Below are 230,686 nucleotides of genomic sequence, written 5' to 3' on the forward strand. Positions count from 1 at the left end.
GACGTGGTCCGTGGCCCAGCGATGGACGCCGCTGACATGGCGCAGCAGATCACGGACCTGCCAGCCGGGGCAGGTGGGCACGGGTGCGTCCAGACCCGCCCGGTCCGCCGCCTCTGCCAGTCGGGCGCCTTCCTCATCCAGCGCGGCAATGTGCTCGGCGATACGCATGACGGGAGCGTCCCACGCACCACCGACCCTCTACCAGGCGGAAAGGGCCGGCGCACCCTCGTACTCCGCAAGCAGCTCCCGCCGCCGCGTCGCGCAAGGCCACGGCGCGACGTCTAGGCCCTGTCTCCCGGATCTTGGAGGGTGGGGTCGAAGGTGAGGTTGAGGAGTTCCACGCCGGGGACGGGCTGGAAGCCGATCTCGGTGTAGAGCGCCAGGGCGGGGATGTCGTCGGTCTCGGTTTGGAGCGACACGGGCGGGGCGTATCCCCACCCGATCTCGACCGGTCGAGCGCCTAGGATGGTCCCGGTGACCTTCCCCGAGCGGCGACCCGCCGACGTCCCGACCGACGAAGAACGGGTCGACGAGGCCCTGCGGTTGCTGACCGGCCCGCCGGTCGCGCTCGACGTCGCCGTCAAGCGGCTCGCCCGCGGCAGCGGCGTCTACGCCTGATGGGCTGCTCCTTCGGTCCTCCCCGACCTCCCTGGACCGCCGAACGACACCGATCCGTCATGGCGGATGCTCTATCTGGGCCGGGCCACCAGCCTGCGGGGCCGGATCCTGCGCAACCATCTGCGACGGTCGGGCAGCTCGACGCTGCGCCGCACGCTGGCCGGCCTCCTCGTCTCCGAGGGCTACCGCACGACCTGGACCGACCGCGTCGTCCTGGTCCCCGCAGACGAGACACGGCTCACCGCGTGGATGCACGAGCACCTGCGCCTGACCTGGGCGGAAGACCCCGAGCCGACGGTCATCGAAGCCGAACTCGTCCGGCGCCTGCACCCACCGCTCAACGTCCACGGCGTCGACCCCGAGCACATCCAGGCCGCAGTGGTCGCCGCCAAGAACTCGTACAACGCCAGCAGCGGCCCGGAGCAGCCCTAGCTTCACGCCGTCAGTGAGGCTTCCAGATCACGACGGGTGAGGGCGGCGCGGAGGTGCAGCCCCTCGGCCGCCAGGTTCTCCCGCCCGCCCTGCTCGCGGTCGATGGCGCAGACCACCGTCTCGATCTGGGCACCGACGGACCGTAGTTGTCCGCACGAGGCCAGGAGCGCGCCTCCGGTGGTCACAACGTCCTCGACCACCACGACCCGCAGACCGCTCACGCGGCCGCCCTCGGCCAGTTTCGCGGTCCCGTACTCCTTGGCCTGCTTGCGCACGAAGACCGTGGGCAGCCCGGTCAGCTGTGACATCACCGTGGCGAGCGGAATGCCGCCCATCTCCGTCCCCGCCAGCACGTCGCACTCCGGCAGCAGAGCCACCATCGCCTCGGCGACCTCGCGCAGCAGCGCCGGCTTCCCCTCGAACAGGTACTTGTCGAAGTACTCGTCGCTGACCTGCCCGGATCGGAGATGGAACCGGCCGGTGAGGTGGCAGGTGTCGTAGACGCGGCGCGCGAGCGGGTGAGTCACCGGCCCAGTCTCGCACCCGTCACACGACCCGCCGGATGCGTACCCTCGGACGCTCGTTGCGTCCAGACCGGCAGCACCGGCCCGTGGGTGCTCACCCGCGCACCCCCAGGAAGCGGGCGACGCTCGCGCGCGCCTGCCGGCTGGTCGCCCACGCGACCTGCCAGCAGGGGTACGGAGTCAGCCGCGCCCACCACAGCCGGCAACCCACGCACATCCCGTCCAGACCCCGTACGTGCACCGCCAGGATCGCCGCTTCTCCCTCGGCGGTCATGCCGGCTCCTTAGGACCGTTGCTCGCGAGCGGCTCGTCATGACAGTGCGCGTCTCGCAACCGAGCCGCCTGATCAAGCAGCCGTCGCTGCGCCTCCGCCTGCTCACGTTCCTGGATGGCCTGCCCAGCTTCGCGCTCCCGCGACTCCGTCCGACGCCGCAACCGTTTGAGCAGTTCAGTGATGCTCGCTGCCATCGCGTCTCCATCGTCAGCCTGCCATGACGTGTCGGGGCTCCCCGTTACCGCAAGGCGTGGTTGCTGACCGGAGCCGAACGGTAACGGGTCGCCAGCCACAGAACCTAGTGCACTAGGTTTGCCGTCGGCAAGGGAGGCGCGCGAACTTGGCACACCAGGTTGTCTGTGGTCGACTGGGCGGGCTGACCGGAGGTACCGCCGACATGCCGAACACGCCTGCCTACCTGACGATCGCCGCCGACCTACGTGCCGCGATCCTGTCCGGAGAACTCCCCGCTGGAGCGAAGTTGCCGTCCGAGTCCGGCCTGATGCGCCAGTACGACGTGAGCCGGACCGTCGCCAAGTGGGCCATCGCCGTACTGAAGGGCGAGGGCATCGTGGAGGGCCGCGCCGGATCCGGTGTATACGTCCGGGACACCACCCGACTGGTCCGTCACGCCCGAAGCCGCGACGTTCGCTCCGGCGACGGCCCGACCTCCCCGTTCGCGCGCGACGCAGCCGGCGCCGGGCAGCAGGGCACCTGGGAGCACGACAGCCGCCACGAACGGGCCGATGAGCGGATTGCCGCGCGGCTCGGCATCGAGCCGGAAGCGCCGGTGATGCGAACGTCCTACCGTTTCCTCGCCGACGGCGAACCGATACAGCTCTCCATGTCGTACGAGCCGCTTGCCGTCACCAAGGGCACTCCGATCGAGTGGCCTGAGGACGGAGAGATCAAGGGCGTCGTCGCACGCATGGACGCCATCGGCGTACGGGTCGACGAGGTCGTGGAGCGCGTCAGCCTTCGCTCAGCGACGGCCGACGAGGTCGAGGCGCTCAACCTGCCGGCCCGCACGTTCGTGCACACCATCGAGCGGACCTACACGGCGAGCGGCGCGCCGGTGGAGACGGCCGACATCGTGCTACCAGGCGGCCGATACGACCTCGTCTACCGTCTCCCCATCGACTGACGAGTCAGCAATGGGGATGCGATGTCGACAAGCTTGCCTGATGAGAGGGCACTTCCGATGGTCAACGCTCCTCGTGCAGCCGAGCTTCATCTTCGGGACGAGCGTGCTCAAGCGCGCAGCCTGCACCGGATGGTGGTTCGCGTGAAACACCGAGTCGACCGCCGAATACTCGTTCCGCACGGCGCTCATGGGCATGCTGCTCACAGCCTGCACCAAGCCCAGGACACCCCGCTGAATCCGGCGCTAGTTCGACCGTTCCTGGCGATGGCGCTGGGGCCCACACAACTTACGATGCGATAGCAACAGAAGGAGCGGACCGAAGCCAAGTCGCCAGCGGGGCATGCCGGACGTGTAACCTGGTACAACTATTCGTGATGGATGGGAGCAGTGATGCCCGAGGACGGTCTGGCCAGCGTCTTCGAGGAACGGGCTGAGTACCTCTCCGAGGAGGACCTCAGAGCTTGGACTCAACGAACTCCGCGAGATTCCGAAATCTTATCTCGACTTATGGGACCGGGTCCAAAGCTGCTTACCGGACCGCGCGGCTCGGGAAAGTCGACCTACCTTCGGCTGGCATATTTTAAAATGCTCGAAGAGGGGCATGTACTGCCCATCTATGTCAACTACGGGAAGTCACTTGCCCTTGAGCCGTTATTCCACCAAAAGGCGAACGCACTCGCCCTATTTCGGCACTGGGTCCTTGCGAAGATCATCGTAGGCCTTCCACGCTTTGCAAGGGATACGCTCAAAGGAACATCTTTTGATCGCGTCCGGGAGTCAGCGACGCGGCAAGTAAGGACCCTTGAGGCTGGCCAATCACCAGATTCGCTAGACTTCACGCTTTCTCCATCGGAGTTGGTCGATTCGCTTGAGGAGTGGGCATCCTCGGTCGGCCGCCGACGCGTCGTACTCCTCCTAGATGACGCAGCACACGCGTTTTCTTCAGACCAACAAAGAGAGTTCTTCGGCATCTACCGAGATCTCCGCAGCCGCTACGTTGCCCCTAAGGCCGCTGTTTATCCCGGGGTAACCACTTATACACCCACGTTCCACATCGGCCATGATGCCGAAATGGTCGAAGCTTGGATGCGGCCGGACGACGAAGAGTACCTGCCCGTAATGCGCGGAATTGCCGAACGGCGCCTACCAGACCCAATGAGAAAGCGGCTTGAAGGGCGCGAAGAACTACTGGATCTATTGGCACTGGCAAGCTTCGGATTGCCGCGCGGTTTCATCCTAATGCTGTCCAACCTCCTAGGAGTGGAGGAAGCGGCGTCACCGCGAATTACCCGGCACCGCGCCGACGCCGCGATAGCAGAATATGCATCGAACACAAGGGACGTATTCAAGGCACTTGCGGTGAAGCTACCGAGGTTCAAGAACTTCGTCGAGCTAGGGATGCAGCTTCAATCGTCCATGATTGCCTCGCTCCAACGGTTCAACCGCAGCCGGGTGGGTGAACCAGTCCGCGCAACTATCGTCGCAATTGGCGAGCCCGTCGAGGAGGAACTCAAGCGCATTCTCGCGCTTCTCGAATATGCGGGAATCATACGGCGGATGGGCAGCGTTAGCCGAGGAGAACAAGGATCTTTCGAGCGCTACTGGGTTCACCACGCCCTCCTTCTCTCCGAGAATGGTCTCGCTCTCGGCCGAAACCCGTCCACGGCAGCCGCCCTAAAGGCTCTCACCAGCAAGAATGCGCAACTCTACCCGCGAACCAAGGGCGCACAGCTTCTGGGATCCGACTTTCGTGAACGGTGCACGCTTGACCTGCCACCTTGCGCCGTTTGCAGTGAGCCACGTCTCTCTGCGGAAGCAAGATATTGCATGAAGTGCGGAAGCCGGCTCACTGAAGCATCTATCTATAAGGAGCTACTCGGCGCAGCGATCGACGCCCTGCCTATCACACCAAACAAGATCGATAGCATCCTCAGCGGAACAAACCTACGCACCGTGCAGGATATCCTCTTGGACGATGAGGCCGTACAACTTAGGTCGGTACCGTATATTGGTCCGGTTTGGGCTGAGCGGATCCGCCGCGCCGCCGAGGAGTTCGTATATGTCTGACCCCTCATGGATCAGAGTCTCACACGCAGGGACCCCTGCTAACCTGCGGCTAGAGTCACTGATCCAAGCATGGAATTCGCCAACGACGTCCCCAATAGACGAATTCTTGAACGACCTTAGAGTTGTCATTACGGCCGCCACGCCCGACTTAATCCAAAATGATCCGCGGGCCGCTTCGATGCTAGTAGTCCGCGTTATCGGTAATGTGGAAAGCTACATTCGATCAGTGCTCTCGCGAGCAGCGTGTATATGCCCCCGCGCCCGGAGCGTGAGCGACTCTAGCCAGGTAACTCTTTTCGCCGCGCGTCGCTACGTCGACGACTTCCTTGCACTCACCGCCCTTGAGGGCAGCAGCCTCGCCGATGCAGGTGAGATCAAGAAGAGGACTAGGACCATGCTCGGCATCGAAGTCAAGCAGGGATCTGACCTCGATGAGGCACTACGAGAGTTCTCAAAAGCATGTCACTTTCGGCACGCAGTCGCCCATGCAGCAGGAGTTTTAAGCGCGAGAAATATGCTCGCACTCGGCGTTACGCCACCGACAACGCCTCAACAATTTGCCATGACCGTTGCGGGACTCCAAGAGATATCTGCGGTATGCGAGACGGCAGTTCGGACGTACAATCGGCACATTTTTCAGCGACTAATCGAAGGCTGGCTAGGCGACGGCACACTCACCGGATCTTGGCAGAATGACGAACAGTTGTTCGAGCCAACATTCCGACTTTTTTACTCCGCAGTAGATAACAGAGACAATGAGGTCGCTCCTCAAGCAATTTGGCGAGAAGTCATGCGAATTTCATAACCAGACCGTGTCAACCGGCGACGTTTCCTCTTTGGGCAGCGGGTGCAGAAGGTTCGTCGCCGAATGCCGCTAGTCCCTTCCGGAGAGAGCGTCATGCCGCCTACCGGCCGCTGCTGCACTGCGCCCGCATCGACCCGCACTGCAGTCAACGCCCAGCCCGACGGTTTGAGAGAGTTTATGGCTCCCCGGCTCAGAACCAACTCTCGCGCATGTCCAACGTCGTCCGGTCCAGTCCTTCCAGCAGGTCGAACTGCGCCCCCACCTTCGGCAACTCCCACCTGTAGAAGTACCGCGCCGCCTGCCTCTTCCCCGCCAGGAACTCCCCCTCGGCTCCGTCCGGCGACCCCAGCGCCTCCACCGCGAGCACCTGCTCCAGCCACATCCACGCGATCACCACGTGTCCGACCGCCTCCAGGTACACCGACGCGTTCGCCAGCGCCAGCTCCGGGTCGCCCGGTGCCCACAACCGCCGCGTCACCACGGCGATCCGGTCGACCGCGGCGGCGAGCTGACCGGCCAGCTCGGAGGCGAACCCCTCGGCCTTCCACGCCCGGGTCACGGTGCCGCGGATCGTCTCCAGCAGCAGTTCCAGCGCGGCGCCGTCGCGCATGGTGACCTTGCGGCCGAGCAGGTCGAGGGCCTGGATGCCGTGGGTGCCCTCGTGGATGGCGTTGAGCCGGTTGTCCCGCCAGTGCTGCTCGACGTCGTAGTCGCGGGTGTAGCCGTACCCGCCGTGGACCTGGATGGCCAGGTCGTTGGCGGCCAGGCACCACTGCGCCGGCCAGCTCTTGGTGATCGGGGTGAGCAGGTCCAGCAGCAGTTGCGCCCGTTCGCGGTCGGCCTCGGCGGGCGCGGTCTTCTGCTCGTCGAGCAGCCGTCCGCAGTAGAGCACCAGCGCGAGCGCGCCCTCCACGTAGCTCTTCTGGGCCAGCAGCATCCGGCGTACGTCGGGGTGGGCCACGATCGGCACCTGTGGCGTGGTCGGGTCCTTGTCGGCGACCGGGCGGCCCTGGGGGCGCTGCCGGGCGTACGCGACGGACTTCAGGTACGCGGTGTAGCCGAGCGCGGTGGCGCCGGCCCCGATGCCGATGCGCGCCTCGTTCATCATGTGGAACATCACGGCGAGGCCCTGGTGCGGTTGTCCCACCAGGTAGCCGACCGCCCCGGCCCGCCCGTACGGCCGGTGCACGCCCTCGCCGAAGTTCAGCAGCGTGTTGGTGGTGCCCCGGTAGCCGAGCTTGTGGTTGAGGCCGACCAGCACCACGTCGTTGCGCGGCCCGAGGTTGCCGTCGTCGTCGAGCAGCGTCTTCGGCACGATGAACAGCGACAGGCCCTTCACGCCGGGCGGCGCGCCGGGGATGCGGGCGAGCACCAGGTGGACGATGTTCTCGGCCAGTTCGTGGTCGCCGCCGGAGATCCACATCTTGGTGCCGACGATCCGGTACGTGCCGTCGTCCTGCGGCTCGGCCCGCGTGGTGAGGTCGGTCAGGGAACTGCCGGCCTGCGGTTCGGACAGGCACATGGTGCCGAAGAACCGTCCTTCGACCATGGGGCGTACCCAGGTGTCGATCTGCTCGGCGCTGCCGTGGGCGAGCAGCAGGTTGGCGTTGCCGAGGGTGAGCATCGGGTACGCCGACGTGCCGACGTTGGCGGCCTGGAACCAGGCGAACGCGGCGGCGGCCACCGTGTGCGGCAGCTGCAAGCCGCCGACCGACTCGTCCATGGTGGCGGCGAGCAGCCCGGTCTCGGCGAACGCCACCAGGGCGGCCTTCACCTGCGGGATGGTCCGTACGCGCTGCCCGTCGAACGTGGGTTCGCCGGTGTCGGCGGCCCGGTTGTGCGGGGCGAAGCGCTCGGCGGCGACCCGGGCGGCGAGGTCCAGCACCTCGTCGACGGTCTCGCGGGTGTGCTCGGCGTAGCGGGGCCGCTCGGTCAGCCGGCTCACGTCCAGCCAGTCGTGCAGCAGGAACGCGAGGTCGCGGCGGGACAGCAGCAGATCGGACGAGGACAATGTGGACTCCTTCCGGTCAGCCGCGGCGCAACCCGGCGACGGCCTCCCGCAGGTCATCCTGACCGATCGGAGCCGGTGGCGCACCCTCCGCCGCTTCCCGGAGTGCCTTGGCGAGTTGCACCCGGCGCAGCGCCTCGCGAAGGTCCGCGCCGGTCAGCCCTGCTGTGTCGGCGGCGAGCGCGGCCGGGTCGAGGTCGTCGGCGAACATCCGAAATCCCGGCCGCTCGTGCTTGTCGATCAGCTCGCGGACCATCTTGGTGAGGATCTCCGCGCGTCCGGCCTCGTCCGGCGCCGGAATGGCGATCTTCAGGTCGAAGCGGCCGGAGCGGATCAGCGACGCGTCGACGCGGTGCGGGAAGTTGGTGGTGGCGACCACGATGACGTCGGGGTTCTCCTCGAACAGCGTGTTCATCTCCTGCTTGAAGATGCCCGCGACGGCGTTGACGGCCTGGCTCGCCGCGTCGCCGCCCGCACCGGCGTAGCTGATGATCGAGTCGAACTCGTCGAACAGCATGACTGTGGGCCGCCGGTAGCGGCGTGCCTCCCGGAAGATGCGCTTGATGTTGCGTTCCGAGCCGCCGAGGTACTTGTCCAGGATCTCCGGGGTCCGGATCTCCACGAAGTCCGCGCCGACCTCGTTGGCCAGGGCCCGGGCCAGCATGGTCTTGCCGGTGCCGGGCGGCCCGTACATCAGGATGCCCTGCGGCCGGCGCGCGCCCCAGCGGGCCATCGCCGCCGGATGCCGGAACGACACCGCCACCTCGCGGAACTGCGCGACCACGTCGGGCAGGCCGCCGACCTGGTCGAGGGTCACCGTCGCGCTGCGCGGCCCCGCCGCCGCCGTCACCGGTCGCCGCCCCACGACGTACGTCCGTCCGCGCAGCACCGTCGGCTCGTCGCTGTCGCCGGACAGCTCGCGTACGGCCTGGAGCAGCAGGCCGACCATCGCCGTCAGGTGCGCCGGACCCACGTCGGCGCTGGGCACGTCGGCGTGGATGCGTACCGTGCCGTTGTCCTGGTCGACGCGGGGCCGCAGCCCGGCTTCCCGGGCCACGCGCAGCACCCCCCGACCGGCCTCGTCGCCGGGCGGCGCGGCGAGCGTGGCGACCGGTCGCGGCCAGATCCGCCGCCCGGCCTCCGCGGCCATCCGGCCCACCGCGGCCGCCGGGCCGTCGCCGCCACGCGCGGCCAGCCGCTCGGCGAGCAGCACGCCGACCGGCCCGGCCAGCCCGAGGGCGATCAGGCCCGCCGGCGTGCTCTCCACCCGCAGGTACGCCTCGAAGCGGTGCACCGGCGGCCCGGCTGCGGTGTCGGCGCGCACGGTGCAGCGGACCTCCCGCACCGGGGCCGGGAAGTCGCCGTCGACGAGCAGCTCCACCGGCCCGTCGACGGCGGCGGCGAGCAACCCGGCCGCGTCAGCGATACGCACCTCGGCGCCGAGCAGCGGCACCGTCTCCTCGTCCGGCCGTACCTCGGTCATCGGCGGCCCTCTCCTCACGGCGGCGTCCGCTTCCCTCGCGTGGCGTCCGCCTCCGAGTCTGGCACCGGCCCGGCCGGGCGGCCACCGCTGCGCCGTCGCCGCTGACCTGGCCGCCCCCCGCCGGGCCGCTGTTCAGCTCGCCTCGGCGAGCAGGCCGTCGACCAGGTCGCGGGGCAAGCCGTGGGTGTCGTGCAGCCAGTGGTAGTCGCGTTCGGTCAGCGGGCCGCGCGCCCGTACCCGGTCGACGAGCGGCCGTCCGCGTCGCAGCAGCCCGCGGAAGCGGCGTTCCTCGTCCACCAGCGTCGCCTGAAGCGAGCCGACGTCGACCGGCTGGCGGAAGCGGCGCAACGTGTCCGCGCACAGCTCGGGTGGCAGGTCGTCCAGGGTGCGCGCCGGGTCGTCGCGCCACAACACAGTCAGCGCGCGGCGCAGCAGCCGCCGCAGCACGTACCCGCGGCCGGTGTTGCCGGGGCGTACCCCGTCACCGAGCACGACCACCGCGGACCGCAGGTGGTCGGAGACCACGCGCAGGTCCTGCCCGCGCAGGTCCCACCGGTCGCGGACCGCCTCCACCCACCGGCGCAGCCCGTCGACGGTGAACACGGACCGGTCGCCGCGCAGCACCATCTCCAGCCGTTCCAGGCCCATGCCGGTGTCGATGCTGGACAGTGGCAGCGGCGTAAGCCGCCCGTCGGGGTGCCGGTGGTAGCGCATCTGCACGTGGTTCCACACCTCCACCCACCGTGCGTCGGTGCTGGGTGTGCCGGTGGGCGGGCCGTCGCCGGTCCACACGAAGATCTCCGAGTCCGGTCCGCACGGGCCGGTCGGGCCGTTCGACCACCAGTTGTCCTCGCCCAGCGCCTCCACCGGCACGCCGAGCCCGGTCCAGGTGTCCCGCGCGGTGTCGTCCGGCCCTTCACCGTTGCCGCCGCCGAAGACCGTGGCGTGCAGCCTCCCCGGCTGGATGCCGAAGCCGTCGGTGAGCAGGTCGAAGCCCCAGCGCAGGCTGGTCGTGATGTCGTAGTCGCCGAGCGACCACGAGCCGAGCATCTGGAACACGGTCAGGTGGGTGTCGTCGCCGACCTCGTCCAGGTCCGTGGTGCGCAGGCACCGCTGCACGTTCGCCAGTCGCCGTCCGCCCGGGTGCGGGCGCCCCAGCAGGTACGGCGTGAGCGGGTGCATGCCGGACGTGGTGAACAGCACCGGGTCACCGGGCGGCGGAACGAGCGAACTCTCCGGCGCGTCCTGATGGCCGTGCCGGTGGTAGTGGTCGAGGAACGTCCGGGTGATGTCGTCGGGTGTCATGGCGGGTGCCTTCCGGGTACGGGTGACCGGACGGTCCGCCGCGCGCGTTGGCGTCGACACAACGACGCCGGCGGACCGTTTCCGGTCGCCGGCGTGGGTGTGGGGCAGGTCAGGCGGCGGCAACCGGCGAGCGGGAAGCTCGCGCGGCTGCGGCGGTGAAGGTGCGCCTGCTCTGCATACTTCGACGCTAGCCCGGCCCGCCCCGTCCCGCCCACCCCTTTTCCGCGCGCCCCCGTGCCTTCGCCCGCGCCCGCCCTCGCCCTCGCTCGCGCTCGCTCAAGATCAACACCACTCCCCCGATATGGCGGGGTCGACGCCCTCCGGATACCGCCACTTCGCCGAGGTGGAGTTGTTCATGCGGCCCCCGAGGTGCGGGTGGAACGACATGGGTGTCAAAACGGGCCGGAGACACCCATGGTGTTCCACCCGGGCGGGTGGCGGGTGGTGGGTGGCGGGTGGCGGGTTGTGGGTGGCAGGAGGTGGGTGGTGGGCGTCAGCGGGTGGGGGTGAGCAGGCGGCGGTAGAGGGCGTCCAGGTGTTCGGCCTGCGACTCCCACGTCCATCCGGGCAGTGGCGAGTCCGGGCCCTCGTACGCGGCGCGGTAGCGCGCCGGATCCGCCAGCACCGTCCGGACGGCGCGGGCCAGGTCGGTGGCGTCGCGGGCGCGGAACACCTCGCCCTGGCCGGTGGCGCGGACCGTCTCGGCCATGGTGCGGACGTCGCTGACCACGATCGGCAGCCGCGCGTGCGCGTACTCGAAGAACTTCGTGATCAGCGCGATCTCGTGATTGGGCCAGTGGTGCAGCGGGATCACCCCGATGTCGGCGGTGGCGAGGAACGCGACGAGCTGGCGGTGCGGCACGTACGGCAGCACGTGCACCCGGTCGCCCACCCCGTGTCGGGCCGCGCGGGCGACGACCTGGCGGACGTAGGCGGCGGCCGGGTCGGCGACGACAAGCGCCAGGTGTACGCCGGGCAGCAGCGGCAGCGCCTCGACCACGGTGCCCACGCCGCGCTGGACCGCCATCGCCCCGCTGTAGACGAGCAGCGGCGTGTCCGGGCGCAGACCGCACCGCTGCCGCAGGTCAGGAGCGGCCAGGTCGGCGGACTCGAAGGCGGCCGACTCGAGGGCGGGCGGCTCGGAGGCGACCGGCTCGGGAGCGACCGGCTCGGGAGCGACCGGCTCGGGAGCGACCGGCTCGGGAGCGACCGGCTCGGGAGCGACCGGCTCGGGAGCGACCGGCTCGAAAGCGACCGAGTCGGGGGCGGCGGTGACCGGGGCGTTCAGGATCACGGTCGGGCGTTCGGGCAGGGCGTGGTCGCGTACCAGCAGGTCGGCGAGCGTGTCGGAGACGGTGACGACCGCGTCGGCGTGACCGGCGTACTCGCGGACGTAGCCGAGGTGGGCGGGCAGCCAGCGGACGTTGTCGCGACGGGGCCGCGCGCCGGGAAGCCACTCGTGCGCGTCCCAGACCAGCTTGACGTCGCGTCCGGCGGCGCGGGCGCGGTCCACGGCGCGGGCGGCCACGCCGAGCATCCGGAAGTCGTGCGCGTGGATCAGGTCGGGGCGCAGGTCGTCGACGACGGGTCCGGCGACCCGTTCGTAGTCCCAGAGGCCGGGCTCCAGCCGCCGCCATGCCCCGTCGCGCAGCCGGGCCCGCCAGTAGCGGACCTGGGCGTGCTCGACGGGCCGGCGGGCCAGCCGCGCCGCGCGCAACGGCAGCCCGCCCCGGGCCACCAGCTGCGCCCGCAGCCCGGACACGCCGCGCAGCCCGGAGACGGTCGGTCCAGTGGCGCGAGGAGCCGCGAGCGGCAGGACGCGTACCTCGGCGTCGCCGAGCCGCCGGCGGCGTTCGGCGTCGACGTGGGCGCAGCCGATCAGTGTGACGTCCCAGCCGGCGTCGGCGGCCGAGCGGGCCGCCTTCTGCACCCGCGAGTCACCGTCGACCGCGTTGTCGACGAGCATGACCACGCGCCGGCGAAGCCGCATCGTCGAACACCCCTTCACCCGTACGCCCCGACGGGCGCGAGTGTACGGGGAGGCGCGACTGTCACGACGGCCGCGAAACCGGCTCTGAGCTGCGGTGACGCCGATTGTGCAGCAGGTGGTCAGGTGCCGGCCGGTGAACGTTCACCGGCCGTGCACCGGACGGGCGGGTCAGGCCGTACCGGAGGAGGCCAGCGCGGCGGGGGCGATCGGCTGCCGGCTGTCCTTGCGGTTGGGCAGCGACAGGCGGATGACCTTCCACCAGGCGGAGGCGACCTGCTTGGGCAGCGGGCCGGTGGTGTAGTGCAGGCCGTACCTGTCGAACAGCGCCCGCACCTGCGGGGCGATCTCCTGGTAGCGGTTGCTGGGCAGGTCTGGGAAGAGGTGGTGCTCGATCTGGAACGACAGGTTGCCGGTCATGATGTGCATGAGGCGGCTGCCGCTGATGTTGGCCGAGCCGAGCATCTGGCGCAGGTACCACTCGCCGCGGGTCTCGCCCTCGATGGAGGTCTTCTCGAACGTCTCGACGCCGTTCGGGAAGTGCCCGCACATGATCACCGAGTGGCTCCACACGTTGCGCAGGAGGTTCGCGGTGAACGTGGCGGCGAGCGTGGACAGGAACGACGGGCCGGACAGCAGCGGGTGCACCACGTAGTCCTTGAGCACCTGGCGGCGGATCTTGCGGCCGACGGCCTTGGCCTTGGCCCGGAACTTCGGGTCCTTGAGCTTGCGCTGCTTGAGGTGGTCGCCCAGCTCCATGTCGTACGCGGCGATGCCGTACTCGAAGAACGCGGCGTTGAGCAGGTTCCACAGCGGCTGACCCAGGTGCATGGGGTGCCACGGCTGGTCCTCGTCGACGCGCATGATGCCGTACCCGAGGTCGTTGTCCTTGCCGACGACGTTGGTGTAGCGGTGGTGCAGCTCGTTGTGCGACTGCTTCCACTGGTCGGCCGGGGAGACGTGGTCCCACTCCCAGGTGGTGGAGTGGATCTTCGGGTCGCGCATCCAGTCCCACTGGCCGTGCAGGACGTTGTGCCCGATCTCCATGTTCTCCAGGATCTTGGCGACCGTGAGCCCGGCCGTGCCGACGACCCAGGCCGGCGGGAACAGCGAGAACAGCAGCACCGCCCGACTGCTCATCTCCAGTGTCCGCTGGGTCTTGACCACCTTGCGGATGTAGCGGGCGTCCCGCTCCCCCCGGTCGGCGAGGACCCGGTCCCGGATCGCGTCCAGTTCCTTGCCGATGATCTCGATGTCCTCGGCGCTCAGGTGGGCGATCGGGTTGACGGCCTTCTTCTGGATGACGGTCACGTTGGGTGGCTCCTGTTCAGAGATCGATGTCGCAGGTACCGGCGGCGGCCGACACGCACGTCTGGACGAGCACGCCGTCCCCCGGTACGGCCGTGGTGACGTCGCCGTTGCGCAGGTCGCGGACGGCGCCCTGGCGCAGCGGTACGACGCAGCCGAAGCAGATGCCCATCCGGCACCCGGAAGGCATCAGCACTCCGGCGTTCTCCCCCGCGTCGAGCAGGGTGGTGGCGCCGTCGGACTCGACGGTCACCCCCGCCCCGGTGAAGGTCACCGTGCCTCCCTCGCCCGGCGTGATCACCGTCGGGCGGAACCGCTCGGTGTGCAACCGCTCGACGAGGCCGTTCGAGGACCAGTACCCCTCAACCGCGTCGAGCATGCCGATCGGTCCGCAGGCCCACGCCTCGCGGTCGAGGTGGTCGGGCACCAGGGCGGCGAGTTCGGTGACGTCGAGCAGGCCGTCGGTGTCGGTGTGCCGCTCGATCAGCCGCAGCGCGCCGCGGTCGGCGAGCGCGCGCAGTTCCGCGCCGAAGATGACGTCGTCGCGAGTGGGCGCCGAGTGCACGAGCACCACGTCGGCCCGGTCGGCAAGCCCGGAGCGCAGCATCCCCATGACCGGGGTGATGCCGCTGCCGGCGGTGAGGAACAGGACGCGCTCGGGCGTCGCGGCGGGCAGCACGAACTCGCCCTGGGCCTGGTCGAGGTGCACGATGGTGCCGGGCCGGATCCGGCGTACGAGATGGTTGCTGACCTTGCCGTCGGGGATCGCCTTCACCGTGACGGAGATCCGGCCGTCGGTGGCGTCCGGCGGCGAGGTGAGCGAGTACGCGCGCCACTGGCGCACCCCGTCGACGTCCACGCCGAGGCGGATGTACTGCCCGGGGGTGTGGCCCTGCCAGGCGCGGCCGGGCTGGATCACCAGCGTGGCGGCGTCGCGGGTCACCGGGTGGACGGCGACGATCCGCCCGCGCAGCGGGGCGCCGGCGCGCAGGGGCGCGATCAGGTCGAGATAGTCGTCGGGCAGCACCGGTGTGGTGACCGCTCCGGCCAGCCGCAGCAGCCTGTCCCGGAAGGTGACCTTCTGAGGGCGGCGGGAGGCAGTTGTGGTCATATGACCAGCGTGACCGCCCGATCGCATAACATCTTGACCGTCAAAGGTGAAACAGTCCCGGTTTTTTGTTCGGAGGGAACAACGATGACGTCGGAGGCCGGTACGGGGCAGCGCGCCGCGCACCTCAACCTCGACGCCGGGGTGGCGGAGACGCTGCGCGCCCGGCTGCCGATGGTGGCCGAGCGGACGGTCTCCGCGATCACCGCCGAGGTACCGGACTACTCCGGCGCGCTCACCGGCGCCATGCGAGCGAAGATCGAAAACGCGGTACGCATCGCGCTGGGAACGTTCCTCCAGCTCATCGAGGGTACCCAGGCGTTCGACCCGAGCACTCCCCTGGCCCCGGCGCTGGAGGCCGCGTACGCGCTGGGCAGCGGCGAGGCCCGCTCGGGGCGCAGCATGGACGCGCTGCTGGCCGCGTACCGGGTGGGCGCCCGGGTGGCCTGGCGCGAGGTGTCCACCACGACGGTACGGAGCGGGCTGGCCGCCGAGACGGTGGCCGAGTTCGCCGAGCTGATGTTCGCCTACATCGACGAGCTGTCCGCGGCGAGCGTGGCCGGGCACGCCGACGAGCTGGCGAGCGCCGGCCGGATGCGCCGCCGCAGCCTGGAACGGCTCACCCAGCAGTTGCTGGCCGGCGAGCCGGAGGAGTCGCTGCGGCGCAGCGCGGAGCGCGCCGACTGGCCGCCGCCGCAGACGCTGACAGTGGTGCTGCTGCCCCGCCGGCACCTGCGCGCGGTGCTGGCGCTGCTCAGCCCGTACACGCTGGAGAGCGGGGAGGACCTGCCCGGCGTGAATTCGGTCGAGGATCTGGCCGTCCTGCTGGTGCCGGACATGCACGGCGGCCGGCGCCGCCAGCTCACCCGGCTGCTGCACGGGCACCGGGCGGTGCTCGGCCCGGCCCGGCCCTGGCACCGGGTCGCCGCGTCGTACCAGCGGGCCACCCGGGCGCTCGCGCTGGGACTCGGCGAGCCGGACGCCGGGCCTGTCGACACCGAACGCCACCTGGCCACGCTGCTGCTCAGCATGGACCCGGAGGCCCTGGCCGACCTGCGCGCGCAGGCGCTCGCGCCGCTGGCACCGCTGCCCCCGGCCACCGCGCACCGGCTGGCCGAGACGCTGCGGTCGTGGCTGCTGCACCAGGGACGCCGCGACGACGTGGCAGCCGACCTGTTCGTGCACCCGCAGACCGTCCGCTACCGGATGGGCAAGCTGCGGGAGCTGTTCGGCGACCGGCTGCACGACCCGGCCACGGTCCTCGACCTCACCATCGCTCTCGCCGTACCCCCGGAGCCGGACGACACCTGACGCCGCGCCGGGGCGCACGGCCCTCTGCGGCCGGGACCTCCGGCCCTGTCCGCCCGCGACGGCGGCGGGCAGGGTCGGAAGGGGACGAGCAACCAGGAGGGCCGCCATGAACAGCTCATCGACCCGCACCGACCAGGACCCGAGGGTACGGGTGCTGGAGGCGGCCGCCCGGCAGTCCCTGCACGCCCCGTCGGTGTTCAACACCCAGCCCTGGCGCTGGCGGATCAGCGGCGACGTGCTGGAGCTGCGCGTCGAGCCGGACCGGCAACTCGCCCACACCGACCCGGACGGCCGGTTGCTCATGCTGAGCTGCGGCGCCGCCCTGCACCACGCGCGCGTGTCCTTGGCGGCGGCCGGGTGGGCGGTCACCGTCGAGCGGCTGCCCGAGCCGTCGCTGCTGGCCCGGGTGCGTACCACCGGCCCCGCCGACCTGGACGTGCCGGCGGGTCGCCTGGTCGACGCCATCCCGCGCCGCCGCACCGACCGCCGGGCGTACGGGGACCGGCCGGTGCCGGAGGCGGTGCTGTCCCGGCTCGGGGACGCCGTCGAGGCCGAGGGCGCGCACCTGCACGTGGTCCGGCCGGACCAGATGCCGATGCTCGCCGTCTCCACCGGGCGCGCGGCGGACGCGGAGCTGGCCGACCCCGCGTACCGGGAGGAGCTGCACCACTGGACCCACCGGCCGGCAGGCAGCGGCGACGGGGTGCCAGCCACCACCGCCGTGCGACCGTCCCCTCGGCGGGTGCCGCTGCGCGACTACGCCCCCGGCGAGGCGGCCGGGCTCAGCGCGGGCACGGACTTCGACCGGGGCGCGGCGTACCTGATCCTGTTCGGTGACTCCGACGAGCCGGCGGCCTGGCTGCGCGGCGGCGAGGCACTGTCGGCGCTGCTGCTCACCGCCACCGCCGAGGGCTTGGCCAGCGCGCCGCTCAGCGACGCCGTGGAGGTGGCCTGGCCACGCCGGATGATGCGCGACCTGCTGGCGGGCATCGGCGATCCGTACCTGGTGGTGCGCGTGGGCTGGGGCCCGGACGGGGATCTGCCGCCCGCGCCGCGCCGCGCGCCGGCCGACGTGATCGAGGTGGTGGACTAGTCACGGGGGCCTGGTGCGCCCGGCCCCGTCGTAGCCTCGACGGGTGTGGAACCTCGACCCGGCCGGCGCGTTCGTGGTCTTCGGCGATCAGGACTCCGGGTGCGTCTCCTACGGCGTGGAGTCGGCGGGCCGACGCTGGTTCGTCAAGCGGGCACGGACACCTGCCGCGCGTGAGTCGCTGACCCGCGCGCTGGGCCTGCACGCCGCCGTCCGGCACCCTGCCGTGGTCCGGCCCGAGATGGTGCGCGACGGCACCGACGGCCCGACGCTGGTGTACCCGTGGTGCGACGGCGTCGTGCTCAACCACGCCACCACCGGCGGCGGCAGTGACCGGAGAGGCCTGGCCCGCTTCCAGCGGCTGCCGGTCGCCGAGGTCCGTGCGGCGCTGGACACGATCCTCGACGCCCACCTGGCCGTGAGCGCGGCCGGGTACGTCGCCGTCGACCTGTACGACGGCTGCTTCCTCTACGATTTCGACGCCCGCCGGATGCGGCTGATCGACCTGGACGAGTACCGCCCGGGGCCGTTCGTGCTGGACTCCGACCGGCTGCCCGGCTCCCGTCGTTACCTGTCGCCGGAGGAGCTGACCCGGGGCGCGACGATCGACGAGCGCACGACAGTCCATGCGCTGGGCCGGACGCTGCACCACCTCCTCGACGGGCCGGCCGGCTGGCGGGGCAGTGCTCTTGAGCGCGCGGTCGTCGACCGTGCCACCCGGCCCGGCCCGGCGTCGCGGCAGGCCACGGTGGCCGATCTGGTCCGCGACTGGCGGGCCACCTGATCCGCCGGCCGTCCACGGTGGTGGCGGGTGCCCCGGCCCGGATCGTGACTGTCGGTTACGGCGGCACCGATCTCGCGCGGAGTCGCACAGGGTAACGAGGCGCGGGCCCGGTCGGATGACCGATTTCTCACCGGACCGCCCCTGAGCAGCGTAGATGCGCGACGGGTCGCCCGCGGCGCCCATGCACCTCCGCGCCCTTTGCTCTGCAGCCGCATACGCGGCAGTGGCGGTGAGTCACTGATGCGTCGATGGCGGCAGAGCAAAGGGCGCGGGGTGGGTCATGCCGAGGAAAAGGCTGGCGCTACCGTCCGTGACGGCGAGCCCGAGGTGGGCCGCCCCTAGCGGCCGTACCGCCCCGGTGGGTGACCGCGGGCCGTCGCGGGAAACCGGCTCCCGGCGCTCGTCCGGCGCTTAGCGTGGGACGAGGGGCGGCCTGCCCGGGGCGCCGGTGAGCGGAGGGAGAACGCGGTGACGGAGCCGGAGGAGGAGCAGGAGAAGACCCGCAAGACCGATCGGGTGCTGTTCTCGCCCGACGGCGACCCGCACCACACGCTCGCCGAGGCGCCCCAGCCGGACGAGCACCTGCCGCCCACTGTCACCCGGGACGGCCACACGGACGTGCTCGACGACGAGCAGTGAGCGCACCGTCCCGCCCGGCTCGCCGGCCGGGCGGGACGTGTCGCGCTCAGACCGGCGGAGCCTCGTCGACGCCGGGACCTGTTGACGGTCAGACCGGCGGGATGCCGGAGCGGCCGATGTCCGACATGTCGTCGCCGATCTCGGTCCGGGTGCCGGCCACCGGACCGGCGCCGGCCTCGGTCCGGTCCTCGAGGCACGCGTCGCCCAGCCCGTGCATCAGCTCCCCGACCACGGCGAGCGCCGAGCCCTTGTCCGGGCAGGGCGTCCCGGTGGCGAGCACCTGACCGTCGCCGCCGACGACGGTGAATCCCACAGTGCCGTCGGCCTCGCTCTCGATGACGAACTTCATCGTGCTCCTCCCGCCCCGCTCAGCTCACGCCGTGCGTCTGCAACCACAGCTCCAGCAGGCCCAGTTGCCACAGCTTGTTGCTGCCGGCGGCGGCCTGGGCCCGGTCCGGCTCGGCCAGCAGCTCGTCGACGTACGCCCGGCGGAACAGCCCGCGCCGGCGCGCCTCGGGCGCACCCAGCGCCTCGACCACCAACTCTCGCACGGGACCGTCGACGTTGCGCAGCGCCGGCACCGGGAAGTAGCCCTTGGGCCGGTCGATGACCTCGGCCGGCAGCACCTCGCGGGCCACCTCCTTGAGCACACCCTTGCCGCCCTGGGCCAGCTTGTGCTCCGGCGGGCACGCCGCGGCGAGCGTGACCAGGTCCTGGTCGAGGAACGGCGTCCGTACCTCCAGCCCCCACGCCATGCTCATGCTGTCCACCCGCTTGACCGGGTCGTCGGGCAGCATCAGGTGGGTGTCCAGGCGCAGCACCGCGTCCACGGCGGTCTGCGCGCCGGGCGCGGCCAGGTCCGCGGCGACCAGCTCGCCGCTGGCGTCGTGCTCGCAGGCGTACGCGGGGTCGACCACCCGGTTCAGCTCGGCGTGGTCGCGGTCGAAGAACGCGGCGGTGAACCCGGCCGCCGCGTTCTCGCGGGCCGCGTCGGCCAGCTGGTGGTGGTAGCCGTACCCGGCGAACACCTCGTCGGCGCCCTGGCCGGACTGCGCCACCTTCACGTGCTTGGCGACCTGCTCGGAGAGCAGGTGGAAGGCCACCACGTCGTGGCTGCCCATCGGTTCGGTCATGGCCGCGACGGTGGCGCGTACGGCGGGACCGAGGTCGCCGTCGGCGAGCCGGATGCGGTGGTGGTCGGTGCCGAACGTGCGGGCCACCAGGTCGGAGTAGTGGAACTCGTCGCCGGTCTCGTCGCCGCGGCTGTCGAAACCGATGCTGAACGTCTGGAGGTGGTGCTGTCCGGCGCGGTCCAGCAACGCCACGATCATGCTGGAGTCGAGGCCACCGGAGAGCAGCACGCCGACCGGCACGTCCGCGACCAGCCGGCGGCGTACGGCGGTGCGCAGCGCGTCCCCGACGGCGGCCCGCCAGTCGGCGGCGTCCATGCCGTCGTGGGCCGGGTCGCGCCGGTACTCGGGCCGCCAGTAGACGCGCTCGCGGCTGCGCCCGTCGGCCTCGACCACCCGCACCGTGGCCGGGGGCAGCTTGCGGATGCCGCGCAGGATCGTGCGCGGCGCCGGGACGATGGAGTGCCAGGACAGGTAGTGGTGCAGCGCGACCGGGTCGATGCCGGTGTCCACGTCGCCGCCGGCCAGCAGCGCCGGCAGCGTGGAGGCGAACCGGAGCCGGCCGGGCGACTCGGCGAGGTAGAGCGGCTTGATGCCGAGCCGGTCGCGGGCCAGCACGAGGCGGCGGCACCGGCGGTCCACCAGCGCCACGGCGAACATGCCGACCAGGTGGTCGACGAACCGCTCCCCCCACTGCGCGTACGCCACCAGGATCACCTCGGTGTCGCTGGTGCTGTGGAACGTGTGCCCGGCCGCGCGCAGCTCGTCACGCAGTTCCGGGTAGTTGTAGACGCAGCCGTTGAACACCAGGGCCAGGCCGAGGTCGTCGCGGACCATCGGCTGGGCGCCGGCCTCGGACAGGTCGATCACGGTGAGCCGGCGGTGCCCGAGGGTGATCCAGCCGTCGCTCCACGTGCCCTCGCCGTCCGGGCCGCGGGAGCGCATGGCCGCGGTCATCCGGGTCACCGCGGCGGCGTCGGGGGCGGCCCCGTCGAATCTGGCCTCACCGCTGATCCCGCACATCTCAGCGTCCACCGGTCAGTCGCGGAGCACCCACCATGCCAACCTCCCGCCGCGTCGTCTCCCGGGCGGTCCGCCGGGTACGGCGACTACCCGGGCTGTGGCGAAGGAAACCCGGATGGGCGGTTGGCGAGCCGGGCACGGCGTGTCGTCGTACGGTGGCGGTACGGGCCATGTCCCCGGGCGGTCCGGCCACGGGACGTGGCCAGGATCAACGACGCCTGCCAGGAGGACGTGTGTTCGCCAATTCCGAGGAACTCCTGCGATACCTCACCGACGAGGACGTGAAGTTCGTCGACGTACGTTTCTGTGACCTGCCCGGCGTGATGCAGCACTTCAACCTGCCGGTCGAGTCGTTCGACGACAGCGTCTTCACCGACGGTCTCGCCTTCGACGGATCCTCGATCCGCGGCTTCCAGTCGATTCACGAGTCGGACATGCTGTTGCTGCCAGACGTGTCGACCGCCTTCATCGACCCGTTCCGCGCGCAGAAGACCCTCGCGTTGAACTTCTTCGTCCACGACCCGTTCACCCGCGAGGCGTACTCCCGCGACCCCCGCAATGTCGCGAAGAAGGCCGAGGCGTATCTGGCGGCGAGCGGGATCGCCGACACCGCGTACTTCGGGGCGGAGGCGGAGTTCTACATCTTCGACTCCATCCGCCACGAGACCTCCGCGCACCAGTCGTTCTACTACATCGACTCGATCGAGGGCGCCTGGAACACCGGGCGGGTCGAGGAGGGCGGCAACCGCGGTTACAAGACCGCGTATAAGGGCGGCTACTTCCCGGTGCCGCCGGTGGACCACTACGCCGACCTGCGCGACAGCATGGTCCGCCGGATGGTGGACGCCGGTTTCACAGTGGAGCGGTCGCACCACGAGGTGGGCACCGGCGGCCAGTCGGAGATCAACTACAAGTTCTCGACGCTGCTGCACTCGGCCGACGAGCTTCAGCTGTTCAAGTACCTGATCAAGAACGAGGCGTGGGCGCACGGCAAGACCGCCACGTTCATGCCGAAGCCGGTGTTCGGTGACAACGGCTCCGGCATGCACACCCACCAGAGCCTCTGGCGTGGCGGCGAACCGCTGTTCTACGACGAGACCGGCTACGCCGGCCTGTCCGACACCGCCCGCTGGTACATCGGCGGCCTTCTGCACCACGCACCCTCGCTGCTCGCCTTCACCAACCCGACCATCAACTCCTACCGTCGTCTCGTCCCCGGCTTCGAGGCACCGGTCAACCTCGTCTACTCGCAGCGCAACCGCTCCGCCTGCACCCGCATCCCGGTCACCGGCAGCAACCCCAAGGCCAAGCGCGTCGAGTTCCGCGTCCCCGACCCGTCCAGCAACCCGTACCTGGCCTTCTCCGCCATGCTCATGGCCGGCCTCGACGGCATCAAGAACAAGATCGAGCCGCCGGCCCCGATCGACAAGGACCTCTACGACCTCCCGCCGGAGGAGTGGGGCGACGTCAAGCAGGTGCCCGGTTCGCTGTCCGAGGCGCTGGCGGCGCTGGCGACCGACCACGACTACCTGCTCGACGGCGGGGTCTTCACCGACGACCTGATCTCCACCTGGATCGACTGGAAGAACACCAACGAGGTCGACCCGGTCCGGCTGCGGCCCACCCCGCACGAGTTCGCGCTCTACTTCGACTGCTGACCCGTAGCGCCACCGCCCCCGCCACCCGCGGGGGCGGTGGTCGGCGGAAACGGCCTCGGGCCGGGCCCTGTCCTCGTACCGTCGAGACATGACTCCGCCTCACGACGACACGCCGACCGTTCCGTGCCGGTGGAGCCGTCGGTGAGGCCGCGGCCCACCACCACCGCCACCACCACCCCGCAGATCCCCACCGTCCTGACCCTCGGGGTGGAAGAGGAGTTCCTGCTGCTGGACCCGGACACCGGCGAGAGCATGCCGGTCGCCGACCGGGTGCGCCGCGCGCTCTCCGGCACCGCCCGCGAGCAGAGCCGGCAGGAGTTCCGGCACAGCATGGTGGAGATGGTCACGCCGGTCAGCCCCGATCTCGCGGACCTGCGGGAACACCTGGTCACGCTGCGCCGGGCAGCCGCCCGGGCGGCCGACGCGGCCGGGGCGCGACTGGTCGCGGTCGGCGCCACGCCGGTCTGCGAGGCCCACCGTACGGTGCCCGACGAGCAGCGCTACCACGACATGTCACGCCGGTTCGGCCCGGTCGCCCACGACCCGGCGGTCTGCGGCTGCCACGTGCACGTCGGCGTGCCCGACCGGGAACTCGCCGTGCAGGTCTGCAACCACCTGCGCCCGTGGCTGCCGGTGGTGCAGGCGCTCACCGCGAACTCGCCGCTGCACGACGGGCGGGACACCGGCCACGCGAGCTGGCGCTCGATGCAGCTGGAACGGTGGCCGAGCATCGGACCGACGCCGCACTTCGACTCCGCCGCCGACTACGACGCCACGGTGGCGGACCTGATCACCGCCGGGATCATGCTCGACGCCGCGATGGTCTACTGGTACGCCCGCCCGTCCGCGTCGTACCCCACTGTGGAGGTCCGCGTCGGCGACGTCTGCCCCACCGTCGACGACACCGTGCTGGTCGCCGGGCTGGTCCGGGCGCTCGTCGCGACGCTGATCGACGACGTCCGCGCGGGCGTGCCGGCTCCCCGTATCCGGGACTGCCTGGTCGCCGCCGCGCACTGGCGGGCCGCGCACGACGGCGTGGACGGCAAGCTCGTCGACCTGCGCACCGGGCGGCCCCGGCCCGCCTGGGACCTCGTCGACGACCTCGTCGTCACCGTCACGCCCGCACTGACCCGCCACGGCGACCTGGATCTGGTCGGGCGTGAGCTGGAGCGGGTGCGCCGGGACGGCACCGGCGCCACCCGGCAACGACGGATCATGGCCGCGACCGGCGGGGACGTCCGCGCCGTGCTGGAGCACCTGGCCGCGCAGACCGTCTCGACGTGAGCCGATGACCGCCCCGGGCCGGGCCCGCGACCGGTCAGCGCAACCCGGCGAACAGGTCGTCCTCCGGCGTCGCCGCGCCGGTGGTGTCGCGCACGCGCACGAACGTCTCCATGCCCATCAGTTCGGTGAACCGCTCCTGGCCCAGGCGCAGGAAGAAGATGTTCTCCGCCTGGCTGGCGTGGGCGGCGAGCGAGGCGAACTTCTGCCCGCCGAAGCCGCGGGTGTCGACCCAGGTGGTGATGTCCTCGTCCGGCAGGCCCAGCGCCGGCATCTCGTCGGTCGCCTCCGGCTCGGGGAACTCCACCCCGATCTCCCGCATGACGGTGCCGAACTGCTGGAACGCGCTGCGCGGCACGGTGGTCCAGTAGACCTTGGCCGGGATGCCGGTCTGCTCGACCGCGGCCATGGTGATGCGGTGGGCCTGGATGTGGTCCGGGTGGCCGTAGAAGCCGTTCTCGTCGTAGGTGACCACCACGTCGGGGCGGTAGCGCCGGATCAGCTCGGCCAGCCGGTCGGCCGCCTCGGCCACCGGCGTGTTCCAGAACGCGCCGGGCGCGTCGTTCGTCGCCCAGCCCATCATCCCGGAGTCGCCGTAGCCGAGCGTCTCGAGGTGGGTGACCTTCAGCGCCTCGCAGCTCGCAGCCAGCTCGGCGCGGCGCATCTCGACCACGGCCTGCGGGTCGTGCCCGGGGTCGCCCGGCTTGATCCCGCCGGGACCGTCGCCGCACCCCCCGTCGGTACACGTCACGAGCACCGTGGTGACGCCCTCGGCCGCGTAGCGCGCCAGGACGCCGCCGGTGCTCGTCGCCTCGTCGTCGGGGTGCGCGTGCACCGCCATCAGGGTCAGGGATCGATCGGTCACCCCGTCACCATACGAGCATCGGCCGACGAACTAGCATTGCCCGGTCCGCAGACGGCGACGGAAGCGAGGCGCGATGGGTTGGCTCCAGCGGTTGCTCGGTGGCGGACGGGTCGAACTGGACCCCGCACGTCAGCAGGAGCTGCTGCGGGACGTGCGGCGGTCCTACGGGGCGCACGCCCGCCTCCGGTTCCCGGAGCAGGCCGACGCGATCACCCGGCTGCTGTCCGACGACGACGGTCTCGTGGTGGCCGCCGGGATCGTCTGCGAGGCCGCCGACCAGGCGCACGCGGACCTGCTGGCCCAGGCGCAGGAGGTGTTCCGGCGCACCGGGCGGCGGCTGCTGGTGCACCGCCGCAACTACCGGCCCCTGTGGAAGGAGGCCGGGCCCGCGCTGCGCTGGCCGCTCGGCGCGCTGCCCAGCGGGCTGCACCCGTACGCGCAGGTCAGCGCCGCCGTGGCGGTGGTGGGCGGGCGGGCCGACCGGCTGGACCGGGTCACCGACCCGCAGCCGTTGGTGACGCGCCTGTTCGAGGTGCTCGACCTGACCACGGCCGGCTGGGAGTTCGGCCGGGTGCGTGTGGACACCGACAGCGCGACGCTCGTGGAGCGGCTGATGGGCACCGGCGCCCGGGTGCTCGCGACGATGGACGACCCGCCCCGGCTGCCTCCCGCGGTGCGGGAGATGATGCGCCGCAACCACCGCATCGCCGTGTACGACCCGGCGGGTCCCCGGGTGGTCGGCGAGCTGAACCTGGGTGCGCGGCTGCGCGAGACGCTGCTGGCCTGACCGGCGGTACGCCCCGCCCCGGCCGGGTGGCCGCGGCGGGGCGCGCCGGTGCTCAGCTGGTCGTGCAGGTGAGGTTCGCCGGCGGGTTGTTGGTGCCGCCGGCCGAGCCGATGAAGCCGAACGTGGTGGAGCCGCCGGCCGGCACCGAGCCGTTGTAGTCGACGTTGCGTACGGTCACGTTCGCGCCGTTCTGGGTGTGCGTGCCGCTCCAGATCTGGTTGATCACCTGGCCGTTCGGGAACGTCCAGGACACCGTCCAGCCGCGGATCGCGGTGGCGCCGGCGGTCACCGTGACCTCGGCCTGGAAGCCGCCCGACCAGGAGCCGGTGATCGCGTACGTGGCACGCGCGCCGGACGGCGCCGGGGAACTGACGGTCGGGGTCGGGGTCGGGGTCGGCGTCGGGGTCGGAGTGGGTGACGGCGTGGACGTCGGTGTGGCCGTCGGCGACGGCGTCACGCCGGGCCGGGCCGCCCGGTAGGTGCGCCCGGCCCGGACGGTGAACGCGACGACGTCGGACTCCGGGCGGGTGGTGGCGGGTGTGCTGCCGTCGGTGACGTCGGTGAGGGTGAAGGTGCCGGTGAACAGCCGGGACCGCAGCCGCAGCGTGCCGTCGCGGTCGGCGCGGACGGTGATCTCGTCGGCCTGGCTGTTGCTCCAGGCCAGCGCCACCGTGTAGCCACCCCGGCCGCGCAGGCCCGCTACCTGCCCGGCGGGCCAGGCACTCGGCAGCGCGGGCAGCAGGTGCAGCTCGCCGGTGTGGCTGTGCAGCAGCATCTCCGCGATGCCGGAGGTGGCGCCGAAGTTGCCGTCGATCTGGAACGGCGGGTGCAGGTCGAACATGTTCGGCGCGAGCCGGTCGGTGCGGACCAGGTCGCGCAGGAGCTTGTGAGCGCGGGCACCGTCCTCCAGCCGCGCCCAGAAATTGATCTTCCAGGCGAGGGACCAGCCGGTCCCGTCGTCGCCGCGCAGCTCCAGCGTCCTGCGGGCGGCCTCGTACAGCGCCGGGGTGCCCCGCCTGGTGATCTGGTTGCTGGGATGCAGCCCGTACAGGTGGGAGACGTGCCGGTGGGTGCGCTCGGTCTCCACCCAGTCGGCGAGCCACTCCTGCACGTTGCCCCGGGAGCCGACGCGGCTCGGGGGCAGCCGGTCCTTGGCCGTGCGCACCTGGGACCGGAAGGTGGTGTCGACGCCGAGCACCTCGCTGGCCCGGGCCGCGGCGTCGAACAGGTCACGCAGGATCTGGTTGTCCATCGTGGGCCCGGCGCAGACGCTGGCGTTCGCGTGGTGCGCCAGTTCCGGCGAGTTCGACGGGTTCGTCACCAGGTAGCCGAGTGTCGGGTGGGCGACCAGGGTGTCGAGGAAGAACTGGGCGGCGCCCTTGAGCGCCGGGTAGTTGGCCTGCAGGAATCCGCTGTCGCCGGTGAACAGGTAGTGGTCCCAGATGAGCGTGCTCAGCCAGGCCCCGCCGGTCTGCCACATGCCCCAGAACGCGCCGTCCACGACCGACGCGCCCCGCCAGGCGTCGGTGTTGTGGTGGGTGACCCAGCCACCGGCGCCGTACTGCGCCTGGGCGACCCGCGCGCCGGTCACCGTGAGGTCCTTGACCATGTCGAAGACCGGCAGGAGGCACTCGGACAGGTTCGTGGTGTCGGCCGGCCAGTAGTTCATCGGCAGGTTGGCGTTGACCGTGTACTTCGAGTCCCAGGACGGCGTCAGCGAGTCGTTCCAGATGCCCTGGAGGTTCGCCGGCTGGGTGCCCGGCCGCGACGAGGAGATCAGCAGGTACCGCCCGAACTGGAACAGCAGCGCGGCGAACTGCGGGTCGTTCGCGCTCGCGTGCTGCGCGATCCGTACGTCGGTGGGCTGGTCGGCGGCGGCGGTACGGCCCAGGTCGATCGTGACCCGGTCGAACAGCGCCTGGTAGTCGGCGCGGTGGCGGGAACGGAGCTGGTCGACGGCGACGCCCTTGGCGGCGTTCAGCCGGTTGCGGGCGATGCCCTGGTAGTCGCCGTTGACGGTGCGGTAGTTGACGTAGCTGGTGCCGATCGAGATCAGGACCGTCACGCTGGTGGCGCCTGATACCCGCAGCGTGCCGCCGGAGCTGCTGACCGTGCCACCGGTGACGGCGGCGTTGGCCAGCGCGAGGAACCGCACCGAGCCGTTGACCCCCTCCATCGAGCCGGAGATGCCGTCGAGCGCGATCGTGGCGCCGTCCGGGCTGGACACCGTGGTCCGCTGCGGGCTGTCGAACGCGGCGGAGAACGTGACCGCGTTCGCCCGGTCGGCGGTCAGCCGGAGCACTATGACCTGGTCGGGGGCGCTGGCGAACACCTCCCGCTGGTGCCGTACGCCATTGAGCACGTACGTGGTGGTGACGGTGGCGGTGGTGAGGTCGAGCGTCCGGTTGTACTGCGTCGCCCCGCTCGCCGACCCGAAGGAGAACCGGAGGTCCCCGACGGTCTGGTAGGCGAGCTGACCGCCGGGGCTGCCCATCATGGTCTGGTTGATCAGGTCCTGCGCCGAGGTCCACTGGTCGGCGAAGACGCGGCGCCGGATCTCGGCCAGGTTGGCCGCGCCCCGGGTGTTGGCCGAGTCGTACGGGCCGCCGGCCCAGACGGTGTCCTCGTTGAGCTGGAGCCGTTCGGTGTCGATGTTGCCGAACACCATCGCGCCGAGCCGCCCGTTGCCGATCGGCAGGGCGCGCAGCCAGTCGGTGCCGGCCGGTTCGTCGTACCAGAGTGCCAGGTCGTTCGCGGCCAGCACCTGTGGTGGCGCCGCCGAGCCGGCGCGCGCGGTCGCGCTCCAGGCGGCCGGCACCAGCGCGGCACCGGCGCCCGCCGCGGTGGCCTTGATGATGTTTCGTCGTGTCACTTCAGACATGGTTGCTCCCAACCGCGCAGATCAGAGGGCGGGCCCGGGTGCGCGACGGCGCTGTTATCGCTAACAGGTTTCGCTCGCGCACCCGGACGCCGCGTTTCTGCCACTACGCGCCCAGGGCTCCCGACCGGGCGACACATCAGCCAACATGGACTCTCATGGATGAAGTGACATCGCGTCAAGGGGTGTTACCGCTAACAGTTCCGATCCGTGTTTCACGCGCCGGGCCGAGCGGGGCGCGGGGGCGGCCGGCCGGCCCACCCGGGCCACGTGCACGATGCGCTCCGGCGCCACGTCCAGCAGCGTCCCGAGCGCGTCCCGGGTGGCTGCGACGTCGACGAGCTGACTGAGCGGGTGCGCGGCCAGCCCGGCCGTGTGCAGCGTCAGCCACGTCCGCATCAGCACGCGGCCGAACTCGACCTGGCCGGCCGCGTCCAGATCCGGCGGGGCGACGAGCGCCAGCACCGCGCCGCCCTGCGCGAGCGGATCACCGCCCGCGGCGGCGAGCAGCCGGGGCAGCCCGAGCGGACGCAACGCCGGGTACGCCGCGAGCGCCGCCCGCAGCCCGGTGGCCGACGCCCGGCCCAGCCCGAGGCAGCGGTCGGAGAGCCCGTCGGTCCGGTAGCGCGGGCCCGCCCGGTCCAGGCGCAGCCAGCGGCGCAGCTCCGCGACCACCGCCGGGTCCGCGTACACCTGCCGGTCGGCGGTGCGCAGCAGCGCGCGCAGCCGTCCGGCCGCCGGCACGACGCGGGCCGTGCCACCGGCCCGCCGGGCGACCGCGTCCACCGCCGCGACCACGTCGGCGTCCGGGCCGCCGGTGAACCGGCCCCGGTGGGTACGCCGGTCCCACACGTCGGCGGTGCGGAACGGCGTCCGGTACGGCTGCCGAGCCGGACGCAGCCGCCCCACCCGCCGGTCGGACTCGTCGTGGTCGGCGGCCCAGTCCAGCCGCAGCCCCGCGTCGGCGGCGACGATCAGGCAGGTCTCCACGAACGCGCCGAGCGACAGACGCAGGTCCCGCCCGGTCGGGTCCCCGGCGGGCAGCGCGTCGGCCGGGTCCCAGCCGACGGTGATCGCCCAGCGCTCGTAGCGCAGCCGCCACGGCTGGGTGTTGTGGGCGCTCGGCGCCCGCCAGCACAGCGGCTCCAGCGCGCGGAACGCGGCGAGGTCCATGGTCACCGCTCCTTGGCGTAGAACGTGTAGCCGTGCAACGGGCGTCCGCCGAGACGCCGGTACTGGGCCGCGGACGCCGGGTTGTCCCGCCCGACGTACGTGCTGCGCAGCGCCGTGTAGCCGCCGTCGTGCAGGTTGCGGTGCAGGTGCTCCGACAGCAGCCGCTGGTAGCCGCGCCCCTGGAACTCCGGCACCACCCCCTTGACGATCAGCACCGCCTCCCGCCGGTACCGGCGCCGGGTGGCCAGCAGCCGCAACTGGCTGACCGGGTTCAGGTCACCGCGCACCGCGACCAGGAAGTCGCTGATGTCCGGCACGCAGAGCACGAACGCCACCGGTCGCCCGTCGCGGGTCAGGTAGAGCAGCAGGGACTCGTCCAGCAGGTACGCCAGCCCGTCGGTCTGCCGCCGCAGCTGGGCTGCCGAGATCGGCGTGTAGTAGCCGAGCTGGGCGAAGGAGTCGTTGAGCATCCCCCGCAGCAGGTCGAGCTGCTCGTCGAGCCGCCGGGTGCTCCCCCGGTGCAGCTCCAGCCGCGCGCCGTCGGGCTGGACGCCGAGCGCGGGCGGCGGCCCGGCCGGCGGCGGCACCGGGCAGATCCAGGTGTCGGAGACGAACCGGCCGGTGAACCCGTTCTCCTCGTACGCCTCCGGGTAGTGCGGCGGGTTCCACGCGCTGTCCACGAAGCCCCGGTCGGCGTACCCCGAGGTGATCACCCCACCGGCCTGGTTGGGCAGCAGCGCCACCGGCCCGAACAGCAGGTCCCGGCCGGGTTTCGCGTGTGCGGCGATCGCGTCGAACAGCGGCCGGGCGGCGGGAGCGGTGAACTCGGTGAGCCCGAACAGCTGGCACCGGCGGCCCAGCTTGGTGTCGAGGTCCGCGTCGGTGTGCAGCGTGGTCCGCCCGGCCACGGCGCCGGTGGCGTCGCGCAGCACGTACATCGGCACGCCGTCGCGCCACCAGCGGCGGATCTGCTGCCGGGGCGTCGGCACGTACCGGGGCTCGTCGGCGTACAGCCGGTCGGTGAGGGCGAGGAAGTCGCGCAGGCCGCGCCGGCCGGTGACGCGCTCGAACCGGTGGCCGGTCACCGGCGCACCGCCGGTCCGGTCGTCTCCGCGCCCAGCGGCGTGAACCGCTCGATGTGGCCCATCGCGCCGTCCTCGGCCCGCCACGCGCCGTTTGAGTAGCCGTCCGGGGAGGCAGTGTAGAGCCGGATGAACCCGGCGGTGGCGTTGCGGTCCCCGTCGGTCAGCCACATCATCAGCTTGCGGTGGTGCCGCGTGCGGGCGAAACGCAGCAGCGCGTCCCGGTCGGTGAAGAACGCGATGGTGCCGAGCGTCAGCGGGAACTGCCAGTAGACGGTGTGCCAGCAGTAGCCGGACATCCGGCGCATGTCCCGCACCATCCGGATCCAGTCGGGGGCCAGGCGCAGCAGCACCAGCGGGTTCGCGTACCGGGTGCCGCCGATGAACATGGCGCCGGCGCGGGCCTGCGCCGGGGCGCGGGAGAAGTCACGGGTACGCATCGTTCACCTCACCAGGTAGACGTTCTTGATCTTCTGCATGCCGGCGAACGGGCCGCCGTCCGGTTCGTGCAGCTCCACGCGCAGGTCACCGGCGGTCGGGTCCTCCACCAGGGACTGCGCGAAGTCCCGCGACACCGAGGTCAGGTGCGCGCGTACCCCGTCGCGGCACGCGTCGGCGAGCGCCGCGCGGGCCGCGTCGTCCAGCGGGCGGCGCAGCTCGACGTGGATCACCGGCCGGGTCTCCAGCGCCGCGTCCTCGTGCAGCGTCAGGCAGAACCTGTTGATCTCGGCGGCGTACGGGTTGCCGGTGTACAGGCCGTACTCGACGTCCTGGGGGTAGAGGTTCGCGCCCAGGTAGGACACCGTGGAGTCGCTGCGGCCGAACAGCAGCAGCAGTGGCAGCGTCATCCGCTCCTCGGACACCGCGGTACGGAACTCGGCGCGGCGTACCGGGTCGGCGTGCGCCAGTTCGACGATCCGCCGGTACGGCACCAGCAGCGCCTCGTCACCGACGTTGTAGCGCAGCCGGGGCTGGAGCACGTCCGGGCTCGCCACTGTGCACAGCAGTTCGCGCCGCTCGTTCGTCTCCAGGTAGGTGGCGAACGGGTTGTACTGGAACACCATCGGCAGCCGCTGCTCACCCGCGCCGAGCAGTTCCGCCCGCAGTCCCGCGTCGGTGCGCAGCCGCCGCCGCAGCCACACCGTGAACCGGGTCTCCGCGCCGATGCCGATGGTCAGGTCCGACGCCCCGTACGCCGAGCGCACCCGCACGAACCGCTGTTCCAGGTAGTCGCGCAGCGCCTCGGTCATGCCCTCGCCGCCGCAACTGGCGAAGATCCGGTACCGCGACCACGGAAAGTCCTCGGCGTCGAGCCGGTCCCGCAGGTGCTTGAGGAACGGCGGGTACGCGGTCACCAGGTAGTCGTGGCCGGGACCGAACTCGCGCAGCGTGTCGACGATCTTCCCGAGGTCGGGGCCGGTGTTCTTCACGGTGGCGATCCGGGCCATCGCCGCGCCGGTGGTGGTGCCGGTCGCCCAGGCGCCCATCGAGTACGCGTTGATGACGAACGGGCGGCGCATCGGGAACGCCAGTCCGGTGTAGCCGACGATGTCGCGGTGCACCGCCCGCAGTTCCCGCTCGCCGCGCGGCCAGTTGAACGGGCGCCCGGACGAGCCGGCCGACTCGTCGACCACCACGCCCCGCTCCGGCATCCGCCCGTCCCGGCACCGGGCCGAGGCGTCGTACGCCATGACGTACCCACGCTTGTCGGTCTCCGGGAAGTCCCGCAGCCGGCGGCGCAGGCCGCCCGGGCGGGCCCGCAAAAACGCCTGGTAGGCGGGCACCCGCCGGGCGGCGCGCACGCAGGTCGACCGCGCGTTCGCGGCGGCGAGCCGGTCCAGGACCGGGTGGTGACGCCGGGCCAGCCACCGCCAGCCGGCGGGGTGGTGGGCGATGAGCCGGGCCATCGCGGCGACGGCGCGGCCGGCGGGGGCCAGCGCGGCCTCGGCGGGCAGCGGCGTGTCGACGGTACGCGCGGCGGCGTGTCGGTGCAGCGTCTCGGCCATGACAAGAATCCTGTCGAGGCCGCGACGCCGGCACATGAGCGACGAGACGGTACTGCGCTGAGTACCCGTACCCAGGCCGCAAGGCCACCCGAGTCGGCCACGCTCAGTCACCATGGCGACACTCGCCTGGTGTGTCGTCCCTGGTCCGGTGACACTTCGCCCATGACAGACGGCAAGCGTGAGCGCGTGAACGAGCGCTTCGAGAAGGTGGCCGAGGAGACCTCGGAGACCGTGACCCACGCGGCCACGGTGCTGGAGGAGGAACTCGCGGCGGGGCTGGCCGGCGCCCGGCGGCTCGAGGAGAAGCTGACCGAGAACCGGCGCGTGGACCCGGAGGCGTTCGACGAACTCGTCGCCCGGGTCCGCACCGACGGGCACGCCCTGATCGACACCGTGGTCGGGCAGCTGAAGATGGCCGACGAACAGCGCGGTGAGGTGATCCGGCGGTACACGTCGGACGCGCACGACGCGCTGGACACCGTACTCAATCTGGCGCGGCTGGCCCCCGAGGTGGCAAACGGGCTCGCGGACCGGCTGGCGTCGCCGGCCCCGAAGCGGCCGACGGACCGGTAGCCGCGCGATGGCGCCGACCGCCGGGGTGGCCGGCGGGCACGTGGAACGGATGCTGGAGCGCTATCGCGGGCTCGCCCTCGGCGCGCTGCTCGACGACGTGCCCGACGGCGGCCCGCGATACCTCTACGACCTGGTCGCGGAGTACCCCCGGCGCTGGGGCAAAGGGCTGCGCGCCGCGCTGTGCCTGGCCACGTGCCGGGCGTTCGGCGGCGGCGACGCGGTGGGCCTCAACGCCGCCGTGACGGTGGAGCTGTTCCACAACGCCTTCCTCATCCACGACGACATCCAGGACGAGAGCGAGCAGCGGCGCGGCGGGCGGACCCTGCACGCCGAGTACGGCGTGGGCGTGGCCCTGAACGTCGGCAACATGACGAACCTGCTGGCGCTGCGGCGGCTGGCCGCGAACCGGGCGGCGCTCGGCTCCGGGATCGCCTGGCGGCTGTTCACCGAGACCGAGCTGATGATGCGCCACTCGCTGGAGGGGCAGGCGATCGAGATCGGCTGGATCCGCGACAACGTGTGCGACCTGGACGCCGACGACTACTACCGGATGTGCCTGAAGAAGACGTCCTGGTACACGTGCATCTACCCGTGCCGCACCGGCGTTCTCGTGGCGACCGGCCGGGAGAACGCGGTCGACGTGCTCGACCGGTACGGCTGGTATCTGGGTGCGGCGTTCCAGATCCAGGACGACGCGCTCAACCTCACCGGCGACTACGCCCGGTACGGCAAGGAGATCGCCGGTGACCTGTGGGAGGGCAAACGCACGCTGATCCTGATCGACTTCATGCGACGGTGCACACCGGAGGAACGCGAGCGGCTCGTGCGGTTGCTGAGCCGTACCCGCGCGGAGCGCACCGACGCCGAGGTGCGCTGGCTGCGCGGGCGGCTGCTCGCGTACGACTGCGTGGAGTCGGCGCGGCACAGCGCCCGGGATCTCGCGCTGGCGGCCCGCCGCGAGGGTGAGCGGGCGCTGGGCGCCGCCGCCGACACCGAGGACGGCCGGTTCCTGCTGGAGCTGACCGACTACGTGGTGGAACGCGCCCGCTAGCCGCCCAGGATCCCGCGTAGCCAGGTGAGCTGTTCGCGCTGGTGTGCCGCCTCGCCGCCCTCGTGGTCGTTGAACTCGTACACCCGCACGTCCTTGTCGCCGCCGTAGCGGTGGTAGGCGGCGAAGCAGGTCGACGGCGGGCAGACCTGGTCGCGCAGCGCGATCGAGAACAGCGCGGGCGCGGTGGCGCGCGGCGCGAGCACGGCGGCGTCCAGATAGGACAGGGTGCCGAACACCCGGTCGGCGCGGTCGCGGTGCAGCGCGAGATATTCCACGACCTCGGCGTACGGGCTGTCCGGGCCGGCGACGCGCACGCCCCGGCGGATGTCGCACAGGAACGGCACGTCCGGCATGACCGCGACCACGTCCGGGCACAGCGCTGCGGCGGCGAGGGCGAGGCCGCCGCCCTGGCTGAAGCCGGTCACCGCCACCCGGGCGGGGTCGACGGCCGGGTGCCGCCGGGCGGCCTCGGCGAACCGGACCGCGTCGGTGATCAGCCGCCGGTAGTAGTGCTCGGCCGGGTCGTCGACGCCACGGGTGAGGAAGCCGGGCACGGTGCCGGCCGGGTAGGGGTGCGGGTCGGGCGTGCCGCCGGTGGCGGCGCTCCAGCCCTGACCCCGGCTGTCCATGATCAGGTGCGCGAAGCCGGCCGCGGCCCAGAACAGCTTCTCGTGCGGCAGGCCGCGGCCCCGGCCGTAGCCGAGGTACTCGACCACGCAGGGCAGCGGCCCGTCGGCCCCGGCGGGCAGGTGCATCCATCCGCGTACCGGCTCGCCGCCGAAACCGGGGATCGTGGCGGCGTACGTCCGGATCTGGGTCAGCCCGGTGTCGACCGGCTCGTAGAGCGCCGGCTGCGGGTCACCGCCGCCGTCGAGCGTGCGCGCCCAGAACGCGTCCAGATCCGCCGGCACGTCCAGTTCCGGCCGGTACGCCAGGCAGCCGGCCAGGTCGAGGTCGGTCAGCGGCACGACGCGGCCTCCCGTACGGCGGAGGCGAACCAGCCGGTGATGGTGGTCGGGTGGGTGATGGCGGTGCCGACCACCACCGTCCACGCGCCCGCCCGCAGCGCCTGCGCGGCCTGCTCCGGGGTGTGGATGCGTCCCTCGGCGACCACCGGGACGTCGACCGCGGCGGCGAGCCGGGCGACCAGGTCCAGGTCCGGCCCGTCGCCCTTCCTGGTGTACGCGGTGTAGCCGGCCAGCGTGGTGCCGACCAGGTCGGCGCCCGCGGCGGCGGCGGCGATGCCCTCGTCCAGCGTGGAGCAGTCGGCCATCACCAGCGCGCCGGTGCGCTCGTGCACGGCCGCGATCGTGTCGGCGAGCGTACGGCCGTCGGGCCGGGGCCGGGACGTGCCGTCGAGCGCGACGACGTGCGCCCCGGCGTCGGCGACGGCGAGCGCGTGCTCCAGCGTGGGGGTGATGAAGACGTCGTCGTCGCCGTCCTTCCAGAGCCCGATCAGCGGCAGGTCCACCGCCGCGCGGATGGCCGCGATGTCCGCCGGCCCCTGGGCGCGGATGCCGGCGGCGCCGCCGCGTGCGGTGGCGAGCGCGACCCGGCGCATGGTGTCCGGGTCGCGCATGGGCTCACCCGGGTACGCCTGGCAGGAGACGACCAGGCGGTCACGGAGCTGGTCGACGAGCGCGTTCATGAGACCTTCCAGGCGAGCGAGGCGGCACCGAGCAGCGGCGCGTCGGGGCCGAGGGTGGAGGCGAGGACCGGCACGCCGGCCAGGGCGGGCAGCGTCTCGGCGGGCACCGCGTCACGCAGCGCCCGCCACCACGGCTCGCCGAGCCCGGTGACGCCACCGCCGATCACCACGGCGGCGGGGTCGAGCACGTTGACCAGGCCGCCGACGGCGGAGCCGACAGCCGCGCCGCCGAGCCGGACGACCTCCCGGGCCGTCTCGTCGCCGTCCGCGGCGAGCGCGGCGACGGCCCGCAGGTCGGCCACCGGCCGGCCGGTACGCCGGACGTACTCGGCGGTGAGCGCGGGCCCGGCGGCGATCGCCTCCAGGTGCCCGCGCCCGCCGCAGGTGCAGGGCAGCGTTCCGGCGTACGGGGACGGCTGGTGCCCGGCGTGCCCGGCCGCGCTGTGCGCACCGGCGAGCACCGTGTCCCCGAGGACGAACGACGCGCCGACGCCGGTGCCGACCGCGACGTAGAGCACGGTGTCGTACCCGGCCGCGACGCCGTGACGCGCCTCGCCCAGCGCGTGGGCGTGCACGTCGTTGACCACGGTGACCGGCACGCCCAGACGCCGGCCCAGGTGGCCGCGCAGGTCCGTGCCGGTCCACCCGGTCAGCACGTCGGTGGCGGACAGCACCAGGCCGGAGCCGCTGTCGATCACTCCGGCGCTACCCACACCGAGCGCCCGTACGACAGCCGGCGCGCCCGTCCGCAGCGTCTCCACCAGGCCGGCGGCGGTGTCGAGCACCGCGGCGGCCCCGGAGCGACCCGGTGTCGGCGCGGTACGCCGGCCGACGACCTCGCCGGCGGCGGTGACCAGGGCGGCGGTGGTCTTGGTGCCGCCGATGTCGAGCGCGGCGACCAGACCGGTCGTGCTCACCTCGGGCATGGTCAGAGCAGCCCGGCCAGTTCCAGCTGGGTACGCACGCGGCCCGTCTCGGCGGCGTCCAGCGGCCGCAGCGGCAGCGACACCGCGTTGCCGGCGATGACGCCGAGCAGGGACAGCGCGGTCTTGAACGCGCCGACGCCCCGGGTGGCGCCCGCCGAGGTGGCCGGGTCGGCCGCGTCGACGATGCGGAACAGCCGGGTCAGGCGGTCCTGCTCCCGGCGGGCCGCGGCCCAGTCGCCGGCCACACACGCCCGGTGCAGCCGCACGTACCCGGCCGGGTCCACGTTGCCCAGTCCCGGCACCGAGCCGGAGCCACCGGCGAGCATCATCGCGTCGACCACCACCTCGTGGCCGGTGAGCAGGCTGAAGTCGCGTTCCGGCGCGTGCTCGGCGACGGCCAGCGCCAGCTGGCGGAACGCGACGTCGTCGCCGCTGGAGTCCTTGACACCCGCCAGCACACCGTCGGCGGCGAGCCGGGTCAGCAGGTCGACGGAAAGCTTGCTGTGCACGCAGACCGGGATGTCGTACGCCAGCAGCGGAAGCTCGACCGCCGCGGCGACCGCGCGGAAGTGCCGCTCGATCTCGTGCGGGCCGACGATGGCGTAGAACGGCGCGGTGACGACCAGGCCGTCCGCGCCCAGCCGGGTGGACGCCTCGGCCCGCTCCACGACCCGGCGGGTGGTCGGTTCGATGCAGCCGGCGATGACCGGCACGGCGCCGCCGGCGGTCTTCACGATGGTCTCCAGCGCGAGGTCCCGCTGCCGGTCGGTGAGGAAGACCGTCTCGCCGGAGCTGCCGAGGGCGAAGATGCCGTCGACGCCGGCGTCGAGCAGCCACTCGACCAGCCGTTCCAGCGAGTGGACGTCGACCTCGCCCTCATCGGTCAGGGGGGTCACGGCCGGCGGCACGACTCCGGCGAACCGCGGGGCTGGGGTGGTCACAGGTTCTCCTCGACAGACTCAGTTGTGGTGCGGCCGGCCGCCGGGGTGGCGAGCGCGACCAGTTCGGTGTTCGCGGTGCCGGCGGGCACCGGGTGGTGGCACCGGAACTCGTGGCCCTCGCCCTCGGCGGGGCGCGGCGCCGGCATGTCCACGGCGCAGCCGTCGGTGGCGGCCCAGCAGCGGGTCCGGAACGGGCAGCCGCTCGGCGGCCGGGTGGCCGACGGGACCGGGCCGACCAGCGGGATGGGCTCGATCGGTGAGAGCAGGCCCGGCGTGGCCGAGAACAAGGCCCGGGTGTACGGGTGCCGGCCGCCCTCGGGCAGCAGGCCGGCCGGTGTCTGCTCGACGATGCGGCCCAGGTACATGGTGACGACCCGGTCGCTGACCCGCTTGACGGTCTGGATGTCGTGCGACACCAGCACCATGGCCAGGCCGAGCCGGTCCTTGAGGTCCAGCAGCAGGTTGAGGATCTGGGCCCGGACCGACACGTCCAGCGCGCTTGTCGGCTCGTCGGCGATGACCAGACCCGGTTCCAGGGCCAGCGCACGGGCGATGGACACCCGCTGGCGCTGGCCGCCGGAGAGCTGGCTGGGCAGCACGTCGGCGACCGAGCGGGGCAGGCCCACCAGCGACATCAGCTCGGACACCCGCTGCTCGCGCTGCTGCCGGGTGCCCCGGCGGTGCACGTCCAGCGGGTCACGCAGGATGTCGCGTACCGGCATCCGGCGGTTCAGCGAGGTGGCCGGGTCCTGGAAGATCATGCCGACGCCCGCGCCGATGTGCTCGCGCCGCTCGGCGGCGCTCATCGACCACACGTCCTTGCCGGCGAACGACACCGTGCCGGCGGTCGGCCGCTGCAGGCCGACGAGAACCTTGGCGAGCGTGGACTTGCCGCAGCCGGACTCGCCCACGATGCCGACCGTCTCACCGGCCCGGATCACCAGGTCGGCGCCGGTGAGCGCGTAGACCTTCTCCCGGCTGAACATGCCGCCGCCGCGCGCGGCGTGCACCACGTGCACGTCGCTCAGCTCGGCGATCGGCCGGTGCTCGGCGGTGGCGCTCATCGGGCCGGCTCCTTCTCGCTGACGGTGACGGCGGGGTGGTGGCAGGCGTACCCGTGGCCGTCCGTGCCCTCCAGGGCGGGCGCGGTGTCCCGGCAGATCTCGGTCGCCATCGGACAGCGGTCGGAGAACCGGCAGCCCTTCGGGAAGTCGGCGGGTGACGGCACCACACCGCGGATCTGGGTGAGCCGTTCCGCGCCGGTCTCCAGGGACAGGACGGAACCGAGCAGCCCGCGGGCGTAGTGGTGGGCGGGCGCCTCCATCACGTCGGCGGTCACGCCGGTCTCCACGATCTGGCCGCCGTACATCACCACGACCCGGTCGCAGACGTCGCTGACCAGGGCGAGGTCGTGGCTGACCAGGATGAGGGCGAAGCCGAGCCGCTCACGCAGGTCCAGCAGCAGCTTCATCACCTGGGCCTGCACCGTGACGTCGAGCGCTGTGGTCGGCTCGTCCGCGATGATCAGCTTCGGGTCGCGGGACAGCGCCATGGCGATCACCACGCGCTGCCGCTGCCCGCCGGACAGCTCGTGCGGGTACGCGGCGAGCGTGCGCCGCGGGTCCAGCCCGACCAGCCGCATGAGTTCCTCGGCCGAGCGGGTGCCGCCGCGCCGGATCATCTGGGCGAGCTGGGCGCCCACGCGCAGCGCCGGGTTCAGCGCCGACAGGGCGTCCTGGTAGACCATGGCGATCTCGCGGCCCATCAGGGCGCGGCGGCCCTTGGCGTTCAGCTTCAGCAGGTTCGTGTCCTGGAAGCGGATCTCGCCGCGTACCCGGGCGCCCTGCGGCAGCAGGCCCATCACGGCCAGGACGCTCAGCGACTTGCCGGAGCCGGACTCCCCCACCAGGCCGACGACCTCGCCGGGGCGGACGTCGAAGGAGAGCCCGTCGACGATGTCCACGCCGCGGTGGCGGCCCTCGAAACCGATCGACAGGTCGCTGACCCGAAGGACCGGCTTGCCCTGCGGCAGCGGGCGGGCGCGCTCACGCAGCCGCCGTGCCGCCTCGGCCAAGCCCGGCAGCTCGACCACCTCACCGGTGCCGGGCTTCGCCTGCTCCAGCGCGTCACCGCTGGTGGTGGACGTGGCGCGGCGCGCCGCCGGGGCGGCCCAGGCGTCGGACATGCCCTCGGAGAGCACGTTGAGCGCCAGCACGGTGAGCAGGATCAGCAGGCCGGGGAAGAAGGTGGCCCACCAGCCGCCGATCTGCACCATCTCCTTGCCGAACGCGATCACCGAGCCCCACGAGGAGGCCGCCTCCTGCGGGGCGAGGCCGCCGCCGATGAAGGACAGCGACGCCTCGAACACGATCGCGTCGGCGACCATGACGGTGACGAAGACGAGGATCGGCGCGGCGCAGTTGCGCAGGACGTGCCGCCAGAGGATGTGCGGTCGCCGGGCGCCGATGATCCGCTCGGCGGCCACGTAGTCCTCGCCGTACTGGGACAGCACGTTGGCGCGGACGATGCGCGCGACCGACGGGGTGAACACGAAGCCGATCGCGATGACGAGGACCAGCAGGCTGTTCTTGCCGAACGAGATGATCAGCAGCGCGGAGAGCACGATCGTGGGGAAGGCCATGACCACGTCGAGGCAGCGCATGATGATCTCGTCGACGACGGTGCGGCTGCTGCCGGCGATCGCGCCGAGGATCGCGCCGAGCACCAGCGCGATGCCGGCCGCGCCGAAGCCGACGATCAGGGAGCGGCGGGTGCCGGCGACCAGCCGGGAGAACACGTCGCGGCCGAGCTTGTCCAGGCCGAACCAGAAGTCGCCGTTCGGGCCGGTCAGCGCCGGACCGAGCCCGGTCTGGGTGGGGTCGTGGCGCAGCAGCAGCGGGGCCAGCACGCCGACCACGACGATGAGCGCGACGAAGCCGAGCGCGAACCGGGCCGCGAGACCGAGACGGGCGAAGGCCATGCCGGGGCGGGACAGCCGGGTGGTGAGGGACCGGCGCATCAGTGGCCTCCGCGCAGTCGGGGGTTGGCGAAGAGGTAGAGGATGTCGACGACCAGGTTCACCAGCACGAAGCAGAGCGCGATGGTCAGCACGGTGCCCTGGGCGAGCGCGGTGTCGTTCTGCTGCACCGCGCTCATGATCTGGGTGCCCATGCCGGGCAGCGAGAAGATGGCCTCGATGACGACGGTGCCGCCGATGAGGTAGCCGATCCGCAGGCCCAGCGCGGTGAGCGGGTTGACCAGGGCGTTGCGCAGCACGTTGCGGCCGATCACCACGCGCGGCGGCAGGCCGGCGCCGATCGCGGTGCGGACGTAGTCCTTGTCGAGTTCCTCGACCATGGACGTCCGGACGATGCGGGCCAGCGAGCAGCCGACCGGTACGGCCAGCGCCAGGGCGGGCATGGCCAGCGACTGCAACCACAGGCCGACCGAGTCGGCGGGGTTGACGTAGCCGCCGGTCGGGAAGATCGGGCGGCGGACCGAGAACTCCTGGATGAACAGCAGGGCCAGCCAGAACGAGGGCGTGGCGATGCCGGCCATGGAGACGATCCGGATGACCTGGTCGGGCCAGCGGTCCCGGTACAGGGCGGCCGGGATGCCGAGGGCCAGCGCGATGACGAGCGCGCCGACGACGCCGAGCGCGGTGAGCTGGATGGTCAGCGGCAGCGCCATGGCGATCTTCTCGGCGACCGGTACCGACGGCGGGAACGTCATGCCGAGGTCGCCGCGGACGAGGTCGCCGAGGAAGTGCAGGTAGCGCAGCGGCAGCGGGTCGTTGAGGCCGTTGGCGGCACGGAACGCCTCGACCTGCGCCGGCGTGGCCTGGTCACCGAGGACGGACAACGCCGGGTCGATCGGGGAGAACTGCATGATCACGAAGACGAAGAGCGTGATGCCCAGCACCAGGGGGATCAGCGTCAGGAATCGTCGTGCGACCAGGTTCAGGACGGTCAGCATGGATTCTCTTTCTCGTGGCGGGGGCGCCGGGACGCCCGCCCGGCCGCACGGGTCACGTGGGCCGGGCGGGACGTCTGCGGGGCCGGAACCCCGCGCGTGGGCTCAGCCGGTTCGGCCGGTGCCCAGGAAGTACAGGCCGGTGGTGGAGGCGCCGGAGAAGCCGTCCACCTTGGCCGGGTCGTACGCGGTGACGACCTTGGTGTGCAGGATCGGGTACAGCGGCACCTGGTCCGCCGCCATGTCCAGGGCCTGCTTCCACAGCTCCTTGCGGGCCGCCTCGTCGGAGGTCTGCGCGGCCTTGTCCAGCAGGTCGCCCATGGCCTTGCGGTCGGCGTCGCTCCAGCGGTAACGCTGGCCCGGCCAGGTCTCGCCGAAGTAGTACCAGCGCATCAGCAGGTCGGTGTCGACGCCGAAGACGCTCGGGTCACCGGTGGCCATGAGCACCCGGAAGGTGTCCTTGGGAACGATGTCGCCGTAGATGGCCGAGGACGGCACGGTGTTGAGCGTGGCGGTGACGCCGATCTTCTTCCACTGCTCGATGACCAGCGGGGCGACGTCCTTGACCACCGAGCTGTCGGTGGTGTCGAGCCGGAACGACAGGTTGGTGACGCCGGCCTCCTGGAGCAGGGCCTTGGCCTTGTCCGGGTTGTAGTCGTAGACCGTGGCGGCCTTCTGGTACGCCTTGTTGCCCTCGTCGAGGTAGCTGGTCGCCGGGCTGCCGTAGCCGTTGAGCGCGGTCTTGATGACCGCCTCCTTGTCGATGGCGTAGTGCAGGGCCTGGCGCACCCGCTTGTCGCTGAACGGCGCGGCGGCGTTGTTGAACATGAGGAAGACCTGGTTGAAGGCCTGCTTCACGTCGATCGTGTACTTGTCCTTGAGCGAGTCGACGTTCAGGTACGGCACGGCCTCGATGGCCTGCACCCGGCCGCCCTGCAGGTCCGACACGCGGGCCGACGCCTCGGTGGTGGTGTTCCACGTCATCGTCTCGACCCTGGCGGCGCGCGGGCCGTTGTAGTTCGCGTTCTTGCTCAGCTTGATGCCGGATTCCTTGGACGCGCTGTCCACCTTGAACGGGCCGGACCCGATCGGGGCGGTGTCGAACGCCTTGGCCGCGGCCGCGTCACCCGTCTTGGCCTTGGGGACGACCTTGATCACCGAGATGCGCTCGCTGAACAGGGCGAACGGGTACTTCAGCGTGAACTCGACGGTGGTGGCGTCCTTGGCGGTGACGGTGTCGAGGAACGACACGAAGCCCTGCATCAGCGGCGGCGCCTTCGGGTCCGCGGGCTTGAGCACCCGGGTGAAGGACCACGCCACGTCCTCGGCGGTGACCGGGGTGCCGTCGGAGAACTTCGCCCCGTCGCGCAGCGTCACGGTGTAGGTCCGGCCGTCGGCCCCGGGGGTCGGGTCGCTCTTGGCCAGGGCGTTGTAGGGTTCCCGCGTGATCGGGTCGAGGTCGACGAGGCCCTCGAAGACGTGCTGGTTGACCGCGGTCGCCACGGCCGAGGAGGCGTTGCTGGGATCGAAACCACTGGAGAGCGTGAACGCCAGCGTGGCCTCGATCGACGTGCCCCCCTTCCCGTTACCCACGGCGTTCGTCGAGGCGGGGCCACCGCTGCAGGCGGCCAGCGCGACCGCGAGGCCGCCCGCGAGGGAGGCGACGGCCAGGGAGCGGACGCGGCCTCGCAGGGCGCGCCGACTCCCGGACGGCTTACCGGTGGTGCTCACGTAGCTGCCTCCATAGGCTCTTCATGCGCTCGCGTGACCGCTCGCGCTCGGGGATGTGAAGCATAAGGTGTATGACGTCTGACGTCTGATGCCGGTAGGGTGAGAGTGACAGATTCGGGAACGAAGGGCAAGGGCCAGATGACGACCATTGACGCCAGTCCGCTACGCGGCGCCGAGCGGCCCAGCCCTCGCCGGCAGGAGGTCGCCACCAGGATCAAGGAGTACATCCTGCGCAACCGCCTCAAGCCGGGAAACCTCCTGCCCACCGAGACCGAGCTGTGCGAGGCCGTCGGCGCCAGCCGCTCCAGCGTCCGCGAGGCCGTCAAGATCCTCTCCGCGCTCGACATCGTCGAGGTGCGCCACGGCCACGGCACGTTCGTCGGCCGCATGTCCCTCAACGCCCTGGTGGAGAGCCTGACGTTCCGCGGCCTGCTCAGCGGCGAGGACGACCACCACGTCCTGGCCCAGGTCGTCGACATCCGGCAGACGCTGGAACAGGGCCTGGCCGCCACCGTCATCGAGGCGCTGGACGAGCGGCACCGGTCCGAGCTGTCCGCCCTCGCCGACGAGATGCACAGCCGGGCCGCCCGGGGCGAGGACTTCCTCGACGTCGACCGGGCCTTCCACCTGAAGCTGATGGAACCCCTCGGCAACGACCTGCTGGTTCAGCTGACCGAGGCGTTCTGGCAGGTGCAGGCGATCGTCGCGCCCACCCTGCGCACCGAACCGGAGGACCGGGTCATCACCGCCCAGCGGCACCAGGCGATCGTCTCCGCCCTCACGGCGGGCGACGCGGCGGCGCTGCGCTCGGCCATCGCCGAGCACTACGCGCCGATCCGGGCGAGCATCGCCCGCGCCGCGCAGCCCTGATCCGCCGTACGCCGGGACCTGTCGTTCGAACCTGGTCGAAGGTCCCGTACGCCGATCGGCCGCCACACCAGGGCCGAGCGCTCACGAACCGGACGGGACGTCGACGGGAACCGATCCTTGACGGGCAAGGGTGAACCCGCCTAGCGTGCAGACATCGGACATCTGACGTCAGATAGGCGGTCCGATTCCCCCTCCCCCGTCCCCGGAAGGAACCACGTGTCCGCTCGCCGCGCCATACCGCGCCGTGCAACCGTCCTCGCGGCGGCCGCCCTCACCCTGCTCTCCGTCCTGCCCGCCACCGCCGCCCAGGCCGCCGCCCCCGCCGGCGTGACCGCCACCGTCGGCGCCGACTGCACCGCCGGCCGGCTGCTGCTCGACCTCGACAACCGCAGCACCACGACGCAGACCTACACCGTCACCTGGCCGGGTCGCTCCGGGTCGCCGTGGACCCGCACGGTCGCCGCCGGTGGCAACGCCGAGCTGTACTGGACGCTGTCCCCCGGCACGCCGTACACGCTGCGCACCACGACCCCGACCGGCCTGGACGAGACCACCAGCGGCATCTTCCACTGCGGCACCGGCATGTCCGCGCTGGCCGGCTTCGACTGCACGAACGGCCGCCTCCAGCTCGCCCTGGAGAACCGCACCACGACGGCCCGGGACTTCACCGTCACCTGGCCCGGACGCACCGGTTCACCGTGGACCCGCACGATCGCCGCCGGCGGCAACTTCCTGCACTACTGGACCGTCGGCGCCGGCGTCCCGTACACGCTGCGGGTCACCGCGCCGGGCTTCGACACCACGCTGCGCGGCACCACCTCCTGCGACCTGGGTGCCGGCAACCCGCAGCTCGCCACCACCACGCTGCTGACCACGCAGACCGTGATCCGCGGCCTCAACGGCGGGAACGGCCGCTACGACGGCACCGTCGCCTCGGTCCGCATCCCCGGCCTGGCCGTCACCAACAGCGGCACCGTCATCGCCGTGGCCGACGCCCGGGTCAACGGCTCGTACGACCTCGGCGGTGGCACCAACAACATCCAGATCGTGATGATCCGCAGCACCGACGGCGGGCGCACCTTCGAGCAGCCGCGCGTCATCCACGCCCCGCCCACCACCAGCGAGGGCGTCGGCGACCCCAGCCTCCTCGTGGACCGCGCCACCGGCGTCGTCTACTGCTTCTTCACCTACTCCCCCCGGCCCGGCATCAGCTTCTGGTCCGGCGGCTCCGGCCTGAACACCGCCGACGATCCGAACAGCATGCACCTGCGCTACATCACCAGCCGGGACAACGGCGCCACCTGGAGCGCCCCGGTGGAGCTGAACCCGGCCGTCAAGGACCCCACCTGGCGGCAGGTGTTCTTCTCCTCCGGCCACGGCATCCAGACCAGCACCGGCCGCCTGATCCAGCCGATCGCCTACCGGGACTCCGCGGGCACCAGCCACGCCGCGAACATCTACAGCGACGACCACGGCGCGACGTGGCGGCGCGGCGGATCCGCCGGCGGGAACATCAACGAGAGCAAGGCGATCGAGCGCGGCACCGGCGCGGTGGTCCAGAACATGCGGCACAACTCGACCCGCAGCCGCTTCTCCGCCACGTCCACCGACGGCGCCGCCACGTTCGGCCCGGCGACGGCGAGCACCGTGCTGACCGACCCGCTCTGCAACGCCGACGAGATGTCCTACCTGCGGCCCGCCGAGGTCGGCGCGAACCGGGCGCCGGTACGCACCCGCACGGCGCTGTTCAGCAACAACGCGCACCCGACCACGCGCAACGACCTCACCGTCCGGCTGTCCACGGACGACGGTGCGACCTGGCCGGCGCGGGCGCTGGTCAAGCCCGGCGCCGCCGGTTACTCGACGATGGCGGTGCTGGCCGACGGCACTGTCGGCAACCTGTACGAGGTGGGCGACACCGGCGGCATCTACTTCGCCCGGTTCGGCCTGGACTGGGTCAAGGGCGCCTGAGAGCCGTGTCCCGCCCGGACAGCGGCGTCCGGGCGGGACACGGTCAGCGCTGCCAGCGCACCACGCCACCGACCACGGTCAGCGCCACGGTCAGATCCCGCAGCTCCGCCGCGTCGACCCGGTACGGGTCGGTGGGCAGCGCGATGAAGTCGGCGAGCATGCCGGGGCGCAGCCGGCCCTTCAGGTGCTCCTCGTAGGAGGCGTACGCGCCCGCCTCGGTGAAGCAGCGCAACGCCGTGTCCAGGTCGAGCCGCTCGTGCGGGTCGACGCCGCCGGGCGGGGTGCCGTCGGGCTGCTGGCGGGTCACCGCGGCGTGGATGCCGAAGAACGGATCGGGGTCCTCCACCGGGGCGTCCGACCCGAACGCCACGACAGCCCCGGCGTCGAGCAGGCTGCGCCAGGCGTACGAGGCGAGCCCGCGGCAAGCGAGCATCCGGGTGGTCAGCGGCATGTCGCTGGTGCAGTGGGTGGGCTGCATCGAGGCGATCACGCCGTTGCGGGCGAGCAGCGGCACGTCGTCCGGCAGCAGGTGCTGGGTGTGCTCGATCCGGTGCCGCAGCCGCGCCACCGCGCCGGGCTCCGCCGACTCGCGCCGGCGCGCGTACGCCCGCAGCACCATCCGGTTCGCCGCGTCGCCGATGGCGTGCGCGGCCACCGCGATCCCGGCCCCGGCGGCGGTCGCCACCAGCCGCTCGAACTCCTCCGCCGGGGTGACAGCGATGCCGTGGTTGCCGGGCTCGCCGTCGTACGGCTCGGTCATCAGGCAGGTGTGTGAGCCGAGCGCGCCGTCGGTGAAGATCTTCACCGGGCCGGTGCTCAGCCAGCGGTCCCCGTCCCCGGTGGCCCAGCCGGCGTCGATCGCCTCGTCCAGGGCCGTGGCGGGGATCGTCTTGTGCACCCGCAGCGGCAGCTCGCCCCGGGCGTACAGCGTCTCGTAGGCGGCGCGGGCGTCCTGCCCGTCGAGGTCGTGGATGCTGGTCAGGCCGGCGGCGAGCAGCCGGGGCAGGTGCGCGCGCAGCTGGGCCACCAGGTCACCGGCGTGCGGGGAGCGCACCACCGCGTACGCCGCGTCGGCCGCCGCCTCGCGCAGGATGCCGGTCGGCTCGCCGTTTTCGTCCCGCGCGATCTGCCCGCCGGGCGGGTCGGGGCTGGCGGCGTCGATGCCCAGGCGGGCCAGGGCGGCGGTGTTCACCCAGATGGTGTGGCCGTCGACGCTGGGCAGCGCCGCCGGCCGGTCCGGGCAGACCCGGTCCAGGTCGGTACGGGTCGGCTGCACCGGCCGGGCCCATTTGTTGCTGTCCCACCCGCCGCCGAACAGCCAGGCGTCCGGCGGCAGCGTGGCGGCGTGCCGCGCGATCCGGGTCAGCGCCTCGTCGAGGCTCGCCGTGCCGCGCAGGTCCACCTGGTCGAGCCCGCGCACGTAGGACGCGGCGTGGATGTGACTGTCGATCAGGCCGGGCAGCACGGCCATTGCGCCGAGGTCGACCCGGCGGGCGCCGCTGCCGGCCCGGTCCCGGCACTCGGCGAGGTCACCGACGGCGACGATCCGCTCGCCGCGGACCAGCATCGCCTCGGCGTACGGGCGGGCCGGGTCGAGGGTGTGGACGCGGGCGTTCTCGTAGACCGTGTCGCTCATGGGCTCCCCCTGCTCCGGCGCTCGCGATCGTCAGGACGTGTGGACCGGCGACGACTCCTTCGGCTCACCGGCCCGGTCCGCGCGGATCCGGTCGATGTGGTCGGCCAGCTCGTCGGTGATCAGCAGGTCCCGCCGGATGTCGTCGTGCGGGTACGCGGTCCGGCCGACCATGTGCGCCGCCACCGGGGCGGTGGCGAGCTGGAACAGACCCACCAGGACCAGCGTGGTGATGTCCACCCCGGTACGCAGCCGCAACGCGCAGCCGAGCAGCACCAGCAGCAGCCCGAGCACCTGCGGCTTGGCCGCGGCGTGCATCCGCGACAGCACGTCCGGGAAGCGGACCAGCGCGATGCCGGCGGCGAGGCAGAGCAGCGCGCCCGCGATCAGGCAGACACCGGCGACGGTGTCCAGGACCATGTCGAGGCTCATTTCGGGTTCCTCCGCGCGGCGAAGCGGGCGACGCTCACCGAGCCGATGAACCCGACCAGGGCGAGGACCACGAGCACCGGCAGCGCGGTGGCGTCCCGGCTGTAGGCCGCCTCGGTCGCGATGGCCGCGACCGCCACGGCGAGCAGCACGTCGGTCGCGACGGCCCGGTCGAGGATCGACGGGCCGCGGATGATGCGGACCAGGGTGAGCCCACCGGCCGCGACGAGCAACACGGTGACGATCACGGCGACGACTGTCACGTCGGTGCTCCTTCCAGGTCGACCGACCCGGACGGGCCGGTGGGTGCGGATCGACGGACCAGCTCCAGCTCCTCGGGCGAGCCGACGGCGGCCACGATGCGCTGCTCCAGCTCCAGCACGCCCTGGCGGAAGCGCTCCACCTCGTCGAGGCTGCGGATGCCGATGACGTGCACGTAGAGCGTGCCCGTGCTCCGGTCGGCCTCCACGATCAGACTGCCCGGCACCAGCGACAGGGCCTCGGCGTTGAGGGTCAGGTTGAGGTCGGTGTTCACCCGCAACGGCACCCCGATGATCGCCGACTGCGGGTGGTTGGACCGCACGGCCAGCCACGCGATCTGCGCGGACGCCACGACCAGGTCCCGCAGGAAGCGGGCCAGGAACCTCAGCAGCGGCACCGGCCGGATCCGGCCGGCGAACGTCACCGGTGGCAGCGGGAACACCACAAGCAGCACCGCGGCGACGACCAGGCCGCTCATCACGTTCGCCCAACTGAAGGTGCCCCACAGCAGCACCCAGACGGTGACCAGGCCGGTCACGGCGATGGCCCGGTTGCGCCAGCGGTCACGGGCGGTCAGCGGCGCTTTCGGCTGACTGGTCACGGCGGTCCCTCCGGGAACACGGCCTCCACGTACGGGGCACGGCGCAACAGGTCGTCGGCGGCGTCGGTGCTGATGTCGAACAGTGGCCCGGCCACCACCGTCAGCGCCAGACCGAGCACCACCAGCGCGGCGGTCGGCACGGTCATCAGTCGCGGCAGCACGGCACCGGCCAGGGAGGCGCCCTCGTGCGGCTGCTCCGCGCCCTCGGTCCGGGACGCCCGGTCGGCGTCGTCCGGCCCCGGCATGTCCGGGTGCGGGGCCCGCCAGAACGCCAGGTTCCACACCCGGGCGATGGCGTAGAGGGTGAGCAGGCTGGTCAGCAGGCCACCGGCGACGAGCGCCCAGGCCAGGAACCCGCCGTCGTCCACGCCGGCCTGCACGAGACCGAGCTTGCCGAGGAACCCGGAGAACGGTGGAATGCCGGCCAGGTTGAGGGCGGGTATGAAGAACAGCAGCGCCAGGAGCGGCGACAGCCGGGCCAGCCCGCCGAGGCGGTCCAGCGCGGTGCTGCCCCCACGGCGTTCGACCAGGCCAGCGGCGAGGAACAGCGTGGTCTGGATGGTGATGTGGTGCACCACGTAGAAGATCGCCGCGGACAGGCCGAGCGGGGTGGTCAGGCCGACCCCGAACAGCATGTAGCCGATGTGACTGACCAGCGTGAACGACAGCAGCCGTTTGATGTCCGACTGGGCCACCGCGCCGAGGATGCCCACCACCATGGTCAGCGCCGCTATCACCATGAGCAGGTCGGCGGTGCGGCCGCCGGGGAACAGCAGCGTCTCGGTACGGATGATCGCGTACACGCCGACCTTGGTGAGCAGGCCGGCGAAGACGGCGGTGACCGGTGCGGGCGCGGTCGGGTAGCTGTCCGGCAGCCACGCCGACAGCGGGAACACCGCCGCCTTGATCCCGAACGCGAGCAGCAGCATGCCCTGGAGCACCAGGCGGATGTCGTCGGGCAGCGCGTCCAGCCGGTCGGCGAGCTGCGCCAGGTTCAGCGTGCCGGTGGCGGAGTAGACCAGGCCGATCGCGACCAGGAAGATCAGCGACGACAGCAGGCTGACCACGACGTACGTGGTGCCGGCCCGGATCCGCGTCTCCGTGCTGCCCAGCGTCAGCAGCACGTAGCTGGCCACCAGCAGGATCTCGAAGCCGACGTAGAGATTGAACAGGTCGCCGGAGAGGAACGCGTTGCACACGCCGGCGGTCAGCACGAGGTAGGTCGGGTGGTAGACCGACAGCGGCGTCTCCTCGTTGCCGTCGGCCATGCCCTGCCCGATGGAGTAGACGAGCACGCACAGGGTGACCGAGGCGGACACCACGAGCATCAGCGCGGCGAGCTGGTCGGCGACGAGCACGATGCCCATCGGCGCGACCCAGCCGCCCACCTCCACGACCAGCGGGCCGTCCAGCGACGAGCGGACCAGCAGCATCGCGGCGACCGCGACGGTGGCGGCGAGCACCACGATGCTGACCCACCGCTGGATGCGGGCCCGCCGGGCGAGCAGCAGGGTGAGGGCGGCGCCGAGCAGTGGCATCACCACCGGCAGCGGAACGAGCCAGGTCATCGGCCCCCCTCCGCCTCGGCGGTGGCCAGGACCCGGGCCTCGGGACTGCCGTCGGCGACGTCGGCGTCGGCGTCGGCGGTGCCGGGCCCCTCGTCCCGGTCGGCCAGCTCCATGATGCGGCGGTCCTCGACGTCGTCCTGCACCTCGTCGTGGCCGTTGAGGTGCCAGCTCCGGTAGGCCAGAGCGAGCAGGAAGGCGGTCATGCCGAGCGTGATGACGATCGCGGTCAGCACCATCGCCTGGGGCAGCGGGTCGGACATGTCCTCCTCGGCGGAGGTGCCGACGATCGGCGGGCCGCCGGCCCGGCCGCCGGTGAGCAGCAGCAGGTTCGCGCCGTTGCCGAGCAGGATGACCCCCATCAGGACGCGGGTGAGGCTGCGTTCCAGCAGCAGCGTGACCCCGGTGGCGAACAGGACGCCGATCACCAGGATGTAGACCAGGTTGGGGATGTTCGGGCTCACACCAGCTCCTCTTCCCGTACGCCGGCCGGTTCGTTCTGCTGCTCGTCGTCCTCCTCCTGGCGGTCCATCTCGGCGCCCAGGCTGCGCAGGATGTCCAGCACCAGGCCGACCACGATGAGGAACACGCCGACGTCGAAGAACACCGACGTGACGAAGTGGACGTGGCCCAGCAGCGGCAGGTGGAAGTCGAGCGTCGCGCTCTGCAGGAACTCGCCGCCCAGCAGCATCGCGACGACGCCGGTGCCGACCGCGACGAACAGTCCCGCGCCGAGCACCAGGCCGGCGTCCACCGGCGCGGCGCCGTTGAGTTCGGTACGCCCGCCCGCCAGGTATCGCACCGCGAGGCCGAGGCCGGCGACCAGCCCGGCGGCGAACCCGCCACCCGGCGCGTTGTGGCCGGAGAAGAGCAGGTAGATGGCGAACAGCAGGATGGCGTGGAAGAGCAGCCGGGTGACGACCTGGAGGATCACCGACTGCTGCCGGGAGGTCGCGCCGGTGGTGAGCCAGCGCGGGCGCGACGACTGCTGCCGGCCGGCGCCGGGGATGCCGCTGCGCAGGTCCAGCGCGCGGGTGCGGCGGAAGATCAGGCTGGCCACGCCGGTGGCGGCCACCACCAGCACCGCGATCTCGCCCATCGTGTCCCAGGCACGGATGTCGACGAGCGTCACGTTGACCACGTTCTTGCCGCCGCCGTAGGACACCGCCTCGTCCGGGAAGCCGACCGAGATCGGGACGGCCGTCCGGCTGCCCGCCGCCACGTACGCCATGCCGGCGGTGACCAGGCCGACGGCCACGCCGAGCGCGACCCGGAACCGCCGGGTGGCGCGGATCGGGCGGGCCGAGAACCGGCGCGGCAGGCGGCGCAGCACCAGCACGAACATCACGATCGTGACGGTCTCCACCAGGAACTGGGTGAGGGCCAGGTCCGGCGCGCCGTGCAGGATGAACAGCAGCGCCGTGCCGTAGCCGGTCACCCCGACCAGGATCATCGCGGTGAGCCGGCGGCGGGCGCGGGCGGCCACCAGCGCGGCGACGACGACCACCGCGCCCGCGACGGCCTGCAACGGCGTGTCCCACATCTGGAACCGCTGCGCCCAGGGCGCGCCGGCCAGCAGCGCGCCGCCCGGCATGATCACCAGCACCAGCAGGATCACGCCGAGGTAGAACGGCAGGGAGCCGCGCTGGGTGGCGCCGGTGAGCTCCACCGCCGCGCGGTCGACGGCGCCGGCCAGCCGGTCGTACCCGGAGGCGCCGTCGAAGGGCAGCCGTGGCAGGTAGGGACGGCGGCGGTGCAGCAGCAGGAACAGCCCGAGCCCGGAGGCCACCGCCAGCGCCGACAGGCCCAGCGCCGGGGTCAGGCCGTGCCAGAGCGCCAGGTGGTAGCCGGGGTCGGCGGTCGGGAACTGGTCGGCGTACGGCGCCAGCACCCGGTCCACCGCCGGGGCGAGGACGCCGACCGCGAGGCCGGCCAGGGCGAGCACCGCCGGGGGGCCGATGAACGCCGGCTCGATCCGGTGCGGCCGGGTCTCCGCCACGCCGGGCTTGGCGGCGAAGGCGCCCCACAGGAACCGCGCGGTGTACGCGACGGTCAGCGCCGAGCCGGCCACCACGCCGGCGAGCACCACCAGTTCGACGGTGCCGCCGTGCAGGAACGCCTCGAGCGCGGCCTCCTTGGCCACGAAGCCGATGAGCGGCGGCAGGCCCGCCATGGACGCGGCGGCGAGCCCGGCGACGGCCGCCAGCACGGGCGCGCGCCGGCCCAGGCCGCTGAGCTCGCGCAGGTCGCGGGTGCCGGTGACGTGGTCGACGACGCCGACGACGAGGAACAGTGTGGCTTTGAACAGGGCGTGTGCCAGCAGCATCGCGGCGCCGGCCAGGGCGGTGTCGCGGGTGCCCGCGCCGAGGATCACCATGAGCAGGCCGAGCTGGCTGACGGTGCCGTACGCCAGCAGCAGCTTGAGGTCGACCTGACGCAGCGCCGTCCAGCCGCCGAGGAACAGGGTGATCAGGCCGCCGCCGACCAGAATGGCGCGCCACACGGTGGCCTGGCCGACGGCCGGGCCCATCAGCGCGGCCAGGAACACGCCCGCTTTGACCATGGCGGCGGCGTGCAGGTAGGCGCTGACCGGTGTGGGCGCGGCCATGGCCCGCGGCAGCCAGAAGCTGAAGGGGAAGATCGCCGACTTGCTGGTCACGCCGAGCAGGACGAGCACCAGCGCGACGGTGAGGTAGCCGCCCTCGGGCAGATTTCCGGCGATCTCCGACCATCGGTACGAGCCGGCGTGCTGGCCCAGCATCACGAATCCGGCGAGCATCGCCAGGCCGCCCAGCGTGGTCACCAGCAGCGCCTGCATCGCGGCCCGCCGGCTGTCCCGCTTGGTGGGATCGCTGCCGATCAGCAGGTACGAGAAGACCGTGGTCAGTTCCCAGAACACGTAGAGCAGCAGCAGGTCGTCGGAGACCACCAGGCCGAGCATCGCGCCGGCGAACGCGACGAACACCGCGGCGAAGCGGCCGAGGCTGGGATCGTCGGAGTCGAAGTAGCGCGCGCTGTAGACCAGCACGAGAGCGCCGACGCCGCCGACGAGCAGCACCAGCAGCCAGGACAGCGTGCCCATCCGCAGTGCGAGGTCCAGCCCGAGCTGCGGCACCCAGGTGACCGTCTCCACCACCGGCCGGCCCGAGCGGACCGTCTCGGTCCGGGTCAGCGCCCAGACCAGCGCCGCCGCCGGGACGGCGGCCAGCAGGTAGAGCGCACGTCTACCCAGGAGGCGTACCAGCACGGGGGCGGTCACGGCTGCGAACGCATGGACCGCCACCAGAACCAGCACACACACTCCTCAAGATCGACCTGCGGTACGTCAACCCTAACCGGCGAGGCCGCGGGACGGTATGTCGAGAGAATCACGCGAACGTGTCGTGTCAGCTCCGCTGTGTTTCGGGTAAGGAGTGAGATTTGGTCTGCCCGGTACACCGTTCGGCCTCCGGCGGCTGCCCGATAGGGTGGCCGACGTGCTGCCGATGCGAGCCGCCCTGGCGGGCACCACCGGAAACGCGATGCTGATGGGCCTCGCCGAGGTCAGCACGCCGCTGGGCTGGGTGCTGTTGCCGGGCCTGCTCGGTGTCTCGGCCCGCCCCCGGGTCGCGGCGCTGGTGTCGGCATGGGCGGGCGTGCTGGTGGTGCTGTCGGTCGTCGTACCGGTGATCCCCGGCCACCGCAGCGATCCGCAGGCCCTGCTCGCCTCCGCGGCCAGCCTGGCCGCGGTGCCGGTCCTGGCCTGGGCCCGCCGCCGGACGCGCACGGCGACCGTGGCGCGCGCCGCCGGGCCACCGGACGTCGCGGTGTTCACCGTCGCCGCCGGCCCGGGAAGCGCCGCGCTGGCGATCTGCGGCACGGCCGGGGAGATCGGCGCCGCCGTCCCGGTCCGCGGCGGCGGCCTGCGCGTCCTGCTCGGCACGGTCACCGGCGCCGCGCTGGACACGCCCGTCGGACGCCGCGCGATCGAGCAGGCGTTCCACCGGTCCGCCGCCGCGCCGCGAGGCGCACTGCCGCACCTGGTCGACGCGCTGGAGAAGGTGGTCCGCGATCTCGCCCCGGCGGGCCACCTGCGCGCCACCGTCGTGGAGGTGGACCGCGCCGGGTCGGTGCGGGCGGTGCGCTGCGGCTCGCCGGATCTCGTCGTCGCCGCCGACGGCCGGGCCGAACTCGCCGGAGTGCCGGCCGGACCGGCGATCGGGTCGACGGAGCCGGGCGAACCCGCCGTGCCCGGCCCGGTCACCGGCCGCCCGATCGCCGTCGTCGGCACCGGCTTCACCGACGCGCACGGGCAGCGCTGGCTGCGCGTACTCGATCAGGTGGCCGCCGGCGACGATCCGGCGCGGACGGCGGAGCTGCTGACCCGCGGGCCCCGGGGCGGGCGGCGGACCGGCGCGGTGCTGGTGATCGACCCGGAACCGCCGGCGCGACGATGACGCGGGCCGTGCCGGACCCGCCGCCTAGGCTGGTGCGGTGGGCCGGCGTCCGGTGCCGGCCCCGTCCGGGGAGACCACGATGACCGACAGCGTCCGCCGGCCGCCCGCGGTCGCGGGCGGCGAGGACGAGCAGTGGCTGGCCGAGGTGGCCCGTGAGGCGGGCGCCGACGCCGGCGGCGTGCCGGTGGAGCTGCTCGGCGACTACCTGCGGCTGCTGACCGACGCGGCGGTGACCGGCCGCCGCCCGCGCCGCGCCGAACTCGACGCGGTCGGCGCGCTGGGCCGGCGCGCGGCCGAGCAGGGGATCTCCGCCGGCCGCGCGGTACGCCTCTACCTGTCCGCGGCGCGGCGTGTCTGGCGGCAGCTGCCGCACCTGGACCGGTCCGACGACAGCGAGGCGGTCCGTGCCGCCGCCGACGCCGTCCTGCACGTGGTCGACACCGCGGTGGCCACGCTCGCCGAGGGGTACGCGGTGGCCCGCCGGGAACTGGTCCGGCGCGAGGAGTCGCTGCGCCGGGAACTCGTCGACGACCTGCTGCGCGGCGACTCCGACCTGGGCGGGCTGGTGGAGCGGGCCGAGCCGTTCGGCCTGGACCTGGCCCGGGTGCACCAGGTCGCCCTCGCCGCGCCCGGCCGCCGACTGCCCGACACGGAGGCGGCGATCAGCGCGCTGGAGCGGGTCATCTTCGACCGGCTCGGCGACCGCGACGTGCTGGTGGCCACGAAGGAAGGGCTGCTCGTGGTGGTCGCCCCGGCGGACCCGGTGGCCGCCGACCGGGGCCGCGACGCCGGCGCGACCGGCCACCTGGGCGCGCTCATGCACGGTGAGCTGGACCGGCTGGTGCGGGGCCGGCCGTGGCAGGTCGCGGTGGGCCGCCCGCACCCCGGCGTCTACGGCATCGCCCGCTCGTACGAGGAGGCCCGGGAGGCGCTCACCACGGCGCGGCGGCTGCACAGCGAGGCGTCCGTGATCGACGCGCACGACCTGCTGATCTACCGGGTGCTGCTGCGCGACCAGCCCGCCATGGTCGATCTGGTACGGGCGGTGCTGACGCCGCTGGCCCAGGCACGTGGCGGCGCCGAGCCGCTGCTGGACACGCTCAACGAGTACTTCACCTGCGGCGAGGTCGCCACCGAGGCGGCCCGCCGGCTGCACGTGTCGGTGCGCACCGTCACCTACCGGCTGGCCCGGATCCGGGCGCTGAGCGGCTACGACCCCGCCGACGCGCGGGACCGGTTCACGCTGCACGCCGCCGTGCTCGGCGCGCGGGCGCTGGACTGGCCGCGCCGTCCCCTGCCGGCGTAGGACCGACGCCGACGTAGGGCCGCCGCCGGTGTGACCGGCGGCTCAGGCCGGTACGGCCACCAGCTCCGGGAAGCCGAGCAGGTTGGCCAGGGCCGACGCCTCGTCGCGGGTGAGGGTGAACGTGACCATGCGGTCCGGGTCGTCCGGGTCGTCGTGGACGACGTCTCGGCGGCCGCCCACCTGGTAGTCGATCACCCCGATGCGACGGCCTTCCTCGGTGACCAGCGTGTGCCGGACCCCGATGCCGGGGAGGGTCGTACGTTCGATGATCACGGGGACCTCCTTCGGGCACGGCCGCCGAGGTGCCGCCGGAACCGGCCGGCGCTACGGCGACGCGGTGGACGTTCGAGATGGGCTCGCGACCTCCATGTGTCAACCATAGCCACGGGGGGTGGGCGAATCCGGGTTCCGGCCACCGGCAATCATTGCGCCCTTTCTTCGCCGGTGGTGCGCACTGCCGCGCGTGCCGTTCCCGGCGACGCTGGAGGTCCGAGGCGGTACCCGAGAAGCGAGGAGGTGGTGAGCATGACCCGCACGTCGATGGCTCCACCACCGGTGTTCGCCGGTCTCGTCGCGTCCCGATCTGCGAGCGGCGACCAGAAGCGCGTCTGAGCCCCGGCCCGCCGGCGCCGTCGAGTTGATCCGGCGCCCGCGTCCCCGGCCACGCCCCTCCCCCGCACGATCCACCGCCCCGTTGGGCACCCTGATCCGAAAGAGGTCGGTATGCCGCACCCTCTCACCACCATTCGCCCACCGGCCCGTACCGGCATGCTGATCGGCCGCTCCCACGGCAGCCGCCCGCCGGCGGCCGTCGACGAGGCGCCCGTCGCCGTGGACCTCGGCAGCAGCCTGCTGCGGATCTGGCTGGGCCCGGGCCGGACGCTGAGCGTCCCGCTCGGCCACGGCCTGCGCAGCCCCGTGGTCCGGCGCGGCCGGATCGTCGACGGTCCGGCCTGCGTCGCCGAGCTGCGGCGGATCCTGCGCGACCACCGCACCCCGGTGCCGGTCGGTGCGCTCGTCGTGGCCTGCCGGCCGGTGCTCGCCGCGCCGGCCGAGCAGGAGGCGACCCGGCGGGTGCTCACCGCCGTGCTCGCGCCGTCCCGGCTGCTGTTCCTGGACAGCGTCCGGGCGGGCGCCATCGGCGCCGGTGCCGCCGCCGGCACGCTGCTGGTCGCCGACATCGGCGCCCAGCTCACCGAGGTGGCGCTGCTGGAGGACGGCCGGGTGGTCGCCGCCCGCCGGGCCGACGTCGGCACCCGGGACCTCAACCACGCGACGACCGCCGCGATGCTCGCCGACACCACCGCCCGGTTGGTACGCGAGCTGCGACAGGACGCGACGCTGCGGCCCCGGGTCCGCGACGCGCTGGCCCGTGGCCCGATCGTCATCGGTGACGGCGCCACCCGGCCCGACGTGACGGCCCGCCTGGTCGCCACGCTCGGCGCGACCGTCCACCGGGCCGCGTCACCCCGTACCGCCGCGCTGACCGGCGCCGGCATGGCCGCCATCTCGGCCCTGCGACACCCGCACGACACCCCGCGCCGCCCGGAAAGGAGCGCCTGACATGACGCACGCCCTCAACCGCACCGACACGCTGCGCGAACTGCTGGACCGGCAGTTCGGCGAGTACACCGACCAGCTCACCGAGCTGACGGTGCACACGCGGCAGCCCGACCACGGCGGCCACGACCCGGACACGCTGCGCCGGCTGATCGAGACCGCCCGGCAGGGCGTCGCGGACACCGCCCAGGCGCTGAAGCGGATGTCCGAGGGCACGTACGGCGTCTGCGAGCGCTGCGGGCAGGACATCCCGACCGCCCGCCTGGAGATCCTGCCCTCGGCCCGCTTCTGCGTGCCGTGCCAGCAACGGCGCTGACCACGCACGGGGCTGTCGGAGCAGGCGCCGGCCGGTAGCGTCACCGCCATGGATGTCGATGACGTCGCCGGCCGGCTCGGCGTGCCGGCCGAGGAGGTCGACCGGGTGCGCCGGCTCGCCGGTGACCTGCCCTCGACGCCGCTGCCCTCCCGGGCGGACGCACCAGCGCTGCTGGACCGGCTCGCGGTCCGCCCCGACGACGCCGCCGAGATCCTGGCCGGCTGGCCGGAGCCCGGCTCACCACTGTGGACCCCGGAGCTGCGCTGGCTGCTGGACCGCTCGATCGCCCTGGTCCGCGCCGACCTCGGCGGCTTCGGCTGGCCGCCACCGGGCCCGGCGCTGCCCCGCGACCGGGGCCCGGCCTGGCGGCACCTCTACGCGTACGAGTACCTCGCCCTGGTCGACGTGACCCGGGCCTACCACCGCGACCACGGCGTCCCCGACGACGTGTCCTGGACGACGCTCGCCGACCTGGGCAACAACCTCGCTGTCGACCGGCGGATGAACGGTGAGGGCTGGCCGGTCATGCAGAGCTGGCTGACGCTGCACGTGCGCGGTGGCCTCTACGAGCTGGGCCGGCTCCAGCACCAGCGCGGCGACGGCGACGCGATCGGCCTGCACATCCCGGACTCGGGACCGCTCCCCCCGGAGGCGGTCGACGCGTCGCTGGAACGGGCCCGCGCGTTCTTCCCGCGCCACTTCCCCGGCGAGCGCTACACCGCGTTCTCCCGCGGCTCCTGGCTGCTCGACCCGCAGTTACGCGAATACCTGCCGGAGGACTCCAACATCATCCGGTTCCAGCGGCGGTTCGCCGTGGAGCCCTACCAGGACCTGCCCGGGCTGGACGGCGACGTCGAGGTGCTGCGGTTCGTGTTCCGCACCCTGGACACGCCGCTGGACCGGCTGCCGCGCCGCACCGCGCTGCAGCGCGCGGTGATCGACCACCTGCGGGCGGGCCGGCACTGGCAGTGGCGCCAGGGCCGCTTCCCGATGTAGTCACGTCAGCGGTCGCAGGCCGCTGCGATCCGGCCCGGCCCGCGGCGTCACCGGCGCTCCGCGCGCCAGCCAGTCGTCGAGAGCGGCCGGATCGTCGAACAGCAGCACCGACGGCCCGGCCGGGTCGGCCGCCCAGGCCCGCATCCGCCGCCGCGCCCGGCCGAACCCGGTCAGGTGCCACACCAGGACGGAGTCCCGGGACAGCACGCTGCCCAGCGTCTCCCGGTTGCCGTTGCAGATCTGCTCCCCGCTGGCCAGACGCCCGAGCGTGCGGCGCAGCAGCCGCCGGAACGAGACCCCGCGCGGATAGTCCAGGCCGATCACCAGGTCGGCGCGGCCGAGGACGACGTCCCGCCAGCCGTGGTAGGCGCCGTCGAGGATCCACCTGTCGCGCCGGCAGATCGCGTCGATCCGGCGACGCTGCTCGGCCACCGGCACCTCGACCCAGCCGGGCTCCCACAGCAGGTCGTCGACCGGATACCAGGGCAGGCCGAACCGCTGCGCCAGCAGCGCGGCGAGCGTCGACTTGCCGGAGCCGTGGACGCCCTCGACCAGGATGCGGGCCGGGGGGTTCATGGCAGCAGCGTAGGCACCGCGCGCACGCGGCGCGATCCGGGCGGCCCGGTCAGTGCGCGACAGCGACCGCCGGATCCGCCTCCAGGCCGGCGAGCTGCGAGGGCCGTACCACGACCAGCAGCACCAGCAGCGCCGCCACCATCCCGCCGGCCACCACCAGGGCCATCGCCACCGCGCCGGTGCCGAGCACGCCCACCAGCGGCGCGGCGACCGCGCCCACGCCGAACTGCACCGCACCGAGCAGCGCGGACGCGGTGCCGGCCGCCTCGCCGTGGCGGGACAGGGCAAGCGCCGGTGCGTTCGGCATGGCCAGACCCGCCGCCGCCAGCACCACCCACAGCGACACCAGCAGCGCGGGCAGCCCGCCGAACCCGGTCGCGGCGAACACCAGCAGCGCCAGCCCGGCCACCGTGCCCCCCACCAGCGAGGCCACCAGGATCCACTGGGACGAGTAGCGACGCAGCAGCCGCACGTTGTACTGGGTCGCGCCGATCAGGCCCACCGCCCCCGCACCGAACGCCAGCCCGAACTCCTGCTCGTCGAGGCCGTAGGTGTCCTGGAGGACGAACGACGAGCCGGCGACGTACGCGAACAGCGCCGCCATGGCCAGGCCGGCCACCAGGACCAGGCCGACGAAGACCCGGTCACGCAGCAGCCCGCCGTAGTTCAGCACCGTCGCCACGACCCCGCCGCGCTGACGGCGCGCGGGCGGCAGCGTCTCCGGCAGGGCGAGCGTGGCCAGCACGACGAGCAGCACCCCGAAGACGCCCAGGGCCACGAACACGCCACGCCAGTCGGTCCACCGCAGCACACCGCCGCCCAGCGTCGGGGCGAGGACCGGCGCCGCGCCCATCACCAGCAGCAGCCGGGACAGCATGGTCGCGAACGCCGACCCGCTGAACAGGTCACGCACCACCGCCATCGCCACCACCGCGGTCGCGGCGACACCGAGGCCCTGCACGACGCGCAGGACGCCGAGGACGGCGATGTTCGGGGCGACGACGCACAGCGCCGAGGCCACGATGTGCAGGAGGAGACCGGCGATCAGCGGACGCCGCCGCCCGACCGCGTCCGACAGCGGCCCGATCAGCAGCTGCCCGACGGCGAGCCCGGCCAGCGTCCCGGTGAGCGTCAGCTGGACCGCCGCCGACGTGGTCGCGAAGTCCGTGACGATCGCGGGCAGCGCGGGCAGGTACATGTCGATGGTCAGCGGACCCACGGCGATCAGCGAGCCGAGGACGAGCACGAGCCTCAGGCGCCGGCCTCGGCTCATCAGGTCGCCCGGGGTGGGCGTCGGGGTGGCATCGGTCGTCTGGGTTACTTCCGTCCGGCCGACGTGCGACCGGGCGGAAGAGGGTGCGGCACTCACACCCTGAGTCAAATGCGCCTCCGGTGATCACATTCCCGTCTCGGCGAGAGGTAACGCAGGTCACGCCGCTGCGGCGCGGTTTCCGGCGCGACCGGCGGGCGCGCAACGTCGTTGCACGGTGTACCGGCACGATCTAGGCTCGGACGGTCCGAGAAGCAGGGAGACCAGACATGACGGGCGACGACGACATCTCCGGGTGAGCCCCGCAGATGCGACAGACCACCGGCACGCGCGAGTCAGCGCCGAACGCCGTGGTCGCCTCGTCCTTCCCCGAGACCATGTCCCCCGCCGGGCGGCTGAGGTCCGCCCGCCCTCACCTTCGAGGTCGTCTTCCCGATGTCCGACTCCTACGTCGTCTGCTCGAACCTGACCTTCTCCTGGCCGGACGACACCCCGGTCTTCCAGAACCTCTCCTTCACGCTCGGCGGCGGCCGGACCGGACTGGTCGCGCCGAACGGTGCCGGCAAGAGCACGCTGCTCAAGCTGATCGCCGGCGAGTACCGGCCGGCCGCCGGGTCGGTCACCGTCGACGGCGTGCTGGGCTACCTCCCGCAGACCCTGCCGCTCGCCGCCGACCTCACCGTGGCGCAGGTGCTGGAGATCGCCCCGCTGATCGCGGCGCTGCACGCCATCGAGGCCGGCGACGCCGACGAGAAGCACTTCACCACCATCGGCAACGACTGGGACATCGAGGAGCGTACCCGCGCCCAACTCGACCGGCTCGGTCTCGGCGACCTCGCCTTCGACCGGCGCCTGGGCACGCTCAGCGGTGGGCAGGTGGTCTCCCTCGGCCTGGCGGCGCAACTGCTGAAGCAGCCCGACGTGCTGCTGCTGGACGAGCCGACGAACAACCTCGACCTGGACGCCCGGCGCCGGCTCTACGACGTGCTGGAGCAGTGGCACGGCTGCCTGCTGCTGGTCAGCCACGACCGGGCGCTGCTGGACCGGATGGACCGCATCGCCGAACTCGACCGCGGCGAGATGCGGTTCCACGGCGGCAACTTCACCGCGTACGAGGCGGCCGTGCGGGCGGCGCAGGAGGTGGCGGAGAAGAACGTCCGCAGCGCCGAGCAGGAACTCAAGCGGGAGAAGCGCGAGTTGCAGGAGGCCCGCGAGCGGGCAGCCCGCCGAGCCGGCAACGCCGCCCGCAACCTCAAGAACGCGGGTCTGGCGAGGATCGTCGCCGGCGGCCTGAAGCGGGACGCGCAGGTGTCCGCGGGCAAGGCGAACGAGATGCACTCGGGACGGGTCGACGACGCCCGGGCTCGGCTCGACGAGGCCGAGCGGGCCCTGCGCAACGAGCAGACGATCACGGTGGAACTGCCCGCCACCACCGTGCCGGCCGGACGCACCCTCCTGAGCGCCGAGCGGGTCCGGATCCGGCACGGCGGGCGGCACCTGTTCGCCGCCGACGGCGTCGACCTGACGATCCGCGGTCCGGAACGGATCGCCCTGCTCGGCGCCAACGGCGTCGGCAAGTCCACCCTGCTGCGCCTGATCGCCGGCGACCTGGAACCCGACAGCGGCCGGATCACGCGCGCCGACGGCCGCATCGCGTACCTGTCGCAGCGGCTGGACCTGCTGGACCTGGACCGGACCGTGGCGGAGAACCTGGCCGCGTTCGCGCCGCAGGCCCCCGACGCGCAGCGGATGAACCTGCTCGCCCGCTTCCTGTTCCGCGGCCCGCGAGCGCACCTTCCGGTCGGGGTGCTCTCCGGCGGTGAGCGGCTGCGCGCCACACTGGCCTGCGTCCTGGGCGCCGAACCCGCGCCGCATCTCCTCCTGCTCGACGAGCCGACGAACAACCTCGACCTGGTCAGCGTCGGTCAGTTGGAGGGCGCGCTCGACGCGTACCGCGGCGCACTGCTGGTGGTCAGCCACGACGAGCGGTTCCTCACCGCGATCAACGTCGGCCGCTGGCTGCGCCTGGCCGACGGGCGTCTGGTGGAGACCGGTCCCCCGGACGCCGGCTGACCGGCCCGGGCCGGTCAGACCGCCGGCAGGCGGACCACGAACCGGCACCCGCCGGTGACGTTGTGCGCGTGCACCCGCCCGCCGTGCGCCTCCACCAGCCCGCGCACGATCGCCAGCCCCAGCCCGCCGCCGGCCGGCGCCGCCTCGCCGGTGCCGGCCGGTACGGGGGTACGGGCCCGGGTCCCCCGGAACGCCACGTCGAACACCCGGGGCAGGTCCGCCTCCGGGATGCCGCCGCAGGTGTCGGAGACGGCGAGCCACGCGTCGGTGTCCTCCCGGCCGGCGTCGATGCGGACAGTGCCGTCCGGTGGCGTGTACCGCACCGAGTTGACCAGCAGGTTCGTCACGACGCGGGCGAGTTCGGCCTCGGCCGCCCGGACGGTCGGCCAGCCGGTCTCCGGGGCGACGACACGCACCCGCCGGTCGGCGGCCAGCGGCGCGGTGGCGGCGATCGCGTCGGACACGACGTCACCGAGCGGCACCGGGGACAGCGCGGGCCGCAGCGCTCCGGCGTTGATCCGGGACAGCTCGAACAGGTCGTCGACCAGGCGCGTCATCCGGTCCGTCTCGACCCGGATCCGGCGGTGGTACTCGGCCACCGCCGCCGGCTCGTCGACCACCCGGTCCTCCAGCGCCTCCGCCATCGCCCGCAGGCCCGCGAGCGGCGTACGCAGGTCGTGGGAGACCCACGCGACCAGCTCGCGGCGGCCGGCCTCCAGCTGCCGTTCCCGCTGCCGGGCCTGGTCGGCCCAGACCGCCGCCTGCGCGAGCCGGCGGGCGAACGCCACCCCGACGGCCAGGCTGACCGCCGCGGACGCCGCGACCGTCACGAGGACGACCTGGAGGTCGTGCGCGGACAGGAACATGGCCTGGGCGACGGCGGTGACGCCGGCCGTCACCGAGGCGATCGTGACCGCGAGCAGCACCGCGATGTGCGCGAGGATCGACCGGCGGCGCACCAGCCGCAGCGCGCAGGCGCCGAGCGCGCCGACGACCGCGCCGGCCAGCAGGGCGTAGAAACCGATGACCAGCAGCTCGTTCACCGGGACTCCTGCGGCTCGTAGCGGTAGCCGACGCCCCACACGGTGACGATGCGCCGGGGCTGCGCGGGGCAGTCCTCGATCTTCTCCCGCAGCCGGCGGACGTGGACGGTGACAGTGGACTGGTCGCCGAACCGCCAGCCCCACACGCGGTCCAGCAGTTCGGCTCGCGACCACGCGCGCCCCGGATTGGCCAGCAGGAACGCGAGCAGGTCGAACTCCCGTACGGTCAGGCCGAGCGGCCGCCCGCCGCGTTCGGCGATGCGGCGGTCGATGTCCGCGGTGAGGTCGCCGTCGCGCAGCACCCCTGCCGGTCCCCGGTCGGGCGGGGCCGCGCGCCGCAGCACCGACCTGATGCGCAGCACCAGTTCGCGCGGCGAGAACGGCTTGGTCACGTAGTCGTCCGCGCCGACCTCCAGCCCGGCGACCCGGTCCGCCTCGTCCCCGAGCGCGGTGAGCATGACCACCGGCAGGCCGGGCAGCCGGCGACGCAGCCGCCGGCACACCTCGATGCCGTCGAGACCCGGCATCATCAGGTCGAGGACCACCAGGTCGGGCGGCTCCTGCTCGGCGGCGGCGAGCGCGTCGGCCCCGTCGAAGGACAGCCGGACCCGGCAGCCGTCCTGTTCCAGATACCGCCGGACGACGTCGCTCACCGTCCGGTCGTCGTCGACGACGAGCACGTAGCGCCCCATGCGCCAGACGCTACCCACCGGCGTCCCGGCACGGCGGCCCGCGGTCGACCCGTAAGCGGACGGAAAGATCTTTGCGGCGGGTCCGGGCCTACCGTCGGAGCATGGGCAGAAAGCGTGTGGTGTTGGCGGGGCTCGCTGTCGTGGCCGTCACCGGTCTCGCGGTGGGTCTGTACCTGTTCCAGCCGTGGCGGCTGGTGACCGACCGTGAGGTACGCGAGGCGCTGCCGTCGGTGACGGAACCGCAGCCGGCCGGCACGAGCGGCCCGCCGCCGACCGCCGCACCGCCCGCCGACGTGGTCCTCGCCGCCGGGGACTTCGTCACACACGAGCACGACACGTCGGGCCGGGCGCAGCTGGTCCGTCTCGCCGACGGCCGCCGCCAGCTGCTCCTGCGCGGACTGGACACGTCGGACGGTCCGGACCTGCGGGTCTGGCTCACCGACCGGAAGGTGCTGCCCGGCCGGGCGGGCTGGCAGGTGTTCGACGACGGCCGCTGGGTCGAGTTGGGCCGGCTCAAGGGCAACATCGGCGACCAGGTGTACGACATCCCGGCGTCGGTGGACCTGGACGGGCTGCGCAGCGTGTCGATCTGGTGCAAGCGGTTCGCGGTGTCGTTCGGCGCGGCGCCGCTGGCCGCCGCGGGAAGCGGCTCGACACCGTCGTGACGCCCCGGGGCCGGCCCGCCGGGTGGGCTCCGGGAGGAGGCGAGGGCTGGGCTACGCTGCGGGAAGCGCTGGTTCACCCGGTCGGCGACGGCCGGGTGTCGTAAGAGGGAACCCGGTGGGAATCCGGGACTGCCCCGCAGCGGTGAGTGGGAACGACCGCCGTCAACAGCACTGGGCCACGGCCTGGGAAGCGACGGCCAGTAGGCGACCTCGTGTCACGCCCGCGAGTCCGAAGACCTGCCCGCGTCGCGCGTACCACCGGTGCGCGCCGCCGTCGACCTCGCGGGTGGGTCGGGCGGGTGACACGCCGCGCGGTACGCCGTCGGCGTGCCCTCGACGTGCACACCCCGGCCGGTCGGCGGTCCGCTTCTGCGAGGACGGAACCGCACTGTGCCCGACACCATCACGCTCACCGGCCGACCACCGTCGGCCTCGCACCTGACCCTGTCGCAGATCATGGACCAGCACCACACCAACCTGATGGGCACTGTGCACGGCGGGCGCATCCTCAACCTGATCGACTCGGTCGCCGGGGTGGTCGCCGCCCGCCACTCCGACGGTCCGGCCGTCACCGCCGCCATCGACGAGACCGCGTTCCTGCGCGCCGTGCGCGTCGGGGACGTGGTGCACGTGGACGCCCGGATCACCTGGGCCGGCCGCAGCTCGATGGAGGTGGCGGTGAAGGTCAGCGCGGATCGGTGGGACCGCGCGGTGCCGCCGGTGGACGTGGCGACCGCGCACCTGGTGATGGTGGCGGTGGACGACGACGGCCGGCCCCGGCCGGTGCCGCCGCTGCGCACCGAGACCGACGGCGACCGGCGGCGCTACCGGGAGGCGCAGATCCGGCGCGAACACCGGCTGGCGCTGCGCCGGGCCCTGCTCGACGGCGCCGGGGAGGGCTGAGCGGTGCTCGGACTCTCCGCCGCCACGCTCGCGGGTTATCTGGCCGCGATCGTGGTGCTCATGCTCACCCCGGGGCCGGACATGATGTTCGTGCTCGCGAACGCCACCCGGTACGGCGCGCGGGCGGGCGCGGTGGCCGCGCTCGGCGTCGCCGCCGGGGAGGCGGTGCACGTCGCCGCCGTGGTGGCCGGGCTCGCCACCGTCATCGCCGCGTCCCCGGTGCTGTTCACCGCGATCCGGTGGGCCGGGGCGGCGTACCTGATCGTGCTGGGCCTGCGGGCGCTGCGCGGCGCCGGCCGGCCCGGCGCCGCCGCCGACCGGCCGGACGGCGGGGGCGGCCGGGCGTTCCGGCGCGGGCTGCTGACGAACCTGCTCAACCCGAAGATGATCCTGTTCAGCGTGGCGTTCCTGCCGCAGTTCGTCCGGCCCGAGGCGGGCCCGGTCGCGGCGCAGCTGGTGCTGCTCGGCGTGCTGTTCGTCGCGGTGCAGCTCACCGTGGACCTGGCGCTCGGCGTGGGCGCCGGGCGGTTCGCCCGCCGGTGGGGCGACAGCCGCTGGTCGCGGCGGGTCGACCGGCTCTGCGCTGTCGCCTTCGTCGCGCTCGGTGTCCGGCTGGCCGCCGGCTGACGGGCTGCGGGCGGGCGCGGCGCCGGGCGGCCGGCTCAGCCGGGATGCGCTGCCGTCTCCCGGGACGCCGGCACGACCGGCGTCCCGGACGCGGGCGGCCGCTCGCGGTCCAGGTGCAGGCGCAGCAGCAACCAGCCCAGTGAGACGCCGCCGATGAACACGTACGCGGGCTGGGTGCCGAAGGTGTCCCAGCAGGTGTGCAGCGTGACGGCGGCGGCGAAGGTGAGCAGGAACGCCGCCAGCTTCCGGCCGCCGGGCGCGGCGGCGAACGCGAACAACGCGGCGGCGGTCAGCCCGGTCCAGGCCAGGTGCGCGGCGGGCGCGGTGAGGCCGCGTACCAGCAGCGTCTGCTCGACCTCGCCGAGGTTGCCCTGCGATCCGACGAACGCGGCGAACGCGTAGCCCATGGTTTCCAACGCGGCGAACCCGGCGCCGGAGGCCACGCCGATCACCAGCCCTTCCGCCGGTGACCGGTGCCGGTGCCACAGCAGCAGGATGCCGGCCGGCACGATCAGCTTCGCGGTCTCCTCGGCCAGGCCGACGAGCGCCATCGGCAGGACGCCGAGCCGGTGCAGCGCGTCGTACTCCAGCCAGCCCGCCGCGACCACGCCGATCACGCCGCCGAGCAGCGCGGCGACGCCGACGACGGAACCGGGGACGGGGCGGCGGCCCGGGCGGCTCTGGGCGAAGGCCAGGAACGTGGCCGGGGCGACGGACGCGCCGAGCAGGATCAGCGCCGGCACGAACGTGACGGTGCCGGTGCCGGCCAGTGTCTCCAGCACCAGCAGGTGGAGCCCGACGCCGACGAGCAGGACCGCCACCCACGCCCAGCGGCGTCCGGTATTCCCCATACGCCGAGTATCGCGCCCGGCGGCCAGCGCCGGCATCGGGGGTAGGCACTGTGGACAGTGAGATCCATCCGACACGCCCGACACGACATCTGGTGTTGCCCAACCGCCCTCACCGCCATATATGGTGGTGCCGCAGCTGGTTCGGCCGAGCCCTCACGGGCGGGGCCGAGGCAAGAGGGAACCCGGTGGGAATCCGGGACTGCCCCGCAGCGGTGAGTGGGAACGACAGCCGTCAACAGCACTGGGCCACCGGCCTGGGAAGCGACGGCCGGTAGGCGACCGGCGACCCCGGTCGGGCCCACGAGTCCGAAGACCTGCCAGCGCGCCGTGCGCCTCCGCGTACGGCGGTCGGAGGTCGCGCGGGACGACCGACGCCAGCAGCCGGGCCGGCCCTGCGCCGCGCCCGTTGGCGTCTCCCGCCGTCTCCGGACGGTGACAGCGAGGAGAGGTCATGACGGTCGTGCAGGAGAGTCCCCCGTCCACCGGCGGCGGGTCCGAGCCCCGCCGGCTCGCGATGCGGGTACGCAAGCGGGACGGCGACACCGAGCCGGTGGACGTCAACAAGATCGTGCGGGCGGTCGAGCGCTGGGTCGCCGACCTGGACGAGGTGGACCCGCTGCGGGTGGCCACGAAGACGATCAGCGGGCTCTACGACGGGGCGACCACCGCCGAGCTGGACCGGTTGTCGATCCAGACCGCGGCGGAGCTGATCGGCGAGGAGCCGCAGTACTCGAAGCTGGCGGCGCGGCTGCTGGCCGCGTACGTGGACAAGGAGGTCCGCGGTCAGGGCGTGGCGAGCTTCAGCCAGTCGATCGCGTACGCCCACGGGCTTGGGCTGATCGGCGACGAGACGGCCGCGTTCGTGGCCCGGCACGCACGCAAGCTCGACGACGCCGTGGACCCGGACGGTGACCGGCGGTTCGAGTACTTCGGACTGCGTACCGTGGCGGACCGCTACCTGCTGCGGCACCCGCAGACGCGGCTGGTGGTGGAGACGCCGCAGTACTGGCTGCTGCGGGTGGCCTGCGGGCTGTCCCGCACCCCCGGCGAGGCGGTCGGGTTCTACCGGCTGATGTCCAGCCTGGCCTACCTGCCCAGCTCCCCCACGCTGTTCAACTCCGGCACCCGGCACACCCAGATGTCGTCGTGCTTCCTGGTCGACTCGCCGCGCGACGAGCTGGACTCGATCTACGAGCGGTACCACCAGGTGGCGAAGCTGTCGAAGTTCTCCGGCGGGATCGGCATCGCCTGGTCGCGGGTGCGCGGCCGGGGCGCGCTGATCCGGGGCACCAACGGCCGGTCCAACGGCATCGTGCCGTTCCTCAAGACACTCGACGCCGGGGTGGCGGCGGTCAACCAGGGCGGCCGGCGCAAGGGCGCGGCCTGCGTCTACCTGGAGCCGTGGCACCCGGACGTGGAGGAGTTCCTGGAGCTGCGGGACAACACCGGCGAGGAGTCCCGGCGTACGCACAACCTCAACCTGGCCAACTGGATCCCGGACGAGTTCATGCGCCGGGTCGAGGCCGACGGCGAGTGGTCGCTGGTCGACCCGTCGGACGCCCCGGAACTGCCCGACCTGTACGGCGAGGCGTTCGACGCCGCGTACCGGGCGGCGGAGAAGAACGCGGTGCGCACGGTGAAGGCCCGGGATCTGTACGGGCGGATGATGCGCACGCTCGCGCAGACCGGCAACGGCTGGATGACGTTCAAGGACGCCGCGAACCGGCTGTCCAACCAGACCGGTGAGCCGGGCAACGTGATCCACCTGTCCAACCTGTGCACGGAGATCCTGGAGGTCAACGACGACGCCGAGACCGCGGTGTGCAACCTCGGCTCGGTGAACCTCGGCGCCCACGTCACCGCCGACGGGGTGGACTGGGAGCGGCTGCGCGCCACGGTGCGTACGGCGGTGGTCTTCCTCGACCGGGTGATCGACATCAACTACTACCCGGCCGAGCAGGCGGCGGCGTCCAACCCGCGCTGGCGGCCAGTCGGGCTCGGGCTGATGGGGTTGCAGGACGCGTTCTTCACGCTGCGCCTGCCGTTCGACTCCGCCGAGGCGAAGGAGTTGTCCACCCGCGTGCAGGAGGAGATCCTGCTGACCGCGCTGGAGACCTCCGCCGGGCTGGCCGAGCGGTTCGGCCCGCATCCGGCGTACCCGCAGACCCGGGCCGCCAAGGGTGACCTGCACCCGGACCTGTGGGGCGCGGAGCCGGCGCAGACCGGCCGGTGGGCGGCGCTGCGCGAGCGGATCGCCGCAGGCGGGCTGCGCAACTCGCTGCTGGTGGCGATCGCGCCGACCGCCACCATCGCCTCCATCGCCGGCTGCTACGAGTGCGTCGAGCCGCAGGTGTCCAACCTGTTCAAGCGCGAGACCATGTCCGGGGAGTTCCTGCAGGTCAACACGTACCTGGTGCGGGAGTTGAAGGCGCGCGGGCTGTGGACGCCGCAGGTCCGCGACCGGATCAAGCGGGCCGAGGGCTCGGTGCAGGACATCACCGAGCTGCCCGCGCCGGTGCGGGAGCTGTTCCGCACCGCCTGGGAGCTGCCGCAGCGGGCGCTGATCGACCTGGCCGCGGCGCGGGCGCCGTTCGTCGACCAGTCCCAGTCGCTGAACCTGTTCCTGAGCGCGCCGACCATCGGCAAGCTGTCCTCGATGTACCTGTACGCCTGGAAGGCCGGGCTGAAGACCACCTACTACCTGCGATCCCGTCCCGCCACCCGCATCCAGCAGGCCACCGTCGCCCCGGTGCTCGCCCCGGTCGCCGGCGTAGTCTCCGCCGTGAGCGACGACGAGGCGCTGGCCTGTTCCCTGGAGAACCCCGAGAGCTGCGAGGCATGCCAGTGACCACCACCGCACCGACCCGGCACATGCTGCTCGACCCCGGCATGGACCTGACCCTGCGGCCGATGCGCTACCCGCGCTTCTTCGACCGGTTCAAGGACGCCATCAAGAACACCTGGACGGTCGAGGAGGTCGACCTGCACGGAGACCTCGCCGACCTGGCGAAGCTGTCGGCGGCGGAACGGCACCTGGTGTCGCGGCTGGTGGCGTTCTTCGCCACCGGCGACACCATCGTCGCCAACAACCTGGTGCTCAACCTCTACCAGCACGTCAACTCGCCCGAGGGCCGGCTCTACCTGTCCCGGCAGCTGTTCGAGGAGGCGGTGCACGTCCAGTTCTACCTCAACCTGCTCGACACGTACGTGCCGGACGAGAAGGAACGGTTCGCCGCGTTCGCCGCGGTGGAGAACATCCCGTCGATCGCCCGCAAGGCCGAGTTCTGCTTCCGGTGGATCGACTCCATCTTCGAGCTGCGGGAACTGCGGACCCGGGCGGACCGGCGGGCGTTCCTGCTCAACCTGATCTGCTTCGCCGCGTGCATCGAGGGCCTGTTCTTCTACGGCGCGTTCGCCTACGTCTACTTCCTGCGCTCCCGGGGCCTGCTCAACGGGCTGGCCTCCGGCACCAACTGGGTGTTCCGGGACGAGTCGATGCACATGGCGTTCGCCTTCGACGTGGTGGAGACCGTACGCGCCGAGGAGCCGGACCTGTTCGACGACGAGATGCAGCGGCAGGTGCGGGAGATGCTGGCCGAGGCGGTGGAGTGCGAGGTGAGCTTCGCCGAGGACCTGCTCGGGAAGGGGGTGCCCGGGATGTCGCTGGCCGACATGCGCGAGTACCTCCAGCACGTGGCCGACCGGCGCCTGGCGGTGCTCGGCATCGCGCCGATGTACGGCAGCGGCAACCCGTTCGCGTTCATGGAGTTGCAGGACGTGCAGGAGCTGTCCAACTTCTTCGAGCGCCGGGTGTCGGCGTACCAGGTCGGGGTGACCGGCAGCGTCACGTTCGACGACGACTTCTGAGCCGGACACGACGAAGCCGGCAGGCCGGGAGTCCCGGCCTGCCGGCTTCGTGTCACCGCGGCGTCGGTTACCGCAGGAAGCGGTCCAGCGCGGCCTCGATGGTGCCGCTGTCCGGCGACGCGTACGACTTCATCGTCACCTTGTTGTAGGAGATGAAGCTCGGGCAGCGGGCGGCCGGCGCGTTCACCGTGCCGCCGTCACCGATCTTCTCGGCGGTCTTCGCGGCGTGGAAGGTCAGCGTGTACCGCGAGGAGATGTACTCGACGGTGACGACCTTGTCCTCGCTGTTCTTGTACTGGCACTTCTTCGGCGTGCCCTCGCTGCCCTCGACCATCTTGAGGCAGCCGATGACGGACACCGTGGCGAAGTCCGCCGACTTGGCGTAGTACGGCTTGGCCGAGCTGACCGTCTTCTGCGACCAGAACGACGGCCGGTCCGGGGAGTTGGAGAAGACGTACGCCTTCGAGCCCGCCGGCGCGGTGTACGGGGCGGCGTTGAGGATCGGTCCCCCGTCGCAGACCGCCGACATCTCGCTGGCGTACCGCGCGGTGATCGCGTCGTTGTTCGTGGGTCCGTCCGGCCCGGTCGACTCGGGCGCGTCCGCGCTGGGGGTCGCGGACGGACTGCTGTCCGGGCCGGGGGTGGCGCTGCCCGAGGCGACCGGCTGCGGGTCGTCCTCGTCGCCGTTGAAGGCGACGTAGGCGAGCCCGCCGCCGCAGCAGAGCAGCGTCAGCGTCACCGCACCGGCGGCGAGGCCGACGATCAGCCCCTTGCTCTTGCCGCCGCCGCCCTGGGGCGTGCCGGGCGCGTAGGGCGCGGCCGGCGGCGGGAAGCCGGCCTGCCCCGGGTACGAGACCGCGGGCTGCGGCGCCCCGTACGGCGCGCCGGAGGCCGGCTGCGATCCATAGGGTGCGCCGGAAGCGGGCTGGGCGCCGTAGGGCGCGCCGGAGGCCGGCTGCGAACCGTACGGGGCACCTGACGCCGGTGGCGAGCCGTAGGGCGCGCCGGAGGCCGGCTGGGCGCCGTACGGGGCGTTCGGGTCGGGCTGGTTGCCCCACGCTCCGGCGTTCGGGTCCGGATAGCCTCCGTAGGGAGGGTGATTGTCACTCATCTGAGGTTCTTCCACCTGTCGTCCGTGGTTCCGGCGATCAACCACTTCGCAGCGTAATGACGGCTGCAAATCCAGGATCGCCGACATTCGATCGGTCGTTCACCAGCCGTGCCGGGGTGGCTCCGGTGCGTGCCTCCGCGAATCCGGTCCCGGGCCGCCCACCAGGGGCGACGGTGCCGGGGAACGTTGCGCCGCAACGAATCGACCCGTCGGCAGCCGTTCCGTACCCGGCTTTCGGGTCGCTCAAAAATGTGACGTACGCAACACCAGGGCCCGCGTGGGCGACCCCTCACCGGGCGGCGGCGGACCACATCCCGGGACAGCCTTTAGTGAGTGCTGTCTATATTGACGTACGTCACAGGCGTGGACAGAATCCCAGCACCACCACCAGGACCCCTCCGGGAGGGCCCCATGATCCGTCCCCGCCTGCCGCTGATGCGGACCGCCACCAGACTCGCCGCGGTCGCCGCGGCCACCGCCGGCGTGCTGCTCGCGGTCACCGCACCCGCCGTCGCCGCCGCGCCCGCCGGGCGGTACGTCGCGCTCGGCGACTCCTACACCTCCGCGCCGCTCGTGCCCACCCAGGTCGACCTGAACTGCCTGCGCTCCAACCGCAACTATCCGTCCCTGGTCGCCGCGTCCGCCGGCTCGTCGTCGTTCGCCGACGTGAGCTGCTCCGGGGCCACCACCGAGGACATCCTGTCCGGCGGCGACGGTGCGCTGGGCATCGCGCTGCCGCCGCAGGTCAGCGCCGTCACCTCGGCCACCGCGCTGGTGACCGTCCAGATCGGCGGCAACGACATCGGCTTCGCCGGCATCATCGGCGACTGCGCCGAGGCGAGCGTGAGCAGCCCTCTCGGCTCGCCCTGCAAGGACCGGTTCACCGCGGGCGGCACCGACCAGTTGCGGGCCCGGATCGCCGCCACCGCGCCCAAGGTGACAGCGGTGTTGCGGGCGGTCCGCCAGGCCGCGCCGAACGCGCGCGTGGTGGTGCTCGGCTACCCGGCGATCCTGCCCGACAGCGGGTACGGCTGCTGGCCGGTGGTGCCGATCGCCTACCAGGACGTGCCGTACCTGCGTGGCGTCCAGAAGGCGCTCAACACGATGCTCGCCGACACCGCGGCGGCGGGCGGGGCGAGCTACGCCGACGTCTACACCCCGTCGATCGGCCGGGACGCGTGCAAGAGCAGCGGCACCCGCTGGGTGGAGGGACTGGTGCCGCAGAACTCCGCCGCGCCGTTCCACCCGAACGCCCGGGGCGAGCAGGGCATGGCCACCGCCCTGCTGGCGCACCTGAACTGAGCCCGCCCGCGTGAGCCGGTCCCACCCTCGGCGGGACCGGCTCACGTCCCGCGGCTCAGACCCGGGTGATGCGGACCGCGTCGGCGACCACGTACCCGGTCCCGGCGCTCCAGCGGCTCACCCCGACCTTGTCGCCCGTCCCGGCGGCGAGCGTGAACACGCCGAGCGAGACCCAGCGCCCGCCGCCGGTGCGCTGGTCGACCGTCACCGTCCGGTTGCCGGTCGTGGTGGCCACGAGGTACGGGGTGCGGTCGTTGTAGCCGCTGTCGGCCGGGTACCACACCGAGACCTCGTAGCTGCCGCTCGCGGGCAGGGTCGTCCGGAACCAGGCCACGTCGCTCGCAGGGGTCGGCGTGGCGAAGCGGTAGTCGGCGCCGTACCGCTGCCCGGAGTACGCCGACGTGCCCCACGCCGCGCCGGCGGTGAACCCGCCCGCCGTGCCGTTGTCCACTGTCACGCTCCACGGCGCGGGCGTCGCCGTGCCGGCCCGGAGGTCGAGGTAGTTGCGGTCGATCTTCATGGTCACGCCGCCCCACGTCTCGGTGACGTCGCCGGCGTACTGGTGCAGGCGCTGCTGGTCGGCGTAGCGGTCGTCGGCGCAGTACGTGCCCCCGTCGGTGTCCGCGACGCCGTTCCACCAGGCGATCCAGATCTGGTCCAGGCGCAGGTAGCGGGTGTCGTGGTACGCGCCGCAGACGTCGGTGATGCCGGACGAGCCGCTGGAGTACATGCCGGCGAGGTAGCCGCGCGTGTGCAGGCGCTCGACCCAGCCGGAGAGGAAGGAGAGCACGGCGGCGCGGCAGGAGGCGCTCGTCGGGTACTGCTCGATGTCGTTGTAGAGCGTGCTGCCCGCGCCGATGCCGAGCGCCGTCGCCGCCGCGACCGCGCTGTCCGCCGCGGTCCGGCCCTGCCCGCGCGCGGTGGCCGGGTCGGCGGACATCTTCGGCGTACGGGTGCCGCACGGCGCCTGGTAGCCCAGCTCGATCGGGATGAGCCGCCAGCCCTTACGGGTCTGGTCGGCCACCCAGGTCGCGGTCAGGTTGGGCTGGGCGCACGTGCGGCTGGCGCCGCTGATGTAGACGCCGACCGCGCGGTACGGCGACGCGGTCAGCCAGGCGTCCATCGCGGCCTGGGACGGCGCGGTGCAGGTGTCGAAGCCCTTACCGGTGTACGTGCCGGGCTGCGGGCCGACCGCTGCCGCGACGGCCGGCTCGGCGGTGCCTGGTGTCCCGGCACGGGCCGGGACGGCCGGAGCCGGACCGGCCGCGGCCGCGACGACGGCGAGAAGTGTCAGGGCCGTGGCGATCGCTCTCATCGGCGCCCCTCCTGTGAAGGATTCCTCGCCCGGCGGCGAGACATGGGCAGGATTTCTACCACGCATCGACGAACGACGACAGACGGTCGTGGCGGAAGTTTTCACAATGGAAACGATCATTGAAGGGTATCGACAAGAGCCCGGCACCGGGATAGCGTGCTCGCACTCACATGCGTCGATCAGTGAAGCGCCGTCACCCGAGGAGCGCCATGCCCACGTCACGATCCCCCCGTCTGCGACGCCGAGGTCTGCTCGGCGTACCCGCCCTGGTGGCCGCCGCGGTCACCGTGGCCGTCCGTCCCGGCGCGGCGCACGCGGCGCCGAAGGCCGAGTGCCTCGCCGACCTGCTCCGGGAGCAGTGATGGCCACCATTCCCTGGCTGGTGGACGTGCTGCGGGCCGCCGGCGTGCAGGTGGTGGTCGAGGGCGACTGGCTCAACCGGATGCGCTCCGGCTCGTTCGACCCGATCGGCGTGCTCTGGCACCACACCGCCGCCACGTCCAGCGCCACCAACCCGCACCCGGCGCTGAACATCTGCATCAACGGCCGCTCCGACCTGCCCGGCCCGCTCTGCCAGGCGCTCGTGGACTACCACGGCGTGTTCCACGTGATCTCGGCCGGCCGATGCAACCACGCCGGCACCAGCGGCGGCAGCGGCCCGATCCCGGCCGGGGACGGCAACACCCTGATGATCGGGTGGGAGATCGACTACAACGGCGTCGACCAGCGGATGACCACCGCCCAGTACAACGCGAGCATCGCGGCCACCGCCGCCGTGCTCAAGCGGCTCGGCCGGGACTCGAGCTATGCCCGGGGGCACCGCGAGACCAGCACCACCGGCAAGATCGACCCGTCCTTCATCGACCTGAACACGATGCGCGCCGACGTGGCCGCCAAGATGGCCGGCGGCGGCACCGGCTGGACGTCGATCGTGGACAACGCCACCGCGGGCCGGTTCACCGCCAGCGCCAGCTGGGGCACCTCGACGTACTCCGGGCAGCGCTACGGCGCCGACTACCGCTACGCGGACCCGGTCGCCGCGAGCGACGCGGCCTGGTACAAGTTCAACGTCCCCCGCACCGGCAACTACCGGGTCGAGGCGTGGTGGCCGGCGAACGCGGGCTACAACGCGGCCACGCCGTACATCGTCGCCACCACCACCGGCAACCGGACCGTCGTCGTCGACCAGCGGGCGACCGGCGGGCAGTGGCGCTCGCTCGGCACGTTCACGCTGCCGGCCGGGGACGCCAACCGCGTCGCGGTCAGCCGATGGAGCTCCGCCGCCGGCCTGGTCATCGCCGACGCGATCCGGCTGACCGAGGTCTGAACCCGAGGATGCGGCCGGGTGGCACCCCACCCGGCCGCATCCGACAGTCGGTCAGCGCAGCGACCGGAAGGCCGCCCGCATATCCTGCGCGAACAACTCCGGCTGCTCCCAGGCGGCGAAGTGCCCACCCCGGTCCAGCTTGTTGTAGTGAATCAGGTTCGGGTACGCCCGCTCCGCCCAGCTACGCGGCGCGAGCAGGATCTCGTCCGGGAACTGGCTCACCGCCGCCGGCACCTGGACGCCCTTGGCGGCGAAGAACGACAGCGCGTTCTGCGCGTACAGCCGGGCCGAGGACACCCCCGTGTTCGTCAGCCAGTAGAGCGTCACGTTGTCCAGGATGTCGTCGCGGCTCAGGCCGCCCGGCCGGCCCGCGAAGGCGGCGCAGATCAGGTCCAGGCTCGCCGCGTCGTGGTCCAGCATGAACGTCGCCAGCCCGGCCGGCGAGTCGGCGAGCGCCGTCAGCGTCTCCGGACGGGTCGTCATGATCAGCGCGTACGCGGAGTGCTTCCAGAAGAAGTCGATCCGCTCGCAGGCGGCCCGCTCCTCGTCCGAGAGCCCGGCCGGCAGCTGCGCGAGGGGGTTGTTCACGCCGGTGATGCCACTCTGCAGCAACGCGTCGATGTCCGGCGGCACCACGCAGGGCATGTTCGTGTGGATGCCGGCCAGCTCCGGCGGCGCCTGCACGCCGAGCATGTCGGTGATCAGCGCGCCCCAGTCGCCGCCCTGGGCCACGAAGCGCGTGTAGCCCAGCCGCCGCATCAGCTCGGTCCAGGCGCGGGCGATGTGCTGCGGGTCCCAGCCGGGCCGGTCCGGCTTGCCGGAGAAGCCGTAACCGGGCATCGACGGGATCACCAGGTGGAACGCGTCCGAGGCGCGGCCGCCGTGTGCCGTCGGGTCGGTGAGCGGACCGATGATCTTCAGCTGTTCGATCACCGAGCCCGGCCAGCCGTGCGTGACGATCAGCGGCAGCGCGTCGGCGTGCGGCGAGCGCACGTGGATGAAGTGGATGTCCAGGCCGTCGATCTCGGTGACGAAGTTCGGCAGGTCGTTCAGCCGCGCCTCGACCCTGCGCCAGTCGTACTCGGTGGCCCAGTAACGGGCCAGCGCCTGGCTGGTCTCCAGCGGCACGCCCTGCGACTGGTCGTCCACCGTCTGCCGCTCCGGCCAGCGGGTGGCCGCGAGCCGGGCCCGCAGGTCCGCCAGGTCCGCCTCCGGCACGTCGATGCGGAACTCGCGGATGTCGGCGCCGGTACGCGTCGGCGTCATGGTCTTGACGGCCACGGGTTGTCCTCCTCGGGTCGGGTCAGGGACCGAACGTGAAGACGTACGCGCGCAGACCGGGCCGCTCGGCGCGCAGGGTGAGCCGGTGCTCCCCCGGCGGCGCGCCGTCGATCAGCCGGATCATGGCCGCCCGGTCGACCCGGGCCCGGTCGTCCGGGCCCACGTCGGCGCCGCGCGCCTCAGCGGCCGGTTTCCCGTCCAGCAGCACCCGAACCCCGGCCGGTCCCGCCGGTCCCGGGTCGGCCACCAGGTTCACCTCGCCGGCGGTGAACGGCAGGACCAGTTCGGCGTCGGCACCGGCCGCCTCGACGTACTCGCCCTCGACCCGCCAGTCGCCGCGCAGCGCGTACGTGCCGGGCACGCCCCGATCAGCGCCGAGGTAGGTCTCGGGCGTGAGCCCGGCGTACGTGGGCTGCGGGGTGGTCACGAACGCGGTCACCTCCGGGGTGACCGGTGGCAGCGCGGTCGCGGGTGCGGCGGCCTCGACCAGCCGCCGGATCAGCGTCTCGGTGCGGTCGTAGTCGCCCTCGCCGACCCAGCGGTCGGCCAGCCGCCCGTCGGCGTCGAACAGGTACTTCGCCGGCCAGGCGTCGTTACGCAGGGCGCGCCAGAACGTGTAGTCGTCGTCGATCGCGATCGGGTAGGTGAGTCCGTGGTCGCGGATCGCCCGGTCGATGTTCTCCGGCAGCCGGCCGAACCCGAACTCCGGCGCGTGCGCGCCGATCACCGTGAGACCCAGGTCGCGGTAGTCGCGGTGCCACGCCCGCACGTACGGGGCGGTACGGATCCAGTTCACGCACGTGTACTCCCAGACGTCGACGAGCACCACGCGTCCGCGCAGGTCCTCCGGCGTCAGCGGGGCGGAGTTCACCCAGCGGCGGACGTCGATCGGCGGCAGCCGGGTCGCCACCGCGGCCCGCGTCACCCGTGGCTCCCGTCGCCGAGGTCGACGGCCGTGGCGCCGACCACCGCCCGGTCGCCCTGCTGCACGTATCCGACGACCGAGGTGCGACGCGGATCGGGCGCTGCCGGCACGTCGATCTCCACCCGGCCCCGCTCACCGTTGCACTCGGTGGAGCAGAACGCCCGCACCACCGTGTCCTGACGCAGCCGCCGCCCGGCGTTCTCGCCCCGGGGGACGTCGTTCTCCAGGCCGCGTTCCACCACCGCCACGTTCAGCCGGGCCTGCTCGGGCAACGCCCCGGTCTCGTAGTCGAGCACCACATGGCCGGCGTCGGCCGTCACCACGAACAGCGCCACCGGGGTGCCGGGCGGCGCGGCCAGCGCGGCGTCGATCGCCGAGGTGGCCTGCCGGCGGTCCGACCCGACGAACTCGACCGTCCCGTTGACGATCATCTGCGGCGTGTAGAGCCCGCCGGAGCGCAGCGCCCGCGCGTACCGCTCCTGCCGCAGCGTGTGAGCCTCGGCGCCGTACGGGTCGGCCCAGCCCAGGTGATCCCAGTAGTCGACGTGGAAGCCGAGCGTGTAGACCCGCTCCCCACGCTCACGCGCGTCCCGGTCGATGGCGGACAGCACCTCCTCCGCGGGCGGGCAGCTGTCGCAGCCCTGGGAGGTGAACATCTCCACGACGGCGAAGCCGTCGCGCGGGGGCGATGCGCCGGTCATGCGGGCTCCCTTCCTCCGACGTCCGCCCGCGGTTACCCGGCCGGCCCGGCTTCGAACGGGCCGCCCGCCGGGCCGTGCGGGCGTTTGCCCACGCCCCGGCCGGGTAGGGAGGTGCGCCACCCGAGGGCGGGCCGTGCAGGCGGCGTGGGCGGCCGGGAGTCGCGGAGGGTCGATGACGGCTGGACCAGGGCGGGCACAGGCCCCGTCGGGCGAGGTGGTGGAGCTACGGGTGCACGGTGTCTCGGCGGGCGGCGCCGCCGAGGTGCTGGACCGGCCGCTGGTCCGGCAGGTCGCGGGCGACCGCAGCGCCGGCTTCTACCGTCCCCGTCCGGACCTGGCCGACGAGCGCGGAGCGGGCGGCGTGACGCTCGAGGCGTACCAGTGGAACGACCTGCCGTCCGGCACCGCCCTGCGGACCCTCTCGCTGTTGTTCCTGATGCCCTTCATGCTGCTCAACGTGGCCGTGTGGATGCGGCCGGTGGACGCGGTCGGCGGCGTGGTGGTGCGGGCGCTGTGCCGGGTGCTGGGGCTGAGCCTGACCGGGCTGTACGTGCTCTCCGGCGCCGGGGTCGCGCTGGACCTGGTGGCCTGGCAGTGCCTGTCCGTCCCGGCCTGCATCGCCGACCGCGAATGGCTGTCCTGGATGGGCGGGCGGCCGGTGGGGCTGCGGCTCGTGGTGCTGGCGCTGGTGCCGACCGCCGCGGTGAGCCTGGTCTGGTGGGGCGCTCGGCGGCCGGGGCGCTCGTTCACCGCGTTCCGGGCGCCGGAGCGGGCGTCCGCCGGGCCTCCGCTGAGCACGATCGGCCAGTGGGACACCGAACCGTTGATGGGCCGGCTGCGCTCGATCCACATCGCGGCGGCCTTCGCCGTGCTCGACGCCTGCCTCCTCGCCGCCCGGGCCGCGCAGGGTGTTCCGCCCACGGTGGCGGTGCTGCTCGCGGTCACCGGCGCGGTCCTGCTCGCCTGCGTCGTCCTGGTCTGCGTTCCGCCGCTCGTCGACCGGGCACCCACCGACCCGCGACGCGACCGGGTCGCCCGGGTGCTGCGCGCCACCGCGATCGGCCTCACCGTCGTGGTGGCCGGGTACCTGCTGTTCGCCCCCACCCGCTGGCGTACCGGCGGCGGGCTGCCCGGCTACGGCTCGATCCTGACCTGGCTGCTGTCCACGCACGCCGTCCTGCTCGGCGCCCTGGGTGCCGTGCTGATCTGGCACCGCCTGCGGGCACGCGGCCACCAGCCGCCGAACGGGCTCGGCGCGCTCGTGGTCGCCGCGGCGGCGGGCGGGCTCGCCGTCGCGTACTCCGCCGAGCTGGTCCAGCGCACCGCCGACCTGCTGGACCGGGGCGTGTCCCCGGCGGACGACATTCCGGGGCCGGCGCGCGCGTACACCTGGGCGATCTACGGCTTCTTCCGCGCGTTGCTGGTCACGCTGGTGGCCGCCGCCGTGGTGGCACTGGTGTCCCGGCGTGGCCGGACACGCGCCGCCCAGGCGATCGTCGAGCGGGACTTCCCGGCGCCCCCGGCCGAGGCGGCGCCCCGGCTGCGGCAGGTCCGGACGATGATCGTCCGCGCCCGGTTCACCGACCTGCTGGTGCCCCTGGCGGTGCTGTTCGCCGTCATGGCCGGCGCGGGCGCCGCGACCACCGCGATGGCGCTGGTCCACCCCGAGCCGGGCGTGGCTCTGGAACGGCGCACGCACATCCCGGCCGAGCTGGTCATGTTCGGCATCGAGGTGGGCGGGGTGGCGATCTCGGCCGCGGTGCTCGGCCTGGTGGTCGCCGGGATCTTCGCCTACCGCAGCCCCGGGTTCCGCCACCACGTGGGCGTGCTCTTCGACCTCGCCACGTTCTGGCCCCGGGCCGCGCACCCGTTCGCACCGCCCTGTTACGCCGAGCGGGCCGTGCCGGAGCTGGCCCGGCGCGTCACGTACCTGGTGCGCAGCGGCAACGGGGTCCTGCTGGCCGGCTACAGCCACGGCTCGGTGCTGGTCGCCGCCACCGTCCTGCAACTACCGGCGGAGATCAGCGCGCGGGTCGCCCTGCTCACCTACAGCTCACCGCTGCGCCGGCTCTACGCCCGGCTGTTCCCCGCCTACGTCGGCGACGACATGCTGCGCGGGATCGGCGGGCGGGTCGGCTGGCGGTGGCGCAACCTGTGGCGGGACACCGACGCGCTGGGCGGATGGATCTTCTCCCCGCACCGTGCGGACGAGCCGGCCCGCGTCACCGGGCCGGAGGCGACAGTGGACCGTCGTCTCCGGGATCCGGAGGGCCTGGTGGCCCCGCCCTGGGACAGCGTCCCGCCGCCGATCAAGGGTCACCTCCCGTCCGAGGACGACCCGGCGTACGCCGAGACGGTGCGGGACCTGGCCGGCCGGCTGCGCGCCGACGCCGTCGAGCCCTGACGCGGGCGGGCGTCACGCGGGCGGGTGGTCCGCCTCGAACCGTTCCCGGGTGAGGAACGCCAGCCTCGCCCGCTTGTCCGGCATGTCGATCTCGTCGCCGAGCGTGAACCCCTCGATCCGCAGCCGGCGCAGCATCGCGTCGTTGCGCACGTCCGGCTCGACCACCACCCGGCGCGCGGCCGGGTCGCGCAGCAGGAACCGGACCAGGGCCGGGAAGACCGCACCGGTCACGCCGCGCGGGTACCGCCGGGGCGGGTCGAGCAGCAGGTGCGTGCCCACGTCGCCGGGCTGCACCGGGTAGCGCTCGCCGACCGGGTCCGCCTCCGGCTGGTAGGTCTGGAACAGCCCGATCGGCTCGCCGTCGAGCCGGATCAGGTACGCGTGGTGGGTGTCCAGCCCGTCGACGAACGCGTAGATCTCGCGTACCTCGTCGACCGTGTGCGAGCCCATGCCCCAGAACCGGTTGCGGGGCCGAATCACCCAGCCGTGCAGCAGGCCGGCGTCCCGGTCGGGGCGTACCGGCTCCAGCGCCAGCTCGCCGAGGCCGGGGATGCGCTCCAGGTGGATCACGTCGTCTCGTCTCCCGTCAGGGGGCCGGCGGGCACCGGGATCAGCGTCCCGGCGGCCCAGTGGGGCAGTTGGTCGGCGAAGTGCGCGTCGCCGGGGCGCCCGGAGGCGCCGAACGGAACGATCCAGCGGCTGGCCGCCCGGTCGGTCAGGTCCCACACGTAGCGGGCGACCGGACCGCGCCAGCAGGCGTCGGAGATGCCCGGCACGCTGGACGTGGCCAGCACGCAGTCGGTGTCACCGGCGAGCGCCACCCGCTGCCGCATCGCCGCCACCGCGTCGGTGACCGCGGGGGCGACGCCCAGGTGCACCGGGTGCAGCAGGTGCCGGCTGCCCCACGCGCCGGGCGGCGGGCCGGCGGCCACCTCGGCCAGCGCCTCGGCGGCCGGTTCCGCGAGGTCGAACCCGGCCGCGAGGTGGTCCAGCGCCAGGCCGATCCGGGCCGCCGGGTCGGTCCACGGTGCGAACAGCTCGTCGAACCCGCACGGCTCGTCGAGGGCACGCAACCTCGGGTGTACGCGCAGCCGCCGGGCCAGCGCCGCCCGCCACGCCGCGTACGCCCCGGCCTCGGCCGAGCCCGCCGCCATCACGCGGTCCCAGCCGCGCAGCCGCAGCAGCAGCGCGCGGGCGGGTTCGTCGAGCCGGCCGGGGTCGAGCCGGTCGAGGAGCCGGTACAGCGGGCCGGCCGGGAGGCGGTCGTCGGTGTGCACGGTGGACGGTTCGGCGTCCTGGGCGAGCAGCTCCCGGATCCGGCGGGCCCGGTGCGGCGGGGCGAAGTCGGTGCCGTGTGCGGCCACGTCGTCGCGGCGGTCGTTCGCGCACACCGCCGCGCCGTCGACCGGTTCGTCCACGAGCGGCAGGTAGTCGTCCCGCCACCGGTAGGCCGGTTCCCAGGCCGGCACGGGCTCCCAGCGGCACCGCTCGTCGCGTACCGGGACCAGGCCGGCGACCAGGCGGCGGACACTGCCCCGGGTGTCGGCGGCGAGCACGCTGTTGACCGGCTCGACCCAGTGCCGCAGCGCGTCGGCCACGTCGTCCGTACGCCGGGCGCGCAGCAGCGGCAGCAGCGCCTCGAAGCCGAGGCGGGCCTCGACCCGGCTCGGGGTACGCAGGGCGATCGCCTCGCCGGTGACCCGGTCGTGGTCGATCACCGGGCCGCGGGGCGTCTCGATCACCTCGACCGTCTCCGGGGCGCCGCCGCGGACCTCGATCTCCTCGACGTGGCGCGTGGCGGGCGTCCAGCCGTCGGCGTCGCGCACCAGCACGCGGTCGCCGTCGCGGCGCAGCCGCTCGCGGTAGAGGTCCTGGTAGTCGGCCATCGCGTTGGTGACGGCCCAGGCCACGTGCCCGGTGTGGCCGAAGTGCGGCACGCCGGGTACGCCTGGGAAGGCGAGACCGACCACGTCGAACTCCGGGCAGGTCAGCCGGACCTGCTGGTAGACGCCGGGTAGTTCGAGCAGCCGGTGCGGGTCACCGGCGATCACCGGGCCGCGTCCGGTGGCCGGGTCGGCGGGCAGCGCCCAGGCGTTGCTGCCCGCCGACGCCGGTCCCTCCACCGCGAACAGTCCGGCCGCCTCGGGGCCGAGCGTACGGGCCACGTGCGCGTGCCAGAGCTTGTTCGGGAACGTGGAGAACAGCACGTGCTGGACGAGGAACACGCCGAGCGGCGACCAGGGGTGCCAGGGTTCGGGTGCGGCGCCGGTGGCGGCGAACTCGGGTGCGCCGGCGGCGCCCTCGGCGAGTCCGGAGTTGACCCCGTCGACGTACGCCTCGACCCAGCGCCGGGTGTCCGGGTCCAGCCGTTCGTAGCAGCGCCGGGCGGTGTCGTCCAGCCGTACGCGGCGGGCGAACCGGTCCCACGCCAGCTCGGCCGGGCCGACGTGGGCGGAGAGGCGCCCTTCGGCGCGCCAGCGTTCGACGCTGATCTGCCAGGCCCGGTCCGTCGCCGCGACACGCCCCTGCAGGCGCGCGAGCGTGTCGACGTCGCCGGCCTGCAGCTGCGGCACGCCCCACGGATCGCGATCGACGCGTGTCATCGTCGTGCCCCGCCCGGGTGCGCCCGGCGGTGGTTCCATTCGATCGTCAACTTAGGATAACCTCCCCTAACCGACGGCGACCTTACCGCGACAGGCGGACATCGCCAACCGGCGGTACATGCGGGACAAAACAGGTCGAGTCGCGCTTGCTTGTTAGGCCAGCCTAACCTAACCTGATCGCCGCGGCTCTGGCCGCGCGCCCTGTCCGCACGACCGCTGGGAAGTCGCATGAGTTCGATCGGGAGCCCGACCGGCGCCGCGCCCACCGACACCGGCCGCATCGCCACCGAGGCACGCGGCCACCTGTTCAACGCCGGCTCGCTCGGGCGGTACCGGGACGTGCTCGCCCGCGGCGTCGACCGGGTCGCCCGCCGGGTGGCCGAGGTGGACGGGCCGTTCACCGGTGTCACGCCCGACGAACTGGCGCCGCTCATCGGCGGCATCGATCTGGACCGGCCGCTGGGCGACACCGACGCCGCCCTGGACGAGCTGCACGACGTGTGGCTGCGCGACGCCGTGTACTTCCACCACCCGCGCTACCTGGCCCACCTCAACTGCCCGGTGGTCATCCCGGCGCTGCTCGGGGAGGCGGTGCTCAGCGCCGTCAACTCCTCACTGGACACCTGGGACCAGAGCGCCGGCGCGACGCTGATGGAGCGGCGGCTGATCGAGTGGACGGCCGGGCGCATCGGGCTGGGACCGGCCGCCGACGGGGTCTTCACCAGCGGCGGCACCCAGTCGAACCTCCAGGCGCTGCTGCTGGCACGCGAGGAGGCGTACCGCCGGGTGGTGGGCGGCGCCGACGGCCGGCCGGACCGGCCGGCGGTGCTGTCCCGGCTGCGGATCATCACCTCCGCGGCCGGGCACTTCAGCGTGCAGAAGGCCGCCAAGCTGCTCGGACTGGCCGCCGACGCGGTGCTCACCGTGCCCACCGACGCGAACCGCCGGATGCGCACCGACGAGCTGGCCCGCGTGATCGACAGCTGCCGTCGCGACGGCCGCGTGGTGATGGCCGTCGTCGCCACCGCCGGCACCACCGACTTCGGCACCGTCGACCCGCTGCCGGAGATCGCCGACATCTGCGCCGGCGCGGGCGTCTGGCTGCACGTCGACGCCGCGTACGGCTGCGGGCTGCTGGTCTCCCCCACCCGCCGGCACCTGCTCGACGGCATCGAGCGGGCCGCGTCGGTGACTGTGGACTACCACAAGTCGTTCTTCCAGCCGGTCAGCTCCAGCGCGCTGCTGGTCCGCGACGGCCGGACGCTGCGCCACGCCACCTGGCACGCCGACTACCTCAACCCGGCCCGGGCGGTCGAGCAGGGCATCCCGAACCAGGTCGACAAGAGTATCCAGACCACTCGCCGGTTCGACGCCTGCAAGCTCTGGCTGACCCTGCGGATCATGGGGCCGGACGCGATCGGCGCGCTGTTCGACCAGGTCGTCGACCTCGCGGCGCAGGCGTGGCGGCGGCTCGACGCCGACCCGCGGTTCGAGGTGGCCGCCCCGTCGCAGCTGAGCACGGTGGTCTTCCGCTACCGGCCCCCCGGCCTCGCCCCCGACCTGGTCGACGAGGCCAACCTGCACGCCCGCGACGCGCTCGCCGCCTCCGGCGCGGCACTGGTCGCCGGGACCCGGGTCGACGGCGCCCACCACCTGAAGCTCACCCTGCTCAACCCCGAGACCACTGTGGACGACGTCGCCCACGTGCTGGATCTCATCGCCGACCACGCCGCCTGGTACGCCCGGACCGCGACCGCCGCCGAGCTGTCCTGCCCGGTCGGCTGACCCCCGTCGAGGAGAACGAGAACCCCCATGTCGACCCACGACTTCATCGCCGTCGGGCTGGGCCCCTACAACCTCGGCCTGGCCTGCCTCACCGCACCGATCGACGACCTCGACGGGCTGTTCCTGGAGGCCCGCGACAGCTTCGACTGGCACCCCGGCATGCTGCTGGAGTCCACCCGGCTCCAGACGCCGTTCATCGCCGACCTGGTCACGCTCGCGGACCCCACCTCGCCGTACTCGTTCCTGAGCTACCTGAAGGAGACCGGCCGGCTCTACCCGTTCTACATCCGGGAGAGCTTCTTCCCGCTGCGCGCCGAGTACAACGACTACTGCCGCTGGGCCGCCGCCAAGCTGCCGAACCTGCGCTTCCGGCACACCGTCACCGCCGTCGAACACGACGAGGCCGACGACCGGTACGTGGTGCACGCGGACACGCCGGACGGGCCGGTCACTCACCGGGCCCGGCACCTCGTGCTCGGCACCGGCACCCCGCCGTACCTGCCGCCGGCCTGCGCCGGGCTGGGCGGTGACCTGATCCACAACTCGCGCTACCTGGAGCACCGGGAGGCGCTGCGGGCCAAGGACAGCATCACGATCGTCGGCAGCGGCCAGAGCGCGGCCGAGATCTACCACGACCTGCTCGGCGACATCGACACGTACGGCTACCAGCTCACCTGGGTGACCCGCTCACCCCGGTTCTTCCCGCTGGAGTACACCAAGCTGACGCTCGAGATGACCTCGCCGGACTACGTGGACTACTTCCACGCGCTGCCCGAGCCGACCCGCTACGCGCTGGAGGCCGCGCAGAAGCCGCTGTTCAAGGGCATCAACGCCGACCTGATCAACGACATCTACGACCTGCTGTACGCCAAGAGCCTGCACGGTCCGGCGCCGACCCGGCTGCTGACCAACACCGAACTGGTCGAGGCGGCGTACGCCGACGGCCGCTACCGGCTCGGGCTGCGCCACACCGAGCAGGACCGCGCGTTCACGCTGGAGACGCAGGGGCTGGTGCTCGCCACCGGCTACCACTACCGGGTGCCGGAGTTCCTCGCGCCGGTGAGGGACCGGCTGCGCTTCGACGCGCACGGCCGCTTCGACGTGGCCCGCAACTACAGCATCGACCACACCGGCCGGGGCGTGTTCCTCCAGAACGGCGGCACCCACACCCACAGCATCACCTCGCCCGACCTGGGCATGGGCCCGTACCGCAACTCGTGGCTGATCCGGGAGATGACCGGCCGGGAGCACTACCCGGTGGAGAAGGCCATCGCCTTCCAGGAGTTCGGCGCGCCGGCCGGAGCGCCGGCATGAGCGCCCGCATGACCGCCTTCACCCGCGTCGACGACGCGCTGGGCGAGTTCACGCTGCGCCCGCTGGACCCGGACGCCGACGCCGCGCTGCTGCACCGCTGGGTGACCCATCCCAAGTCCGCGTTCTGGCTGATGCAGGACGCCGACGTGGACGCGGTCGCCGCGGAGTACCGGCGCATCGCCGACCACCCGCACCACGACGCGTACCTGGGGTCGTGGCGCGGCACCCCGGCGTTCCTGGCCGAACGGTACGACCCGGCGCACGTCGAGCTGGTCGGCCTGTACGACCCGGAGCCCGGCGACGTCGGCATGCACTTCCTCTGCGCACCCGCCGACACGCCGGTGCACGGCTTCACCCGTGCCGTCATCACCACGGTGATGGCCTGGCTGTTCGCCGACCCGGCGACCCGCCGGGTGGTGGTGGAGCCGGACGTGCGCAATACCGCCGTGCACGCACTGAACGCGGCCGTCGGCTTCACCGTCGTCGGCCCGATCCGCAAGCCCGAGAAGGAGGCGCTGCTCAGCGTCTGCACCCGGGACCAGTTCCGGGCCGCCACCGGCGCGCCCGCAGGCGAGGAAGGGGCACCGGCGTGAACGCCAGCGCATCCGTGGACCACCTGACCCCCGAGGCGTGGGCGACGGCCAACCGGCTGCTGGTGCGCAAGGCGCTCGCCGAGTTCGCCCACGAACGCCTGATCACCCCCGAGCCCGCCGGACCCGGGCAGTGGCTGGTCCGCAGCGACGACGGCACCGTCGAGTACCGGTTCGCCGCGCAGCGGCTGGCGCTGGACCACTGGCAGATCGACCCGGACAGCATCGTGCGCCGCCGCGACGACGCGGACCTGCCGCCCGACGCCGTCGACCTGTGCGTGGAGCTGCGCGGCGCGCTCGGCCTCACCGACGCGATCCTGCCGGTCTACCTGGAGGAGATCACCTCCACGCTGGCCGGGACCGCGTACAAGCTGGCCAAGCCCGCGCGGAGCGCCGCCGAGCTGGCCGCCGCCGACTTCCAGGCGATCGAGACCGGCATGACCGAGGGGCATCCCTGCTTCGTGGCGAACAACGGCCGCATCGGCTTCGGCGTGCACGAATACCACGCGTACGCCCCGGAGGCCGCCGCGCCGGTACGGCTGCTCTGGCTCGCCGCGCACCGCGACCACACCACGTTCACCTGCGCCGACGACCTGGACTACGACACGCTGGTCCGGGCCGAGCTGGGCGAGCAGACGCTGGCCGGGTTCACCGCCACGCTCACCGGGCTGGGCCTGGACCCGGCCGACTACCTGTTCGTGCCGGTGCACCCGTGGCAGTGGTGGAACAAGCTCGCCGTCACGTTCGCCGGTGAGGTGGCCCGGCGCCGGCTGGTCTGCCTCGGCGAAGGGCCGGACGAATACCTCGCGCAGCAGTCCATCCGTACCTTCTTCAACGTCAGCGACCCGGCGAAGCACTACGTCAAGACCGCGCTGTCGGTGCTGAACATGGGCTTCATGCGTGGCCTGTCCGCCGCGTACATGGAGGCGACGCCCGCGATCAACGACTGGCTGGCCGGGCTGATCGAGGCCGACCCGGTGCTCAGGCGCACCCGGCTGTCGATCATCCGGGAGCGGGCCGCGATCGGCTACCGCCACCGGCAGTACGAGGCGGCGACCGACCGCTATTCGCCGTACCGGAAGATGCTGGCGGCGCTCTGGCGGGAGAGCCCGGTCCCCGCGTTGGAACCCGGGCGGCGGCTGGCCACCATGGCCTCGCTGCTGCACCTGGACCGCGACGGGCGGTCGCTCGCCGCGGCGCTGATCGACGAGTCGGGGCTGGCGCCGGCCGACTGGTTGCGCCGCTACCTGGACGCCTACCTGGTGCCGCTGCTGCACAGCCTGTACGCCTACGACCTGGCGTTCATGCCGCACGGCGAGAACGTCATCCTGGTGCTGCACGGCGGCGCCGTGGAGCGGGTCGTCTTCAAGGACATCGCCGAGGAGATCGTGGTGATGGACCCGGACGCGGACCTGCCCGAGCGGGTGGGACGGATCCGGGCCGCCGTGCCCGAGGACGAGAAGATCCTGTCCATCTTCACCGACGTCTTCGACTGTTTCCTGCGGCACCTGAGCGCCGCCCTGCACACCCAGGGCGTGCTGGACCAGGACGGGTTCTGGCGCACGGTGGCCGAGTGCGCCGCCGACTACGCCGCGACGGTGCCGCACCTGGCCGACCGGATGCGCCGGCACGACCTGTTCGCGCCGGAGTTCACGCTGTCCTGCCTCAACCGGCTCCAGCTGCGCAACAACCAGCAGATGGTCGACCTGTCCGACCCGTCGGCCGCGTTGCAGTTCGCCGGCACCCTGGTCAACCCGCTCGCCCCGTACGCGCCACGCGGATGACGAAGCGGGCCGGCGCACCTGGCGCCGGCCCGCTTCAACGGCGGTGGGGACGTCTCAGTTCTCCGCGCGACCGGCCCGCCAGTAGCCCATGAACGCCACCGCGCGCCGGTCCATGCCCCGCTCGGTGACCAGGTGGCGGCGCAGGCCGCGGATCATCGCCGCCTCCCCGGCCAGCCAGGCGTAGAGCGCCGCGCCGTCGGGCCGCTCCGGCACCTCCCAGAGGATGTCCCGGTCCACGTCCACCTCGGCCAGCGGCGCGGCGCCCACCGCGACAGGTACCTGCACCAGGCGACCGGCCACGCTCGTCACGGCCGGGGTGAGCCGGCTGCCGTGCGGGGCGCCGTCGCGGGGCAGCCAGGTCACCGTGACGCCGGCCGGTGCCGCGCAGGGCAGCTCGTCGCCGGTCTCCGGCACCTCCACCAGCGCGTGTCCCCGCGCGTCGGCGGGCAGCCGCTCCAGGATCGCGCAGATCGCCGGCGCGGCGGTCTCGTCGCCTGCGAGCAGCAGCGTCGCCCCGGCGGGCGGCTGGAACTCGACGCCGCCGTGCGGCCCGTCCCAGCCGGCGTCCGGGCCGACCACGGCGATCCGGTCGCCGAGGCGGGCGCGCCGCGCCCACCGGGTCGCCGGGCCGCCGTCGCCGTGCAGCGCCATGTCCACGTCCACCTCGTACGCCTCCGGCCGCACGGCGCGGACCGTGTACGTGCGGATCGGGCTGCGCAGCCCGTCCGGCAGCTCGCGCCACCGCGGGAACCAGTCCGGCCCGTCGGGCAGCTCCCCCGGCGCCCCGTCGACCGGCGGCAGGGCCAGCTTGATCCGCTGGTCGTACCCGTTGTCGGCGAACCGGTCCAGGTCCGGCCCGGTGAGCGTCACCCGCAGGAACGACGGGCCGAGCCGCCGTAGCGCGCGGACCTCAACGGTGAAGACTCGCCAGGGCGCGACGGCCAAGGTGCTGGTCATGCGTCATTCCTCTCACGGCCGGTGGGCGGTTCGTGGGTGAACGGGTCAACGGGCCGCTGCCGCGGCGCGGGAACGCCACAGCAGCCAGACGAAGTACGGGGTGCCGATCAGTGCGGTGACCAGACCGGCGGGGATCTGGGCGGGGGCGATGACGGTGCGGCCGAGCGTGTCGGCGAGGCTGACCAGGGTGGCGCCGAGCAGCACCGCGACCGGCAGGACGCGGGTGTGCCGCCCGCCGACCAGCGCGCGGGCCGCGTGCGGCGCGACCAGGCCGACGAAGCCGATCACGCCGACCGCCGACACGGCGGTGGCGGTGAGTATCGCCGCCAGGCCGAGCGCGACCAGCCGGGCGTGCTCCAGCCGGACCCCGAGCACGCGGGGCGTGTCGTCGTCGAGCGCGAGCAGGTCCAGCTCGCGGCGTACGGCGGCCACCAGCGGCAACGCGATCAGCAGCGCGATCGCCACCGGCAGCACCTGCGGCGCGGTACGCCCGTAGGTGGAGCCGGACAGCCAGGTCAGCGCCTTGCCGGTGTTCCACGGGTCGGACGACACCACGATGAACGTGATGACCGCCGTACCGCCCTGCCAGACCGCGAAGCCGATCAGCACCAGCCGGTCGGAGTTGAGCCCGCGCCGCCGCGCCAGGCCGTAGACCAGCGCGAACGCGGCGACGGCGCCGAGTCCGGCGGCGCCGGACAGGGCGAGCACGCCGGCCATCGGCGCGAACGTCAGCAGCGACACCGCGCCGATGCCGGCGCCGCCGGTGATGCCGAGGATGCCCGGTTCGGCGAGCGGGTTGCGGCACACCGCCTGCACCGTGGTGCCGGCCAGGGCCAGCGCGGCGCCGGCCAGCAGCGCCGCGGTGACGCGCGGCCAGCGGGCGTCCAGCACGAAGGTGTACGCCGGCCCGGTGCGGCCCTGAACCCAGTTGACGATGTCGCCGAGCAGCACCCAGGTGTCACCGAAGAGCATGCCGAGCACCAGCGCGGCGGTGACGACGACCGCGCAGAGCGCGATGACCACGGCGACGAAGCCGCGGGAGCGTACGGCGGCGTGACCGCCCGGCGCCTGCCGGGTCGGCCCGGCGTCGCGGTGGCGGCGGGCCAGCCAGATCAGCAGCACCGCGCCGAAGAGCGTGGTCACCACGCCGGTCGGCACGTCGACGCCGGCCTGCCCGCCGAGCACGGCCCGCAGCAGCACGTCGGAGCCGAGCACGATGACCACGCCGACGATGCCGGCCAGCGGCATCAGGACCCGGTGCCGGTGCACCTCGGGCACCCACTTGCCGAGCAGCCGGACGATCACCGGCGCGCCGAGGCCGACGAAGCCGATCGGCCCGGCCATGGTGACCGCCGCGGCGGAGAGCAGCACCGCCAGCAGCACCACTGTGAGCCGGGTGCGGCGCACGTTGAGCCCGAGCACGGTGGCGGTGTCGTCGCCGAGGGCGAGCAGGTCCAGCCGGTGCCCGAGCGCCACGAGCAGCAGCGCGGCGACCCCGATCACGGGGGCGAGCTGGGTGAACGCGACCAGGTCGCCCTGCACGAGCGAGCCGTTGCCCCAGGCGAACAGGCCGATGGTGGACTGCTCGAACAGCAGCAGGAGCAGCATGGTCACCGAGGCCAGCGCCATCGCGGTGGCCGAGCCGGCGAGGATGAGCCGGGTGGTGGCGGCCTGGCCGCCGGCCGAGAGCAGCATGACCAGGGAGGCGGCGGCGAGGCCGCCGCAGAACGCCAGGCCGCCCGAGGGCAGCGCCGGCAGCGCGATCCCGAACGCGGCGGTGGAGACGATCGCCAGATGCGCGCCCGCGTTGACCGCGAGCGTGTCCGGCGAGGCGAGCGGGTTGCGGGTGGTCGACTGCAGCGCGGCGCCGGCGAAACCGAGCGCGACGCCGACGGCGAGGCCGGTGAGCAGCCGGGGCAGGCGGGAGGCGACGAGGATCCGGGCGGCCTCGTCGTCACCACCGGTGAGCAGCCGGAGCAGGTCCAGCGCCCCCACCGACGACGTGCCCTGGGTGAGGTGCACCGCGGTGATCGCGACGAGCACGACGGCGGCGAGGGTGAACGCGCCGGCGACCCGGCTGCGCCGGGCAGGCGGCGGCCCGACCGGGGCCGGCCTGGTGGCCGGCCCCGGCGGGGCGGGGGCGGTCATCGCGCTCAAGCCGTGTAGACCTTGACGAGCTCGTCGATGTACTGCTTGGCGGACAGCGTGCCGCCGAAGGTCCAGATGCCGTTGGGCATCTTGTGCAGCTTGTTCTGCTGCACGAACGGCAGGGAGCGCCAGATCGCGTTGCCGGCGAGGCCGTCGGCGAACACGTCGGTGCCGTCCGAGGCGTTGTAGAAGAAGTGCAGGTCCTGGCTCTTGAGGACGTTCATGCCCTCGACGTCGGTCTGGCCCAGGCCCCACATCTCGTCGGTCTTGCCGGTCCAGGCGTTCTTGAGGCCGAGCTGGATGCCGAGCTGGGAGACGAGCGCGCCCTGGCCGAACATCCGGATCGAGACGGTGCTGCCCTCCTTCCAGCCGTCGGCGATGGCGAACTGCTTGCCGGCCGCCCCGGCGTCGGCGATCTTCTTCTTGCCGTCGGCGATGGCGGCGTCGAAGTCGGCGAGCAGCTTGTCCGCCTGGGCGGTACGACCGGTCGCGGTGGCGATCATCTTCAGGTCCGCGCGCATCCGGCCGATGTTGTCGGAGGCGTCGCTGCCCTTGGTGACCAGCACCGGGACGTACTTCTCCAGCTGGGTGACGACGGCGGAGCCGCGCTCGGCCTCCATCACCACGAGGTCCGGCTGGAGGGCGACGATGGAGTCGACGCTCGGCTCACCCCGGGTGCCGACGTCCTTGACGCCCGGGTCGAGCGGGGCGGCGGTCACCCAGGTGGCGTACCCCTTGGGGTCGGCCACGCCGACCGGCATCACGCCGAGGCCGACGAGCATCTCCACCTCGCCCCACTCCAGGCCGACGACCTTGGTGGCGGGGCTCTTGAGGGTGATGGTCTTGCCCCGGCTGTCGGTGACGGTGACCGGGCCGGTCGACGCGGCGTCGGAGGGGGACGGTGCGGCGGCGGGCTCCTCGGTGGTGCCGCAGCCGGCGATCAGCAGCGCGCCGGCCGCGGCGGCGGCGAGCAGGGTCATGCGGGTACGCAACATCGGTTTCTCTTCTGTGTGCAGGAATCGGTCAGGCACAGACGCGGGTCGTGTGCCGGCCGACGGGACGAGTGGAGAGCAGGTTGGTGACCGGGTCGACGGTCACCTCGACGCGGATGCCGTAGGCCTCGGTGAGCGCCGCCTCGGTGAACACCTCGTGCGGCGTGCCGGCACCGCGTACCCGGCCTTCGTGCAGGAGCACGACCTGGTCGGCGACGGCAGCCGCCTGGTTGAGGTCGTGCAGCACCACACCGACGGCGACGCCGGCGGTGTCGGCGAGTTCGCGCATCAGGTCGAGGATCTCCACCTGGTAGCGCAGGTCCAGGAACGTGGTCGGCTCGTCCAGCAGCAGGATCGCGGTGTCCTGGGCCAGGCAGGTGGCCAGCCACACGCGTTGCAGCTCACCGCCGGACAGCTCGTCGACCGGCCGGGCGGCCATGGCGTCGACGCCGGTGACCCGCATGGCCCGGTCGATGGCGGCCGGCCCGTCGAGGTCGTTCGCGCGCCACCGCTGCCGGTACGGGTGCCGGCCGTACCCGACCACGTCGCGCACCGTCACCCCGCTGGGGGTGGGGCGGCTCTGCGCGAGCAGCGTCACCCGGCGGGCGAAGTCCCGGGCGGACAGCGACCGGGCCGGCGTGCCGTCGGCCAGCACGATCTCGCCGTGCTCCAGCGGGTGCAGGCGGGCCAGCCCGCGCAGCAGCGTCGACTTGCCGCTGCCGTTCGGGCCGACCAACGCGGTCACTGCCGCGGGCCGCAGCGTGATGGCGGCGTCGTGGACCACCGTCGTGCCGTGATAGCCCAGCCGCAGGTCACTGCCGCTCAAGCCGTCGGCTCGCACCGTTCTGCTCGTCACGGAGGTTAGGCTAACCTAAGACTTGATCGTGCTGTCAAGCCGGTCCTTCGGTCCGATCTCCTCCCCCACCCCACCCCCGCCCCCACCCCCGCCCTCACCCCCGCCCGGGTCGATCATGAGGTTGACGGCGGCGTCGATCTCCGATCCGGCCGCCAACCTCATGATCGATCGAGCGGGGGGCGGGCCGTCAGAGGGAGACCGGCCGGCCGCCGAGGGTCACCGTCAGGCGGCCGTCGCCGGCAAAGGACCAGGCCAGGGCACCGGGGTACGTGGCGCAGCGGGAGCCGTTCGAGCCGGACCAGAACTGGTTCGAGCCGTCCACGTTGCCGACGGTCTTGTCGTTCGAGCCACCGCCGGCGAAACGGCAGGAGGTGTTGCTCCGGAACACCGAGGTGCCGGCGTCGAACGAGAAGTTGCGTTCGGTGTTGTCGATGCTCAGGTTGTTCGAAATGGTCATCGTGCCCGGGTTGCGGTTGAACGTGAATCCGTGCTTGCCATTGCGGTACGCGATGGTGCGCCGGACGGTGTGGTTGACAGCGATGTCCTCGCCGCCGAGCTTGAAGCCGTTGCGGTCGCCGTTGCCGTTCTGCGTACCGTTGCTCAGCGTGCCGTTGCTGAAGGCCAGCGAGTCCTCGATGGTCACCGTGCCGATCGCGCCGGTGTCGGACTTGGTGTAGAGGTCCCATCCGTCGTCGATGTTGTGGTGCGACACCGCGTACCGGAAGACGTTCCCGCCGCCGACGGTGAGCTTGGCCGCGAAGCCGTCGGCGTCCTCGCCGTCGGAGTCGGCGTTGTCGTGCGACTCCACACTGACCATCAGGTTGTTGGCGGGCCACTGGTCGCGGGGCGTGCTGGAGGCGATCCGGGACAGCTGCAGCCCGGTGTCGCGGTTGAACCGGGTCACCGTCCGCTCGATGATGTTGTTGCTGCCGCCGACGAAGATGCCGTTGTCACCGGCCCGCTCCACCACGAGCCCGCGCACGTGCCAGTACGACGCGTTGAGCGCCAGTCCCCGGTTGGCCGGGTCCTCGCTCATCGCCGAGAAGTTGAGGATCGGCGTCTCGCCGGGGTAGGCGTACAGGTTCTTGCGGGCGCTCGACGTGCCGTTGTTGCCGGCGGCGACGGTGACCGTCTGGGACAGGTTGTACGTGCCGCCGCGCAGGTAGATCGTGCCGCCGGCGCCGACGCGGGTGATCGCCGCGGCGATCGTGGTGGGGCTGGCCTGGGTGCCGGCCGCGCCGGCGGTGCCGTTCGGCGCGGCGTAGATCGCGCCGCCGGCCGGCGGCGGCGTGCTGGGGGGTGGCGTGCTCGGGGGCGGGCTGCTCGGCGGCGGGCTGCTCGGCGGCGGGGCGCTGGTCGGCGTGCCGGTGGTCGGGGTGACGCCGCCGGTGCAGGTGACGCCGTTGACGGCGAACGTGGACGGCACCGGGTTGCTGCTGTTGTTCCAGGTGCCGTTGAAGCCGAACGACGTGCTCGCGTTGGTGCCCAGGCTGCCGTTGTAGCTGACGTTCGCGGCCCGGACGGACGCGCCGCCGGCGGTGATCTCGGCGCCCCAGGCCTGCGCGACTGTCTGCCCGGCGGCGAAGGTCCAGGTGACGGCCCAGCCGTCGAGCGGGTCGCCGAGGTTGGTCAGGTTGACGTTGGCGGTGAAGCCGCCGCCCCACTGCGCGGTGACGGCGTAGTCGACGCGGCAGCCGGCGGCCGCCTGCGCGGCGGTCGCGCCGACGGCCAGGCCGGACGCGGCGAGCGCGGCCGTCGCCGCGGCCGAGGTCCACAACACCGTACGGCGGTGTCGGTTGATCATAGTGCACTCCTCCGGGGTGGTGGTGCAGTGCCCGCGCCGCAACGGCACCGATGCCCGGTCGGTGTCAGGGCGGGCCTTGTCGCCCGGACGTCCGTGTCGCCACGGACGAACGCTCACGCCTCCCGCTCAGTAAGCGCTTTCAGCGCAGCCTAACGACGGGCGTCGATACGGTCAAACCTCGGCCGACGCTGAACGATCTCGCCGCACCGTCCGTATCCACTGCCGACGGGAACATCGGCCGGAACCGCGATGCCGGAGCGGGCACGAGCACGATTCCTCCAGTCGTCACTTCGCACCGCGGAGGCGGCGCGGCGGTCGCCGCACCCGCCCTCCCGGTCAACCAGAGGAGAGGTGCATGGCCAGGGGTACGCGCAAGACCGCGGTCCTGAAGCTCGGCGGGGTGGGCGCCCTCGCGGCGCTGCTGTTCGCCGGCGGACTGCAACTGGCGTCGGCGGGCGAGAACAACCGCCCGGCTACCACTGCCGCCGCGCAGACCGTGAACTGCCCGACCGTACGCGACAAGCTGCCCGCCGTCCCCGCGGCGGCGTCGGCCCAGGTGGAACGGGAACTGGCCAACCTGGACCAGGAGATCGTCCGGCAGAACGAGCGGCTGGCCCGGCAGGCGGTACGCCCCGAGGGCGGACCGGCGTTCATCGACAACGCCATCCTCGGCCCGCTGCGCAGCAAGCGCGTCGCCGTGCTCGACCGCATCGAGATCGCCTTCAACCGAATCGGCGCGCAGCGGCCGGACCTGGACGCGCTGGCGACCTGCACGCTCAACGCCCCGGGCGTGCCGAGCGCCGTCAACGGTGGCGCCGGCCAGGCCGGCAACGGCAACGGCAACGGGCAGGCCGGTAACGGCAACGGCAACGCCGGGGGTCAGAACGGCAACGCGGGCGGCCAGAACGGCAACGCCGGCGGTGCGGCGCGGACCGTCAACTGCCCCCGGGTCGCGCTGCCCGCCGTTCCGGCGTCGGCCGCCGGTCAGGTGCAGGCCGAACTGGCCACGCTGGACAAGCAGATCACCGAGGCCAACGCCCGCCTCGCCCAGCTCGCGGTACGCCCCGAGGGCGGACCGGCGTTCATCGACAACGCCGTCCTCGGCCCGTTGCGCAGCAAGCGCGTCGCGGCGCTCGACCGCATCGAGATCGCGTTCAACCGGGTCGGCGCGCAGCGGCCGAACCTGGACGGGTTCGCCACCTGCGGCCTGAACTGATCCGGCCCGGTCGCGGCCCGGCGGTGCGCATCCCGCCGGGCCGCGACCGTGCTCACAACGGCCCGAACACGTCGCCCGGGTCGGCGTCCAGGGTGAGCGTCTCCAGCACGGTGAGCAGGCTGCGCTCCTCGTACCGGAAGTGCGACTCCATGACCGCCGCCACCCCCTCCAGGTGCCGGGCGAGTTCCCCGGGCGGGGCGTCGCGGGCCACCGCCGCGCTCAGCCCGGTCAGCAGGTACCCGATCATCGAGTGGTCCTGCCGCAATCGGTCCAGCGTGTCGCGCAACCCGGGATGCCGCGTCGCGATCGCCGGGAAGAGGCTGTGGTCCTCGCCCTCGTGATGCGCGGTCAGCGCCGCACAGAACCCGTGGCAGAACAACAGCAGGTCACGCGTCGCGGGACGGGCCGGCTCACCGTCGGCCAGCGCCTGCCGGGTCGCCTCCAGCGCCTCGCGCAGCCGCTCGTGCACGGCCCGCATCTCCCGGCTCCAGGCCACCAGCCTGGTCTGTTCGCCCTCAGCCATGAGGCGAGGGCGAAGGGACGACGAGTGTCACCGTCGTGCTCCCTTCGATCCGGCGCCTCCATGCCTGACACGGTCTGCCACCGGCACGCGACGCTTGCCCGAGCATAGCCAGGACGGCGCCCGTCGGGTGTCCCGCGCGCGCGGACGGCCCGGTGCGAGGAATGGGACGACGCGAGCGCCGGCGCTCCGGGTGGCCGCGCGGTCGTACGCTGAAGCAACCATGCATGTCCATTTCGCGTTGCTCGGCCCGCTGACGGTGACGCGCGACGGCGTGGCGGTCGGCCTCGGCTCGGCGAAGCAGCAACTGGTTCTCACGGCGTTGCTGCTGCGGCGGGGGGAGGCGGTCTCCGCCGACGAGCTGGCGACGTTGGTGTGGGGCGACCGGCCACCCACCTCGGCCGCGGCGAACCTGCGCACCTACCTGCGTGGCCTCCGGCAGGCGCTCGGCGCGTCCGGCGCCGAGCGGATCCGCACCACCCCCGGCGGCTACCTGCTACGGGTCGAGCCGGGCGAGTCGGACCTGGACCGGTTCGACGTGGCGGCGGCCCGGGGCCGGGCCGCCCTGGCGGCGGGCGACCCGGCGACGGCGGACACGGAACTGGCCGACGCGCTGGGGCTGTGGCGTGGGCCGGTGCTGGCCGGACTCCCGCTGCCCGGGCCGCTCGCCGGCCGTGTCGCCCGGATCGAGGAGCGGCGGCTGCTGGCCGAGGAGGACCACGCGGCGGCACGGCTGGCGCTCGGCGAAGCGGCCCGGGTGATCCCCGGACTGCGCGCGCTGCTCGACCGTCACCCGCTGCGCCAGCGCGCGTGGGCGCAGCTCATGACCGCTCTCTACCAACTCGGCGACGTCTCCGGCGCGCTGGCGGCGTTCCGCCGGGCCCGCCGGGTGCTGGCGGAGGAGACCGGTATGGACCCGAGCCCGGAACTCACCCGCCTGCACGACGACATCCTGCACCACCGCCTCGCCCGGGGCCCGGCCGCCGCGCCACCGGCGGGTGCCGGGCCGGAGGCCACGACGCACCACCGGCCGCGTCAGCTTCCGCTCGCCGCCGCCGGTTTCGTCGGACGCGACGCCGAACTCGCGGTGCTCGACGCGACGCTCGGCGAACGGCCGGACGGACGCGACTCGGTGCGCATCGTCACGGTCAGCGGAATGGCCGGGGTGGGCAAGACCACGCTGGCGCTGCACTGGGCGCACCGGGCCGCCGGCCGGTTCCCGGACGGCCAGTTGTACGTCAACCTGCGCGGCTACGACGAAGGCGACACGGTGCCCGCGGCCGACGCCCTGCTCACCTTCCTGGAGGCGCTCGGCGTGCCGGCCGGCCGGATCCCGGGCGGCGTCGACGGCCGGGCGGGCCTGTTCCGCAGCCTGCTGGCCCCGCGCCGGATGCTCGTGCTGCTCGACAACGCCCGCGACGCCGCGCAGGTACGCCCGCTGCTGCCGGGCGCGGGCCGCTGCGCGGTCCTGGTGACAAGTCGCGACCAGCTCAGCGGGCTGGCGGTGGTGGAGGGCGCCCGGCCGTTGACGTTGGGCGTGCTGACCGCCGAGGAGTCGACGCTGCTGCTGCGCGGCCGGATCGGCGCGGACCGGGTCGCCGCCGAGCCGGAGGCCACCACCGAGATGATCGAGTCGACCGGCCGCCTGCCGCTGGCGCTCTCGATCGTGGCGGCGCGTGTGGCGGCCCGGCCGACCTTTCCGCTGGACGCGGTGGCGGCGCAGCTTCGGCCGCCCGGGACACGGCTGGGACTGCTGGCCGAGGGCGACGTCTGGCGGGCCTTCTCCTGGTCGTACCGGGCGCTGAGCACCGACGCGGCCTGCCTGCTGCGCCTGCTGGGGTTGCATCCCGGCCCGGACCTGACCCTCGACGCCGCCGCCGCGCTGCTCGGCGCCCCGGCGTCGGCTGTCACTCCGCTGCTGCTGGAGCTGAGCCGCCTGCACCTGCTGACCGAGCACCGGCCCGAGCGGTACGTGCTGCACGACCTGCTGCGGTCGTACGCGGTGGAGCTGGCACGGGAGCGCGACCGCCCCCAGGAGCGGGACGCGGCCGTCCGGCGGCTGCTCGACCACTACCTGCGCACCGCGCTCGCCGCCGCCGTGCTGCTCCAGCCGACCTGGACACCGCTCGAACCGGTGCCGCTCGGGCCGGCGGACGTACCCGTGCCGTTGCCGGACCGGATCGCGGCGCAGCGCTGGTTCCAGGCCGAGCGCCCGGTGCTGTTGCGGGTGCTGCGCCAGGCCGGCGAACCCGGCCTCGAGCGGTACGCCGGCCGGCTCGCCTGGGCGCTCGCCGCCTACCTGGCGCCCCGCGGGCTGTTCCAGGACCAGCTGACCGTCCAGCGGGTGGCGCTGGACGCGGCGAAGCGGATCGGCGATCGGCAGGCCGAGGCGGTGGCACGCCGGATGCTGGCTCGCGCGCTGATGCGGCTCGGCGACCGGGACGCGGCCGAGCACCATCTGCGGCGCGCCCTGGGCATGTACGAGCAACTCGGCGATCTGGCCGGCCTCGCCCTGATCCTGCGGCACTACACCGAGCTGTGCACCCAGAGCGACCGGTTGGACGAGGCGCTCGCGTACAGCGTCGAGGCGCTGCGCGTGTCCCGGCTGACCGGCAACGAGTACGCGGTGGCGCGGGCGCTTAACAGCAAGGGCTACCTGCACGCGCTCACCGGGGACTACCGGCAGGCGGTCGACGACTGCACCGAGGCGCTCGACCGGCAGCGGCGGATGGACGACCGGGTGGGGCAGGCGGCGACTCTGGACAGCCTCGGGTTCGCCTACCACCGGCTCGGTGACCCGAAGCGGGCCGCGGAGTGCTACGAGCAGTCGGTCGCGCACTTCGGGGAGTCGGTCAACCGGTTCCACGAGGCGCTGACCCTGATCCGACTGGGCGAGGCGCGCGAGGCGACGGCGGACACCGCCGGCGCCGCCGAGGCGTGGCGGCGGGCGGTGCGGATCTACGACGACCTGGGTGATCCGGCCGCCGACGAGCTCCGGCGACGGCTGGCCCGGCTGCCACCGGGCTGACCCGGCCACGGGTCAGCCCGGCCGGGCGTTCTGCAGCTGGTCCCGGATCAGGGCCTCGTAGGGACCGCCACGGGCGACCAGTTCCTCGTGCGTGCCCTGCTCCACCAGGCGTCCGTCCTCCATCACGCCGATCAGGTCGGCGTTGACCACGGTGCTGAGCCGGTGCGCGATCACGATCCGGGTGCACGACAACGCGGTGAGCACCTCGTCCACCCGGCGTTCGGTGACCACGTCCAGGTGACTGGTCGCCTCGTCCAGGAGCAGCAGCGGCGGGTTGTGCACGAGGGCGCGGGCCAGCGCCAGGCGTTGCCGCTGGCCGCCGGAGAGCCCGCCGCCGCCCTCGGTCAGCCGTGTCTCGTACGCCATCGGCATCGCCATGATCTCGTCGTGGATCTGCGCGCGCTGCGCGGCGAGCACGACCTCCTCGTAGGTGGCGGACGGGTGGCCGAGGGAGATGTTCTCGCGGACCGATCCGGCGAACAGCGCGGGATCCTGCGTCACCATGCCGCACGAGCGGCGCAGCTCGCGGAAGTCGAGGTCCTGAAGCAGCCGCCCGTCGAAACGCACCTCCCCCTCGGTCGGCACGTACAGCCCGATCACCGTCTTGGCCAGCGTCGTCTTGCCCGATCCGGTCCGGCCGACCAGCGCCACCTTGGCGCCGGCCGGCACGGTGAGGTGGATGCCGCGTACCGCCCAGTCGGCGTTGCTGCTGTACCGCATGCCCACGCCGGTGAGCGTCACCTGGCCGGTGATACGCCGCCCCGGCCGGCTCGCCGAGGTGTCCTGTTCGGCGTTCTCATCCATGACGTCGCGGATCCGCTCCAGGTGCGTGCCGACGGTCTGGAGCTGCCGGGCGGTGTTGACCAGACCCATCAGCGGGGTGAGCACGGCGGCGGCGAGCGCGTTGAGCGCCAGCATCGTGCCCAGCGACATCCGGCCGGCGACGACCTGGTGGGCGCCGACCCACAGCAGCAGCATCGGCGAGCCCATCCGGAAGGCGGACAGGAGCGCCTCGACGCCGGTCTCCAGCCGGCGGCGGTGCAGGGAGGCGAACTGCCGGCTCTGGAACAGCCCGGACCAACGTCCGAGGACCTGCTGCTCGGCGCCCATCGCCTTCACGGTTTCCGCGCCCGCCAGCACCTCGACCGCGTAGTTCTGCTCCTCGGCCTGAGCCGCGATGTCGCGGTGGGTGCGCTCCCGCATCGGCCGGTAGGTCGCCACGATCGCGGCGAGCTGAAGCAGGCCCAGCCCGAGCACCAGTCCGGCGTAGAGCGGGGTGAGCGCCAGCAGCAGGCCGATGTAGACGACCACGAACAGCCCGTCGAGGACCAGCGACATGGTCTGGCTGGTGACCATGTCGCGGATGACGGTGTTGCTGGACATCCGCATGAGCAGGTCGCCGCTGCTGCGGAGCTGGAAGTAGGAGTACGGGAGGGCGAGCAGGTGGTCGAAGAAGCGCCGCATCATGGTGTCGTCCATGCGGGCGTGCAGCACGTTGAGCGCGAGCCCCCGGGTGTAGCTGCCGACGCCCTGGGTGGCCAGCAGCAGGACCATGCCGGCGCCGAGGACGGTCAGAGCGTCGACCTGGCCCTGCCCGATCACCACGTCGACGGCGAACTTGGTGACCAGGGCGGGCAGCAGCACCGCCACCTGGAGCAGCAACGAGACGAGCAGCACGAGGCCGAGCAGCGGGCGGGAGAAGGTCAGCATGCCGCGGGCGAAGCGCAGCGAGGCGAGCCGACCCGGGCCGGGCCGGCGTTCGAACCGCTCCTGCGGCGTCAGCTCGATGGCGATGCCGGTGAAGCCCTCGCCGAACTCCTCCCGGCTCATCCGCCGCCGGCCCATCGCCGGGTCGACGACGACGGCGCCGCGCCGGTCCCACCGCTCCAGGACCAGATAGTGGCGGAACTTCCAGTGCACGATCGCGGGCAGTTCCAGCTGGTCCAGCGCGTCGAGGTCCACGCTGACCCCGCGTGCCCGCATGCCGTTCTCGCGGGCGAACTGGGCCATCTGCAACGCGGTCGCGCCGTCGCGGCCGATGCCGAGGCGCTCGCGGCACTCCGCGACCGACGTCCAGCGGCGATGCGCGGTCAGGACCATCGCCAGGCACGCGGCGCCGCACTCCGTCGCGCTCATCTGGAGCATCACCGGCACCCGGCGGCGCGGGCGGCGGGAGGTGGTCGCGCTCATCGCAGCGCGTCCGTCGCCTCGGGCAGCAACTGCAGCACTGTGGGTTCGGCGACCACGAGACTGAGCCGGCCGAAGGCCGTACCGGCCGGGGCACCGGACAGCAGCACCACGGTGGCCGGGCGGGCGACCGTCGGGGGCAGGCGCCACCGGCCCGCGGCGGCGGCGTCCTCGACGACCTCCGAGCGGACCACTCGCACCGTGGTCCGCCCGGTGTCCTGGTTGAGCGTCGCCTCGTCGCCGGGCGCCGGGGCGAGGCGACCGCCGAACACCGCGACGAGGTACGACCCGTCGGCGCCCACGACGGCGCCGTCGACCGCCTTCGGCACCCGGGTGACCGAGGCGAAGACCAGGCAGGCCAGGAGCAGCGCGGCGAGCGCTGCCAGCGGGCGGCGCGAGGAGCGGATCGGCAACCGGACCGGGACGTCGGGCGGACCGCCCTGGTAGGTGGCCAGCGCCTGCGGGCGGTACGGCCAGATCGGCTGGTCAGCCACGGCGGCCACGCTCCCCCGCCGGCCGCGGCGGTTCGACCAGCAGGATCGACGGGACCCGGTCGGGCGCCGCCAGGCGCAGCAGGTTGTAGCCGATACCGGCGATGCCGCTCATCAGACCGGGTGTCTCCGCGCCCAGCGGCACCCCGCACAGCCACCCGTCCCGGTCGATGTAGTCGAGGATGCTCGCCGCCACCAGTTCGGCCTGCCGGGCCGCGGCCCGGTCGCCGAGGACCCGTGCGCCCGCGAGCACGGCCTCCACGTTGCCGAGGTCGCCGTGACAGATGCTGTGGTTGCCGGTGCCGGTGATCACCTCGCCGGTCAGCCCGAAGCGCAGCATGCCGTCGACGGCGTCGCGCAGGTCACGGTCGACGAGATCGCTGTCGTCGACGTATTCGGCGAGGTCGGCGCGGGCGAGCGCGATGCCGGGGCCGCCGTGGCACCAGGCGATCATCGAGTAGCCGTCCGGGGTGGTGTCACGCAGGTCGAGCCAGCAGCGGTGCTCCGGGTCGAAGGCGGAGCGCTCGTACCGGATCGCACCCTCCACCAGCGGCAGGTGGTCTCGGTTGCCCAGGACGCGGTCCAGCCGGGCCAGCGCGACGGCGATGCCGGAACCGCCGTGCGAGAAGCCGGCCAGCGGCCGGCTGGGGTTCACCGCGCCGGCCCAGCCGATCCCGTCACCGACCGGCTCGGCCCGGTCCCGCAGGATGCGCGCGAACGTGCCGGCCGCGTCGAGCAGGCGTGGCGACGGGCGCGCCGCGTGCAGCGCGAGCAACGCGAGGATCGCCCCGGCCGCACCGCTGATCACGTCGTACGCCTCGTCCTCGGGCGCGAGGTGCAGGAGCACGGGCACGATCCGCTCGGCCGCGTCGAGCAGGTCGTCGCGGCGCCACAGCGCGCCGAGGTGGCTCAGGGCGTACAGCGGGCCGCCGAGTTCGTTGAACGCGCCGACGGTGAAGTTCTGCAGGCTCGTCACCGGAGTCTCGTCGAGCAGGTCGACCTGACGGGTGAGCATCGCCGCCGCGACCTCCGCGGCCTCACGGAACCGCGGCTCGCCGCTGATCTCCCCGAGGTAGCCGAGGAACAGGGCGATCCCGGACAGTCCGTTGTACAGGTCGATCCCGACCGGGCCGAGCTGCCAGATCCGGTCGGCCACCAGGGTGTGCCCGAGCCAGGCGATGGAGTCCTCGCCGGTGTCCGCGGTGAGCAGCAGCCGGTCCCCGGCGGCGCGGGCGGCGGCGACGAACCGGTCCGCGGGTGCCGGCGTGGTGGCGGCGGTGACCTGGTACTGCGACCACTGGCCCTGGCTCTCCACGCCCATCGTCAACGCGGCGAGGGAGCTGCGCAGGATCCAGGTCTGCTGGGCGAGGTGGGCGTCGGAGAGCGCGGCGATCCGCCGTCGGGAACGGTCCAGGCCGCTGCTGGCGAGTACCCCGGTGATCACCGATCCGTCGCCGGCGACGAAGTCCCGCGACGCCGGGGCGGTGCTGAAGAAGGGGATGTCGCCGCGGCTGAGCTGCGCCTGCTCGGACGCGGCGATCCTCGCCTCGGCCCCCGGCCACTCCTCCTGCAGCCAGAGGAAGCTCAGGAAACGCTCCCGGTCGAGCGCGTCGCGCAGCAGGTCCGGGTGCCGGCTCTCCTGCAGCACCTTGGCGTAGGTGCGGGTGGCACGCAGGATCACGCGTACCTCGTCGTCGGCGAAGGCCGCCACCGGCCCGTCCGCGGCCAGCAGGTCGTCGCGGTGGCGGTGCAGCAGCCGGTACGTGCGCTCGAACCCGGCGATGATGTCGTCGCTGAAGTCGAGCGTGTGGTGGGCCGCGCCGTCGAGGCTGGGCAGGTTCTGCCCGCCGCTCATCTCGATCCGCCGGCGCACCAGGCGCATCCGGTCGGTGCCGGACTCCTCCCAGGTCGCCACCGGCGTGGGGGTGAGCTGCCCGGCCGTGCCGGCGAGCCCGCTGAAGTCGACCCCGCCGACGCCGTCGTCGTCCTGGTAGATGATCGGCCGGGGCAGGAGCCCGACCTCGAGCACGGATTCGCGCATGGTCCGGAAGGACTCCGCCGATACGCCGATCTGCCTGTCGCTCTGCTCGCTCTCCGGGTGGAACAGGGCTTCCAGGTCGACGAGCATCGGATGCTCGCCGGCGGCGATGACGTTCTCCAGGTGGAAGTCGACGGCCGCGAGGCTGTGCAGCAGCGCCAGGTAGCTGCCCTGCCGGGTGTAGAAGCGGCGCAGCGCCTCCCGGTCGGCGCACGGGCCGGCGGCGACGAACTCCGACCAGCCGTACCCGCCGCGGTCGAGGACCCACATGGTCCGCAGCGGCGGCTGCGCGCCACGGGCGTTGAGCCACTCCAGCAACTGCTGGAAGTGCAGCTCCACCTGGAGGCCACGGGGCTTGTACACGACGCGGGCGCCGTTGGCGAAGCGGACGAATCCCACCGAGCGGCCACCGCGGTGCGAGTCGCCGGCGCCGAAGGACACCCCGGTGACGGCGCCGAGGTCCGCCGGGTCGCCGAGCCGGTGTGCCAGCGCGGGCGCGTCCGCGACGAGGCGCCGGGCGAACTCGACCCGGGCGTCGACCCAGTTGTCGACGAGGACTGTGGCGTCCCGGGCCAGGACCGGGTACTCCATCAGGACGTCCAGTGTGTACTTCGGATCGTGCAGGCGGCGGGTGAAGTCCTGGAACCGTTCCTCCGGCGTCGCCCCGGCGAGCTGGCCCTCCAGCCGCAGCACGTTGAGTTCGAGGACCAGCACCCGGCCGACGAGCAGGTTGATCGCGCCGGTGGGCGGGTCGCAGAGCTGCTCGGCGAGCCGGTCGGCGTCGACGTGCGGGCTCGGTGCGGCGGCGCACGCCTCGTGCACGGCCTGCCGTACCCGGCGCAGCCCGTCGTCGATCAGCGGGCGGACCAGTTCCACGAAGGCCCCGTGCGGGTGCGGGTCGTGGTGGTGGTCGTGGTCGTGGTCGTGGTGATCGTGCGCGGGAGCGCCACCGCCCGGCCGGCGGTCACGCCACGCGCGCTCGATCGCGCGCACGTGGTCCGGTACGTCGGTGAACCGGCTGCGGACCGTCTCCGGGGTCTCGCCGAGGACCCGGACCAGGGCCGGCTCGTCGAGGCCCAGCTCCCGGAGCCAGCTGTCGAACAGCTCGCCGCCTCCGTCGAAGACCGGCTCGTCCTTCCACCGCCGCAGTCGCTGCCGGCCCCGCTCCTCGTCCACGGTCCCGGCCGGCGTCCCGGCGCCGAGCCGCTCGGACAGGGAGTGGGCCAGATACCAGCCGGGGTGGGAAAGGTCCACCGGGCCGTCGGCGGGCGGGCGCGCGTACGTCATGGTTGCTCTCTCTCGCGGCGTCAGGTCTCGCGGGTCCGACGGCGCCCGGACACGTCCCGAATGCCCGGGCGCCGTCGGTGTGGGGAGCGGATCAGGCGGTGCACAGCCCGCAGGTCGACTGCGTCTGGCAGGTACCGCACGTGGTGCCGCCGCAGGTGGCGCCGCAGGAGCCACAGGGCGTCTCCCGGGCGGTGAAGCCGCCGCAGCAGCCGAGCGTCAGCAGGTACTCGGTGCGGGCGCCGGCGATGTGCGCGAGCACGTCGTCGCCGAGCTCGGCCACGCCGCAGGGGTGCTCGGGCAGCGCCGCGAGCTGGTCGGCGGAGAGGCTCGCCCGGTACTCGGGGTCCTTCCAGGCTCGTACGATGTCCATCGAAGTTCTCCTCGGGGGTTCGGGGTGTGCCGGCGGCGGAACGTGTCGTGGAGGGAGGAGACGCGTCCGTCCGGGTCGGTGCCTCGGGTCAGCCGCAGCAGCCGACGGTGAACACCGCGCAGGTGCCGTTGCAGACGGTGCCGTTGATGCTGAAACATCCGGCGACACCGGTGACCGCGGTGATGGTGGGGGTCGGGGTCCACGTGCCACCGGGTGCGGTGTCGAGCTCGTGGTCGCTCAGCTCGACGAAACCGGCCGGGTTCGCCGGCAGCGCCGCCCGCTCCTCGTCGCTGAGCGACGCCCGGTAGACCGGGTCCTTCCATGCCCTGATGTAGTCCATGTGGGTCTCCGATCGAGGTCGTCGTGCAGGGTGTACGGGTTGGCCTCCACAGGCGGAACCGTAGGGCTGTGCTATGGCAGATCGATGGCACCGCGATGGTCGTGCGGCGGCTCCAGCGACAGCACCGACGGCACCCCGGCCGGGTCCGCCAGGCGCAGGAACGCGTAGCCGATGCCGGTCAGCCCGCACATCAGCCCGGGGGTCTCGACGCCGCGCGGTACGCCGCACCGCCAGGCGCCCGCCTCGACGTCGGCCACGGCCGCGGCGGTGAGGGTGGCCGCGTGCCGGGCCAGGGCGTCGTCGCCGACGGCCGCCGCCACGACCCACGCGGCCTCGGCGTTGCCCAGGTCGCCGTGGCAGATCGAGTGGTTGTGCAGCAGGTTGTGCGGGTCGCGCAACGCGGCCGAGGCGAGCCGCAGGTCGTCGCGTACGAGGTCGTCGTCGGTGGCGTGACCGAGCAGTTCGGCACGAGCCGTCGCGACCCCGGCCGCGCCGTGGCACCAGGCGACCATGCCCCGGCCGGGCGGCGCGTCCGGACGCAGGTCCCGCCAGTTGCCGGTGGTCTCGTCGTAGAGCGTCCGTTCGTACCGCAGTGCCGCGTCCACCGTCGCGCGGTGCTCGTCGGTGCCCCGGTGCCGGTCCCAGCGCGCCAGCGCGGTGGCGATGCCCGAGGCGCCGTGGGAGAAACCGGCCAGCGGACGGTCGACGTAGAGCGCCCCGTGCCAGCCGACGCCGCCCGCCACCGGTCGCGCGCCGGCGGTCAGGTGCGCGGCCATCGCGCCGGCACCGGCGAGCAGGTCGGGGTCGCCGGTCATCCGGTGCAGGGAGAGCAGGGCGAGCAGTCCACCGGCCGTGCCGCTGATGATGTCGTACTCGCGGCTGTCGGCGGTGTGGGCGGCCATCGCGGCGGCGAGGCCGGTGGCGGTGTCGAGCAGGTCGGCGCGGTCCAGCACGGCGGCGAGGTGGCTCAGGGCGTACACCGCGCCGCCCAGGTGGTCGAAGCCGCCGACGCCCAGCGTGGCGTCGGCCGGTTCGGCGAGCCAGGCCCGCCCCTCGCGGAGCATCATCGTGGCGGCGAGGTCGGCGGCCCGCCGGTAGGCCGGGTCGCCGGTGACCCGGGCCAGCCGGCCGAGGAACAGGGCGATGCCGCTGATGCCGTTGTACAAGTCCATGGCGCTCGGGCCGAGCATCCACACCTTGTCCGCGACCAGCCCCAGACCGAGCCAGCAGATCCGGTCGCCGTCGGTGAGCGCGGTGGCCAGCAGCCGGTTCCCGACCAGGCGTGCGGCGTCGACGAGCCGCTCGGGCGGGACCGGGCCCGCGGCGGCGGGGCGGCGCGGCGGGGCGGGTGGGCGCCAGGTCGACGGGTCACCCATGATCAGCGCGGTGACGGAGGCCTCGATGATCCAGCTCTGCTGGGCCAGGTGGTCCTCCGACATGTCCGCGAGGCGGTCCCGCACGGCGTCGAGCCCGGTGCGCCGCAGCGCCGCCGGCAGCACGGTGCCGTCACCGCCGACGAGATCGGTCGACGACGGCGTGGTCACGAAGATCGGGACGTCACCGGCACGCATCTGCGCCAGCTCCGCGGCGATCAGCCGCTCCCGCTGCTCGCGCCCGTCGTGGCCGGCCCAGAGGTTCTCGAACCAGCGGTCCCGGTCCAGCGCGTCACGCAGCAGGTCGGGGTGCCGGGCCTCGGCGAGCATCCGGACGTACGACTCGGTGGCCCGTGGCACGACGCGCACCTCGTCGCGGGCGAACGCCGCCAGCGGCCCGTCCGCGGCCAGCAGGTCGTCGCGGTGCTCGAGCAGGATCCGGTAGAGCCGGCGGTAGCCGTCCACGATCTCCGGGGCGAACTCGGTCACGTCGGCCTCGTCGTCGGCGAGCGTGGGCAGGTTCGCCGAGCCGGGCAACGTCACCCGCTGCCGGTCCAGGTGCATCTCGTCGGTGCCGAGGCCGTTCCAGACCATCACCGGCCGGGCGGTGAGCTGGCCGCCCGCGCCGGCCATCCCGCTCATGTCGAACCGGTTGACCTGGCTGCCCTCGGTCCACAGCACCGGGGCGGGCAGCAGTCCGACGGTGACCGCCGACCGGCTCATCAGGTCGATGCCCACCGCCTGGAGGTAGCCCGCCCGGTCGTCCGGTTCGGCCGGCCGTTCCCACTGCCAGTTGTGCAGCATCGCCTCCAGGTCGATGAGCATCGGGTGCTCGCCGGAGGCGATCACGTTCTCCAGGTGGAAGTCGGTCGCGCCGAGCGTCTGGAGCAGAGCCAGCAGCGCGCCCTGCCGCCGGTGGAACCGACGCAGCGCGTCCCGGTCGGCGCACGGGCCGCTCTCGACGAACTCGGTCCAGCCGTACGTCCCGCGGTCGAGGACCCAGAACGTCCGCAGCGGTGGCTGCGCGCCTCTGTCGTCGAGCCAGGACAGCAGGCGCTGGAAGTGCTGGTCGACCCGGAGGTTGCGGGGCTTGTACATCACTCGGGCGCCGGAGGTGAACCGTACGACGGCCACGGAGCGCCCACCGCGATGGCTGTCGCCCGCGCCGAAGCTGACCTGCGCCAGGTCGCCGAGGGCGTCCGGGCCGCCGTGGCACGCGGCGAGCGCGGCGTGGTCGGCGACGAGGCGCTCGGCGAACTCCGTCCGGGCATCGGCCCAGTCGTCGACGACCCGCACCAGGTCACGGGCCAGCACCGGGTACTCCCGCAGCAGGCGCAGGGCGTGCGCCGGTTGCCGCAGCCGGTGCAGGAAGTGGTGGAAGCGCTCGTGCGGCGTGGCGCCGGCCAGGTCACCGCGGATCCGGAGCACGTTGAGCTCCAGTGCCATGACCCGGGCCAGCATCCCGTTGAGCGTGTCGAACGGGCCGTGTCCCAGGTGCGTGGTCAACGCCTCGGCGCTCAGTCGGGGGTGGTCCGCCACCAGCGCGTCCACCCGGCTCCGGAGCTGCTCCCGCGCGTCCTCGACCAGTGGGGCCACGACCACCGCGAACCCGGTCGGGTCGTCGGGTCCGGCGCCGGTGGGCGGTCTGCGCCGCCACGCGTCGACCAGTCGCCGCGCGTACTCGGGTTCCCGGTCGAACCGGTCGCGGACGGTCTTCGGCGCCTCGCCGAGCATCCGGATCAGGCCGGCCTCGTCCAGACCGTGCTCGGCCAGGTGACTCGCGGCCCGGTCGGGCCGCCGGGCGTGCACGGGCTCGTCCCGCCACATCTTCAGCCGGATCCGGCCGACCTCGGTGTCGACCGGGCCCCGGGGACGCCGGCCGGTCAGGCGCTCCGGCAGGGAGTACGCCAGGAACCAGGCGGCGTCGCCCGGCTGCACCGGGTCGGAGTCGTCGTGCATCTGCTCCGCCTCACTGCGCGGTGTGGTCGCGCGGTCCGTGGTGGTCGCCGCCCGGGCGTGGACGGCTCGTGCCGGGAGACGCGCAGACGCCGAGGTCGCCCCGCAACATCGACGTGTACGCCTCGCTCAGCGCGGGGGTCGGTTCGACGCCCAGTTCGGCGTCGAGCCGGCTGCGGAAGGAGCCGAAGACCTCGATCGCCTCGTCCTGCCGGCCGGTGCGGTACAGGGCGGTCATCAGCAGGATCGCCGGCCGTTCCCGCAGCGGATGCTCGGTACGCAGGGCCAGCAGGGCGGGGATCGCCTCGTGGAAGTTGCCCAGCCGCAGTTGCAGGTCCATCCGGTGTTCCAGGCACACGATGCGGCGCTCGCGCAGGTGGTGCCGGCGGCTCTCGACGTACGGGCCGGGCAGCCCCGCCAGCGGCTCACCGGCCCAGATCTTCTCCGCCGCGGCCAGGTGCGCGGCGGCACCGGCGAGGTCACCGCCGTTCTCCGCCGCGGTGGCCCGTTCCACCGCCTCGTCGAAGTCGGTGACGTCGATCCGGGCGGAGCCGAGACGCAGCCGGTAGCCGATGCGCAGGGTGTCGATGGTGGGCCCGTCGTGGCCGGCGGACGCGGCCTGGAGCGTGCGCCGCAGCCGGTAGATGTAGGGCGGGATCAGCTTCCTGCCGGTCGGCGGGGCGTCTCCGCCCCAGACGCCCTCGAGGATCGACGCCGGGGTGACCACCCGGCCGGCGTTGAACAGCAGCAGCGCGAAAACCGCCTGCTGGCGTATCGGCCCGAGGTCGAGCCATTCACTGCCGACCTCGGCGTGCAGCGGACCCAGGGCGAAGAACCGCACCCGGGTCACGGCGTCGCACCGCCCGCGCCGCGACTCGTCATCGCTTCCCCTCCCCCACCGACGGCCGGTGAGCGCACCCGGACGGCAACGAAGATCATCGCTCCGGGGATGCTACGGGGAGGCGCGCACAATGCGCGCACAATGCGTGTATGGACGGCGCCGGGAATCGACATTCGGTGTCATGGCATTGACGTTTATCTATGCTAAGGCCATTTTCCGACCGGCTCGGGTAGTGCCAGCGCTACCCGCGATCCGGCAGCAGGCGGGATGGAGCACGGGGCCGGTTCTGGCGAGGCTTGAGGCCGTACCCGTTCACCTCCGTCGAGGAGTTCCCATGAACCGCCGTACCTTCCCGGTCGCCGTCGGCGCCACGGCCCTGCTCACCGTCACCGCGCTGGGTGTGCCCGCCGCGTCCGCCGCGACCACCGACGCCCGGCGTCCCGCCGCCGACGCCGTCCAGAAGCGACTGGACGGCCTGGTCGCCGAGCACGGCTTCCCCGGGGCGCTGGCCTCCGTACGCCGCGACGGCCGGGTGCGCGACTACACCGCGGGCCTGGGTGACCTGCGCACCGGCGCCGCGATCCCCCGCGACGCCCGGGTGCGCGTCGGCAGCAACACCAAGACGTTCACCGCCGTGGTCGTCCTCCAGCTCGTCGGCGAGGGTCGCGTCGACCTCGACGCCACCGTCGAGCGCTACCTGCCCGGGATGGTGCGCGCCAACGGCAACGACGGGCGGCGGATCACCGTACGCCAGCTGCTGCAGCAGACCAGCGGCCTGCCCGACTACGACGAGGTCGTGTTCAGCGAGGCGCAGGATCTGGTGGACCGCCGCAGCGACTACTTCGATCCGCGCCGGCTGCTGGACGAGGCGCTCACCCAGGACCGGCGCTTCCCGCCGGGGCAGAAGTGGGAGTACAGCAACACCAACTTCGTGCTGGCCGGGCTGATCATCGAGCGGGTCACCAAGCGCCCCGTCGGTGAGGAGATCACCCGGCGGATCATCGAGCCGCTGCGGCTACGTGACACGTACTGGCCGCAGACCGGCGAGCAGGACCTGCCCGGCCGGCTGCCGCGCGGATACGTCGCGGTGGAGCCCGGCGCGCCGTGGATCGACGTGACCCGGATGGACCCGTCGCTGGGCTGGGCCGCCGGTCAGCTCGTATCGACCCCGTCGGACCTGCGGACGTTCTTCGAGGCGCTGCTGGCGGGCAAGCTGCTGAAGCCGGCCCAGCAGGCGGCGCTGACGCGCACGGTGCCGGCGCCCGACTTCGAGCCCACCGGCGTGTGGGAGTACGGCCTGGGCATCGCCCGGCACGAGCTGCCCTGCGGCGGTCACGCCTGGGGACACGGCGGCGACATCCAGGGCTTCCAGACCCGCAACCTGTCCACCACCGACGGGCGCAGCGCGGTGGTCGCGGTGACCGGGCTGCCGACGAGCATGGAGATGCTGGAGGCGGTCACCAGCACCGTCGACGCGGCCCTGTGCGGCACCCGCCGCTGATCCGCCTCGACATCGCACGCGCGCCGCCTCCCGCGAGGCGGCGCGCGGACGTGCGTACGCTTACCGCCGGCCGTCGAGATAGCGCAGCACGGCGGTGACCCGGCGGTCCGCGCGGTCGTCCGGCGGCAGGCTCAGCTTCGCGAAGATGCTGCGGATGTGCTTGTGCACCGCGCCCTCGGTGACGAACAGCCGTTCCGCGATGGCGCCGTTGCCGAGCCCCTCGGCCATCAGCGCCAGCACCTCGTGCTCACGAGGCGACAGCTCGGCCAGGGCGGTGTCCGGCCGCCGGTTGCGGGCGAGCAACTGCCCGACCACCTCCGGGTCGATCACGCTGCCGCCGTCCGCGACGCGGTGCAGCGCGGCGAGGAACTCCTCGACCCGGCCCACCCGCTCCTTGAGCAGGTAGCCGAGCCCGGAGGCGCCGACCGAGAACAGCTCGGTGGCGAACGCCTGCTCGACGTACGCGGACAGGACCAGCACCGCGAGGCCCGGCCGGCGGCGGCGGGCCTCGACCGCGGCGACGATGCCCTCGTCGGTGTGGGTGGGCGGCATCCGCACGTCGACGATCGCGACGTCCGGCCGGTGCTCGTCCACAGCGGTCAGGAACTCCCCCGGCGTGCCGGCGGTGGCCACCACGTCCAGGTCCTCGGCGCGCAGCAGCAGCGCCAGCCCTTCGCGCAGCAGCGCGTCGTCCTCGGCGATCACGATCCGCATGGCAGCTCCACGTGCATCCTCGTCGGTCCTCCCGGTGGACTCGTCAACGTCATCCGCCCGTCGTACGCCTCGACCCGGCGGCGGATGCCGGTCAGCCCCGAGCCGCGCGTCTCGTCGGCGTCCCCGCGACCGTCGTCGGTGACGGTGACGAGCAGCCGGTCCCCCTCCCGGCGCACGGCGACCTCGACGCCGTTCGCGCCGCTGTGCCGGACCACGTTCGTCAGCGCCTCGGCCACCACGAAGTACGCGGTGGCCTCGACCGCCGCCGCGCAGCGCACGTCGACGTCCACCGACAGGCGGCACGGCACCGCGCACTCGGCGGCGAGCCCGGCGAGCGCCCCGGCCAGGCCCCGGTCGCCGAGCACCGGCGGGAGGATGCCGCGCACCACCGTACGCAGCTCGCCGAGCGCCTGCTCGGCCGCGTCCTGTGCGCGTTCCAGGATCTCGTCGGCGCGGTCCGGATCGCGGCGTACCGCCCGCCGTGCGGCGCCGAGCAGCACGTTCACCGCGACCAGCCGGTTCTGGGTGCCGTCGTGCAGCGACCGTTCGATGCGGCGCAGCTCGACCGCGTGCGCGTCGAGCGCGGCGGCCCGGGTGGCGGTGAGTTCGGCGACCCGCAGCGACAGGTCGACGCCGGGCGGCGGGGGCAGCAGCCGTCTGCCCGGCCGGGCCTGGATCCGCGCCAGGGCCGGGCCGGTCGTGACCGCGAGGACGAGCCAGCCGACCCCGAGCGCGGCGACCGCCAGCGCGTCACCGAGCCCGTTGATGTGCCACCAACCGATGCCGGGCGCGCCGGCCTCCGGCGGCACCAGCCGGTACCAGAGCGGAAACGTGATGTCCTGCACGGCGTAGATCGGCAGCACAAGCGCGGTCAGCCCGACGCCGAAGCCGAGCGTGCCGTGGACGGCCACCCAGCGCAGCTCCCGCCGCAGGACCGGGTCGCGAAGCGCCGCGCGCACCCCGGCCGGCACCGGGCCGGGCGCCGGGATCGGCGGCCCCCACCGGGACAGCCGGGCGCGCTCGCGGTCGGCCACCGACCGCACCGCCTGGAGAATCCCGGGTACGAGCAGCAGCCCGACCCCGCCGACGCAGGCCGCCGCCACGACAACGGTGCCGAGCAGCACGCCGAGCGCCAGCACGGCGGTGCCCAGCCCGCCGACGAGGTGCTCCAGCGCGGTCACCGCGGCACGGAACCGCCCGCGTACGAACTCCATCCCGGCCCACCCCCGGCCGAAACGATAGGTCACCGCCGTCGCCGTGCGTCAGTGCCGGGGGCGGAAAGTACAGCCTGCTGTACCCCGGTTGTCGTGCTGGCGGGATCGTTCCCGGCCGGCCCCGCGCCTAACGTTCAGGTGCAAGGACATCACCCGAGGAGGCAGCCGTGAACGACCTGGACCGTAGTGCTGAGACCACCGCCGCGACGACGCCCGTCACCCGGATGCGCCCGCTGCTCTGGCTGGTGCTCGTCGTCGGCGTGGTGGCGAACGTGACGCTGTCGAACGTCCTGGGCAACCCGTGGGCCGGTTCGGCCTTCGGCGTGCTGGCGCTGGCGTCCGGCGTGGCCCTGGCCATGAACCACTACCGCAACCGCTGATCCGCGTCGGGGCGGGCCGGGACGACCGTCGGCCCGCCCTGCGGCGTTCGCCCGCGCGACCCGCCCGCGGCTGGTACGACTGGTGTCGTCGACGGCGCGTACGGAAGGGACCGGATGGCGAGTGAGCCGCGTGGGCACCTGCTGCGGCCCCGCGAGGCCTCCCGCCGGGCGTCGTTCCTGGAACTCTTCTTCGACCTGGCTTTCATCCTCGCGTTGAACCGGGTGTCCCTGGTGCTGGAGGAGGATCTGAGCCTCGGCGGGGCGTACCGGGCCGCGCTGCTGCTGGTGCCGATCTGGTGGGTGTGGTTCGTGACCGCCTGGTCGACGGACTGGTTCGACCCGCGTTCCCCGCCGATCGTCACGCTGCTGATCTGGGTCATGTTCGGCGGCCTGCTGATGGCGGCGGCGGCGCCCACCGCGTACACCGGGCACGCGCTCGTGTTCGCCGGCGCGTACGTGGCGATCCACCTGGGCCGGCCGCTGATCCTGCTGCCGGCGCTGCGCGGCCATCCGCTGCGGGTGCGGAGCCTGCGGGTGGCGATCTGGTTCGGTGTGTCAGGGGTGCTGTGGGTGACCGGCGCGCTCGCCGGGACGGCGCAGGTGGCGCTCTGGACCGCGGCGATCGTCCTGGATCTCGTCCTGGCGCGACTGCGCTGGCCGACACCGGGGCTGGGCCGGTCGAGCTGGCGCGACCTCCAGGTGGTCGGCGAGCACCTGGCCGAGCGCTACCAGCAGATCTACATCATCGCGCTGGGCGAGCTGATCCTGTCCGCCGGGATCGTGTTCAGCAACGCCGGTTTCGACGGTTACCGCACCGTGGCGTTCGCGCTGGCATTCGTGAACGCGGTCACCGTGGGGCGGCTCTACCTGGTGCCGGGCGGGATGCGGCTCGGCGAGGCGATCGAGGCGCGCGGGCCGTCCGGGAGCCGGCTCGGCCTGCTGGCCGGTTACCTGCACCTGGTGATGGTGGCCGGGGTGGTGGCCACGGCGGTCGGCGCGCAGGTGATGATCGGGGATCCGCTGTCCCGCGATCCGGCCGCACTCGTGGTGGCGCTCAGCGGCCCGGCGCTGTTCCTGATCGGCTGGATCGGGCTCGCAGCGGCCGTGCACCGCCGGGTGACCTGGTACCGGCCGGCCGGGCTGGCGGTGATCGTGGCGCTGGGCGTCCTGGCGTACGGGCTGCCGCTGCTGGCCGGCTCCGCGTTGCTGGCCGCGCTGCTGATCCTGATCGTGTACGCGGAGACCACGGCGGTGCGCCGGGAGGTTCGCAGCTGAACGCGTTAACGCCACCATTCGATTGACAGACGACTATGCAAACGCCAGGCTAGGGGAGATTGTTAGCGTTAACGCGGCCGTCATCTCCACCGCAGAGGAGGGCCACTCGTGCCCCTGACCCGACGCGCGTTCACCCTCGGCGCCCTGTCCACCGCCACGTTCCGCGCCGACGTCACGTTCCGGGTCACCGCGTAGCCGTCCCCCCACCACCACCGTCCCGCCACGGAGGCCGTCCATGCCCGCTCCCCTGGTGAACCGCCGATTCCTGCTCCGCGCCACCGGCGCCACCGCCGTCGCGGCCGCCGCCGGGTCCGTCACCGCAGGCGGTACGGCGCACGCCGCGCTGCCACCGGCCCGCCCCGACATCGGCGTGTCCGCGTACGCCTTCGACCCGGGTCAGGTCCGGCTGACCGCCGGGCGCTGGCAGGACAACCAGAACCGTACGGTCGCCTACCTGCGCTTCGTCGACGTGAACCGGCTGCTCTACAACTTCCGGGCCAACCACCGCCTGTCCACCGGCGGCGCCGCCGCCAACGGCGGCTGGGACGCGCCGAACTTCCCGTTCCGCACCCACATGCAGGGGCACTTCCTGACCGCCTGGGCGCAGGCGTGGGCGGTGCTCGACGACACCACCTGCCGGGACAAGGCGCTCACCATGGTCGCCGAGCTGGCCCGCTGCCAGGCCAACAACGGCGCGGCCGGGTTCAGCGCCGGCTACCTGTCCGGCTTCCCGGAGTCCGACTTCACCGCGCTGGAGGCACGGACCCTCAGCAACGGCAACGTCCCCTACTACTGCATCCACAAGACGCTGGCCGGGCTGCTGGACGTGTGGCGGCTGATCGGCAGCACCCAGGCCCGGGACGTGCTGCTGGCGCTGGCCGGCTGGGTCGACCAGCGCACCGGCCGGCTCACCTCGGCGCAGATGCAGGCCATGCTGGGCACCGAGTTCGGCGGCATGAACGCGGTGCTGACCGACCTCTACCAGCAGACCGGCGACGCGCGGTGGCTGACCGTCGCGCAGCGGTTCGACCACGCCGCCGTGTTCAACCCGCTCGCCGCGAACTCCGACCAGCTCAACGGCCTGCACGCCAACACCCAGGTGCCCAAGTGGATCGGCGCGGCCCGGGAGTACAAGGCGACAGGCGTCACCCGCTACCGCGACATCGCCGCGAACGCGTGGGCCATCACCGTCGGCGCCCACACGTACGCCATCGGCGGCAACAGCCAGGCCGAGCACTTCCGTGCCCCGAACGCGATCGCCGGCTACCTGCGCAACGACACCTGCGAGGCGTGCAACACGTACAACATGCTCAAGCTGACCCGGGAGCTGTGGCAGCTCGACCCGGACCGGGTCGCGTACGCCGACTTCTACGAACGCGCGCTGCTCAACCACATGATCGGCCAGCAGAACCCGGCCGACGCACACGGCCACGTCACCTACTTCACCCCGCTCAACCCGGGCGGGCGGCGCGGTGTCGGCCCGGCGTGGGGCGGCGGCACCTGGAGCACCGACTACAACTCCTTCTGGTGCTGCCAGGGCACCGGGCTGGAGACCAACACGACGCTCGCGGACGCGATCTACTTCCACAACGGCACCACGCTGACCGTCAACCTGTTCGTCCCGTCGGTGCTGACCTGGAGCCAGCGCGGCATCACCGTCACCCAGGCCACCTCGTACCCGGTCGGCGACACCACGACGCTGACCGTCACCGGCTCGGTGAGCGGGTCGTGGACGATGCGGATCCGGATCCCGGCGTGGACCAGCGGGGCGAGCGTCAGCGTCAACGGCGTCGCGGCGGGTATCGCCGCCACGCCGGGCACCTACGCCGTCCTGACCCGTGCCTGGACCTCCGGCGACACGGTGACGGTCCGGCTGCCGATGCGGGTGGCGACTGTCGCCGCCAACGACGACGCCGCGGTGCAGGCCGTCACGTACGGGCCGGTGGTGCTCTCCGGCAACTACGGCAACACCACGCTGAGCGCCCTGCCGACGCTGGACCCCGGCTCGGTGACCCGTACCGGCACCGGCAGTCTCGCGTTCACCGCCCGGGCGGACGGCGCCACCGTGAACCTCGGCCCGTTCTACGACGCCCACGGGCACAACTACACGGTCTACTGGCGGGTCGGCGCGGGCGGTGGCGGCGGGGAGGCGAGTTTCCGGCTCGCCAACGCGGCGAGCGGCCTGGTGCTCGGCATCCAGAACATGTCCACCGCCGACGGCGGGCTCGCGCTGCAGTGGGGCGACACCGGCACCGCCGACCACGACTGGCAGCTCGTCGTCGACGGGTCGGCGCTGCGGCTGCGCAACGTCAACAGCGGCAAGGTGCTGGGGGTGGAGAACATGTCCACCGCCGACGGCGCCCGGATCCTGCAGTGGGCGGACAACGGCACCGCCGACCACCTGTGGACGGTTGTCGACGTCGGCGACGGCAGCCACAAGCTGCGCAACGTGCACACCGGCAAGCTGCTCGGCATCTCCGGCGGTTCGACCGCCCAGGGCGCGTTCGCCGTGCAGGACCCGGACAACGGCAGCCTGGACAACCAGTGGCGGTTCCTGCCCAACGGAGCGCGGCGGATCCAGAACCTTGGCAGCGGTCTGGTGCTCGGCGTGCAGAACATGTCCACCGCCGACGGCGGGCTGGTCATCCAGTGGGGCGACACCGGCACCGCCGACCACCTCTGGACCGCCCTGGTGGACACCGGCGGCTACCTGCGGCTGCGCAACGGCAACAGCGGCAAGGTGCTGGGCGTCGAGGGCGGCTCGAGCGCGGCGGGCGCCCGGATCGTGCAGTGGGCCGACAACGGCACCGCCGACCACAGGTGGCGGCTGCGGCACGGCGGAGGCGGCTGGTTCCGGATCCAGTGCGCGAACGGGGGCCGGGTGCTCGGGCTCAGCGGCGGCTCCGGCGCCCAGGGTGCGCAGGCGGTCCTCGCCGACGACACCGGGGCCGCGCACCAGCGCTGGCGGTTCCTGTAGATCAGGCGGTGACGGTGGGAGCGGTCCGGCCGCTCCCGCCGTCACCGGCTCGTTCCGGCGGTCAGGGTGTCAGGGCGTCCCCGGCGGGCGTCCAGGTCGACTCGTCCCGCACGTCGTCGGCGACGGTGATCCCCTGGGCGATCTTCAGCAGCTCGGCCTGGGGCAGCCGGCCGCCGACGCCCTCGGAGCTGACCTGGACGACGACACTGCCGTCGACGCTCCAGATGTTGCAGAACCCGCCCCGGCGGGCCGCCCCCGGATAGCACTTCGTCGCACCGGGCTCCGGTGACTGGTTGGAGCTGGTGCTCGGCGTGACGAAGATGTGGAACCCGTCCCTGATCGCGCCCTCGACCGAGTCGAACGGCGCGGTCAGGCCCGAGGTCGGCAGGGGCGGCCTGGTGTACGTCGCGCCGCCGTAGTCACCGGCGCGGGCGGTGGCGATGCCGCTCAGGCCGGGCAGGGCGTGCGTGCCCACCTGGAGCGGCACGTAACCCCGCGGCAGGTAGCCCACCGTGAACGGCAGCGGAGCCGGCGTCGGCCCGGCCGGCTTCAGGCCCGTGACAAGGCCACTCAGGTCGCGGAAGCTCGGCGACGCTTCGTCGCCGGAGATCGCCGTGACGACTGCCCAGGCGTTTTTCGCGTATTGCCAGGCGAACAGCTTGTTGCCCCTTTCCGGCGGCTGGCTCGGGTCGAGGGCGTACGGCAGCGTCGCCTGCACCGCCCTGCGTCCGGCCACCATGACGTTCCGCCCGCCCTTGATCGCGGCCGGGGCGAAGGCGCCGGGCCGGTAGACGGTCAGGTAGGCCCAGAGGCTCGGCTTCGCCCCGGCGGCTGTCGTCTCCTGCTGCATCGACTCGGCCTCGTCCGCGGTGACGGGCCTGTCGTTCGAGGTGTGCCGGTCGGAGTAGACGGGGGCGATCTGGTACGCGGTCGACACGACGATCGGGTCCTGCACGTGCAGCGTGCCGGCGTCGTACCCGGTGAAGGTGAAGGTGAACGGCGAGGCGTCCGGCCAGGGGCTGACGCCCGGACGCGGCGCCTCGGACAGCGTCGAGGAGGTGCGCCTCGCGTCCAGGACCGGCACCGTGATCGCGGAGGCGACCGCCACCGCGACGAGGCCCGCCGCGCCGGCTGTCGCGAACCGGTTCCGGCGGCGCCGCTCGGCGCGCCGCCCGGCCGCGACGATGTCGTCGACGGTACGGCCCATCGGCGGCTCGTCGCCGGTCACGGCGTCCACCAGTTCACGCAACTGCATTCGTCCACTCCTCCATCGGCCTGCCGGTGAGATTGAGGTGTTCGCCGCCGAGTGACTCGCGCAGCTTCGCCAGCCCACGGGAGACCTGGCTCTTGGCCGTGCCGACCGTGCAGTCGAGCACGGCGGCCGTGTCCTCCAGGCTCAGGTCCAGGTAGTGCCGGAGCACCACGGCGGCCCGCTGCCCCGCCGGGACGGATTCGAGCGCCGCCCACAGGCGCATCCGCTCGTCCGTCACCGCCGCCGTGTCCCGTACCGCGGCGTCCGGCACGGCGTCGCCGGCCGACCGCTCGCGCCGCCAGGGCCGGCGGGTCTCGTCGATCGCAGCCCGGTAGACCATGGTCTTGACGTAGAGATCGGGCCGCTCCAGCTTCCGCCAGCGTGGATAGAGCTTGACCAGCGCGTTGGCCACGGCGTCCTCCGCGGCGTGCCAGTCGCCGCAGGTCATGTACGCCAGCTTGCGCAGGGACGCCATCTGTGACGTCACGAACTCGCGGAACGCTTGTTCGTCTTCGGCTTTCAATCGACTGCCTCCTCGTGACGGAGGTAGAACGGCTGCGCCCGCCCGCGAAGTTGCACGGACCGCGGACCAATTTCGCCGCGCGTCCGGAGACCTCGGTCAGTACCGTCCCGGTGGCGGCACCGGCCACGAACGGATCATGGTCGCCACCAGCGCCGGATGGTCTGTCGCCCCGCGCATGTCCACCGCGCGGCGGCAGCAGATCGTCACGCCGCTCGACGCCAGGATCTGCTGGCGGCCGCCGTCGTCGATCCGCCGGTAGCCCACCGGCACGCACGACCGCACGTCCGGCATGCCACCGGCCCGCAGGTTCAGGTCACCGCCGAGGACGGTCGGCGCGCCGACGGCGTCGCCCCGGACCCCCGGCACCACGGTGCCGAGCAACTGCCCGCACTGGGCCAGCGCCACCGGGCCGCTGGTGTTCGCCAGGTGCGTCGTGCACGCGTGCAGCCCGTCGGCCCGGACGCAGAGCCAGACCCGCTCCTCGGGGTCGTTCAGGTCCTGCGCCGGATAGGTCCCCCGGTGCACCGACGGCCGCGCGTCGCGGGCGTCGAGGCGGGCCAGCAACCCGATCCCGTACGGCTCGCCGTTGTTGCACCGGGTGGGGCCGCCGGAGGGGCGGTCACCGGCGGCCTGGAACGCGGACACCGTCGTGCCACCGGCACGGGCGGCCCGCAGCGTACGCTCCAGCGTCGGCACGTCGTCGCGGCAGATCTCGTTGAGCGTGACCACGTCGGGCAGTTCCGCGGCGATCACGTCGGCGGCCTGCGGGACGGCCCGGCCGGTGTAACAGCCGGCCCGGCCGCTGTTGCAGAGGTTCATCTGGAGCACCCGCAGCGTTCCCGGCCCGGTGCCGCCTGCCGTCGCCGACCCGGCGGGCAGCCCGGCCACGACGAGCAGGCACACCACTGCCAGCACCCGGCGGACTCGCGAGGTGCGGTGAGTGGCCGGCTGCGGGGACAGCGGGGCTCCAGCGGATGCGGGCGGCGGCGGGCGCGGTGATCCTATCGCCGGAGCGTGCCCGTCGCCGCCCGGCCGGCACCTACCTGGGTACGGCCCGGAACCACGCCTCCCGGTCGTCCGGATCCGGCCCGCGCCGGGGCAGCGTCGGCGGTTCCTCGCCGGTGACCGGCGCGTAGTGGTCGAAGGTGGTGGTCAGAACCGCCTCGCCACCGGTGAGGTCGGGCAGGGCGGCGACGACCTTCGGCACCCGGGCGGACGGCAGGGTGCCGCTCACCTCCAGGTAGCCGCCGACGACGGCGGTGTCGTGGACGACCGCGCCGAGCCGGCCGAGCAGCGCCAGCACCGTCTCGACCGCGTGCCGGGGCAGGTTGACGTCGAACCGCTCGATCGGCTGGCACACCCGGGTACCGGCCTGCCGCAGCGCGGCGGCGACCACGACCGGGGCGAGGTTGCGGAAGTCCGCCGCCACCGTCGAGATCGACTTGTCGAACTTCTGGTGCGGCCTGCTCTGCCGGGGCCAGTACCGGGAGGCCGTCATGGTGACGGTGCAGTCGGTGACCGGCCAGCCGTGTCGGCCCTGCCGCAGCGCGGCCCGTACGCCCTCCTCGGTGGCGGCGACGAAGGCCGGCGGCAGGCGTCCCGGCTCGATCCCGGGACTGAACTCGATGCCGTGCCCGGTCGGCGCGGCCTCGATGCGCAACCCCAGCCCGGCCAGGTACGGGTTGCCGCGCTCCCGGACCCGCTCCTGCGCGGTGCCGGTGCCGGCGACCCGTTCGATGCACGCGGTGAGCGTGCCGGAGAACCGCACCCGGACGCCGTACCGGTCCTCCATCAGGGCGGCCAGCACCTCCTTCTGGACCTCGCCGTGCAGGCGGATCACCGCCTCCGCCTGCTGCTCGTCGAGGCGCAGGTCCACGAGCGGGTCCTCGTCGGCCAGTTCGGCCAGCCCGGCGAACATCGCCAGGCGCTGCTCCGGTTCGACCGGTTCGACGACCGCCTGCCGGGTCGGCGGCGGGAACCGGTAGCCGTGCCGCCGGGGCGGGTCGCCGATGTGCTGGCCGATCCGGGCCGGTACCCCGCGTACCGCCGCGATCTGGCCGCCGGAGACCGACGGGCGCACCTGCACGCCGGTGGGCTCGATGACGGCGATCTCGGTCACCGGCTCGGGGCGGCCGCCGTCGAGCCGTACCCGGTCCCGTACCCGCAGGCGCCCGGACCACAACCGCAGCCAGACGCGCCGGCCGTGCCCGTCCCGGTCGACGGCGAAGACGGTGCCCGACGGCGGGCCGTCCGGCGCGTCGCCGTACGGCAGCAGGTCGGCCAGGACGTCGCACAACTGCCGTACCCCGGTGCCGGTGATCGCCGAACCACATACGGCCGGGATCAGGTCGGCGCCTCGCACCGCGCGCCGGATCGCCCGCCGGACGTCGCGGACCCGGACCGGCCGGTCGGTCAGCCAGCGCGCCGCCACCGCGTCGTCGACCTCCGCCACCTCCGCCACCACGGGCTCGGCGGTCAGGTCCACGGCCCGCGCCCGGGCCTCGCGTGTGCCCTGGCCGGAAACGGCGGTGAGCGGGACCGGCCGCGCCCCGAGCCGCTGCCGCACCTGGGCGGTCACCCGGTCGACGTCGGCGCCGCCACGGTCGACCTTGTTGAAGAAGAACACAGTCGGTACGCCGATGCGGCGCAGTGCCCGCCAGATGGCGACGGTCTGCGGCTGGACGCCTTCCACGCTGGACACCACGAGCACGGCGGCGTCAAGCACGGCGAGGGACCGCTCGACCTCCGCGATGAAGTCGGGGTGGCCGGGGGTGTCCAGCAGGTTGATGCTCAGGTCGCCGATGGTGATCGACGTGACGGCCGCCCGGATGGTGATGCCACGGCGGCGTTCCAGCTCCATCGAGTCGGTCCGGGTCGTGCCGGCGTCGACGCTGCCCGGCTCGGCTACCGCGCCCGCCTCGTAGAGCAGGCGTTCGGTCAGGCTGGTCTTTCCGGCGTCAACATGGGCGACGATTCCGAGGTTCAACAGGGCCAAGGCGGAGCTCCACGGTAGGACGGGCAAGGGTCCGAAGCGTGGAAGCTGCTCGCATTGTCTCTCCTGGTCCTCGTCGTGACGGCGGCGCTCGCCGCCGGTGTGCGGTTCCACCTTGCCCGTCCGCCGCGACCGCCACCACCGATTTCGCGGCCGGAGGCCCGTCCGGGCCGGCCCCGGGTTCGATTCCGGAGCCGGCCCGGCCGGTGACGCGGTGGGGTGCGGGGGTCAGACGCTGATCCGGCCCGCCCCGGCGCCCGCGGTCACGACTGCCTTCACGTTGCAGGCGGTCTCCAGCGTGTACGGGTACGGGATGCCGGCGACGCTGCCGCCGGTCTGCCCGGCCCCCGAGTTGACGAAGCAGTTGTTGCGGGCGACCAGGGAACCGGGACCGGACGAGCCCTCACCACGGTGGTAGGGGTCGGCCGTGTTCTCGAAGTAGTTGCCCTCGACGAGCACCCCGGCGTTCATCGTCGACGCCACGCCGTAGCCGCCGACGTTGCTGTAGAGGTTGTTGTAGACGTGGACGGGGTTGCCGAAGCGCACCCGTGGATGGCGCTGGTTGGAGCCGTCGAACCAGTTGTGGTGGTAGGTGACCCGCAGGCGCCCGGTGTCCTGGCTGCCGTTGTCGTCGCTGTGGCCCAGCAGCATCGACTTGTCGTGGCCGTAGACACGGTTCCAGGACACGGTGACGAAGTCGGAGCCGCGCTTGATGTCGACAGCGCCGTCGTACCCGTTGGTGAAGCTGTTGTGGTCGATCCAGATGTTGGTGGCCGACTGCTCGACGTTTATCGCGTCGTCGCTCCAGTTGCGGAAGTTCAGGTTGCGGACGATGACGTTGCGGTCGCCGTTGACGGTGAATCCGCAGCCGGAGATCGTGGCGCCGGCGTTGCCGAGGATCGTCTTGTTGGAGCGGACCCGCAGCATGCCGGAGCAGGAGATCGTGCCGGAGACCCGGATGACCGCGGCGCTGGACGACCCGAGCGCGCTGGACAGGGCGGACGCGCTGGTAACCGTGGTGACGGCGGCGTTGCCGCCGCCGGTGGTGCCACCGTTCTGGGTGGCCCAGCCGACCAGCCCGGTCTGCGGCGTCCCCGGACTGCCGCCTCCGATCGGGACGAGCTGCCACTGCTGGTTCCACCCGTTGAGGTCGGCGTACTGGGAGATCCGGCCGCCGTCGGCGGTGGACCACTCCCAGACCTCGAGCGCCTTGTTGGAATGCCTGTTGATCAGGCGGACGTGGCCGCCCTCGGAGTCGAGGACCTGGAACTGCTGGTTCGTCGCGTTGAGGTCGGGCCACTGCCGGAACTCCGCGCCGTCGGCGGTGTTCCATTCCCACAGGTCGACGACCTTGCCGCTGTTGCGGTTCTGCAGCCGGTAGTAGCCGCTGCCGGAGCTGACGAAGCGGAACTGCTGCCAGGCGCCGTCGTTGCGGGACCACTGCTGGATCACCGCGCCGTCGGCGGTCGAGGTGTCCCGGACGTCGAGGACCTTGCCGCTGTTGCGGTTGACCAGCACGTAGTACGCGTTGGTGTCGATGGTGGCGGCCTGCGCCGAGGGCGACGCGACGACCGCGCCGACGCCGCCGACGACGAGGGCGCCGGCGGCGGCGACCAGGGCCCGCCAGCGGTGCCGCCGGCGCCTTTCGGGGGTGGTGAGAGCCGTTGTCACGGGAACTCCTCCGGTGGACGGTGGTGGTGGGTGGGTGGTGCGGGGGGTGCCTGCGGCGCTCAACACCAGTTCAGCGTGGAGTTGATCCGGGTGACGTTGCTGATCGTGTTGTTCGCGCCGCCGCAGGGACTCTGGGTGATGTTCGTGTTGGTGACCGTCAGGTTCTGGAAGCGGATGCCGGAGGAGATCGGGAACTCGGTCCGGGAGGCGATGCGCACCTCGCCGCCGCCGGTCACCGTGCCGGACACCCCGGCGATCGTGACGTTGTAGCAGTTCTCCACGAGGATCGAGTTGTTGCCGGTGTTGGAGATCGTCACGCGGTCGATGACCGCGCCGCCGGACTCCGAGACGCAGAAGATCCCCCGGCCGCCACCGGACGCGATGACGGTGCCGACTCGGATGTTCGTCGGGTACGAGCTGCCGATCCGGCCGTTGCGGTTGGCCATTCGGAACGCCGCGTACCCGGTCCCGGTGCCGGCGCCCTGCGCGTCCACGGTGCCCACGGTGGCGTTGATCGTGTCGTTGAGCAGCAGACCGGAGTAGCCGGTGTTGCGAGCGGTGACGGTGCCGATGGTCAGGCCGTCCACGCCGTACGTCTCGACGCCGTGCGCGCCGGTCCCCGACACGTACACGGTGTCGATGCGCACGTTGCGCACCTTGACCGCCCGGTCGCCGCCGTGGTTGTCGATCCGGATCCCCAGACCGCCGGACAGCCGCATGTCGATCTGCCCGAGCGTCAGGTTGTTCACGTTGCGCATGAAGATCCCGTACAGCGGCGCACCGGTGAGGGTCAGGTTCTGCACCTCGACGTCGGTCGTGCCCCGCGAGTAGACGGGCGCGTAGTCGCCCGACCCCGAGCCGGTCACGTTGATCGTGCCGCAGACCGCGAGCGTCGTGTACGACGGCAGCGACAGCCGCGAGCCCGCGCTCATCGAGCCGGAGCCGCGCACCACCACCCGCTGCTTGGCGGTCCGCCCCGCCGACAGGGAGTTCACCGCTGCCTGCATCGCGGCGAGCATGTCCCCGCCCGAGTACACGGTCGACGATCCGTTGCGGGCCGTCCAGGTGCCGCCGTTCAGCACGGCCTCGGCCTGGTAGGAGCCGCTGCCGCATCCGGTGGACGGCGGCGGCGTGGTCGGCGTGCCGCCGGTGCCCACCCGGACCATCTGCCACTGCTGGTTAGTGCCGTTGAGATCGGTGTACTGGCTGATTCGGGCGCCGTCGGCGGTCGACCTCTCCCAGACCTCCAGGGCCTTCCCGGAGTGCCTGTTGATCAGCCGGATGTAGCCGCTGTCCGAGTCGAGGACCTGGAACTGCTGGTTGGTGCCGTTGAGGTCGGGCCACTGCCGGTACTCCGCGCCGTCCGCGACGTTCCACTCCCACAGGTCGACGACCTTGCCGCTGTGGCGGGCCCGCAGACGGTAGTAACCGCTGCCGGAGGAGACGAACTGGAACTGCTGCCACTCGCCGTCGTTGCGGGACCACTGCTGGATCGCCGCGCCGTCGGCGGTCGAGGTGTCCCGCACGTCGAGGACCTTGCCGCTGTTGCGGTTGACCAGCACGTACCAGGCGCTGGTGTCGATGGTGGCCGCCTGCGCCGGCGGCGCGGCCACGACGGCGACGCCGACCGCGGCGGCCAGCGCCGCCACCAGCGCCAGCGCCAGTCCGGCCCGCCGGCGGCGTGCGGGCGGCGACGTCACAACGGGGTTGAGCATCATTCGACCTCCGAGAAAGGGGTACGCCGGGTCCCGCGCAGCGGTTGTCGGGGCGCCTACTCCAGGTGGAAGGTGGCCGCGGCCCGGTCGGCACTCGTGCCCACCGTTTCGAGGTGGAGCAGTCCGTCCCGGTGGCGGACGTACCGGCCGCTGTAGTTCTGCGATTCGAGGGAGAGCCCCTCGGCGGCGGCCAGGCCCGCACGGCGCTGGAAGCTCGCGTCGTTGTCGAACAGGACCGAGCCGTCGTCGCGTTCGACGTAGAGGGCGAAGGCCCGGTGCCGCAGGTAGTAGCCGGGGAAGTTCGTCGACTCCAGGGACACCGATCCGCCGCCGGCGAGGCCGGGAACGATGCGGAACTGCGAGTCGGCGAGGTTGGTGACGTTCGGTTCGACCCGGGCCCGGTAGTCGTAGTGCCGGACGTAGCTCGTGCTCAGGTCGTGCGAGCGCAGCCGGACCGGGGTGACCCCGTCGGGTACGGGGATGCCGAAGTTCGGGGTGCCGTCGGCGTTCCAGTACAGCTTCTGGATCCGGGTGCGCCGGTTCGGGTCGTTGAGCGGGTCGCCGCTGATGTCCCGGTAGTTGCGGTCGTGGTAGACCAGGATGTCGCTCTGCCCGTCCTCGGAGACGGTGAAGGAGTTGTGCCCGGGGCCGTACTGGCCGGTGGCGGCGTTGCTGGTGAACACCGGTATCGGGCTCTTGCTCCAGGAGGCGGGGTCGAGGAGGTTCGCGCCGGCCGACGCGGTGAGCATGCCGAGGCAGTAGTTGGCGTCGGTGGCGCTCGCCGAGTAGGTGAGGAAGACCCGGCCGTTGCGCTGGATCACCGTCGGCCCCTCGGCCACCCGGTAACCCCGGGTCTCCCAGTCGTACGCCGGGACGACCAGCCGGGTCACCGTGCCGGTGATCTGCCACGGGTTGGCGCCCATGCGGGCGAGGTAGACGTTGGAGTTGGTGGAGATGCCGGGCTCCTGCTGTGCCCAGGTCAGGTATCGCACCCCGTTCACCACGAACGTCGAGGCGTCCAGGCTGAACGTGTCCCACGGCGTGGTGATCCGGCCGCGTTCGGTCCACGAGCCGGTCAGCGGGTCGGCGCTCGCGTTCTCCAGCACGTACATCCGGATCCGCCACACGTCGTCCGTGCGTCCGGCGGCGAAATAGACGTACCACCTGCCATTGATGAAGTGGATCTCCGGGGCCCAGATGTGGGCGCCCATCTCCCCGCTGGTGTGCCGGCGCCAGATCGTCGTCTCCGTGGCGGAGGCCAGCCCTTGGAGCGTGGTGGCCCGCCGCAGCACGATCCGGTCGTACTCCGGCACCGTCGCGGTCATGTAGTAGTAGCCGTCGGTGTGCCTGACGATGTGCGGGTCGGCGCGCTGGTTCACCAGCGGGTTGGTGTAGTTCACCGCCGGTGCTGCCTGCGCGGGTCCGGCCACCGGCAGGCCGGCGGTCACGGCGAGCGCCGCAAGGGCGCTGGCCAGCATCGGCCGCAGGCGTCGGCGGGCGGGGGCGTCGGCGGGCGCCGCGCCGGCCCGTCGGCGGTGGGCCGTGCGGAGCAGGTGTCGAATCGGCATGTGCCCTCCCAGGTGGGCCAGGTCGACGGTCGGCGGCGGGGTGGTCCGGGTGCCGGGTCAGTAGACGTAGGGCCAGGCGGCGGCGTCGTAGCCGATGCGGTTGACGCCGAGCAGCGACGCGCCGTTGTCGGCGTAGTAGTGGTAGAAGAGGACGTCGCCGTCGGTGTCGGCGAGGACCGTCTGGTGGCCGGGCCCGTGCACGCTGCCGTGCGAGGCGAGGATCTGGGTGCCGCCGCCGGCGAGCATGTCCCGGCCGGTGCGGTCCACGAACGGCCCGGTCGGGCTCGCCGAGCGACCGACCATGATCCGGTACGTGCTGGCGGCGCCCTGGCAGCATCTGTCGAACGAGACGTACAGGTAGTACCAGGCGCCGCGCTTGACCAGGACGGGCGCCTCGATGCCGGGGCCGTAGTTCGCGAGCGCGTACACGGCGGTGCCGAGCCGGCGTCCGGTGACCGGGTCGATCGGGATCATCTTGATGCCGGACCAGAACGAGCCGAAGGTGAGCCACCAGCGGCCCTGGTCGTCGACGGTGAGGTTCGGGTCGATGGCGTTGAAGTCGTCGGTGGTCCGCGACTCGACGACCAGCCCTTCGTGGGTCCAGCTGCCGGCGGCTCCGGTGGTGCTGGTGGCCAGGAAGATCGCCGAGCGGTTGGAGCCGAAGGTCGAGGCCGAGTAGTACAGGTGGTAGCGCCCGTTGCGGTACGACAGGTCGGGTGCCCAGAGGTTGCGCGCTCCCCCGGTGTACGTGGTGGTCCACGGCGCGCCACCGGGAAAGACGGTGCCCGCGTTGCGGAAGGCGATCCGGTCGGCGGAGGTCTTCAGCGCGATGTCGTCACCGGTGTGCGCGACGAGGTACGTGCCGTCGGGCCGTTTGACCACCGTCGGGTCGTGGACACCGATGTCGCCGGTGACCCGGCCGGGCTGCGGGTAGGCCGGCGCCGGGGTGGTCGGTGCCGGGCTGGTGGGCGTCCCGGCGCCCAGCCGGATCAGCTGCCACTGCTGGTTGGCGCCGTCCAGGTCCGAGTAACCGGCCAGCCGCCCACCGTCGGCTGTCGACCAGCCCCACACGTCGACGACCTTGTTCCACTGCCGGTTCACGAACCGCACGAACCCACCTGCGGAGTCCTGGAGCCGGAACTGCTGGGTGGCCGCCGACCGGTCGGTGGACTGCACCAGCTGGGTGCCGTCGGTGCCGCTCGGCAACTCCAGCACCTTCCCGCTGTGCCGCGACCGCACCTTGTAGAACCCGCCACCGGCGTCCACGAACTGCCACTGCTGCACCGCGAGGTCGTTGCGCGTCCACTGGTTCACCGGCGCGTTCTCCGCGGTCGACCAGTCGTACAGGTCCATCGCCTTGCCGCTGTGCCGGTTCACGACCACGTACGACGCGGTCGTGTCCACCGTCGCCGCCGACGCGGGCGGCACCCCGGCCAGCACTCCCGCGCCCAGCACCACTGTCGCCGAGAACACCGCCGCAACCGTCCGCGTCGTCTGAGCGGTCCCTGCCACCGAAACCTCCCGCGCTTGGTCGCCTCCGCTCCCGGGATCACGAGACGGGGCGAGCGATCATGGCAGCGGCGTTACGTCCGGGTTACCAGTCATGTTTTCGATAACATAGACGGCTGTCAAGGTGAGCGCGGGGGCGAAGCTCTCCGGATGGCCTTGTTGGGTCGAACGGCCGCGCATGCCGGAGCGCCGCGCTGGTGTGTGGTTAGCGTTAACAGACCCCGCCGATCGGGTCGGGCGGCGTCGGACTTTCCTCGGTCACCGCGACTCGGCCGGGCCCGGGTCGCTCGCGTCCACCATGGTGACGGGGGTGCCCAGCTCCACCGTGCGGGACACGGTGCAGAGCCGGTCGTGTGACTGCCGCAGCGATCGGGGCAGGACCTCGCGGGCCCGGTCACCGTCCGCACCTGCCGGAAACTCCACAGCGAAGGTGACGGTGAGGTTCTGCATCCGGTTGCCGGCTTCCGGGTCACGGATCTTGTCACCGCTCACCGTGACGGCGAACCGGGCCGGTTCGGCACGACGGCTGGTCACCAGGTCGACGTCGACTGCGGTGCAGCCGCCGAGCGCCGCCAGCAGCAACTCCACCGGCGTGAAGGTCGCGTCCTCCCCCGTACCCATCGACAGCTCGCCGCCCCGGGCGTTGCGCACGACGTACCTGCCCACGCTGGTGCGCTCGATCTCCACCGACCGGAGCGTGTCCTCACTCATGTGACGAACCTACCGAAAACGCTCCGCGAAGGTGCGGTACACCGGTGCCCCCGGCAGCCCGTCGCGAACGGCGAACACCACGAGGTCGAACCGGTCGACCACCCGGAGCGCGTCGGCGAACGCTCCGGCCACCACTGCCGGGTCGTTGCGGAACACCCCGCACCCCCACGCGCCCAGCACCAGTGTCCGATGCCCGTGCGCGGCCGCCACCTCCAGCACCCGCCGGGCCCGCCGGCCCAGCACCGCCGGCACGTCCGCGGCGTGCTCCGGCTGGTTGCGCACTATCGCGTTCAGGTTCGGCGCCGCCGCGGTCAGGAAGGACGTCGTGTACGGCCGGTCGAGCAGGTTGCCCTTGTCGTCGCGGAACACCGGCACGCCCGGGGACCAGACGACCCGGTCGCTGTAGCGCAGGTCCCGCTGCCCTCTGTGGAAGGCGTAGAAATCCGGGGCGGCGAGCAGACACGGGTACAGCGCCGACGAGCGGGCGATGCTCTCCTCCTGCGCCGTGGCGCCGCCCAGGAACCCGCCACCCGGGTTCTTCGCCGACGCAAACACCAGACACGCCGCGCCGGGTCCGAGCCGGCGGGCGGCCTGCAACGTCGACTCGTACGTCACCTCCACGGCACCGGCGCCCGGCCGCGCGCCGTCGAGCTGGAGGACGTCGTCGGGCAGGTGCTCGCGGGTGCCGGCGACCGCGGCGCGTACCGCCGCTCCGATCTCGACGTCGTCACCGGCATCGTTGCGATAACGTCCGGCTTCCGCGATCGCGACCGTCTGCCGGGCGATCTCGCGGAGACGGCTGCTCATCCGGCACGCCCGTCGATGTCGTGCATGAGCGGCAATCTAGGCAGCCCTCACCGGACGGGCAACCGATTAGCGACCCCCGCTCCGGCCACGTCACCTGGTGCGACCGGGCGACGAGGGGGCACCACGATGGACCGTGCCTTGCTAATGTCCGCCCAACCATTGATTGGCGTCATTCACACGGGGGTAGGCATGGCCAACCATGGGCACGACAGGCATTTCAGCAGATTCATACGAGCTACGGCACTCGCCGTCTCGCTCATCCTCCCCGTCGGCCTGGTGAGCCAGCCGGCTGCCGAGGCGACTCCGGCCGAGCAACTTCCCGCGTGCGCGGACCCGTCGGTGCCGGAGGACGTCAACCACGCCTCCATCCGGCTCGAAGGGCCGACGACCGGGACCGAGGTCGCGGTCGACGAGCACGGGAAGATCGCTCTCAACGGCTTCCTGCACAAGAACGCCACCATGGTCGACGTCTCGATCGGCCGGCTGACCACCACCGACATCACCCTCGGGCCGCCGCCGGCCGGGGTGTCGAACTGGTCGGCGTCGTGGACCGCCAGTCTTCGCCCGGCGGAACTGGGCGAGAACGAGGTGTGCGCCCGTGCCGAGCGCGAACCCGGACGCTACGCCCGGATCCTGCGGTCCGTCACCGTGGTGGACCTGCTCCCGCCGAGCGCCGTCCCGGGCCTGACCGTCGGCGCGATCACGGCGACCTCGGCCAAGGCGACCTGGGGCGAGGCCACTGACAACTACGGCCTTGCCGGGTACGAGGTCACCGTCGACGGCGGGACCCCGCACCGGACCACCATCGGCACCCGGTCGTACTCCATCACCGGGCTGTCGCCGTCCACCGACCACACGGTGTCCGTGGTCGCCGTCGACCTGGCCGGCAACAAGTCCCCGACCCGCGCCACGGCGTCCTTCACGACGGCCGCCGCACCGCCACCACCGGATCCCGATGCCGACCTGGTCCTCGACCCGGAGCAGGGTGCCGCCACAGCAACCTGGCAGCCCGACCCCGCCACCGAGAGCAGCTACCGCGCCTACCTCGACGGCCAGTTGTACGACGAGTTCTCGCTGACCCACTTCTGCCAGGACGCCGACGGCAATCCGGCGAACCCGTGCACGGCGGAGAACAGCATCGTCCTTCCGATCGGCCCCCTGGAGGAGTACACGCCGTACACGTTCCGGGTCGAGGCGCTACGCGCCGACCGCACGGTGGCCCGTGAGCTCTCCGCCGACTTCACCACCATGATCAATACGGACGAGGTGTCTCCCGCCGCCACCCAGCAGGCGGCAAGCGAAGGCTCTCAGTGCGCCGGGAGCGGCGGAGACTTCTACCTCGCTGCGGACTCGCGTACCAGTGTCACGGTGCCGGCCGGCAGCACGGAGCTGTTCCCGGGCTGCTACACCGTCTCGAACGACAGCTGCCTGGACGCCTTCCTACCGCCGTCCGGGGAGAAGCTCGTCAAGTGCGCGGACAGCCTCACCCAGCTTCTCTTCTCGGCGGCGCCGCCCGGCCGTGGTCCGGTGATCTCCTCGGTGGCCCCGGCCCCCGGTCGCGTCTCGACGCTGTTCGACCCGGGCAACGCGACGATGCCGATCACCTGGTGCGCCCAGAACACCACCACGTGCACGCTCGTGCTGGCCCCTGCGGCGCAGGCCGTCCGGCTCGTCGCGGTCGCGCCCGCTGCCGCCGTCGGCACCTCCTGGGTCGTCGTCGCTCTCTCGGGCATCGGCGTCGGACTCGCGCTCTGGGCGCTGCTCGAGATCCTCTTCCCCGGTCAGATCGGCATCCACGGCATCCTCGAGTACCCGATCCGGCACGACACCGACTTCGACACGTTCGAGAACTGGGGCGCGGACGAGGGCGAGTGGTACAACAGCTTGAAGATCTACGCGGAGGTGATCAAGACGACGAAGCTGGTGGCCGACCGGGACGGCATTCCCTTCGCCTGGACCAACGCCGAGGACGGCCGGCTCAAGCGGATCATCGATGCGGCGTGCACCGCCCAGCGTGGCACCCAGGGTACGGCCGGCTGCGACAACGGCTTCGCCGTCTACGTCCCCGGTGGCGTGTCCTACGACCTCCGGCCCATGAAGGAGACCGGGACCCACATCGTGACGGCGATGGGTGACGGTGGATATCCGCAGCCACCGACGCGGGCCCAGTGGTTCTACCCGGCTCGCAGCCAGGGCGGTCGGGCCGCCATCGACGCCGGCTATCCACGCCGGTGGTTCAACACCCATTTCACGCCGAACGAGTGCACCGGGCGCGCGCCGGGAACCGTGTGCGACGAGTTCCCGTTCTGGGTGACCAACCAGGCGGTGAACCTGTCGGGCGAGCGCGCTTCCCTGAAGCCGGTTCCACCGTCGGAGTCGAGCCCGCAGGGCACCGAGATGTCGGCGTTCTTCCGCAAGTGCGAGGTCGCCGACGGAGAGCGGTTCATCGTGCTGCCGGTGAAGCCGTGGGTCGCGGCGAACGGGCCGAGCTTCGGGTTCCGGGTCAGTGAGGGCGGGGCCAGCATGTGCATGAGCCCCAAGCCGGCGGCGGCTCCCTGATGCTCGACGACATGCGCGTACTGCGTGACGCCGTCGCGGAGTACCGTGCGGCGGCGACCGCGGCCGGCCTCGACTGGCCCGAGCACGCCGAGGCGCCCGCCGGGCAGCCGCCCGGCTCGGTCTACCGCATCTTCGGCGTGGACCACGTCGCGGAGCAGCTGACCTGGTTCCAGTCACAGAACTGGCCGCCCCGGCGGCTGCTCCCCAACGGCGGTTGGATCATGCCGTGGCCGGCCGACGGGGGCGAGGAACTCGACAGCCTGGCCATCTCGATCGGCACGCCGTTCCCGTGGCGGCACCAGGTGCGGTTGTTCAACTTCGAGGATCTGGTCTACACGTTCGTGCTCGCCGGCGACCACGAGGGCGAGATCTGGCGTTACGAGTTCACCCCCGACGTCTGGGGTTCGGCTCGTGCCGCCACCAGTCTCGCCGCGCTCTTCACCGGCTGGACGAAGGGCATCGCCGCCGGCGCGGTCGTCCACGACGACCTCAACGGCTGGCTTCTGCTGCGGGACGACGGGCCGGACGAGGTCGGCATGCTCCGGGAACGGGTTCCCGACGTCGATTTCCTGACCTTTCCGGTGTACGTGGCGGACGAGTCACTGCTGCGCGCGCGACAGCGCGAATGCGGGGTCGACATGGACTGCATCGAGCGGGGATTCGACTGCTACGAGGAACTGTCCGACACGGTGCGGGCCACCCGGAGGTCGCTCGGCATCTGACCCTGCGCCGCCGGCCCAGGCATCGCCCGGGCCGGCGGCGATCTCGTCCCGTCCGGCGCTCACGTACCGGCACCGAGCTGCCACACCCGGAGGTTCCTGATCCGCGCGGCCCTGCCCGGGACGCTCGGCGATCGCCCCATCGGGAGACGTACGGTGAAGCGGGCTCCCCGCCCCGGGCTGCCCTCGGCCTCGATCGTGCCGTGGTGGCTCGTGACGACCTCCTGGAGCAGGGCCAGTCCCAGGCCGAAGCGTCGGTCCCCGGCGCCCGCACCCCTGTGGAACCGGTCGAAGATCCGCCGGGCGTCCGCCTGGTCGAAACCCTTCCCAGTGTCGGCGATCACGAACTCGGCGACGTCGCCGTCGGCCCGGAGCGTCACGTCGATCCGGCCTCCGGCGGGGGTGTGGGCAAGCGCGTTCGCGAGCAGTTCGCCGACGACCCGGCGCAGGGCCGACTCGACACCCGGCACCGGCAGCGGGTCGCCGGGTGTGTCCAGGGTGAGGGTGACCTGCCGTTCGGCGGCGCGGTCGCTCTCGGCGGCGACCGTCGTCCCGATCAGCGTGGTGAGGTCGACGGGCGGGTCCGGTTCCCGGTCGGCGGGAGCGGCGGCGAGCCGGGCCGAGAGCAGCAGGTCGTCGACGATCTCGCCGAGCCGGCGGGTGGTGCCGATCAGCCGTTCCAGGTCGTCGAGGTTCGTGGAGGCGCCGTCGTGGCGCGCGCGCCGCGCGATCAGTTGGGCCCGGGTGTGCACCTGAGCGATCGGCGTGCGCAGTTCGTGGCTGGCGTCCGCGACGAAGCGGCGCTGCCGGGTCAGCGCCTCCGCGAGTGGTGCGACGGCCCGGCGGCCGACGAGCACGCCGGTCAGTACGGCGGCGAGCAGCCCGGCAGCCGCCGCGAGGCTGAACGCGAGCAGGAGGTGCCGGCGGTCGGACATCTGGAACCGGGCGTCGAACACCGCCTGGACCACGTGGTCGCCGCGCGCCTCGGTGCGTACGTGGTAGGTCGTGCCGTTGCGGGCGACGGTGGTGACCTCGGTGGCCCGGGTGGTGGCCACGGCGTCCAGTGTGTCGCGCATCGGGAAGCCCGGTGGCGGCGGGTTCGCGCCGGTACGCACTGTGGTCCCGTCGTACTGGAAGATCCAGCTGCAGGCGGGCGGGCCGGCGATCGTCCCGTGTTCGGTGCCCCACGCCAGCTCCCGATGGATCTGCGCCTCCTGGCCGCGGACCAGGACCGCGTACGAGATGCCGCCGGCCAGCAGCAGCAGGCCACCGATGGTCAGGCCGACGAGAAGGCCGATCCGTAGCCGGGCCCGTCTGACGATCGCCTGCTCGGCCGCCTCCATCAGAGGGTTCCGAGCCGGTAGCCGAGCCCGTGCACGGTGCGTACCACCGCGCGGCCGAGCTTGCGCCGGAGGTAGTAGACGTAGGTGTCCACTATCGACGCGGCGGCGGCCTCCTCGAAGACCTTGCGGCGCAGCACCGCGCGCGGATGCACGGTGCTGGGCCGCGCCGCCAGCACCCGGAGCAGCTCGAACTCGCGGGTCGACAGCGCCACCCGGGTGCCGTCGGCCAGCACCGCCTCGCGTGGCGCGAGGTCGAGCAGTCCGGCCCCGATGCGCAGCACGTCCGTCGGCTCGGGCCGGCGCCGGCACAGCGCCCGGACCCGGGCGCTCAACTCGTCGAGGTCGAAGGGCTTGACCAGGTAGTCGTCGGCGCCCGCGTCCAGCCCGGCGATCCGGTCGTCGACGGTGCCGAGCGCGGTCAGCATCAGGGTCCGGGACGGGACCGCCCGGGCCCGCAGCCGGGCGACCAGGTCGAGGCCGTCGAGCGCCGGCAGCATCCGGTCGATGACCATCACGTCGTACGAGCGGGTCAGGCCGAGATGCAGCCCGCGCTGGCCGTCGAAGGCCTGGTCGACCAGGTAACCTTCATGGCCGAGCGTCTCGGTGAGCATCTCGGTCAGATCCGCGTCGTCCTCGACCAGCAGCAGCCGGTTCGATCTTCCGCCCCGCATATGTTAACGGTCCCATAGATGTGGATCGATGAGACCATCGTTATTTGCTTCTTCAACTATCTGAAACCGCGAGCGCGGGTGTGCGGACGGTTTCGGGCTGCCGGGCCTCCCGGCGCTCGATCCAGCTCAGTGCCGGTGTCGTCATCAGCGTGGTGACCAGTGCGACGAGGACCAGCACGGTGAACAGGGCCGGGCTCACGATGCCCGCCTCCAGCCCCACGTTCAGCGCGATGAGCTGCATCAGGCCGCGGGCGTTCATCAGCGCGCCGACCCGCAGCGCGACGCCCGACGGCTCGCCCCGGAGCCGGGCCGCCGCCCAGCAGGCACCGAACTTGCCGGCGATCGCCGCCGTCACGCAGGCCAGCGCGAACAACAGCACCGGCGGCGAACCGAGCAGGCCGAACTCCGTGCGCAAGCCCGAGTAGGTGAAGAACAGCGGCAGGAACAGCGTCGCGGCGACCGGGGTGAGCGTGTCCACCACCTTGTCCGTGTTGTCGGTGCGGGGCATCACCACGCCGACCGCGAACGCGCCGAAGACCGCGTACAACCCGATCTCGTCGGTGTACCAGGCGACCAGGAACAGCAGCGCGACGGTGCCGAGCAGCCGGGCGCGGTCGTTGAGGGCACGGTGGGTCATCAGCGTGGCAGCGGCCGTACGTCCGCCGAACCAGAGCACCAGCCCGAACAGGACCGCTCCGCCCGCGGTGACGATCGCGGGACCGGCCCGGCCGGACGCGACAGCCAGCACGGCGGCCAGCATGATCCAGGCGACCACGTCGTCGATCGCGCCGCTGGCCAGGGAAAGGGTGCCGTGCCGGGTGCCGGCGTGCCCTTTCTCGGTGATGATCCGGGCCAGCATCGGGAACGCGGTGATGGCCAGGGCGACGCCGACGAACGCGGCCGAGACCCCGAGTGACGTCCCCTCGGCCCGGATCGGCACGGCGCCCGCCGTCACCAGGACCAGCAGCACCCCCAGCAGGAGCGGCGCGGTGACCCCGGCGAGGGAGACCACTCCGGCGGTGCCGGCCAGCCCGGTGACCCGGTGGGCGCTGAACGCGTACCCGGCCTGGAACATGAACAGCACCAGGCCGACCTGACCCACGACGTAGAGGATCGGAAGCAGGGGGGCCGGGAACAGGGCGTTCTGCACGTCCGGCAGGAGGAGCCCGAGCAGCGACGGGCCGAGGAGGACGCCGGCGAGCATCTCGCTGACCACGGCGGGCTGGCCCGCCTTGCCGAGCAGCCAGGCGACCCCTTTGCAGAAGATCAGGATCACCGTGACCGCGATGAAGAAGCGTGGTGCCAGCTCCGTTGGTGTCATCGGACAGCCCTCTCGAAGTAGTCGGTGCACAACCGCTGCCGGCGGGCGTCGACCACCATCCAGGTGCCGAACACCAGTTGCCGGAGGCTGCGGCCCACGTCGGCCCACCGGTCCCGCGACCGCATCGCGGCCAGCCGCAGCCGCCCCGGGCCGGTGAGCCCGGCCGGTGTCAGATACGCCGGGCCCCGGCTCGGCAGGGACCGGGTGTGTGAGGCCGACGAGGTCAGGAGGTACCGGCGCAGCACCTCACGGGTCGCGGCGCGCATCATCACCGGCGCCACGCCGCGGGCCGGGCAGGCCCGGTTGGCGGTGACGCCGTACGGGATGAAGTGCGCGTCGCCGCGCTTGAGCGTCAACCACCGGTCCGGGTCGAACCGGTCGTCGGCGGCGGCTCCGCCGCGGTGGAACGCCAGGTAGTTGAAGAGCAGTACCGTCCCGGTGGGCAGGGACACGCCGGTGGGCAGCGTGATCGGCGCCGACGTGATCCGGTGCGCGACGCCGAAGAGCGGATGCACCCGCAGCGTCTCGTCGACCACCCGGTCCAGCGCCTCGTCGTCGTCGAGTCCCCGCTGCAGGTCGGGACGGGTGGCGAGGGCGAGCAGCACGTGCGCCATCGCCTCGGACATCTGCACGATGGCGGTGTTGAAGAAGGCGCCCTGGAGATACCAGGCCGTCTCCTGTGTGGTGAACGGCGGCGGCAGCGTCACCGGGCAGGTCCCCGCCTCGATCCGGTCGTGCAGATACGCGGTCAGCCGCTCGCGCCGCCGCATGTGCCGCAGGCCGGTGCACTTCAGCCCGTTCACCACGTCCTCGGCGTTGGCGACGATCAGCGCCCGCGCGTCCGCCGGGCACGTCTCGCCGAAGACGAGTTCGTAGTAGACCTCGGCCCAGACCGGCATCATCAGGTCGCGCAGCCGGACGTGGGTGGTCCGGTCGGCCGGCAGCCGGTCGAGCGCCCGCCGGGTGGCGGCGGTCGCGAGGTCGTCGCAGCGCCGGCGGCGTACCGCGAGCACCCGCCGGGTCGTCGCGGCGACGGTCCGGTAGCGCTCGCCCGGCTCCAGGTGCTCCTGGTGCATGTGCGGTCCGGGCGCCAGCCAGTACCAGAACAGGTCGGACAGCCCGGCTCCCCGGCTGCGCCCGTCCGCCGCCGGATCGGCGTACACCCGCTCGAAGTGCTCCATGCCGACCGTGGGGCCGGGCACCGGTACGCCCTCGACGCCGTTGACGGTGACGAACACCCACTCCCGCAGCCGGACCACCGTGCGGGGCAGCCAGTACGGCAGGGTCCACGCCACGCCGACCCCCGCCAGGACGATCAGGACGCTCATCCGTACGCCACCGTGGCGACCAGGTCCCCGCCCAGGTCGGCCGGCCCGGTGACACCGGCCAGCGCCAGCGCCCGGTCGAGGTCGGCGCGCAGCAGGTCCAGCACGTGGCGTACTCCGGCGGCGCCGCCCACCGCGAGGCCCCACAGCACCGGACGGCCGACGAGCACCGCCGTCGCCCCGAGCGCCAGCGCCACCAGGACGTCGGTCCCCCGGCGGACGCCGCCGTCCAGCAGCACCGGCAGCCGCCCGCCCACCGCCTCCACCACGGCGGGCAACGCGTCCAGGGTGGCCAGCGCCCCGTCGAGCTGCCGGCCTCCGTGGTTGGAGACCAGCAGACCGTCGACGCCGTACGAGACGGCGAGCGCCGCGTCCGCCGGATGCAACACCCCCTTCAGCAGGATCGGCAGCGTGGTGACCTCGCGCAGCCAGGCGATCCGGTCCCAGTCCAGCCCGGCGTCCATCCCGATGTCCCGCACCCGGCCGCTCGCGTCGCGCATGTTCTCGCAGACCAGGCCGGGCGGCAGGTCGGCGAAACCGTGCCGCAGATCGCGTTCCCGCCGCCCGAACACGGGCGAGTCGACGGTGACGACCAGGGCGGTGCAGCCGGCCATCTCCGCCCGCCGCACGACCGACGCGGTGAAGTCGAGGTCCGCCTGCGGGTAGAGCTGGAACCAGAGCGGCCCGCCTTCGGCGGCGATCTCCTCGACCCGCCGGGTGGCCGCCATGCTGACCACCATGATCGTGCCCGCCTCGGTGGCGGCGCGTGCGGTGGCCACCTCGCCCTCCGGGTGGGCCAGCCGGTGGAACGCGGTCGGCGCGATCAGCACCGGCATCGAGATCCGCGTGCCGAGCAGCGAGATCCGCAGGTCGCGGTGGCCCGCGCCGCGCAGGACGCGGGGCACCACGTAGCGCCGGGTGAAGGCGGCCTCGTTGGCGCGTACCGTGCGTTCCTCGCCCGCTCCACCGGAGTAGAAGTCCCAGTACACCGGGTCCAGGCGGCCCCGCGCGTCGGCTGCCAGCTCGGCCAGGTTCAGCGCCGGGCCGTCCAGCGCCGTGCCCTCCGACGGGCGCATCTCAGCTCTCTACTCGGCTCAGGCAGCGGTCGACGAACGCGACCAGCGGTGCCACGTGCGTCTCCGGCCGGTCCCATCGGTTCTCCAGGTTCTCCGCCAGGTGGTGGGTGGCGACGACCTGGCCCGCCCGGTGGTGGCGGACGACCGGATGCAGGTAGGCGGCGTCGTGGGCCTGGCCGGGTACGTCCTGGGCGACCCGGCTGACGGTGATGTCGAACGGGTCCACCCGGTCGTGGTCGGGGCCGTACTCGAGGGTGACGACGAAGGCGTCCGTGTAGTCGTGGTCCGGGGTACGCAGGCCGGTGCGGGTGAAGTACTCGACCGGCACCTCCTCGTGGTAACGCGCGTCGGACCCGGCCACCGTGACCACGTCGCCGAGGAAGCCGAACTGCTGCCACAGGGCGGAGGTGCGGTTGACCCGCGCGACGACGGCGCCGGCGATCGACTCGCCGGTGGCGTCCAGCTTCTCCGCCGGCCACGGCGTGTCGCCGTACCGCCGTTCCAGGATCCGGTGCAGCGCCCGTACGGCGTACCGGAAGCCGTGGATGAAGCCGCTGGTCGAACGCTTGAAGTCCCGTTCCTGGCTGATCGTGCCGGCGAAGTAGAGGCCGGGGACGTTCACCGACTCCCACTCCGGGGTCTGCGCCGGAAAGCGGTCCCTGATCGCGAGCGCCGGACGGCAGGTGTCGTCGAAGACGGACGCGTCGAAGGCGAACCCGGTGCAGGCGAGCACCCGGTCGTACCACAGCTCCTTGACCACCTCGTCGGCGCGGGAGAACGAGAACGTCACCTTGTATCCGGTGCCGTCGCGCTCGATGCGCTTGACGTCGCCGTCGAGGATCGCGTTCGCCGACTTCAGCTGGTAGGTGTCCAGGAAGTTGTTGTTCACCGCGCGCAGGTGCCCCACGTAGTGGGTGCGCCAGGCCATCCGCACCGAACTCGGGCCGGCGACGTGGATCAGCGTGGTGGTCTCCATCAGGCTGTCCGCGGTCTCGAACGCGGAGTTCCCCTTGCCGATGATCAGCACCTTCTGGTCGAGGTAGTCGCGCGGGTCGACGGACATCTCCGCGTACTGCTCGGCCAGTTCCAGCCCGGGGATCTCCGGCCGGTACGGCCGGGAGACGCCGGTGGCGACGATCAGCCGGCGCGCCCGGAAGACCTCCTCCCCCGCCCGGACCTCGAACACCCCGTCGACCTTGCCGACCGACGTCACGCGGCAGCCGTACCGGACCCGTACCCCCGTCTTCGCGGCGAAGTCCGCCAGGTAGCGGACCATCACGTCGGCGTCGGGGAAGTACCGCTCGGTGTAGCCGGTGAATCGCAGCGCCGGGTCGTCGCTGAGCAGCGAGTTCCAGTCCAGCCGCAGGTTCAGCTCCGGGTCGTCCGAGCCGGTGTGCGGCTTGTTGATGGAGATCAGTTGCCGGTGGCGGGGAAAGGTGGCGAAGAACGCCCCCGGGATGTCCGCCTGTTCCAGGACCAGATAGTCGCGTCTGCCGTCGGCCTCCAGCAGAGCCGCGAGTTGCAGGCCCGCCGGTCCGGCCCCGACGATCAGGTAGTCAAGCGTCATGTGCGTCCACCCTCAGGAAAGAGAAACGGAGAAATCCGCGATCACGTCGGCCGCGCGCCGCACGTCACCGTCCAGCGGCCGGTCCGGGTCGACCGGCGGTACGACCGCCGCCAGCGCCGCCAGCGCCTCGGCGCAGCCGGAGGCGGTCGGCGTACGCGCGCCCGCGTACGCGGCCTGGCGCAGCCCCAGCGCGAGCGACCCGACGACGAGGTGCAGCAGCCGGGCCTGGTCCAGGGCCCGCAGCGCGGCCTGGGTGCCGAGCGGGACGACGTCCTGGTTGTGCAGGTTGGTCGGCACGCTCTGCATGCTCGCGGGCATGGTGTCCCGCCGGATCTCGGTGATCAGCGCGGTCGCCGCCAGCTGCACCCCCTGGAGCCCGTGCTGCTGTCCCGGGCCGGCGGCCAGCATCGGCGGCAGGCCGCCGTTGCGGTTCGGGTCGACGAGCAGGTCGAGTTGCCGTTCGGCGAGGTTGCCGACCTGCGCCACGACCATCGACAGCACGTCGGCGGCGAACGCGGCCGGCTGGCCGAAGAAGTTACCGCCGTGCACCACGAGGTCGTCGTCGGGAAAGAACAGCGGGTTGTCGGTGACGCTCGCGAGGTCGGCCGCGACGACGGCGTCGACGTAGCGCAGGGCGTCCTCGGCCGCGCCGAGCAGTTGGGGCGTGCACCGGATGCTGTACGGCTCCTGCAGCGGGCGCGCGCCGGAAGCGACGAGGCCGTCGCTGACCCGTCGCATCCGCGCGCCCACGTCGATCGCGCCCGGATGGCCGTACGCGCCCAGCAGCCGGGCGTCGAGGAACTGCGTACCGCTGCCGAGCAGGTCGGCGAGCAGGCAGGTGAGCACCTGGACCGCCCGGTGCGCGGCACGGACCGCGTCCAGCGCCAGCGCTGTCGCCGCGGTGGTCAGCGACGTCCCGTTGACCAGGGCGAGGGCGTCCCGGCCGTCCAACGGCAGCGGTTCCAGGCCGGCCAGCTTCAACGCCTCGCCGGCCGGCATCCGCGTCCCGTCCAGATAGGCGTGGCCGCGGCCCCGTAACGCCTGGGCGGCCGCGCCCAGCGGGATCAGGTCACCACTGGCACCGACCGAACCCAGCCGGGGCATCGCGGGGACGAACGTGGTCGCGAGCATCGCCGCGAGGGCGTCGATCACGTGCGGGGAGACTCCCGACGCGCCGCGGGCCAGCGACCCGGCCCGCAGCAGCAGGGTCGCGCGTACCACCTCCGGACCGAGGTCCGCGCCCTGCCCCGCGCCGAGGTGGGCGAGCGTGTTGTCGGCCTGGTCGCGCAGGTCGGCGCGGCCCGCGTACCCGACCAGGGCGCCGAAGCCGGTGGTGGCGCCGTACACCGCGCGGTCGTCACCGAGCACCGCGGACAGGAAGGTGCGGGCGGCCGTGACCCGGTCCCGGACCCGCGGTCCGATCACGACTTTGACCGGGTCACGGGCGGCGCGCAGATCGGCGATCCGCAGTGGGACATCGAGGTCCACCTCTGTCGTCATGCGATCGCACCCTAGAGACGAATTCTCAGAACGCTCTGAGATCGAGTCGCTACGTTGCGGCGCATGACGCTCGACTATCTGATCATCGGAGCCGGACCGGCCGGGCTGCAGCTCGCTCACCTGCTCGATCGCGACGGCCGCGACTATCTGGTCCTGGAGGCCGGCCCGTCGCCGGGCACGTTCTTCGCCACCTATCCCCGGCACCGGAAGCTCATCTCGATCAACAAGGTCTGGACCGGCTCCGACGATCCGGAGTTCAACCTGCGCGCGGACTGGAACTCGCTGCTCACGGACGATCCGGCGCTGCTGTTCAAGAACTACAGCCGGCGCTACTTCCCGGACGCCGCGGACCTGGTGCGCTACCTCGCCGACGCCGCCCGCGGCCTGCGGATCAGGTACGACACCCGGGTCTCCCGGGTCGCGCGCGACGGTGACCTGTTCACCGTCCACGCCGGAGACGACACCCTCACCGCCCGCCGGGTGGTCGTCGCCACCGGCGTGTCCCAGCTGTACGTGCCGCCGATCGAGGGCGCCGAGTTCGCCGAGCGGTACGACACCGTCAGCGTCGACCCGGACGACTTCACCGACCAGCGTGTCCTCATCATCGGCAAGGGCAACTCCGCCTTCGAGACCGCTGACGCGCTCGTCGAGACGGCAGCTGTCATCCACGTCGCCGGCCCGCACTCGATCAAGCTGGCGTGGCAGTCGCACTACGTCGGGCACCTGCGCGCGGTGAACAACAACTTCCTCGACACGTACCAGCTCAAGTCGCAGAACGCGGTCCTCGACGGCACCGTGGAGCGGATCGCCCGGCGCGACGACGGCGGCTTCCGGATCGACTTCCGCTACGCCCGCACCGTCGAGGCGATCCGGCAGATCGACTACGACCGGGTCATCCTCTGCACCGGCTTCCGGTTCGACGCCACCATCTTCGACCCGTCCGCCCGGCCCCGGCTCGTCATCAACGACCGCTTCCCCGAGCAGACCTCGGCGTACGAGTCGGTGAACGTGCCAGGCCTCTACTTCGCCGGCACGCTCACCCAGCAGCGCGACTTCAAGCGCTCGACGAACGGGTTCATCCACGGCTTCCGGTACGGCGTGCGCGCCCTGCACCGGATCCTCGACGCCCGCCACCACGGCACGCCGTGGCCGGCCCGGTCGCTGGAGGTCACCCCGGAGGCGATCGCCGACGCGATCATCGAGCGGATCAACCGGACGTCGGCGCTGTGGCAGCAGTTCGCCGTCCTCGGCGACGTGGTCGTCGTCTCCGGTGACACCGCGCGCTACCACGAGGAGGTGCCCGTCGCGTACGTGCACGACGGCGGCCTGGGTGCGGAGCTGTTCGCGTTCGTGGTCACCCTGGAGTACGGGCCGGACCACGACCAGGTCGACCCGTTCGACATCACGGTGCCGCGGATCGCCGAGAACGACGCCGCACACGCGCACGACGCCAGCTACCTGCACCCGGTCGTCCGGGTCCACCGCGGCGGCCGGGTCGTCGCGGCGCACCACCTCGCGGAGAACCTGGAGAACCACTGGAATCTGCCGGACGTGCACCACCAGCCGCTCGTGCTCTTCGTCAAGGGCGTCCTCTCCGATGCCGGCTGAGGTCTGGCCGCAGCCCGTGCTGGACCTGCTCGCCGCCGGCGACGACCGGCCGGTGTTCGAGGAGGGCGAACGGACCATCACCACGGCCCAGATGTACCGGCTGGTCCGGCGCGTCGCCGCCGGGCTCCGCGCCGCCGGGGCCGGCCCCGGCGTCGGGGTGGCCCTGCGGCTCGGTGTCACCGCTGAGGCGTTCGCGACGATCATCGCGGCGTTCGCCGTCGGCGCCCGGGTCTCCGGGATCCGCCCCGACCTGAGCCCGGCCCACCGCGGCTGGCAGCTCGGCGAGAACACGCTGTCGGTCGACGACGCCCGGGTCGCCGAACTGGCACGAACGCCCGACGACGGAGGCCCGCTCATCGCCGCCGGACGCCCGGACGACGTGGCCCGGATCATCTGGACCAGCGGCAGCACCGGCAGCCCGAAGGGCTGCGCGCAGACGTACGCGGCGATGAGCGCCGCCTGGGCGCCGTACCCGGATCGCTGGCCGCCGGCCATCGCGGACCTCGCCACCCGGCTCCAGCGTTATCTCGTCTTCGGTTCGCTGAGCAGCCAGGTGATGCTGGAGTACGGCATCCTCACCCTGGCCGCGGGCGGCACCCTGGTCGCGGCCCGGCCCCCGGGTTTCCCCGGCATGATCACCCGGCACCGGGCCACCGCGAGCGTGATCACCGTGGGCAAGCTGTACCAGCTCGTGCGGGACCAGCGCGCCGACCCGGTCGACCTGAGCAGCCTGCGGGCCCTGCTGGTGTCCGGCTCTCCGCTCGCGCCGGGCCGGCTCGCCGAGGCGCTCGACGTGCTCGGCCCGGTGGTCTTCCACGGCTACGGCCAGACCGAGACCGGCATGATCACGATGGTGACGCCGGCCGAGATGCTGGCGTCCCCGGCCGCGCTCGCCTCGGTCGGCCGGCCTCCCCCGGTGACCGCGCTGTCCATCCGGGACGCCGACGGCCGTCCCGCCACCGAGGGCGAGCTGTTCGTCCGCACACCGGCGCAGGCCGCCGCGTACTGGAACGATCCGGACGAGAGCGCCGAGGTGTTCGCCGGCGGCTGGGTCCGCACCCGGGACCTGGCCCGGCTCGACGGCGACGGCTACCTGCACCTGCTCGGCCGGATCCGGGACGTCGTCATCGTGCACGCCAACCTGGTGTACGCGGGCCCGATCGAGCGGGTCCTCGCCGCCGATCCCACAGTCGCCGAGGCGTACGTGGTCGGCCGTCCCGACGACGCGACCGGAGAGGCGGTGCACGCGTACGTGGTGCCGGCCGCCGGTCACACACCGGATGCCGGACGGCTGCGCGCCCTGGTAGCCGAGGCGCTGGGAGAGGCGTCGGTCCCGCGGACGATCCGGTGGATCGACCGGGTGCCGGTGGGGCCGAGCGGAAAGCCGGACAAGCGCGCCCTGGAACGCGCGTCGATCCGGTGAACCACCGGTGGCCTACCATCCGTGCATGGCCGTACTCGACGAGGCAGCGCAGCGTACCCGCACCCGGCTGCGGGGCACCGCCGTCGGATTCGCCGCCCTGTGGTCCGTCGCCCTCACCGCGTTCGCGGGCGTCACCGTCGTGACCGGGGCGCGGAACAGGGATTACCTGCTGCAGTACGGCAGCGACGCGGGCGATCGGTTCGGGACCAACGTCGTGGTGTTGCTGTCGTGGCTCGGCATCGTCGCCACTGTCGGCCTCGCCACGTGGGTCACCGCGCTGCTCGTGCTGGCACGCACCCCCGAGATGCACAAGGTGCTGCGAACCCGGGTCCGGGTGGCATCGACGGTGGTGCTCGTCGGCACGCCGGTGGTCACCGTCGCCGCGCTCGTCCTCGCGTACGTGCTGATCGTGCCGTGGATCTACGCGGGAGTGCAGGCCTGAGGCCCGGGGCCGCGGACACCTACGTGACGCGATAGGCGGTGTAGCGCACCCGGTCGGCCTCACGGATCGCCGACGCCACGAAGACGCTCTGCTCCAGGACCGCCAACGCGGGCACCGACGTCTCCAGTCGTACGCCCAGCCGGAAGTAGTACTCGGCGGGGTCGACGGCGTCGCCGCGCAGCAGGGCTTCGAGGACCTCCGGGCGGCCGCTGCGGACGCCGAACGTCCGGAGGTAGACGTGACCGCCGTCTGCGGTGCGGGCCGAGTAGCGGGTGTCGATCTCGATCGCGCCGTCGGGACGAACCAGTTGCCAGTCGGCACCGCCGGGAAGGATGTCGGCCTCTAACAGGCCGGTGACCCGGCCGCCGACAACGGGCACCACGCGGCGGTGGCCCGCGCGGGTCACCCCGTGGTCCTCCAGCACGCCGAGCCGGACCTCCACCTCGAACGCGGCCTCCAGACCGGGAACCGGCGGGGCGCTCACCGGGCCCCACCCGGCTGCTCGGCGCGGCGGACGGCGCGTCGGCGCGTACTCATGGGGTGTCCTTGGTCTGCGCGAGGGCGTCGCGGAGGCGTTCCAGCGCGGGCACCGCGGCGGCGAGGGCCGCGCGGTCCTCCGCCGGCAGGGTGGCCGCGGCGCGGGCGACCAGCTCTCCGCTCGCCAGGTCGAAGCGGTCGAACAGGTCGAGGGCCTTCGGGGTGGCGAGGACGTCGACGTGGCGGTGGTTGCCGGGACGGGGGCGGCGCTCGACGAGACCGTTGCCCTCCATCGTGGTCAGGAGGTTGCTGACCGTCGAGCGGCTCAGCCGGAGTCGTTCGGCCAGCTCGCCGGGGCCGGACACGGTGCCCCGGGGCAAAGCCCGCACGATCTCGATCTGCGCGTCCGGGATCTCCGGCAGGTGCTCGGCGGCCCGGGCGGCGGCGAGCAGCGTGCGGCGCAGCGGTGAGATCACCGACGCCAGGCGCGCCGCGTCCAGCTCGGGCGGTTCCGGGCCGGTCACGGCAGGACGCCCGAGAAGACCGTCGGCGTCAGGGAGGCCCGTGCGTTGAGGTCGGCGGGCAGGAAGCCGGCCGCCTTCTTGTACCCGGTGGCGATCTCGGTCAGCTCCTCCGGTCCGATGACGTCGTGGATGTGGTCGAACCCGTCCGGCGCGCGCTCGCGGGCGAGCACCATCACCTGTTCCGGGCCCTGCCGCCGGTTGCTCAGCACGAGCGCGGTGGTCGCCGGCCGCCGGTCCGCCTCGTAGGCGTCGAGCGCCGCCCGCACCGTCGGCGCGGTGGCGAGGTGGAAGGCGAGGGTACGCGCGTCGAGGATCGCCTGCGACGCCCCGTTGGAGCCGTTGGGATACATCGGGTGTGCCGCGTCCCCGAGCAGCGTCGTGTTCCCGTGGGTCCACGTGTCGATCGGATCGCGGTCCACCATGGGGTATTCGAGGATCTCGTCGGCGGCGGCCAGCAGTTGCGGCACGTCGAGCCAGGGGAAGCGCCAGTCGGCGAAGAGGGCCACGACCGGCGCGGGGTCGACCGCCCGGTTCCAGTCCGCGTTGGGCCCGGCGAAACCGGGGCCGCGCCGCTCGGCGACCACATTGATCAGGCCGGCGCCGATCGGGTACGCGACGAACTTCTGTTCCGCGTCCCCCGCCATGATCATGGTCCGTCCGTCCAGGAATCCGGGTGCCCGCGCCGTCCCCCGCCACAGCGTCAGCCCGTTCCAGAGTGGCGCTCCCTCGCCGGGATGATGCTGCCGGCGCAGCTCGGAGTGGATGCCGTCCGCTCCGACGATCAGGTCACCCGCGACGCCCACCTCCCCGGCTGCCGTCTCGAAGCGCGCGACGCCGTCCCGGATGCCGGCGAACCGGTGCCCGGTGCGCACCGCGTCGGCCCCGAGCCGTTCCCGCACCGCGGCGAGCAGTTCCATCTGGAACCGGCCGCGGTGCACGGAAAGCTGCGGCCAGCGATATCCGGCGTCCCGTCCGCGCGGTTCGCTCCAGATCTGCTGACCGTACCGGTTGTAGTAGGCAAGGGTTCCGGGCGCGGCACCCAGCCTTTCCACGCGTTCGCCGAGGCCCAATTCGGTCAACTCCCGGACGGCGTGCGGAAGCAGATTGATCCCGACGCCGAGTGGGCGCAGCGCGGCGGCGCGCTCGTAGACGGCGATGTCACGGAAGCCGGCTTGATGCAGGCTGAGCGCGGTGGTCAGGCCACCGATACCAGCGCCCACGATCACGATCGCCAAGTCGTCGCTCCCTTCGCCACCGTGCCACCAACCGCACAGTTTGGTCACAAAATCGTCACGCGTCAAGACCTATTCGCATCGACGTCGGGCCGCTCCGCGCGCAATGCGATTCGCTTATCAGAATTCTTGACAATCAATCGCCTCTGCATGAGTCTGATCGACGCGGTCGGATGGTTAACCTCTCTTCGCCGCCACCACTCCTCCGGATGCACCAGCGCTTCGCACGGAAGGGCTCGTCCATGAAGAAGGTCACCGCCCTCGCTGTTCTCGCCGGCGTCGCGATCGCCCTGACCGGCTGTACGGACTCCGACGCCACCGATCCGTCTCCCGGGTCCAGCGGCGACCTGCGGAAGGTCCGCGTGGCGGCGCTGCCGATCAGCGAGACCGCCGCGCTGTGGGGCGGCATCAAGGCGGGCATCTTCCGGGAGCAGGGGCTCGACGTGGAGGTGGTGCCCGCGCAGGGTGGCGCCCAGGCCATCCCGGCGTTGATCAACGGCGACATCGACTTCGCCATCGGTCAGCCGTTCGGCCCGTTCCGTGCCGACCTGCAGAACCTCGGTGTGGTGATCATCGGGAACTACGCGTCGTCCTATGCCGACGGTGACGACATCAACGCCGTGGTGGCGTCGGGGAAGTCCGGCATCACCCGGCCGGCCCAGCTCGCAGGGCGCAAGGTATCGGTGAACAGCCTGGGCGCGGCCGGCGACGTCACGATCATGGCGGCGGTCGAGAAGGACGGCGGCGATCCCACCAAAATCAAGTTCGTCGAGGTGGCCTTCCCGGACGCGCCGGCCCAGCTCGCCGCCGGCAACATCGACGCCGCCTGGGTGACCGAGCCGTTCATCACCCAGATGCGCAAGCGCGGTGACGTCCTCGTGGTCGCCCCGTACCAGGCCGCCGTCCCCGGGCTCACCACCCTGACGACAATCACGTCGAGCAAGCTGAAGGACTCCGACGCCTCCCTGGTCGCGGACTTCTCGGCGGCGATGAAGAAGACGCTCACCTGGGCCAAGGATCCGGCGAACGAGAAGGACCTCCGCCAGGCCATCAAGGACAACCTGGAGCTTCCGGAACCTGTGGCGGACTCCGTCCGGCTCCCCGCATTCGGATGGGAGCTCGACCGGGCCGGCCTGGAACAACTGGCGACGCTCGCCCAGAAGTACCGCGTCCTCGACCGGCGACCCGACTTCGACCGTCTCATCCAGCAGCAGTAGCCCGCCGATGCGCAAGATCCTGCTGGGTGCCGTGGGCCTGCTGGGGTTCCTCGTCGTCTGGCAACTGATCCCGACGCTGGGACTGGTCGACCCGCACGACCTGCCGTACGCCACCGACGTGTTCGGCCGGCTGGTCCAGGAGGTCCGTGACCTGGCGTTCTGGCGGCGGCTGCGGCTCACCATGACGTCGTGGGCGATCGGCCTGGCGCTGGCCACGCTCGCGGCTGTGGCACTGGGGACCGTGGTCGGGATGGTGCCGTTCCTGCGTCGCGCCACGCACACGACAGTCGAGTTCCTGCGACCGGTGCCGTCGGTCGCGCTGATCCCCCTCGCCGTGCTGATGTTCGGCCTGCAGATGCGCGCCGCACTCGTCATCATCGTCTACGCGGCGTTCTGGCAGGTGTTCGTGCAGGTGATCTACGGTGTCGCCGACGTCGACACCGTCGCCCGGGACACCGCGCGAAGCTTCGGCCTCACCCGCGCCGAGCGCCTGCGCTATCTCGTCCTGCCGACCGCGCTGCCGTACCTGATGACCGGCCTGCGCCTCGGCGCGGCCGTCGCTCTCATCCTGGCCGTCACCGCGGAGATGGTGATCGGGAATCCCGGCCTGGGGCGTTCGATCGAGCTCTCCCGCTCCTCCGGGGACGCCGTCGGCCTGTACGGCCTCGTCGTGGTCACCGGGCTCCTCGGCCTGCTGGTGAACGTGGTGTTCCGTTTCGTCGAACGCCGCTCGCTGGCCTGGCACCAGTCGGTGCTCGGGGACGAGGCGGCCCGGTGACCGCCCTCGGCGCGGGCCGGGCCCGTCCCCGCGACCTGGGCGTCAGGGTCGCCGAGAACGTCCTGTCGGCGGTCGGGTTGCCCGTCCTGCTCGTGGGGCTCTGGGCCGTCTGGTCCACCCGGTCGACGAACCGGTTCCTCGTCGGCCCCCGCGCGCTCCTCGACGCGTTCCGGCAGACCTGGATCGGCCCGGCGTTCGTTGACGACGTCCTGCCGAGTCTGTACCGGCTCATGATCGGCCTGTTCGCGTCGATCCTCCTCGGCGTCGCCGCCGGCGTCGTCATCGGCCGGCTCCGCCCGCTCCGCGAGATCCTCGAGCCACTGCTGGAGTTCTTCCGCGCGATTCCGCCGCCCGTGCTGATCCCGGTCGCGATGCTCCTGCTCGGCATCACCGACACCATGAAGGTGGTCGTCATCACCTCCGGCGCGATCTGGCCGATCCTGCTGAACACGATCGAAGGCGTACGGGCGACCGACAGCGTGATGACCGAGACCGCGTACTCGTTCCGGATCTCCCGGTGGGACCGGCTGTGGCGGCTGATCCTCCCGTCGGCGAGTCCGCGCATCATGACCGGCGTACGGCAGGCGCTCTCGGTGGCCCTGATCCTCATGGTGATCTCGGAGATGTTCGCGTCGTCGGCCGGCCTCGGTTACCGGATCGCCTACTTCCAGCGGAACTACCTCATCGCGGAGATGTGGAGCGGCATCCTCCTGCTCGGCCTCATCGGCGTCGTCCTCGCCGTGGTCTTCGGTGTCGTCGAACGCCGTGTCCTGCGCTGGTACCACGGAATGAAGGAGGTCACCCGTGCCTGACGGAAGCCCGCTGCTGCGGGTCGAGCACCTGCGGAAGGTCTACGCCTCCGGCCGGGGCGAAGTCGAGGCGATCGGGGACCTCAGCTTCACCATGGACCCGGGTGAGCTGCTGTGCGTCGTCGGTCCCTCGGGCTGCGGGAAGACCACCCTCCTGAAGTGTCTCGCCGGGCTGCTCCGGCCCACCAGCGGCCTCGTCGAGATGGAGGGATCGCCGGTGACGGGCCCGAGCCCGGCGATGGCGGTGGTCTTCCAGGAGTACGGCCGCAGCCTCTACCCGTGGCTGACGGTCCGCGGCAACGTGGAGCTTCCGCTGCGCCACAAGAAGCTCTCCCGCGCCGAACGTGCCCGGATGGTCGACGACGCCCTCCAGGCGGTCGGGCTGCCGGAGTCGGCGCGCAGCCACCCGTGGCAGCTGTCCGGCGGGATGCAGCAGCGGGTGGCGATCGCCCGCGCCATCGCGTACCAGCCGGAAGTGCTGATCATGGACGAGCCGTTCGCCGCGGTGGACGCGCAGACCCGCGCGGACCTGGAGGATCTCGTCCGCGAACTGCACCTCACCCGCGGGATCTCCACCGTCTTCGTGACGCACGACATCGACGAGTCGGTGTACCTGGGCCAGCGCGTGCTCGTCCTGTCGAACTCGCCGACCCGGGTGCAGGAGGACCTCGCGATCGACCTCCCGCGGGAACGCGACCAGCTCACCACCCGGGCCCTGCCCCGGTTCACCGAACTGCGGACCCACGTCTACGAGCAGATCCAGCGGGCCAAGCGCGAGCCCGGCCGCGGCGCCGCACCCGGCGCCGTGACCGCACCTCGCCGGCCCCGGCAACGGGTCACGTAGCCACCGGCACGCCCGCGTGGCGGACGCTTGTGTTCCGGTCCGCCGACGGCACCTGGGTGTGGGGCTTCCACCTCCGGCCGGACGGCGCGGGCACCCGGCCCATCAGCCGTAACCGGATCTCGTAGGCGGCACGCCCGGGGCCGGGCCGGGTACCGCCTGGTGGTGGACCCGGGCAGCCTGATCATGGAGGGTCGGAGGCTGCTGGGCATCGAGCAACGCGCGGAAGGTACGCCGTGAACGTGCTCGCCCGGAGCGCCGCGGCGGTCGCAGCCGAGGGCCGAAGGTCCTTCGACTTGCGGCCTGCGGCCCCCCGCGGCCGATCCCGTTTGGTCCTAACCTGAGTCCGGACAGGACGAGATCAGTGAAAGGAAGCACGGTGACCACGGTCGAATCCGAACTCCGTACGCTCGCCGAACTCGACGACACCGAACTCGCCGGTCTGGACGCGTGGTGGCGGGCGAACAACTACCTGACCATCGGGCAGATCTACCTGCAGGGCAATCCGCTGCTGCGCGAGCCCCTGGCGGCCGAGCACATCAAGCCGCGTCTGCTCGGCCACTGGGGAACCAGCCCCGGTCTGTCCCTGATCTACGCGCACGTGTCCCGGCTCATCCGCCGCACCGGCCAGCAGGCGATCTACCTGGCCGGTCCCGGTCACGGCGGCCCGGCGCTGGTGGCCGCCGGCTACCTGGAGGGCACCTACAGCGAGATCTACCCGGCGGTCAGCCAGGACGAGGCCGGGATGCTGCGCCTGTTCCGGCAGTTCTCCAGCCCGGGTGGCATCCCGTCGCACGTGTCGGTGACCACCCCCGGCTCCATTCACGAGGGCGGTGAGCTGGGCTACGTCCTGGTCCACGCGTTCGGCGCGGTCATGGACAACCCGGACCTGCTGGCCATCGCGGTGGTGGGCGACGGTGAGGCCGAGACCGGGCCCCTGGAGGGTTCCTGGAAGGGCGTGTCCTTCCTCAACCCCGGACGCGACGGCGCGGTCCTGCCGATCCTGCACCTCAACGACGCCAAGATCTCCGGTCCCACGGTGCTGGGGCGCAAGGACCCCGAGGAGGTCCGCCACCTCCTGCGTGGCCACGGTTACGACGTCATCGAGGTCGAGGGCTCCGACCTGCCCGGCATGCACCACCGCTTCGCCGCCGCCCTCGCCACCGCCTGGATGAGGATCCGCGACATCCAGACCGCCGCCCGTGACGGTTCCTGGGACGGAACCCGCCCGACCTGGCCGCTGATCATCCTGCGGTCGCCCAAGGGCTGGACCGGCCCGGACACCGTCGACGGGGTCACCGTCACCGGGACGTGGCGGTCGCACCAGGTGCCGCTGTCCGGCGTCAAGGACAACCCGGAGCACCTCGCGCTGCTGGAGCGCTGGCTCAGGTCGTACGGTCCGGAGGAGCTGTTCGATTCCACCGGTGCGCCGGTGGCGCTGATCCGGGACCAGGCCCCCGACGGTGACCTGCGGATGAGCGCCAGCCCGCACGCCAACGGCGGCCTGCTGACCCGGGACCTGGACCTGCCGGACTTCCGTTCCTACGCGATCGAGGTGCCCCGGCCGGCGCAGCAGCGGGCCGAGTCGACGCGCAAGCTGGGCGAGATGATCCGCGACATCTACACGCGCAACGCCGACCGGTTCCGGTTGTTCTGTCCGGACGAAACCAACAGCAACCGCCTCGGCGGCGTCTTCGACGTCTCCGACCGCGCCTTCATGGAGCGGGTGACGCCGGAGGACGTGGCGATCAGCCGCGACGGCCGGGTCATGGAGGTGCTCAGCGAGCACAACTGCCACGGCTGGCTGGAGGGCTACAACCTGACCGGCCGGCACGGCATGTTCGCCACCTACGAGGCATTCGCCATGGTCAGCGCCTCCCAGACGGTGCAGCACGGCAAGTGGTTGCAGGAGGCGAAGCACCTGCCGTGGCGCGCGAAGGTGCCGAGCCTCAACGTGCTGCTCACCTCGACGGCGTGGCGCAACGACCACAACGGCTTCTCCCACCAGGGGCCGGGCCTGATCCAGGTGGTGCTCACCCAGCGGGGCGACGTCGCCCGGGTCTACCTGCCGCCGGACGCCAACACCCTGCTGTCGGTGGCCGACCACTGCTTCCGGTCGCGGTCGTACATCAACCTGATCGTCATCGACAAGCAGCCGCAGCTGCAGTACCTCTCCATGGACGAGGCGATCGAACACTGCGCCCGCGGCGCGGGAATCTGGGAGTGGGCCGGCACCGACGACGGCACCAGCGACCCCGACATCGTCCTCGCCTGCGCCGGTGACGTCGTCACCATGGAGACCGTCGCGGCGGCACAGATCCTGCGGGACCGGCTGCCCGGTTTGAAGGTGCGCGTGGTCAACGTCGTCAACCTGATGACGCTGGTCCGGCCGAAGGACCACCCGCACGGCATGAGCGAGACCCTGTTCACCGAGCTGTTCACCGACGACGTGGACGTGGTCTTCTCGTTCCACGGCTACCCGGGCGCGATCCACCAGCTCGTCCACGGCCGCCCGGACGCGGACCGGTTCCGCGTGCGCGGCTTCATCGAGCAGGGCACGACCACCACCCCGTTCGACATGACGGTGCGCAACAAGGCGTCGCGCTACCACCTCGTGATGGACGCCATCAACAACGCCAAGCGTCTCCCGCGCGGCGCGGCGGACCTCAAGGCGTGGTGCCGCAGTCAGCTCGACCGCCACGAGACGTACGTGGTGGAACACCTGGAGGACATGCCCGAGGTCCGCGACTGGGCCCTGGGCGACTGGGCCGCACGCGGCTGAGGTCAACCGGTACGAGACGGTGGCGCCGGTACGTCGGCGCCACCGTCTCCGTCTTCGCCTCGGACGGGCGGCCGCGGTCGTCACCGTGGCCGCACGTCCGCGCGGGTCCGCCGTCAGAAGACGCGGGTACGGCGCGTCCCGGACGCCAGGCCCGCGATCGGGCCGACCGCGCCGTCCCGCCCGGGTTGCCGGGGCGCACCGGTGAGGTCGGTGTCCATGACGGCGGGGCTGCCGTCCGCCTCCTCGAAATCCGCGTCGGCGCACCGGACCCGTTCCAGGTCCCGGCCGGTGACCACACCGACACGCGCCTCGTCGAACGCGCCGGGAAGGTCGGTGACGAGCCAGACCCCGTCACCGTCGTCGACGACCGTCGCCGACGCGGCACCCAGCACCCGTGGCTCGCGCTCACCGTCGAACGGCCGGGCCCCGGCGGCGTAGGCGTTCGCGCGGGCGTACACCGGTTGTCTCACGTCGGCGTACTTCTGCTGGTCGCTGGGCGGCTGGTCGGCGAGGCGGGCCAGGTACTCCTCGAACGACGCCGGATGGCCGTCGTATCCGGCGGTGCCGACCAGCGCCGGCCCCTCGCCCTCCGCACCCGGCCCGTAGGCCGCGCCCGGGTCGCCGCCCAGGAAGAGGTTCCCCACGTATCTGTCGTCGCCGCCGTAGACGACCGCGTACCCGGCGACCTGCGTGCTGTGCGGCAGGTGGTACGGCGTGGCGCGGTCCATCACCGGCTCCAGCCGCACCGTGCCGCAGATCAGGTTGCAGACGAAGGCGCCGCCCTGACTGAACAGCTCCAGCGCGGCGGGCGAGCCGAAGATGTTGTGGTCGACCAGGTAGGGGCCGTGGCTGACCTCGACGAAGAGGTCCCGGGAGTTGTCGTGGTAGACGTTGCGGGACAGCCGGGTGCCCTGCGCCTGCCAGTCCAGCCAGGTGCCGAGCGAGCAGTCGTGGATCCGGTTGTGCCGGATCACCACGTCGATGGCCGCGTGCAGCTTGATGCCGGCGATCTCGTACCCGTAGAACTCGCGCTTCACGCCGATGCGGTGGATGTGGTTGTCCTCGATGGTGGAGAACGCACAGCCGAGGTGGCCGACAATCGCGTTCTGGCCGCAGTCGTAGATGGTGTTGCGGCGGATCACGTGTGAGCCGATGTGCTCCCGGTCCCACCCGATCCGGCGGGCCGCGAAGACCGACTCCAGCTGGTACTGGTAGCCCGGCTTGTCACCGCGCAGCGCCGAGAAGTTCTGCCCGGTCGAGCCCTCCTTCCCGATCGAGATCGCCGCGCACTTGGCGTCGTGGATCACGTTGTCCTCGATGACCCACCCCTTCGCCCAGCCGGGCCCGATCAGGCCGGGCTGGTCGGCGGTCGGCGGCGCCCACGGGCTGGCCGCGTGCGCCAGCTCGAAGCCACGGACGGTGATGTAGTCCCGGTGCGGCTGGTCGGGGTAGAAGACGCTGCGGCGTGCGTTGATCTCGACCAGTTCCGTGTTCGGGTCGGCGCCCTGGAAGTTGGCCCAGATCGTCGTCCGCTCACCGACCTCGGCGTACCAGACGAGCCGGGTCTGGTCGGGGTCGCCGATCGGCTGCGTCACCCGGGTCCAGTCGTCGACGACCTCGGTACGCCGGGGCGGATCGTCGACCTCCGCCCGGCTCCCCACCTCGAAGAAGCTCAGGCCGTTCAGGTAGACCTCGCCGAGGTGCCGGCGCGGCGCACCCGGGCGGTAGACGATCCAGTCGCCGGTCACCTCCTCGGCGAACGGGTTGAACGAGCCGAACAGCGCGTTGTCGACGACCGCCCGCCACACCGTCCCGTCGAGCGGCTCCCAGCCGGTGACGCGTTCCGATCCCTTGATCACCACGTGCTCGCCGGGCGCCGCCTCGTAGGTGATGCGGCGGGAGTCGCTGAGACCGCCGTGGCGTGGCTTGACCCACTCGCGGTACTCCCCCGCGTGCACCACCACCGTGTCGCCGGGCTGCGCGACGCGCGCGGCCCGGTTGATCGTCCGGAACGGCCGCTCGGCGCAGCCGGCGGCGCGATCCGAACCGCTTGTCGCCACATGGAACACCGATGCCATCCGGGAGCCCTCCTTGTCGGTTGGTCGAGATGCCTTCGGCGCGCCCGTCCCCGGTCACGTGCACACCGGCAGGTCGATCGCGGACGGGCGGGCGCCGTCGTGGGAGATCTCCTGGTGCGCCCGTACGGTCGTGGTCGCGGTGGCGGCAGGCTCGCCGCTTCCGGGATTGCGGGCGTAGCGCGGATGCGCCCCGGAGCTGACCTGCACCGCGACGCGGTGGCCGGCGGCGAAGCGGTGGAACGCCGGCCACAACGGCACCTCCAGCTCGACGAAGCCGTCCTCGTCGGGCCGCGGGTCGGTGGCCGCGGTACCGGCGCCGCCGATGCGGCGGATGCCGTCGCACACGCTCATCGAGCGGCCGTCGGGGTGCACGTCGCAGATCCGGACGAACACGTCCGCGCTGGCCGCCGTCGAGCGGAACCGGACGCGGGCGATCGGCTCCCCGGCGAGGACGACAGCGCGATCCAGCGGTGGACTGCGGAACACTGCCACGTCCGTACGGCGTTCGTGGGCGCTGTTGTCGACCGGCCCGCAGGACGGGCCCAGGCCGGGACCGCCGAGTGCGGGTGTGGGCCGATCGGGATCGTAGGTGTAGCGGGTGCCGCCGCCGTCGGGGCGGGCCGGGTCGAGCAGCCCGGACGGGTGCAGGTACCACCGCTGCGCCGCGGTGCCCGGCGGCGGCCACGCGGACAGGTCGCGCCACTGGTCCGCGCCGGTCAGGAAGGCGCGTACGGGCGCGGGCCGGGCCGCCGGCGCGCCGGCGAAGAGTTCCTTGAGGAACGCGACCGACTCGGCGAGGAACGGGCTCTGCTCGCCGCGGTGGCCCCACGGGCCGATGGTCAGCCGGGGCGGGCGACCGGCGGCGGCGAGCTGGGCGTAGTTGCGCAGCTGCCAGGGAAGGAACAGGTCGTACCAGCCGGTGGCCATGTACACGGGTGCGGTGACGTCCGGCACCGACGCGGTGTGCGACTGCCGGGCCCAGTAGTCGTCGGTGAGCTTCTCGTGGGCCAGCCAGTCCTGGTACCAGCCGATCGGGTGGCCCGCCACGGTGGAGTCGCCGCGCGACAGCGGCAGGACGTCGAAGGCTTCGGCCAGCTTCCGGTCCGGCCGCCGGGCGAGCCGCGCCCGGACCAGGGCGCCGCGCATGCCCCGCAGGGCCATCAGGCGCGACCAGCCCAGCGAGCCGCCCAGCGAGAAGGCGCCGTTGGTCCAGGTGACCGCGCCGAAGTCGGCCATCGTCACGTTCAGGCAAAGTGCATCCGGGGCGTTCCCGGGATCGTCCCGGCACATCCGTCCCGCCACGGCCCACTGGGTGTAGCCGAGGTAGCTCTCGCCGTACGTCGCGACAGTGCCGGTGAACCACCGCTGGCGGCGTACCCACCGGTGGGTGGCCATGCCGTCGCGCTGCTCGTCGAGCTGCGGCCGGAAGGTGCCGCCGGAGCCACCCGTACCGCGGCAGCTCTGCACCAGCACCGTGAACCCCTCGCCGGCCAGCGCCGGCGCGTGGGTGAGCGAGCCGTACCGGCCGTACGGCGAGCGGACGACGATCGTGGGCAGCGGCGGTTCCACCGGGCCGGCCGGCAGGTAGAGGTCGGCGACCAGCTCGACGCCGTCGTCCATCGGCACGCGCAGCCCGCGCCGCACCGTGAAGGGGTACGGGCTGCCACGGGCGCGCCGAAGCCGGCCGGGCAGTCGGCGGCGAAGGCTCGTCATCGGCCGTCCCCGGTTCCGGAGCCGCCGCCCCGCGCGGGTTGCCCGGGGCGGTACGCGACATCGACACTCATGCCGTGCCCGTACGAGAAGGAGCGGAAATGGAACCGGAGCCCGCGGACGGCGGCTACCGCAACCCGATCCTCCCGGGCTTCTGGCCCGATCCGAGCATCTGCCGCGCCGGTGACGACTACTACCTCGTGTGCTCGAGCTTCGAGTACACGCCCGGCGTCCCGATCTTCCACAGTCGCGACCTGTTCACCTGGCGGCAGATCGGCAACGTGCTCGACCGCGCCGATCAGCTTCGGCTGCCCGCCGACACGCTTGCCTCGCGAGGCATCTACGCGCCGACGATCCGCCACCACGACGGCCGGTTCTGGGTCGTCACGACGAACGTCACGCTCGACCGGCACCTGATCGTCACGGCGACCGATCCGGCCGGCCCGTGGTCGGATCCGGTCTACCTGGACCTGCCCCACGTGGACCCGTCGCTGGCGTGGGACGACGACGGCACCTGCTGGATGACGGTGTCCGGGGTCGAGTCGTACCGGATCGACCCGCGTACCGGAGAGGTCTTCGAGGGGCCGGTGCCGATGTGGTCGGGCACGGGCGGCCAGTACCCCGAGGCGCCGCATCTGTACCGGGTCGGCGACTGGTGGTACCTGCTCGTCTCGGAGGGCGGCACCCACACCGGCCACGCGGTGAGCGTCGCCCGCGCGCGCTCGCCGCGCGGGCCGTTCCAGCCCGGACCGGCCAACCCGATCCTGACGCACCGCGGCACCGACCGGCCGGTCCAGGCGACCGGGCACGCCGACATGGTCGAGGCCACCGACGGCAGCTGGTGGATGGTCCTGTTGGGCATCCGCCCTCGGGGTCAGTGGCCGCCCTACCACGTCCTGGGGCGGGAGACGTTCCTGGTGCCGGTGCGCTGGGTCGACGGCTGGCCGGTGGTCGACCCCGTCTCGTCCGGGACCGGCGAGGCGGGGACCAGCCGGTGGGAGGACCGGGACGACTTCGACGACGATCGGCTGGGCGCACAGTGGATCTCTCCCCGTGACCGGCCCGCCTCGGCGTGGTCGCTGACCGACCGGCCGGGCTGGCTGACCCTGCACGCGACCGGCGACAGCCTCGACCGCGCTGGCGCCACCGTCGTCGGCCGCCGCCAGCAGCACCACGACTGCCGGGTCAGCGCCCGCGTCGATCCCGGCTCGGGCCGATCCGGCCTGACCGTCCGGATCGACGAGGCCCATCACTACGACCTGGAGATCGCGCGGGGACAGGCGCGGGTCATCGGCCGGGTCGGGCCGTTCCGTCAGGTGTTCGGGGAGTGTCCCGTCCCGGCGGGGGCGGTGACGGTGGCCCTGAGCATCCGGACCACCGACGTGCTGCCCCCGACCGTCACCTCGTCCGACGCTCTGGCGCAGGCGGGCTACGTGGGCGTCACGGCCGCCGGCAGCGACACGATCAGCTTCGAGGTCGAGACCGGGGACGGCTGGTCGTGTCTGGCGGAACTCGACGGTCGCTACCTGTCCACCGAGGTCGCGTCCGGGTTCACCGGCCGGGTCATCGGCATGTACGTCACCGAGGGGACCGCCAGGTTCGACTGGTTCGACTACCGGCCGGCCGGCTGACGGGACGGCACGGGACCTCACCCCTTGAACGCGCCTTCCATGATTCCCTGCACCAGACGGCGCCCGACGAAGACGAACAACACCAGCAGCGGAATGGTGGCCAGGAAGGAGCCGGACATGGCCAGGCCCAGATCGATGTCCCGGTTCTGCTGCAGCGCCTTGATGGCGATCTGGACGGTGTAGTTCTCCGGCGACTTCAGGACGATGAACGGCCACAGGAAATCGTTCCACGCGTAGACGAACGTGAACAGCCCCAGCACGTACGCCGCCGGCCGGACCAGCGGGAAGGCGATCCGCCAGAAGATCTGCCAGGTGGTCGCGCCGTCCACCCGCGCGGCCTGCATCAGCTCGTCGTCGATGGTGCTGCCGATGTGCTGGCGCATCCAGAAGATGCCGAACGCGCTCACCAGCCCGGGAACGATCACCGCCTGCAGGCTGTCCACCCAGTCCAACTGGGACATGATCAGGTACTGCGGCACCACCGCCAGCTGCGCCGGCACCGTCATGGTCAGCACGACGATGAGGAACAGCGTGTTGCGGCCCGGGAAGGACAGCTTGGCGAAGGCGAATCCGGCCAACGCGCAGAGCACCGCCTGGCCCACGGCGATCGTGCCGGCGACGATGACGCTGTTGAGCAGGGACTGTACGAACGGCACGATGGTGAAGACCAGCTCCGCCAGGTGCAGGAAGTTGCCGCCGGGCGTGAGGGTCGGGGGAAGCGTCGTCGCGGTGGCGGAGTCCGTCGTCGCCACCACGAACATCCAGTAGAGCGGGAAGACGCTGACGAGCGCCATGAGGGTGAGCAGCGCGTACACCGGGATCGAGACGCGGTTGGCCTGGCGCCGCCGGGCCCGCCGGGGCGCGGCGGTCGGTGCTACGGGCTTCATGGGCGCTCCGAACGGATTCGGGTGGTCAGCAGATAGTTGAGGGCGGAGAAGGCCACCACGATGACGAAGAGCGCGACGCCGACCGCCGCTCCGTAGCCGAAGTGGAACTGCCCGAAGGACTGCTCGTAGAGGTAGAGGGTGACGGTCTGGCACTGCCGTGCCGCCCCGCACGTGAGTCCGCCCACCGGGTTGACCAGCAGCGGCTCGGTGAAGACCTGCAGCCCGCCGATGGTCGACGTCACGACGGTGAACGCGATGATCGGCCGCAACGAGGGGATGCTGATGTGCAGGAACTGTCTCCAGCCGTTCGCGCCGTCGGCGGCGGCGGCCTCGTACAGTTCCCGGGGCACCGCCTGCAGCGCGGCGAGGTACAGCAGTGTGTTGTATCCGGTCCAGCGCCAGGCGATCATCGTGGCGATCATGATGTGGCTGCCCCACAGCGACGCCGTGAAGTCGATGTGCGCGAAGCCCAGCAGCCCGAGAAACCAGTTGATCATGCCGTAGTCACGGTCGAACATCTGGGCGAAGACGATGGTCGTGGCCGCCACCGAGGTGACGTAGGGAACGAGCACCGACATCCGGAACAACGCGGCCAGCCGCAGCCGCGCGTGGTTGAGCAGGTGCGCCAGGCCGAGCGCCAGGAGCAACTGCGGCACCGTCGAGAGCACCCAGATGCTGAACGTGTTCCGCAGCGCCCCCCAGAAACGCGGGTCGTCCAGCAGCTCGGAGAAGTTGTCCAGCCCCACGAAGCGGTGCTCGCCGATGGGATCCCAGTCGAACAGCGAGATGTAGAAGGTGAACAGCAGCGGGAACAGGCCGAAGATCAGGAACAGTACGAAGAACGGCGAGATGTACGCGTACGGCGCCAGGAACTCCCGTACGCCCTGCTGGATCCGCCGGTTGCGAGCGGGCCTGCGGACGTCCGGTGGAACCGGGGCCGGGCCGAGCATGGTGGTCAAGGCGTCACCCTCCCGATGGGCGGCGGCCGGGCCCGGCCCGGCCGCCGCACTCAGCCCTCCGTCATTCGCGTACGGCGTTCTTGACGTTTTTCAGCGCGGTGTCCCAAGCGTTCGCCGGGTTGACCTTGCCCTGCTCGACGCTGGTGAGCGTGTTGAGGAACTCGGTGCCGATGGGACCGTCCTGCGGCCCGAAGTAGAAGGGCTTGATCCCGATCACCGACTGGGTGTAGATCTTGCCGATCGGCGCGTTGCTGAAGAACGGGTCGGTCTTCCCGACCAGCTGCGGGTCCGTGTAGACCGAGGGCGTGGTGGGCAGCGACCCCTGCATCAGGAAGTGGTCCAGCTGGCCCTTCGGCGACTGCATCTCGTTGATGTAGTTCCACGCCGCCTTCGCGTTCTTGGCGCGCTTGGGGATGGCGAGGAAGCTGCCGCCCCAGTTCCCCGAGCCACCGGGAATGGTGGCGATGTCCCACTTGCCGTTCGTCTCGGGGGCGTTCGTCTTCATCTGGCTGAGCATCCAGGACGGCGAGCACACCACGGCGTAGTCGCCCTTCTTCATCGCCGCGGTCCAGCCCGACGAGAACGACCCCTGCTTGGCGGAGATGCCCGCGCCGAAGGCCTTCAGCGTCACGTCGAACGCCGCCTTGACCTGCTCGTTGTCGTAGTCGAGCTGGCGGTCGGCGCTGTAGTAGCGCTGGCTGCCCTGGTTGACCGCCTGGAAGAAGACGCTGGTGGGCGTGTTGTCCACGAACGGCTTCCCGGTCTTCTGGACGTACTGCTTACCGACGTTGATGAACTCGTCCCACGTCGGCCAGAGCTTGGAGACCTCGTCCCGGTCGGTGGGCAGGCCGGCCGCCTTGAACAGGTCGGTACGGTAGGCCACCGCCAAGCCGCCGACGTCGGTCGGCACACCGATGATCTTGCCGTCCTTCGTCGTCGACTGTGCCATCACCCAGTCGAGGTAGTTGCCCTTGATGTCGTTCGCGCCCAGCGTGGTGAGGTCGACGAAGTTGTCCGGGGACTGCATGAACTTCGGCAGGTCGTCGGCCTGGATGAGCACCAGGTCGGGCACCTTGCCGCCGGCCAGCGCGGCGGTGAGCGCCTGCGCGGTCTCGGTGGTGCTGCCCACCTCGGTGAGCTTGATGCGCACATCGGGGTGCGCCTTGGTGTAGACGTCGACGTCGGCCTTCTGGTTGATGTTGGCGAACGACCAGAACTCGAAGGTCTTCGAGTCCGACTCGCCGTCTGATCCCCCACAACCGGCAAGGAGGAGCGCGGCGGCGGCGATAACTGCTGTGGCGGTGGTCCGGACGCGTTTCAACGGCCCTCCAGCGGTGTGATCGTGAGCAGCGGTGGTGGGGTGGTGGTGGGTTCTCGCCGGCGGCGGCGCGCAGGCAGAAGCCGACGGGTGGCCCCACCGACGGGTCAGCCGTTGTCCCGCGGCCGGTGAGGTCGCCGCCTCCGAAACTTATCGAGATATTTGCATGCCATGATTTTGTGCGCTGAGGCTACTAAGTGCTCCGGCATCCGTCAACAGGCCCGCTGCCAGCACGAGCGCTTGACGACACTGCGGATTCCTGAACCGACACAGCACCGAAAGTTTCGGAACAAGGAGCGTAGCTCCGCGCGACGGACACCGGCGCCCCTCGCATCCGCTCCCGGACAGCTACCGGCCGTGGGTCGCCCGCGTCCGCCAGTCGTCGAGGCGGGTGGCGGCGATGCGGGCGCCGTCGGCGGGGACGAGCGAGCGTTCGGACAGCGCGGCACCGAAATACCGGGCGCCGGGGTCACTCACCACCGATCGAGGATCCTGCCGGGCCGCGAGGGTGGATCGTCCCAGTTCGTCGAGGCGGAACTGCTCCGGACCGCCGACCTCGACCACACCGTTGGCCGGCGCGCCGACCACGACGTCGGCCACCGCGGCCGCCACGTCGTCCGCCGCCATCGGCTGGATCAGCACCGGCGCGAGGTGCACGGTGTCGCCGTCCGTGGCGGCGTCGACGATGCCCTGCAGGAACTCGAAGAACTGTGTGGCGTGCACCAGGGAGTACGGAAGCCCGGACGCGGTGACGAGCTTGTCCTGGGCGACCTTCGCCCGCATGTAGCCGCTGTCCGGAAGCCGTTCCGAGCCCACGACGGAGAGCACCACGTAGTGCCCCACCCCGGCGTCCGCGGCGGCGGCAAGGAGGTTACGCGTGGACGTCTCGAAGAACTCCAGTGCGGCGCCGCCCTCGAGCGACGGCGAGTTCGACACGTCGACAACCGCGTCGGCGCCGGACAGCGCCTCCGCCACCCCCTCACCGGTCAGCGTGTTCACGCCGGTCTTCGGCGACGCCGGCACCGCCTCGTGGCCCTGGGCGCCGAGGATCTTCACGAGTTTGGAGCCGATGAGCCCGCTGCCACCGATGACGACGATCTTCATGATCGAGCCCCTCCCTGTCCGCACTGGCTGAGTCGCGCTGCAACCAGTAGGACGGAATCCCGGGGCGGACGCAGGAAATTGCCGAAAGAGCTCGGCCCGGCTCGTCCTGGTGGTGGCTGGTTACCGACGTTTCACGCTGTCGCATGCCCCCTGCGTGCCCCGGAAGGCTCTTTGGCCGCCAGGCGGTCGAGCCATCGATGCGCATTCTCCAAGCCCACGTCGTTGTCGGCCATGCTCGTGATTCCGGTCAGATCGTCGGTCACAAGGCGGCGGGCGAAGTAGTCGGCCTGCACCGCCCAGCGAAACCGGAGCATGGCCGGCAAGCCGTGTTCCACCTCGGCGCGCGTCATCGTCTTGTTCTCCAGGTATGCCTCCACCAGGTAGTCCGCGTTATCGATTCCGCCGACATACATCACTGCCGATGCTAGGTCGTACATAAGCGGACCGCTCATCGCGATACTCCAGTCGATCAGTCCGCACTCTCCCGACTTGCGGTCGAGCCGGAATGCCTCTGGAGCCGGATCGGTGTGTAACAGGCCCCACGACAAAGACCCGACATCAAGCGCCTCGTAACCGGCAAGGGCGGCCGCCACGGAGGGTTGGACCCAAGGACGGACCAGCAGATGCGGCGCCCGCGGATCGACCCAGTGGAACCGGTCGGCATCCTTGATCGTCACGCTTCTGAGTGCTGCGTGCACCCGCGCCAGGGTTGCCCCGATCAGCCGTTGCTCGTCCGGCCTCCTGCCGATCAGCCCGCTGCCTGCGACCCAGTTCAACAACGCGAGCGGCACTCCGTCGACGTCGACGACGATGCTTCCGCGCCTCGTCACCAGCGGGGTGCCAGCCGCAACGCCTGCCCTCTCGACATGAGCCGCGACCTCAAGGCCGCCGATGAAGGGCCGGCGCGATCCCGGCGCAACTGCCTTGGCTACCCACCGTTCACCGCCCTCGGAGACGAACCACGTCGCCGAGTTCATTCCGCCGTTGTGTACCTGAACCGCCGCGTTCACCAGTCCCCAATGGGCCACGAGACACGCACGCAGCTTCCCGCCATCGATCACGAGCAGAGTCAAACACCATCCACCGCAACCGGCCACGAAACTTCTGACCTCACCGAGTGCCACCTCACCGACGCGGCCGACGTGCGCCTCTCCCGCGACACGGGCTGGTGGCCGAGCGGCCCGGCCGGCTGCCGGCCCACCAACGATCAACTGTCTGTCGTTCTGCGGCGGCCTGCCGGGTTTCTCGATGTCCGCACCAGCCGCCGGGCATCAGGCATCGCCAAGGCGGCAGCGGCCGGCGCGCGCCGGGGCGGCAAAGCGTGCGGCCCGGGGCCGCTTTGAGGACGGGCCGGGGGCGTACACACGCAGCTTCGCCATGCACTGCGCGTACCCGGCGGAACCGCTGCTGGACGCGGCAGGGTGCGGGCCGGACGGCGGGTGATCGACGTCGGCTATCCCGGGCCTGCGGCCGTCAGCGCGACAGCATCCGGCGGACCCGGCCGCCCACCGCCTGCTTGACCTGCTCGCGCAACGGCTGCGCGCGGCGCGTCTTGAGCTTCTGCTGCAGCGTCTGGTTCTCGTCGCGCAGCCACTGCATGCGCGCCAGCAGTTCGTCGGTGGTGTAGGAGGAGGCCGGCCGGACCGCCTGCGGGTAGACGGTTCGGCGGACCTGCTCGTCGAAGCGGGTGGCGCTGTCCCCGTCGGCGAACGACAGGCCGAGGTCGTGCTTGGCGAGGAACGCGCTGATCCGCGCGAAGCGCTCCTTGTGGCCCTCGTTCAGGGCCGTGTAGTCGGCCTCCTCGTAGAGTTGGGCGGCGTCGAGGTCGGCCGGTACGTCGCGCATCAGCCGGTGCGGGATGCCGAAGTAGCGGGCCAGTTCCAGGGTGCGCGAGTCGTGTGCGAGGAGATACCCGGGAGTGCCGGAGATCAGCGCCGTGATGGTGCCGTGGATCCGGGTGCCGAAGGCGAAGTCGAACCCGGAGAGATACTCCATCCAGGGCCACGGGTCCATGAACATCCGCACCTTGTCCTCGGCGAAGAGCGGGTGCGAGGTGTGGATGGGCATGTCGTCGGTCTTGCCGCGCAAGTTCGGTGCGTCGCCGTAGAGCAGGGTGCCGAGGGCGTACAGGCCCTGCGCGATGTAGCACAGGTTCGGGTAGCGCTGGTGGTGGTGGCGGACGAGCGGGGCCAACGCGCGGACGTACGGCGAGATGACGAACGCGAGCCGGTCCTCGGTGTTCAGGGTCGCCTTCGCCTTCTCGACCCGGAGGCTGTCGCCGTGCAGGAACATCGACGGACAGCCGATCTGCTCGACGGCGGAGAAACCCAGCGAACGCAGGTAGTTCTCGCTGATCTCGCCGCGTACGCCGATGCTGTGCGACCGGTCCAGCACCGCCCGGCAGAACGCCTTCACCGGCTCGTCGATCGGGCGCAGGGACTCCAGGCCGCCGTCCACGTCGGTCTGCGCCCCGACCCCGAGCACCACCACCGGGATCTTGAGCCGCTCGATCAGCCGGGCCATCGAGGTCAGCCGGTTCGCGTAGTCGTGGCGGAACGCGTTTGCCAGCGGGATCACAAAGACGTCGTACTTCTCGTTGATCTCGTCGGCATCGCGCGGGTCCGCCCGGAACCGCGACGGGGTGATCTCCGCCGTCGAGGTGGCCAGCAGCTTGTGCGCGGCGTGGCTGAAGACCAGGTTGCCGCTGTTCTTGCCGATCCAGTCCCGCTCGTAGGTCTCCTCGGCGGTGACGACGTCGAACGGGCCCTTGCGGGCTCGCAGCAGGATCCGCTGGTGCATTCGGGGTGTCCATCCTTCGTTTCGGACGCCACGGCGCCCGGCGAGGCCGAAGCGGCGCGACCGGCCGAGCACGGCCCCGTTCCGTGCAGGAGCAGAAATCCTACCGTCTCCACGTCGGCTCGGATCCCACGTGGCGGCCGTCACGTCGGCCCGAAGGTGGGCGGGGATACCAGCCAATAGATGGGCTGCGGAACTGCGCCTGAGGCGTGTTTCATATGTCGGTCAGAGTCATCCGCTGATGATCGTGATCGTCAGGACGGCCTGTAACCGGACGGCCAACTTGTCGTGGCGGGTGGCAGCCTCCAGCTATCGACGTCTGGTCATCGGCGCCACCACCCTCGGCTACCTGGTAGACGACTGGGCCTGAATCTCTCGCCAGGACGGGCGGACGGGTGGTCAATAATCGATGCTGTGGAAGCACCCGACCGCAGTCGAAGGGTCGTGCTTGTTTCCCTCGCGGTGGTCACGGCTCTGCTGCCAGTCCTGTGGAGGCTTGTGGCCTCGGCCGGCAGTCAGGAGTTCAGCGATGACGGCGGCGAGATCCGTCAGACGTTGCAGAGCGCTGCTGTGCTGTTGCTGCTCTGGTCGGTGATCGTCGGCGCGGTGGTGCGCTCGCTGTGGCGCTCGCTGCTCATCACCGTCGGAGTCAGCGCCGTCATGTTGGTCCTGCTGGGCGTCACGCTGGCGGTCGGCTATCGCACCCTCAGTCCCTCTGACGAGATCGATCACGCTTTCTGGGTTGGCACCGTTGGCGTCGGCCTGCGAGGGCTCGGCCTGGCCGCGTTTGGCACGAGCGTCGGCTTTGCGATCGGAGGCATCGCGGATCGGCTCGCCTTGCCGCTCGATCGCCCGCCGATCGTCGGGGTGGGCATCGTTGTGCTGCTGCTCTGGCTGGGCAGCGAGGCGATTGGGTGGATGATTCCGACCGGACGGTTTCAGCTCTCTACCCACCTCATTGGCTGGCTGGACGGCGACTGGATTATCTATCGTCTGCCGGCGGACTGTCGGGGCCAGCCAAACGCCACCTGCGGGATGTACCACGCAACGTGGCAACGCTCCCTGCCGGTGCTGGTGACGGTAGCGGTGGCGGCAGTGCTGGTTGGCGGGGCGGCGCGGGCGGTGAAGGTCCCGGCGTGGCGATGATCGGCATCTAAAGAGGTCTCCGGTAAGTGGGTTAGCGACCAAGCAAACCTGAATACCGGAGACCTCGTGGCCAGCGTAGCGGTGACGAGGCGGCACGACCTCACCGACGCTCAGTGGCAGCGCCTCGCCGCACCGCTGCCTGCCACGTCGGCGAAGGGTCGGCCGCCGAAGTGGGAGAAACGGCAGCTCATCGACGGGATCAGGTGGCGGATCCGGATCGGGTCGCCCTGGCGTGACGTCCCGGTCGAATACGGCCCTTGGCAGACGATCTACGGCCTGTTCCGTCGCTGGCAACGCGACGGCAGCAGGAATCTTGCCCCAACGCTTGAGACTTGACCAACTGTCAAGCAGCGCCACCCACGCTCTTGACTGATCTTGGCCTCAGAACGCCAAAAGGGCCGACCAGATATCCGGATCAGCTCTCTGACCTGCGTCGGGACGGCCAGATTCGAACCGACGACCACCAAAACGGCCTGTCGTCACGCGGCGGCCCATCGGGCTACCTGCTGTCCGCGCCAGCAGCCGGGCGTGTTGCGTGACCGGAGTCGGAACGCCAGCGAAACGACGGACACGCGCCCAAGCGGCGGCGCGTGCGGCCCGTTCAGGGACGCCTTGAAGACGTGCCGAAGTTCTCACCGATTGGCCAGGGCAGACGGTGTCCGGTCTCGGGACCTGTATGACGGATCGTTATGAGGACCTGGGTGACATCGGTCGTGGCCTTACGCTCGCGCTATGAATCTTGATCAGCGCCTCATCGATGCAGCTGTTGACCAGATGAATCGCCGGTGGCCGGCTGAGGAGTACGGCGGGGCAGCTGCGGTCTACCTCGAGGACGGTCAGATCCTGACTAGCGTGTGCCTCGACAATCTCAACGCCGGGGTCACTCTTTGCCATGAAACCGGAGCCATCTGCCAGGCGTACACGCTGAACAGGCGGGTGACTGCTTCGGTGTGCGTGGGAAGAGAGGCTGGCAGCAGCGACGTCTTCGTACTGGCGCCGTGCGGTATCTGCCAGGAGCGCCTCGCCCTGTGGGGGCCGGAGGTTCAGGTGGGAGTTGCCGATCCGAGCAGCCCATCCGGATGGACGGCACGGACACTTCTCGAGGTCAACCCGTTCTACTGGGGGGCTCGGTTTGCCGACGGTGGCCCCTGGCCCTCTCCGGCGGTCCATGCATCCTGACCCGCTGGTTGCTGAGCACTCCCGCGCACAGCATTGATCATCTGGGCCGGAGGTGTCATCCACGCTCCGATAGTTCTTGCTCCAGGACGTCAAGCACGTCGGGCCAGTCAAGTGCTCCTCGATGGCGCCGTGATCATGGATCGGAGCTTCGACGCTGAGGCGTAGTCACCCAGTTAGTCACCCGGACGCGAGAAGAGGACCTACCCATCAATCGGATATGCCCTCTGATCAGTGTCGGGACGGCCGGATTCGGACCGATGGACCCTTGTTACCGTCGTAGCCATTCCGACCTTGTCAACATCCGTCGAAGGTAGACGCTGAGCTGCACAGAAACGATCAAGCGATAATCGCCGCTTGTCACTGATTGTCGTCCACATGCGGGGGTCTTCGGGGGTAAAAGGGGGCCGCATGGGGCGTCCCCGTCGCCAGTCCACCGCGCCCCGCTCCCCTACCAGCAGAACCCCGTCACCGGGGGAACGTTGCGCCCCTACCCATCGCTACAGGCCGCCTGCAGGCACCGGGGGGACATGCGGGCATCTATTGTCGCCATCAGAAACGCAACTGACGCCCAGGTAGTGAGCGGCAACCGGGCTGACGGATATCGTTGGATTCGGTTCGTGTGTCAGGGGCTACGGCGCAGTGAGCGGAGCGCGGGAACCGCGTCGGTGGCGGCGAGCGCCCAGAGTACGAGCAGCGGCTGGAAGAGCAGGCGGACCGCGCGTGCCGCGTCGGTGTCCAGGCCGAATCCGTCACGACCTTCGGTGAACTGAGCGACGTTGCCCGGGAAGACCGCGACGAAGAATGCCGCTACGACCGCTCCGGTGATGCCGCGTACAGGCTGTCTCCAAGCCGCGAGCAGGGCCAGCCCGAGACAGATCTCGACCACTCCGGAAGCGACGACGACGAGATCGGCGTCGAGCGGGAGCCAGGAGGGCACCTGCGCCAAGAACTCCTGGCGCGCGACTGTCAGGTGGGCGGTGCCGGCAACGAGCAGCATCGCGCCCAACGCGACCTGGCCGACCGCGCCCGTCAACCGTCGGGCAAACGTGGAGGTCATGGTGTGTCTCCCGTGGCGTGAGCGAGGGACGGACAGCCGGCCCGCTGCATGGGCGGCTCCCACCACCCGAAGGACAGAAGGGGCAGGCCGGCTCCAGGTCGGGTACCGCCTCGGTCTGTCGACGGAGTTGGGGGAGCCTCCGCCACGGTGACCGACACTGCCCCCGACCGCGGCCACGCTCAGTTCCAGCGACGGACGGTACGGCCGGTGGGCTCCTGTCGACGCCGCCCCAACCACTAGCCTTTCAGACGGAGCCGACAGGCGGTCCAGCATCGGGCGGTGCGGCCACTGGCCCGCCGACGGCCGGGATGGTCAGTCCGTCCACCGTGTCAACGCCGCCTCAGACGGGACCACCGTGGTCCGGCTGAAACTGGACCACGGTGGTTTGGTTGATCTTTAGTCGTTGGTCTTGGTGGCTGCGGGGACGCGGCCGAGGTCGCGGTCTTTGAGTCGGTAGGTCAGCACCAGAACGCCTGACCCGTGGTCGATTTGCGATGATTTGCAGTCAACCGCGCGGCGCCCGGTCCGCAGGAACGTCGCGACGCTCAGCTGCACGGCTCGACGGCACGGGGATGGTGCCGTCAGTACGAGTCGTGGCCGGCGCAGCCTTGGATTTGCGGCGGTGGAGCGTGAGAGTCATGACCAGCACGACCAGCGCTCCGACGATCAGCCCGAGGATCGCGCTGGCCACCGTGTTGACGAGCCAGCCGACGAGCCCGCCGAGAACACCCGTGGCGTCGTGGGCGGCGACCTCCACGTGGTGCACGGCCTCGTACAGGAAGGGCAGGTTCAGCTCGTTCGTGCCGAGCAGCAGGATGTGCCCGCCCACCCACAGCATCGCCGCAGTGCCGACTACCGTCAGCACGGTGAGGACTACCGGCATCGCCCTCACCAGACCGCGGCCGAACGTGGCGACGGCACCGGAACGTTGCGACAGACGCAGCCCGGCGTCGTCCATCTTCACGATCAGGCCCACCACGCCGTACACCAGGACGGTGATGACGACGGCGACGACAGCCAGGATCACCAGGCGGGACCAGAACGCCTCATCGATCACCTCGTTGAGGGCGATGACCATGATCTCCGCCGAGAGGATCAGGTCGGTTCGTACCGCCCCGGACACCAGTTTCGTCTCGTCCTGCACCTTTTCATCGCCCGCGCCGTGGGAATCGTGATGGGCGATCTTGGCCCACACCTTCTCCGCGCCTTCGTAACAGAGGTAGGCGCCGCCGAGCATGAGGATCGGAGTGAGCAGCCAGGGCACGAACTGACTGAGCAGCAGCACCGCCGGCAGGATGATGAAGAACTTGTTGCGCAGCGACCCCAGGGCAATGCGCTTGATGATCGGCAACTCGCGCTCGGCCGCCAGGCTCCGCACGTACTGCGGCGTGACGGCAGCATCGTCGACGACGACGCCCGCAGCCTTGGCGCCGGCCTTCGCGGCGGCCGCCCCGATGTCATCGATCGACGCGGCAGCGGCTCGGGCCAGCACCGCCACGTCATCCAACAGGGCTACGAGTCCACCGGCCAAGGGAGGATCCTTCCAGGGTTGCGCGGAGTACGAACCGGCCCATTCTCGCTCAGGTTCCTGTGCGCGGCACACCACCGCCCGGTCGTACCGACGCCGTATCGATGGTTCCGTCGCTGGCAGCGTGATGGCACCTGGGCCACACTCGTCCCCGGAGATCCTCCAGCAAGCCCGGCGAGCAACCACCCTCGGGCCGATCAGCCTCGTCAACGGCTTGGTCGTCCCGCGACGTCGGCACGAACAACCGCCCATCTAGGGCGGCCGAGGCGGCTCGCTCGAGGGCTCGGCAAGAGGTTGGTACGCCAGTCGAAGCGAACGAGCGCAGGGGTGCGTCCCGGCGTGCGTCCACTGAACCGAACAGCGGCGCGGATTCGCCGGTAGCGGCACGAATTCGAGCGATTCTTGATCGCGGCTCGCGCCCGGATCCACCGATCGGTGGAGGCACGAATCAACCCAGGCGCACCCGCCACGGTCGACGTGGCGGGGCGGGATGCGACCGTAGCTTCGCAGCATGACGGCATTGGAAGTACGAAATCTACACAAGCGCTACGGGCGACATGTTGCCGTCGATGACGTCTCTTTCACCGTGGAAGAGGGCGAGATCTTCGGCATCATCGGGCCCAACGGCGCCGGCAAGACGACAATCGTGGAGAGCATCGCCGGGCTGCGAGCGCCCGACTCGGGCTCGATCGCGGTGCTGGGACTGGACCCGATACGGGACCGGGCGGAGGTGCGGGAGCTCCTCGGCGTGCAACTGCAGGAGAGCAGCCTCCCGGACGCGATGAAGGTCGCCGAGGCCCTCGAACTCTACGGCTCCTTCTACCGCGACCCCGCCGACCGGCGCGAGCTCATGGCGCTCCTCGGCCTCGCCGAGACGCGGAACACGCAGTACAAGGCCCTGTCGGGCGGGCAGAAGCAGCGGCTCTCGATTGCGCTCGCCCTGGTCGGCAATCCGAGGGTCGCGATCCTCGACGAGCTCACGACGGGACTGGACCCGCACGCCAGGCGCGACACGTGGAGCCTCATTGAGCGGGTTCGTGACACCGGTGTCACGATCCTGCTCGTCACGCACTTCATGGACGAGGCGGAGCGCCTCAGCGACCGGATCGCCGTCATCGACGGTGGCCGGGTCGCCGCGGTGGACACGCCCTCGGGACTGACCGCACGGTTCCGTACCCTCGAGGACGCGTTCGTGGCCTTCACCGAGAAGAGGGGTGACTGATGCCTGCTCTTCTGCAGATGGTCAAGGCGGAGACGAGGCTCTTCCTTCGCGACTCGGCCACCGTCGGCTTCGGTGTGCTGTTCCCGGCGGGACTCCTGCTCGCGCTGGGCGCCGTCCCGGCGCTCAGAGAGCCGTCGCCGGCAACCGGCGGCCTCCGGTCCATCGACGTCTGGGCCCCGACCGCACTGGTGTTCGGGATGGTGATGATCGCCGTGCAGCACCTCCCGGCGGTGATCGCGACGTATCGTGAGCGCGGTATCCTGCGCAGGCTGTCGACGACGCCCGCGCATCCACGGACCGTTCTGCTCGCGCAGATGATCGTGGCGTTCGCCTCGGTGGTCGTCTCCGCGGCGCTCATGATCCTGCTCGCGTGGGCGGTGCTCGACATCGCGCCGCCCGAGCGGCCCCTGGAGTTCGTCGTCGCCTTCGTCGCCGGCTACGCGGCGCTGCTCGGGGTCGGCATGATCTCCGCGGCCGTGGCCCGTACGGGCAGCGCCGCGAACCAGATCGGCACGCTGCTGTTCGTTGCGCTGATGTTCACCGGCGGCGCGTTCCTGCCCCGTGTCCTCATGCCCGACGTGCTGCGCGAGGCCGGCGAGTTCATACCGCCCGGGCTGCAGGCGCTCACCGCGGCGTGGTCCGCCGAAGCGGGCGAGGCCACCGCCACCGCCGGCGGGCAGCCCTTCTGGCTGCAGATCGCCGTGATGGCCGGCATTGCGGTCGTCGCGAGCGCGATCGCCGCCAAGCTCTTCCGCTGGGAGTAGATGTCGATGACGCGGGATGCCGGGGCCGATGAGCGGCCGAACTTCGGGACGCACGAATCCGCCGTCGCGGAGGATGCGAATCGGCCCCGGCTGGCGTGGAAGAAGGAGCAGCTCCGGGTCTGGGACCTCCTGCATCTGAGCACACCGTGGCTGCTGCTCGCGGTCTCGACGACTACCTATTTCTTGTGGGTGCTCCCGGCCTCCGGCGAGCGCTTCCGACTCTCCGTCCTCGGGCTCGTCGCGGCCGCCGCGCTGTGGGTGCTGTTCGGCCACACGCTGCCCATCCGGAAGAGGACGCTCCGGCCCGTGCCGGCGGGCATCTTCTTCGCCGGACTGCTGGCGCTTTGCGTCGCCCTCATGACGTACTCCGAGATCTTCCTCGTCTTCACCATCGCGGGCTTCTTCCACGCCTACCTGCTCCGGCCGTGGCCCCTGGGAGTGCTCGGCGTCCTGGCCACTTCCGTGGCCCTCAACGGCGCGGCGATGCGCGTGTGGGCCGGCGCAACCCCGGCCACGCTCGCGGAGTTCATCCTGATCGTCGCCGTGCAGACCGCGGCGATCGGGGTGGGCATCGTGCTGACGGCGCGCAGCGAACCGGAGGAACGCAAGCGGGAGGAGCTCGTCGAGCGGCTCGAGGCGGCGCTGCACGAGAACGCCGGGCTGCACGCGCAACTGGTCGCCCAGGCCCGGGAATCCGGGGCGCACGACGAGCGGCAGCGACTGGCCAGGGAGATCCACGACACGCTGGCGCAGGGCCTCGCCGGCATCATCACCCAGCTCCAGGCGGCCTCCGCGAAGGTGCCGGGCGAAACGGAGGAGCACGTCGCGCGGGCGCTGCGGCTCGCGCGCAGCAGCCTGACCGAGGCCCGGCGGTCCGTGCAGGCGCTCGCTCCGCAGGAGCTCGGGCGGGCGCATCTCCCCGACGCGCTGCGCACGTTGACCGAGCGATGGTCGGAGGACCACGGGATCGGCGCGCGGCTGGAGGTCACCGGCACCCGGGAGCCGCTGATCCCTGCCATCGAGGTGTCGCTCTTCCGAGCCGCCCAGGAGTCGCTGACCAACGTGGCCAAGCATGCGGAGGCCTCTCGCGTCGGCGTCACGCTGTCGTACACAGGCACCGAGGTGCTGTTGGACGTGCGCGATGATGGACGCGGGTTCGTGACCGGGGCCAGCACCGGCTTCGGCCTGACGAGCATGCGTCAGCGCATCAGAGGCGTCGGGGGCCACGTCGAGGTGCAGAGCGCGCCGGGCGAAGGGACAGCCGTCAGCGCGCGCGTTCCGGCGATCGCTCCCGCGCGCACGAGAACAGAGGGGCAGACCGGCCGATGATCCGACTGGTAATCGTCGACGACCATCCGATCGTGCGGGGCGGTCTTCGCGACACGTTCGCGGACGCCGAGGACATCGTGGTGGTCGGCGAGGCCGGCGACGGCGCCGAGGGCATCGAACGCGCGGAGCTGCTGGCGGCGGACGTCGTACTCATGGACCTCCGGATGCCCCGGATGGACGGCGTCGCCGCGACCGCGATCCTGCGCGAGCGGGCACCGGATGCCCGGGTGCTGGTCCTGACCACGTTCGACAGCGAGAGTGACGTCCTGCCTGCGATCGAGGCGGGCGCGATCGGATACCTCCTGAAGGACGCCCTGCCCGACGAGCTGATGCGAGCCGTCCGCGCGGCTGCGCGGGGAGAGTCGGTGCTCGCGCCGTCGGTGACGCAGCACCTGATGGGACAGGTTCGCAGGCCCGGCGCAGGCACGCTGACCGATCGCGAGAAGGAGGTGTTGCAACTGGTCGCGAACGGCAATTCGAACCGAGAGGCCGCCACAGCGTTGTTCATCGGCGAGGCAAGCATCAAGACCCATCTGCAACACATCTACGACAAGCTAGGCGTACGCGACCGAGCCTCGGCGGTGGCCGAGGGCTACCGCCGCCGACTGCTGACGTGACGGTCGGCGTTTCGGTGGCCGCCCACTAGCCCGAGATCGGCACCCGCAAGGCGCTGAAGGAGCGCAAGGCCCGCACATGGGAGTCACTCGGCGGCACCCGTGGAAGTCGAGGTGTGGCGACCACGCGCTGCCGCGCCCGGACGTCCGGGCGCGGCAGCGAGCGCTCCGCAAGGCCGGCGACCGGCTGGTGTGGACCACCGACCGCGGCGCCGGTGAGATCGCGTTCCTGCACCCGGTGCCGCACCCTTCCGTGCCGGCCCTCGGCGACCACCGCCCGATCACCCGCAAGGCCCTCCCCGCGCGGCGAGCGCGACGAGGGCCGCGGCCTGGCCGGGTGGCAGCGGACGGCGGGCGGTGGTCAGTCGGGCGGGGCCATCCGGCGTCGCAGTTCCCGCTTGAGCACCTTGTGGCTCGGCCCGAGCGGCAGGTCGTCGACGTACCGGACCTGCCGCGGGTACTTGTGCCGGCCCAGATGCTCCCGCGACCAGTCGATCATCTCCTGCTCGTCGGGCAGGCCCGGGCCGGCCGGGTCCGCCACCACCACCGCGCAGACCTCCTCGCCGTGAAGCGGGTCGGGCACCCCGATCACCGCCACCTGGCCGACCGCCGGGTGCCCGGCAAGGACCTCCTCCACCTCGCGTGGGTAGACGTTGAAGCCGCCCCGGATGATCATGTCCTTCTTCCGGTCGATGATGGTGATGAACCCGTCGGCGTCCTTGCGTCCCAGGTCACCGCTACGGAACCAGCCGTCCACCACCGCCTCCGCGGTCGCCTCGGGCCGCCCCAGGTAACCGGCGAAAACGTTGTGCCCCCGGATGACGATCTCGCCGAGCTCTCCGGTCGGCAGCAGCTCGATCCGCTCGTCCACCTCCGCGCGGGCGATCTCCACCTCCACGCCCCAGACCGGGTGCCCGATGGTCCCGGCGCGGGTGCCGAAGTGCGGCTGGTTGGTGGTGGCGGTGGGTGAGGTCTCGGAGAGCCCGTACCCTTCGAAGACCGTCGTCTGGAAGGCGGCGTGGAACCGTTCCAGCACGGCCACCGGCAGCGACGCCCCGCCGGAGACGCAGAGCCGCAGCCGGGGCAGGTCGTCCCGGTCCCGGGCGGCGTCGAGCAGCGCCACGTACATGGTGGGCACGCCGTGGAAGACGTCCACCCCCTCACGCAGCATCAGGTCGATGGCGGCCGGCCCGGTGAACCGGCTCAGCAGCACCAGTGTCGCGCCGATCCGGAAGGTGCCGTTCATCGCCACCGTCTGGCCGAAGCTGTGGAACAGCGGCAGGCAGCCGAGCACTACGTCCGTCCTGCGCGCGTCGTTGGCGTCGAAGACGTTCACGGTGGCGTTCATGACCAGGTTGAGGTGGGTGAGCACGGCGCCCTTGGGCACTCCGGTGGTGCCGCTGGTGTAGAGCACCACCGCCGGATCCTCCGCCGACCGGGTGACGTACGACGGCAGCGGTGGCAGCGGGTGGCTCAGCTCCTCCAGGCGGGGCGCGACCGCGCCGGCGACCGCCGGCCCGACGGTCACCAGCGGCACGCCGGCCGCCGCCGCGGCGGCGGCGCCCAGGGCGAGCTGGGAGCTGTGGCACACCAGCAGCTTCGTGCCGCTGTCGGTCAGCACGTGCGCCGCTTCGTCCACGGTCAGCAGCAGGTGCACCGGGACGAGCACCGCGCCGGCGGCGAGGGCCCCGTAGTAGACCCGGGGGAAGTCCACCACGTTCGGGGCCAGCAGGGCCACCTTGTCGCCGGGGCCGACCCCCCACTCGCGCAGCCCGGCGGCGTAGCTGCGCGCCTCCAGCCACAGCTCGGCGTACGTCACGCGGGTGTCGCCGTCGACCACCGCGACGGTGTCGGCGTGCCGGCGGGCGGACTCGGCCAGCACCATGGCCAGCGACAGCGCGGTCATCGGGCCACGCCCCGCACCAGGCGGCTGACCGTCTCGGCGACGCAGACCGGCTTGCCGCCGGCGTCGCTCTCCACGGTGACCGCGGTGACCACCTGCACGCCGCCGTCCACGGGTGACACCTCGGCCAGGGTCGCGGTGGCGCGGACCGCGCTGCCGACCCGGAGCGGGGCCGGGAAGCGAACCCGGTTGAGCCCGTAGTTGACCCCCATGGCCACCCCCTCGATCCGGTAAAGGCCACCGGCCAGCGCCGGCAGCAGGGACAACGTGAGGTAGCCGTGCGCGATGGTGCCGCCGAACGGGCCGGCCGCGGCCCGTCGCGGATCGATGTGGATCCACTGGCGGTCGTCGGTGGCGTCGGCGAACCGGTCGACCCGTTGCTGGTCGATCCGGAACCAGGGGCCGGGGCCCAGGGTCTCGCCGGTCGCCTCGGCCAACTCCTCGATGGACGCGAAGACCCTCATGCCAGGTGCCCTCCCAGCTTCGTGTAGCCGCGCAGCAGGTCGCGGGAGATGATCAGTCGCTGCATCTCGTCGGTGCCCTCGAAGATCCGGTAGAGCCGGACCTGCCGGTACCAGCGTTCGATCGGCAGCTCCCGGGTGTAGCCCATGCCGCCGTGGATCTGCAGGACGCGGTCGACCACCCGATTGACCATGCCCGCGCCGTAAAGCTTCGCCATCGAGGAGGCGTGCCGCGGGTCCATGCCCTGCTCGACGGTCCAGGCGGCGCGCAGGATGAGCCAGCGGGCCGCCTCCAGCTCGGTCTCCGAGTCGGCGATCATCCACTGGATGGCCTGGTTGGTGCCGATCTTCGCGCCGAACGTCTCGCGCGTGTTGGCGTTGTCGATGGCCATCGACAACGCCCGCTCGGCGATGCCGACGGCGTGCGACGGGATGATGTAGCGGCCCTTGCCGATCCACTCCATGCCGAGGCTGAAGCCCTGCCCGGGCTCGCCGAGGATGTTGCGCCCGGGCACCCGGACGTCGTCGAAGACCAGCGAGGCGGGCCCACCCTCGCCCATCGTCTGGATGAACTCCGAGCGCCAGCCCATCGACCGGTCCACCAGGAACGCGGTGGCGCCGCCGTGGCGGGCCCCCTTCTCCCGGTCGGTCACCGCGATCACGATGGCGAAGTCGGCGTCGTGACCGCCGGTGATGAAGGTCTTCTCGCCGTTGAGGATCCAGTCGTCGCCGTCGCGGCGGGCGCTGAGCTTGATGTTGGCCGCGTCGGAGCCGGCGCCGGGCTCGGTGATCGCGAAGCAGCTGCGCCGCTCCCCCTCGATGGTCGGGACCAGGTACTCACGCTTCTGCTCGTCATTGGCGTGGAACAGGATGTTGTCCGCCTCGCCGCCGAACCGGAACGGCACGAACGAGCGACCGAGTTCGGTCCAGATCAGGGACTGGGTGACGGCCGGCAGGTCCATGCCGCCGTACTCCTCCGGCGTGGCCAGCCCCCAGAACCCGAACTTGCGCGCCTTGAGCTGCAACTCGCGCAGCTCGCTGTGTTCCAGTCCGGGCCGGTGCGCCCGTTCCCGCCGCAGCAGCTCCTGCTCCAGCGGCATGACCTCCCTGGTGATGAAATCGCGGGCGGTGTCGCGGATCGCCCGCTCGGTGTCGGAAAGCGCGAAGTCCATGTCCCCTCCGGGTGCTGGTCCGCCGGCGCGCCTCAGCGCGCGCCGCCGTTGACGTACAGGGTCTGTCCGCTGACGTACGACGCGTCGTCGCTGGCCAGAAAGGCGATCACCGAAGCGATCTCGGTCGGCTGGGCGACCCGGCGCAGCGGGGTGTGCTCGGCGACCATCCGCTGATGCTCCTCCGGACTGCTGCCGACCCGCTGCGCGGTGGCGGCGGTCATCGCGGTGGCCACGTAGCCCGGGGCGACGGCGTTGACCGTGACGTTGTACGGGCCGAGTTCGATGGCGAGAGTGGCCGTCAGACCCTGCACCCCCGCCTTGGCCGCCGCGTAGTTGACCTGGCCCCGGTTGCCGAGGGCGGAGCGGCTGCTGAGGTTGACGATCCGGCCGTAGCGGGCCGCGACCATGTGCTGTTGGGCGGCCTGGCAGCAGAGGAACATGCTGGTCAGGTTGGTGGTCAGCACCGCCTCCCAGTGTGGCAGGGGCATCTTGAACAGCAGGTCGTCGCGGGTGATGCCGGCGTTGTTCACCAGCACGTGCAACCCGCCGTACGCCTGCACCACCCGGTCGCTCATCGCGGCCACCGCCGCGGGGTCGGTCACGTCGCAGCCGATGCCGACGGCCCGGCCGCCGTTCGCGGTGATCTCGTCGGCGACCGCCCGGCTGCGCTCCTCGTCGAGGTCGACCACGGCGACGGCGGCGCCCTCGGCGGCCAGCCGGTGCGCGGTCGCCGCGCCGATGCCCTGTCCGGCGCCGGTGACGACGGCCACCCGGTCGGCGAATCTGGTCACGGTTCTCCCCTTTGCTAGAAGGCGTTGACGCCGGTGAGCGCGCGCCCGATGAGCAGCTGCTGGATCTGGCTGGTGCCCTCGTAGAGGGTGGCGACCCGGGCGTCGCGCAGGTACTTGCCGACCGGATACTCGTCGATGTAGCCGTACCCGCCGAAGACCTGGACGGCGTTGTTGGCCGCCCGGACCGCTGCCTCGCTGGCGAAGAGCTTGGCCATCGAGGCCTCGGTGGCGAACGCCTCGCCCCGGTCCACGAGGTCGGCCACCCGCCACACCAGCAGCCGGGCGGCGGCGGTGTCCACGGCGATGGCGGCGAGCAACTGCTGCACCAGCTGGTGCCCGGCAATCGGCTTGCCGAACTGGGTGCGCTGCCCGGCGTAGCCGACCGCCGCGTCCAGGCAGCCCTGGGCGATGCCGACGCAGCCGGCGGCCACCGACATCCGGCCCTTGGCCAGGGTGGCCAGGGCCAGCCGGAAACCGCCGCCGGCCGGGCCGAGGCGCGCCGAGTCGGGCACCCGGACGGCGTCGAAGCGCAGCTCACCGGTTGCCTGCCCGCGCAGCCCGAGCTTGCCGTGGATCTTCCTCCGGGTGAGCCCGGCGACGTTGGCGGGCACCAGGAACGCGCTGATGCCCCGGTGTCCGGGTCCGCCGGTGCGGGCGAAGAGCAGGACCACGTCGGCCACGGTGCCGTTGGTGATGAACGTCTTCGCGCCGGTGATCAGCCAGTCGCCGCCGTCGCGGGTCGCCCGGGTGGTCAGCGCGGCCGCGTCCGAGCCGCTGTCCGGTTCGGTCAGGGCGAAGCAGCCGAGCGCGGTGCCGGCGCAGAGCCGGGGCAGCCACTCGGCCCGCTGCGCGGCGGACCCGTACGCGGCGATGGCCTTGGCGACCAGCCCGAGCGACACCGAGACGATGCCCCGGACGGCGGAGTCGCCCCGGCCGAGCTCCTCCAGCACCAGGCAGTAGGAGAGGTGGTCGCCGCCGGACCCGCCGTCTTCCTCGGGGATGGTCAGCCCGAGGAAGCCCAGCCGGCCGAGCTTGTCCACGATCTCCGGGTCGACCGACTCGCGCCGATCCCAGGCCGCGGCGTGCGGAACCACCTCACGGTCGACGAACTCGGCGGCGAGCTGACGAACCGCCGCCTGCTCCGCGGAGAGCTGAAGGTCCATGCGGCATAAACTAGCGCTGCAAGTTTAAGTACGTCCAGACCCGACTGTGGCAGAGTTGCCGCGGACCGACGAGTGAGCGAAGGAGGCGCGGATGCCCCGGCCGAGGCAGGCGCTGCTCAGCCGGCAACGGATCGTCGATGCCGCCGCCGCGCTGATCGACGCGGACGGGCTGGAGGCGTTCTCCACCCGCCGGCTCGCTGCCGAACTCGGCGTACGCGGGCCCTCGCTCTACAACCACTTCGCCACCAAGGACGACATTCTCGACGCGGTGGCCGACAGCGTCACCGCCCAGGTGGACGTCTCCTTCTTCGGGCGCCTCGACTGGCGCGAGGCGCTGCGCCGGTGGGGGCACTCGTATCGGGCGGCACTGGCCGCACACCCGAACATCGTGCCGTACCTGGCCCGCGGGCCGGGCCGGCGGGCGGCGGCGCTGGCGATGGCCGACGCGGTCTACGGCGGGCTCGTCGCTGCCGGCTGGCCGCCCGCGCGCGCGACGCACATCGGCGCGCTGATGCGCTACTTCGTGGCGGGCTCCGCGCTCGGATCGTTCGCCCGTGGCTTCGTCGAGGACCCGGGGTTGTACGGGGAGCGGTACCCGCACCTGACCCAGGCGCACCGGCTCGCCGAGCATCAGCAACGGGTGGACGAGGGCGCCTTCGCGCTCGGCCTCGACGCACTCATCCATGGGCTCGCCCGCATCTACGAGGAGCACGTCGGGCCGCTACCACCCCTCCCGCCAGCCGATCCGGGGCATTAGAGCAAGAGCTTTCAGCGCTGGTTTTCGACCACCGTGAGGGGCGCCGCCACACCGTCCACCCACGACCTTGTCAAACACGCACTCAGTCAGATGTTCGCTCTGGCCGTACGCCACGGCGCCATCCCCACCAACCCGGTCCGCGACACCGGCCGACTCCGCAAACCCCGCCGCACCGTCGTCGTCCTGTCCGCCGAGCAACTCCAAGCCGTCCGCACGGCCATCCGCGAATGGCAGCGACCGATCCCTGGTAAGCCCGGGCCTCGGCACAGCGGCGACCTGGCCGACGTCGTCGACCTCATGCTCGCCACCGGCGCCCGTATCGGCGAGATCCTGGCCCTCCGCTGGGAGGACCTGGACCTCGCCGCCGAACGACCAACCCTGACGATCTGCGGAACGCTGGTCTTCATCAAGAGCCAGGGCTTCTTCCGACAGCCCTGGACCAAGAGCGACGCCGGCTACCGCAGGGTCGTCCTCCCCCGGTTCGCGGTCGGCATGCTCATGGCCCGCAAACTCACCGCCGCGGACAACCCCCACGACGCGATCTTCGCCTCCCGACGAGACACCTGGCTCTCACCCAACAACGTCCGCCGTCAGTGGCGCCAGGCCCGCGCCGAAGCCGACCTCGACTGGGTCACCCCGCACACCTTCCGAAAGACCGTCGCCACCCTCATCAAGGAGGAGATCGATACCAAGAGCGCGGCAGCGCAGCTCGGGCACTCCAGCGAGGAGGTCACGGACACCTACTACATCGCCAAGCCGGTACAAGCCCCAGACGTGTCCGGCATCCTCGAACGGCTCGGCAGCCACCCGAGCAACCAAGGATCGTCGCCAGGAGAGAACGATGCACACCGATGACGAACTTGGTTGCCGCACCGCGTAAACGGGGGGTTTTCGGGGGGCGGTTCAAATCTCCATCGAAGAAAATCAAAGCCCTGACCAGTGTTCCCGCTGGTCAGGGCTTTTTCTTTGTCGGGACGGCCGGATTCGAACCGACGACCCCTTGACCCCCAGTGAACTAGCGGACCTACCGGCGTCTGCCGGACGGTACCGACTCGTGCCAGACATGCAGGCCAACGGTCGGGCTGCGGTCCTAGGCCGTGTCTTCAAAGGTTCACAACCATTGGAGTAGGGCGGCGATGGTGACGGTGGCCTGGTACGAGGTCGCGGTCTTGTCGTATCGGGTGGCGACGCTGCGGCACTGCTTGAGCCGGTTGAAGCAGCGTTCGACGACGTTGCGCCGCTTGTAGAGCTGCTTGTCGAAGGCCGGTGGCCGGCCGCCGCGGTTGCCTCGTCGGCGGCGGTTGGCCTGCTGGTCGGCGCGCTCAGGGATGGTGTGCCCGATGCCGCGCCGGCGCAGGGCCGCCCGGATGGCCTTGGAGCTGTAGCCCTTGTCGGCAATGACGTGGTCCGGGCGGACCCGGGGCCGGCCGGGACCTGGTCGCTCGACACGGATGGCGGCCATGACGTGGATGAAGCGGGTGCAGTCGTTGACGTTGCCGCCGGAGAGCACGAAGGCCAGGGTCCGCCCGAGGCCGTCGCAGGCGAGGTGAATCTTGGTGGTCAGTCCACCTCGACTTCGACCGAGGGCGTGATCTTGTGGTTCGTCCGATTCTCCGCGCCCCCTTTAGCGCCGGCGGCATGCTGGTGGGCTCGCACGATGGTCGAGTCGACCGACACCAGCCAGTCGATGTCCCCGGCGGCGTCCGCGTCGGCCTGGATCCCGGCGAGCATCCGCTCGAACGTGCCATCGAGCGCCCACCTGCGGAAACGCGTATAGATCGACTGCCACGACCCGTACCGGGCCGGCACATCACGCCACGCCGCCCCGGCCCGGATCTTCCACACGATCCCGTTGAGCACCCGCCGGTCATCGACCCGCGGCCGACCACCCGTCACCGCCGACGGCAGATACCTCGACAGGGCTTCCCACTCGACGTCAGACAACTCGTAGCGACGACCCACGCGCTACATCATCCGACACCAAGATCCTTTGAAGACACCGCCTAGCTACGTCAGGCTCTGTCGAGCCTTCCCGGACCGTCCGTGAGACGGTCGTGAGATATCACAGGAATCTGGCTCGTTGGGAGAAGGGCTGGCTGAAGATCGCCTACCAGCCAGCCCTTCTCCAGCCTGCTCTTGCAATAAGGGCCATCCACCCGAGCTCCGTCCAAGCAGTTTCGCCACCGCTCGTAACCAAACCACACCGAAGCAGGCACGCGAGCCCAATGGGGGATGGAACTGAGTGCTGCCGATGGGTGACCGGGCGGCTCACCCGCTCGAACGCATGGCGGCGCTCGGTGCCGGGGTCAGGTCGGCGATCAGCGCATCCAGGCGGGCCTCCTCGTATACACCGTCAGCGTCCGTGAGCCATTCGATGGCACCGGGGAGGGAGAGCATTTCGGTGAGGAACCGACGGCCGGCGTCGTCCCTGTCTGCAGTTACCAGCAGCCGCACGCCGGCGCCAGCCAGGCCGCGCAGCAGGGTCCACGCCGCCGACGATGGCCGACCGTAGATACACACCAGGGGCAGGCAGGATCGGCCGAGCTGCTCGGCAGCGGCTTCCACTATCGCAGGGTTCTCGCAGACCCGGACCACGTCCACGTCCGGGCAGGGCGTCCAGTCGCCGCGCAAAGATCGGCTGGTCAACCACACCGGCTCGCCGCACCCTGCGGCCGCGACCGCAATCGTCGCCGCCGGTGCCGATCCGGTGAGCGGAAGGTTGAGGACGAGGACGGTGGCGGACACTACGTCGCAGCTAATCCCGTGCCCGGCCCACACTTGCCGCCACCGGGCTGCGCCGAGCGCCGTGTCGGCGGCAGCAGCGGCGTCGGCGGGTTGGGCGGTCGCGGCGGCGAGCAAGCGGGCGGCGATCCGGCCGAGATCGGTGTCGCGGTCCAAACGGTGCGGGTCGGCGAACAGGCTGTTCGCTACTTCTGCCAGGGGCCGGCCTGCGCCGGGCAGGGTCTGCCACAGCCGTGCCACGTCAGCAGCCCGGCTGGTGGCCAAATCCGGGTTGGGGCGTTCGAGCCACCGGCGGGTCCGGGCCAGGTCCACGGCGTGCGTGGGCAGCCCGGCGTTGGCCAGGGTCGTGTATGCGGATTCGACGGTGGCGGCTGCCTGCGCGGCGGCGTGCTCCCGGCGGCCGCGGACGTCGACGACCGGGCCACCGGTGCGGGTCAGCAGGTCCAGCAGGTCGTCACCGGCGCGAGTCAGGGCGACCCGCAGCTTGCCGAGGGTGATCGGACGGCTGGACGTTTCCCAGTCGAGGCCGAGGATTCGACCGACTTGCGCCCGTTCGGGCTGGCTCAGGTTCACGCGGACGGTTACCCCGGCGCCGGTGCGCTGTTCCTCCAGCAGCTTCCGGACCGCCTCTAGAACCTTCTGTGGGCCGGCCTGGGCCGCCCATCGATCCATTGCTGCGGTCACGCCGGCCCGCCCATGTCCATGGCGATGATGCCCGCCGGGATATCCGCATCGTCGCCGGTGGCGTCTGGATCGGCCGGGCCGCCCATATCGGAGATGGTGGTAAACAGGTCCGGATTGGAGTCGTCGGTGGGGCGGCGCGGCGTGAGGATTCGGGTCGCGTAGTCGCCGACCGAAACCTGTTCCAGGGTTTTCCCGGCCCAGAGCATCAGGGACAGGTCAACGCCGGCGACCGGAGCCGGGGCTCGGGTGATGACCCACACTGCGGCTGCTGGGACCTGTGCGATCGCGACCAGCGGCGCCGGTCCGGCGAGCAGGAAGTCCAAGTCGAAGTCGGTGAGCATCCGCATCATCGTGGCTCGGTTGCCCGGGTCGACGCCTTCGAACGCCTCGTCGAGCCACAACGGCCGCGGCGCGTCCTGCGACTCGGAGTACAAGGCGACCAGCGTCGCCAGCAGCGGCTGCAGGAGGGTGACCACCTTCCCGCCGCCGGAATCGACGCCGTGAGCCTTCCTGGTCAGGTCCCGCCAGCGGGTCTCGTCGTCGCCGTCACCGACCTTGTACTGGGCGACGACAGCGAACCATGCGCGGTAGTCGAGTAGCTCCGCTAGACGGTCGGTCCAATCCTCGGTGCCGACCAGGCCTGCGTCCTGCGCTTCACGCATTCGGGCGCCGAGGAACAGCTGGATTTGCTGTTGAGCGCTCTCGGACTCGATCGACCCTTCCTGCAACGCCTTCAAGATTTTGAACCCAGGCCCCTGCCCTTCGGCCGGGACACGGCGTAGCCGCAGCGTGGTCTTGTTCGCTCCGGTCGGATGTTTCCTCAGTACGTCGTTGACGACGTCGAGGAGTTTGATGACCTTCTTCATCCGGTCGGCAAGATGGTCGATGAACGTTGATGACAGCAGTTCCGTGTACATCTGGTGCAGCTTCTCGTCGTGGGTGCGCGACAGCTCCTCGACCAGAGTCTGCAGATGCCGGATCGCACCAGCTGGATCGTGCTGAGTGCCGGACGCGTCCACGATCAGGGTGACCGACGGTAGCGGATGCTGCTCGTCGGCCTCGGTCGTGATCACCGACCGCCCGCCGGAGGTCTCCAGGACACTGCGCAGGTCGACCAGCGAGCTGCCGAGCATCCGCGACAACGCCGCCTCTGCCCGTCTAGCCTTCTCGTCAAGCCGTTCCGGCCACACTTGAGGTCGCAGCTGGTCAGCGGCCGCGCGAGCATGCGTGAGCGCAGCATCCAAATCTCGGCTATCCGGGGTAACCAGATTGCGGGCTTCGGCCAGGCCGGCGTCCACCGGCACCCACCATTCCGTGACTGCGTTGTCCCTGCGTTCGAGGATGGCGGTCAGGTCGTCGCAGCGCTGCTGCCAGATGGTGTTCGCCTTCCCGGCCGCCTCGGAGCGGGCGAGGCCTTCACGCTTGCTCGCCGAGATCGACGGCCCATACTCCTCAACCTGGCGTTCCAAACGTTCAGCCTTGGCGAACAGCTGCTGAGTGTCAGCGTCCACCGACTCCTCGGCCAGCGTCGCGTTCACGTCCGCGGTTCGCGCCACCTGCGCCTCGTCCTCGTCAGTGCTGGCGGCGTCAAGGACCCGGCCGTCCTCGATCGCGACCCGTCCGGCTGCGGCCGTGACCGCCGACGTGGCCACCTTCCGCGCACTTAGGGCGAGACGGAGACCTCCGGATGCGGCCGCAGCCACGTCAAGAGCACCCGTGAGGGTGTCGAGCTGCTCCTCGCCGATCGCCAGAAGGTTTTCGGCGGCGTACCTGGTCACGTCCCCCGTCGCCGCGTCTGACATGCGCCGCGCTTCCTGCTCACGGCCGCGAGCATCACGGTAGGTGCGAGCAGCCCTGTCCGCTTCGCCGGCCGCAGCAGTGTGTGCGGCCGCGGCCGCGACCACATCCGCGTCGGTGGGTGCCTGATCGGCTGCGGCACGCAAGCCTCTGATCTCACCGGTGACCTGATCCGCTTCACCGGTGAGCTGTGCAGATTCGGTTCGGAACGCCGCTGCCTGTGCGCGCAGCTCGGTGATCTTGCGGCGGTTGGCGGCAGCTCGGGCGGCGGTGCCGATTAGCTCCGCACCGTGTGCTGCGGCTCCAGCCCGCCCGACCGCGGCCGGGGTTTGCCAGCGTCCGTCGGCGGCCAGGCAGGTTGGCGCAGTCAACGGCCCGTCGGTGGTGTAGCCGATGCCGGTGAGGATCCGGACTACCGCAGCGGACAGGTTGCCGGCGTCCTCGGCCGGTTGCAGCACTTGCGCGAGTGTTCCGGTGCCGGCTGGGACGGTGCCGTGGACGATGATGAGGTCATCGCCGTCGCGGTCCGATGCCCAGACACCGTCGGGGGTCACCCACGAGTCCAGCAGGCCGGCGGCTGCCAAGCTGGCCTCCACATGGTCGAGGACCACCGGATCGAGACCGTCGACCGGGTCGACCAGCCGCCACAGCGGGGCGCCGGCACCGGACGGGAAAGACGGCCGGTCCCGGCGGATCCACCGCACGGGCGCGTCGGGGATCGGCTCACCAGCGTTCTCGAGTGCGTCAGCGTCCCGGTCGGCGTCGGCGGCGTGGGCGGCTGCGGTTCTCGCGGCAGCGCGCAGTTCGGCGGCGCGGGTGGTGAGTGGCCCGATCACCGGGTCTAGCCACTCCCGGGTCAGCAGGCCAGTTAGGACCTCCCGCGGCCGGGGCGTTGCCGATTGGGCGGTGACGGCGGTGATCCACGTGTCGCGGGCCTCGACCGGTGGGCACATGCCGCCGAGCGCTGTCGCCCACCGCTCCAGATCGTCGGACAGGACCTGCAGCGCATGCGCCAGGGCGTGCTCGGTGGCCTTCGCCGCCTCGGTCCGTTCGTCGAGCTGCTCCTTCGCCTTCTGCGCCGAGTCGTCGAGGGCCTGCCACACCGCAGCCGCCTTACTGGCGGCACGGATCAATTTTCGGAGCGTGCCGACCTGAGCGCGGCGGGCGGTGATCGCCGCGTCGAACCGGTCAACGTCCCCGGACGCTGCCCACACCGGCACCTGATCGCCGAGCCCAGCAACCGCCGCCGTCTCGACCGCCCGACCGGCGGCGGCGCTTACTTCCTGCTCGGCCTTGCCGAGTTCTCCTTCCGCTCTTTCCCGCTCGGATCTGGCCGTTTCGAGTTCGGCGCGGGTCCGGGCCAGGTGTACGGCGGCTTTCTCCGCACGGCGTTTCGCCGCGTTCGCTTCGGCGCGCAGCCGCTGGGCGTCGTTGGCCCGTTCGACCGCGCTCGTGTATACCGACGAGCGCAGCAGCTGCATCAGTTCCTTGCGTGTCCGGTCGAGAGCCTCTTCGAGGTCGCGGGTGTTCCTGGCCTCCTCGTCGAGGCGCTTACGGGCTTCATCCAGATTTGCCTTTGCGACGCCGACTTCGGCACGTGCCTTGGTGACGCCGGTGTCGGCGGCGATCAGGGTGTCGGCGTGCAGACGAAGAACCGCGTCCGCCCACGGGCGCCACGCCCGGGCCAGGTAGACGGTGATCGCTTTGCGCGCCTCCTCAGCCGAGTCCCGGTCGCGGGCCAGCTGCTCAAGCTCCTGCCAGCCGTCGGCGAGTTCGGACACCTCACTCTTCGCAACCGGGGGCAACGCCGAGCGGATCTGCGAGGTGAACCAGTCAGGGTCGAGTTTCTGCCCCAGGTGCGGGGTCCGCAGCACCTTCAGCATCTCGATCACGGTCGCGTACCGGTCGGTGTCGTCGAACCCGAACAAGTCTGTGGCCAGCCGCTCGGCGTAGGACTGACCCTTCATATACACGGTCACACCGTCGACGGCTTCGAGTGCTTTCGGTTCGGTGACCGCCTGGCCCACGGCTAGTTCCAGACCGGCGCGAACCCGGGCGGTGCCGTGGCAGACGACCCACGCGCGGGTCATCTGCGCTACGCCGCGTTTAGTCTGGGTGTACAGCATGGTGGTGAAGAACTCCGGCGTACCGAGCGGGCCGATCCGGCCGTACTCAACCCACGCCCAGCCGCGGTTCGTCGACGCAGAGGCATCGCGCCTGTCCCGGTCGTCGGCGACCGGTTCGACGTAGTACCGGTACTCCTTGTCCGACTGGCCGAACGTGTCGACGTACCTGCGGTCGAGGCTGCCAGCGAGCATGAGCAGCGTCGTCAACGCCATCAGCGTCGACTTGCCGGATTGGTTCTGCCCGACGAACTGGGCGCGGCCGTCGGCGAACCAGTACTCAGCTACGTCGAACTCCCACAGGCCGAGAACTCCGGCGCGCAGCGCCTGCCAGCGAGTGCGGGCTGGGCCGGGCAGGCCGGCCGTGGTAACCGCGTCCCGCCATGCGGCCAGCTGCTCGTCGGTGGCGGCCGGGCCCGGGACCGGCAGGTCGATCGTGGTCATCGGGTCGGCTCCGTGGTGTCGATGAGGGTGACGTCAGGGTCGCGATATCGGCCTGCGGCTGGGGATAACGTCCACGACTGGTCAGGGCCGATGCGCAGCAGGCCAAGCTCGGTCAGGATCGTCTCCGCATCGGTTCGGACCCTGCCCGGTAGCGATTTCTGGTCCTTGGACATGTACTCGCCGCGCCAGCCGATCAGGTCCTCGACGACCTCGTCCACCTGGCCGTCGGTCAGCACAACTGTGCCGGACGGGGTGCGGATGCCATGGCGCCCAGCAAGGTCAGCCATCAACAGCGCCACCCAGTCGGCAGCTCGTGCACGCGGCCAGTCAGCCACGGTCGGCGACCGATCCGGGTCCTCGGGCAGAACAAGGACGAGACCCTCGGCGCGCGCCTCGACCGTTCCGCCGGTCATCTGCGCCAGGTCAGTGGTGCGCAGCCCGCGGGCTTTACGCAACGCGTCCGCATCCTGCTCGTCCAGTTCGGCGTACACGACGGCCGGGGTTTCTAGCAAAGCACGCAACTGCCGAACCGTACGGGTCGCTGCGACCTGCTCGGCGTCGGTATCCGGCGGTTGCACGGCAGCGGCGAGTACATCCGGGCTGGTCAACAGCAGCAGCGCGTCCCGGTCAACCTCGTAGCCGGCACCAGGCCCGGACCCGTCCTCAGTCCAGTCCAAGAGCATCTTCTCGTCGCTGGTCCGGCGGCGCAGCACTCCCCACCCGGCGAGAAGGCCAGCCGCGTCACGCAGCAGCCGACGTTGCGATTTCTGCTCCGGGTCGTAGCCGGTGACGGTGACACCGGGCGCAGAGGTCAGGTCCCGGACCGTGTCGGAAAGCCGCTGCAACGTCACCGTGCCGGAGACTTCCTCGCAGCATGCGGCGAGACAGCATACGAGCGAAAGCAGCCTTCGGCCAGGTGCGTCCGCGGGGCGGGGTGGGGCCGTGACAGTCCCGGCGATTGGTACCCGTATAAGACGTACGGCCCGGCCGACCCGCTGGATCCGGTACCCGGCCCGGCGGGCGTGGTCGGTGATCTGCCGCTGATGGCGCAGGACGTGCCGGTGCAGGACCCGGTTCGTGGCTGGAGTGATCAGCGGCTGAGCGAGCAGGCCGAGGAACGCCTGCTGCGCCTCGCGCGCAGAAGCGGACGTGGATGTGTTCACGGGCGACTCCCGGCCGGGGTGATGTGCAGGACGATGTCAGGGTGCACGAGCCGGCCCTCCGGCGTGTGAACGATCGCGGCCGGCGCTCCGTCCAGAGGCGGCTCGACGCTCAGCAGCCAGCGGGCGTCGCCGGTGGTTGCCGATCGTCGACCTGCGGGGTCTGGCCGAGCGGCGGCGACCGTGCCGAGAAGGACCAGCAACAACTCCAGCTCGGCGGCGGTGAGGTCCTGCCACTGCGACAGCCGCTGCCCGGACCGAGCAAGGATCGCCGCCTCGGTGACAGCGGCCCGTGCGGCGGCCCGTGCAGCCCGTTCGCGAGCGGCGCGCTTTGCACTGGTCCGGTCGGGAATCCGGGCCGCGGTGCCGGTCGTTGCTTTCGGACCCTGTTTGCGCAGGCGCGCTTCGACTGGAACCGGATCGGCATCCCAGAACGAGACTGCGCCGGGGTTGCCCGCCGGTGGGTCACCGGCACCGGGGAGATGCCGAGCGGAGAACAGACCGGTCGCGGCGCACCACAAGCTCCAGGCGGCGTTGTCGTCCGAGGCCGATTCCAGGCGGGTAGCCAAGTCGATGAGCTCGGCGCGACGGGATACGTGCCCCCCAACTGCTGCCAAGGTTCGCTGCCCGCGCAGCAGCGGCCCGATCGTGTCGCGCATCTGCCGACGCAGCTTGCGGGCCTGGCAGTCCGGTCCGTCGAACCAGCGACGCAAGGTCTCCAGGGTGCGCACGTGGGTGTCAACGAGCGCCTCGACCGCTGGCTCGTCTGCATTCGCGCCAAGGGTATGTACGGCGATGCGCCGCCAGACGGATACTGGCAACAGCGCGAGATTCGCGGCAAGGACGGTGATCGCCTCGGAGTGCGTGTCGATACCAGCGCCCCACATGTCTACATAGCGACGCAGGGTCTCCTGCACAGTGGTGATTTTCTCCGGTGTGGGCGCGCCGGCCAGCGCACCAGCGAGTCGCGCCTGCCAACCGGCGGCAGCTTTGACCATCGACTGGTGCGTTGTTGCGATCACCGACCAGGCAGCAGCCGCACCGGCCGGATCCGTCTCGGCACGCTCACACAGTAGAGAAAGGTTAGCCGTCAGAATCCCGGGCGCGAGAGTAGCGGCGGCCGCTGCGGCGGTGTCGTCGCCGAGGGAGGTGATCGCCCGGTGCAGTTCGGCGACGGTCTCGGTCAGCTGGTACCGGTCCCGGTCGAGAACAAACTCCGCGTCCCGGACCGCCTTATCCTGGAAACGATAGACAACACCCCATTGTTCGAGACGGCCCATCCGGTCCTTTAGCCTGAACGTCGGGTCGTCGAGTAGAGCCGGGTCGACACCCAGCACTTGCAGCTTGCGACGCAGCAGCCCGGGCAGTTCGGCGGCCGCCACTCCGGTAAGGGTGTGCTCCTGCTCGGCGAGCAGGACATCGACAATCAGCCGGTACTGGGCCGAGAAACGGCTCGTCAGATAGCTGGCCTGCAGCAACCCACCGGGTAGACCGGCCAGCTGCCACAGATCCGGGCCGTCGGCGGGCCGTTCCTCGTCCTCATTGGGTTCTGCGCCGGGCCGCACTCACATCTCCTTCCACGCGTTCTCCAAGGGCTCACGCTCTGGCCAGAAGGGTGACGTGCTTGGGTCGGCCGGGACCGAGGATCAGAGCGCTCTCCGATACATACCGCTCACCAAGCCGCCCTGCCATCCTGTCTGCCGTCGACCCGCCCGCCGGGGAGCGGGCCGCCGCCCGGCCCGCCAGGTCAACCGGACCTGGACAGCTCGTACGGACGCTGGCGGGCCGGGCGGCGGTCTGCTCGGCTTGCCCGGGTCGATGGAAGACAGGATGGCCCACCGCCACCACCCACAGGGCTGGCGGCCGCAGACGGCCTCCGGCCATCCTGGAGCCGGAGCGCCCCCGCCGGAGGCGTCCTAACCTCGATCGACGCGGCGTCCAGCTTGCCGACCAGCTGGCCCCCCTCCAGCGGCCCGGGTTGCCCAAGGCCTCAATCGGCCCAACCCAGCAGCCCTCACGCGCCTTGATGCACCGCATCCACCCCAGGTCAATCGTGGTCATCGGATCCCCGTTCGTGCCCAACTCGCGCCGCAGCGAGGTCACTGATGACCGTTGCCACCATCTCCCGCAGTCGGCGCAGTTCTCCCGCAGTGAGACCAAGCTCGTAGCAGTGGTGGTGGCCAGCGCGGGACAGCGCCGACCAGGCGTATCCAGCCCGGGCGGCGATGGACCGGCCGGCGTAGCGGTCGAGGATCAGGAATTGCGGCGAGCGGGCGCGCATCGGTAACACCTCGGGGTGGCAGCGCCACCAGTAGTCGTCCATAGCGGCCTCGAGTGCGAGCCGAAGGAGCCAGGCGCACGCTCGCGGCCAGGCGCCGCGGGTGCCTCGTACGACGCTGGACAGCAACTGGTCGGCAGCTTCCAGGCAGCTCTCCGGGACAGCCACGATCGGGCCGGCGGTCATCGCAAATGCTCCGCGAGTCGGCGCGCGTCTCGCACCAGCACATCGAGGTCGAACGTGCCCGGTCCGTGCACACCCTGCTTGCAGGCCTGGAACGCATCACCGGCCCAACCACCGAAGCGGTTGATTCGGCCGAGCACATCCTTACCGCGGTGCAGATCGCCGAAGAGCGCCAGTGCCGTCACCTGGTTGAGCGTCAGTGCCTTCTCGATGAGTTCCTCCACGTCGCCGTGGCGTTCGCCGCGCGCGATCCGCTCCCGCCGGATCCGCTCATGGCAGGCGGCCTCAAGAGCTGAGCGGCAGAACCCGGAGACCAGGGGGTAGCGGGCGTTGTCGGCCAGTCCCTCGGCTTTGAGGATCGCGGTGGCGTCGTTGAGGTACCGCTCGACCGGGTCGCTGTTCTTCCGGATTTCCACCACCGATTCGTCCCGCCGGGTGACCGCCCAGATGGTGGCCTCGATGCGCAACCGGCGTACCGCCTCGGGCAGCCGGTTGTCGTGGGTGAAGACCACGACCTGCCGGGTCTCCGCCAGGCTGGCCAGCACCTGCGCCAGGCCGTCGACCTTCGACGGGTCCATGCTCTGGACCGGGTCGTCGATGATGACGAACCGGAACGGGCTGTCGTCGGCGCAGGCACGAGGCAGGAACACCGACAGACCGAGAGCCTGGAGCTCGCCCTGGCTCATGACCGCCATGGCGGAGGTGGTGGTGCCGTCGACCTTGGCGGGGAAGGAGATCTTACGGCGGGTGTTGGTGCCGTCGAGGCGCATCCCGCTTAGTTCGACGTTGCTCTCCTGACGCAGCTCGTCCCAGATTTCCTGGGACCGCTGAGCAAACGGTTGGAACCGCTGGTCGCGCAGCGCGCTGATCGCGCTCTTCAACCAGTCCCGGGCGGCGTTGACGCGCTTGAGCTTCGCCTCGTTCTCGGCGGCTGCCCGGGCCCGGACCAGCCAGTCCTCCAGAGCGACGGCGTGCTCACGCCAGGCGTCGTGGCGGTGCCGGAGCCAAGCGTTCGCCGCCTCCTGCAACTCTATGAACGCCTCGAGCAGCGGCCGATAGGTCGCCTGAAGGTCTCCGGCGATCTGGTCGTCTGAGAGTTGGTCGGTAGCAGAGTGGAGCTCATCCGCCCGTGAGCGGAACCGCTTCACCACGTCAGCCTGGTCGAGGGCGCCAGCCAACATCTCCAAATCGTCGGTGCTGATCCGTCGATCGAGGTCGAGCAGCCTCGCGACCCGGGCCCGGGCGTCCTGAAGCCGTCGGTGCCCCTCCTCCACGGCGACGGCGTCGCGCTGAAGCTTCTCGAGCGTGTCGCCAGCGTGAGTGCGCCAGTCGACGTCCAGGGTCCCCGAGCCACAGACGGGGCAAGGGCCGTCACCGTGCTCGTCGTGGAAGGTGACGGCCATGCGGAGAAGCTGGGCCGCCTGGTCTGCCGTGCCGGCCCGGGTGGCGGAGAGGTCAGCGACCTGTGCTGCCGCAGCCATCAGCTCATTCGACACCTCGTCTGCGTAGGCCACGTCTGGAAGCGCTACGGCGACCAGGCGGCGGGCCGCGACCGCGACCGGGTCGCTGACGTCGCTGCCGGCGTCGGCAAGCAGCTGGTCGAGTGCATCGAGGTCGGGAGCCCGTTTCGCGAGGAGCGCGAGCGCTGTCTGGGCCCGCGGGTCGTCGACACCGGTGAGTGCGGCACGGAGCGCGTCGCGCGCCGTCCTGACGACGGCGATCTGATCACTCAGATCCTTGCGGATCCGCATCAGCCGCTTGTCGGCGTCGATGATCGGGTCCATGCCGAGGATCGGGGCCAGCGCGTCGAAGAGCCCGCTGGGCGTGGAGGTGACGAGCCGAGCGAGGTCACTCGCGGTGAGGAACGGCCGGTAGACCTCGAGCGGTTGTTGCCATCCAAGCTCGGCCGTCTCCCCATAGCGGTTGCCGTCATCGGCCAGGATGTTGCTGCCGCCCTGGTGTGCCTCCGTGTGGTCATCGCGCCACGAGCGGCGTACCCGGATGGGTTTCGCGGCTCCATCGGCGCGCAGCAGCACCTCGATCTCGCACGGCGACCCGCAGTGCAGGTTTCGCCAGCCGTCCTTGAAGACGCTGTTGCGGTCGACCCAGCGCGCACTGTCGCCGGTCAGGGCCAGCTCAGCGGCCTCCGCGTAGCTCGACTTGCCCGAGCCGTTTCGACCCACGACGAGGGTGAGCCCAGCGTGCGGCTGCAGCCGGAGGCTCTGCTGTGGACCGACACCTCGGAAGCCTGCAACGGTGATCGACTCAAGATAGAGCGGCTGTGGACGCGGTCGCGTCGACGGGTCCCGGGTCGGCAGTTCGACGGAATCTCCGCCGAGGACGGCGGCAAGCTGCTCGTCCCCGACGTACGCGGCGAGCACAAGATCTACGAGGTCGTCGGGGACGCTGTCCTCGGCCAACCGGTCGAAAACCTGGTCAAGTAGCGACTGGTCCGGGGCCATACGGGTCTCCCTTCAAGGCCCGACGGTAAGTATTGTTGCCTACGCCAACAACCTGCCCGACGGGTGATTGCTGGAAAACACTGGAACTTGTACCATGTTCCTCGTGGCCGAGTCCATAGAAAACCTCGAGCGTCGGATTGAAGACCTGCGAACAGCGGTCCGCCGGGCAGTGATCGCGCGCGACACCGCCCGAGCGCACGCGATGCGGGCTGAGCTGCGAGCCGCCGAACGTGAATGGGAGAAGGCGCTCACGGACCTCGCCGACGCGGCAGAGGACGACACCTCCACCGCGAAGCACGACGCGCCGCTGGTGCCGGTACGCGAGCAGGTGCACCACGCGCTCACCCTGCTGTCGGTGCCGGCTGCACCCAAGCTGATCGCCGAAGTACACGCCGCCTTCTACGGCGCCGGAGCCACTGGGATCGCGGCGGGCAAGCTCACCCACCTGCGCCGCGACGAAGAGCGATCCTTCCGCACGGCGCGGCATTCCCGGCCGTACTACCTCTGCTCCGCGCTGACCGCTGAGCACCTGGCGCCGGCCCGCGGCCTGCTGGCCGTATCCACCTGGCCACTCGATCGGCGCATCATCGGGCCGCTGAGCCCGCGTGTCGACTTTCTGACAGGTGCCATCAAAGTGGCGGAACGGGCGACCAGGATGTCTGAGCAAGATCCGGGCGTCAGCAGGCTTCTCTGGAGATTTGCCACCACGATCCCAGGGGCAGCCGAACCGCATGGAGGGGTAGACGCAGCCACGGTCATGGAGGCGGCTCAGGCCGAGCTCGACGTGCACGCGGCGGCCGACCAGGCGCAGCGGAAGGCTGCGGCGGAACGCGCCCGCCGGCAGATGGACGAGGCCGAGCAGCTTTTCGGCAGCAAGCTGCGTGTACTCAGGGGGACGGCATGACCAACGTCGGCCAGCGACTGGCCGCGATCCGAGGTGGCGGTACCGCGAGCCGCCACAATGCTCGAACCATCGCCGCTCTGACCACTAACCCGGGTTGCGCCCGCAGGGCGGTGCTCGACTGCGCCGGCGTCGACAAGCAGCGCCTGGCCGCCTACATCGACTACCCGGCCCGCTTCGGTCAGTCGCAGTTCGCGATCACCCGGGGCAACGCCTTCGAGGCCCAGGTCAAGGCCAACGGTTGCGCCCAACTGCTGCAGTTGCTACGGGAGCGCCTCGACCTGGAGATTCCCGAGGTCTCCTACGACGACTTGGAGTCGGTCGCGGGCCGCGAGAGCCAGGACGTTCGGTACGCCCGGTCACGTGCCCTGCTCACCCGGGCGGCGGCCCAGGTCGACGGAGCTGGCACGCTCTTTGACCACCCGCTGCTTCGACTCGAGGTAGCCGGCCAGCAGGCCTACCTGGAACCGGACCTGATCGCGTTCCAGCACGATGGGCAGTTCCACGTGGTGGAGATCAAGTCTTTCGCGGTCATCGACGGCCAGGGCGATCCGGGCAAGGTGGCCGCCGCGGCGATCCAGGCCGCCGTCTACGTGCTGGCCATGCGTGAGCTGCTCGGCGAGGCCGGGTACGACCCCCAGGTCGTCTCGCACGATGTCGTGCTGGTCTGCCCCCGCGACTTCTCCAATCAGCCGATGGCGGTCCGGGTCGACGTTCGGAAGCAGCTCGCCGTGTTGCGCCGTCAGCTGTCCCGGATGACCCGGATCGATGCGCTCCTGGCCGACCTCCCGGCAACGCTCAGCTTCGATTTCGCTCCCGACGAGCGTGGGGTGCCCACCAGGTCGCCGGCTTCGCTGGTCGCTGCCCTCGAAGCCGTCGAGGCGCGGTACTCGCCGGAGTGCCTGGCGAGCTGCGAGCTTGCGTACTTCTGCCGGCACGAGGCTCGCGGGTGCACGGCCGCGCTTGGCAAGTCTGCGCGGGATGAGGTAGGCGGTATCGAGCGCGTGGAGACGGCGCTGGCCATCGCACGCAGCCAGCTTGCCCCTGCTGAGGACCAGCAGGAGGCCGCCGAGCTGCTGCGGGCTGCAGCACGGCTGCGCGCCGAGCTGATGAGCGGGGTGGCCAAATGACCACCCTGACCACCCTGGCGCGGGCCGAGGCGGTGGTCGAGGGCATCGCCAAGCGGATCACCCTCGTCCGTCACGTGCACATAGCTGACCGGCCCTTGGTCTTCATTCCGCTCACCATGGCGGGCGAGGCCAATGCGCCGCTCGCGGCAATGGTCGGTGACGACCCGGAAGACCCGACGTTGCTGATCGTGCCGCAGCCGCGTAACCGCGACCAGCGGTTCGCCTTCGCGGCCGACCTGGCGGGCGTCGTGGTTCCCTACATCAACAACTTCCACGGGACCGTCGAAGCGACGAATAAGGGCAAGGCCACCCGCCACCGCTACGCGGACGCGCCGCAGCTGCTCGTACCAAACCCGGGCGGGGTCGGTTTCACCCGGCTCTTCGGGCGGTCCACGCGCTTCCGCCGTACCGACGGCGACTACCCGGTGGACCCGTCGGTGCCTCTGCTCGGCCGCTGGCTGACCTACCTGGCCGAGCGGGCCGAGCATCCGGGCTCCTCGTCCCTGGTAGCGATGACCCAGGCACTCTCGATGCACTGGGCCACCGGGCAGAGCCCGCTCGAGGACGCGCAGCTGGCCGCGCTTCTCGCCTGGATCACGCCCCCGCCGAGTATGACGGGCACCGAGGCTGCCGCCGCGGCCGAGGACCCGGTGAACTGGCCGCCGGCGGGTCCCGCCACGGACCCCACCTTCGACAACGAGGAACTGGCCCCGGCGATGGCCGCGTACGACCGGGCGGTGACCACGGGTTCGCAGGTATCCCGGTGCCGAGTCAAGCTGGAGAACCTGCTGCGGTCTCAGCTCGAGCCGACCTGGCGACTGATGTGGCAGGCGATCTCTCTGCTGCGGGAGCTGCCCGCCGGCGCGCACGTGGCCAAGCGATGGACGGAAGACCGGGATGCGTTCACGAATTTCACGGCGTATCACGAACAAGGCGGGATCCCGCAGCCCCGCCGCGACGGAGCGGTCGCGGCGGCCAGGAAGCTACACCACATGGAGCGGGCGCTGACCTCGTACGACGTGCAACGCGCCTACGACGATCCGATGGTGATGGCCGAGTACCGGCTCACCGGAGAAGCATTCGTTGGCGAGGTGACGGCAGCCCACCCCACGCGGGTGGACAGCAGCGGGAAGAAGCGGGTGTTGCGCCCCTGGATCGCCGTCACCACTGCCGACAGGGTTCTCGTTGCACCGGGCACCGCCTTGTTCTCCCCCGAACAACCCGAGCAGCAGAAGGCTCGAGTGATGTCCGTGGCGCCGAAGGACGACGGTACGACCGCGGTAGTGCTGGAACTGACCGGCGGGATGGGGCGCGCGCTCACCCCGGCCCCCGGCACCGTGCCAGAAGTGGGACGGCGCATCTGCTACACCACGCTCAGCGACTCCTTTATGCCGTCGGGCACCTTCCCTTCTCGGGACGAGACGCCGTGGACCCACGGCGGGCCGCCAACGCCGTACGAGGACACCTCCCCGACGGCCGAGGACGCCCACGAGGAGTGGTCTTGATCTACCCTGACCCGCCGGCACCAGCATTCGATGATCAAGCGTTCAGATCCGTGGGGGAGCTGACATGAGCAAGTTGGGCACGATCCTCGATCAGATTGACTCCGGCACCGTGCTGCTCCCGGAGTTCCAGCGCGGCTACGTGTGGAACCGGGATCAGGTACGCGGTCTGATGCGCTCGCTCTACCTCGGCTTTCCCGTCGGCGGGCTGCTGGTGTGGGAGACGGAAGCCGACCATGGCTCCGTGCGAGGCAACACCCACGTCGGTGGCGGGGTGAAGCTGTTGCTACTCGACGGGCAACAGCGGATCACCTCCCTGTATGGCGTGGTCCGCGGCAAGCCGCCGGCGTTCTTCGAGGGTGACCCCGCCGCCTTCACCGGCCTGCGGTTCAACGTCGAGGAGGAGACCTTCGAGTTCTATGCACCGGCGAAGATGAAAGACGACCCCACTTGGGTCGACGTGACCGAACTCTTCGTCGACGGCATCGAACCGCAGATCGGCAACCTGACGGCGCACCCAGACACCATGCCGCACTTCGCGACGTACATGGGTCGGCTCATCCGGCTGCGGAACATCCTCGAACGCGAGTTCCACCAGGAGAAGATCACCGGCGCGGACAAGGGCGTCGAGGTCGTCGTCGACATCTTCAACCGGGTCAACTCGGGCGGTACCAAGCTCTCCAAGGGCGACCTGGCGTTGGCCAAGATCTGCGCCGACTGGCCCGAGGCCCGCTCCACCATGCGCAAGCACCTGGGCACCTGGTCGACCGCCGGCTTTCAGTTCAACCTCGACTGGTTGCTGCGGAACGTCAACGCTGTCGCGACCGGGCGTGCCCAGTTCGAATCGCTCGAGGGGGTCGGCTCGGCCGACTTCGCCCAGGCGTTGACCTCCAGCGAGCGCTACATCAGCGGATTCCTCGACGTGATCTCGGGTCGGCTCGGCCTCGATCACGACCGCGTGTTGATGGGCCGCTACGCCTTCCCCGTGGTCTCCCGCTTCCTGCACCTCAACGGCGGCTCGTTCGCCGACGCGACACAGCGTGACCGGATGCTCTTCTGGTACATCCACGCCGCGTTGTGGGGACGCTTCGCCGGCTCGACCGAGACGATCCTGACCCAGGACTACGAGACGGTCGCCCGCGGTGGCATAGACGGCCTAATCACCAGCTTGACCCGCTGGCGGGGCGGCAACCTGGTGATCGACGGTCAGGACTTCGAAGGCTTTGGTCGGGGCTCCCGGTTCTACCCGCTGCTCTACCTGCTCACCCGGGTGCTCGGCGCCCGTGACTTCGGCTCCGGGCTGGAGCTCAAGAGCGAGATGTTGGGGCACCTCACCTCGCTTCAGGTGCACCACATCTTCCCCAAGGCGCTGCTCTACAAGCACGGCTACGGCCGGTCCGAGGTCAACGCGGTCGCCAACTTCTCCTTCCTCACCCAGCAGACCAACCTGGCGATCGGCAAGCGGGCGCCCGAGGACTACTTCGCCGAGACCCAGCAGAAGCACCCGGGTGCGCTGGAATCCCAGTGGATCCCGACCGACCCGCAGCTCTGGCGGCCCGACCGCTACCTGGACTTCCTTGCCGCCCGACGCGAGCTGCTGGCCAACGCGGCCAACGGCTTCCTCGCCAACCTCCGGGACGGCACGAAGCAGGCCGTCGAGCCGCTACGGCCGGTGGTCGTTGTCGCCGAGGAGGAGACCGACGACGTCCGTGCCGGGCAGGTGAAGGCCCTCGTCGAAGAGCTGGTCAACGCGGGCTGCGCCGAGCCCGCCCTCGACAGCGAGATCGCGGATCCCGCCACCGGTCGGGTGTTGGGGGTGGCGGAGGCTTACTGGCCGGACGGGCTGCAGCCCGGGCTGGGGAACCCGGTCGTGCTGGAACTGGACGCCAACCCGGAGCTCGCTCGGATGGAGGAGCTCGGCTACGAGGTCTTCACCTCGGTCGACGCTCTTCGCGGTTACGTGGCCCGCCGCAATGAGCAGGCGGCGGGACTCAGCGACGCCGACGGTGAGCCCCTCGGTGAGGAGTCGGACACCGAAGCCGCGACGGCCGTCGTGCCGACGCAGCCCGGCGGCGACCAGGGCACGGTCGCGGACTTCGAGCGGGCGATGCGCGGGGTGTACGAGGCGGCGCGGCGCGAGGCCGGTTACAACGCCACTTACTTCCTCGGCATGATCGCCGAGCACGGTGGTCTGGCCACCGCGAAGAAGCTGCTCGCGAGCCCGGTTGTGTCCGACGGGTTCGCGGCGCTGTGGGAGCGCGGGCGACTCGACCTGACGGTGGAGGCGCTCGTGGTGAAGCCCGAGTACGAGTCCCTCTTCACCCCGGACGAGCTCGACATCGCCCGTCACCGGCTGCGACAGTTCGACTACGACGTCGCCGCGCGGCGGTGAGCACCATGAGCACTCTGCTCCTGCCGAACGCGCCGGCCGACCCACCGTCGGTCCAGGCCGAACGGGTCATCACCGATGTGCTGGCGGACCTGCAATCCGGCCTGCACCGTGGTGTCGTGGTCGACTCGCCTCCCGGGGCCGGCAAGTCGACCCTCGTCGTCCGCGCCGCCGTCGAGCTGGCCCGCGCCGGCGAGCCGCTGATCGTGATCGCGCAGACTAATGAGCAGGTCGACGATCTGATCGACCGGTTGGCGCAGAAAGCACCGGAACTGCCCATCGGCCGGCTTTCGGCGACCGACTACACGGCCACCGATCGGATCAAGCGATACCCCACCGTCCGGGTGGCCGCCAAGGTTGCCGACCTCGGTGGTCCGTCAGTCATCATCGGTACGGCGGCCAAGTGGGCGCTGGTGTCCGACGGCTGCTGGCCCTGGGCCATCGTTGACGAGGCTTACCAGATGCGGTCGGACGCTCTCCTGCGCGTGGCCGGCCGGTTCGAGCGGGCGCTGTTCGTCGGCGACCCCGGCCAGCTCGACCCGTTCTCCACCGTCGAAACCGAGCGGTGGACCGGACTGACCTGGGATCCGATGCTGTCTGCGGTGGCGGCCCTGCTACGGCACAACCCTGACCTGCCGGTGCACCGGCTGCCGGTGTCGTGGCGACTACCTCCCTCGGCGGCGCCGGTGGTGGCTGAGGCCTTCTATCCCTTCACCGGGTTCCAGGCCGGCACAGACCCTGGCGAGCGGTCGCTGTCCTTCACCACTTCGGGGTTCGGACACGGGCCGATCGATGCGGCGGTGGAAACGGCTGCGGCGACGGGGTGGGGGCTGTACGAGCTCCCGGCCCGGCACACGCTCCGTACCGATGCGGAGGCGGTCGCGGCGTGCGCAGCTCTGGCACGTCGTGTACTGGAACGGGGAGCGGTCGCCATCTCGGAACGGGAACCGGGTGGAGCGGCGGTCACCGCGGATCGAATCGCGGTCGGCGCTGCCCATCGCGACCAGGTCGCTGCGATCCGCGCGGAGCTTGGCGCGGCCCGGGCAGACGTCACCGTCGACACCGCCAATCGGCTGCAGGGCCGGGAGTACGACGTGACGATCGTGCTGCATCCGCTGTCGGGACGGCGGGACGCCACCGCCTTCCACCTGGAATCGGGGCGGCTCTGCGTGTTGACGTCTCGGCACCGCCAAGCCTGCATCATGGTGGCTCGAGCGGGGATCGCCGAGCTGCTCGATGCACATCCGTCGAGCGAGCCGGTTCACCTCAACGTGCCGGTCAAGTTCCCCGACGGCTGGGAGGCGAACCAAGCCGTGCTCGCGCACCTGACGGGGCACCGCATCGCCGGCCACTGATCCCGCTTCCAGCTACCGCCTGCTTTTGAACCAGCATCCACCGAAGGTGCCAACATGCCAGACCCTTCCACGCTCACCCCGGACCTCAGCAATCCGATCATCAACTCGCCGTATCAACCGCCGGAGCACCACTTCGAGATCGGTGAACACGGCCCCACCGGCAAGCTCCTCCCCGGTCGCCGACCGAGCGAGTCCTTTATCCCGGTTCCAGTCAGCAAAAAGGGACGCAAGGGCGCCGTTCAGCAGGCCTTCGACTTCGACGTCACCGGCGAGCGGCGTGAGTCGAACTCTCTCATCAATGACATCCGGGTTGCAGTCGAGCGCTGGCGCGCGAACAACTGGAACGGCGTCACGCCGTACACGAGGAAGCTGCTGGCGCACTGGGCACCGGGCCCACATCGTGACGACGCCGTGCTGTTCTGCCAGCGTGAGGCGGTCGAGACCGCCATCTTCCTTGCGGAGGTCGCCGGGCGCCACGGCACGGCCGACTACCGGCGACGCCTGGAGCCGGAGAACCAGCTACACAACGACGGGCTGCCGCGGATCGGGCTGAAGATGGCAACCGGGTCCGGCAAGACGGTGGTCATGGCGATGCTGATCGCCTGGCAGACCATCAACAAGGTGATGACGCCACGGGACGCACGTTTCGCCAAGCGCTTCCTCGTTGTGGCGCCGGGAGTGACCATCCGCGACCGCCTCGGCGTCCTCCATCCGGAACGGGACGACAACTACTACCGCGCGCGGGACCTCATCCCATCGGACCTGTGGGAGCCGCTGCTTCAGGCTCAGGTCCAGGTCGTCAACTACCACACCTTCCTGCCCCGGGATGCCAAGGAGATCCAGGGCGTCTCCAGCAACACCCGCAAGCTGCTGCGGGGTGGACGCCCGGACATGCCCGATGCCTTCCGGGAGACCCCGGAGATGGTCGCCGACCGGGTGCTGCGGCCCTTCGGCTCCACCGAGGGTGGCATCGTCGTACTCAACGACGAGGCCCACCACTGCTATCAGGACAAGCTCCTGGAGCACCCCGACGACGAGGCGGACAGGGAAGACGAGGATCGCAACCGTGAGGCCCGCGTATGGTTCCGCGGCCTGTTGGATCTGAGCCGCAAGACGAAGGTCAAGTCGGTGTTTGACCTCTCGGCGACGCCGTACTACCTGAAGGGCTCTGGCTACAACGAGGGCTACATCTTTCCCTGGGTCGTCAGCGACTTCTCGCTGATGGACGCCATCGAATCCGGCATCGTCAAGATTCCGCGAGTACCCGTGGACGACGACGCAGCCACCCGGCAGCCGGTGTACCTCAACCTCTGGGACAACATCAAGCCACCGCTGCCCAAGCGTCGGAGCACCAAGGGCGTGGATTTCGGGCCGCAGGGCTGGGTGATGCCGGAGACGTTGGAAGGGGCACTCCGCAGCCTATACCGCAGCTACGAACAGAACCACCGACGGTACGAGGAAACGCTGGCTGCGGCCGGTGAACCTCCGCCCGTGCTGATCGTGGTCTGCCCCAACACGATCGTCTCCAAGTGGGTGTTCGACTGGATCGCCGGCCGCGAGGTCGAGCACCCCGACGGATCGACTCGCCTCGCCGCAGGCAACCTGCCGCTGCTGAGCAATGTCGATGACGGCGTTTGGACACCTCGTCAGCGGACAATCCTGGTCGACTCTGTAGCGCTGGAATCCGGCGGCCCGCTCGGCCCAGAGTTCCGCAAGGACGCCGCTCGCGAGATCGAGGCGTTCAAGCAGGCATATCGGCTGCGGAACCCCGGCGCCGACGTCGACTCCCTCACCGACGGCGACCTGCTGCGCGAGGCGATGAACACCATCGGCAAGAAGGGCAAGCTGGGAGAGCACATCCGCTGCGTCGTGTCCGTCGCGATGCTTACGGAGGGCTGGGACGCCAACACCGTCACCCACATCCTCGGCGTACGCCCCTTCCGCAGCCAACTGCTCTGCGAACAGGTGGTCGGGCGCGGACTCCGCCGGCGCAGCTACGCGGTGAACGCCGAGGGCCGCTTCGAGCCGGAGTACGCGGAGGTGTACGGCGTCCCGTTCGCGTTCATCCCCAGCGACCGGGCCATGCCGAAGCCGAAGTTGACCCGGCCGGCGGTCGAGGTCCGCGCGCTGCCCGAACGGTCGCATCTCGCGATTCGCTTCCCGAAGCTGGACGGCTACCGCGTCGAGCTGCCCGATGAGACGCTGCACGCCGACTTCACGGCCGAGTCCCGCCTACACCTCGACCAGCGCGAGGTCGCCCTGTGGGTACAGAACCAGGGTGTGGTGGGCGCTGCCAGCGACGTCGACCTGGAGGACATCCGTCTCGCACGTCCCCAGCGCATCGCCTATTCGATTGCGAAGCGGCTGATCGAAGAGGAGCGGTACTTCGCGGCACACGCGGGCGTCGAGCGACCCTGGCTGTTCCCCCAGCTGGTCGACATCTGCAAGCAGTGGTTGGAGGAGTGGGTCACGACCGACCCCGAAGTGACGAAGGGGCACCTGCTGCTGACGCAGGCGTGCGCCCGGGCTGCGGAGAAGGTCTACTCCTCGATCATCCGGCTACAGGACAACCGCACCCCGGTACTCATGCCGGTCGTCCGACGCATGGACAGCGAAGGTTCCACGGATGACGTCCGCTACCTGACCCGCAAGGCAGTCATGGATCCTCCGCCTGAGAAGTCGCACCTCAACCACGTCGTTCTCGACGGGGCGCGGGGCAACACCTGGGAGGAAGCCCTCGCCGACATGCTCGAGCGCGACAAGCGGGTCTACTCGTACGTCAAGAACGAGCGGCTCGGCTTCACCATCCCGTACGTATTCGAGGGCCGCAGCCACGAGTACGTGCCGGACTTCCTGGTGCGGCTCGTCACCGAACCCGGCGACGTCGAACGCACGCTCATCGTCGAGGTGTCCGGCGGCCGGAAGTCGCCCGGCCCCACCTGGGCCAAGGCCGACACCGCTCGGAACCAGTGGTGCGCCGCGGTCAACAACGCCGGCGACTTTGGCCGCTGGGGTTACATCGAAGTTGGCAACCCCTTCGACGCGCACGCTGTGCTTCACACCGCCATCGAGAACCTGTACGCCGACCGGCCGATCATCGGCCTGCCCGCCTGATCCTGCGAAGGGAACCCGCACCTATGCCACCGCGGAAGAAGGCCACCACCGGGCCGACCCCCGTCGACGCCATCACCTACAACGACAAGCGGACGAACCTGCCGACAGCCGACGCACACGATTTTGTGGATCCCGAGATCGAGAACCCGTTTGTCTTCAAGTACCCGCGACCGCTCTACAGCCCGCAACTCGTGTGGCGCGGCAAGGAGGAGCAGGACCTCGCGGAGCACCTCGAGGGCAACGCTCCTCCGATCTACATCCAGGAGAAGATCGATCCGCGAGTGCTCATCGAGAACCTCCGCCAGACGTCAGCACGACCTGAGGAAGAGCCCGAGCTGACCCTGTTCGACGCCTTCGACGGCTTGCCCGAACTCGACCTGGTCGACTTCTACCAGCACGAGGCCAACTGGTCGAATCGCATGATCTTGGGCGACTCGCTGAACGTCATGGCGAGCCTCGCGGAGCGGGAGCGCCTCCGCGGCAAGGTCCAGATGATCTACCTCGACCCGCCGTATGGCATCAAGTTTGGCAGCAACTGGCAGGTGTCCGCCCGCAAGCGCGACGTCAAGGACGGCAAGCTCGAGGACGCCACCCGCGAAGTCGAGCAGATCAAGGCCTTCCGTGACACCTGGGAATACGGCATCAACTCATACTTGACATATCTCAGGGATCGCCTCTCTGTTGCCAAGGAGCTACTCACACAGAGTGGCTCGCTTTTCGTGCAGATCGGCGACGAGAATGTGCACTTGGTGCGCTCCCTGATGGACGAGGTGATGGGAAGCGAGAACTTCGTCAGCCTTATCACTTTCGTAACCACGAGCGGGTTCTCCCAATCGACGGCTCTGCCAAGAAATGGGGACTACCTACTTTGGTATGCGAAAGACGCGCAAGCCCTCAAGGTTAGAACCTTGTGGGTAAATGCTCCAGATCGCCAAACGTACCGCTGGGTGCTACTGCCGGACGGCACCTACCGCGGGATGACCGCAGCAGAACTGGCAGGAAGCCAGGCACTACCCCCGGGAACAAGGATTTACACTCCCGGCGACCTACAGTCGCAGGGCGCAGCAAGCGAGCCCCAGCCATTCGAGCACGAGGGTAAGGTTTACCGCCCGGGAGCCAATTCACATTGGAAGGCGAATTATCCCAAGGGCATGGAACGGCTGGCCGCCGCTGGACGGCTACATGTCGCAAAGAACAGCGTGAGATATCGGCGATTCGTGGACGACTTCCCCTACCAGGTCCGTACCAACCTCTGGGCAGACACTGGGACCGGCAACTTCACCGACGACAAAATCTACGTAGTGCAGACGAATGTGAAGGTTGTCGAGCGCTGCATCCTCCTGGCTACTGATCCGGGCGACCTGGTCCTAGACCCGACCTGCGGTTCCGGGACCACAGCCTTCGTCGCAGAGCAGTGGGGCCGCAGGTGGATAACTGTAGACACTTCGAGGGTTTCACTGGCACTGGCGCGGCAAAGAATTATGGGCGGCCGCTTCCCCTGGTATCTGCTGGCTGATTCAGAGGATGGACGGAAGAAGGAGAGCGAGCTTTCGGGCACGCCGCTGCCGCGGGCAGATGCTACCGGGGACATCCGCCACGGGTTTGTGTACGAGCGAGTGCAACGAATCACACTTGGGTCTATTGCAAATAACCCTGATGTAAAGGAAGGCATGGAGCCCGCTCAACTTGACGCGGCAATCCGCCGACACGCGGAGTACGAGTTACTCCTCGACAAACCATTCGAGGATTCACGGAAGGTGCGTGTTGCGGGGCCATTCACAGTCGAAAGCCTCTCGCCTCACCGTTCGGTCGCCTTCTCGGGTAGTGCTGTTGATGAAGAGCGCGCAACGCGAGCGGCCGAAGGGAGCGACTCTCAAGGCGATGCTGAATTCGAGCAGACCGTGATCGCTAACCTTCGCACCGCAGGCATCCAGAATGGCCGGAAGAAGGAGCGTCTGACTTTCGACTCGATCGAGTCGTACGCTTCGCCGTACATCCAGGCCGTGGCCGTCCGCGAGGACGCGACCGACGGCACACCCAAGCGGGTCGGCATCACCGTTGGTCCGCAATATGGAACGGTTGGACCGTCGTTTATCAAGGACGCGGCCCGGGAGGCAAACCGCACGCGGGACGTCGACCTGCTCTGCGTTCTGGCCTTCGCCTTCGACCCTGCCGTGCTCGGTACTGCCGACGACGACTACGTGACCTCCGAGGAAGGCTTCGCCAACGTCGCCGCGGAGCGGCGGCTCGGTCGGGTACCGGTCCTGCTGGTGCGGATGAATGCCGACTTGGTCATGGGCGAGGAACTCAAGAAGACCGGGGCAGGCAACCTGTTCACCGTGTTCGGCGAGCCGGACATCGAGATCAAGCGGGAGGACGACGAGCTGCGGGTGCTGCTGCACGGCGTCGACGTCTACGATCCCAACACCGGGGAGCTACGCAGCAACGACACCGACCAGATCGCGCTATGGATGATCGACACGGCTTACAACGGCGAGTCGTTCTTCGTGCGGCACTGCTACTTCACAGGCGGGCAGGACCCGTACAAGCGGTTGAAGGCGGCGCTCAAGGCGGACATCGACCCGGACGCCTGGGCGAGCCTCTACGGCACCGAGTCGCGGCCGTTTGCCCGACCGGAGACTGGGAAGATCGCGGTCAAGGTGATCAACGACTACGGCGACGAGGTGATGAAGGTCTTTACCGTCTGACGGTGGCGCTCATCGGGCGGATCCGCAGATGGTCCTTACCTCGCAGCGGCGGCAGCGGGGACCGGGGTTGGGTTTGTAGTCGCGTGCCTTGACGCGCGCGGCGGCCTCGGTCACCGCTGCCTCCGCCCGCTGCAGGGCCTCTGGGTCCACAAGGACTGGAAGGCGGGCGGAAGCCTTGAGGTCATGCACGTACGCTGCACGCACGTCGAGGCCTTCTCGTCGCGCAGCATCGGCGTAGACCTGAAGCTGCAATGCATGCTCAGATTCGCCAGCCGAGACGGAGGTCTTGTAGTCAACGATCGCGAGGGCGTTCGTTATGCCGCCTTCCTTGTCAAGGATCACGTCGGCTCTGCCGGCGACGGTGACGCCATCCAGGTGCAGCTCGAAGGGACGCTCCGTCTCCCAGACCCGGTACAGGTCGGCTTCGTGCTGTGTCGCGTACGCCATGACAAGCCGGCGTGCGGCGTCGCGGAGCTGGCGGTGCGCAGCCTTGTTGGCGGTGGGTAGGAAGAAGCTATTGTTCAGAATTTCGTCGATCTGGTCCGCATTTGGCACCCGGCCGCTGGCCTTCGTGGCCTCGGCAACCGCGCGCATGACGTGGTGTACGGCCTTGCCGTAACCGAGCTCGGTGGCGAGGCGCGGCTGGAAGCCGATCAGCTCCCGTAGCCGGAACGCCTGACCACAGTCCATGAACGCGGCCAGCTGGCTGTAGGTCATCGAGATCGGCTCGTCACCGCCGTGCCCGTTGCTCTCGATTGGCGGGAAGGCGACGTTCTCTGGCTTAACTTCGACCTGCCCGATCTCCTGGTGATACGGGCTCCGCGCCACCCGCCGTGTCGTCACCCGCTCGTGGCGGGAGACCGAGAGCCAATCCCGTGCACGGGTCATCGCGACGTAGAAGAGTCGCCGCTCGTCAGCATCCGAACCTTCGTAGCGGGCCGCGTCGAATCGATCACGCGGGACGAGCCACGACTGTGGCTGCCCCGTTCGGCTGGAGGGGAATCGAGTGGCGGTCATCGACGGCACGAACACCGCCGGCCACTCCAGGCCCTTCGCGCGATGCACGGTCGTCAGGTCGACCGCGTCCAGAGCGAAGTCCACTTCTCCGTCGAAGCCTTCGTAGGCGCCCTGGGCGTAGTTGACGATGTGCAGCGCAAGGTTCCGGTAGTACCAAATGCCGCGGTCTTGGCCGCCGAGCTGCTCGGTGGGCGCATCAGGGTCGGGCCGGGCCCGGCGCCTGACCGATTCGTAGTCGGCGAGTAGGGACGTGAAGCGTGCCAGGGTGCCGAGGCGGTTGATGGTCATCTCGTCGGTCGGGTCCCAGGATCGAACCTGCAACTCGAGGAACAGCTCGTACAGCTCGCCGACCAGGTTGGCGGTGCGGTTGGTACGCGGCACTGCACCCTTCCACTCGCGAAGGAGTCGAACAACCTGACGCCGCTCAAGCCCCGACAGGTTGAAGACCCGCTCGTACTCATCGAACAGGTCCGCGTCCGCAACCGGCTGACCCGTGCCGAAGGCGCCCCGCCACTCGGTGTCGGCGAGCCAGACGAAGGTGCGGCCGAGAATTCTCGCCTCCGGCTGGTCGAAGAGCCCGGAGCGACCACCGGGTTGTACGGGGATACCGAAGGTCGCGAACTGCTCCACCAGGCGCGGGTACGCGGCCCTGCTCCGGACGAGCACGGCGATGTCTCGCAGCGGGACACCGTCGTCGACCAGGTCGAGGATGTAGCTGACGATCCAGCCTGCCTCTTCGGTCTCCGTCTCGGCCGTCCACACCACAACCTCCGGCTGGGGGCTGTCAGCGGAGGGTCGTTGGGGCAGCATCTGCTTGTCAATGCGTTCGGGAATCGTCTCGGCGAAGCGGTTGGCCACGCCGATGATCTGGGGGCGGCTGCGCCGGTTCACAGTGATCTCGAAGGTTGCCACGTCGGGGTAGCGCTGCGGAAACGTCACAATGTTGGAGACGTCGGAGCCTCGCCACTGGTAGATGGCTTGCTGGTCGTCGCCGACGACGCACAGTTCCACCTGCGGGCCGGTCAGCAGCTCGATAAGCCGTTCCTGCGCCGGGTTGACGTCCTGGTACTCGTCGACGATCAGGTGGCGCAGCGTCGCATGGATGTCGGCTGCGAACGCCGGGCGCTCCAGTTCCCGCACGGCGCGAACGACCTGCTGGCCGTAGGTCAGCAGCCGGTAGCGGTCGAGGGTCTCGTAGTAGTTGTGGAGGACAGACTTGACCGGGTCGGGCAAAGGATCAGTGTCGAGCAGCTCGTTCTCGACCACGTCGACCGCCTTGAGGAACGCCGCGATCGACGCAAAGAGCCGGTTCCCGGGATCGAGCTGGCGCAGCTCGAGTCGGTTCGCCTCTCGCGAGAGAAATGCGGTGAGCTGGTTGTCATCAAGCACGTCGTACGTCTCGTATCGAGGCACCCGCTGCTGCAGTAGGCGGAAGCAGAAGGCGTGGATCGTGCCGACGAACAGACCGTTCAACCGGTCGAGGGCTGCCTTTCCCAGGCGCCCTTCGACTCGCTGAACGATGCGGTTCTTGAGCTCCTCTGCCGCCCGCGCTGTGAAGGTGAACGCGACGATCGCTTCTGGAGCCACGCCCTCGGCCAAGAGGTCCACGACTCGCTGAGACACAACCTCCGTCTTGCCTGCGCCGGCGGAGGCGATGATCTGGAGGTGACTGCCTCGGTGACGTACGGCTTCCAGGGCTGGGCCCGTCAGCTGCGGAGATCCGTTCTCAGCTCGCTCTGACACGACGGCTCCCGTCCGTTGGCTGGCTACGCGCACTCCGGGGGACTATCGGTATCGACGCCATGTGGCCTTGAGATCGTCGGAAAAGAGCGATCGAAGCCGGTGCGCCAACTCGCGAGCTACGTCGGGACGGCCAGCAAGGGCGTCGATGGTACTGGTAACGAGCTGCAGCTCCCGAACCCGGCGCAAGACCGGCCAGCCCACCCACATGGTGATGTCGACCCCGTAGGCATCGACGAAGCCCTGGTAGTCGGCAGGTGAGCGCCCGAACCGGGTAGCGCCGTGGGCAGTCGGTACGAGGTCCCACTCCCGCGGACCGATACACATCCCGTCCAAATCGCAGAGCAGAGGCTCTGAGCGGGCGATCGCACCGTCGACTGCTGCCGGCAGGAGGACGTTCCCGGTGTGCGCGTCCCCGTGGATGACGCCCGGCGGCAGCCGCCACGCGACCCGACCGAGATCCTCTTCTACCTCGTCGCAGTGCAGGTGAAGATCGCGCAGCAGGTTGGCGGCCGGGAACCCCAACTCTGTCCTCGACCACTGCTCCAGCTCGGCGGCTTCCTCGGGTGGTAGCGCTGCGGCAGCGTTGAGACGCCGGCGAAACTTCTCGATCGGCAACCAAAGTGGCAGCGCTACATCGAGCCGGTCCAGGCTGTGTAGGGCACGGAGTGGCGCGGCGAGATCGACCGGCTTGGGCTCGTCGCTGACGGTCGGGACGTAATGCCATGCCGTGGCGACCCAGTCTCCACTAGAGATCGGCTGAGACCCCACCCCGGAGGCCAGCCGCACGGTTGGCATGCCGACCTGCTCCAGGCACGTGGCGACCGACACCACCCGGCGGGCGAGCGTCGCAGCATGGGGACCGGAAGCAAGTCTGATCACGAACGGCGGCGCCACGAACACCGCGTTCATCGTGTACTTGACGAGGCTGGCACCAACCGGGTCGACGCCGATCTGCTCGCAGACGTCGCTCAAGTGCCCATGGAGCTCGGAGGCGACAGCATCGCTGAGTGCAGTGGTCATCAGACCGCCTGAAGCTCCGCGATCCGGCTGCCGAGAGCAGCCAGCGCGGGCTCTCGCGCAGCCTGCGGCGCGGCAAGCGCCCACAGTGCGTTCAGACGATCGTTGACGCGCGCTGACCGCATCCCGTCCGCCACCAGCCCCACCGCCTTCATCCCGTACTCGCCAGCGGTAGCGAGATCACCGGCCAGGATACTCGCGGTGGCGACCGAGATCGTGTCGAAGATGAAGGACCGGCGATCTTGCGGGCGGCGTAGCCGCACCGCCTGGTGGGAGTGCTCAGCGGCGCTGTCTACGTAACGCACATGCTCTGGGTGCCGGGCCAGGGCGGAATAGACGACGGCGGAGATGCCGTGTACGTCGGCCTCGGTCAGCGCGAAGTGGGTCCAGGCCGGTGCGGTGTCCAGGTCTGCCTGATCGAGCTCGCGCCGTGCCCGGGTCAGGCTGTCGACGACCTGGTGATCGGCGCCCAGCAGTGCGTAGGCCCAGGCAGAGTTGGCGTGCAGTATGCCGACGCTGGCATGGCAGCCGGCCTGCTGTGCGGCGAGCTGCCCGAGGCCGAACAGTTGCAGCGCTTCGGAGGGCTGTTCCTGGTACAAACTGACCCGCCCCAGGCGATACAGCGTGTTGGCCAGTAGCGGCAGCGAGTCGGTCTGTCGCGCCAGGACGAGGCTCTGTGTGAGGTGTCGGCGCGCCATGTCGTGATCGTCGAGATCGTGCGCCACCCAACCGACGAGGTTGTGCAGCTCGGCAAGGGCAGCCCGCAGCTCCGCAGCTACCACATCGTTGCACTGCACCTGCAGAAGCTGCGTCGCCCATGCCACGTACCCGCGTGCGGATTGCAGGCAGCGCCCTCCCCCGGCAGCGGCATCAAGCCGGCGGTGAAAGGCGGTCACAGCACGAACGGTGGCTACTTCGTCCTGGCCGACGGCGGCCGGGACGACGACCTCCTGAGAGGTGGGTAGCAACCGCTCTACGTCAGCGGGTATGGCGCCTACCGCAATGCTCGCGACGACGCCGAGCAGCTCGCGAGGATCGAGCGGCGCGGCGACTCCGGCCTGTTCGAAGGACGAACCCTGCCGGTGGCGAACAGCCTGTTCATCGAGGGCGAGCCCCATGTAGTGGCGGGGGATGCACAGCCCTTCCGCGATGCGCTCCAGTACTGAGTAGTCGGTGACGATGCGCCGGCCTGCGGCGATTTCCGAGACCCGGCTGGCGCCCAGACCGGTTGCAGTCGCGACCGCTGACCAGCTGAAGCCCCGATCCTTCAGGAAGCCGAAGACCGCGCCGATGTCGTGGCGCGCGAGGTGTACCCGAATGCTGACGCCGCGGTAAATGCCCTCGTGCCACCACTGCGGCCTGACGACCCGCTGCATGGATTGTCACTCCCTCCGACCGCGGATACTGCGCACAGTAGTCGTCCGCCTGCGAGATGTCCGCCCTGCCGCCGGCCCTGCGGCCCGCCGTCTCACCGTGAGAGGCCCACCGTGAGGCGCTCACCGTTGACTAGCTGGCGACAGCCCGCATCGGCCAGGGTCGTTGGCATGCCAGTCAGACGCCATCGCCTCCTCCGGGTTCTCGCTAAGGACTCGGCGACCGGAGCAGATCAGACACCGGTGCCGACCCCGGCAGGTGACGACGGCTGTCACGAGGCTGACCCGGACCGGTTCGGGGTGGGTGCTGTGCAGGAGGCCCGCTCGCCTCGGACCAATGCGCGGCCGGAGCGCGTGCAGGCGTTGACCCGAGACGTCGGCACCTCTCCCGCCCGCGCACGCCGGAGGTCTGTGCTGCTCGGGATTGCCGTCCCCCGTGCCATCCCGAGCCGGACCGCCGGTGCCGTGGTGGCGTGCCGGTGCCATCGTGCGCCGGCACGCCATCGCGGAACGCTCCGCAAGCAGCCAATTCCCAAGGCCGCGGGTCACCCGCGGCTGCGCACCGATGCCTCACAGGAGCAGCTCATGACCGGCCAGCACCCGACGGTCCCACGTCGGTTCGCCTTGGTGCGGTACTCCGACGGCGATGACAGCCGAATGATCGTCGCCTGGGGTATCGAGCTGCCCGACGGCTCCACCGTCTCGGCAAGCATCGACGACCAGACGGTCGCCGTCTGCAGCAGAGCTGCTCATTGCGAACTCATCCACGGCGCCGAGCTGGTCTGGATCCATGGCGAGATCGATGACTTCGAAAAGGAGAGATCGTCATGAAGGCCGCCGGCGTGGCCAGGAACCAGTACGCGCAGGCCTCCCCGGACAGCGAATTCCGTGCGACCGCCCGCGTGGTCCTGAACATCCATCGGGACGATAACGGCTTCTGTATCGGCTGTTACGTCTACTTCCGCCAGCTCAAGCCCTTCCCCTGCGAGTACCGCTCGTGGGCAGCACGAGTGATCGCCACCTACCTCGCGCCGACACCCGGGGCTGGCAGATCCCCGGCTCACGATCGTCGACCGGAGGGCACCCGGCCGGTCCCAGCCCTCCGACTGGTGCCGCCGTCACTGCCCTGCCTCCGACGACACGGTGGTCATCCGCCTGGATTAGCACTACGCCGTCGGCATCTCGATCTCCGCCTGGATCGGCGGTAGCGGCGACCCGTTCCAGAGGGACGGACGCCGAGCTTCATGGCGGGTCAGGGAGACCCGCGGCACCGAGAAGGAGGAACACATGGCAAGCGGAACGCTGGAACTCAGCGCGACCGGCAGCGACGACGAGTTCGACCTCGATGTCAGCCTGCTCGAGGTGGCGGACCTCGCCGGTCTGGTCAACCTGACCGACGACGGCTGCGGCAGTACCTGCACCGCCTGCACCACCAACGTCGCCTGATCAACCCCCTCCGCAAGACCGGCCGGCGCCGCCACGACGGTCGACGCCGGCCGGCCCCCTGTTTCACCGAGGTAATCAAGTGAGCCGTTCCGTGGATTCCCCCGTCTACCGATCGATGGACACAGCGCTCGTCCGCGCAGTCGCACACCCGGCGATCGCGCTGCCCCCGTGGCCGGACCTGACCGAGCCTCGCCCCGAACTCGTGCCGTCGTGGGTCAGCTGGCTGCGACAGGTGTGGGCGATCGACGCGGTAGCCGAGGCTGTCGCGCTCTCCAGCCCGGTGCTCGCGGAGCAGGTCAGCAAGCTCTGCGCGGGTGAAGCCGCTTCGGTACGCGAGACACGACGGACGGTCCACGCCGTCGTCCGGTACGTACAGCGTCTTCTCGGTCGCCCCACGCCGTTCGGGCTGCTCGCCGGCGTGGCACCCGCCGTGTTCGGCTCGCGAGCGCCGACCCGCTGGGGCTCAGCGCATAAGGCGATCGCGCGGGCAGCCGCTGGCTGGCTCACAGACGTGATCGCCCATCTCGAGCGTTGTCCGGAGCTGCTCTCCCGGCTTGCCGTGGTCGCGAACAGCACGCTCACGGTTCGCGACGACCGCCTGATCGTCCCCTACCAGCCGCATTCTGGGGTCGACGGCCAGCTGGGAGCAGCGGAGGTGTCCCTACGCCACTCAGCACCGGTGCGGGCTGCGATCGCCGCAGCTCGAAGCCCGATCCAGGTGGAGGTCCTCGCCGCGCAGCTTCGTGGCGCGTTTCCGCAGGCTTCCGCATCAGTCGTCATGGCGATGCTCACCCAGTTGATCGCTCACCGTGTCCTCATCACGAGCATGCACGCGCCCAGCACGGAGCCGGACGCGTTCGCATACCTGCTGCGCCAGCTGGACGAGGCCGGCGCCGAGTCGGGTACGCCTGTCGCTGGCGTTGTCAACGCTCTCCGAGAGATCCATTCCGGGCTTCAGCGGCATAACACGGCACAGTCGAGTGACGCCCCAGCGGTCCGGCGGCTGGTGGCCTCGCGGATGCGGAGCCTCGCGATCTCGACGCACGAGCCGCTCGCCGTGGATCTCCGGCTGGACGCCTCGGTGACGCTCCCCGACCAGGTGGCCAAGGAGGTGGAACGCGCCGCGCTGGTGCTGACCAGGATGAGCGCGTACCCGTACGGCACTGCCGCATGGCGGGCCTACCACCAGCGCTTCTACGAGCGCTATGGCATCGGTTCCCTCGTGCCGGTGCGGGAGTTGGTCGACCCGGACAGCGGCATCGGCCTGCCCGACGGCTACCCCGGCAGCCCGGCCCCCGAGCCTCGCTCGCCGATCTCCCAACGGGACGAGACGTTGTTGAATCTGGCGCAGCGTGCGGCACTGGACGGCGCGACGGAAGTCGTTCTCGATGAGGCGCTGATCGCACAACTGGAGCTCGGGCCGCAGCGGCTACGCCTACCTCCGCACCTGGAGGCGTGTGTACGCGTGCAGGCCGCCGACGAGAAGGACCTGGCGCGCGGCAGGTTCACTATCGAGGTCATCTCCGTATCCCGGGCCGCCGGCGGGCTAACCGGACGGTTCCTCAGTGTGCTGCGACCGAGCGACGCAGGAAGGTTGGCCGCCGGCTTCGCCGACCTACCCGCCGGCGATCGGGACGCCGTGCCGGCCCAGGTGTCGTTCCCCCCGTTGGATCCCGGCACCGCGCACGTAGCGCGCGCCGTCCAGATGCTGCCCACGGTGATCAGCCTTGCCGAACACCGGTGGCCGAGTCGATCGGTGCTCACCATCGACGACTTGGCGGTGGGGTGCGATGGCCGGCGCATGTACCTCGCAGTCCCGGAACGCGGCCACCGGATCGAGGCAGTCGGCATGCACGCGCTGAACCTGCGCGCCCACACTCCGCCCTTGGCCCGGTTTCTCATCGAACTCGGGCGCGGCCAGTGCGCTCAGGTAACGGCCTTCGACTGGGGTGCCGCCGCCCGGGCGAAGCTGCCCTTCCTGCCTCGGGTGCGGTACGGGCGGGCGATCCTAGCTCCCGCGACCTGGCGGCTGGAGGCTGCCGAGCTGCCCGACCGGCACCAGCCCTGGTACGCCTGGGACGACGCCTTCGACGAATGGCGGGCTCGCCGGCGGTTGCCGCGCCTGGTGCACCTGGTCGAGGCCGACCGTCGCCTGCCACTGGATCTCGACGAGTCAGCGCACCGCGTCCTGCTGCGCAGCCACCTGCTCACCGCGCCGCGGGCGGTCCTCGTGGAGGCACCCAACCCGGAGGACCTCGGGTGGTGCGGCGGCCGCCCGCACGAGGTCATCGTCGCCCTGCGCGCCACCGAGCCACCACCGTGGCCGCCGCTGCCCCCACCGACCCCGACCCGCGTCATCGGGCGCGACCAGGGCCAGACGCCGGCCGCCTCGCAAATCCTGCTCGCCAAGCTGTACGGAGACATCCGCCGCCAGGACCTGCTCCTCGCCGAGCACCTTCCTCGACTGCTCGCCGAGTGGGACACCCCGCCCGACTGGTGGTTCCTCCGGTTCCGCGACCCGGACCAGCACCTACGGCTACGGATCGCCCTGCCCGACGCATCCTCATTCGGACCGGCGGCTGAGCGCGTCAGCGCGTGGGCCGACGACCTGCGCCGACGCGGCCTGCTCCGAGAGATCCAGTACGCCACCTCCTATCCGGAGACCGGCCGGTGGGGATCCGGCCCCGCCATGCAGGCCGCCGAGGCGGTCTTCATCGCCGACTCCCACGCCGTACTGACGCAGCTGTGCCAACCGGTGCGCCCGAGTCGGCAGGCGCTGGTTGCCGTGCAGATCGCGGCTATCGCCGTCGCCTACACCCGCAGTGTCGAGACCGGCATGCGCTGGCTGGTCGACCACGTTCCCGCAGCGGCACCTCAACCGGTCCCGCGGCCGCTGTTCCACGAAGCCGTCCGCCTCGCCCACCCCGGCCGTGACTGGTCAGCGCTCCGCGCGGCCCCCGGCGGCGCCGCCATCGTCGACGCCTGGAAGAACCGCGAAGTCGCCCTCGCCGTCTACCGGACCCACCTGCCCGGGCCACACACCGACGGCATCGACACCGACGACGTCCTCGGCTCGCTCATGCACGCGCACTACATCCGCGCGGTCGGCATCGACTTCGACGACGAGGACCAGTGCCGCTACCTAGCCCGAGCCGCAGCCCTCGCCTACTTCGCCCGGAGCCGGCCATGAGCCTCGCGTACGAGAGCCACGAACTCGCCGTCGCGGTCGCCGACCTCCTCGCCCACCCCGACGACCACCGGCTGCCGATCCGGCAACCCTGGTGGCGGCAGTCGCTCGCCCTCGGCGTACCCGGGATCGCCCTGCTGCACGTAGAGCTGGCAGCGGCGGGGCTAAGGCCCTGGAAACGCGCCCACCACTGGCTCACCGCCGCTACCAGCGGCCCGGTAACGGCAGGCCCTGACAGCCACCCCTTCCACGGCGCACCCGCGCTCGCCCACGTCCTCGCCTGCGCCAGCACTCATCAGCCCTGCCTCTACGCCCGCGCGCTCGACGACCTCGACCGGGCGATCGCCGCCGACGCCCGGCGCCGAGTGGCCGTCGCCCACGCCCGCATCGACGCCTGCGAGCTACCGGCCCTCGCCGAGTTCGACGTCATCCGTGGCCTCGCCGGGATCGGCGCGTACCTGCTCCATCGACCGCCTGCGGGCGAGGCACTTCATGCCGTACTCGGATATCTGGTCCGTTTGACCGCTCCCCTGCACCACGACAGCGAGGCGCTACCAGGCTGGTGGACCGGCAGCGGCCCCAACGGACGCGCCGATACCCGATTCCTCGGCGGCCACGGCAACAACGGACTGGCACACGGCATCGCCGGACCCCTGGCCCTCCTGGCACTCGCCGCCCGGCAAGGCGTCGTCGTCCCGGGGCAACTCGCGGCCATCGCCACCGTCTGCTCGTGGCTCGACCGGTGGCGCAGCGATACCGGCGCCGGCCCGATCTGGCCGTACTGGATCACCAGGGCGCAGCTGCGTGCGGACCACCCACCGACGCCGGCCGCCCAACGGCCGTCATGGTGCTACGGCACCGCGGGCCTGGCACACGCGCAGCAGCTGGCCGCTCTCGCAATCGGTGACCCGGTCCGTCGCGTGACTGCCGGAGACGCGCTCGCCCGCGCCCTGATCGACCCTGGGCAGCTGGCGGCAACGACGGATCCCTCCCTGTGCCACGGGTACGCGGGCCTCGCCCACATCGCCCATCGCGTCGCCGCCGACGCTCCCCCTGGCACAGCCGCTCGCCTCGACGCCCAGGTTCCCGGCCTGCTCAGAATGATCGGCCCTGCGGGTGCCGGCCCTCGGCGTACGGCTGCTGCCCTACTCGCCGCCTCGTCGGGCCCCGGGCTGCTCGAAGGCGTCGCCGGAGTGGCCCTGGCCGCCCTGAGCTGCAGCACCGCGTCAGCGCCAGCTAGTTCCTGGGACTCCTGCCTGCTCACCGCCCGACCCGCCTACCCCCTGACGTGAGGAGGAGCCGAACCGATGTCGACAACTGACTGGCGGCAATACACCGTCGAGTTTCCCAGCTCCGCCGCAGCCGAGCTCATCGCCACCACCGTGCTCGCCCCAGCGCTGGCCACTGCCGAAGAAGACGGAGTTCTGCACGGTTGGTGGTTCGTCCGCAAGTACCCGTCGTGGCGGTGGCGGTACATCGCCGATGACCCCACCTCCCATCTCGTCGAGGACCTGCTGGAGACGCTCGCCGTCGACGACCGCATCGTCAACTGGACCCGGGGCATCTACGAGCCGGAGACGATGGCCTTCGGCGGCTCGGCCGGCATGCACGCCGCCCACGACCTCTTCCACCAGGACTGCCGACATCTACTCCTCGGGCCAGGCCTCGCCGAGCCGGCCACGCTCGGCAGACGCGAACTCGCTGTCCTGCTGTGCAGCGTCCTGATGCGGAGCGCCGGCCTGGACTGGTACGAGCAGGGCGATGTCTGGGCCAAGGTCACCGACCTGCGCCCAGCCCCGAGCCTGCCCGCGGAGGGCGATGCCACCGCCGTCCTGGTTCGGGCGATGAACCGACTCATGACCGCCGACATCCGCAGCCTGAGCGGTCCCACTTCCGACAGCCCGCTCGCCGGCTACGGGGCGTGGTTCGAGGCGTTCGAAACCGCCGGTCAGGCCCTCGCCGACCTGGCACGGCGCGGCCACCTCCGACGCGGCCTGCGCGCCGTCATCGCCCACCACGTCATCTTCAATGCCAACCGCATCGGCCTGTCCGTCCATGACCAGTCCACCCTTGCCGCGCTCGCGGTCAGGAACGTCTTCGACCCCACCAGGAGGAGCACCGTGTCCACCGCAGAACCCACCCTATCGGCCGCTAGCGTCGACCCGATGACCACGCATCGTGACCCGGCCGACCTGCGCAGCGAACTCGCCGACCAGCTCCGGGCAGAGAACATCATTCGGACGCCGTCCGTCGAGGCCGCAATCCGGCAGACGCCCCGGCACCTGTTCCTGCCCGGCGTGCCGCTGGAGCAGGCGTACGCCGACACTGCTGTCTACACCAAGACCGACGGCCGGGGTGCCTCCATCAGCGCCGCGTCGCAACCCCGGATCGTGGCCATGATGCTCGAACAACTCGACGCCCGACCGGGCCACCGAATCATGGAAGCTGGCGCCGGTACCGGCTACAACGCGGCTCTCCTCGCCGCAATCACCGGCGAGACCGGCCATGTCGCCACCATCGACGTCGACGACGACCTCGTCGACGCAGCTCGAAAACACCTCGCGACCGCCGGTGTCGCCAATGTCGAGGTTGTTCGCGGCGACGGCGCGCTCGGCCATCCCGATGGCGCACCGTACGACCGGATCATCGCCACCGTCGGCGCCTGGGAAACCCCCACCGCCTGGCTGCAACAGCTCACCCCCGGCGGCAGGCTGGTCGTGCCGCTACGGCTGCGCGGCGCCGCATCCCGCTCGGTCATCTTCGAACGGTACGACGGCGGATGGCGCGACGTCGGCAGTGAGCTGGCCGTCTTCATGCCGTTGCGCGGCATCGCCGACGACGCCCGGCGCATCGTCACCCTGACCGGTGAGCAGGACGTAACCCTGCAGGTGCACAAGGACCAGAACGTCGACGCGGCCGAGCTCGCGGGTGTGCTGGAAACCGAGCGGCACGAGATGTGGACCGGCGTGCACTTCCCACCGATGGTGCCCTACGAGTGGCTGGACCTGTGGCTGGCCTGCCGGCTCGACAACGCCCTCATGCGCATGAACGGCACACCGCAGGCCATCGAGTCCGGCACCGTCTCACCCATGTTCCCCTGGGGCGCGATGGCCACCACCCGAGGCGCCAACCTCGCCTACCTCACCATCCGCCCCGCACCACCGGCCGCCGACGGCGGCAAGCACTACGAGGTCGGCGTCATCGGACACGGCCCCTCCGGCAAGGACCTCGCGGAGCACGTCGGTGCCGAAATCCGCACCTGGGACGCTGAGTACCGCCCCCGAACCGTGCGATTCGAGATTCCCGACGCGCCGGCCGAGGCGAACCCGTCGGCTGGACGCTTCGTTCTCCCCCGGCCGCACCACCCGATCACCGTCACCTGGCAGTGACGATGGACCCGACCAGCCACGTCCTCCGGCGCTTCCCCCTCGTGGCCCGACCACGCCCCGCCGCCAAGGCGCTGACCATCCGCGTTGACGATTTATGCGCCCTCGCCGACCGCGCGGACCGGGAAGGCGACATGGCTGCCGCGTCTGCCGTCTACAACCAGGCTGCGCTGATCGCCTCGGACTGTGGCCAGCCCGAGCTGGCCCGGCAGTGGTGCCACGAACACGCCGACGCGTACCTGTGCGCCCTCCCCCTGGGCGCGCAGGCCGCGCGGCACGCCCTCGAGCCGCTGGTCAACCTCGCCCGCCTGCACATCAGAGACGGCAACGGCGACGCCGCTCTTGCGCTCCTTGACGACCTCTTCCAGGCTGTGTCTTCCCGCACTGACACCCTTGTCGACGGCCGGCCCCTTCCGGCAAGCCGGCTGACCCGCACCGACGACGATCATCGTGTGGTGCGGCAGTGGCTGTGGAGCGCGCTTCTCGCGGACGGTGCCCGCGCACTTACCAGCGCCGGCCGGTGGAAGGATGCCTACGACTACCTCCAGCAGTACAACGGCATCGGCCAACGGATGCTCGACGGGCGCCAAGTCGCGGTCATCGCCGACATCGCCTCCGGCGAGATTGAGCGTGCACGCGTGACCACCGCGGAGACGGTCCGTGGCGAGCCGTGGGAGGAGGCTGTCACCGCATGTCTGGCCTACCTATGCGCCAGGGCCGTCGGCGAACCGAAAGGGGCGTACCTCGACGCGTTGCTCCGCAGCTTCCGACGGCTGACGCCCACACCCGGCCTTGCCGCCTTTCACACGCGCCTCGGGCTTGCTGTCATCGATGCAGTCGGCGGCGTAGGCCATTCCGGCGTACAGGGTCTCGCCACAGGCCTGATCGGTCATGCAGTCCGATGTGATGACGCATACGTTGCTCGTGATCTATTGCGCCACCGCGACATCCTGATCGTCGGTGACGCCAGGTCCGAAGCTAAGCTGACCGAGAGCCTGCAGGCGTCCGGCCTGACGCACCGAGGCATGCCACACGTCGCGTGCGAGCGGCTGTTGAAGCTTTTGGTTATCAGCAGGGCGGTGATCCAAGGCGCGAGGGCCGCCTGGCTGGCGCAGAGCGCCCCGTCTGACTGCGTAGAGGGCAGCGGGACACTCGAGCCATTGTCATGACGCAGGACGGCCGGACATCATCTACGTCATGCGATGGGTCGCGACACGGCGCGGGTTGCGAAGCCTTGCGACACACTCGTTCACGATGTTTGGCGCAATAGCCCTCTTTTTGCAGTCCTACCAGGCGATTTGGGACAGGTCCGCGTTTCCTGGTCACGAGATTACGGTGGCGGCGGCGGCCGCTGCAGGATCGATGCTTCTCGGACTCGCTCGCGCCCGCCCCGGTCGAACCGTCGCCCGAGACCTCCGGCATCCCCGGTGCCGGGTGGAGATCGTGCCGGGCGACCTGTTCGACGAACAGGAAGCTCACCTCGTCGTCGGATTCACGGACATGTTCGATACCGACGTGAACGAGGACCGGATCATCAATGCAAACAGTGTGCAGGGGCAGTTCCTCGAACGGATCTACCAGGGCGACGTTGCCGCGCTGGATGTCGACCTAGCTCGGGCGCTGGCCGGGGTCCCTGGGGCGGTGCGGGTGCCCAGGACGGCGAAGCCGTTCGGAAAGCTATGCCGCTATCCTACTGGCACTGTAGCGGTGCTCGGTACTCCGCGCCGGCATTTCTTCTGCGTCGCATACAGCACCATGACGCCAGACTTAATCGCACAGTCCTCTGGAGACGTGCTGTGGCGGAGCCTGAGCCACCTTTGGAAGGCGGTGTATGAACATGGACAACGGGCTCCGCTAACTATGCCGGTGGTGGGCGCCGGGCTAGCACGGGTAGACGCTCTGGACCGGCTCGCACTGATCCGGCTGATCGTGCTGTCGTTCGTCGCAGCATCCAGGGAGCGGCTGCTCACCACTCGGCTGCGCATCGCGATACCGCAGCGGGACTTCCTTGACCTCGACCGACTGGAACTACAGGCGTTCCTCGACTCCCTTTAAACTGCGACACAGTCGCTGGGCGAGACCGCGTTGCCGGCCATTCCGGATGCCGCACCTCGGTCGATGCCCGAGAACGTGGCAAGGTCGCGGCAGGTTCGCGGTCGACTCGCCGAACCGGTGGCGCAGTCGGCTGAGTAGCTTGTACCGGTCCATCGCCTCAGAGATCCGGTGCAACAACGCGGTCCCGCGGCCGGGCCAGGACATTTCCGGTGGCGACAGCGAGCCAGAGGCGATGCAGGCGGGGGATCGGCCGTTGCTGATTGTGGGCGTCAACCGCGCCGACCAACTAACGTGAACTTCGACACCCGCCTCCACACTTGCGAGTGCCCGCTCCTCCCTTCTGCAGCAGGTATCGGACGGGTAGGGAGGATGCGGCACTATGGTCGGGTGGACGAGGAACTGCTCGCGATGCTGCGCGAGGCTGCCGCGCATGTGGACCGTCACGAGCTGCCCGCGGCCAGGCGATTGCTCGAACCGCTGGCGGCCAGACGGAATCTGCCTGCGGAGACGCGTGCCCAGGTGCTGCTGGAGTGGGCCTGGGTGCTAGGCGCCGAGCAGCGCAACCGGCAGGCCGCCGAGGCGTACGCCGAGGTAATCAAGCTGGCCGACCAGGTTGGGGCAGCCGGTCTACGCTGCGAGGCGCTGCTGGAAAGTGGAATCCTTGCCCGCTACGAGGGTCGGCTGGACGACGCCGACGCCCTTCTTACCGAAGCTGGGTCGGTAGCCGCGAGGCTGAGCGATCACCTGCGGGCAGGGCAGGTGCTCGCGCAGCGGGCTTCGGTCGCCCACCAGCGGCACCAGTTCGTCCAGGCACGAGAGCATCTCGACGCGTTGGCCGAGTTGCTGCCTCGGTGCCCGTCCCATCAGCGGACCGAGCAGTTGCGCGCCGACTGGGCCCACCAAACAGCCGTCTCCGCGCGGATAGCGCATGACTTCGACCAAGCACGGCAGTTACTCGCCGCGGCCCGTGATCGATACGCGGCCCTGGGCCGGCGCATCGGGGTAGCCAACGTCGATCGCGAGCTCGGAGCTGTCCTAGACCAACTCGGTGACCGGCCCGGGGCGCGACAGGCCTACGGCCGGGCCTTCACGAGTTACCTGCGGGCGGGACGCCGCCTCGGGGCCGCCCACGTTGCCCGTCGGCTCGGTCAGATGCGGCTGCTCGACGTACCGGAAGACCCCGCCGCCGAAGCGTATGCCCGCCGCCGTTTCTCCCAGGCCCTACGGCTTGGCGCCGGAGAACCAATCAACCGCATGCTCAGCGAGCTGTCTTTGGCGCGCCTCGACCGGCTCGCCGGGAACCTCGACGATGCGGAGGGCCGACTCGCGGCGCTGCCGTTCGGGGATGCCCCTGATTTCCGGCACTTGTCTCAGGCCGCCCTCGAATGGGGGATGGTCAAGCGCGCGCGCGGCGACAGAGCCGCCGCAATCGAAATGTTCCGCCAGGCGCTGCTGCCGCTCGACGCGGGCGATGACCCTAGTGCAGCGTCCATCGCGCATTACCAGCTTGCGTATGACCTGATCCTTGATGGCTACGTGAGGGAGGCGAAGGAGCACGCGGTCGCGGCGTTTCAGCTCAGTGAGGGAGCAGGGCGGCGGCTGGGCGACCCGGCCGACCGCGAGACGTTCTACCGTGACACTCGGCAGGCGTACATCCTCGCCATGCACTGCGCCGCCCGCGACGAGGACGGACCCACCGCGTTCGCCGTGGCCACAGCAGCACGCGCAGAGGCCGTAGCGGCGTTCATCCGGGCGGGAGCCCAGTTCTCCCCGGAGCTGCGCGAGCTCGTCGCGGCGATCACCCTGGCCCGGCGTACGCCGGTCGAGGCCGGCCGTCTGCCCGAGCTGTACCGCCGCCTCGACCGGCTAACCACCACCGAGCTGCGGCGCAACGCAGTGCCGGAGCCTATGGATCTCGCTGCCACGCGGGCCTCGCTTCCCCGCGGCGGACATGCGCTGCTGGTCGACGTACTCGAAGATGAGGCTACGATCTGCAACCGAATCTGGTTAGCCCCCGACGGCACGACGCGGGTCGACGAGGTGCTGCTGCCACCAGGCGTACGCCGCTGGCTGGACCGCTATCACGCGGCAGAGCCGGGGTTCGCTGCCGAGTTCCAAGACGACGCCCTAACCGCGCTGGGCGCCGCAATCATCCCGCCCGGCCTCGCTGCGGCGCTCGAGCGGGGTGACGAGCCCGCCTTGGTGATTTCCACCGGCGGACTGTTGGGGCCGGTTCCGGTGGCCGCCATCCGGGTAGGTACACGCTGCCTGGCAGAACTTGCACGCATCGCGGTCGTACCGGCAATCGCCCTGTGGACGGCCCTACGGTCGCGTCCAACACGCACGGGGACGGGCATGGCGGCATACCTTGATGAGTCAGTGCCTGGCAGCCGCCGAGAGAGGGCTGCCTTGATGAAAGCCTTCCCGGATGCCGCCGTGCTGACCCGCGACCAGGTTCGGCCCTCGATCTTCAGGGCGGCTGACCGCGCAGCGATCCTGTTGAGCGTCCACGGCACGGCCGTCCGTGGCCTCGGCCAGGCCCTAGAACTCGGCGGCGGCGACTCGTTAACGGCCGCTGACCTACTCGTCTGCCGCCTGCCGGAGGCGGTGCTAATGCCCGCCTGCTGGGCGGGACGGCTCGACCTGCGCGCTGCGGCCGAACCGCTCGGCCTTCCGACGGCGGCGCTGCTCGCAGGGGCCCGCTGGGTTCTCGCCGGCACCGTGGACATCGCCACGACACGGACCGCCACCCTGCTCGGCGCCTGCTATGCAGAGCTAGCGCGCGGCCGTTCCCCAGTTGACGCGCTTCGCCAGGTGCAACTCGACTACCTGCGCAGCCGCGGCCGCGGTCAGGTCCCGCCGCACACGTGGGCCGGGCTATCCATTGTGGGAGACGGATTCGACCCCTGGATGGCAACTCCGCGACCGT

At 71.4% G+C, this 230,686-nt stretch carries 181 protein-coding genes, 2 pseudogenes and 2 riboswitches (2 of these 185 only partly in view); of the genes and pseudogenes, 77 read left to right on the plus strand and 106 right to left on the minus strand.

Translation table 11 applies throughout. From position 1 onward, the window contains the following. Positions 1-168 carry the 5' portion of a maleylpyruvate isomerase family mycothiol-dependent enzyme gene (locus tag O7604_RS26335; protein ID WP_281578118.1) on the minus strand. 582 nt of this gene lie to the left of the window's left edge, so the window shows 168 of its 750 coding nt (coding positions 1-168); its start codon is at positions 166-168; its stop codon lies beyond the left edge, outside the window. A gap of 113 nt (positions 169-281) precedes the next feature. Beyond that, a complete protein-coding gene (locus O7604_RS26340) occupies positions 282-419 on the minus strand; it encodes a hypothetical protein (RefSeq protein WP_281578119.1) in 138 nt (45 codons plus the stop codon). Positions 420-474: 55 nt separating this feature from the next. Here O7604_RS26340 and O7604_RS26345 point away from each other — a divergent pair, with 55 nt between their 5' ends. Both O7604_RS26345 and O7604_RS26350 read left to right on the plus strand, forming a co-directional pair. Next, complete coding sequence (locus tag O7604_RS26345; RefSeq protein WP_281578120.1) at positions 475-618, plus strand: hypothetical protein; 144 nt, start codon at positions 475-477, stop codon at positions 616-618. A 66-nt stretch (positions 619-684) separates the two neighbouring features. Next, positions 685-1,050, plus strand: a complete 366-nt coding sequence (locus tag O7604_RS26350; protein ID WP_281578121.1) for a GIY-YIG nuclease family protein — start codon at positions 685-687, stop codon at positions 1,048-1,050. Between the two features lie 2 nt (positions 1,051-1,052). Here O7604_RS26350 and pyrE read toward each other — a convergent pair whose 3' ends face one another. Both pyrE and O7604_RS26360 read right to left on the minus strand, forming a co-directional pair. After that, positions 1,053-1,577, minus strand: coding sequence for an orotate phosphoribosyltransferase (gene pyrE, locus O7604_RS26355; protein ID WP_281578122.1), 525 nt, complete (start codon positions 1,575-1,577; stop codon positions 1,053-1,055). A 91-nt stretch (positions 1,578-1,668) separates the two neighbouring features. Next, entirely contained in the window at positions 1,669-1,848 is a 180-nt protein-coding gene (locus O7604_RS26360; RefSeq protein ID WP_091050637.1) for a hypothetical protein, read from the minus strand. Between the two features lie 38 nt (positions 1,849-1,886). Here O7604_RS26360 and O7604_RS26365 point away from each other — a divergent pair, with 38 nt between their 5' ends. The 3 genes from O7604_RS26365 to O7604_RS26375 all read left to right on the plus strand — a co-directional run bounded on the left by O7604_RS26365 (position 1,887) and on the right by O7604_RS26375 (position 5,059). Next, complete coding sequence (locus O7604_RS26365) at positions 1,887-2,069, plus strand: hypothetical protein (RefSeq protein ID WP_281578123.1); 183 nt, start codon at positions 1,887-1,889, stop codon at positions 2,067-2,069. Between the two features lie 176 nt (positions 2,070-2,245). Next, a complete protein-coding gene (locus O7604_RS26370; RefSeq protein ID WP_281578124.1) occupies positions 2,246-2,992 on the plus strand; it encodes a GntR family transcriptional regulator in 747 nt (248 codons plus the stop codon). A gap of 390 nt (positions 2,993-3,382) precedes the next feature. After that, positions 3,383-5,059 carry a hypothetical protein gene (locus O7604_RS26375; protein ID WP_281578125.1) on the plus strand — a complete coding sequence of 559 codons (1,677 nt, stop codon included), beginning with the start codon at positions 3,383-3,385 and terminating at the stop codon, positions 5,057-5,059. Between the two features lie 995 nt (positions 5,060-6,054). On the opposite strand, the gene O7604_RS26380 is transcribed toward O7604_RS26375, so the two are convergent. The 6 genes from O7604_RS26380 to O7604_RS26405 form a co-directional block, all read right to left on the minus strand. After that, on the minus strand, positions 6,055-7,875 hold the full coding sequence (locus O7604_RS26380) for an acyl-CoA dehydrogenase (protein WP_281578126.1): 1,821 nt from the start codon (positions 7,873-7,875) through the stop codon (positions 6,055-6,057). A gap of 16 nt (positions 7,876-7,891) precedes the next feature. Beyond that, positions 7,892-9,355, minus strand: coding sequence for an ATP-binding protein (locus tag O7604_RS26385; RefSeq protein WP_281578127.1), 1,464 nt, complete (start codon positions 9,353-9,355; stop codon positions 7,892-7,894). Between the two features lie 132 nt (positions 9,356-9,487). Next, positions 9,488-10,660, minus strand: a complete 1,173-nt coding sequence (locus tag O7604_RS26390) for an alanine--tRNA ligase-related protein (RefSeq protein ID WP_281578128.1) — start codon at positions 10,658-10,660, stop codon at positions 9,488-9,490. A 493-nt stretch (positions 10,661-11,153) separates the two neighbouring features. Continuing rightward, a complete protein-coding gene (locus O7604_RS26395) occupies positions 11,154-12,626 on the minus strand; it encodes a glycosyltransferase (RefSeq protein WP_281580006.1) in 1,473 nt (490 codons plus the stop codon). A gap of 192 nt (positions 12,627-12,818) precedes the next feature. Next, a complete protein-coding gene (locus tag O7604_RS26400; protein ID WP_281578129.1) occupies positions 12,819-13,958 on the minus strand; it encodes an acyl-CoA desaturase in 1,140 nt (379 codons plus the stop codon). 16 nt (positions 13,959-13,974) lie between these two features. Next, on the minus strand, positions 13,975-15,066 hold the full coding sequence (locus tag O7604_RS26405; protein ID WP_281578130.1) for a ferredoxin reductase: 1,092 nt from the start codon (positions 15,064-15,066) through the stop codon (positions 13,975-13,977). A gap of 84 nt (positions 15,067-15,150) precedes the next feature. Between O7604_RS26405 and O7604_RS26410 the strand changes: the two genes are divergently transcribed. The 4 genes from O7604_RS26410 to O7604_RS26425 all read left to right on the plus strand — a co-directional run bounded on the left by O7604_RS26410 (position 15,151) and on the right by O7604_RS26425 (position 18,887). Next, positions 15,151-16,374 carry a helix-turn-helix domain-containing protein gene (locus O7604_RS26410; RefSeq protein WP_269706701.1) on the plus strand — a complete coding sequence of 408 codons (1,224 nt, stop codon included), beginning with the start codon at positions 15,151-15,153 and terminating at the stop codon, positions 16,372-16,374. A gap of 106 nt (positions 16,375-16,480) precedes the next feature. Then, complete coding sequence (locus O7604_RS26415; RefSeq protein WP_269706702.1) at positions 16,481-17,467, plus strand: nitroreductase; 987 nt, start codon at positions 16,481-16,483, stop codon at positions 17,465-17,467. Positions 17,468-17,510: 43 nt separating this feature from the next. After that, entirely contained in the window at positions 17,511-18,248 is a 738-nt protein-coding gene (locus O7604_RS26420; RefSeq protein WP_281578131.1) for a serine/threonine protein kinase, read from the plus strand. Between the two features lie 468 nt (positions 18,249-18,716). Then, on the plus strand, positions 18,717-18,887 hold the full coding sequence (locus tag O7604_RS26425) for a hypothetical protein (RefSeq protein ID WP_013285860.1): 171 nt from the start codon (positions 18,717-18,719) through the stop codon (positions 18,885-18,887). Positions 18,888-18,975: 88 nt separating this feature from the next. Here O7604_RS26425 and O7604_RS26430 read toward each other — a convergent pair whose 3' ends face one another. Both O7604_RS26430 and O7604_RS26435 read right to left on the minus strand, forming a co-directional pair. Next, complete coding sequence (locus O7604_RS26430; protein WP_269706704.1) at positions 18,976-19,236, minus strand: hypothetical protein; 261 nt, start codon at positions 19,234-19,236, stop codon at positions 18,976-18,978. A gap of 19 nt (positions 19,237-19,255) precedes the next feature. Further along, positions 19,256-21,040 carry an N-acetylglutaminylglutamine amidotransferase gene (locus O7604_RS26435; RefSeq protein WP_281580007.1) on the minus strand — a complete coding sequence of 595 codons (1,785 nt, stop codon included), beginning with the start codon at positions 21,038-21,040 and terminating at the stop codon, positions 19,256-19,258. A 233-nt stretch (positions 21,041-21,273) separates the two neighbouring features. Between O7604_RS26435 and glnA the strand changes: the two genes are divergently transcribed. Continuing rightward, entirely contained in the window at positions 21,274-22,698 is a 1,425-nt protein-coding gene (gene glnA / locus O7604_RS26440; protein ID WP_281578132.1) for a type I glutamate--ammonia ligase, read from the plus strand. A 141-nt stretch (positions 22,699-22,839) separates the two neighbouring features. Continuing rightward, positions 22,840-23,982 carry a glutamate--cysteine ligase gene (locus O7604_RS26445; protein WP_269706706.1) on the plus strand — a complete coding sequence of 381 codons (1,143 nt, stop codon included), beginning with the start codon at positions 22,840-22,842 and terminating at the stop codon, positions 23,980-23,982. Between the two features lie 34 nt (positions 23,983-24,016). Here O7604_RS26445 and O7604_RS26450 read toward each other — a convergent pair whose 3' ends face one another. Next, on the minus strand, positions 24,017-24,844 hold the full coding sequence (locus tag O7604_RS26450) for a PIG-L family deacetylase (protein WP_281578133.1): 828 nt from the start codon (positions 24,842-24,844) through the stop codon (positions 24,017-24,019). A 73-nt stretch (positions 24,845-24,917) separates the two neighbouring features. Here O7604_RS26450 and O7604_RS26455 point away from each other — a divergent pair, with 73 nt between their 5' ends. After that, positions 24,918-25,631, plus strand: coding sequence for a hypothetical protein (locus O7604_RS26455; protein WP_281578134.1), 714 nt, complete (start codon positions 24,918-24,920; stop codon positions 25,629-25,631). Positions 25,632-25,683: 52 nt separating this feature from the next. On the opposite strand, the gene O7604_RS26460 is transcribed toward O7604_RS26455, so the two are convergent. The 5 genes from O7604_RS26460 to O7604_RS26480 all read right to left on the minus strand — a co-directional run bounded on the left by O7604_RS26460 (position 25,684) and on the right by O7604_RS26480 (position 32,770). Further along, complete coding sequence (locus tag O7604_RS26460) at positions 25,684-28,512, minus strand: glycoside hydrolase N-terminal domain-containing protein (RefSeq protein WP_281578135.1); 2,829 nt, start codon at positions 28,510-28,512, stop codon at positions 25,684-25,686. Positions 28,513-28,665: 153 nt separating this feature from the next. Continuing rightward, complete coding sequence (locus O7604_RS26465; protein WP_269706709.1) at positions 28,666-29,682, minus strand: nitroreductase; 1,017 nt, start codon at positions 29,680-29,682, stop codon at positions 28,666-28,668. A gap of 2 nt (positions 29,683-29,684) precedes the next feature. Continuing rightward, complete coding sequence (locus tag O7604_RS26470; RefSeq protein WP_281578136.1) at positions 29,685-30,767, minus strand: hypothetical protein; 1,083 nt, start codon at positions 30,765-30,767, stop codon at positions 29,685-29,687. Next, positions 30,764-31,204 carry a hypothetical protein gene (locus tag O7604_RS26475; protein WP_013285846.1) on the minus strand — a complete coding sequence of 147 codons (441 nt, stop codon included), beginning with the start codon at positions 31,202-31,204 and terminating at the stop codon, positions 30,764-30,766. Before O7604_RS26475 ends, O7604_RS26470 begins: the two co-directional genes overlap by 4 nt. Before the next feature lie 3 nt (positions 31,205-31,207). Continuing rightward, complete coding sequence (locus O7604_RS26480) at positions 31,208-32,770, minus strand: phenylacetate--CoA ligase family protein (protein WP_281578137.1); 1,563 nt, start codon at positions 32,768-32,770, stop codon at positions 31,208-31,210. 162 nt (positions 32,771-32,932) lie between these two features. Here O7604_RS26480 and O7604_RS26485 point away from each other — a divergent pair, with 162 nt between their 5' ends. Together O7604_RS26485 and O7604_RS26490 are read left to right on the plus strand one after the other, a co-directional pair. Then, positions 32,933-33,343 (plus strand): hypothetical protein, encoded by a 411-nt coding sequence (locus O7604_RS26485; protein WP_281578138.1) that lies wholly within the window; start codon positions 32,933-32,935, stop codon positions 33,341-33,343. A 7-nt stretch (positions 33,344-33,350) separates the two neighbouring features. Further along, positions 33,351-34,394, plus strand: a complete 1,044-nt coding sequence (locus O7604_RS26490; protein ID WP_281578139.1) for a polyprenyl synthetase family protein — start codon at positions 33,351-33,353, stop codon at positions 34,392-34,394. Here the strand turns inward: O7604_RS26490 and O7604_RS26495 are convergent. The 8 genes from O7604_RS26495 to O7604_RS26530 form a co-directional block, all read right to left on the minus strand. Beyond that, positions 34,391-35,362, minus strand: a complete 972-nt coding sequence (locus tag O7604_RS26495; RefSeq protein ID WP_281578140.1) for an acetylxylan esterase — start codon at positions 35,360-35,362, stop codon at positions 34,391-34,393. The two genes, O7604_RS26490 and O7604_RS26495, sit on opposite strands and share 4 nt — an antisense overlap. Beyond that, a complete protein-coding gene (locus O7604_RS26500; RefSeq protein ID WP_281578141.1) occupies positions 35,353-36,042 on the minus strand; it encodes an N-acetylmannosamine-6-phosphate 2-epimerase in 690 nt (229 codons plus the stop codon). Before O7604_RS26500 ends, O7604_RS26495 begins: the two co-directional genes overlap by 10 nt. After that, the gene (locus tag O7604_RS26505; protein ID WP_281578142.1) at positions 36,039-36,968 is read right to left on the minus strand and encodes an ROK family protein; all 930 of its coding nucleotides are present in this window, start codon (positions 36,966-36,968) and stop codon (positions 36,039-36,041) included. The genes O7604_RS26500 and O7604_RS26505 overlap by 4 nt, the downstream gene beginning before the upstream one ends. 2 nt (positions 36,969-36,970) lie before the next feature. Further along, a complete protein-coding gene (locus tag O7604_RS26510; RefSeq protein WP_262014527.1) occupies positions 36,971-37,909 on the minus strand; it encodes a dihydrodipicolinate synthase family protein in 939 nt (312 codons plus the stop codon). After that, positions 37,906-38,973 carry an ABC transporter ATP-binding protein gene (locus O7604_RS26515; RefSeq protein WP_281578143.1) on the minus strand — a complete coding sequence of 356 codons (1,068 nt, stop codon included), beginning with the start codon at positions 38,971-38,973 and terminating at the stop codon, positions 37,906-37,908. Before O7604_RS26515 ends, O7604_RS26510 begins: the two co-directional genes overlap by 4 nt. Beyond that, positions 38,970-40,928 carry a dipeptide/oligopeptide/nickel ABC transporter permease/ATP-binding protein gene (locus O7604_RS26520; RefSeq protein ID WP_281578144.1) on the minus strand — a complete coding sequence of 653 codons (1,959 nt, stop codon included), beginning with the start codon at positions 40,926-40,928 and terminating at the stop codon, positions 38,970-38,972. Before O7604_RS26520 ends, O7604_RS26515 begins: the two co-directional genes overlap by 4 nt. Then, positions 40,928-41,884 carry an ABC transporter permease gene (locus O7604_RS26525; protein WP_013285836.1) on the minus strand — a complete coding sequence of 319 codons (957 nt, stop codon included), beginning with the start codon at positions 41,882-41,884 and terminating at the stop codon, positions 40,928-40,930. The genes O7604_RS26520 and O7604_RS26525 overlap by 1 nt, the downstream gene beginning before the upstream one ends. A 102-nt stretch (positions 41,885-41,986) precedes the next feature. Continuing rightward, on the minus strand, positions 41,987-43,612 hold the full coding sequence (locus tag O7604_RS26530; RefSeq protein WP_281578145.1) for an ABC transporter substrate-binding protein: 1,626 nt from the start codon (positions 43,610-43,612) through the stop codon (positions 41,987-41,989). 138 nt (positions 43,613-43,750) lie between these two features. Here O7604_RS26530 and O7604_RS26535 point away from each other — a divergent pair, with 138 nt between their 5' ends. Both O7604_RS26535 and O7604_RS26540 read left to right on the plus strand, forming a co-directional pair. Beyond that, positions 43,751-44,482, plus strand: a complete 732-nt coding sequence (locus O7604_RS26535; protein ID WP_269706721.1) for a FadR/GntR family transcriptional regulator — start codon at positions 43,751-43,753, stop codon at positions 44,480-44,482. A 216-nt stretch (positions 44,483-44,698) separates the two neighbouring features. Then, entirely contained in the window at positions 44,699-46,453 is a 1,755-nt protein-coding gene (locus O7604_RS26540; RefSeq protein WP_281578146.1) for an exo-alpha-sialidase, read from the plus strand. A 43-nt stretch (positions 46,454-46,496) separates the two neighbouring features. Here the strand turns inward: O7604_RS26540 and O7604_RS26545 are convergent, their stop codons facing one another. Genes O7604_RS26545 through O7604_RS26575 form a run of 7 tightly spaced genes read right to left on the minus strand, consistent with a single transcriptional unit; the run spans position 46,497 to position 54,237 of the window. Continuing rightward, a complete protein-coding gene (locus O7604_RS26545; protein ID WP_281578147.1) occupies positions 46,497-48,089 on the minus strand; it encodes an amidohydrolase in 1,593 nt (530 codons plus the stop codon). A gap of 30 nt (positions 48,090-48,119) precedes the next feature. Further along, positions 48,120-48,518, minus strand: coding sequence for a monovalent cation/H(+) antiporter subunit G (mnhG, locus tag O7604_RS26550; protein ID WP_269706725.1), 399 nt, complete (start codon positions 48,516-48,518; stop codon positions 48,120-48,122). Continuing rightward, positions 48,515-48,778 carry a monovalent cation/H+ antiporter complex subunit F gene (locus tag O7604_RS26555; RefSeq protein WP_269706726.1) on the minus strand — a complete coding sequence of 88 codons (264 nt, stop codon included), beginning with the start codon at positions 48,776-48,778 and terminating at the stop codon, positions 48,515-48,517. The genes mnhG and O7604_RS26555 overlap by 4 nt, the downstream gene beginning before the upstream one ends. After that, positions 48,775-49,377, minus strand: coding sequence for a Na+/H+ antiporter subunit E (locus O7604_RS26560; RefSeq protein WP_281578148.1), 603 nt, complete (start codon positions 49,375-49,377; stop codon positions 48,775-48,777). The genes O7604_RS26555 and O7604_RS26560 overlap by 4 nt, the downstream gene beginning before the upstream one ends. Then, the gene (locus O7604_RS26565) at positions 49,374-50,945 is read right to left on the minus strand and encodes a Na+/H+ antiporter subunit D (RefSeq protein WP_269706728.1); all 1,572 of its coding nucleotides are present in this window, start codon (positions 50,943-50,945) and stop codon (positions 49,374-49,376) included. Before O7604_RS26565 ends, O7604_RS26560 begins: the two co-directional genes overlap by 4 nt. Further along, positions 50,942-51,406 carry a Na(+)/H(+) antiporter subunit C gene (locus O7604_RS26570; RefSeq protein ID WP_281578149.1) on the minus strand — a complete coding sequence of 155 codons (465 nt, stop codon included), beginning with the start codon at positions 51,404-51,406 and terminating at the stop codon, positions 50,942-50,944. The genes O7604_RS26565 and O7604_RS26570 overlap by 4 nt, the downstream gene beginning before the upstream one ends. Further along, positions 51,403-54,237: a Na+/H+ antiporter subunit A gene (locus O7604_RS26575; RefSeq protein WP_281578150.1), complete on the minus strand. Its 2,835-nt coding sequence runs from the start codon at positions 54,235-54,237 to the stop codon at positions 51,403-51,405. The genes O7604_RS26570 and O7604_RS26575 overlap by 4 nt, the downstream gene beginning before the upstream one ends. 190 nt (positions 54,238-54,427) lie before the next feature. Here O7604_RS26575 and O7604_RS26580 point away from each other — a divergent pair, with 190 nt between their 5' ends. Together O7604_RS26580 and O7604_RS26585 are read left to right on the plus strand one after the other, a co-directional pair. After that, positions 54,428-55,378: a hypothetical protein gene (locus O7604_RS26580; RefSeq protein WP_281580008.1), complete on the plus strand. Its 951-nt coding sequence runs from the start codon at positions 54,428-54,430 to the stop codon at positions 55,376-55,378. A gap of 79 nt (positions 55,379-55,457) precedes the next feature. Continuing rightward, a complete protein-coding gene (locus tag O7604_RS26585; RefSeq protein ID WP_281578151.1) occupies positions 55,458-56,684 on the plus strand; it encodes a helix-turn-helix domain-containing protein in 1,227 nt (408 codons plus the stop codon). A gap of 42 nt (positions 56,685-56,726) precedes the next feature. Here the strand turns inward: O7604_RS26585 and O7604_RS26590 are convergent, their stop codons facing one another. Then, positions 56,727-56,957 (minus strand): potassium transporter TrkA, encoded by a 231-nt coding sequence (locus O7604_RS26590; protein WP_269706732.1) that lies wholly within the window; start codon positions 56,955-56,957, stop codon positions 56,727-56,729. Positions 56,958-57,407: 450 nt separating this feature from the next. Here O7604_RS26590 and O7604_RS26595 point away from each other — a divergent pair, with 450 nt between their 5' ends. The 3 genes from O7604_RS26595 to O7604_RS26605 are packed head-to-tail and all read left to right on the plus strand — an operon-like array spanning position 57,408 to position 59,556. Continuing rightward, on the plus strand, positions 57,408-58,247 hold the full coding sequence (locus tag O7604_RS26595) for a rod shape-determining protein (protein ID WP_269706733.1): 840 nt from the start codon (positions 57,408-57,410) through the stop codon (positions 58,245-58,247). A 1-nt stretch (position 58,248) separates the two neighbouring features. Further along, positions 58,249-58,560, plus strand: coding sequence for a TraR/DksA C4-type zinc finger protein (locus O7604_RS26600; protein WP_269706734.1), 312 nt, complete (start codon positions 58,249-58,251; stop codon positions 58,558-58,560). Positions 58,561-58,608: 48 nt separating this feature from the next. Further along, the gene (locus O7604_RS26605) at positions 58,609-59,556 is read left to right on the plus strand and encodes an acyltransferase domain-containing protein (protein WP_281578152.1); all 948 of its coding nucleotides are present in this window, start codon (positions 58,609-58,611) and stop codon (positions 59,554-59,556) included. Here the strand turns inward: O7604_RS26605 and O7604_RS26610 are convergent, their stop codons facing one another. Next, a complete protein-coding gene (locus O7604_RS26610) occupies positions 59,557-60,132 on the minus strand; it encodes an adenylate kinase (protein WP_269706736.1) in 576 nt (191 codons plus the stop codon). Between the two features lie 49 nt (positions 60,133-60,181). Further along, the gene (locus tag O7604_RS26615) at positions 60,182-61,405 is read right to left on the minus strand and encodes a multidrug effflux MFS transporter (RefSeq protein WP_269706737.1); all 1,224 of its coding nucleotides are present in this window, start codon (positions 61,403-61,405) and stop codon (positions 60,182-60,184) included. Positions 61,406-61,837: 432 nt separating this feature from the next. On the opposite strand from O7604_RS26615, the gene abc-f reads away from it, so the two are divergent. Further along, positions 61,838-63,475 carry a ribosomal protection-like ABC-F family protein gene (gene abc-f / locus O7604_RS26620; RefSeq protein ID WP_281578153.1) on the plus strand — a complete coding sequence of 546 codons (1,638 nt, stop codon included), beginning with the start codon at positions 61,838-61,840 and terminating at the stop codon, positions 63,473-63,475. A 14-nt stretch (positions 63,476-63,489) separates the two neighbouring features. Here abc-f and O7604_RS26625 read toward each other — a convergent pair whose 3' ends face one another. Together O7604_RS26625 and O7604_RS26630 are read right to left on the minus strand one after the other, a co-directional pair. Next, complete coding sequence (locus tag O7604_RS26625) at positions 63,490-64,518, minus strand: HAMP domain-containing sensor histidine kinase (RefSeq protein ID WP_281578154.1); 1,029 nt, start codon at positions 64,516-64,518, stop codon at positions 63,490-63,492. Then, entirely contained in the window at positions 64,515-65,210 is a 696-nt protein-coding gene (locus O7604_RS26630; protein WP_269706740.1) for a response regulator transcription factor, read from the minus strand. Before O7604_RS26630 ends, O7604_RS26625 begins: the two co-directional genes overlap by 4 nt. 101 nt (positions 65,211-65,311) lie before the next feature. On the opposite strand from O7604_RS26630, the gene O7604_RS26635 reads away from it, so the two are divergent. From O7604_RS26635 to O7604_RS26645, 3 genes are all read left to right on the plus strand, one after another. After that, positions 65,312-65,875 (plus strand): DM13 domain-containing protein, encoded by a 564-nt coding sequence (locus O7604_RS26635; protein WP_281578155.1) that lies wholly within the window; start codon positions 65,312-65,314, stop codon positions 65,873-65,875. A 52-nt stretch (positions 65,876-65,927) separates the two neighbouring features. Beyond that, positions 65,928-66,135: riboswitch (cobalamin riboswitch) on the plus strand. Between the two features lie 130 nt (positions 66,136-66,265). Continuing rightward, positions 66,266-66,778, plus strand: coding sequence for an acyl-CoA thioesterase (locus tag O7604_RS26640; RefSeq protein WP_269706742.1), 513 nt, complete (start codon positions 66,266-66,268; stop codon positions 66,776-66,778). A gap of 3 nt (positions 66,779-66,781) precedes the next feature. Further along, positions 66,782-67,405, plus strand: a complete 624-nt coding sequence (locus O7604_RS26645; protein ID WP_269706743.1) for a LysE family translocator — start codon at positions 66,782-66,784, stop codon at positions 67,403-67,405. 35 nt (positions 67,406-67,440) lie between these two features. Here O7604_RS26645 and O7604_RS26650 read toward each other — a convergent pair whose 3' ends face one another. Next, complete coding sequence (locus O7604_RS26650) at positions 67,441-68,256, minus strand: PrsW family glutamic-type intramembrane protease (RefSeq protein ID WP_281578156.1); 816 nt, start codon at positions 68,254-68,256, stop codon at positions 67,441-67,443. Between the two features lie 120 nt (positions 68,257-68,376). Then, positions 68,377-68,593, plus strand: a riboswitch (cobalamin riboswitch). A 177-nt stretch (positions 68,594-68,770) separates the two neighbouring features. Here O7604_RS26650 and O7604_RS26655 point away from each other — a divergent pair. Beyond that, a complete protein-coding gene (locus tag O7604_RS26655) occupies positions 68,771-71,104 on the plus strand; it encodes a ribonucleoside-diphosphate reductase subunit alpha (RefSeq protein WP_281580009.1) in 2,334 nt (777 codons plus the stop codon). Next, positions 71,095-72,123, plus strand: a complete 1,029-nt coding sequence (locus O7604_RS26660; RefSeq protein WP_281578157.1) for a ribonucleotide-diphosphate reductase subunit beta — start codon at positions 71,095-71,097, stop codon at positions 72,121-72,123. The genes O7604_RS26655 and O7604_RS26660 overlap by 10 nt, the downstream gene beginning before the upstream one ends. Positions 72,124-72,190: 67 nt before the next feature. Here O7604_RS26660 and O7604_RS26665 read toward each other — a convergent pair whose 3' ends face one another. Next, complete coding sequence (locus O7604_RS26665) at positions 72,191-73,234, minus strand: hypothetical protein (RefSeq protein ID WP_281578158.1); 1,044 nt, start codon at positions 73,232-73,234, stop codon at positions 72,191-72,193. Between the two features lie 411 nt (positions 73,235-73,645). On the opposite strand from O7604_RS26665, the gene O7604_RS26670 reads away from it, so the two are divergent. Further along, positions 73,646-74,536: an SGNH/GDSL hydrolase family protein gene (locus tag O7604_RS26670; protein WP_269706747.1), complete on the plus strand. Its 891-nt coding sequence runs from the start codon at positions 73,646-73,648 to the stop codon at positions 74,534-74,536. Positions 74,537-74,591: 55 nt separating this feature from the next. Here the strand turns inward: O7604_RS26670 and O7604_RS26675 are convergent, their stop codons facing one another. Then, positions 74,592-75,851 carry a glycoside hydrolase domain-containing protein gene (locus O7604_RS26675; protein ID WP_281578159.1) on the minus strand — a complete coding sequence of 420 codons (1,260 nt, stop codon included), beginning with the start codon at positions 75,849-75,851 and terminating at the stop codon, positions 74,592-74,594. Positions 75,852-76,060: 209 nt separating this feature from the next. Here O7604_RS26675 and O7604_RS26680 point away from each other — a divergent pair, with 209 nt between their 5' ends. Together O7604_RS26680 and O7604_RS26685 are read left to right on the plus strand one after the other, a co-directional pair. Continuing rightward, positions 76,061-76,213, plus strand: coding sequence for a hypothetical protein (locus O7604_RS26680; RefSeq protein WP_174533668.1), 153 nt, complete (start codon positions 76,061-76,063; stop codon positions 76,211-76,213). Next, the gene (locus O7604_RS26685) at positions 76,213-77,178 is read left to right on the plus strand and encodes an N-acetylmuramoyl-L-alanine amidase (protein ID WP_281578160.1); all 966 of its coding nucleotides are present in this window, start codon (positions 76,213-76,215) and stop codon (positions 77,176-77,178) included. Before O7604_RS26680 ends, O7604_RS26685 begins: the two co-directional genes overlap by 1 nt. A gap of 51 nt (positions 77,179-77,229) precedes the next feature. Here the strand turns inward: O7604_RS26685 and O7604_RS26690 are convergent, their stop codons facing one another. From O7604_RS26690 to O7604_RS26700, 3 genes are read right to left on the minus strand one after another with little or no spacing between them, the layout of a single operon-like run. Beyond that, on the minus strand, positions 77,230-78,459 hold the full coding sequence (locus tag O7604_RS26690) for an epoxide hydrolase family protein (protein WP_281578161.1): 1,230 nt from the start codon (positions 78,457-78,459) through the stop codon (positions 77,230-77,232). Between the two features lie 22 nt (positions 78,460-78,481). Continuing rightward, positions 78,482-79,384: a redoxin gene (locus O7604_RS26695; protein WP_269706751.1), complete on the minus strand. Its 903-nt coding sequence runs from the start codon at positions 79,382-79,384 to the stop codon at positions 78,482-78,484. After that, positions 79,381-80,085 carry a DUF1223 domain-containing protein gene (locus O7604_RS26700; RefSeq protein ID WP_269706752.1) on the minus strand — a complete coding sequence of 235 codons (705 nt, stop codon included), beginning with the start codon at positions 80,083-80,085 and terminating at the stop codon, positions 79,381-79,383. The genes O7604_RS26695 and O7604_RS26700 overlap by 4 nt, the downstream gene beginning before the upstream one ends. Positions 80,086-80,257: 172 nt before the next feature. Here O7604_RS26700 and O7604_RS26705 point away from each other — a divergent pair, with 172 nt between their 5' ends. Further along, complete coding sequence (locus O7604_RS26705) at positions 80,258-82,489, plus strand: hypothetical protein (RefSeq protein WP_281578162.1); 2,232 nt, start codon at positions 80,258-80,260, stop codon at positions 82,487-82,489. Between the two features lie 12 nt (positions 82,490-82,501). Here the strand turns inward: O7604_RS26705 and O7604_RS26710 are convergent, their stop codons facing one another. Together O7604_RS26710 and O7604_RS26715 are read right to left on the minus strand one after the other, a co-directional pair. Then, on the minus strand, positions 82,502-83,059 hold the full coding sequence (locus tag O7604_RS26710; RefSeq protein WP_269706755.1) for a GNAT family N-acetyltransferase: 558 nt from the start codon (positions 83,057-83,059) through the stop codon (positions 82,502-82,504). Then, positions 83,056-85,092: a penicillin acylase family protein gene (locus O7604_RS26715; RefSeq protein WP_281578163.1), complete on the minus strand. Its 2,037-nt coding sequence runs from the start codon at positions 85,090-85,092 to the stop codon at positions 83,056-83,058. The genes O7604_RS26710 and O7604_RS26715 overlap by 4 nt, the downstream gene beginning before the upstream one ends. A gap of 228 nt (positions 85,093-85,320) precedes the next feature. On the opposite strand from O7604_RS26715, the gene O7604_RS26720 reads away from it, so the two are divergent. The 4 genes from O7604_RS26720 to O7604_RS26735 are packed head-to-tail and all read left to right on the plus strand — an operon-like array spanning position 85,321 to position 90,565. Beyond that, a complete protein-coding gene (locus O7604_RS26720) occupies positions 85,321-86,877 on the plus strand; it encodes an aspartate aminotransferase family protein (protein ID WP_281578164.1) in 1,557 nt (518 codons plus the stop codon). Positions 86,878-86,904: 27 nt separating this feature from the next. Further along, entirely contained in the window at positions 86,905-88,191 is a 1,287-nt protein-coding gene (locus tag O7604_RS26725) for a lysine N(6)-hydroxylase/L-ornithine N(5)-oxygenase family protein (RefSeq protein WP_269706758.1), read from the plus strand. A gap of 8 nt (positions 88,192-88,199) precedes the next feature. After that, on the plus strand, positions 88,200-88,784 hold the full coding sequence (locus tag O7604_RS26730; protein ID WP_281580010.1) for a GNAT family N-acetyltransferase: 585 nt from the start codon (positions 88,200-88,202) through the stop codon (positions 88,782-88,784). Further along, the gene (locus O7604_RS26735; RefSeq protein ID WP_269706759.1) at positions 88,781-90,565 is read left to right on the plus strand and encodes an IucA/IucC family siderophore biosynthesis protein; all 1,785 of its coding nucleotides are present in this window, start codon (positions 88,781-88,783) and stop codon (positions 90,563-90,565) included. Before O7604_RS26730 ends, O7604_RS26735 begins: the two co-directional genes overlap by 4 nt. A 54-nt stretch (positions 90,566-90,619) precedes the next feature. Here O7604_RS26735 and O7604_RS26740 read toward each other — a convergent pair whose 3' ends face one another. The 5 genes from O7604_RS26740 to O7604_RS26760 form a co-directional block, all read right to left on the minus strand. After that, complete coding sequence (locus tag O7604_RS26740) at positions 90,620-91,522, minus strand: siderophore-interacting protein (RefSeq protein WP_269706760.1); 903 nt, start codon at positions 91,520-91,522, stop codon at positions 90,620-90,622. Positions 91,523-91,567: 45 nt separating this feature from the next. After that, positions 91,568-93,670, minus strand: a complete 2,103-nt coding sequence (locus tag O7604_RS26745; protein ID WP_269707114.1) for an iron ABC transporter permease — start codon at positions 93,668-93,670, stop codon at positions 91,568-91,570. Between the two features lie 5 nt (positions 93,671-93,675). Further along, positions 93,676-94,665, minus strand: a complete 990-nt coding sequence (locus O7604_RS26750) for an iron-siderophore ABC transporter substrate-binding protein (RefSeq protein ID WP_269706761.1) — start codon at positions 94,663-94,665, stop codon at positions 93,676-93,678. 28 nt (positions 94,666-94,693) lie between these two features. Next, positions 94,694-95,503 carry an ABC transporter ATP-binding protein gene (locus O7604_RS26755; RefSeq protein WP_269707115.1) on the minus strand — a complete coding sequence of 270 codons (810 nt, stop codon included), beginning with the start codon at positions 95,501-95,503 and terminating at the stop codon, positions 94,694-94,696. Positions 95,504-95,705: 202 nt separating this feature from the next. Beyond that, complete coding sequence (locus O7604_RS26760; RefSeq protein WP_281578165.1) at positions 95,706-97,322, minus strand: cellulose-binding domain-containing protein; 1,617 nt, start codon at positions 97,320-97,322, stop codon at positions 95,706-95,708. A 355-nt stretch (positions 97,323-97,677) separates the two neighbouring features. Here O7604_RS26760 and O7604_RS26765 point away from each other — a divergent pair, with 355 nt between their 5' ends. Beyond that, complete coding sequence (locus O7604_RS26765) at positions 97,678-98,538, plus strand: hypothetical protein (RefSeq protein WP_269706763.1); 861 nt, start codon at positions 97,678-97,680, stop codon at positions 98,536-98,538. A 52-nt stretch (positions 98,539-98,590) separates the two neighbouring features. On the opposite strand, the gene O7604_RS26770 is transcribed toward O7604_RS26765, so the two are convergent. Next, a complete protein-coding gene (locus O7604_RS26770) occupies positions 98,591-99,061 on the minus strand; it encodes a hemerythrin domain-containing protein (protein WP_281578166.1) in 471 nt (156 codons plus the stop codon). Between the two features lie 220 nt (positions 99,062-99,281). Here O7604_RS26770 and O7604_RS26775 point away from each other — a divergent pair, with 220 nt between their 5' ends. Then, positions 99,282-102,086 (plus strand): BTAD domain-containing putative transcriptional regulator, encoded by a 2,805-nt coding sequence (locus O7604_RS26775; RefSeq protein ID WP_281578167.1) that lies wholly within the window; start codon positions 99,282-99,284, stop codon positions 102,084-102,086. A 12-nt stretch (positions 102,087-102,098) separates the two neighbouring features. Here the strand turns inward: O7604_RS26775 and O7604_RS26780 are convergent, their stop codons facing one another. The 7 genes from O7604_RS26780 to O7604_RS26810 form a co-directional block, all read right to left on the minus strand. After that, positions 102,099-104,276 carry a peptidase domain-containing ABC transporter gene (locus tag O7604_RS26780; protein WP_269706766.1) on the minus strand — a complete coding sequence of 726 codons (2,178 nt, stop codon included), beginning with the start codon at positions 104,274-104,276 and terminating at the stop codon, positions 102,099-102,101. Further along, on the minus strand, positions 104,273-104,767 hold the full coding sequence (locus tag O7604_RS26785; protein ID WP_269706767.1) for a hypothetical protein: 495 nt from the start codon (positions 104,765-104,767) through the stop codon (positions 104,273-104,275). The genes O7604_RS26780 and O7604_RS26785 overlap by 4 nt, the downstream gene beginning before the upstream one ends. After that, positions 104,760-108,089, minus strand: coding sequence for a type 2 lanthipeptide synthetase LanM family protein (locus tag O7604_RS26790; protein ID WP_281578168.1), 3,330 nt, complete (start codon positions 108,087-108,089; stop codon positions 104,760-104,762). Before O7604_RS26790 ends, O7604_RS26785 begins: the two co-directional genes overlap by 8 nt. Positions 108,090-108,180: 91 nt before the next feature. After that, positions 108,181-108,459: a mersacidin/lichenicidin family type 2 lantibiotic gene (locus tag O7604_RS26795; protein ID WP_269706769.1), complete on the minus strand. Its 279-nt coding sequence runs from the start codon at positions 108,457-108,459 to the stop codon at positions 108,181-108,183. Positions 108,460-108,547: 88 nt separating this feature from the next. Beyond that, entirely contained in the window at positions 108,548-108,799 is a 252-nt protein-coding gene (locus O7604_RS26800; RefSeq protein ID WP_269706770.1) for a mersacidin/lichenicidin family type 2 lantibiotic, read from the minus strand. A gap of 71 nt (positions 108,800-108,870) precedes the next feature. Continuing rightward, the gene (locus O7604_RS26805; protein WP_281578169.1) at positions 108,871-112,131 is read right to left on the minus strand and encodes a type 2 lanthipeptide synthetase LanM family protein; all 3,261 of its coding nucleotides are present in this window, start codon (positions 112,129-112,131) and stop codon (positions 108,871-108,873) included. Between the two features lie 10 nt (positions 112,132-112,141). Beyond that, complete coding sequence (locus O7604_RS26810) at positions 112,142-112,978, minus strand: AfsR/SARP family transcriptional regulator (protein ID WP_281578170.1); 837 nt, start codon at positions 112,976-112,978, stop codon at positions 112,142-112,144. A gap of 325 nt (positions 112,979-113,303) precedes the next feature. Between O7604_RS26810 and O7604_RS26815 the strand changes: the two genes are divergently transcribed. After that, positions 113,304-114,470, plus strand: a complete 1,167-nt coding sequence (locus O7604_RS26815) for a serine hydrolase domain-containing protein (protein ID WP_281578171.1) — start codon at positions 113,304-113,306, stop codon at positions 114,468-114,470. Between the two features lie 60 nt (positions 114,471-114,530). Here the strand turns inward: O7604_RS26815 and O7604_RS26820 are convergent, their stop codons facing one another. Next, positions 114,531-115,184, minus strand: coding sequence for a response regulator transcription factor (locus O7604_RS26820; RefSeq protein ID WP_269706774.1), 654 nt, complete (start codon positions 115,182-115,184; stop codon positions 114,531-114,533). Continuing rightward, on the minus strand, positions 115,172-116,398 hold the full coding sequence (locus O7604_RS26825) for a sensor domain-containing protein (protein WP_348651014.1): 1,227 nt from the start codon (positions 116,396-116,398) through the stop codon (positions 115,172-115,174). The genes O7604_RS26820 and O7604_RS26825 overlap by 13 nt, the downstream gene beginning before the upstream one ends. A 167-nt stretch (positions 116,399-116,565) precedes the next feature. Here O7604_RS26825 and O7604_RS26830 point away from each other — a divergent pair, with 167 nt between their 5' ends. The 3 genes from O7604_RS26830 (at position 116,566) to O7604_RS26840 (ending at position 121,030) form a co-directional block, all read left to right on the plus strand. Next, positions 116,566-116,778, plus strand: coding sequence for a hypothetical protein (locus tag O7604_RS26830; RefSeq protein WP_269706776.1), 213 nt, complete (start codon positions 116,566-116,568; stop codon positions 116,776-116,778). A 114-nt stretch (positions 116,779-116,892) separates the two neighbouring features. Beyond that, a complete protein-coding gene (locus O7604_RS26835) occupies positions 116,893-118,053 on the plus strand; it encodes a low temperature requirement protein A (protein ID WP_281578173.1) in 1,161 nt (386 codons plus the stop codon). Positions 118,054-118,288: 235 nt separating this feature from the next. Then, positions 118,289-121,030 carry a beta-L-arabinofuranosidase domain-containing protein gene (locus tag O7604_RS26840; RefSeq protein ID WP_281578174.1) on the plus strand — a complete coding sequence of 914 codons (2,742 nt, stop codon included), beginning with the start codon at positions 118,289-118,291 and terminating at the stop codon, positions 121,028-121,030. Positions 121,031-121,091: 61 nt separating this feature from the next. On the opposite strand, the gene O7604_RS26845 is transcribed toward O7604_RS26840, so the two are convergent. The 10 genes from O7604_RS26845 to O7604_RS26890 form a co-directional block, all read right to left on the minus strand. Further along, positions 121,092-122,285, minus strand: a complete 1,194-nt coding sequence (locus O7604_RS26845) for a hypothetical protein (protein ID WP_281578175.1) — start codon at positions 122,283-122,285, stop codon at positions 121,092-121,094. Next, complete coding sequence (locus O7604_RS26850) at positions 122,272-122,805, minus strand: SigE family RNA polymerase sigma factor (RefSeq protein ID WP_120570384.1); 534 nt, start codon at positions 122,803-122,805, stop codon at positions 122,272-122,274. Before O7604_RS26850 ends, O7604_RS26845 begins: the two co-directional genes overlap by 14 nt. A gap of 96 nt (positions 122,806-122,901) precedes the next feature. Continuing rightward, positions 122,902-123,720, minus strand: coding sequence for an endonuclease/exonuclease/phosphatase family protein (locus O7604_RS26855; protein WP_269706780.1), 819 nt, complete (start codon positions 123,718-123,720; stop codon positions 122,902-122,904). 124 nt (positions 123,721-123,844) lie between these two features. Then, positions 123,845-125,800 (minus strand): TetM/TetW/TetO/TetS family tetracycline resistance ribosomal protection protein, encoded by a 1,956-nt coding sequence (locus O7604_RS26860; protein ID WP_281578176.1) that lies wholly within the window; start codon positions 125,798-125,800, stop codon positions 123,845-123,847. 225 nt (positions 125,801-126,025) lie between these two features. Continuing rightward, positions 126,026-127,414, minus strand: coding sequence for an RICIN domain-containing protein (locus tag O7604_RS26865; RefSeq protein WP_281580011.1), 1,389 nt, complete (start codon positions 127,412-127,414; stop codon positions 126,026-126,028). A gap of 113 nt (positions 127,415-127,527) precedes the next feature. Beyond that, positions 127,528-129,183, minus strand: a complete 1,656-nt coding sequence (locus O7604_RS26870; protein ID WP_281578177.1) for an RICIN domain-containing protein — start codon at positions 129,181-129,183, stop codon at positions 127,528-127,530. Between the two features lie 56 nt (positions 129,184-129,239). Beyond that, on the minus strand, positions 129,240-130,751 hold the full coding sequence (locus O7604_RS26875; protein ID WP_281578178.1) for a family 43 glycosylhydrolase: 1,512 nt from the start codon (positions 130,749-130,751) through the stop codon (positions 129,240-129,242). A 57-nt stretch (positions 130,752-130,808) separates the two neighbouring features. Then, entirely contained in the window at positions 130,809-132,263 is a 1,455-nt protein-coding gene (locus tag O7604_RS26880) for a family 43 glycosylhydrolase (RefSeq protein WP_281578179.1), read from the minus strand. Positions 132,264-132,518: 255 nt separating this feature from the next. Next, positions 132,519-132,971, minus strand: coding sequence for an OsmC family protein (locus O7604_RS26885; RefSeq protein ID WP_281578180.1), 453 nt, complete (start codon positions 132,969-132,971; stop codon positions 132,519-132,521). Positions 132,972-132,980: 9 nt separating this feature from the next. Then, on the minus strand, positions 132,981-133,778 hold the full coding sequence (locus O7604_RS26890) for a TIGR02452 family protein (protein ID WP_281578181.1): 798 nt from the start codon (positions 133,776-133,778) through the stop codon (positions 132,981-132,983). 276 nt (positions 133,779-134,054) lie between these two features. Between O7604_RS26890 and O7604_RS26895 the strand changes: the two genes are divergently transcribed. Both O7604_RS26895 and O7604_RS26900 read left to right on the plus strand, forming a co-directional pair. After that, entirely contained in the window at positions 134,055-136,337 is a 2,283-nt protein-coding gene (locus tag O7604_RS26895) for a NucA/NucB deoxyribonuclease domain-containing protein (RefSeq protein WP_281578182.1), read from the plus strand. 11 nt (positions 136,338-136,348) lie between these two features. Continuing rightward, positions 136,349-137,059 (plus strand): hypothetical protein, encoded by a 711-nt coding sequence (locus tag O7604_RS26900; protein WP_269706788.1) that lies wholly within the window; start codon positions 136,349-136,351, stop codon positions 137,057-137,059. 59 nt (positions 137,060-137,118) lie between these two features. Here the strand turns inward: O7604_RS26900 and O7604_RS26905 are convergent, their stop codons facing one another. From O7604_RS26905 to O7604_RS26935, 7 genes are read right to left on the minus strand one after another with little or no spacing between them, the layout of a single operon-like run. Next, a complete protein-coding gene (locus O7604_RS26905) occupies positions 137,119-138,399 on the minus strand; it encodes a HAMP domain-containing sensor histidine kinase (RefSeq protein ID WP_281578183.1) in 1,281 nt (426 codons plus the stop codon). Continuing rightward, a complete protein-coding gene (locus tag O7604_RS26910; RefSeq protein WP_269706790.1) occupies positions 138,399-139,070 on the minus strand; it encodes a response regulator transcription factor in 672 nt (223 codons plus the stop codon). Before O7604_RS26910 ends, O7604_RS26905 begins: the two co-directional genes overlap by 1 nt. 52 nt (positions 139,071-139,122) lie before the next feature. Continuing rightward, positions 139,123-140,391 (minus strand): cation:proton antiporter, encoded by a 1,269-nt coding sequence (locus O7604_RS26915; RefSeq protein ID WP_269706792.1) that lies wholly within the window; start codon positions 140,389-140,391, stop codon positions 139,123-139,125. Next, on the minus strand, positions 140,388-141,719 hold the full coding sequence (locus tag O7604_RS26920; RefSeq protein WP_281578184.1) for a cytochrome P450: 1,332 nt from the start codon (positions 141,717-141,719) through the stop codon (positions 140,388-140,390). Before O7604_RS26920 ends, O7604_RS26915 begins: the two co-directional genes overlap by 4 nt. Next, positions 141,716-142,792: an alpha-hydroxy acid oxidase gene (locus O7604_RS26925; RefSeq protein WP_281578185.1), complete on the minus strand. Its 1,077-nt coding sequence runs from the start codon at positions 142,790-142,792 to the stop codon at positions 141,716-141,718. Before O7604_RS26925 ends, O7604_RS26920 begins: the two co-directional genes overlap by 4 nt. 1 nt (position 142,793) lies before the next feature. Continuing rightward, entirely contained in the window at positions 142,794-144,359 is a 1,566-nt protein-coding gene (locus O7604_RS26930) for an NAD(P)-binding domain-containing protein (RefSeq protein ID WP_281578186.1), read from the minus strand. 12 nt (positions 144,360-144,371) lie between these two features. Continuing rightward, complete coding sequence (locus O7604_RS26935; RefSeq protein ID WP_281578187.1) at positions 144,372-145,859, minus strand: aromatic amino acid ammonia-lyase; 1,488 nt, start codon at positions 145,857-145,859, stop codon at positions 144,372-144,374. 63 nt (positions 145,860-145,922) lie between these two features. Between O7604_RS26935 and O7604_RS26940 the strand changes: the two genes are divergently transcribed. The 3 genes from O7604_RS26940 to O7604_RS26950 are packed head-to-tail and all read left to right on the plus strand — an operon-like array spanning position 145,923 to position 149,332. Continuing rightward, positions 145,923-147,467, plus strand: a complete 1,545-nt coding sequence (locus O7604_RS26940) for an NAD(P)-binding domain-containing protein (protein ID WP_281578188.1) — start codon at positions 145,923-145,925, stop codon at positions 147,465-147,467. Continuing rightward, positions 147,457-148,890: a fatty acid--CoA ligase family protein gene (locus tag O7604_RS26945; protein ID WP_281578189.1), complete on the plus strand. Its 1,434-nt coding sequence runs from the start codon at positions 147,457-147,459 to the stop codon at positions 148,888-148,890. The genes O7604_RS26940 and O7604_RS26945 overlap by 11 nt, the downstream gene beginning before the upstream one ends. Before the next feature lie 25 nt (positions 148,891-148,915). Then, positions 148,916-149,332 carry a hypothetical protein gene (locus O7604_RS26950; protein ID WP_281578190.1) on the plus strand — a complete coding sequence of 139 codons (417 nt, stop codon included), beginning with the start codon at positions 148,916-148,918 and terminating at the stop codon, positions 149,330-149,332. A 19-nt stretch (positions 149,333-149,351) separates the two neighbouring features. On the opposite strand, the gene O7604_RS26955 is transcribed toward O7604_RS26950, so the two are convergent. Genes O7604_RS26955 through O7604_RS26965 form a run of 3 tightly spaced genes read right to left on the minus strand, consistent with a single transcriptional unit; the run spans position 149,352 to position 151,559 of the window. Further along, on the minus strand, positions 149,352-149,816 hold the full coding sequence (locus O7604_RS26955) for a DUF3237 family protein (RefSeq protein WP_281578191.1): 465 nt from the start codon (positions 149,814-149,816) through the stop codon (positions 149,352-149,354). Between the two features lie 49 nt (positions 149,817-149,865). Beyond that, the gene (locus O7604_RS26960) at positions 149,866-150,333 is read right to left on the minus strand and encodes a MarR family transcriptional regulator (protein ID WP_269706806.1); all 468 of its coding nucleotides are present in this window, start codon (positions 150,331-150,333) and stop codon (positions 149,866-149,868) included. Further along, complete coding sequence (locus tag O7604_RS26965; protein WP_281580012.1) at positions 150,330-151,559, minus strand: flavin-dependent oxidoreductase; 1,230 nt, start codon at positions 151,557-151,559, stop codon at positions 150,330-150,332. The genes O7604_RS26960 and O7604_RS26965 overlap by 4 nt, the downstream gene beginning before the upstream one ends. Before the next feature lie 248 nt (positions 151,560-151,807). On the opposite strand from O7604_RS26965, the gene O7604_RS26970 reads away from it, so the two are divergent. From O7604_RS26970 to O7604_RS26990, 5 genes are all read left to right on the plus strand, one after another. Then, a complete protein-coding gene (locus O7604_RS26970) occupies positions 151,808-152,782 on the plus strand; it encodes an ABC transporter substrate-binding protein (protein WP_281578192.1) in 975 nt (324 codons plus the stop codon). Positions 152,783-152,789: 7 nt separating this feature from the next. Then, positions 152,790-153,560: an ABC transporter permease gene (locus O7604_RS26975; RefSeq protein ID WP_269706808.1), complete on the plus strand. Its 771-nt coding sequence runs from the start codon at positions 152,790-152,792 to the stop codon at positions 153,558-153,560. Next, positions 153,557-154,372, plus strand: a complete 816-nt coding sequence (locus O7604_RS26980) for an ABC transporter permease (protein WP_269706809.1) — start codon at positions 153,557-153,559, stop codon at positions 154,370-154,372. Before O7604_RS26975 ends, O7604_RS26980 begins: the two co-directional genes overlap by 4 nt. Beyond that, positions 154,365-155,213 carry an ABC transporter ATP-binding protein gene (locus O7604_RS26985; protein ID WP_281578193.1) on the plus strand — a complete coding sequence of 283 codons (849 nt, stop codon included), beginning with the start codon at positions 154,365-154,367 and terminating at the stop codon, positions 155,211-155,213. The genes O7604_RS26980 and O7604_RS26985 overlap by 8 nt, the downstream gene beginning before the upstream one ends. Positions 155,214-155,589: 376 nt before the next feature. Continuing rightward, on the plus strand, positions 155,590-157,992 hold the full coding sequence (locus O7604_RS26990) for a phosphoketolase family protein (RefSeq protein WP_281578194.1): 2,403 nt from the start codon (positions 155,590-155,592) through the stop codon (positions 157,990-157,992). Positions 157,993-158,105: 113 nt separating this feature from the next. Here the strand turns inward: O7604_RS26990 and O7604_RS26995 are convergent, their stop codons facing one another. Beyond that, positions 158,106-160,070: a right-handed parallel beta-helix repeat-containing protein gene (locus O7604_RS26995; RefSeq protein ID WP_281578195.1), complete on the minus strand. Its 1,965-nt coding sequence runs from the start codon at positions 160,068-160,070 to the stop codon at positions 158,106-158,108. 54 nt (positions 160,071-160,124) lie between these two features. After that, positions 160,125-161,783 (minus strand): CocE/NonD family hydrolase, encoded by a 1,659-nt coding sequence (locus O7604_RS27000; RefSeq protein WP_281578196.1) that lies wholly within the window; start codon positions 161,781-161,783, stop codon positions 160,125-160,127. Between the two features lie 98 nt (positions 161,784-161,881). On the opposite strand from O7604_RS27000, the gene O7604_RS27005 reads away from it, so the two are divergent. Next, positions 161,882-163,411, plus strand: coding sequence for a glycoside hydrolase family 43 protein (locus O7604_RS27005; RefSeq protein ID WP_281578197.1), 1,530 nt, complete (start codon positions 161,882-161,884; stop codon positions 163,409-163,411). Between the two features lie 17 nt (positions 163,412-163,428). On the opposite strand, the gene O7604_RS27010 is transcribed toward O7604_RS27005, so the two are convergent. From O7604_RS27010 to O7604_RS27035, 6 genes are all read right to left on the minus strand, one after another. Further along, positions 163,429-164,298 carry a carbohydrate ABC transporter permease gene (locus O7604_RS27010; protein ID WP_281578198.1) on the minus strand — a complete coding sequence of 290 codons (870 nt, stop codon included), beginning with the start codon at positions 164,296-164,298 and terminating at the stop codon, positions 163,429-163,431. Then, positions 164,295-165,248 carry a sugar ABC transporter permease gene (locus O7604_RS27015; protein ID WP_269707118.1) on the minus strand — a complete coding sequence of 318 codons (954 nt, stop codon included), beginning with the start codon at positions 165,246-165,248 and terminating at the stop codon, positions 164,295-164,297. Before O7604_RS27015 ends, O7604_RS27010 begins: the two co-directional genes overlap by 4 nt. Positions 165,249-165,318: 70 nt before the next feature. Continuing rightward, positions 165,319-166,578 carry an ABC transporter substrate-binding protein gene (locus O7604_RS27020; RefSeq protein ID WP_269706816.1) on the minus strand — a complete coding sequence of 420 codons (1,260 nt, stop codon included), beginning with the start codon at positions 166,576-166,578 and terminating at the stop codon, positions 165,319-165,321. Positions 166,579-166,923: 345 nt separating this feature from the next. Next, positions 166,924-167,679, minus strand: a complete 756-nt coding sequence (locus O7604_RS27025) for an SDR family oxidoreductase (protein WP_281578199.1) — start codon at positions 167,677-167,679, stop codon at positions 166,924-166,926. 131 nt (positions 167,680-167,810) lie between these two features. Then, complete coding sequence (locus tag O7604_RS27030) at positions 167,811-168,752, minus strand: phosphotransferase (protein WP_281578200.1); 942 nt, start codon at positions 168,750-168,752, stop codon at positions 167,811-167,813. 400 nt (positions 168,753-169,152) lie between these two features. After that, positions 169,153-170,478 (minus strand): polysaccharide pyruvyl transferase family protein, encoded by a 1,326-nt coding sequence (locus O7604_RS27035; protein WP_281578201.1) that lies wholly within the window; start codon positions 170,476-170,478, stop codon positions 169,153-169,155. A gap of 238 nt (positions 170,479-170,716) precedes the next feature. Between O7604_RS27035 and O7604_RS27040 the strand changes: the two genes are divergently transcribed. The 4 genes and pseudogenes from O7604_RS27040 to O7604_RS27055 all read left to right on the plus strand — a co-directional run bounded on the left by O7604_RS27040 (position 170,717) and on the right by O7604_RS27055 (position 172,800). After that, entirely contained in the window at positions 170,717-170,845 is a 129-nt protein-coding gene (locus tag O7604_RS27040) for a hypothetical protein (protein WP_281578202.1), read from the plus strand. A 44-nt stretch (positions 170,846-170,889) separates the two neighbouring features. Further along, positions 170,890-171,621 (plus strand): hypothetical protein, encoded by a 732-nt coding sequence (locus O7604_RS27045; protein ID WP_281578203.1) that lies wholly within the window; start codon positions 170,890-170,892, stop codon positions 171,619-171,621. Positions 171,622-171,687: 66 nt separating this feature from the next. Then, positions 171,688-171,927 (plus strand): annotated as a pseudogene (locus O7604_RS27050) (transposase); the annotation flags it as partial. 426 nt (positions 171,928-172,353) lie between these two features. Next, a complete protein-coding gene (locus O7604_RS27055) occupies positions 172,354-172,800 on the plus strand; it encodes a cytidine deaminase (protein ID WP_281578204.1) in 447 nt (148 codons plus the stop codon). A gap of 622 nt (positions 172,801-173,422) precedes the next feature. Here O7604_RS27055 and O7604_RS27060 read toward each other — a convergent pair. Together O7604_RS27060 and O7604_RS27065 are read right to left on the minus strand one after the other, a co-directional pair. Then, a complete protein-coding gene (locus O7604_RS27060) occupies positions 173,423-173,857 on the minus strand; it encodes a hypothetical protein (RefSeq protein ID WP_281578205.1) in 435 nt (144 codons plus the stop codon). Between the two features lie 505 nt (positions 173,858-174,362). Beyond that, a complete protein-coding gene (locus O7604_RS27065) occupies positions 174,363-175,388 on the minus strand; it encodes a DUF808 domain-containing protein (protein ID WP_269706823.1) in 1,026 nt (341 codons plus the stop codon). 508 nt (positions 175,389-175,896) lie between these two features. Between O7604_RS27065 and O7604_RS27070 the strand changes: the two are divergent. The 4 genes and pseudogenes from O7604_RS27070 to O7604_RS27085 all read left to right on the plus strand — a co-directional run. Next, positions 175,897-176,553: pseudogene (locus O7604_RS27070) on the plus strand (ABC transporter ATP-binding protein); the annotation flags it as partial. A 53-nt stretch (positions 176,554-176,606) separates the two neighbouring features. Beyond that, positions 176,607-177,371 (plus strand): ABC transporter permease, encoded by a 765-nt coding sequence (locus O7604_RS27075; RefSeq protein WP_281578206.1) that lies wholly within the window; start codon positions 176,607-176,609, stop codon positions 177,369-177,371. Next, the gene (locus tag O7604_RS27080) at positions 177,372-178,700 is read left to right on the plus strand and encodes a sensor histidine kinase (protein ID WP_281578207.1); all 1,329 of its coding nucleotides are present in this window, start codon (positions 177,372-177,374) and stop codon (positions 178,698-178,700) included. Beyond that, positions 178,697-179,317 (plus strand): response regulator transcription factor, encoded by a 621-nt coding sequence (locus O7604_RS27085; RefSeq protein WP_281578208.1) that lies wholly within the window; start codon positions 178,697-178,699, stop codon positions 179,315-179,317. Before O7604_RS27080 ends, O7604_RS27085 begins: the two co-directional genes overlap by 4 nt. A gap of 358 nt (positions 179,318-179,675) precedes the next feature. Here the strand turns inward: O7604_RS27085 and O7604_RS27090 are convergent, their stop codons facing one another. Genes O7604_RS27090 through O7604_RS27110 form a run of 5 tightly spaced genes read right to left on the minus strand, consistent with a single transcriptional unit; the run spans position 179,676 to position 184,804 of the window. Then, the gene (locus O7604_RS27090; RefSeq protein WP_269706824.1) at positions 179,676-181,220 is read right to left on the minus strand and encodes a long-chain fatty acid--CoA ligase; all 1,545 of its coding nucleotides are present in this window, start codon (positions 181,218-181,220) and stop codon (positions 179,676-179,678) included. Beyond that, positions 181,217-181,681, minus strand: coding sequence for a MaoC family dehydratase (locus tag O7604_RS27095; protein ID WP_269706825.1), 465 nt, complete (start codon positions 181,679-181,681; stop codon positions 181,217-181,219). The genes O7604_RS27090 and O7604_RS27095 overlap by 4 nt, the downstream gene beginning before the upstream one ends. Next, positions 181,678-182,850 carry an acyl-CoA dehydrogenase family protein gene (locus tag O7604_RS27100; protein ID WP_281578209.1) on the minus strand — a complete coding sequence of 391 codons (1,173 nt, stop codon included), beginning with the start codon at positions 182,848-182,850 and terminating at the stop codon, positions 181,678-181,680. Before O7604_RS27100 ends, O7604_RS27095 begins: the two co-directional genes overlap by 4 nt. A 32-nt stretch (positions 182,851-182,882) precedes the next feature. Next, positions 182,883-183,641: a 3-oxoacyl-ACP reductase FabG gene (gene fabG / locus O7604_RS27105; protein WP_269706826.1), complete on the minus strand. Its 759-nt coding sequence runs from the start codon at positions 183,639-183,641 to the stop codon at positions 182,883-182,885. A 14-nt stretch (positions 183,642-183,655) separates the two neighbouring features. After that, complete coding sequence (locus O7604_RS27110; protein WP_281578210.1) at positions 183,656-184,804, minus strand: acyl-CoA dehydrogenase family protein; 1,149 nt, start codon at positions 184,802-184,804, stop codon at positions 183,656-183,658. Between the two features lie 91 nt (positions 184,805-184,895). On the opposite strand from O7604_RS27110, the gene O7604_RS27115 reads away from it, so the two are divergent. Next, positions 184,896-185,561 carry a TetR/AcrR family transcriptional regulator gene (locus O7604_RS27115; RefSeq protein WP_281578211.1) on the plus strand — a complete coding sequence of 222 codons (666 nt, stop codon included), beginning with the start codon at positions 184,896-184,898 and terminating at the stop codon, positions 185,559-185,561. Positions 185,562-185,594: 33 nt separating this feature from the next. After that, complete coding sequence (locus O7604_RS27120) at positions 185,595-186,416, plus strand: site-specific integrase (RefSeq protein WP_281578212.1); 822 nt, start codon at positions 185,595-185,597, stop codon at positions 186,414-186,416. 256 nt (positions 186,417-186,672) lie between these two features. Here the strand turns inward: O7604_RS27120 and O7604_RS27125 are convergent. The 7 genes from O7604_RS27125 to O7604_RS27155 form a co-directional block, all read right to left on the minus strand. Next, a protein-coding gene (locus O7604_RS27125) for an IS5 family transposase (RefSeq protein ID WP_281577345.1) occupies positions 186,673-187,523 on the minus strand; the annotation gives its coding sequence in 2 pieces (ribosomal slippage) (positions 186,673-187,185 and positions 187,188-187,523; 849 coding nt in all). Positions 187,524-187,829: 306 nt separating this feature from the next. Next, positions 187,830-188,987, minus strand: a complete 1,158-nt coding sequence (locus tag O7604_RS27130) for a TIGR02679 domain-containing protein (RefSeq protein WP_281578213.1) — start codon at positions 188,985-188,987, stop codon at positions 187,830-187,832. Continuing rightward, positions 188,984-193,351 carry an SbcC/MukB-like Walker B domain-containing protein gene (locus tag O7604_RS27135; RefSeq protein WP_281578214.1) on the minus strand — a complete coding sequence of 1,456 codons (4,368 nt, stop codon included), beginning with the start codon at positions 193,349-193,351 and terminating at the stop codon, positions 188,984-188,986. Before O7604_RS27135 ends, O7604_RS27130 begins: the two co-directional genes overlap by 4 nt. Next, entirely contained in the window at positions 193,348-194,514 is a 1,167-nt protein-coding gene (locus O7604_RS27140) for a TIGR02678 family protein (RefSeq protein WP_281578215.1), read from the minus strand. Before O7604_RS27140 ends, O7604_RS27135 begins: the two co-directional genes overlap by 4 nt. Next, entirely contained in the window at positions 194,511-196,076 is a 1,566-nt protein-coding gene (locus O7604_RS27145) for a DUF2397 domain-containing protein (protein ID WP_281578216.1), read from the minus strand. Before O7604_RS27145 ends, O7604_RS27140 begins: the two co-directional genes overlap by 4 nt. 482 nt (positions 196,077-196,558) lie before the next feature. Beyond that, complete coding sequence (locus O7604_RS27150) at positions 196,559-196,975, minus strand: hypothetical protein (RefSeq protein ID WP_281578217.1); 417 nt, start codon at positions 196,973-196,975, stop codon at positions 196,559-196,561. Next, the gene (locus O7604_RS27155) at positions 196,972-199,434 is read right to left on the minus strand and encodes an AAA family ATPase (protein WP_281578218.1); all 2,463 of its coding nucleotides are present in this window, start codon (positions 199,432-199,434) and stop codon (positions 196,972-196,974) included. Before O7604_RS27155 ends, O7604_RS27150 begins: the two co-directional genes overlap by 4 nt. Positions 199,435-199,528: 94 nt before the next feature. Between O7604_RS27155 and O7604_RS27160 the strand changes: the two genes are divergently transcribed. From O7604_RS27160 to O7604_RS27190, 7 genes are all read left to right on the plus strand, one after another. Next, the gene (locus tag O7604_RS27160) at positions 199,529-200,338 is read left to right on the plus strand and encodes a hypothetical protein (protein ID WP_281578219.1); all 810 of its coding nucleotides are present in this window, start codon (positions 199,529-199,531) and stop codon (positions 200,336-200,338) included. Then, positions 200,335-201,465 carry a hypothetical protein gene (locus O7604_RS27165; RefSeq protein ID WP_281578220.1) on the plus strand — a complete coding sequence of 377 codons (1,131 nt, stop codon included), beginning with the start codon at positions 200,335-200,337 and terminating at the stop codon, positions 201,463-201,465. The genes O7604_RS27160 and O7604_RS27165 overlap by 4 nt, the downstream gene beginning before the upstream one ends. Next, positions 201,462-202,970 carry a hypothetical protein gene (locus O7604_RS27170; protein ID WP_281578221.1) on the plus strand — a complete coding sequence of 503 codons (1,509 nt, stop codon included), beginning with the start codon at positions 201,462-201,464 and terminating at the stop codon, positions 202,968-202,970. The genes O7604_RS27165 and O7604_RS27170 overlap by 4 nt, the downstream gene beginning before the upstream one ends. Positions 202,971-203,034: 64 nt before the next feature. Continuing rightward, on the plus strand, positions 203,035-205,359 hold the full coding sequence (locus O7604_RS27175) for a DUF262 domain-containing protein (protein WP_281578222.1): 2,325 nt from the start codon (positions 203,035-203,037) through the stop codon (positions 205,357-205,359). 5 nt (positions 205,360-205,364) lie between these two features. Further along, a complete protein-coding gene (locus O7604_RS27180; protein ID WP_281578223.1) occupies positions 205,365-206,711 on the plus strand; it encodes an AAA domain-containing protein in 1,347 nt (448 codons plus the stop codon). Positions 206,712-206,765: 54 nt separating this feature from the next. Continuing rightward, positions 206,766-209,825, plus strand: coding sequence for a DEAD/DEAH box helicase family protein (locus O7604_RS27185; RefSeq protein WP_281578224.1), 3,060 nt, complete (start codon positions 206,766-206,768; stop codon positions 209,823-209,825). 23 nt (positions 209,826-209,848) lie between these two features. Next, positions 209,849-212,533 carry a site-specific DNA-methyltransferase gene (locus tag O7604_RS27190; protein ID WP_281578225.1) on the plus strand — a complete coding sequence of 895 codons (2,685 nt, stop codon included), beginning with the start codon at positions 209,849-209,851 and terminating at the stop codon, positions 212,531-212,533. Between the two features lie 9 nt (positions 212,534-212,542). On the opposite strand, the gene O7604_RS27195 is transcribed toward O7604_RS27190, so the two are convergent. From O7604_RS27195 to O7604_RS27205, 3 genes are read right to left on the minus strand one after another with little or no spacing between them, the layout of a single operon-like run. Then, on the minus strand, positions 212,543-215,326 hold the full coding sequence (locus O7604_RS27195) for an ATP-dependent DNA helicase (protein ID WP_348650996.1): 2,784 nt from the start codon (positions 215,324-215,326) through the stop codon (positions 212,543-212,545). Between the two features lie 9 nt (positions 215,327-215,335). Further along, a complete protein-coding gene (locus O7604_RS27200; RefSeq protein ID WP_281578227.1) occupies positions 215,336-216,313 on the minus strand; it encodes a phosphotransferase in 978 nt (325 codons plus the stop codon). After that, positions 216,313-217,686, minus strand: a complete 1,374-nt coding sequence (locus tag O7604_RS27205) for a tetratricopeptide repeat protein (protein WP_281578228.1) — start codon at positions 217,684-217,686, stop codon at positions 216,313-216,315. Before O7604_RS27205 ends, O7604_RS27200 begins: the two co-directional genes overlap by 1 nt. A 582-nt stretch (positions 217,687-218,268) precedes the next feature. Between O7604_RS27205 and O7604_RS27210 the strand changes: the two genes are divergently transcribed. From O7604_RS27210 to O7604_RS27245, 8 genes are all read left to right on the plus strand, one after another. Continuing rightward, a complete protein-coding gene (locus O7604_RS27210) occupies positions 218,269-218,514 on the plus strand; it encodes a hypothetical protein (protein ID WP_281578229.1) in 246 nt (81 codons plus the stop codon). Between the two features lie 456 nt (positions 218,515-218,970). Continuing rightward, positions 218,971-219,129, plus strand: a complete 159-nt coding sequence (locus O7604_RS27215; RefSeq protein WP_018829768.1) for an FxLD family lanthipeptide — start codon at positions 218,971-218,973, stop codon at positions 219,127-219,129. 79 nt (positions 219,130-219,208) lie between these two features. Further along, a complete protein-coding gene (locus O7604_RS27220; protein WP_281578230.1) occupies positions 219,209-222,319 on the plus strand; it encodes a lantibiotic dehydratase in 3,111 nt (1,036 codons plus the stop codon). After that, positions 222,316-223,608, plus strand: a complete 1,293-nt coding sequence (locus O7604_RS27225; RefSeq protein ID WP_281578231.1) for a lanthionine synthetase C family protein — start codon at positions 222,316-222,318, stop codon at positions 223,606-223,608. The genes O7604_RS27220 and O7604_RS27225 overlap by 4 nt, the downstream gene beginning before the upstream one ends. A 15-nt stretch (positions 223,609-223,623) precedes the next feature. Then, positions 223,624-225,705: a methyltransferase, FxLD system gene (fxlM, locus tag O7604_RS27230; RefSeq protein WP_281578232.1), complete on the plus strand. Its 2,082-nt coding sequence runs from the start codon at positions 223,624-223,626 to the stop codon at positions 225,703-225,705. A gap of 2 nt (positions 225,706-225,707) precedes the next feature. Further along, positions 225,708-226,871 (plus strand): hypothetical protein, encoded by a 1,164-nt coding sequence (locus O7604_RS27235; protein WP_281578233.1) that lies wholly within the window; start codon positions 225,708-225,710, stop codon positions 226,869-226,871. A gap of 265 nt (positions 226,872-227,136) precedes the next feature. Next, positions 227,137-227,757 (plus strand): macro domain-containing protein, encoded by a 621-nt coding sequence (locus O7604_RS27240; protein WP_281578234.1) that lies wholly within the window; start codon positions 227,137-227,139, stop codon positions 227,755-227,757. A 387-nt stretch (positions 227,758-228,144) separates the two neighbouring features. Next, positions 228,145-230,686, plus strand: the 5' portion of a protein-coding gene (locus O7604_RS27245; protein WP_281578235.1) for a CATRA system-associated protein. The gene runs 278 nt beyond the window's last position; 2,542 of the gene's 2,820 nt are visible here — the first part of the coding sequence; the start codon lies at positions 228,145-228,147; its stop codon lies off the right edge, out of view.

This window comes from Micromonospora sp. WMMA1947, assembly GCF_027497355.1.
Classification (GTDB): Bacteria; Actinomycetota; Actinomycetes; order Mycobacteriales; family Micromonosporaceae; genus Micromonospora.

Coding starts and splice junctions, on each gene's coding strand:
- O7604_RS26675 (WP_281578159.1), bottom strand. CDS start 75,851: ATGAGAGCGATCGCCACGGCCCTGACACTTCTCGCCGTCGTCGCGGCC.
- O7604_RS26390 (WP_281578128.1), bottom strand. CDS start 10,660: ATGACACCCGACGACATCACCCGGACGTTCCTCGACCACTACCACCGG.
- O7604_RS27110 (WP_281578210.1), bottom strand. CDS start 184,804: ATGGACCTTCAGCTCTCCGCGGAGCAGGCGGCGGTTCGTCAGCTCGCC.
- O7604_RS26875 (WP_281578178.1), bottom strand. CDS start 130,751: ATGCCGATTCGACACCTGCTCCGCACGGCCCACCGCCGACGGGCCGGC.
- O7604_RS26680 (WP_174533668.1), top strand. CDS start 76,061: ATGCCCACGTCACGATCCCCCCGTCTGCGACGCCGAGGTCTGCTCGGC.
- O7604_RS27100 (WP_281578209.1), bottom strand. CDS start 182,850: ATGGACTTCGCGCTTTCCGACACCGAGCGGGCGATCCGCGACACCGCC.
- O7604_RS26700 (WP_269706752.1), bottom strand. CDS start 80,085: ATGACCGGCGCATCGCCCCCGCGCGACGGCTTCGCCGTCGTGGAGATG.
- O7604_RS27190 (WP_281578225.1), top strand. CDS start 209,849: ATGCCACCGCGGAAGAAGGCCACCACCGGGCCGACCCCCGTCGACGCC.
- O7604_RS26900 (WP_269706788.1), top strand. CDS start 136,349: ATGCGCGTACTGCGTGACGCCGTCGCGGAGTACCGTGCGGCGGCGACC.
- O7604_RS26790 (WP_281578168.1), bottom strand. CDS start 108,089: ATGACGTACGCGCGCCCGCCCGCCGACGGCCCGGTGGACCTTTCCCAC.
- O7604_RS26760 (WP_281578165.1), bottom strand. CDS start 97,322: ATGATCAACCGACACCGCCGTACGGTGTTGTGGACCTCGGCCGCGGCG.
- O7604_RS27040 (WP_281578202.1), top strand. CDS start 170,717: ATGATCGTGATCGTCAGGACGGCCTGTAACCGGACGGCCAACTTGTCG.
- O7604_RS27005 (WP_281578197.1), top strand. CDS start 161,882: ATGGAACCGGAGCCCGCGGACGGCGGCTACCGCAACCCGATCCTCCCG.
- O7604_RS27025 (WP_281578199.1), bottom strand. CDS start 167,679: ATGAAGATCGTCGTCATCGGTGGCAGCGGGCTCATCGGCTCCAAACTC.
- O7604_RS27170 (WP_281578221.1), top strand. CDS start 201,462: ATGACCACCCTGACCACCCTGGCGCGGGCCGAGGCGGTGGTCGAGGGC.
- O7604_RS26410 (WP_269706701.1), top strand. CDS start 15,151: ATGACGTCGGAGGCCGGTACGGGGCAGCGCGCCGCGCACCTCAACCTC.
- O7604_RS26485 (WP_281578138.1), top strand. CDS start 32,933: ATGACAGACGGCAAGCGTGAGCGCGTGAACGAGCGCTTCGAGAAGGTG.
- O7604_RS27155 (WP_281578218.1), bottom strand. CDS start 199,434: ATGGCCCCGGACCAGTCGCTACTTGACCAGGTTTTCGACCGGTTGGCC.
- O7604_RS27055 (WP_281578204.1), top strand. CDS start 172,354: ATGAATCTTGATCAGCGCCTCATCGATGCAGCTGTTGACCAGATGAAT.
- O7604_RS26500 (WP_281578141.1), bottom strand. CDS start 36,042: ATGAACGCGCTCGTCGACCAGCTCCGTGACCGCCTGGTCGTCTCCTGC.
- O7604_RS26750 (WP_269706761.1), bottom strand. CDS start 94,665: ATGTTGCGTACCCGCATGACCCTGCTCGCCGCCGCCGCGGCCGGCGCG.
- O7604_RS26525 (WP_013285836.1), bottom strand. CDS start 41,884: ATGCTGACCGTCCTGAACCTGGTCGCACGACGATTCCTGACGCTGATC.
- O7604_RS26870 (WP_281578177.1), bottom strand. CDS start 129,183: ATGCTCAACCCCGTTGTGACGTCGCCGCCCGCACGCCGCCGGCGGGCC.
- O7604_RS26605 (WP_281578152.1), top strand. CDS start 58,609: ATGGATGTCGATGACGTCGCCGGCCGGCTCGGCGTGCCGGCCGAGGAG.
- O7604_RS27115 (WP_281578211.1), top strand. CDS start 184,896: ATGCCCCGGCCGAGGCAGGCGCTGCTCAGCCGGCAACGGATCGTCGAT.
- O7604_RS27185 (WP_281578224.1), top strand. CDS start 206,766: ATGCCAGACCCTTCCACGCTCACCCCGGACCTCAGCAATCCGATCATC.
- O7604_RS27215 (WP_018829768.1), top strand. CDS start 218,971: ATGGCAAGCGGAACGCTGGAACTCAGCGCGACCGGCAGCGACGACGAG.
- O7604_RS26630 (WP_269706740.1), bottom strand. CDS start 65,210: ATGGGGCGCTACGTGCTCGTCGTCGACGACGACCGGACGGTGAGCGAC.
- abc-f (WP_281578153.1), top strand. CDS start 61,838: ATGTCCGACTCCTACGTCGTCTGCTCGAACCTGACCTTCTCCTGGCCG.
- O7604_RS26375 (WP_281578125.1), top strand. CDS start 3,383: ATGCCCGAGGACGGTCTGGCCAGCGTCTTCGAGGAACGGGCTGAGTAC.
- O7604_RS27150 (WP_281578217.1), bottom strand. CDS start 196,975: ATGACCGCCGGCCCGATCGTGGCTGTCCCGGAGAGCTGCCTGGAAGCT.
- O7604_RS26600 (WP_269706734.1), top strand. CDS start 58,249: ATGACGCACGCCCTCAACCGCACCGACACGCTGCGCGAACTGCTGGAC.
- O7604_RS26565 (WP_269706728.1), bottom strand. CDS start 50,945: ATGACCTGGCTCGTTCCGCTGCCGGTGGTGATGCCACTGCTCGGCGCC.
- O7604_RS26535 (WP_269706721.1), top strand. CDS start 43,751: ATGACGACCATTGACGCCAGTCCGCTACGCGGCGCCGAGCGGCCCAGC.
- O7604_RS26595 (WP_269706733.1), top strand. CDS start 57,408: ATGCCGCACCCTCTCACCACCATTCGCCCACCGGCCCGTACCGGCATG.
- O7604_RS27060 (WP_281578205.1), bottom strand. CDS start 173,857: ATGACCTCCACGTTTGCCCGACGGTTGACGGGCGCGGTCGGCCAGGTC.
- O7604_RS26935 (WP_281578187.1), bottom strand. CDS start 145,859: ATGACGACAGAGGTGGACCTCGATGTCCCACTGCGGATCGCCGATCTG.
- O7604_RS26730 (WP_281580010.1), top strand. CDS start 88,200: ATGACCGCCTTCACCCGCGTCGACGACGCGCTGGGCGAGTTCACGCTG.
- O7604_RS27180 (WP_281578223.1), top strand. CDS start 205,365: ATGAGCACTCTGCTCCTGCCGAACGCGCCGGCCGACCCACCGTCGGTC.
- O7604_RS26925 (WP_281578185.1), bottom strand. CDS start 142,792: ATGCGCCCGTCGGAGGGCACGGCGCTGGACGGCCCGGCGCTGAACCTG.
- O7604_RS26765 (WP_269706763.1), top strand. CDS start 97,678: ATGGCCAGGGGTACGCGCAAGACCGCGGTCCTGAAGCTCGGCGGGGTG.
- O7604_RS26465 (WP_269706709.1), bottom strand. CDS start 29,682: ATGGACCTCGCCGCGTTCCGCGCGCTGGAGCCGCTGTGCTGGCGGGCG.
- O7604_RS26615 (WP_269706737.1), bottom strand. CDS start 61,405: ATGAGCCGAGGCCGGCGCCTGAGGCTCGTGCTCGTCCTCGGCTCGCTG.
- O7604_RS26585 (WP_281578151.1), top strand. CDS start 55,458: ATGACCGACAGCGTCCGCCGGCCGCCCGCGGTCGCGGGCGGCGAGGAC.
- O7604_RS26770 (WP_281578166.1), bottom strand. CDS start 99,061: ATGGCTGAGGGCGAACAGACCAGGCTGGTGGCCTGGAGCCGGGAGATG.
- O7604_RS26385 (WP_281578127.1), bottom strand. CDS start 9,355: ATGACCGAGGTACGGCCGGACGAGGAGACGGTGCCGCTGCTCGGCGCC.
- O7604_RS26545 (WP_281578147.1), bottom strand. CDS start 48,089: ATGAGCGACACGGTCTACGAGAACGCCCGCGTCCACACCCTCGACCCG.
- O7604_RS26740 (WP_269706760.1), bottom strand. CDS start 91,522: ATGACCAGCACCTTGGCCGTCGCGCCCTGGCGAGTCTTCACCGTTGAG.
- O7604_RS26430 (WP_269706704.1), bottom strand. CDS start 19,236: ATGAAGTTCGTCATCGAGAGCGAGGCCGACGGCACTGTGGGATTCACC.
- O7604_RS26795 (WP_269706769.1), bottom strand. CDS start 108,459: ATGGACATCGTACGAGCCTGGAAGGACCCCGAGTACCGGGCGAGCCTC.
- O7604_RS26780 (WP_269706766.1), bottom strand. CDS start 104,276: ATGAGCGCGACCACCTCCCGCCGCCCGCGCCGCCGGGTGCCGGTGATG.
- O7604_RS27010 (WP_281578198.1), bottom strand. CDS start 164,298: ATGAAGCCCGTAGCACCGACCGCCGCGCCCCGGCGGGCCCGGCGGCGC.
- O7604_RS26685 (WP_281578160.1), top strand. CDS start 76,213: ATGGCCACCATTCCCTGGCTGGTGGACGTGCTGCGGGCCGCCGGCGTG.
- O7604_RS26350 (WP_281578121.1), top strand. CDS start 685: ATGCTCTATCTGGGCCGGGCCACCAGCCTGCGGGGCCGGATCCTGCGC.
- O7604_RS26520 (WP_281578144.1), bottom strand. CDS start 40,928: ATGCGCCGGTCCCTCACCACCCGGCTGTCCCGCCCCGGCATGGCCTTC.
- O7604_RS26475 (WP_013285846.1), bottom strand. CDS start 31,204: ATGCGTACCCGTGACTTCTCCCGCGCCCCGGCGCAGGCCCGCGCCGGC.
- O7604_RS26360 (WP_091050637.1), bottom strand. CDS start 1,848: ATGACCGCCGAGGGAGAAGCGGCGATCCTGGCGGTGCACGTACGGGGT.
- O7604_RS26515 (WP_281578143.1), bottom strand. CDS start 38,973: ATGAGCGCCACCGCCGAGCACCGGCCGATCGCCGAGCTGAGCGACGTG.
- O7604_RS27095 (WP_269706825.1), bottom strand. CDS start 181,681: ATGAGGGTCTTCGCGTCCATCGAGGAGTTGGCCGAGGCGACCGGCGAG.
- O7604_RS26370 (WP_281578124.1), top strand. CDS start 2,246: ATGCCGAACACGCCTGCCTACCTGACGATCGCCGCCGACCTACGTGCC.
- O7604_RS26490 (WP_281578139.1), top strand. CDS start 33,351: ATGGCGCCGACCGCCGGGGTGGCCGGCGGGCACGTGGAACGGATGCTG.
- O7604_RS26805 (WP_281578169.1), bottom strand. CDS start 112,131: ATGCACGACGACTCCGACCCGGTGCAGCCGGGCGACGCCGCCTGGTTC.
- O7604_RS26995 (WP_281578195.1), bottom strand. CDS start 160,070: ATGGCATCGGTGTTCCATGTGGCGACAAGCGGTTCGGATCGCGCCGCC.
- O7604_RS26415 (WP_269706702.1), top strand. CDS start 16,481: ATGAACAGCTCATCGACCCGCACCGACCAGGACCCGAGGGTACGGGTG.
- O7604_RS26435 (WP_281580007.1), bottom strand. CDS start 21,040: ATGTGCGGGATCAGCGGTGAGGCCAGATTCGACGGGGCCGCCCCCGAC.
- O7604_RS27080 (WP_281578207.1), top strand. CDS start 177,372: ATGTCGATGACGCGGGATGCCGGGGCCGATGAGCGGCCGAACTTCGGG.
- O7604_RS26715 (WP_281578163.1), bottom strand. CDS start 85,092: ATGACACGCGTCGATCGCGATCCGTGGGGCGTGCCGCAGCTGCAGGCC.
- mnhG (WP_269706725.1), bottom strand. CDS start 48,518: ATGAGCCTCGACATGGTCCTGGACACCGTCGCCGGTGTCTGCCTGATC.
- O7604_RS27205 (WP_281578228.1), bottom strand. CDS start 217,686: ATGCAGCGGGTCGTCAGGCCGCAGTGGTGGCACGAGGGCATTTACCGC.
- O7604_RS27225 (WP_281578231.1), top strand. CDS start 222,316: ATGAGCCTCGCGTACGAGAGCCACGAACTCGCCGTCGCGGTCGCCGAC.
- O7604_RS26635 (WP_281578155.1), top strand. CDS start 65,312: ATGGGCAGAAAGCGTGTGGTGTTGGCGGGGCTCGCTGTCGTGGCCGTC.
- O7604_RS27000 (WP_281578196.1), bottom strand. CDS start 161,783: ATGACGAGCCTTCGCCGCCGACTGCCCGGCCGGCTTCGGCGCGCCCGT.
- O7604_RS26480 (WP_281578137.1), bottom strand. CDS start 32,770: ATGGCCGAGACGCTGCACCGACACGCCGCCGCGCGTACCGTCGACACG.
- fxlM (WP_281578232.1), top strand. CDS start 223,624: ATGTCGACAACTGACTGGCGGCAATACACCGTCGAGTTTCCCAGCTCC.
- O7604_RS26660 (WP_281578157.1), top strand. CDS start 71,095: ATGCCAGTGACCACCACCGCACCGACCCGGCACATGCTGCTCGACCCC.
- O7604_RS26665 (WP_281578158.1), bottom strand. CDS start 73,234: ATGAGTGACAATCACCCTCCCTACGGAGGCTATCCGGACCCGAACGCC.
- O7604_RS27035 (WP_281578201.1), bottom strand. CDS start 170,478: ATGCACCAGCGGATCCTGCTGCGAGCCCGCAAGGGCCCGTTCGACGTC.
- O7604_RS26825 (WP_348651014.1), bottom strand. CDS start 116,398: ATGGAGTTCGTACGCGGGCGGTTCCGTGCCGCGGTGACCGCGCTGGAG.
- O7604_RS26845 (WP_281578175.1), bottom strand. CDS start 122,285: ATGCAGTTGCGTGAACTGGTGGACGCCGTGACCGGCGACGAGCCGCCG.
- O7604_RS26940 (WP_281578188.1), top strand. CDS start 145,923: ATGACGCTCGACTATCTGATCATCGGAGCCGGACCGGCCGGGCTGCAG.
- O7604_RS26920 (WP_281578184.1), bottom strand. CDS start 141,719: ATGAGCGTCCTGATCGTCCTGGCGGGGGTCGGCGTGGCGTGGACCCTG.
- O7604_RS26725 (WP_269706758.1), top strand. CDS start 86,905: ATGTCGACCCACGACTTCATCGCCGTCGGGCTGGGCCCCTACAACCTC.
- O7604_RS26460 (WP_281578135.1), bottom strand. CDS start 28,512: ATGTCTGAAGTGACACGACGAAACATCATCAAGGCCACCGCGGCGGGC.
- O7604_RS26815 (WP_281578171.1), top strand. CDS start 113,304: ATGAACCGCCGTACCTTCCCGGTCGCCGTCGGCGCCACGGCCCTGCTC.
- O7604_RS27160 (WP_281578219.1), top strand. CDS start 199,529: ATGTTCCTCGTGGCCGAGTCCATAGAAAACCTCGAGCGTCGGATTGAA.
- O7604_RS26365 (WP_281578123.1), top strand. CDS start 1,887: ATGACAGTGCGCGTCTCGCAACCGAGCCGCCTGATCAAGCAGCCGTCG.
- O7604_RS26775 (WP_281578167.1), top strand. CDS start 99,282: ATGCATGTCCATTTCGCGTTGCTCGGCCCGCTGACGGTGACGCGCGAC.
- O7604_RS27075 (WP_281578206.1), top strand. CDS start 176,607: ATGCCTGCTCTTCTGCAGATGGTCAAGGCGGAGACGAGGCTCTTCCTT.
- O7604_RS26655 (WP_281580009.1), top strand. CDS start 68,771: ATGCGGGTACGCAAGCGGGACGGCGACACCGAGCCGGTGGACGTCAAC.
- O7604_RS27165 (WP_281578220.1), top strand. CDS start 200,335: ATGACCAACGTCGGCCAGCGACTGGCCGCGATCCGAGGTGGCGGTACC.
- O7604_RS26835 (WP_281578173.1), top strand. CDS start 116,893: ATGGCGAGTGAGCCGCGTGGGCACCTGCTGCGGCCCCGCGAGGCCTCC.
- O7604_RS26455 (WP_281578134.1), top strand. CDS start 24,918: ATGGGTTGGCTCCAGCGGTTGCTCGGTGGCGGACGGGTCGAACTGGAC.
- O7604_RS27175 (WP_281578222.1), top strand. CDS start 203,035: ATGAGCAAGTTGGGCACGATCCTCGATCAGATTGACTCCGGCACCGTG.
- O7604_RS27015 (WP_269707118.1), bottom strand. CDS start 165,248: ATGCTCGGCCCGGCCCCGGTTCCACCGGACGTCCGCAGGCCCGCTCGC.
- O7604_RS27090 (WP_269706824.1), bottom strand. CDS start 181,220: ATGACCGCGCTGTCGCTGGCCATGGTGCTGGCCGAGTCCGCCCGCCGG.
- O7604_RS26950 (WP_281578190.1), top strand. CDS start 148,916: ATGGCCGTACTCGACGAGGCAGCGCAGCGTACCCGCACCCGGCTGCGG.
- O7604_RS26915 (WP_269706792.1), bottom strand. CDS start 140,391: ATGACACCAACGGAGCTGGCACCACGCTTCTTCATCGCGGTCACGGTG.
- O7604_RS26650 (WP_281578156.1), bottom strand. CDS start 68,256: ATGGGGAATACCGGACGCCGCTGGGCGTGGGTGGCGGTCCTGCTCGTC.
- O7604_RS26580 (WP_281580008.1), top strand. CDS start 54,428: ATGCGAGCCGCCCTGGCGGGCACCACCGGAAACGCGATGCTGATGGGC.
- O7604_RS26930 (WP_281578186.1), bottom strand. CDS start 144,359: ATGACGCTTGACTACCTGATCGTCGGGGCCGGACCGGCGGGCCTGCAA.
- O7604_RS26670 (WP_269706747.1), top strand. CDS start 73,646: ATGATCCGTCCCCGCCTGCCGCTGATGCGGACCGCCACCAGACTCGCC.
- O7604_RS26975 (WP_269706808.1), top strand. CDS start 152,790: ATGCGCAAGATCCTGCTGGGTGCCGTGGGCCTGCTGGGGTTCCTCGTC.
- O7604_RS26945 (WP_281578189.1), top strand. CDS start 147,457: ATGCCGGCTGAGGTCTGGCCGCAGCCCGTGCTGGACCTGCTCGCCGCC.
- O7604_RS26970 (WP_281578192.1), top strand. CDS start 151,808: ATGAAGAAGGTCACCGCCCTCGCTGTTCTCGCCGGCGTCGCGATCGCC.
- O7604_RS27210 (WP_281578229.1), top strand. CDS start 218,269: ATGACCGGCCAGCACCCGACGGTCCCACGTCGGTTCGCCTTGGTGCGG.
- O7604_RS26405 (WP_281578130.1), bottom strand. CDS start 15,066: ATGACCACAACTGCCTCCCGCCGCCCTCAGAAGGTCACCTTCCGGGAC.
- O7604_RS26800 (WP_269706770.1), bottom strand. CDS start 108,799: ATGGACTACATCAGGGCATGGAAGGACCCGGTCTACCGGGCGTCGCTC.
- O7604_RS26885 (WP_281578180.1), bottom strand. CDS start 132,971: ATGAGTGAGGACACGCTCCGGTCGGTGGAGATCGAGCGCACCAGCGTG.
- O7604_RS27200 (WP_281578227.1), bottom strand. CDS start 216,313: ATGACCACTGCACTCAGCGATGCTGTCGCCTCCGAGCTCCATGGGCAC.
- O7604_RS26610 (WP_269706736.1), bottom strand. CDS start 60,132: ATGAACCCCCCGGCCCGCATCCTGGTCGAGGGCGTCCACGGCTCCGGC.
- O7604_RS26820 (WP_269706774.1), bottom strand. CDS start 115,184: ATGCGGATCGTGATCGCCGAGGACGACGCGCTGCTGCGCGAAGGGCTG.
- O7604_RS26745 (WP_269707114.1), bottom strand. CDS start 93,670: ATGACCGCCCCCGCCCCGCCGGGGCCGGCCACCAGGCCGGCCCCGGTC.
- O7604_RS26705 (WP_281578162.1), top strand. CDS start 80,258: ATGACGGCTGGACCAGGGCGGGCACAGGCCCCGTCGGGCGAGGTGGTG.
- O7604_RS27085 (WP_281578208.1), top strand. CDS start 178,697: ATGATCCGACTGGTAATCGTCGACGACCATCCGATCGTGCGGGGCGGT.
- O7604_RS26905 (WP_281578183.1), bottom strand. CDS start 138,399: ATGGAGGCGGCCGAGCAGGCGATCGTCAGACGGGCCCGGCTACGGATC.
- O7604_RS26505 (WP_281578142.1), bottom strand. CDS start 36,968: ATGCCCGAGGTGAGCACGACCGGTCTGGTCGCCGCGCTCGACATCGGC.
- O7604_RS26840 (WP_281578174.1), top strand. CDS start 118,289: ATGCCCGCTCCCCTGGTGAACCGCCGATTCCTGCTCCGCGCCACCGGC.
- O7604_RS26910 (WP_269706790.1), bottom strand. CDS start 139,070: ATGCGGGGCGGAAGATCGAACCGGCTGCTGCTGGTCGAGGACGACGCG.
- O7604_RS27135 (WP_281578214.1), bottom strand. CDS start 193,351: ATGACCACGATCGACCTGCCGGTCCCGGGCCCGGCCGCCACCGACGAG.
- O7604_RS27235 (WP_281578233.1), top strand. CDS start 225,708: ATGGACCCGACCAGCCACGTCCTCCGGCGCTTCCCCCTCGTGGCCCGA.
- O7604_RS26395 (WP_281580006.1), bottom strand. CDS start 12,626: ATGCTCGTCGACAACGCGGTCGACGGTGACTCGCGGGTGCAGAAGGCG.
- O7604_RS26890 (WP_281578181.1), bottom strand. CDS start 133,778: ATGAGCAGCCGTCTCCGCGAGATCGCCCGGCAGACGGTCGCGATCGCG.
- O7604_RS26720 (WP_281578164.1), top strand. CDS start 85,321: ATGAGTTCGATCGGGAGCCCGACCGGCGCCGCGCCCACCGACACCGGC.